This is a genomic window from Novosphingobium sp. BL-A-28-Hi1-0D, assembly GCF_055521755.1.
This window is the reverse complement of sequence record NZ_CM145502.1, coordinates 2,090,546-2,313,570: the sequence shown is the minus strand read 5'-3', so window position 1 is coordinate 2,313,570 and position 223,025 is coordinate 2,090,546. Positions and strand designations below refer to the sequence as shown.

Below are 223,025 nucleotides of genomic sequence, written 5' to 3'. Positions count from 1 at the left end.
AATTGCGCTGGGGGCTCCGGCCTACTGGTGGGCAGCGGGGCTTTCGCTCTGGCCCGACGTGGCGATGCAGGTGGGCGTTGCCCTCCTCGCCTTTGTCGCTCTGGCAGGACTTTTCGCGCTCAAGCTGATGGGCGGGGGCGACGTGAAGCTGCTCGCCGCGCTGGCGCTGTGGGTGCCGCCGCTGGGCTTCGTCAAGCTGCTGGTGATCATGTCGCTGCTGGGTGGACTGCTGACCATCGTGGTCGCAGCCTGGCACTACACCGTGACGCGCAGGCGCGATGCGAAGATCCCCTACGGCGTGGCGATTGCCAGCTCGGCGCTCATCACTCTGGCCCCGACACTCGAGGCCGGATGGCGCTCCGTTACGGGTGCATGAACGCAATATCACAAATTTTAACCAATTTGCCCGACAGATGCGGGCCTGACTTCAGAGGGCGGGACAAGTAGCCATGGACAAGAGGAAGCTGATGCTGCTGGTGGGGGCGCTGATCGTGGCGATCGGCACGGCCTTTGCTGCACGGAGCCTTTTCGCCGGTGCATCGACGCCGCAGGCGGAAGCCGCGGCCAAGATGCCGGTGGGTCCCAAGGTGCTTGTCGCCCAGCGCGCGCTGCCCGTCGGCACGATCATCACGGCCGATTCGATCAACTTCCAGGCCTGGCCCAAGGACATGGTCCAGGACGTCTACTTCGTCGAAGGCGAAGCCGACATGCAGAAGCTGCTCGGCACTGTCGTCCGCAACCCGATCACCGCAGGCGAGCCGGTCACCAAGGGCAACCTCGTGGCTCCTGGCGACCGCGGCTTCCTCGCGGCGGCTCTCGGGCCTGGCATGCGCGCCGTCACCATTCCGGTCTCGGCCCGCACGGGCGTTGCCGGCTTCGTTTTCCCGGGCGACCACATCGACCTGGTGCTGACCCAGACCGTCAAGGGCGGCGGTGACAGCGGCATGTCGCTCAAGGCTTCGGAAACGATCCTCAAGAACCTGCGCGTGCTCGCAACCGACCAGTCAACCGAGCAGGAAATGGTCGAAGGCAAGACCCGCGTCCGTACCTTCAGCACCGTCACGCTCGAAGTGACGCCCAAGATCGCCGAGAAGATCGCCGTGGCACAGACCATCGGCACGATCAGCCTCTCGCTGCGCTCGCTGGCCGACAACTCGGCCGAGCTGGAGCAGGCCATCGCGTCGGGCGACATCAAGATCCCGGCTGGCGTGAGCAAGAGCCAGGAAGAAGCCCTGCTCAAGCAGGCGATGAACCGTCCGATCGAAAGCACCAAGGCAAGCTTCGTGACCGGTGGCGACGTCTCGCGCTTCCAGCGCTCGACCGCTCCAGTCGCCGCGCCTGCCGGTGGTGCCCCTGCCATGGCCGGACCCGGCCCGCAGATGGCATCGAACGGCGCACCGATCCGCCGGGGCCCCGTGGTCCGCGTGACCCGCGGCAAGGACACCGAAGACGTCGCGCTGGGAGCGAAGTGATGACCCAGGCTCCCTACACCAAGATCATGCACAAGATCCGGAATTCGAAGGGCAGATCCATGAACCGCCGTCTTTCCTCAACGCTCATCTCGGCTGCGATGATCGCCCTGCCGCTGGCTCTGATGCCTGCGACCGGCGCTCTTCACGCCCAGAGCATGACCAGTCCTTCCCGCACTGTCACGATCTCGATCGGGCGCGGCGAACTGGTTACCGTGCCGGGCCGCATGGCCGACGTGTTCGTCGCCGACGACAAGGTCGCCGATGTCCAGGTCAAGTCGACCAACCAGCTCTATGTGTTCGGCAAGGCAGGCGGCGAGACCACGGTCTATGCCAGCAACGCCAAGGGTGACGTGGTGTGGTCTGCCAATGTCCGGGTCGGCAACAACATCGACTCGATCGACCAGATGCTGCACCTCGCCATGCCCGAGGCACGCGTCAACGTCTCGACCATGAACAACACCGTCCTGCTGACCGGCAGCGTGGGTGCGCCCGAAGATGCCGCGGAGGCGGAGCGCCTCGTCAAGGCCTTCGTCGGCGACAAGACCAACGTGATCAGCCGCCTCAAGATGGCAACGCCGCTGCAGGTCAGCCTGCACGTGAAGTTCGCCGAAGTGAGCCGCACGCTGGTGCGCGACCTTGGCTTCAACCTGACGACCATCGACGGTTCGGGCGGCTTCAAGTTCGGCATCGGACAGGGCCGTGCCATCGGCACCACTTTCACCAACGACCCGCGTCTGCCTTTTGCGGTTGGCGGCGGCAACGTGAGCGTGAGCGGATACATTCCTGATCCCACGGGTGCGACCACCAATTTCGTCAAGGGCGCAGGCACCGCAGTCTCGTCGGTTACCTCAGGTTCGACGATCTCGGGCATGGGCAAGCTCCTTGGCCTCGACCTGCTCGGCGCGCTTGATGCCGGCGAAACGCTTGGCCTTGTAACCACGCTGTCGGAACCGAACCTGACCGCGCTCTCGGGCGAGACGGCCGATTTCCTGGCGGGCGGCGAGTATCCCATCCCGGTCTCGCAAGGGCTCGGCACCACCTCGATCGAATACAAGCGTTATGGCGTCAGCCTTGCCTACACACCGACCGTCCTCGCCAATGGCCGCATCTCGCTGCGCGTCCGTCCTGAAGTGTCCGAGCTTTCGAGCACGGGCGCCCTCAAGCTCGAGAACGTGGAAATCCCGGCACTGACCGTGCGCCGCGCCGAAACGACGATCGAGCTCGGCTCGGGCCAGTCGTTCATGATCGCGGGCCTGCTCAGCAACAGCGCGCAGAACACCCTGACCAAGCTGCCCGGCGCAGGCGACGTGCCGATCCTCGGCTCGCTGTTCCGCTCTACCCGCTATCGCAAGGGCGAGACCGAACTGGTGATTGTAGTGACGCCGTATCTCGTCAACCCGGTCAACGCCAACGACATCAAGCTGCCGACAGACGGCTTCCAGAGCCCCAACGACATCCAGCGCCTGCTCGGCAACATGGAGAACGACGGGGTGACCGGGGGCGACCGGCCCAAGCCGACCCAGAAGGAAGGCACCGTTCAGGCCGGCCCCAAGGTCGGTGAACTCGATCAGCCCAAGAGCGCTCCGCAGTCGGCTGACCGCCGCAGCGACAAGAAGGTCGCCGCGGTCGAGCCCGGCTTCAGCATCCAGTGAGAAAGGGTATAGCCATGCGCCTCTTCCAATCCCGCCGTGCGCCGATGGTGCTGGTTCTCTCGCTGGCAAGCGTGCTTTCGGCCTGCTCGGTCAATGCGCCCGAGAACCGCATGCTCAATTCGGTCCACCAGCCCATCGTCCAGCGCGACCGCTATGTGTTCGACATCGAGACCCTGCCCGGCGGCGGCATCTCGATCCCCGAACAGCGCCGTCTTGCCGGATGGTTCGAAACCCTGGGTCTCAAGTATGGCGACAGGATCGCGATCGACGATCCGCTGCAGTCGAAGGCAACCATTGCTTCGGTGGATGCGGTCGCTGGTCGCTGGGGCATGTTCGTCGACGGCCCTGCCCCGGTCACGCCGGGCTATGTCGCCGCAGGCGGCGCACGCATCGTCGTGACGCGCGCCACCGCTTCGGTGCCGGGCTGCCCCGACTGGACCGCCAAGTCCGACTTCTCGATGAGCAATCGCACGACATCGAACTTCGGCTGCGCGATCAACAGCAACCTTGCCGCGATGGTCGCGAACAAGGAGCACCTCGTCCAGGGCGCTGACAGCACCGGCGAAACGGTGGTGATGAGCGGAACCAAGGCCATCGACAGCTTCCGCGCCGCGCGTCCGACCGGCGAGGAAGGCCTCAAGAACAATGCCACGTCCAATGCTGCCGGTGGCGGCGGGGGGAACTGACGACATGAGCTGGAAGAATGCAAACCGCGACGCCTTCGCCGCCTTCATGTGCGACGAAACCGCGCTCGACATCCTTCGCCCCGTGGTCGTCGACATGGGCTGGGCGCCCGAGAAGTGCCACCGGGGTGGCCTTCGCAATGCGATCCAGTCGCTTTCGATCACGGCCAGCCCGAACATCCTGATGGTCGACCTGTCGGAGAGCGGCGATCCGCTGAACGACATCAACGCGCTCGCCGAAGTCTGCGAACCGGGCACCGTGGTGATCGCGGTTGGCCAGGTCAACGACGTGCGCCTCTATCGCGACCTGATCGCCTCGGGCATCCAGGACTACCTGCTCAAGCCGCTCAATCCGGGGCAGATCCGCGATGCGCTGGTCCAGGCGCAGACGATCTTCACCGCGCCCAAGAGCCATGATCCGGCGGCGGTGAAGCGCCATGTCTCGACCGCGGTCGTCGGTACGCGCGGCGGGGTCGGAGCCTCGACGCTGGCGACTTCGCTCGCCTGGCTGTTCAGCACCGATCACAAGCTGCCGACCGCGCTGCTCGATCTCGACGTGCACTTCGGCACCGGCGCCCTGACCCTCGATCTCGAGCCCGGTCGCGGCCTGACCGACGCGATCGACAACCCGAGCCGCATCGACGGGCTGTTCATCGAACGCGCGATGATCCGGGCGAACGACAATCTCGCGATCCTTTCGGCCGAAGCGCCGATCAGCTCGCCGCTGATGACCGATGGCAGCGCCTTCGTTCAGCTGGAGGAAGAATTCCGCCAGGCTTTCGAAATGACCGTCATCGACATGCCGCGCAACATGCTGATCAATTTCCCGCATCTGCTCGGCGACGTGAACGTGGTCATCCTCGCCACCGAGCTCACGCTGTGCGGCGCGCGCGACGCGATCCGTCTGCTGTCCTGGCTCAAGACGAACGCGGCTCATGCCCGTCCGATCATCGTGGCCAACAAGGTTCAGGCAGGCGCCAACGAGATCAGCAAGGCCGATTTCGAAGCCTCGATCGAGCGCAAGATCAACTACATGATGCCCTATGACATCAAGGGCGCGTCGAACGCGGCCAAGCTTGGCCAGACTTTCGTTGCTGCCAACCGCGCATCGAAGGCCGGTGGCGTCATCCGTGACATCGCCCACGCCATAATCGGTTCGGGCGAAGATGACGGTGCAGCCGATGTCGTGCCGGGCGCACGCAAGACCTCGCTGCTTGGCAAGTTCGATCTCAAGAAGATGCTCAACAAGCCCAAGGTCGGCGCGCCCGCCTGAACGGCAGCGCAGCGATCTTGAGGTGACAGGAACGGACCGGCAATGACGAGCATTACCCAGCTGATACTGATGTCCATCGGCATGATGGTGGCGATGGTGCTGGGTTATGCCGCGCTTTCGGGTCCCTCTGCGTCGAAGGAAGGCGGGCGCCGCCTGCAGTCGGTCCGCTTCCGCCATTCGGACAGCGCGATCGACAAGGTCGAGGCGCAGTATCGCAAGACGCTGGCCGCCCGCAAGCCGCGCACCATGAAGATCGCCGGGTCCGGCTCGCGAATGGAGGCGCTCGAACTGCGCCTGCACCGCACCGGCAAGGGCTGGACGCTGTCGCAATATCTCTACTTCAGCGGCGGACTTGCACTGTTCGTCCTGATTGCCGTGTATCTCAAGACCGGCGCCCCGTTGATGGCGCTTGGCGCCGGTGTGCTGGTCGGGGGCGGCATTCCGCACTTTCTCGTCTCGCGCGCGATCAGCAAGCGCGTCGACAACTTTACCACGCGCCTGCCCGATGCGCTCGACCTGCTGGTCCGCGGCCTGCGTTCGGGCCTGCCGGTAACCGAAACCCTGGGTGTGGTTGCAAGCGAGCTGCCCGGCGCCGTGGGCGAGGAATTCAAGCTCGTGACCGACCGTATCAAGGTCGGCCGCACCATGGAAGATGCGCTGCAGGATACCGCCGATCGCCTCAACATGCCCGAATTCAACTTCTTCTGCATCACGCTCGCCATCCAGCGTGAGACCGGTGGCAACCTCGCAGAGACGCTGTCGAACCTCTCTGACGTGCTGCGCAAGCGCGCACAGATGAAGCTCAAGATCAAGGCGATGAGTTCGGAATCGAAGGCATCGGCCTATATCGTCGGCTCGCTGCCCTTTATCGTCTTCGCGCTGATCTACTGGATCAACCCGACCTACCTGATGAAGTTCTTCATCGACGATCGCCTGATCATCGCCGGGCTTGGCGGTTTGACCTGGCTCGGCATCGGGTCGTTCATCATGGCCAAGATGGTCAACTTCGAAATCTGAGCGGGGAGGACAGGCCATGATTCAAAACCCGCCCGGACCGACGCTACTCGGCTTCGATGTCTACCTGATCGGTTCGATCCTGCTCGGGATCGCGGCTGCCGCGGTCATGCTGGCGATCTACGCTGCGGTTACCGTGCGCGATCCGATGGCCAAGCGCGTCAAGGCGCTGAACGAGCGGCGCGAACAGCTAAAGGCCGGCATCGTCACGGCGAGCGCACGCAAGCGCCAGAGCATCGTCCGCCGCAACCAGACCACCGACCAGATCCGCGGCTTCCTTGAATCGCTGAAGGTTCTGCAGGACAGCCAGCTCGCGGTTATCCAGCAGAAGCTGGCGCAGGCAGGTATCCGCAAGAAGGAATGGGCGGTCGCGGTCATCCTTGGCCGTCTGGTCGGACCGATCGTGCTCGGCCTGCTGGGCGCAGTGCTGTTCTACTGGACCAACATGTTCGGCGACTGGAGCCCGATGAAGCGCATGGGCGCGTTCATGATCATGCTGATCGCGGGTTACAAAGGGCCCGATGTCTTCATCCAGAACCTGGTCTCCAAGCGCACCAACGCCATCCGCAAGGGTCTGCCCGATGCGCTCGACCTGCTGGTGATCTGCGCCGAGGCCGGTCTCACCGTCGACGCCGCGTTCAGCCGCGTGGCACGCGAACTGGGCCGTGCCTATCCGGAACTTGGCGACGAGTTCGCGCTCACCGCGATCGAACTGTCGTTCCTGACCGAACGTCGCCAGGCTTTCGAGAATCTGGCCTATCGCGTCGATCTCGAATCGGTGAAGGGCGTGGTGACGACCATGGTGCAGACCGAACGCTACGGTACTCCGCTGGCATCGGCACTGCGCGTGCTATCGGCCGAATTCCGCAACGAGCGCATGATGCGCGCCGAGGAAAAGGCCGCGCGCCTGCCCGCGATCATGACGATCCCGCTGATCCTGTTCATCCTGCCGGTGCTTTTCATCGTGATCCTCGGCCCCGCAGCCTGCTCGATCAGCGATACCCTGATCCACAAGAAGAGCTGATCGGGTCGCCAGCAAACGAAGAGGGCCCCGCCGGACATTCCGGCGGGGCCCTCTTCGTTTGATGATCAGGCGTTCAGACGCGCGTTACGGTCTGGTCGATCGCGCCGAAGATGCTCTTGCCCTTGGCGTCACGCATCTCGATCCGCACGGTATCGCCCCACTTGAGGAAAGGCGTTGCCGGTGCGCCTGCGGCAATGGTCTCGACCATGCGCTGCTCGGCGATGCAGGCATAGCCGCGGCCACCCTGCGCAACCGGCCTTCCCGGCGAACCGTCGGGATCACGGTTGGAAACCGTGCCCGAGCCGATGATCGACCCTGCGACCAGCTTTCGCGTCTTGGCCAGATGCGAGATCAGCACGCCGAAATCGAAAGTGCATTCCTCACCCGCCTCGACCCGGCCAAACGGCTGGCCATTGACGTCAATCGACAGCGTGCGGGCAAGCTTGCCCCCGGCCCAGGCCTCACCCAGCGTGGCAGGCGTGACGAAGACCGGGGAGAAGTGGCTCGCCGGCTTGGACTGCACGAACCCGAAACCCTTGGCGAGTTCGCCCGGGATCAGGTTTCGCAACGACACGTCGTTGACGAGGCCGACGAGGCGAATGCAGCCCAGGGCATCCTCGGCGCTGACGCCCTGCGGCACATCACCGGTCACGACGACGATCTCGGCCTCGAGATCGCAGCCCCAGGCTTCGTCCGCCAGAAGCAGCGGATCGCGGCCACCGCGCAAGTCGTCGCTCCCGCCCTGGTACATCAGCGGGTCGGTCCAGAAGCTTTCCGGAAGTTCCGCGCCGCGCGCCTTGCGGACGAGTTCGACGTGATTGACGTAGGCGCTGCCATCGGCCCACTGGTAGGCGCGCGGCAGCGGGGCGCAGGCCTCGCGCTCGTGGAAACGCTTGCGCGGGATGGCTTCGTGGGCAAGCTCTATCGCCAGAGCCTCGATCATCGGGAAATAGCGGTCCCAGTCGTCGAGCAGGGCCTGCATCGTCGGCACGATATGATCGGCATCGGCGTACCAGGCAAGGTCCTCAGACACGACGATCAGCCGACCGTCGCGCCCCTGCGGCAATGATGCGAGCTTCACTTTTCGTCGCCTTCGATAGCGCGCGAAGCCTTGAGCAGCTTGTCGAGGATCGCGCGCAGCTTCTCCTGTTCGCGCGGCGTGATCGCAGCGAAGATACGGTCGTACATCTCGACCGCTTGGGGCCAGATCTTGCCGTGCAGATCACGGCCCGACGGCGTCAGTTCGAGGTGATGCGAACGACCGTCCTGCTCGTTCGGGCTGCGCTGCAACAAGCTGCGCTCCTCGAGAACCTTGCAGGCGCGATTGACGGCCACCTTGTCCATCAGCGTGGCCCGGACGAGATCGCGCTGGGTCAGCGGCCCCGCATCGCCGAGCACGGCCATGATCCGCCATTCGGGGATCTTGAGGCCGAATTCGCTACGGTATTCGCCCGCAATCAGGCCGCTCACCGCGTTCGAGGTGATCGCCATCCGGTAGGGCAGGAAATCGGAGAGACGGGACTGTGTCTGGGGCATGATTTCGTATCACATGAAACCAGCCTGATGTGCAAGAGCGAAATAATATGACACCAAGCCGCGTATTTCCCGCTAGATGATTACCGGGAACCGCGCCAGACGAAATTTTCTTTATGGGCCACGCGCGCAGCTATCGCCCGCGTGGGGCGGTACTATGCGTCAGCTATGTGCCCGCGTGATCAGTGTGCGAGTATGCCCGCCATGATGAAATCGACGGTGTGCTCGCGATAACTGTCGCGCAGTTCCTCGGTCAGCGTATCCTGATCGAAACAGTGCTTCAGAACCAGTCTTGCCGAGAAGAAGCGGTCTGCCGCGCCGGTGACGGTGAAGTAGAACAGCTGTGGATCGATCGGCCGGAAAACCCCCGCCTTCACGCCATCGCCGATGAAGCGGTTGTAGGCGCGGTGCAGCGGCAGCAGGTACTGGTCGGCAATGCGTTTGGCCTCGGCCTCGTCGCTGTCACGCACAAGGCGCATGAGCAGGCGATTGAGGTATGGATAGTCGTAGTAAGTATCGATGCTCTTGGAGATATGGCGGCGAAGCTTGGCTTCCGGGCTCATGTCGTCCTTGGCGAGCAGCGCGTCGACCGACTTGACGATGTTTTCCATGTCGCGATCGAGCAGCGCCTTGAGCAAGCCTGCCTTGTTGCCGAAATAATACTTCACCAAAGCGGAGTTGAGGCCCGAACGCAGGCTCAGCTCCGAGAGCGAGATATCGACCACATCGCCCTCGCGCATGATGCTCGATGCGGTCTGCAGCAGCAGCTCGCGTGCACCCGGCGTTTCCAGGCTGTCCCCCTTTTGCGCTTGCGTACTCATTCCCAACCCGGCTCGTTCCAAAACGGATAAAAGGCAGGCATATCCGAAGAAACGCGTCCAGGGTAGCGGGGAGCGCGCTTTTCAAGGAAACTCGCGATGCCTTCGGCTGCATCTGCCCCCCGCGAAAGGGTGTAGATCGCCCTGCTATCAATGCGATGCGCCTCCATTGGGTGCGACAAAGAAGGATTGTGCCAAAGCATTGCACGGGTCATCGCGACTGACACCGCGCTGGTGTTGTCGGCAATCTCGCGCGCCAGGGCAATCGCTGCAGGCATCAGGTCTTCCGGCTCGTGGAGTGAGCGCACCAGACCACCGCGCAAGGCTTCCTTGGCATCGAACACCCGGCCGGTCATGCACCATTCCAGCGCCTGCGGCGTGCCCACGATGCGCGGCAGGAACCAGCTGGAAGCCGCCTCGGGCACGATCCCGCGACGGGCGAAGACAAGGCCGAAGCGCGCCTTCTTCGAGGCGAGGCGGATGTCCATCGGCAACTGCATCGTCACGCCAACGCCGACCGCTGCACCGTTGATCGCGCCGATCACCGGCTTCTTCGACTGGAAGATGCGAAGGGTGAGCATGCCGCCGCCATCGCGCACGCGCGGATCGGACAGATCGTCAACCGCATCGCCGCTGGAGAACACATGCTTGCCGTCGTCGGGTGTGAGGTCGGCCCCGGCACAGAAAGCGCGGTCCCCCGCCCCGGTCACGATCACCGCGCGGACGCTGTCGTCAGCGTCGGTGCGATCGAACGCGTCGATCATCTCGTGCATCATCGTGCCGGTATAGGCATTCATCTTTTCCGGGCGGTGCAACGTGATCGTTGCGATGCCGTCCGCGATGTCGAGCTTGATCTGCGTGTAATCGGCCAAGAAACCTCTCCCCAAGGTCCGGTGCGCTCTCGCGAAGGCGGGAGCCTCGGTCGGTTTGCGCCAGCGTTCCGTAACGCCACCGAGGCCCCCGCTTTCGCGGGGACGCAACTTGGTGGCTTAACGCGGCGCCATGCGGATCGCACCGTCGAGGCGGACGTCCTCGCCGTTGAAGTAGCCGGTCTCGATCATGCACATGGCGAGGTTGGCATATTCCTCGGGCATGCCAAGGCGCTTGGGGAACGGCACCGAAGCGGCCAGCGCATCCTTCACGTTCTGCGGCGCGCCCTGCAGCAGCGGAGTGTTGAAGATGCCCGGGAGGATGGTGTTGACGCGGATGCCCTCGCCCATCAGGTCACGCGCGATCGGCAGGGTCATGCCGACGACGCCGCCCTTCGAAGCCGAATAGGCGGCCTGCCCGATCTGGCCGTCCTCGGCCGCGACCGACGCGGTGTTGATGATCGCGCCGCGCTCGCCGAACTCGTCGCAAGGATCAAGCGTCATCATGCCTGCGGCCGACTTGGCGATGCAGCGGAACGTGCCGACGAGGTTGATCTGGATGATCCAGTTGAAGGCATCGAGCGGGAAGTGCTTGATCTCGCCTGTTTCCTTCGAGCGGCTGGCGGTCTTGATCGCATTGCCGGTGCCGGCGCAGTTGACGAGGATGCGCTCCTGGCCATGCGCCGCGCGGGCCTTGGCAAAACCTGCATCGACGCTCTCGTCGCTGGTCACGTTGACTTCGCAGAACACGCCGCCGATCTCAGCAGCCATGGCCTCGCCCTTCTCCTTCTGGAGGTCGAAGATGGCGACCTTCACGCCCTTGGCGGCAAGTGCGCGCGCCGTGGCGGCACCAAGGCCGGATGCGCCACCAGTAACGACGGCGGCAACGGTGTTGTCGAGCTTCATGGGGTCAATCCTCTCTCAGAGACTGGGCAATCAAAGGGCTTCGATGATGGTGACGTTGGCCACGCCGCCGCCTTCGCACATCGTCTGCAGGCCGTACTTGCCGCCGCGCGCGCGCAGGGCATGGACCAGCGTCGCCATGAGCTTCGTGCCCGAAGCACCCAGCGGATGGCCGAGCGCGATGGCGCCGCCATTGACGTTGAGCTTCTCCGGATCGGCACCGGTGTGCTTGAGCCAGGCCATCGGCACCGAGGCAAACGCCTCGTTCACTTCGTAAAGGTCGATGTCCGAAATCTTCATGCCTGCCCGCTGCAGCGCGCGATCGGTGGCGAAGAGCGGCTCTTCGAGCATGATCACCGGATCGCCTGCGGTCACGGTCAGGTTGTGGATGCGCGCCAGCGGGGTCAGGCCATGGGCCTTGAGCGCGGCTTCCGAAACAACCAGCACCGCGCTCGATCCGTCGCAGATCTGACTGGAGCTGGCAGCGGTGAGCGAGCCTTCGGGATTGAGCAGCTTGACCCCGGCGATGCTTTCCAGCGTCGCATCGAAGCGGATGCCTTCGTCCACGGTGTGCATGGCAGGGCCTTCGGGCGTCTCGATCTCCACGCCCACGATCTCGCCCGCAAAGGCTTGCGCCTGCGTTGCGGCAATCGCCTTCTGGTGGCTCGACAGGGCGAAGCGGTCGAGTTCGTCCTTGGTGAAGCCGTGCTTCTTGACGATCATTTCCGCGCCCATGAACTGCGAGAACATGATCCCCGGATACTTCTCCTCGAGCCCCGGCGACTTGTAGTGCCCCAGGCCCTCCTTCATGTGGAAGGTGGCGTTCGAGCCCATCGGCACACGGCTCATGCTTTCGACGCCCGCTGCGATGACCACGTCCTGCACGCCCGACATCACAGCCTGCGCGGCAAACTGGATCGCCTGCTGGGAAGAACCGCACTGGCGGTCGATGGTGACGGCAGGGGTCGACTGCGGCAGAAGCTTCGAGGCGAGCACGGCATTGCGCCCGACCTGCATCGCCTGCTGCCCGGCCTGCGTCACGCAGCCCATGATCACGTCATCGATGGCGGTCGGGTCGATGCCGGAACGCGCCACGATCGCATCGAGGCTCCGCGCGGCAAGGTCCACCGGGTGGACGCCCGCAAGCCTGCCACCCCGGCGACCACCTGCGGTGCGCACCGCTTCCACGATATAGGCTGTGGCCATTTCACTCGACTCCTCGGAATGCTTCTTTAATCGAACGATTAAGGAGCGTTGCACTGATGGTCAAGCGGGCTTGTGGAGTTCCCTGCACCGCCCCATAGATCGCCGCGTGAGCAAGGAACTTGCCCTGATTGAAGCGCTGCGGGCGCTCGCCACGCATCCTGCCGCGCGCGGGCTGGAAGACGACTGCGCCGTGCTGCCGTTCGGCACCGAGACGCTGGTCCTGACGCACGACATGATGGTCGAGGGCGTCCATTGGCTGCCGGGTCAGGACATGGCCGATGTGGCATGGAAACTGGTGGCGACCAACCTTTCGGACCTTGCCGCCAAAGGTGCGGAGCCTGTCGGGGTCATGCTGGGCTTCACGTTGGGCGAGGACGATGCCCGCTTCGTTGCAGGGCTTGACGAAGCGCTTTCAGCTTTTGCCGTGCCTCTGCTTGGTGGCGATACCGTGCGGGGTACCGGGCCGCGCAGCCTCGGCCTTACGGCGCTCGGCAGGGCGACCACCGCGCACGTGCCCGGTCGGAACGGAGCGAGGGTCGGTGACACGCTATGGCTTACAGGGCCGGTCGGCGCGGCGATGCTCGGGTACGAAGCCCTGCGCGATGGCACGGGCGCCGACAGCACGGCCTTCCGCCGCCCTGTCCCGCGCCTTGCCGAGGGCGCAGCCCTTGCGCGCATGGTCACCGCAATGATGGACGTATCGGACGGCCTGCTGATCGATGCCGAACGGATGGCCAAGACCAGCGGCGTGACTTTCGCCCTTGATGCAAGCGCGGTTCCCTTACCCCCGGTCATGCCCGAATCCCGCCGCGACGAAGCCATGCGCTGGGGTGACGACTACGAACTGCTGTTCACGCTTCCCGCCGACACCGAACCACCGGTGGCAGCCACGCGTATCGGGATAACCGTCGCGGCTACGCTATCGCCTGTTACCATTGACGGTGCCCCGCCGCAGGGGCGGCTGGGTTATCTGCACGATTAAAATTCGCGCACAGCGGACGCATCGAGGCTTGCGGGTCAGAAATAAAGCTATAGCTTCCCGCCCGACCCGCAACGACGGGGGCGGACCTTTCGCAGGTCCGGGAGATAAAGGGGGATGCTAACGTGAACCTTGTCGTATTATCGATATTATTCGGGTTGCTGGCCATCGTTTATGGCTTCGTGACCAGCCGTCAGGTGCTTGGAAGCCCGGCGGGCAATGCCAAGATGCAGGAAATCGCCGCCGCCATCCAGGAAGGCGCGCAGGCCTATCTCAAGCGTCAGTACACCACCATCGCCATCGTCGGCGTGGTCGTTGCCGTGATCATCGCGGCAACGCTCGGCACGATCTCGGCCACCGGATTCGTGATCGGCGCGGTGCTTTCGGGCGTGGCGGGCTTCATCGGGATGAACATCTCGGTGCGCTCGAACGTGCGCACGGCAGCGGCGGCGCAGAACGGCCTGCAGTCCGGCCTGACCCTCGCCTTCCGTGCGGGCGCGATCACCGGCATGCTCGTGGCGGGCCTCGCGCTCCTCGCGATCGCGGTGTTCTACCACTACCTGACCGACATCGCGGGCTACACCGTGGGCGGCGATGACCGTACCGTGGTCGACGGGCTGGTCGCACTGGCCTTCGGCGCATCGCTCATCTCGATCTTCGCGCGTCTCGGCGGCGGCATCTTCACCAAGGCCGCAGACGTCGGCGCCGACCTCGTCGGCAAGGTCGAAGCTGGCATCCCCGAAGACGATCCGCGCAACCCTGCCGTGATCGCCGACAACGTGGGCGACAACGTCGGCGACTGCGCCGGCATGGCTGCCGACCTGTTCGAGACCTACGTCGTGACCGTGGGCGCAACGATGGTTCTCACCGCGCTGCTGCTCAAGGGCCTCGGCGCTGCTCTCGCCCCGATGATGGCGCTCCCGCTGCTGATCGGCGGCGTCTGCATCGTCACCTCGATCATCGGCACCTACTTCGTGAAGCTGGGTTCGTCGAACAACATCATGGGCGCGATGTACAAGGGCTTCCTTGTCACCGCCGTGCTCTCTGTCGGTGCGATCTGGTGGGCCATTTCCTATGCGCTCGGCGACATGGAAACGACCATGTCGTACACCATCCTCGACAACACGGTGACCTTCTCGGGCCGCGTGCTGTTCTACTGCTCGCTGCTCGGTCTGGTCATCACCGGCCTGATCATCTGGATCACCGAGTACTACACCGGCACCAACTACCGTCCGGTGCGCTCGATCGCCAAGTCATCGGAAACCGGCCACGGCACCAACGTCATCCAGGGTCTGGCGATCAGCCTTGAATCGACCGCGATGCCGACGATCGTGATCTGCGCCGGCATCATCATTGCCTACCAGCTCGCAGGGCTGATCGGCATTGCCTATGCGGCAACCGCGATGCTGGCGCTGGCCGGCATGGTCGTCGCGCTCGATGCCTATGGCCCTGTCACCGACAACGCCGGTGGCATTGCCGAAATGGCTGGCCTCGACGATTCGGTCCGTGAAAAGACCGACGCGCTCGATGCCGTGGGCAACACCACCAAGGCCGTGACCAAGGGCTATGCAATCGGATCGGCCGGCCTTGCCGCGCTCGTCCTGTTCGCCGCCTACACCACCGACCTTCGCGAGTTCTTCCCGAACCTCGCGGTCAGCTTCAGCCTCGAAAACCCCTATGTCATCGTCGGGCTGCTGCTCGGCGCGCTCCTGCCGTACCTGTTCGGTGCGATGGGCATGACCGCTGTGGGCCGCGCGGCGGGCGACGTGGTGATCGATGTGCGTGACCAGTTCCGCGAAAATCCGGGCATCATGGCGGGCACGTCCAAGCCCGACTACGCCCGCACCGTGGACCTCGTGACCAAGGCTGCGATCAAGGAAATGATCATTCCGTCGCTGCTGCCGGTGCTCGCACCAATCGCGGTCTACTTCGTAATCGCCGCAGTTGCGGGTCAGGCCAACGGCTTTGCCGCGCTTGGCGCCCTGCTGCTCGGCGTGATCGTCGGCGGCCTGTTCGTTGCCATCTCGATGACCTCGGGCGGCGGCGCATGGGACAACGCCAAGAAGTACATCGAAGACGGCCACCACGGCGGCAAGGGCAGCGAAGCCCACAAGGCTGCGGTGACCGGCGATACCGTGGGCGATCCCTACAAGGACACTGCGGGTCCGGCCGTCAACCCGATGATCAAGATCACCAACATCGTGGCCCTGCTGCTGCTTGCAGCTCTGGCAAGCCACGCCGTCGGCTGATCGTTACCTGAACTGACGCAATTCTGGCCCGCCCGGCTCCAGCCGGGCGGGCCTTTCTTTTGCTGCTTTGTTAACCGGGTTTTCGCGCATTGCCTCTAAGACCCGGGTCGTGAACGCCGCACCCTTCATTGCCGTTGCCCGCCCCCTGCCGCTTGCGCCCGCAAGCGAACCTGTCGCGCGGGTTTCACCATGGGGCGATTGGACCGGCGACAAGCAGCGCGCCGCCTGGCAGGCGCTGGCCGACGGTGCATCGACGCCCAACCCCTTCTTTGAACCGTGGTACCTGCTGCCCGCTCTGGAAGCATTCGATCCCAAGGGCACCGGACGGCTGCTCACTGTCGAGCTTGGCGGCGAACTGGTCGGCCTGATGCCGATCACCACGCCGCGCCGCTATGCCCGCTGGCCGATCCCGCACCTGTCGACCTGGCTGCACCCCAACGCTTTCCTCGGCGTACCACTCGTTCGCGCAGGCTGCGAACTGCCGTTCTGGAAGGCAATCACCAATTGGGCCGACGCCAACGCCGGTGCATCGCAGGCGATGTTCCTCCACCTTGCCGCCATGCCGCTGGAGCAGCCGCTGACGCAAGCGCTGTTCGATCTTGCCAGCAGCGATGACCGCCGCGCCGCCCTGGTCATGCGCGAGGAACGCGCCCTGCTGCACTCCCCGCTGTCACCAGAGCTCTATCTCGAACGCGCCCTGCCCGGAAAAAAGCGTAAGGAACTGCGCCGCCAGCATGCCCGCCTTGCCGAACAGGGCGCGCTGACGTTCGAGCGTCTGACAGGCGACGAAGGCAATGTCGCCCAGTGGATCGAGGACTTCCTCGCGCTCGAACACCGCGGCTGGAAGGGAACGAGCGGCAGCGCCATGGCCAGCGCGCCAGCAACCGCCAACCTGTTCCGCAAGGCCCTCGCCGGAGCCGCCACGCTCGGAAAACTCGAACGCCTTGCCCTTTCGCTCGACGGACGGCGGATAGCCATGCTGGCGAACTTCCTCACCCCGCCCGGCAGCTTCTCGTTCAAGACCGCCTTTGACGAGGCCTTCGCGCGCTATTCGCCGGGCGTCCTGCTCCAGCGCGAGAACCTCGCCCTGCTCTCGCGCCCCGAAATCTCTTGGTGCGACAGCTGCGCCGCGCCGGATCATCCCATGATCGACAGCCTGTGGGCCGAGCGCCGCCCCATAGGCCGCATATCGGTCGCCATCGGCGGCAAAGCCCGCCGCTCGCTCTTCGAAATCCTCCTCGCGCTCGAACTCGGGCGCAATCCTGCCGGACTCGACCGATGAACCAGCCCGCCCCCGCATTTGCAGGCACCGCGCCGCTCGACACCTTCGACGAAACATCGCGCGCGACCTTCGCCGCATCCTATCCGGAAGTGCCACACAAGCTCGTCCACCGCCTCGGCATGCATCCGCTGATGCAACTCGATGCCCTGGCCTGCCTTGGCGAAGCGCTGCCGCAACGCTCGGTCGAGTATAATCGCGCCGCCCTGCCCATCGGCCTCAATGGCGAGAAGGCCCCCGCCAACGGCATCGGCATCGGCGAGACGATCCGCAACATCGCGTCCACCGGCAGCTGGGCCGCGCTCAAGAACATCGAACAGTGCCCCGCCTATGCCGGACTTCTGATAGACCTCCTCGCCGAATTGCGCCCGGTGATCGAGGCGCGCACCGGGGCCATGCTGAAACCGCAGAGCTTCGTCTTCGTGACCAGCCCGGGCGGCGTAACGCCCTACCATTTCGACCCGGAGCACAACATCCTGCTGCAGGTCATGGGCTCGAAGGTCATGACCATGTTCCCCGCAGGCGATGCCCGCTTTGCGCCGGACGAGACCCACGAGGGCTACCACACCGGCGGCGGGCGCGAGCTGTTCTGGCGCGATGAGCTGCTGCCCGCAGGCAAGCAATGGTCGCTGTCGCCGGGCGAGGCGCTCTACGTGCCGGTCATGTCGCCGCATTTCGTGAACAACGGCCCGGCCCCCTCGGTCTCGCTGTCGATCACCTGGCGCTCCGAATGGAGCTTTGCCGAAGCCGACGCGCGGGCCTTCAACGGCTTGCTGCGCCGGATCGGGATCACACCCCGCGCGCCCGGCCGGTGGCCTGCGTCCAACCGCGCCAAGGCCCTGGCATGGCGCGTCTATGCCAAGGCGCGTGGGCTGCGCTGATCTCATACCGTTGACGTAATCGGGCAGTCGGTTCATCGGCGAGGCATGACCGAGAACGACAATCCGACTCCGCAGGAACTGGTCGCGCGCCTGCTCGACCTGCTCAACGTAAAGGACCACGGCGGCGACCGCTTCGAAGGCGCCCGCAAGATCGGCGGCGTGGGTCGCGTGTTCGGCGGGCAGGTGATCGGTCAGGCCCTTGCCAGCGCCGAGCGCACCGTACCCGACGATCGCCCGGTCCATTCGCTCCATGCCTACTTCCTTCGCGGTGGCAGCGAGGACCACGAGATCGACTTCAAGGTCGAGCGCGACCTCGATGGCGGCAGCTTCTCCAACCGGCGCATCGTGGCCAGCCAGCTCGGCAAGCCGATCCTCAACATGGTCGCCTCGTTCCACAAGCGCGAGGATGGACGCTATCATGCCGAGCCCATGCCCACCGTCAGACCGCCTGAGGAACTGGAAAGCGAGGCTTCCCTTCGCGCCCGCTTTGCCGAAAGGATGACCGAACAGCAGCGCAAGTTCATGCTGCAGCCCCGCCCGATCGAACTGCGCCCGCTCGAACCGCGCCACTGGATGGGGCCCGGTCCGCAGGAGCCACGTTCGCACACCTGGTTTCGCTCCGTCGCTGCCCTGCCCGACGATCCGCGCATCCACCGTGCCGTGCTCGCCTATGCCAGCGACATGAACCTGCTGGGCACCAGCACCTTGCCGCACGACATCAGCTGGACGAAGGGCAACCTGATGGGCGCGAGTCTCGACCACGCCATCTGGTTCCATGACGATTTCCGAGCCGACGATTGGCTGCTCTACGCCTGCGACAGCCCATGGGCCGGACGCGCGCGCGGCTTCAACCGCGGTCGGATCTATACGCGTGACGGCAGGCTGGTCGCAAATGTCGCTCAGGAAGGGCTGATCCGCCCGATCACGCCCAAGCCCCAGGGCTGATCAGGGCGCGGGGCAGACCACGCCGCTGATGCGCGGGCGGTCGATCATGGCGAAAACCACCCGCCCCAGCGACGATACACCCGGTTGAGCCGCCAATTCCCTGGCAACGCGTTCGAAACGGCGGCAGTTGGCGGGATCGGTTGCCCCGCCGCCATAGCGGTTGCCAAGCTGGGTAGAGTAGCTTTCATAGGCCCGCTTCTGCGGCGCGAAGAAAGCGCGCAACCGGCGGTCAGCGGCCGAAAAGACCGGGCGATGGGTGCCGAGCATGGCATCATAGACCGGCGCGATGTCCGTGCCGATTGCCTTGCAGCGCAAGGTCACGGCCATCATCATCGTCTCGAACTCGTGGATCCGCGCTGCGGTCAGCGTTTCGCGATCAAGGCAGGCTTCGGCATGGGCCGGGCTGGCCGCGAGCATGATCGCCGCCATCGCGAGTTCGACCGCACGCCTCATTTCGTCGCCGTCGCGATCTGGCAGGCCGTGATTGGCACGGCCATGATCTCATCGAACTGGCGGACGAGCGCAGCCTGCCGCGCGTACGTCGTTGCGGCAACCTGCTGCTGATAGGCACTGGCCTCTGCCGCGAGCACGTTCATCGGCGTGGGATCGCGGGCGAGCTGAAAGCTGTCATAAGCCTGCTGGAGCGTCTGCATGTAGGCGATGGCGGCGGCATTGTTGGCGCGCGCGAGTTCCAGCTGCGGCTTGTAGCGCGTTTCGTAAAAGGCATTGCGCTGTTCGGCAGAACAGAACGTGCTCGGCAGCGGAAGATCGGCCACCTCGCTCAGCACCGGTCGCGGCGGAACGGAAAAGCCTTGCGCTGCAGAGACCCGGCTCGTCCCCGCACCCGCTTCCTGCGAGCGAGCGAGTTCGAGCAGCAGGTTCGCGTCGCTGGCCGCTTGCGACGCGTCGGCCGGAGCAGCCCCCGGGGCAGACACGGCAATCGCTTTCGGCTCGGGTCGAACGGGAGCAGGAGCTGCTGCCGGTGCAGCAGGGGGAGGTGCAACGGTTACGACGGCGGGAGCTAGTTGCGCGGGAGGTGCCGCTACCGGCGCCGGTGCCTGCGCAACAGCGGGGGCCGAAAGCGGCACCTTGCGCAGGTTCGCCAGCTTGGCGCGTGCCAGCCCAGCAAAGGTGCCGGCCGGATACTGCTGGAGATAGGCTTCGTAAACTGCCGGATCGTCACTGCCCGAGACCGATTGCCAGAATGCCAGCTCGAACGGAGAGCCGACACCGTTGGCCGGTTGCGCGCAAAGCGGCGCAGGCAAGCCGAGCAGCGCTGCCGCCACTGTCGAAAGCGCTGCCACGCGCACCCATCCCGCAAACATTCGAAAAGCCCCCCGGCTGTTCCGTCACCATTGACCAAGGCCAGACACCAGACGGCATCAGCCTCAACCTGCTGCAAACAGACAAGGTTACCACTACGTCAATAGTAATTCTACGTATAGTCCGTATCAGGAAAGCAACAGTGCCGCGCGCTGTTCTGCTTCGCGCCAGTCGAGCCCCTGCGCTTCCAGCCAGCCATCGTCGTAATAGGTCTGGGCATAGCGCAACCCGGAATCGCACAGGATGGTGACGATGGCCCCGGCCTCGCCCGCCGCGGCCATTTCCTCGGCCAGCTGCAGGCAGGCGTGGATGTTGGTGCCGGTAGATCCGCCGACGGGCCTGCCGATTCTCGCGGCAATCGCGCGCATCGCTCCGATAGAGGCAGCATCAGGCACAGCGATCATCCGGTCGATCACATCGGGCAGAAACGAAGGTTCCACGCGCGGGCGGCCTATGCCTTCGATCAGGCAGCACGCGCCCTGCGGCGGCGCGGTCACGCTGCGGTCGGCATGGTGGCGGTGGAACACCGAGCCTTCGGGATCGGCCACGCACAGGCGCGTCGGGTAACGGCCATAGCGGATGAAGCGCCCAAGCGTGGCCGACGTCCCCCCCGTCCCTGCTCCGCAAACGATCCACGTCGGCACCGGATGATCCTCACGCGCCATCTGCTGGAAGATCGATTGCGCGATGTTGTTGTTGCCGCGCCAGTCGGTCGCGCGCTCGGCATAAGTGAACTGGTCAAGGAACAGCCCGCCCGCTTCTGCCGCCAGCCGCTCTGCTGCCGCATACATCTCGGCCGCACTGTCGACCATGTGCACGTCGCCGCCATGAAAGCGGATCGCCTCGATCTTCGCAGGCGATGTGCTGCGCGGAATCACCGCGACGAACTTCAACCCGATCAGCTTGGCAAAGTAGGCTTCGGAAACGGCAGTCGATCCACTCGTCGCGTCGACCAGCAGCGTATCCGGCCCGATACGGTTGTTGCACAGGCCGTAGAGGATCAGCGAGCGCGCCAGCCGGTGCTTGAGGCTGCCGGTGGGATGGACGCTCTCGTCCTTGAGATAGAGCGTGATGCCGGGGAACTTCGGCAGTTCCACCCGGATCAGATGGGTGTCGGCAGAACGGTTGAAGTCCGCCTCGATGCGGCGCACGGCCTCGTCGCTCCACTTGCGCCGGTCGTCGGTCATCGCGTTCTCCATCCTCTACCCATTGGGATGATAGAAGTCGTACACGGTTTGCGCCACTGCCGCGCTCACCCCCGGCGCACGCTGCAGGTCCTCGAGGCTCGCCGCACGCACCTTGCCCGCCGTGCCGAAATGCAGGAGCAGCGCCCGCTTGCGCGCCGGGCCGATGCCGGGGATCTCGTCCAGCGGACTCGCGGTGATCGCACGGCTGCGCTTGGCGCGGTGCGCGCCGATGGCAAAGCGGTGCACCTCGTCGCGCATGTTCTGGAGGTGGAACAGCACCGGCGAATTGACCGGGAGCATCTTCTCGCGCCCGTCGGGGAAGTGAAACACCTCCCGCCCCTCGCGCCCGTGGTGCGGCCCCTTGGCGATGGCGATCAGCGCCACGTCCTCGATGCCGAGTTCGCCCAGCGCATCCTTCACCGCCGACATCTGCCCCTTGCCGCCGTCGATCAGCACGAGATCGGGCCACATCCCGCTCTCGCGATCCGGGTCATCCTCCTGCACCTTGCCGAAGCGCCGGGTCATCACTTCGCGCATCATGCCGAAATCGTCGTTGGTCTGCGCGGTCTTGATGTTCCATTTGCGATACTGCGCCTTCACGAAGCCATCCGGCCCCGCCACGATCATCGCGCCAAGCGCATTGGTGCCCTGGATATGGCTGTTGTCGTAAACCTCGATGCGCTGCGGCACTTCAGGCAATTCAAGGAATTCGGCCAGTTCGCGCATGACCTTGGCCTTGGTCCCGCTCTCGGCCATCCGCCGGTCGAGCGCTTCCACCGCATTGCGCTGCGCCTGCTCCATCAGCCTGCGCCGGTCGCCCCGCTGGGGCACCGAAATCTCCACTTTGCCGCCCGCGCCTTCGCACAGCGCTTCGGCCAGCAATGCGGCTTCGGGCAGTTCGCGATCCACCAGAATGAGCCGCGCCGGGGGCACTTCCTCATAGAACTGGGCGAGGAAGCTGGTCATCACCTCGGCCTCGTCCAGACCTTCGGTGTGGCTGGGAAAGAAGGCGCGGTGGCCCCAGTTCTGGCCACCACGGATGAAGAAGGCCTGCACCGCCACCTGCCCGCCCTTGACCGCCATGGCAAAGACATCGGCATTGCCGACGCCCTCGGCATTGATCGCCTGACTGCCTTGTATGAAAGTCGCGGCGCGCAGCCGGTCGCGCAGCATGGCGGCGCGTTCGAAGTCGAGTGCTTCGGCGGCCTCCTGCATCTGCGCCTCGATCTCGCGCTGCACCGCGCCCGATTTGCCGCCGAGGAAATCCTTCGCCTGCCGCACCAGCTCGCCATAGTCCTCCGGCGTGATCCGGTCGACGCAAGGGGCCGAGCAACGCCGGATCTGATAGAGCAGGCAGGGCCGGTCGCGCCGCGACATGAAGCCGTCGTTGCAGCTGCGCAGCAGGAACAGCTTCTGCAGCGCATTGATCGTGGTGTTGACGCTGCCCGCGCTGGCGAAGGGGCCATAGTAATTGCCCTTCGCCTTCCTCGCCCCGCGATGCTTCTGGATGCGTGGGTAAGCATGATCGCCACGCAACAGGATGAACGGGAACGATTTGTCGTCGCGCAGCAGCACGTTGTAGGGCGGGCGGAAGCGCTTGATCAGCTGCGCTTCCAGCAGCAGCGCCTCTGCTTCCGAGTTGGTCGTGACGATCGTCATGCTCCGCGTCTGGCTGACCATGCGGCGCAGGCGATTGGGCAGGCGTTCGACCTGCGTGTAGTTCGCCACCCGGTTCTTCAGCGCCCGCGCCTTGCCCACGTAGAGCACGTCACCCTTGGCATCCTGCATGCGATAGACGCCGGGCTTGGGCTTGAGCGTATTGACCGTATCGCGGATCACCGAGACGCCCAGTTCGATGTCCGGCTTGTCAGACCCGCGCACGGTCGTGGACGCGCGGTCCTCGTGGAAACGCTCGGTATCGCGATCAGGCGGAGGGGCGGGCTTTCGGGCCATGACTGCCTGAGCAAATAAGCGCTGCTGCGCGCTGCGCAATGGTTCCAAAGGGCTTTCCCCCAAGCAATCAGGCTCCAAAGCAATCAGGCCCCAATCAATCTGGCCTCAGCGCTATCAGGGTTTTCCCGCATGGTCCGTTTCGGTGGTTTTAGGCGAAACGCGCGACAATTCCTGAATGATCGGGAAACCATTCGGCAGGTCGGGAACGGGCACAAGTCCGGTCACTCCGGGACGGCGCGGCGAAGCACGCGTGCGCCTGCACCTGCCCGCCCGCCTGATCCTGCTGACCGGGACGCAGCACTGCATCCTCGAGGATCTGTCGGTGACAGGCGCTGCATTCATTCCGGAGGAAAGCCTGCCACCACCGGGCGCCTCCGCCATCCTGCAATGCGAGCATATCGAAGCCTTCGGCCAGATCCGCTGGTCCCGCTATGGCCAGTGCGGCATAATGTTCGAGGAGAAGCTCCCGCTCGCGCAAGTCGTCTCTCTTCGCCACTGTGCCGACAATTTCGAAGCGACCGAACGCGAACGCCTCAAGCAACGCGCACAGGCCTGGGTTCAGGGCAAGAGCCGGATCGTGTGAAGCTGCGTCAGAACTGCTTGCGGAACTCGATCTCGAACACCCGCCCGCGCGGGTCAAGATAGCCGGGCTGATAGCGCAAGGGCACTGCACCGCTCTCGTCCGTCACCCGCTGCTGCGCATTGAACAGGTTGTCGACCGACAGCGAGAGGCGCGATCCCTTGAGGAACGGCACCTTCTCCACCAGCTTCGCCTTGCGCCCCAAGTCGGCGAACAGGCGCAAATTGAATGTCGCGATGGGGTCGAACCGCAGCGTCGACGATCCCGGCAAGACGCTCGCATCGATCCGCGAGCCGCCGGTGTAGGTGCCATTCAGCCGCAGGCCGAAGCCGCGATAGAAGCCGCCGCCCTCCATCTCGAACCCATGCCGCGCGACCCCACTGCTGACCGCATCGCCATCGAGCAGGTTGAGGACAGCCCCACCCGGCGCAATCTGCACCGATTGCTGGAAGCGGATTGTGTGGAAGATCGACAGGTTCCAGCGCCCACGACCATCGGAATTGAACCCGCCCGGCCCGCCGCGACCGCCACCACCGCCCATGCGTGGACCACCGCCCGGCGGAGGACCGCCTGCGCCAACACGCGGACCACCCGGCCCACCGCCGCCACCGCGCATCCCGCCAAACGGCCCGCGCTGTGCATTGGGATCGGGCTTGCCGAAGTTGCCCGAGAGGTTGAGCCCATAGCGCAGGCGCGAGCCCTTCTCCTCGGCAAAGGTCACCGCACTCTGGTCCACCGAAACGATCCGCCCCGATGCATCGCGCACCACGCGCCCCGGAAACGCCGCTTCCACCTCGGGCGTCAGCAGCGGAAAATCGTTGGTCGTATTGGTCGATCGGTTGCGGAAGTATTCGGCGACGAACGTCGAATCCTTGAGGAACGGCAGCGTCCAGTTCAGCCCGAACTTCCAGTCGCGCTGGCGCTCTTTCACAAGGTTCGGATTGCCGCCCGAGATCACCCGCGCCAGCACCGTCTCCCCGCGCGAAAAGTCATAGATCGATACGTTCTCGGTCACGATCGATGGGCCGCCCAGCTCGGTCAGCGTAGGCGCCTTGTCCGCCGCCACATAGCTCGCCTGCAGCGTCAGCTTCTCGGTCGGGCTATAGGTCAGCCCGCCGCCCCAATTGTACAATGTGCCGAAATCCGAAAGCCGGTGCACTTCGGCATTGGCGTTGAGCGAGATGTCGCCAACCCCTGCGCCGAATCCTTCCTTGCGGCTGGTGATCGGCACATCGAGGCTGAACCCCGCTTGCGCATCCCCGCGCTTGAGGTTGATCTGCCCCGTTGTGGTGCGCGTATCGCTGCTCTCGATGCCCGAATAATCGAACCCGGCCTTCACCGTCAGCGAAGCCTCGCCGCCCGGCAGCCGCAACGGACGCCCGCTCAGCGTGGCGAGGCTGGTCAGCGAATCGGTCTTCGAAAGCGCCCGGTCGGCAGCGACATAGCCGTTGTTGTCGATGTCGGATTTGGTCTCGACATGGCCGCCATCGGCCGTGAGCGCGAGGTACCAGTCGCCCAGCGGCTTGTTCAACGCAGCGCCTGCCTGCAGCGTCGTGGTCCGCGTGCGCCGGGTCAGGGCCTGCAATGCACCCGTGTCATCCAGAACGACCGTGTTCAGACCATTGAGCGAGCGCGAATCATCGCGCTGCGCCAGCATGTTGACGCTCAGTCCCGCTCCGCCGCCAAGCGCCCGCGCCAGCGTGGCGTTGAGCTGTGCCGACTTCGAATCCGCGATCAGCGTGCGATAGTCCGCTGCAGCCGCTCTGCTGCCCGCCGGCTGCACGATCCCGCGCTCCGCCTCGGTCAGCGGGCTTGCATCCTCCAGCTTGCCGGTCACGTTGATACGGTTGCCGCCCGTAATCTTGGTGAGGTTAAGCTCCTGCTCCCACTCGGTGAACCCACCACCGCTGGGAAGGCGCAACTCGCTGTCCGAGCCATAGGCGCTGAAATTGTCCTTGAGGATGAAGTTCACCACCCGCTGGTCGGGCCGGTAGCCATATTTGAGCGCAACTTCCTCGGGCAACACCTCGACACGGCGGATCGCCTCGGGCGGGAGCCCGCGCATCTCGCGAAACCCTGAAATACGCATCCCGTTGAGCAGCACCACCGGCATCCCGCCGCCCCGCCCGCGCCCCGACGATGTCTGCGGGGAGAGCGCCGCAAGAAGGTCCTGCAACGATCCCGCGCCATACGAGGCGATCGCCTCTTCATCGAGCACGGCAATCGGCGGCTGCGCCGTATCGACCTGCCCCTTGATCCGCGTCGCCACGACGAGGATCTGGTCAGGCTCGGAGGCGATCTCGTTGCCTTCGATGTCCTGCAGGGCATCGTCGGTCCCGTCGGTCACGTCCTGCGCCAGCGCCGGGTTCACCGCCACAAGGCAAAAGGCCAATACCGCCAGCGAAGTCGCTGCTGCAGGTTTCACGATCACGTTCCTTCAGAAATTGCTTTGCACCGGGCACGGCACCGGCTGGTTCAATGCCACTGGTGGCCAAATGGCTCCGCACGGACAACGCGCATTTCGTATCACTTTGTCGCACTGCAACATCGCGATGCCTACATGAACGAAAGGTGGCCCGAGGGTCAGGGCCTTGCCGCGTCCCCCTTTCCTTTTTGCGCGGGCAAGGCTATGGGCCGCCCAATTCCTGTGCGTGTGGATCACATCCGGTGATCTGCGCGTTACCGAACCATACCCTATACAAAGGCATCCGAGCCCGCCGATGGCGAAAGAAGAACTCCTAGAAATGCGCGGCCAGGTGGTGGAACTCCTGCCCAACGCGATGTTCCGCGTCCGCCTCGAAAACGACCATGAAATCCTCGGCCACACCGCCGGCAAGATGCGCAAGAACCGCATCCGCGTACTGGTGGGCGACGAAGTGCTGGTCGAACTCACCCCTTATGACCTGACCAAGGGCCGCATCACCTACCGCTTCATGCCCGGTCGCGGCGGTCCCGGCGGCTTCTGATGGCGGGCGAGGTTTCGCCCGCTTCCCCTTCTCCGGAACTCATACTGGCGTCGGCAAGCCCGCGTCGGCTTGAACTGCTCGGACGCCTTGGTCTCAAGCCAGACCGCGTCGTCGCCACCGCCATCGACGAATCCCCGCTCAAGGGTGAGCGTCCCCGCGCCCACGCGGTACGCCTCGCCGCCGAAAAAGCGCGCGCGGCAGCGGCTCTGGCACCAGCTTGCGTCATCCTTGCCGGAGATACCGTCGTCGGCGCAGGCGCGCGCATCCTGCCCAAGGCAGAGGACGAGGCCACCGCCCGCAAGTGCCTCGCGCTCCTCTCCGGGCGCCGCCACCGCGTGTTCTCCGCCATCGCGGTCATCACCCCGGACGGAACCCTGCGCGAAGCGCTGTCCGAAACGATCGTGCGCTTCAAGCGTCTCTCGGGCGAGGAAATCGAATCCTACATCGCTGGCGGCGAATGGCACGGCAAGGCCGGCGGCTATGCCATCCAGGGCAGCGCCGAGGGCTTTTGCGACTGGCTTTCGGGCAGCCACTCCGGCGTCGTCGGCCTCCCCCTGTTCGAAACCCGCCGCCTGCTGCGCGCAGCTGGCCTGAAGGTCGGCTGATCCATGTCCGCACAATGGCTCTATGAAGACGGCATCGCCGAGGAACGCGCGATCCTTGTCTCGGGTGGCACGATCCTGTCCGCCCGCGTCGAATGGGGCGAGGCGCTGCGCCCCGGCCTTGTGGCGCAGGTCCGCCTTGCAAAGCGCCACCACGGCAGCCGCCGCGGTGTGGTCCGTTTCGACAACGGCATCGAAGCCATGGTCGACCAGCTCCCGCGCGAGGCGACCGAAGGCGTGACGCTCACCGTCCGCGTGATCCGCGCCGCGATTGCCGAGCGTGGCCGTACCAAGCTCCCCGTCGCCCGCCCCGCGCCCGGCGAAGCGCCCCGACCCGCCCCCACCTTGCGCAAGGAAATCGAGGCCACTGGCGCCGCCTTGCGCGCGCTGCCCGTCACCAACGCCGAATTCGCCCGCCACGGCTGGGACGAACTGGTCGAACAGGCGCAGATCGGCGAGATCGCCTTTCCCGGCGGCTCGATCATCGTCAGCCCTACGCCTGCAATGACCCTGATAGACATCGACGGCGCCCTGCCCCCGCTCAAGCTCGCGCTCGCAGCCGTACCGGTCATCGCCGATGCGCTGCACCGCTTCGACATCGGCGGCTCGATCGGCATCGATTTTCCCACTCTGGCCGACAAGCAGGACCGCCAGCAGATCGACAAGGCGCTCGGCAATGCGCTGATCGACTGGACGGGTGAACGCACCGCGATGAACGGCTTCGGCTTCGTCCACCTCGTCGCGCGGCTCGAACGCCCCTCGCTCGTCGCGCGCCACGCCCGCCATCCCGCCGCTGCCGCCGCGCGCGTGCTGCTGCGCCAGGCCGAGCGCGTGGCCGAACCCGGCGCCCTTCTGCTCACCGCCAACCCGCGTGTGCTCGATGCGCTCCAGCCAGACTGGGAAGCCGAACTTGCCCGTCGCACGGGGCGCGTCGTGCGCCGCAAGGCTGACCCTGCGCTTGCCCTTTCCGGCGGTTTTGCCCAAGGCGTGCCGCTATGAATACGCCGACCCCCAAGCGCTGCCCGATCTGCGGCAAACCCCGCAGCGAAGCGCACACCCCCTTCTGCTCCACCCGCTGCAAGGACCGCGATCTGGTCCAGTGGCTGCAGGGCGGCTACGCCCTCCCCGGCCGTCCGCTGGAAGAAGATCCGGAAGACTGAAATCCCATCACCGGCCAGATACCTGCTCCCCCGCGCAGGCGGGGGCCACGGGCCTGTTACGCAACCGAAGATACGCCAGAAACCCCGCCCTCCCGCAGGCGGGAGGGCGGCGAGACTTACCGAACGCAGTGAGGTTAGTCGCAGCGGGGTGGGCTTCCGACCAGTCGCGTCGGCGGCAGGCCCATGCCCCAAAATTTTCACGCGATGGGGCTTGCCAACCTCGCCCCGCTTCGCCATAGGCGCGCTTCCCATCGCCTGCTGGTCCATTCAGGAACGCGGCAAAGGACGATGCCCGGGTAGCTCAGTTGGTAGAGCAGCGGATTGAAAATCCGCGTGTCGGCGGTTCGAATCCGTCCCCGGGCACCACATTCAACCCAAATCTCCCACACCGCCATGACCGCTTGAACGCGCGTGCGTTCTGGTTGACACTCCGCCTTATGCCCTCTCAAACGAGCGGGCGGGGAGAGGGGCATGCGGGTCTGTGTCGTCGGTGCGACGGGTACCATCGGGCGTGCAGCCGTCGCGGCCCTCGCCTCGCGGGGGCACGAGGTAACATGCCTTGTCCGGCGTGCCGATGCCGATCTCCAGCACAGAGCGGCGATGATCGTCGCAAACCTGCAGGACCCGTCCAAACTTGAAGAAGTCTTTGCCGGGGTGCGCTTTGACGCGGTCGTCTCCTGCCTCGCCTCGCGCACCGGGGTGCCGACCGATGCCTGGGCCGTCGATCATCGCGCCAACCTGAACGTGCTCAAAACCGCGCAAGGCGCCGGTGTCCAGCACTTCGTCCTGCTCTCGGCCATCTGCGTGCAGAAGCCGCTGCTGGCCTTCCAGCATGCCAAGCTGGCCTTCGAAGCCGCGCTTGTCGGCTCGGGCCTGCGCTGGTCCATCGTCCGCCCCACCGCCTTCTTCAAATCTCTCTCGGGCCAGATCGACCGTGTAAAAGCAGGCCGCCCCTTCCTGATCTTCGGAAATGGCGAACTGACCGCGTGCAAGCCGATCAGCGACGGCGATCTGGCAGCCTACATCGCCGATTGCCTGACGCATGAGGACCGCTGGAACCGCATTCTCCCCATAGGCGGCCCCGGCGATGCCATCACCCCGCGCCAGCAGGGCGAGGCGCTGTTCGCCATGCTCGGCAAGCCACCGCGCTTCCGCTCGGTCCCGCTGGCCTTGCTCGACGGGATCGCAGGCGCGCTCGGCCTGTTCGGGCGAGTCATCCCTGGCCTTGCCATCAAGGCCGAACTCGCCCGCATCGGCCGCTATTACGCCAGCGAATCGATGCTCGTGCTCGATACCGAGACGGGCCGATACGATGCCGCCGCCACGCCCTCGACCGGCAGCGAAACCCTGTTCGACCACTACCGTGCCGTGCTCGAAGGCCGCACTGTGGTCGATCGCGGGGATCACGCGGTGTTCTGAGCTTTCTGCTGGAAACGATCAAGATTGATTGCTATTGATCGTTTTCAAGCATTCATCGGGAGAGCGCGCTTGTCTACAGGCGCTACCAACAAAGGCGCAACGATCGTCATCGATCTCGGCAAGACGCTGAGCAAAGTCAGCCTGTGGGACGCAGGCGGGGCCATGCTCGACCGTCAGGTGCGCCCCAACGTACCTCTCGAAATCGGTGGCATCCGCCGCCTCGATGCGCCCGCCACCGGCAGGTGGCTGCTGGAAACGCTGGCCTCCTATGCCCGCCAGCCCGTCGATACGATCGTGCCCGTCGGCCATGGTGCAGGCGTTGTGGCACTCGTGGATGGCACGCTCGCCTTCCCCCCGCTCGATTACGAACAGCCCATCCCGCCAGAGGTGATGGCCGCATACCGCGCGCAACGCGATCCCTTCGCGCTGACCGGGTCCCCCGCCTTGCCCGACGGCCTCAACTTCGGCAGCCAGCTGTGGTGGATGGAGCAGTTCGCGCCCGAAGCCATGGCTCGCGCCACGCTGCTCCCCTGGGCGCAATACTGGGCGTGGTTCCTCACCGGCAACGCGGTCAGCGAAGTGACCAGCCTTGGCTGCCATTCCGATCTGTGGTCCCCACAAGAAGCGGACTTCTCGCCCATGGCCAAGCGCCTTGGCTGGGCGCAGCGCTTTGCCCCGCTGGTGCGCGCAGGCGATACGGTTGGCACGCTCCTGCCCGGAATCGCTGCACAGACCGGCCTCTCTCCCGAAGTCCGCGTCCTCGCCGGCCTGCACGATTCCAACGCCGCCCTGCTGGCCGCACGCGGTTTTGCCGAGATCGCGGACAACGAGGCGACCGTGCTGTCCACCGGCACCTGGTTCATCGGCATGCGGCTACCTGCAACGCCCGTGCAAACGGCAGACCTCCCCGAGGCGCGCGACTGCCTCGTCAATGTCGATGTCCACGGCCGCCCCGTCCCCTCCGCCCGCTTCATGGGCGGGCGCGAGATCGAGACGCTGATCGAGATCGACACCCGCCGCGTCGACATCAAGCCCGACCAGCCCGCCCTGCTTGCCGCCGTGCCCGAAGTGCTGCGAAGTGCCCGCATGGTGCTGCCAACGCTGATGCGTGGCTTCGGCCCATACCCGCAGGGCCGCTTCGACTGGATCAACCGGCCAGAGGACTGGTACCAACGCCGCGCCGCCGCCTGCCTCTACGCCGCGCTCGTTGCCGATACCGCGCTGGACCTCATCGGCTCTTCCGAGCGCCTGCTCGTCGAAGGCCGCTTTGCCGAGGCGGAAGTCTTCGTCCGCGCCCTTGCCGCCCTGCGCCCCGACACCGCCGTCTACACCGCCAACGCGCACAACGACGTCTCGTTCGGCGCCCTGCGGCTGATCGACCCGACGCTCACGCCGCGCGGCGAACTCGTCCGGGTCCAGCCACTAGACGGCGATCTCGACACCTACCGCAACCGCTGGCACGCCGAGATCGACGCCTCGCACAAGAGAACCGCCGCATGATTGCCGCCTCGATCCCCGATTTCCGCGAACTCGCCCGCCGCCGCCTGCCGCACTTCCTGTTCGAATACATCGACGGCGGCTCCTACAGCGAGACGACGCTCCGGCGGAACGTCGAGGACTTGCGCGACATCGCCCTGCGCCAGCGCGTGCTGCGCGACGTTTCGGGCCTCGACCTGTCGACCGAACTGTTCGGCCAGAAGCTCCGCCTCCCCGTCGCGCTTGCCCCCATCGGCCTTGCCGGCATGAACGCCCGTCGCGGTGAATGTCAGGCCGTGCGCGCAGCAGAGACGGCGGGTGTGCCCTTCACCCTCTCCACCGTCTCGGCCTGCTCGCTCTCCGAAGTCGCCAGGGCGGCAACCAAACCTTTCTGGTTCCAGCTCTACATGACCCGGGACCGCGGCTTCATGCGCGAACTGCTGCGCGAAGCGGTCGAACTGAACTGCTCCACCCTCGTCTTCACTGTTGACATGCCCACCCCCGGCAGCCGTTACCGCGATTACCACTCGGGCCTTGCCGGAGCCTCGGGCATGAAAGGCGCGCTCCGCCGCTCGTTGCAGGGCGCGATGAAGCCCGCGTGGGCGTGGGATGTCGGCGTGATGGGCCGCCCGCATGGCCTCGGCAACGTGATCCGCAAGCTTGAAGGCAAGACCGGCATCGAGGACTTCTTCGCGTGGATGCGCGAGAACTTCGACAGCTCGATCTCGTGGAAGGACCTCGATTTCATCCGCTCGGAATGGAACGGCCCACTGGTCATCAAGGGCCTGCTCGATGCCGAGGACGCAGTCGAAGCCGCCAACCTCGGCGCGGACGGGATCGTCGTTTCCAACCACGGCGGGCGCCAGCTTGACGGCGTCCCCTCCACCGCCCGCGCCCTGCCCGCCATTGCCGATGCCGTGGGAGACCGGCTGACCGTGCTCGCCGATGGCGGCGTGCGCTCGGGTCTCGACGTGGTGCGCCTGCTGGCACTGGGAGCCAAAGGCGTGCTGCTTGGCCGCGCATGGGTATTCGCCCTCGCCGCCAATGGACAGCAGGGCGTCGAACACATGCTCGGCCTGATCGAGGCCGAAATGCGCGTCGCCATGACGCTGACGGGCGTGAAGAACATCAGCGAGATCGACCGCTCGATCCTCGTGAACCGATAAGAACAACAAGGGACAGGAACCGATGGGCGCGAACCCGCTGCTGGGCGTACTCTTTCACTGGATCGGAGGTTTCTCCTCGGCCAGCTTCTATGTGCCGTACAAGCGCATCAAGCTGTGGTCGTGGGAAGTGTTCTGGCTGGCGGGCGGCCTGTTCTCGTGGTTGATCGCGCCTTGGCTCTTCGCCTCGATCCAGACGAAAGACCTGCTCGGCGTCCTCTCCGCCACCCCGCGCGATACGCTGCTGTGGTGCTGGTTCTGGGGCGCAATGTGGGGCTTTGGCGGGCTGACCTTCGGCCTGACCATGCGCTACCTCGGCCTGTCGCTTGGCATGGCAGTGGCGCTCGGCCTCACCACCGTGATCGGCACGATGGGCCCGCCGATCTTCGATGGCACCCTCGGCCAGATCGCCGCCACGACTAGCGGCAAGCTCACCCTGCTCGGCATCCTAATCACGCTGGCGGGTATCGTGGTCGTCGCCCGCGCGGGCAATGCCAAGGAAGCGGACCTCGGCGGCGCGGCATCCGAAGGCGTTGCCGAGTTCAACTTGCGCAAAGGCCTACTGATCGCGACCTTCTCGGGCGTGATGTCGGGCTGCTTTGCCTGGGGCCTTGCCGCAGGCCAGCCGATCCGCGACCTCACGCTCGCCGCCGGCACCGACCCGCTGAGCCAAGGCCTGCCTGTCCTGTGCGTCGTCCTCGCAGGCGGCCTCACCACCAACGCGCTGTGGTGCGCCTACCTCATCGCGAAGAACAAGAGCTTCGGCCAGTTCTTCGGCGCTGCCTCCGTCGAAGCCCAACCCGGCGAGCGCCCCAACCTCCTCGCCAACTGGCTCCTCGCCGCTTTGGGCGGCACGCTATGGTACGGCCAGTTCTTCTTCTACACCATGGGCGAGAGCCAGATGGGCAAGTACGGCTTCTCCTCTTGGACGCTGCACATGGCCTCGATCATCCTGTTCTCCACGCTCTGGGGTTTCGCACTCAAGGAATGGAAGGGCGCATCCCCGCGCACCCGCACGCTGGTCTGGACCGGGATCGGCCTGCTCGTCGGCTCGACCATCGTGATCGGCCTTGGCAACATGCTGCAGGCGAGTGCATAAGCGCGGGCGGAAGGGACCCCAGCACCAATGCACGCGGAAGAACGGGAACGGCGGATATTCGAGGCGCTGCGGCCGACCGGCTTTGTCAGCTATCGCGAGCTGGAAGCCCTGCTCGATGCCTCGCCCGCCACGATCCGGCGCGATCTGACGCGGCTTGAGGAAAGCCGCCAGATCGTCCGCGTCCACGGCGGGGCCAAGCTGCCCGACGGCGATGAGGATACGGGGCCGCGCCTGCTCGGCACCCCTTTCGAACAGAACATTACCCGCAACCTTGCCGCCAAGAAGGCCATCGGCAAGGCTGCCGCTGCGCTGTGCTCGCCCGGTGAAGGCGTGATGATCGATGGCGGCACCACCACCCTGCAGATGTGCGCGCATCTCGATGGCCTGGGCCTGCAAGTCCTGACCAACTCGCTGCACATCGTCACCGCGCTGCTACCACAGCCGACCACGCGCATCCTCGTGCCATCAGGTGCGGTATTCCGCGAACAGAACATCATCCTTGCCGCCGCGGGCGAGGAATCGATGCCGCGCTTCCACGCCCCGCGCCTGTTCATGGGTGCCGCCGCCGTCGGCCCGCAAGGCGCGATGCAGGCAGACGTCGTCCTCGTCGCCGCCGAACGCCGCCTGATCGACCGCGCCGAAGAAGTGATCCTGCTTGTCGATAGCAGCAAGTTCGAAACGCAGTCGGGCACCATCGTCTGCGGCCTCGACGAGATCGACACGATCATCACCGACAGCAGCATTTCGCCGCAAGCCGCACAGATGATCAGCGACGCACAAGTCAGGCTGATCGTCGCCTGATATTCGAAAAACCCCGCGCCTCTGCTTAATGTGGTTAGGATGTGCAGCGGATACATGGTAGTCCGTAGTTGTTCACCGGCTTTCTTGCCGAGGTGCAACCGGAAATGGCTCTCGCCCTGCGGGTCACCGGCTTTCCGAAAGAATTTTTTACGCCCATCCCCCCCAAAGACGCGAGCAGCCTGGGCATGGCGCTCGTCATGTCATCGGCTACGCCACTGGTGCTGCTCAGCGATACGCTCATCGTGCAGGCTGCAAGCGGTTCATTCTGCCGCGCTTTCTCCCTCGATTGCAACAAAGTCGTCGGCCGCGAGCTTTTCGAGCTGGGCAATGGCGAATGGAACGTCCCCCAGTTGCGCTCCTTGCTCAATGCGACCGCCGCGGGGCATGCGGCGATTGAAGCTTACGAGATGGCCTTCACGCGCGCGGGGATGACACCGCAGACACTGGTGTTGAACGCTCATGTTCTCGATCATCCGGACAGCGAACCCCTGCGCCTGGTACTCGCGATCACTGACGTCACCGAAACCCGCGCCTCCGAACGACGGGTCCGCCATGCCGAGCTGGAGAAGGAAGCCCTGCTCCGCGAAAAGGAAGTCCTGTTGCAGGAACTCCACCACCGCGTGGCCAACAGCCTGCAGATCATCGCCAGCGTATTGATGCAGCGCGTGCGCAGCGTCCAGTCCGAAGAAACGCGCGAGCATTTGCGCGATGCCCACCACCGCGTGATGTCCATCGCCACCCTGCAGCGCCAGCTCGCCGCCACCGCCACCGGCGATGTCTACCTCAAGCCCTACTTGTCGGACCTGTGCGCCAGCATCGGCGCCTCGATGATCGCCGATCCGGCAGAACTGACGCTCGAAGTCGTGGTCGACGACAGCTTCACCTCGGCAGACCGCTCGGTCAGCATTGGCCTGATCGTGACCGAACTCGTGATCAACGCGCTCAAGCACGCCTTTCCGGGCGGGCCGAAGAAGGGCAAGATCACGGTGGGCTTCGCGGCCAACCCGCAGGGCTGGCTGCTGTTCGTCGGCGATAATGGCGTAGGCTTGCCCGGCAACTTCGCCCAGGCCAAGCCGGGCCTCGGCACCGGCATCGTCAACGCGCTGGCCACCCAGCTGTCATCGACGGTAACAATCGCGAACGCCAATCCCGGCACGCTGGTCTCGGTCACGCACGTCGATGCCGAACCTGTAGCAGACCTCAAACCGGTCTAGGGTCAGGGCGGTGTAAGCATGTTGGAGGCGAAGGCGTGGAGAGTGGACATCTTCTCCGCCACCCCCATCGCCCCGTGCTCGACACGGGGTTTGGCTCCCCTCCGACCCAACGCTGAAGAAGAAAAGCCAAGTCCCGGATCAAGTCCGGGACGACGGGTTTTTGGCGCTGGCTGCTGTGGGGTGGGGAACAGCCATTGCTTCCATAACCGCACCATTACCGTCACCCCGGGCTTGACCCGGGGTCCCGCTTTCTGTCTCGTCACGCCATGGACAGGGAAAGGCTCGGTGGTTGGGTCTACATCATGGCCGACCGTTACCGAGGCGCGATGTACGTTGGCGTGACTTCGCACCTTGCTGCGCGCATCCATCAGCACCGCGAGGACCGGGGCTCGGACTTCTGTGCCCGTTATGGCTTGAAGCGGCTGGTCTGGGCAGAGCGCGGCGACCGGATCGAGGACTGCATAGCGCACGAGAAGCGCGTGAAGCGCTGGCGCAGAGGGTTCAAGTTCGACCTGATCGAGCGCGGCAATCCAGACTGGCTGGATCTTTACACGTGATCCTTGGATAGCTTGCGCGAAGAGAAAGCGGGACCCCGGGTCAAGCCCGGGGTGACGGCAGGGGTGCGAGAGAAATGGCGCCAACGTCCGCAATGGCGTCGTATCCTGAAAGTCCGATTTCAGCGCGAAAAGGCGGAAAACCCACGCTCCCGCCAAGACGGAACCTGCCCATCCGCTCTAACGCAAGTACCGCTTCACCAGCGCCTGCGCCGCGGCATCGACATCGGCCCACGCCTGTTCGAAATCCTCCTCGTCGCCATAATAGGGATCGATCACCGCCGTGCCCTTGCGGCCCGGCACAAGGTCCATCAGCAAGCGCACTTCGGCGATGTGGCGCGAAGGTTCGATGCGGCGCAGGTCCTTGAGGTTCTGCTGGTCGAGCGCGAAGACGTGGCCGAACTTGTGGAAGTCCTCCGCAGTCACCTGCCGCGCGCGATAGCTCGAAATGTCGAGGCCATGGCGCATCGCGGTTTCCTGTGCGCGCGGATCGGGCGGGCGGCCGACGTGCCAGTCACCGGTTCCGGCGGAATCTATCGTCATCGCCACGCCAGCCTCCACCGCACGACGGCGCAACGCCGCCTCGGCGAGAGGCGAGCGACAGATATTTCCAAGGCAGACGAACAAAATCGACGGTTGGCTCACGGGATCACGATACTCCGCTGGCTGGGTCTCCCCAGGCCAATCAGAAACGGATCCTCTCCCTGCCGCGCAGTGAACATGTTACGTGACGCGATGTCCAGCCATTTCAGCTTGACCAGCACCTGCCCGATAGCCCCGCCCAGCGTCTCCCCCGGCCCGAGCAGCACCACGCGGTCGGGCGCAAACTCGCGGATGCCCACAGTCATCGCGGCGGTGAAGTCGTAAGGCTGCAGAATCTGGTGGCCGAAGGTGTAATCCCACAGCTCTTGGGCATTGCTCTCGAACCGCCGCCACACCTTCCCCTGCCCGTCGATCAACGGCACCTGCGGCTGCCCGAACCAGTCCACCGGAAACTGCGCGCGCGCCGCATCGCTGCTTGGCCACATCAGCGGCGTATGGAACGGCCCATGCCCTACCAGCCGCATCGGCGGGCGCGAAAGCGGCGGCAGGTCTTTCTCGAACGCATCGAGCGCAGCCACTGATCCTGCCACCACCAGCATCCCGCCCAGCCGGATCGAAGGCAGCACCCCATGCCGCGCCATCGCCGCCTCGACAGCCGCCAACAGCGCCGGGTCGACCGTCCAGTCCTCCCCCGCCAGCCCCAGCACTGCCTGCCCGCCCGGCTCATGGCGCTGCGAATTGACGCCCATCCCGTCGGCAATGGCAAAACCATGCTCACCCGAAACCGCCCCGGCGCAGGCCAGCGCCGTATACCAGCCCATCGAATTCCCGGTCACCGCCACCACCTCGAACCGCTCGCGGTCGAGGCTGAGGAAATCCAGATAAGCGCAGGCATGGATCAACGGCGCGGCGTTGTCCCCCTTGAGCAGCGCCGGACTGAACTTGGCCGCCCCATCCAACGCCGAAAGCGTCGCCTTCCCCGCCTCCGCCAGCATCGCATCAAACCGCGCCAGCCACTCGGCCCCACCATGATGCCGCGCCAGATACCCCAGCTCTGGCGCATTATAAGTGCCGCGCCCCGGACAGACGACAAGGACGGTTTCCTTAGCCACGCACCATCTCCAGCACCTTGGCCACGATCCCGTCCCGGCTTGGCAGCGTATGCGTCGCCGCACGCGCCAGCGGAATGAAGCTGTCCGTCGCCGCCATCCGTGCAATCGCCTTGTCCGGCGCCCGCTCGGCCAGAAGCGCCATCAGCGCCTCGTTCTGCCCCCCGGTAATGCGGCATTCGTCAACGACAAGTACCCGCGAACAGGGCGCAACAGCCTCGATCACCGCATCGTCGTTCACCGGCCCCAGCCAGCGCAAATCGATCACCCGCACGTTGACGCCCTGCTCGGCCAGCAACTTCTGCGCCTGCAGCGAAAGGTAGAACCCGTTGCCGTAAGTCACCACGGCAAGGTCCGTCCCCTCACCCGCCACCCCGATCTCGCCAAAAGCAATCTCGCCCTCACCCGGCGGCTGATAGACGCTGGCCCACAGCCCATCGCCCGGCTCATGCAGGTCCCGCGTCATGTAGAGCGCAATCGGTTCCACGAAAACGACGACGCGCCCTTCCTCATGCGCCAGCCGCACGCATTCGCGCAGCATCGCCACCGCATTGCGCCCATTGGACGGCACCGCCAGCACCACGCCCGGAATGTCGCGGAAAACCGCCAGCGAGTTGTCGTTGTGAAAGTGCCCGCCAAAGCCCTTCTGATAGGGCAGCCCGGCAATGCGCACGACCATCGGGTTGGTGTACTGCCCGTTCGAGAAGAACGACAGCGTCGCCGCCTCGCCCCGGATCTGATCCTCGGCATTGTGGACATAGGCGAGGAACTGGATTTCCGGCAGCGGCAGCAGCCCGTTGTGCGCCGCCCCGATCGCCAGCCCCAGAATCGCCTGCTCATCGAGCAAGGTATTGATCACCCGCGCTGAGCCGAACCGCGCATGCAGCTTCTGCGTCGCCGCATAGACCCCGCCCTTGGGCCCCACATCCTCGCCACACACGATGGCGTTCGAGTACTGCAGCAGCAGGTCGGCCATGGCCCAGCTGATCAGCTTGGCCATATGCTGCGGCTTGTCCATCGCCGCCGCATCATCGGCAAACATCGCGGCGCGATCTGCCCCCCAAGCCTCATCCCAAATCACGTCACCCCGGCGAAGGCCGGGGCCCATTCCCTCTCCGGCCTGACCAACCGCCGCAATGGATCCCGGCCTCCGCCGGGATGACGGAGAGAGGGGGAGCAGGGCAGAGGCGTCGCGCTTCTGCGGCACGATGCTCGCCATCACCGCTGCCGCATCGGGCAACTTGGGCCGCGCGATCGCCAGCTCCACCTGCCGCTCCAGCGCCGCCTCGATCTCGTCATAGACCGCGCGCACTTCGGCTGCCGACATCACACCTTCCTCGATCAGCAGCGCCGCGCTCGCAAGCAACGGATCGCGCTCTTCCTCCGCCCGCACTTCCTCCTTGGTGCGATAGGAAAGCTGCACGTCGTTCCCGGCATGGCCATAGAGCCGCACCGTCTTCATGTGCAGGAACACCGGCTTCCTCTGCCGCCGCGCGATCACTTCCGCCTCGCGCGCCGCCCGCATCGTATCGACAAGATCCGACCCGTCGCAGGCGATATAATGCAGCCCCGCACGGCCCGAGAAGTTCGCCTCGATCCACCCCGGCGGCGTGCGCGTGGAAATGCCGATGCCATTGTCCTCGCACAGGAAGATGATCGGCATCGGCGTGCCCTGAAACGCTGCCCAGCACGCCGTGTTGATCGCCCCCAGCGCGGTCGAGTGGTTGGCGCTCGCATCGCCGAAGCTGCACAGCACCACGCCGTCCTTCGCCAGCACGGTGCCTTCGAAGCCCATCTTGCGCGCAATGCCGATCGAGAACGCGGTCCCCACCGCCTTGGGCAAGTGGCTGGCAATGGTCGATGTCTGCGGCGGAATGAACAGCCGCTTCGATCCCAGCACCTTGTGCCGCCCGCCTGAAATCGGGTCCTCCATGCTCGCGGTAAAGCTCAGCAGCATGTCCCACGCCGGATTCTCGCCCGGCACGCGGTGCGCGCGGTGGATCTGGAACGCGGCGTCGCGGTAGTGGAGGAACGCCATGTCATCCACGCGCAGCACTTCGGCCAGCACCGCGTTGCCCTCGTGGCCTGAAGACCCGATGGTATAGAACCCCTCGCCCCGCGCCTGCAGCTTGCGGCTCATCCGGTCGAGCTGCCGCGACAATGCCTGCGACCGAAACAACGCCGCCGCCCGCTCCGGCGCCAGCCCCACATCCTTCAAACCGAGGTTCGAACGCCTGCGCGCGGTGCCGTTCTCCAGCGCATCAAGGAACTGCCGGTGGACCTGCTCGGCGGCATCAAGCGACATTGCGGATGGTTTCCCTCGTAACGAATGTCCGTCTTAGCCGCAGCTTGGGCAGGATGGGAACCCCGTGTTTGGATGGTTCACGCAGAGACGCAGAGAAGAAAGGGAGACGCAGAGATGAAGCGCCAGCGGCGAAGCCGCTCTCAAATCCGCCCGGGCGCAAAACGCAACTTCAAAAGGGCAAAGCGGCTTCACCGCAATCGCAAGGCCTCCGCGTCTCCCTTTCTTCTCTGCGTCTTTGCGAGAAACAGCCTAGCGCAAGTCCACGACCTCCACCGCAGGCAAGGCCACCGCCCCCGGCTGCTCAACCCAATGCCGCGCATTGAGCACCCCGCCATCCGCGCGCAGATCAGCCACCTTCGCCGTATCCACCTCAGCAAAGACCCACTGCGCCGCCCCTTCGACGCCAACCGCCAGAACGCCATCCTCCGGCATACCCCGATCCGGCGGACCATAGACACCCGCCGCCCCCCGATTGACATCCACTGCCGGAGACCACTCAGCCTCCCCCACCGTAGGCGAGTGCACCGCATAGCACTGCCCCTCCAATGCCCGCGCCTGCGCCCCGATCCGCACGCGCCAATAGCCATGCAGCGTGTCCGTGCACGAAGGCACCAGCAGCACCTCCGCCCCCGCCTCGACACACGCCCGCGCCAGCAGCGGAAACTCGCTGTCATAGCAGATCGATACCGCAAGCCGCCCAAGCGCCGTATCGAACACCCGCAGCGAGGACCCCGCTGCGATATGCCACTGCTCCCGCTCGAACCGCGTCATCACCAGCTTATCCTGAACAGCGGACTTGCCATTGGGCGCAAACAACCTCGCTGCGTTGCGAAACTTGCCGTCAGCATCCTTGCGCGGCGCAGACGCTGCCAGAATGTGCATCCCGGTCCGCACCGCCAGCGCGGAATGCAACGCATCCACCTGCGGCAGCAGCGCCGAAACCGTCTCGATAGACCCAGCCAGATCGCCCATCGTGGCCGGATAAAGGCTCGCCAGTTCCATAGCCCCATACTCAGGGAACACAGCCAACGCTGCGCCCCCCGCTGCCGCCTCGTCCGCCCAGCGCGTCAGCTTGGCCTCATAGGCCTCCCAGCTCTCCAGCCGCTCGATCGGATACTGCGCAGCAGCGACAAGAAACCGAGTCATTCCCCCCTCCTGAAAGCGGGAGGGGCGCTTCCTCCTACCCCCCTCCCGCAGGCGGGAGGGGTTGGGGGTGGGCATGCGCTGACAAGCGCACAAAGCCACATCTCGCCTTCGCCAGAAACCAGACCAGACAATCTCACCACTGCCGCATCCAGTACTGCATCACGTTCACCCGCTCCGCCTCACACCCATGCTCTTTCCAAGCCAGCTCCGTGGTCAACCCCGGCACCACCGCATAGCCACGCTTCGCCCAGAACCCATCAAGCGGCGTGTACCCCTCAGGCCGCGCCGGATGGTCATCCGCCCGCACCACCGCCGCAAAGCACGCCGCATTCGCCCCGCACTTCACAGCTTGCGCCTCGCGGTGATCGAAGAACGCATGCCCGATCCCCGTCCCGCGATACGCAGGCAGCAGCACGCTCTCGCCGAAATAGAACAACCGCGCCACCTCGATCCCCTGCGCCTCGAACGGCGCGCGAAACTCCGCCTTCTGGTGCATCATCGGCGCCGCCGTCGCCGCGCCGACGATCCGTGCCCCGTCAAACGCTGCCACCAGCACCGCATCGGGCGCGGCGGCATATTCGCTCAGGTACTGCGCCTCGTACGCCGCATCGCCATCGTAAAGGTAGGGAAAGGCCGCAAACACGGTGATCCGCAGCTGCGCCAGATCATCCAGCGCCGCCGCGATCTCGCCCCCGGTCAATGGCCGAACCGTAATCCCCATCAGCCGACGACCTGTTTCGTCCAGTCCGCCAGATTATAGTACATCGTCAGCCGCGTGATCTTCCCGCCCGCGATGGCCAGGAACGCCCCTGCTGGCAGCACATAGGTCTGCCCGTTGGCCTCCGGCAGCCCCTCGTCGGTTGCCAGATACGCCCCGTGCACCACGAACTCCGCCGCCGCCCGCGTGCCGTCCTCGCTGGCCATCAGCACGATGTCTTCCAGCCGCTCCTTGTAGCAGCGCTCCATGTGCTTCAGGAACTCGGCAAACGCCGCCTTGCCGACAACGCGCTCGCCCTGGTTGATATCGTGCGCCACGTCATCGCTCAGGCACTCGAGCATCCCCACCCAGTGCCCCGCATTGAACGCGGCATAATAGCGGGCAAGCAGGGCAATCGCATCAGTGCGCGCGGCAGGGCTGGTCATCGGCAATGTCTCCTTTGCCCCCAGCCTAGCGCCCCCCGTCGCACCATTCCAGCGCCCTGCCCTGCAAGGCTCCATTGCAGCCGTGCATCCAATTGCACTTTGGCCGATGTTCGCTTATGGGCCGGATGAACGCCCCGGCGCTTGCGATGGATTCGCCTCCAACGCGATGCCGGGGTTTTGTATTCTGACCGGGCGCATCGGCCCGGCACCGTGCAGGAAGACGAAACCCATGTCCCGTCGCCGCCAGATCTACGAAGGCAAGGCCAAGATCCTTTACGAAGGCCCTGAACCCGGCACCATCATCCAGTATTTCAAGGATGATGCCACCGCGTTCAACGCGCAGAAGCGCGGCACGATCAACGGCAAGGGCGTGATCAACAACCGCATCAGCGAGTACGTGTTCACGCGCCTCGCCCACATCGGCATCCCCACCCACTTCATCCGCCGCCTCAACATGCGCGAACAGCTCGTGCGGCAGGCAGAGATCATTCCGATCGAAGTGGTCGTGCGCAACATCGCCGCAGGTTCCATCTCCAAGCGCCTCGGCATCGAAGAGGGTGAGCCGCTGCCGCACACCCTGATCGAATATTACTACAAGGACGATGCGCTGGGCGATCCGATGATCGCCGAAGAGCACATCGCCTGCTTCGGCTGGGCATCGAACGAGGAAATGCAGGACATCTCCTCGATGGCCATCCGCGTGAACGATTTCCTCTGCGGCATGTTCGCGGCGATCAACATCAGCCTCGTCGATTTCAAGCTGGAATTCGGCCGCATCTGGGACGGCGACTACAGCCGCGTGATCCTCGCTGACGAAATCAGCCCCGACGGCTGCCGCCTGTGGGACATGACCACCGGCGAAAAGCTCGACAAGGACCGCTTCCGCCGCGACCTCGGCGGCGAAGAAGAAGCCTACCAGGAGGTCGCGCGGCGTTTGGGCCTGCTCGAAAACGACGGCGGCCCGAGCGAGGTTTTCGATCTCGGTGCCCACCGCAAGCTGCGCGGGAAGAAGTAAGCCACAAATCCTCCCCGTTTTTCCGAGAGGACAAACGGGGAGGTGGCAGCCGCAACGCGGCTGACGCAGTGGTAAACATCGAAGTTCTCGGGCGAGCTCCGCTCAGTTTCCCGCGAACATTGGAAGTGAAGTCGCAAACCGGGAGACGGTTTAAAATTTCTATCCCTCACTCGTTTATGCTGTTCAGTAGCTCAACGATTGCAGACCTTCGCCACACGATTCCAATGTCTGATTCCGTGCTAATTCGGCCACAGTAGATACCAAGAAATTCAACTACAGGTTTTGTAAAACTTCTAGTCATTCCATCAGTGAAGGCCAACACCCCCCCATTTCGGAACGCAACCACCGGGGAGCCTGATTGCCCCTGACGACTGCGACAATCGATATAGAAAGTCTGGCAATCCTCTACGACATCTGAGGCTACGAAGCCAGTTGCCCAAACTGGGAGAAGTCCGAATGTACCCCTCCCAAACGGAAAACCCACGACACTAACAACATCAGCAGGTAGAATTTTTAGAGTCGGCCCATCTAGAAAAATTTCATGAGTGTGAATTCCGACTCCTGATAAATCAGTTAATTTAAGTGCTACAAAGTCAGCGCCTTGTCCTAAAATCGGATGCTCAATCCATACAGGCCTCTCATTGTCCGTATAAAGCATTTCTACTTTTGGATGCCAACCCAATGCGCCATCATTTGTGTTATGCCATATTTTTAAACGGTCAGGAATTCCTCCAGTCTTTGACAGGGCTTTACCATTTAGATTATTGCGACCTGTTACATTATGCCTGTTCGTTATTAAATAATAATTGCTTTTATTCGCGATTAAAAAGCAGGTTCCGCAAGCAAGATACGTCTCTCCAAAGTACATCTGCAAAAATAATGATTTTAAAGATACGTCAGAAAGCATAACCTGCCTCAAATTTCGACCTGCGAGGAAGCCATATAGCCAATTCATAGCCAATTCACGTGCTCTATGCGACAATTCAGGCGCAACACCCCATTGCGCCCCCGCGCCCGACCGGGCACACCACCCCGCAATGATCCTGCGCCGCCTGCTTCCCCTCATCGCCACCCTCACCCTCACCGCCTGCGCCGCGCAGCCTGCGCCAATCGCCAGCACCCCCAAACCCACCTGGGCTTTCCAGCAAAGCGACCTCCCCCCCGATCCCGCCTACCGCTACGGGCAGCTGCCCAACGGCATGCGCTTCATCATCCGCAGGAACGCGACGCCCGCAGGCACCGCGCAGGTGCGCATGGACGTCGCCACCGGCTCGCTTGACGAGCGCGAGGCCGAGCGCGGGTTTGCCCATTTCGTCGAGCACATGGCCTTCAACGGCTCGACCAACGTGCCCGAAGGCGAGATGATCAGGCTGCTAGAGCGCAACGGCCTCTCCTTCGGCGCGGACACCAACGCCCAGACCTCGTTCGAGCAGACGCTCTACATGCTCGACCTGCCCCGCAACGATGCCAAGCTGCTCGACACCGCACTGATGCTGATGCGCGAGACCGCGAGCGAGCTGAAGTTCGACCCGCAAGCCGTCGCCCGCGAACGCGGCGTCGTCCTGTCCGAACTGCGCGACGGGCAGGGCTGGAGCCGTACCAACCTCGAAGACCAGCTCGCCTTCTTCTACCCCGCCGCGACCTACCCCAAGCGCCTGCCCATCGGCACGGTCGAGGCCCTCAACGCTGCCACCGCCGATACGCTCAAGGCCTTCTGGGCGCGCGAATATGTGCCGTCCAAGACCACCGTGATCGTTGTCGGCGATTTCGAGCCCGACGCGGTCGAACAGGCCATCCGCACCCGCTTCGCCGACTGGCAGCCTAAGCCCGAAACCCTGCGCCCCGATCAGGGCAAGGTGCTCCCCAAACAGAAGTCCGCCGTCGACATCCACCTCGACCCGTCGCTGTCCGAGCGCGTCACCGCCTCGCGCCACGGCCCATGGATCGACGAGCCCGACACCATCGCCAACCGCCGCCGCAACCTGCTGCGCCAGATCGGCTATGGCGTGGTCAACCGCCGCTTCCAGCGCATGAGCCGCGCCATCGACCCGCCGTTCCGCGGCGCAGGGTTCGGCACCAGCGAGGTGTTCAGGATCGGTCGCACCACCAACCTCATCGTCGATACCACCGACGGCGGCTGGCAGCGCGGGTTCGCCGCCGCCGCAGGGGCCTACGCCCGCGCGCTCGCCACCGGCTTCACGCAAGCAGAGATCGAAGAGCAGCTCGCCAACATCCGCACCGGCCTCGAAAACGCCGCGGCCGGGGCAGACACCCGCCCGCATGGCGCGCTGGTCGGCGCTGCCCTTGCCCTGATCCGCGACGATCAGGTGCCGACCACGCCCGAATCCGGCCTCGCCCGCTTCAACCAGTTCGCCCCCACCATCACCCCCGCCACGGTCATGGCCGCGCTGAAGGCCGAGGCCGTCCCCCTCAAGGACCCGCTGATCCGCTTCCAGGGCCGCACCGCGCCCAAGGGCGGCGCCGAGGCGCTCCGCAAGACCTGGACCAAGGCCACCCGCGCCAAGGCCCCGGCAGGCGAAGTGCCCGCCCCCATCCCCTTCGCCTACACCGACTTCGGCCCGGCAGGCACCGTCGTTTCCGACGTCACCGAACCGCTCTACGGCATCCGCCAGATCCGCTTTGCCAACAACGTCCGCCTCAACCTCAAGCGCACCGACCTTGCGAAGGACCGCATCGACGTGCGCCTCAATCTCGATGGCGGCGAGATGCTTGACACCAAGGCCGATCCCCTCGCAACCGAGATGACCGGCGTCCTTGCCCGCGGCGGCCTTGGCAAGCATAGCGAGGACGACCTCCAGACCCTGCTCGCCGGCCGCTCGGTCGCTTTCGGCCTTGGCGCCGGCGGCGATACCTTCTCCACCGACGCCGTGACCACCCCGCGCGACCTCGCCCTCCAGCTCCAGCTCATCACCGCGCTGCTGACCGACCCCGGCTACCGCCCCGAAGGCGAAGTGCTCTACCGCCAGAACATCGCCAACTTCTTCGCCCGCCTGCGCTCAAGCCCCGGTGCCGCGCTGGCGAACAGCATCGGCGGCATCCTCTCCGACAACGACCCGCGCTTCACCCTCCAAAGCGAAAGCGCCTACACCGCCCTCACTTTCGCCAACCTGCGCGAGAAAATCGCCGACCGCCTGAACAACGGCGCCATCGAACTCTCCATCGTCGGCGACATGGACGAAGCCGCCGCCATCGCCGCAGTCGCCCGCACCCTCGGCGCGCTCCCACCGCGGGAGCCCGACTTCCGCCCCTACGCCGCCGAACGCCACCGCGGCTTCACCTCGAAGCGCGGCCTCCAGATCATCCGCCACACCGGCGAGGCCAACCAGGCCGTGGTCCGCATGACCTGGCCCACCCGCGACGACCGCGATCCCGAAGAGGCCATGGCCCTGTCACTCCTCGCCGAAGTCGCGCAGATCGAGGTACTCGATACCGTGCGCGAGAAGCTCGGCAAGGCCTACAGCCCCGGCGCATCGAGCGCATTGAGCCGCGTCTGGACCGGCTACGGCACCTTCACCATGAACGCCTCGGTCGATCTGGCCGACGTCCCCGCCACCCGCACCGCGCTCACCGAAACCGCCCGCGCCCTGATCGCGGCCCCGGTCGATGCCGACGTCCTCCAGCGCGCCCGCGCCCCCATGCTCGAACGCATCGACAACATGCTGAAAACGAACGGCGGCTGGAGCGCCCTTGCCGAACGCGCCCAGACCCAGCCCGACCGCCTCGCCCGCGCCAAGTCTGCCCGCGCCCGCCTCGAAAAACTCACCGCGTCAGACCTGCAAGCCATAACCCGCCGCTATCTTTCGCCCGACAAGGCCGTGCAGATCCTCGTCCTGCCAGACGGTGCGCCTGCGCCTTAAGCCACCGTATCCTGATACCGCCGCACTGCCACCGTCCCCAGCACCGCCAGCATCACCGCCAGCACGCCAAGCTGCCCCGCCGCATCGGCAAAGGTCCACCCCTTCAGCATCACCCCGCGTACCAACCGGATGTAGTGCGTCGTCGGCAAAAGCTCGGCCAGCCACTGCGCCCAGACCGGCATACCCCGGAACGGAAAGGCAAAGCCCGAAAGCAGGATCGAGGGCAGCATGTAGAAGAAGCTCATCTGCATCGCCTGCAACTGGCTGGTCGCCACGGTCGAAAGCATGAACCCCAGCGCCAGACTGGTCACCATGAACAGCAGCGTCGAGAACAGCGCCAGCCCCACCGAACCCTCGAACGGCACGTGAAACACCACCTGCGCGGCGGCAAGGATCACCGCCATCTGCACGATCCCGATCACAAGGTAAGGCACGATCTTGCCCACCATCACCTCGAACGGACGCAAGGGCGTTGCCAGCAGGTTCTCCATCGTCCCCTGCTCCACCTCACGCGTGACGGACAGGGCTGTCAGCATCACCATCGTCATCGACAGCACGATCGCCAGCAGCCCCGGCACAGTGTTGTGGCTGGTGATGCCTTCAGGATTGTAGCTGCGATGGATCACCACATCGACAGGAGCAGGCCCCTGCGCCCGGTCGCCGAGCGGCCCGATCAGGTCATGCGTCAGCGCCCCGTCCACCGCCTGCTGGATCGCGGCCAGTGCGTTGCCGGTCGAGGCCGGATCGGTCGCATCTGCCGTCACCAGCAGCTGCGGCCGCGCGCCCCGCACCAGATCCCGCCCGAAATCCACCGGCACAGTCACCACGAACTGCACCGCCCCGTCCCGCAAAAGCCGCTCGCCCTCGCCGGGTGCCGAAACAACATGCGTCACGCGAAAGTAGGTCGTGTTGCGCAGCGCGGCATCGATAGAGCGCGCGAATTGCGAAGTGTCGTTGATCTCCAACGCCATCGGCAACTGGCGCGGATCATTATTGATCGCAAAGCCGAAGATCGTCAGCTGCACGATCGGCATCATCAGCATCATGCCCACGGTGCCGGAATCGCGCAGCATCTGCCGCACCTCCTTGAACACCATCGCCGCAATCCGCGCCAAGGCCCCGCTCCATCTCATGGGTGCGACCTTGTGCATGCCCACCCCGCTGCGACTAAACTCGCCTGCGGCTCGTCAAGTCTCGCGGCCCTCCCGCCTGCGGGAGGGCATGGCAGCCCCTTCTTCTTCCCTCCCTGCCAGCGGGAGGGAGCCTTCTTCCTTCCCCCCTCCCGCAAGCGGGAGGGGTCGGGGGTGGGCAGCGCCACACACAAGCGCCCGAAACTGATCACGCCACCACCACCGAGTTATCCTCAGCCCCCCGCATCAGGTGGATGAACACGTCCTCAAGGCTGGGCCGCGCCTCGCGCCACTCGACGTCACCAAACTCGGCCACTGCCGCGCGAAGCGCCACAAGATCAGGTCCGCAAACATGTATCGCCGTCCCGAACGGTGCCGCCATGGCAACGCCGGGCCTGCCCTCGATCCGCGCCGCCAACCGGTCCGCACCCGCGCCTTCGCCCTGCAAAGCCTTCAGACCCGAACCAGCCACCACATCGGCAATCGTGCCGCGCGCCAGCATCCGGCCGTAGGCGATATAGGCGATCTCGTGGCAGCGTTCGGCCTCATCCATGTAATGGGTAGAGACCAGCACGGTCATCCCGCCTTGCGCCAGATCGTGGATCTGGTCCCAGAACTCGCGCCGCGCCTGCGGATCGACGCCTGCGGTCGGCTCGTCGAGCAGCAGAATCTCGGGCTCGTGCAGCACGGCGGCGGCCAGCGCCAGCCGCTGCTTCCACCCGCCCGAAAGCTTGCCCGCCAACTGGTCCGATCGCGAAGCCAGCCCCAGCCCGTCCAGCGCCTCCGCCACCCTTTCACGGCGACGGTCCAGCCCATGCACCCGCGCGAAGAATTCAAGGTTCTCGGCAATCGTCAGGTCGGAAAACAGCCCGAACTTCTGGGTCATGTACCCGACCCGCCCCTTGATCGCCCCGCGCCGCTTGCGCAGGTCAAGCCCCAGCACTTCGCCTTCCCCCGCATCGGGGATCAGCAACCCGCAGATCATCCGCAGCGTCGTCGTCTTGCCCGACCCGTTCGGCCCTAGAAACCCGCAAATAGACCCCCGCGCCACCTGCAGGTTCACATCATCGACCACGGTCCGCCCACCAAACCGCTTGGTCAGCCCCCGCACATCGATGGCCAGATCACTCATTCGCCATCTTTCCAATCCGCGTCACCCCGGCGCAGGCCGGGGCCCACAACGCCAAAGGCAGGCGCGACAGCGAGCCCATGGACCCCGGCCTGCGCCGGGGCGACATGAAGAACGGAGGTGAAGTGTTTCCGCCCCTCACTCCGCCGCCACCGCCACCGGCAGCCCCAGCGGCAAGGGCTGCGCCACGGGCAAGGCCGCCTCGACCATGAACACCAGCTTGGCCCGCGCCCGCTCGGAATAGATCACCGGCGGCGTGAACTCGGCGCGCGGCGAAATGTAGCTGATCCTCGCAGTCCGTTCGCCCGTGCCACAACCGTCGCAGGTGAAGCGCACCGTCGTGCCCACTTTCAGCCCGGCCACGCGCTCCTGCGGAACGAAGAAGCGCAACTTGCGCTGATCATCCGGCAGCACGGAAAGCACCGGCTGATTGGCCGGCACCCATTCGCCCGGATCGTAGAAGGTCTGCTCGACCACGCCCTTGACCGTCGCAACAGGTGCAATCTCGGCACGACGGCGCTCCTGAACCTTCAGCGCCGCCTGCGCAGCGCCAATGCTTGCCTGCGCCGCCGCCTGCTGCTCCGGGCGCCCTGCCGAAAGTCCCCCGCTGGCCAGAACCGCCTCGGCCTGACGTACCGCCGCGCTGGCAGAATCGCGCGAGGCCCGCGCGGCATCAAGCTGCGTCCGGCTGGCAAAGCCCTTCCCCGCCAGCGCGGCAATGCGCTCGAAGTCCGCCCCTGCGCGCACCGCCTGTGCCCTTGCCGAGGCCAGCGCTGCCTGCGCCGCCGCCTGCTCCGGCGCGCGGTTGCGCCCCTGCGCAAGGTCAGCCGCCTGCGCCTTGGCCGCTGCCACTTGCGCGGCCAACTGCGCACTCTCGGCATCGGCACTTTGCGGGTCGAGCGTGAACAGCGCGGTGCCCGGCACCACTGCCTGCCCACGCGCCACTGGCCGTGTCGCCAAAGTCCCCGGCACAGGCGCGGCAATCAGCAGCGGCTCACCCTCGACATAGCCCAGCCACCGGTCAGGCTGGCTCCTGGGGCCGAACAGCGCATAAGCCCCGCCAGCAACGCCCAACAATACAAGTGCAATCACGGGCCGGGGAGGTGCTTTCATGCCGGAAGCTCCTTGCACAGACCGTAGAGGACCATCGCTGAATGATTTTCGGCCAGCCAGTCGATATCGACAGGTTCAGCCCCTACCGGTTCGAACACGTTGCGCCACAGCGCGGCAAAGATGATCCCGCCTGCGACACTGCGTGATGCCGTCTTCGGATCGGGGCAGGCAAACTCGCCACGCGCAATGCCGTGAACGATCAGCCGCTCGATCGCGCCCAGCACGCAGATCATGGCGGTATCGTGATAGAAGCGGGCGAGTTCGGGAAAGTTGCGCCCCTCACCCACGATCAGTCGGGGCAGAAACGCCATGTCCGGGCTGGCCATGCGCTTCATGGCGTTCTTCACGAAGGCGCGCAGCAGAGCGGCCGCAGGCAGATTGCCATAGTCGCTCGGCAGCAGCGTCGGCATGACTTCGGTGATCACTTCCGAAACGAGCGCGCGGAACATCGCCTCCTTGCTGTCGAACGCCAGATAGAGCGCCGCGCGGCTGATCCCGACCCGCTTGGCCACGTCTTCCAGCCGCGCAGCGGCAAAGCCGCGTTCGGCGAACTCCTCGCGTGCCGCATCAAGAATGCGCTCGCGCCGGTCTGCTGGCGTGACCCTTGGCATGGGCCGATAATAACTGACGCGTCAGTCATGTAAACAGCGAATTGCTGATGCCGAAAAGGGCGGTGGCAGGTGCCGGTGTGCGCGTGGGGTGCGTTTGATTATCCGGCAACCTGCCACCGCACGGACCTTAAGCCTGTCCTGTGGCACTGCGATTCCTAGCGTTTTTCAAGGCCATGCGCTTCCCCGTTTTCCTACTTACGCAAATATCGCTAAGCTGCGAATCATGACCCGTTCACCGCCCTCCCCTCCGCTTCGCCGCGCACCCGGCCTTGCGGTTTTGCAGGCGGAACGGGGCCTGACGAAGTTTCTCTGGACAGTGTAAACCCCGTAAACCCCCCCGGTCTTGCTCTTCGCGCCCTCAAGTTGCATAGGCCGCCCCAGATTCTCCAATTTCAGTGTCCGAAAGGCCCCGCCGATGAAGGTCCGCGTCATTGTCACCCTCAAGAACGGCGTGCTCGATCCGCAGGGCCGCGCCATCCATCACGCGCTCGAAGGCCTCGGCTTCGAAGGCGTGAACGATGTGCGCGCGGGCCGCGTCATCGAACTCGACGTGGCCGATGCGACCTCGGACGCCGCGCTTGACGAGATGTGCAAGAAGCTCCTCGCCAACATGGTGATCGAGAACTACCGCATCGAAAAGGCCGCCTGAGCAGGAACCGATCCCATGGCATTTACCTCCGCCGTCATCACCTTCCCCGGCTCGAACTGCGACCGCGACATGGCCGTGGCGATCGAGCAGGTCTGCGGCGGCACGGTCCATCGCGTGTGGCACGGCGATGCCGATCTGCCCGACAATCTCGATTTCATCGCACTGCCCGGCGGCTTTTCCTACGGCGACTACCTCCGCTCGGGTGCCATGGCCGCCCGCTCGCCGGTCATGCAGGCGGTGGTGCGCGCGGCAGAGCGTGGCGTGACCGTGCTCGGCGTGTGCAACGGCTTCCAGGTCCTGACCGAGGCCGGCCTCCTGCCCGGCGCGCTCATGCGCAACGCCGGCATCCGCTTCGTCTGCCGCGATGTCTCGCTGACGGTAGAGAACAACCAGTCGCTGTTCACCGCCGGCTATGACGCGGGCCAGCAAATCACGATCCCGGTCGCCCACCACGATGGCAACTACTTCGCCGACGACGCCACGCTCGACCGCCTCGAAGGCGAAGGCCGCGTGGCGTTCCGCTATGCAGACAACGTCAACGGCTCTGCGCGCAACATCGCGGGCGTGCTCGGTGATCGTGGCAACGTGCTCGGCATGATGCCCCACCCAGAACGCATGATCGAAGCCGCACACGGCGGATCGGACGGGCGGGCACTGTTCGAAAGCGTGGTGCGCGGGCTCGTCGCCGCCTAACCGGCAACACGCTCGCGGAAGGCGGTCTGGCCGAACAGGGCCAGCGCATCGACATTGTTCATCGGGCGACCGAAGAAATAGCCTTGGATCTTCTTGCACCCCAGACGGCGGATGCAGGCCAGCTCGTCCTCGGTCTCCACGCCCTCGGCAGTGGTCGACATCTCCAGTGCATCGGCCATGGCGACGACCGCGCGGACGATGGCGAGGCTCTCGGGATTGTCCTTGGCCGCGCCCTGTACGAAGCTGCGGTCAACCTTGATCGTCGAGAACCGCATCTTCCTGAGGTAGCCGAGCGACGAATATCCGGTCCCGAAATCGTCAAGCGCAACGCCGCAGCCGATGCCCATCAGGTTCTCGAGCGTCATCTGTGCGGTGGTCCCGTCGCGCACGAAGATGCTTTCGGTCACTTCGATCTCGAGCCGGTGCGGCGAGAGGCCGCTTGAGGTCAGCGCGCCGACGACTGTCTCGGCGAAGTAGGGATCGAGCAGTTGCTCGCCCGAAACGTTGACCGCGATCTTGACGTGTTCGGGCCAGTTCATCGCCTCGCGGCAGGCCATGCGCAGGACCCATTCGCCGATCGGCACGATCAGGCGGGTGTCCTCGGCCAGCGGGATGAACTTGGCCGGGCTGACGAAACCATGCTCGACGCTGTTCCAGCGCAGCAGCGCCTCGAAGCTGAGCACCTCCTCGGTCGTCGCATCGACCACAGGCTGGAACATGAGCGAGAATTCGTTTCGCTCAAGCGCGTGGCGCAGCGAGAACTCGAGCTTGCGCCGCTCCTCGGCGTGGGCATGGAGCGAAGGCTCGTACATGCAGTGCCGCCCGCCACCCTCGTCCTTGGCGCGGTAGAGGGCAAGGTCGGCGTTGCGCAGCAGCGTCTCGACCGTGGACCCATCGCGCGGGCCGATAGCGGAGCCGACGCTGGCGCCGACGTAGAGCGTGTGGTGGTCGATCTCGTAGGGGAGCGACAGCGTCGAGATGATCGCCTCGCTCAATTCGTTGATCCGCTCGCCGTCGGCAGCATCGCGGATCACCACGGCAAACTCGTCGCCGCCGAGCCTGCCGCAGACCTCGCCATCACGCATGATCAGCTTGAGCCGTTCGGACACGAGCGCCAGCAACTGGTCGCCGACGAGGTGGCCGAGGGTGTCGTTGATCGCCTTGAAACGGTCGAGGTCGATCATCAGGAACGCGCAGCGCGAGCGCCACTTCTCGGCATAGCCCATCGCATCGCCGAGCGCTTCGGTGAGCATCAGGCGGTTGGGCAGGCCGGTCAGGGTATCGTAGCGGGCAAGGTAGGCGATCTTCTCGGCGCTCTCGCGCTGCTCGGTCACGTCAGAACCGACGCCACGGAAGCCGACGAAAGTGCCGTTCTCGTCGAACTTGGGCGAGGCCGACAGTTCCCACCAGCGATGATTGCCGTGGAGCGTGACGCGGACAAGCAGGTTGGAGAAGCTCTCGCGGCGCTTCAGGCGCTCGGCCAGGTCGTGCAGGCTCGAATGGAAGTGACCGGAGTCCCAAGCCGCCCCTGCGATCAGCTGGATCAGTGGCTTGCCGTCAATATCCTCAGGGTCCTCGCCCAAAGCAAAGGCGAAGCGCGGGCTGGCCGAACGGACACGGCGATTGGCATCGACCTGCCACAGCCAGTCGGCATCGCCTTCCTCGAATTCGCGCAGCAGGAGCGAGACGACCTCGGCCTTTTCCGCCATGCCGGCCTCGGCGACGCGCGCGCCAAGGAACGTGCGCGCAGCCTCGACCCCGCCGACGCTGACGATGGCAACGAAAGCCACCGCGACGGCGGCTGCGGTGTATTCACCCCAGAACAGGAAGACAGCGACCCCGGACAGGCCGACGATGCCCGAGAACATCACCGTGGCCATGGGCATTGCGGCGAAAGTCACCGCCATGCCCGCCATGAGCATGGCGAGGACCGTCCACAAGGTCATGCGCTGCGCGGCATCACCGAACGGAGCGAAGGCCAGCATCGGGATGGCCCAGACGAGCGCGACGAAAAGCGAACTGACCGTCTGCCGGTGCATCTCCTGGCGGCTGATTCGCCGACGATCGGCATCAATCAGCGAGCGATCGAAGCGCGCGCCCGAGATGAGCACGCCGACGAGCAGCGCCATCCAGCCGACGAGGAAGACGACATGGACGCGGGTGGCGTAAGTCTGCAGCACGAGCAGCGCCGCAAGGGCATGGGCGAGCAAGCGTGCGAAAGTAAGGCGGGCGAGACTGGAGTACTGTAACCCGCGAAGGCGTCCCCAATCGCCTTCCACCGGATCGCGCAAGCCGATAACGGCGAGGATCGGCAGTTTTGCCGTTGCAGAGTCGGGTGTGGGCGCAAACGATGTGGTCACGCCGCAGGGCTTAATCGCAATTGATTAGCCAAAGGTAAGCGTCGCAAACTCTGCTGCGAACGGTTCGACGCAAAAAATGGCCCGCCGCGCTTGGTGGAGCACGACGGGCCGGACTTTCCTCCCCAGGAAAGGTCCTAGATGGCAGCTCTGGCCTATCGGCCGAGAGCGCTGCCAAGCCGGTGGTAAAGGTTCGAGAACTTTACCGATTCCGGTTGGTCCTCGATTGCCTTGAGATAGTGCAGTACGGCTTCGCGGATCAGCTTGAAGTCCTCGGTCGAGAGGACCGCGCGGGCACGTGCAGGTTCAGCCATGGTGGGTCTCCATCCTGGATCTTCGGGGCTTGATTGCCGCGAGGATTTCTTCGTTTGAGAGGGGGGGAAGCCCCTCCCCCAACCCCTCCCCCGAAGGGGAGGAGCTTTCAGTAGTTCGCAGGTTACGCGGCGAACTGGTTCATCGTGTTGTGGATGCCGCCTGCCTTGAGAGCGGCTTCCCCGGCGAAGTATTCCTTGTGATCGTCACCGATGTCCGAGCCGGACATGTTCTGGTGCTTCACACAAGCGATGCCCTGACGGATTTCCTCGCGCTGGACCTGCTTGACGTAGCCGAGCATGCCTTCTTCGCCGAAGTAGCGCTTGGCAAGGTTGTCGGTGCTCAGCGCAGCCGTGTGGTAGGTCGGCAGCGTGATCAGGTGGTGGAAGATGCCAGCCTGCGCCGCCGCATCGCGCTGGAAGGTGCGGATACGTTCGTCTGCCTCGATGCCGAGTTCAGTGCCATCGTAGTCCACGCTCATCAGCTTCGAGCGATCATAAGCCGAGACGTCCTTGCCTGCTTCGACCATCGCGTCATAGACCTGCTGGCGGAAGTTCAGCGTCCAGTTGAACGACGGGCTGTTGTTGTAGACCAGCTTGGCGTTCGGGATCACTTCACGGATGCGGCTGACCATGCCACCGATCTGGCCGATGTGCGGCTTTTCGGTTTCGATCCACAGCAGGTCCGCGCCGTTCTGCAGCGAGGTGATGCAATCGAGCACGCAGCGGTCCTCGCCGGTTCCGGCGCGGAACTGGTAGAGGTTCGAAGGCAGGCGCTTGGGGCGCATCAGCTTGCCATCGCGGGCGATGAGCACGTCGCCGTGGCCGAGGTTGGCGGGATCGACTTCCTCGCAATCGAGGAAGCTGTTGTACTGGTCGCCCAGATCGCCTGCCTCGCGGGTGTAGGCGATCTGCTTGGTCAGGCCAGCGCCCAGCGAGTCGGTGCGGGCGACGATCACGCCATCATCGACGCCGAGTTCCATGAAGGCGTAGCGGACCGCGCGGATCTTCGCGAGGAAGTCCTCATGCGGCACGGTGACCTTGCCGTCCTGGTGGCCGCACTGCTTTTCGTCCGAGACCTGGTTCTCGATCTGGATGCAGCAGGCACCTGCTTCGATGAACTTCTTGGCGAGCAGGTAGGTTGCCTCGGCATTGCCGAAGCCCGCGTCGATGTCAGCGATGATCGGCACGACGTGGGTTTCGAACTCGTCGATCTTGTGGAGCAGGCGGTGGGTGTTGACCGCATCGCCAGCCTTCTTGGCTTCGTCGAGATCGCGGAACAGCATGCCCAGTTCGCGAGCGTCAGCCTGCTTGAGGAAGGTGTAGAGTTCCTCGATCAGGTCCGAAACGCTGGTCTTCTCGTGCATCGACTGGTCGGGCAGCGGACCGAATTCGCTGCGCAGCGCGGCAACCATCCAGCCCGAAAGATAAAGGTAGCGGCCCTTGGTCGTGCCGAAGTGCTTCTTGATGGAGATCATCTTCTGCTGACCGATGAACCCGTGCCAGCAGCCGAGCGACTGGGTGTAGTTCGCAGGGTCAGCGTCGTAGGCGGCCATGTCACGGCGCATGATCTTGGCGGTGTAGCGCGCGATGTCGAGTCCGGTGTGAAAGCGGTTCTGCAGGCGCATGCGGGCCACGTTCTCGGGCTCGATGCCATCCCAGGTCTGGGCGAAAGGCGCAATGGCCTTGCCGGCTTCGACGATCTTGCTGTGGTAGGTCATTTCCCGTGTTCCCTCACGTGGTGTGCGTCTCTGTGAGATCGGGGTAACGCGCGAATCACGGATGCGGAATGGCGCGCGAAGTGATGTTGTCAAACTTTACAGGATATGCTTGTAAAGTTGTGCAGTCGCTACAAGAGACCTGTAAGATGTCGACAAGACCGCTCTATCTGGGGCCACGCCTCAAGCGCATCCGCCGCGAACTGGGGCTGACGCAGCAGGCGATGGCCGACGAACTGGGCATTTCGCCGAGCTACATCGCGCTGATCGAGCGCAACCAGCGACCGCTGACGGCGGACCTGCTGTTGCGGCTGGCGCGGGCCTACAAGCTCGACATGGCCGACCTCGCCAGCGACGAGCGTGACGATTACGCGCGGCGGCTGACCGATGCGCTGCGCGATCCGATCTTTACCGACATCGACCTGCCGACGCTCGAAGTGTCCGACGTGGCGGCGAGCTTTCCGGGGGTGACCGAGGCACTGTTGCGGCTTTACGGCGCATGGCAGCGCGAGCAGCAGGCCCTGGCCGAACAGCGCAGCGCCTCGCCCGGCAGCGGTGCCAGCGATCCTGTGGGCGAGGCGCGGCGCTTTGTGGCAGCGCGGCGCAATTACTTTCCGGGAATCGATTCGAAGGCTGAGGAACTGGCTGACGAGATTGCCAAGGCCGGCGGTGCGGCGGAGTGGTTGAGGCTGCGCGGGGTGCGCGTGCGCTTCCTGCCGCCCGACGTGATGATGGATGCGGTGCGGCGTTATGACCGGCATAACGAGCAGTTGCTGATCGACGATACGCTTTCGCCTTCGGGGCGGGCGTGGCAGCTGATGCAGCACATTGCCTATACCGCGCTGCGCGGCGAGATTGCGGGCGTGATCCGGGGTGAGAGCTTTGCCAGCGAGACGGCGGCGCAACTGGTGCGGCGCGCGCTGGCAGGGTATGCCGCGGCGGCTCTGGTTATGCCCTACGACCGGTTCGCGCGGGCGGTGGATGCGCGGCGGTACGACATCGAGGCGCTATCGGGGCAATTCGGGGCGAGTTTCGAGCAGGTGGCGCACCGGCTGACGACGCTCAACCGTCCGGGTCAGGAGCGCGTGCCGTTCTTCTTCATCCGCGTGGACACGGCGGGGAACGTGTCGAAACGGCTGGACGGGGCTGGCTTTCCGTTCGCGGCGCATGGCGGGGGGTGTCCGCTGTGGTCGGTGCACGAATGCTTCCGCACACCGGGGGAGATCGTGACGCAGTGGCTGGAACTGCCGGACGGGCAGCGGTTCTTCTCGCTGGCGCGGACGGTTACCTCGGGCGGTGGCGGGTTCGGGCGGCCGCGGTGGACCCGGGCGATTGCGCTGGCCTGCGCCGCCGAACATGCGCCGCGGCTGGTCTATGCGGCGGGCGCGGACCCCAAGGCTGTGGCGGCGACGCCCATCGGCGTGACCTGCCGCCTGTGCCACCGCGCGCAGTGTACCGCGCGGGCCGAGCCTCCGATCGGACGCGAGATTCTGCCCGATGACTACCGGCGCGGGGCCGAGCCGTTCAGCTTTGCGGAGAGTTGAGCCAGTAGCGGATGACTGTGGCGACCGCGCCGAGCACAGCCACGCTGCCGAGCCAGATCGCGGCCATCCAGCCGAGGCGCTGCCACAGGGGCGTGGCCTCGGCCTTGTTCGCGCCATCGAGGCGGGGGTCAATGATAGCCATGGGTGCCCACCTTCCCCCGGAATACCCAGTAGGCCCAGCCGGTATAGCCGAGGATCAGCGGCATGATCAGGCCGACGCCGATCAGCATGAAGACCTGTGAGCGCTCGGGCGCGGCGGCGTCCCAGATGGAGATGCTCTGGGGTACGACCCAAGGCCACATCGAGACGCCGAGGCCGATCATGCCGAGCAGGAACAGGCCGAGCGCGTAGAGGAAGGGCCGCACCGGCTGGCGCTGCTGAAGTGTGCGCAGGAGCGCGATGGCGAGTGCTGCGGTGATCAGCGGGACGGGGGAGAGCCAGAACACCATCGGTTCGGTAAACCAGCGCTGGAAGTACTGGTGGGCAAGGAACGGCGTGGCTAGGCTGACAGCGGCCATCAGCGCCAGCGTGGCCCATGCGGCGATGCGGGCGAAGGCGAAGGCCTTGTCCTCGGCACGGCCTTCCACCTTGATCGCCAGCCAGCAGGCGCCGAGCAGCGCGTATCCCGCGACGACGCCTGCGCCGGTCAGGAGGGAATAGGGCGAGAGCCAGTCGAGCCAGCCTCCGGCATAGGCGCGGCCCTGGACATGGATGCCCTGCAGCAGCGCGCCGAGGGTAATGCCCTGCGCCAGAGCGGCAACGAGAGAGCCTGCGAAGAACGCCATGTCCCAGAAGGCGCGGTGCCTCGGATCGCGCCAGCGGAACTCGAAGGCAACGCCGCGGAAGACAAGGCCGAGCATCATGGCGATGATCAGGGGATATGTGGCGGGTAGGATCACGGCGTAGGCCAGCGGGAACGCGGCGAGCAACCCGCCGCCGCCTAGCACCAGCCAGGTCTCATTGCCGTCCCAGACCGGGGCGATGGCGTTCATCGCCTGATCGCGCTCCTCACCCGGCTGGAATGCCGGGAAGAGGATGCCGATGCCGAGGTCGAAGCCGTCCATCACCACGTACATCAGCACGGCGAAGGCGATGATCAGCGCCCAGATTACGGTGAGGTCGATCATGACGCGGCTCCTTCCTGCTGCTGGGCGGGGGTGATGCCGGCGGAGCGGATCGGTGCGCGCTCGTCCTGCTCGGGGCCTGCTTCGTGCGGGTGCGGGGCGTCCTTCATCAGGTGCAGGATGTACCAGGTGCCGATGCTGAAGACCGCGAAGTAGACGACGACGAAGGCGGCCAGCGAGGTGGCGACGGCGGGCGCGGCGATGGGGCTGACCGAGTCTGCAGTGCGCAGGAGGCCATAGACCGTCCAGGGCTGGCGGCCGACTTCGGTCGTCACCCAACCGGCGATGACCGCGACGAAGCCCGAGGGCCCCATGAGCACGGCAAGGCGGTGGAGCAGCGGCCAGTCGTAGAGGCGCTTTCGCATGCGGGCGATGAGGCTCCACAGGCCGAGGCCGAGCATGAGGAACCCGAGGCCGACCATGATCCGGAACGACCAGAACACGATCCACACCGGCGGGCGCTTGTCGGGTGCGATGGTGTCGAGACCTGCGAGCGGGGCGTCGGGATCGTGCTTGAGGATGAGGCTGGAAGCCTTGGGGATGGCTATGGCGTAGTCCAGCTTCTGGTTCTTGTCGTCAGGGATGCCGAACAGGTAGAGCGGCGCGCCATCGCGGTGGGACTGGTAGTGGCCCTCCATCGCCATGACCTTGGCGGGCTGATGCTCCAGCGTGTTGAGTCCGTGCATGTCGCCCACGAATATCTGCACCGGGGCGACGAGCGCGGCCAACCACATCGCCATCGAGAACATCTTGCGCGCGTGGAGGTTGGCGCGGTCCTTGAGCAGGTGCCACGCGCCCACCGCGCCGACGACGAAGGCGGTCGTCAGATAAGCGGCGATGACGGTGTGGACGAGGCGGTAGGGGAAGCTGGGGTTGAAGATGATTGCGGCCCAGCTCGGGCCGGGCAGGAAGCGGCCGTCCGGGCTCATCTCGAAGCCGGTGGGCGTCTGCATCCACGAGTTGACCGAGAGAATCCAGAAGGCGGAGATGAATGTGCCGACGGCGACCATGAGCGTGGCGGCAAAGTGCAGGCGGCGGCCGACGCGGTTCATGCCGAACAGCATGACGCCGAGGAATCCGGCCTCGAGGAAGAAGGCGGTCAGCACCTCGTAGGCCATCAGCGGGCCGATCACCCCGCCGACCTTGTCGGAAAAGACCGACCAGTTGGTGCCGAACTGGTAGGACATGACCAGACCCGAGACGACGCCCATGGCGAAGGCGACCGAGAAGATCTTAAGCCAGTAGCGGAACAGGTCGAGGTAGAGCGGCTTGCCGGTCTTCAGCCAGAGCGCTTCGAGCACCGCCAGATAGCTGGCAAGCCCGATGGAGAAGGCGGGGAAAATGAAGTGAAAGCTCACCGTGAAGGCGAACTGCATTCGCGCCAGAACCAGCGCGGTTCCTTGCGGATCAAGCCCTGCGAACATTCTAGCTCCCCTTTCGGGACCAGGCGTCTCTTGCGGCGCCTCGGGCGTCGCCCTACGCCTATATGAGCAACAGCTAAAGTGATTTTCCCGTTGGAATGATTGCAGTTTCTGCACCTTCAGAACCGCTTGGCGGGCCCGCTGTTCCACCAAACTTGCAGCATTGCCACAGCGAGGCTATCGGCGCGCTTCCTGCCCGGGGTGCCCGGAGTTTTGAAGGCCCTGCCGTTGTCCAAGATCATTCCCCTTGCCGATGTCGAACCTGCGCTGGTCGAGCAGTTGCTCGATGCCGCGTTCGAGCCGGAGCGGCACAATCGAACCGCCTACAAGGTGCGCGAGGGCATGGAAGCGCTGGGCAACCTGTCCTTCGCGGCGCTGGATGATTCGGACATGCTGGCAGGGTCGATCCAGAGCTGGCCGGTAGGTCTTACCGATCCGAGCGGGCGGATGCACCCGATGATCATGGTGGGGCCGGTGGCGGTGATGCCGCACCTGCAGGGCGAAGGTTTCGGCAAGGCGCTGATGACTGCGGTGCTGACCGCAATCGACCCGCGCGCGCCGCTGCCGCAAGTGCTGATCGGCGATCCGGAGTACTACGAGCGCTTCTTCGGCTTCAGCAAAGCTCACACTGGCGGCTGGACCTTGCCGGGGCCATACGAGCAGCACCGGCTGCTCTGCCGCACGGCAAATCCTGCGGTCCTGCCGCAAGAGGGCATGTTGGGGCCTTGGCGACGCTGATCCGATCTGGCATCGGCGGCTGATGCCCTATGTTCCACCGCCCGAACTTGCATCGCTGAGCCTTGGCCAACTGGCCGAGCAGGTTGCCGCGCGCAAGATTCCGCCGCTGGACCAGTGGAGCCCGCAGGAGGTGGGCGACAGCGAGATACGGATTGCCGCTGACGGACGCTGGTTCCATCAGGGTGGCGAGATTCGGCGTCCGGCGATGGTGCGCGCGTTCTCTTCACTGCTGATGCGCGACGATGCAGGGCAGCACTGGCTGGTGACGCCATTCCAGAAGCTGTCCATCGAGGTCGAGGACGCAGCCTTCATCGCGACCGATATGCAGGTGAAGCTGGACGAGACAGGCCGCCCTGCCCTCGCCTTCCGGCTCAACAGCGATGATCTGGTGGTCTGCGGGCCGGACCATCCCTTGCGCGTGGGCGGTACTGCCGAGGTGCCGGCGTTCTATCTTGCCGTGCGTCACGGAACCGAAGGGCGGCTGAACCGCAGCACGTATGGCCAGCTGATCGATCATGCCCTGGCAGCAGGCGGCGAGGAACTGGCGGTCGAAAGCATGGGCGAGCGGTTCGTGCTGGTGCCGGACGCATGAGCCTGCTCGAGCGGTTGACCGCGCTGTACGAAGAGGGCCATCGCCAGCCCTTGCAGGACCTCTACGAGGACTGGCGCCCCCTGCCCGAACATGGGCTTCGGCCCGCCGCCGTGCTGATCGCGGTGACGGACCGTGTCGGCCATCCTGACGGTCCCGGTGTGCTGGTGACGCATCGGCCATCGCACATGCGCGCCCATCCGGGTCAGGCCGCGTTTCCCGGCGGCAAGCTCGATCCCGGCGAAACGCCGGTCGAGGCGGCCCTGCGCGAGGCCTACGAGGAACTGGGCATCCGGCCCGAGGACGTGACGGTGATCGGCACGACCGACCGTTTCCGCACGGGCACCGGCTATGACATCACGCCGGTGCTGGCGATGGTTCCGCCAGACCTGCCGCTGCAGCCCAATCCGGCGGAAGTTGCCGGATGGTTCGAGCCGCCGCTGGGTTTCCTGCTCGATACCGCGCGGCATGTCTGGCAAGAGGCCGAGTTCAGGGGGCGCACGGGGCGCTACATCGAGATCCTGTGGAACGAGCATCGCATATGGGGCGTGACGGCGGCGATCATCTCCAATCTGGCCAAGCGGATGGCGTGGCATGACTGAGCGCCTGCCTGCCACCGCGTGGACTGCGCGCGACGATCTTGCGGCGCTGGTTGCCGCGCTTGACCCGCAAGCGACAGGCAACTGCCGCTGGGTGGGCGGCGTGGTGCGCGACACGATGCTGGGCATATCGCCCAAGGACATCGACATGGCGACGACGCTCGTGCCCGAGGAGACAACCGCGCGCCTTGTCGCCGCCGGGATCAAGGCGGTGCCGACGGGGATCGCCCACGGCACGGTGACGGCGGTTCTTGCAGGCGGGACGGTGGAGATCACCACCTTGCGCCGCGATGTCTCGACCGATGGCCGCCATGCCACGGTCGCGTTCTCGACCGAATGGCGCGATGACGCCGCGCGGCGCGATTTCACGATCAATGCGCTCTATGCCGATCCGCGCACGCAGGAAGTGTTCGACTACCATGGTGGGCTTGCCGATCTGGCAGGGCGACACGTGCGCTTCATCGGCGATGCCCGCGAGCGCATCCGCGAGGACTACCTGCGCATCCTGCGCTACTTCCGCTTTCAGGCCCGTTTCGGTTCGACGCCTGCCGATGCCGAAGCCGAAGCGGCCGTTGCGGAACTGGCTGCGGGAATGAAGGGGCTTTCGCGCGAGCGTGTGGGCTGGGAACTGATGAACCTGCTTGGCCTGCCGGACCCTGCGCCGACAATGCGGCGCATGGCCGAACTTGGCGTGCTGGCGCAGGTTCTGCCCGAAGCGACAGAGCAAGGGTTGCAGGCGCTTGACGCGTTGATTGGGATTGAGGGTCGCGAGGGTGCAAACGGTCCAGCCCTGCGACGGCTGGCTGCTCTGCTTCCTGCCGATCCCCCGCTTGCCGAACAGGTGGCGGCGCGGCTGCGGCTGTCGGTGGCGCAGCGCAAGCGAATGGCTGTGGTAGCTGATCGTGGCAGAGCTTTGCCGGATGCCCGAGCACTCGCCTATCGCATCGGCATCGAGGAGGCGCGCGACCGCTTGCTGCTGACCGGGCAGAGCATTGCAGCGCTGGACGGCTGGACCGTCCCCACTTTTCCGCTGAAGGGCGGCGAGATCGTGGCGCGCGGCGTGAACGCCGGGCCGGAGGTGGCCCGGACGCTGCGGCGGGTCGAGGATCAATGGGTCAGCGAGGGTTTCCCTGACGCAGCACGTGTTTCATCAATCCTTGATGAAGTGCTGGCGCATACCACCGCACCGCGCGGCTGATACTGGCAAGGCCGGTGCGCAGGCCGGGTAGCGGCTTGAACCGCACGAACCGCTTGCGCTGCTCCTTGGGCAAGGCCTTGACCAGCTTGCGCTCGATCACGAGCTTGCGGGCGTTGGCGAGGAAGTTCGTCGAGTCCGTCCAGAACGAGCGGCACGCCGTGATGTAGAGCATCGGTCGGGGCGCATCGCTGGTGTTGGCCTGTCCGCGGTGACGGATCATGAAATCCCAGATCATGCAGTCACCGGGCGAGAGCGGGCTGGTTGTCGGCTCGCCCGGATAGCTGCTGCGCGATTCGAAGCGATGGCTGCCGAGCAGGAACTCGGTACCGCCGTTGATTGCGTTGACCTCTACCAGCGGGATCGAGATCGTGAGGGCATAGGCGGGGAGCTTGCCTGCAAATTCGGTGCCTTCGAACAGGTGATCGTCGTCCGCGTGCAAGTGCTGCAGCGTTGCGCCCGGGAACGAACTGATGACACCGAACGATTCGTAGACCCAGTCCTCCCCGAGCGCTTCGTTGAACAAGGTCTGGAGCGCCGGGCTGACCAGCATGTCGATCACGCCGGACAGGGGCCCGGCAATGGGGACGAGGCCGTTGATGCGCTGTTCGCCGACGCTGAGGAAATCCTCGGGCAGGGTTGCCGACCTGTCATAGGCGCCCGGAACGATGCGTCGCAGTTCCATGGCGACGCTGACGACCAGAGCTGGATCGAAGATGCGGTCGAACACGACCACGCCATCGCGGGTCAGGGCTTGCGCCGCATCGTCTGCCTGCTCCGCCGTGAACCGTTCGATCTGCCCCACGATCACCCCTTCCATTCGCGGCGCTCTTCGGCCGCGCGCAGCACTTCGTAGGAAACCTGCAGCTTCTGGAACTGCTCGGCCGCGGCCTCGTCACCGGGCCGCACGTCAGGATGGACTTCTTTGGCCTTGTTGCGCCAAGCCTTTTTCACCGCGTCGAAATCGGCATCGGGATCAAGGCCAAGTACTTCGAGCGCGCGCAACTCGTCACGGCTGCGGGTGCCATCGCCCGATCCGCCCCATTCGGCCCAAGCGGCATGACGATAGCCTGAGGCTTCGCCGCGCTCCTCGGCCTCGCGCTGGGCGGCTTCTTCCTTGTCGAGTCCTTCGAAGTAGTTCCAGCCCTGATTGTATTCGGCGGCGTGTTGCTGGCAGAAGTACCAGCGATCCGGGTTGTTGGGAGACTTGGGCGCGGGGCAATCGCCCTTCTGGTCACAGCCTGCACGATCGCACAGGCGGACAGGCGCGGCATCGAACGAACTGCCGTAGCCGCGCCAGCGGGGGAATCCCCAGTCCTTCGATCGTGTGTTGCGTGCCATCGCCTAACCCCAAGCCAACCTTGCGGGAAAGGTCAAGATGGGTGTGGTGCCGCAAATGCAAAAGGCCCGGACCTTTGCGGGGTCCGGGCCTTGCTGTTGCGGCAGTTTGCCTCAGTTCACCGTGACGGTGACCGCGCGGCGGTTCTTCGCCCACGATTCCTCGTCGGAGCCTAGTGCAAGCGGGCGTTCCTTGCCATAGCTGACGACGGTGATGCGCGAAGGATCGACGCCGAGGCTGACCAGATAGTTCTTGGCGGCGTTGGCGCGACGTTCGCCCAGAGCGATATTGTAATCACGCGTGCCGCGCTCGTCGCAGTGGCCTTCGATCGTGATCGCCTTTGCCGGATAGCGTGCGAGCCACGAGGCCTGGCTCTGCAGGACGCCCTGATCCGACGCATCGATGTTGTAGCGGTCGGTATCGAAGTTGACCGTGTCCGAGATGACCGAGGCGATGAAATCGGCCTGGCTGCCGGGCACCGGGCCGGTCGGCTGCTGCATCTGCGGCGGGGCCTGGGTGGTGGTCGTGGTGGTACCGGGTTCGGGCGGGAGCTGCTTGGGCTTGGATGCGCAAGCGCCGAGCGTGAGCGTGGCGGCGGCCAGGCCGACAAGCAGGAAAGAACGGTTCATGGGCATTCTCCTGTGGGAGGGATGGGAGAGATGGCGACGTATCGTGCAGTTTCAGCGACAGAATGACAAGGGCGACCGTTAACCTTTTTGGCTAGGGTGCCTCCCGGAATCGATCACGGCAGGACCGGGCCCCATGCAGGGTCGGAACCATCGACGGGCGTGTTCAGTTTCCGCTCGTTGCGGCCGGTCAGATCAACCTGCCAGATGCCGGTCTTGCCGCTGCCGCGCTCGGTTCGGAAGAACTGGACGATGCGGCCGTTGGGCGACCAGGTGGGCGCCTCGTCCTGCCAGGAATCGGTGAGGAAGCGCATGCCCTTGCCGTAGGGATCGGTCACGGCGATGCGGAAGTTGCCGCCGATGTGGGTGAACGCGATCTGGTCCCCGCGCGGCGACCATTCGGGCGTGGCGGCGCGGCCACCGAAGAAGCTGATGCGCTTCTGGTCCGAACCATCGGCGTTCATCACATAGATCTGCTGACCACCCGACCGGTCGCTTTCGAACACGATCTTGCTGCCATCGGGGGAGTAGGAGCCGCCGACGTCGATGCCGGGGCTGTCGGTGAGGCGCGTGGATTGGCCGCCGGTGGCGGGTACGCGGTAGATGTCGGTATTGCCGGCAATCGCCATCGAATAGAGGATGTACTTGCCATCGGGCGACCAGCGCGGAGCGAACGTGGGGTTGGTACTGGAGGTGACCAGCGTCTGCTGGCCGGTGCCGATGTTGTAGACGTAGATGCGCGGCGCGCCGTTGAGGTAGCTGAGATAGACGATCTTGCTGTAATCGGGCGAGTAGCGCGGCGTCAGGGCCGTGGCCTGTCCGTTGGTGATGAAGCGGTGGTTGGCGCCATCGGAATCCATGATCGCCAGCTGCTTGCGGCGGCGGTCCTTCGGGCCGGTCTCGGCGATATAGGCGATCTTGCTGTCGAAGAACGGGCTTTCGCCGGAAAGGCGCGAATAGACCATGTCGGCGCACTTGTGCGCGGCGCGGCGCCATTCCTCGGGCTTTACGACATAGCCCTGCCGCGCAAGTTCGCTGCCCAGCGCGACGTCATAGAGGTAGCAGCCGACGGTCAGGCGGCCATCGTCGTTCGCCTTGACGAAGCCCTGCACCAGCATTTCAGCCGAGCGTCCGCGCCAGGTGTCGAACGTAGGGGCGGCGACTTGCGGGAAGGCGACTTCGGGGAGCTGGTCGGGGCCGACTGGCTTGAACAGGCCATTGTTGCGCAGATCGTTGAACACCACGCGGGCGACGTTGCGGCCGAGCGCTTCGGTGTTGCCGCCCTCTGCCGCCGTGGCGACCGAGGCGTTGGTGGGGAATGCCGGGATCGCGATGCCGAGGTCCTGCCACTCGCTCTCGTCGGTGACCGAGCCGGTCAGGCCTTCGTCCTCGGCAGGTGCCTGCGAAGCGGTCGAGGATGGGACGCTGGCCTGCTGCGCCACGACCATCGCCGGAACCGTCAGCAGCGTGCCGAACAGGAGAAGATCACGAAGTTTCATTGGGACAGCCTCTTGTCGAACCGGAACGCAGAAATGCGCTTCCAGTTGCTGTAATATTCGGACGGTAGATCGAACGGCGCGGCAAGCTGCACGGCGCGGATCGCGAGTTCGGCGTGGCGTTTGGCCTGTGCCTCGTTGGCGGGCGTGATCCCGGTCTGGCTGACCACGCGCGGGCGACCGGCGAGGCTGCCATCGGGATTTAGATCCCACGCAAGAACGGTGACCAGCTTGTCGATATCGACACCCTGAGGACCCACCCAGTGCGCCTTGACCTGACGCGCGACCGCGCTGGCGAGCGAGGCCTTGACCTCAGGCCCCACAGCGGCGGCGGGAGGGGTCTTGGCGGTGCCGGGTTTGGACGAGCCGGGAATGCCGGATAGGAAGTCCGAACCGATGCGGCTGGCACCGGAGGGCGCGTCGGGACGACGCCGAGGGCTGGTGTCGGCGGGCTTTGCGGGCGCTGCCTTGGATGGCGCAGGCTTTTGAGGCGCGGGCTTGGCCGGAGCGGGCTTCGGAGGTGCAGGCTTTGGCGGGACCGGCTTTGCCTGCGGTTGAGGCTTCGGAGCGGGCTTGGGAGGCACCGGCACCGGTTTCGGCTGCGGCGGCGCAGGCACAGGCTTGGGCGGCTCGGGCAGCGGTTGAGGTTCTGCCACAGGCTCGGGCTGTGGCTCGCCAAGTTCGGGCGCAACGTCGGGCGCGGCCTCGGCCATCGGATCGGGCGAGGTCGACTGGTCGGCGATTTCGTCGGAAAACGTGACTTCCATCCGCTCGGGCGGCGGCTTGATCGTCTTGCCCGGCGGGGAGAGCATGAGGAAGGCAAGCAGGCCCGCGTGGGCCAGCGCGGCTATCGCCAGCCCTGCTCCTTCCTGCCTGGTCAGTCCTCCGGCAATGGGATCGTGCATTTCCACGGGCCTATTGCGGCGCGGATGAACTGTTGGTGACCAGCGAGATCGACTTGAAGCCCGCCGCGTTCAGCTCACCCATCACGGCAGCGACGCGGCCCCAGTCGAGCACACGATCGGCGCGCAGGGTGACGAGCGACTGCTTGCTGCCCTTCTGCAGCCCGGCAAGCCGCTCGGTCAGTTCGCCGGGGGCGAGCTGCTGGTCATCGAGGAAGACCGTGCCCTGCGCATCGATGGTGACGGTGATCTGGTCCTGCTGCTGGTCGAGCGGATCGGCCTTGCTGTCGGGCAGGTCCACCGGAACGCCTGCGGCCAGCATTGGCGCAGTAACCATGAAGATGATCAGCAGCACGAGCATGACGTCGACCAGCGGGGTGACGTTGATCTCGCTCATTGCCGCGCGACCGCCGCGCCCTCGGCGTCCGCGGCCTCTTCCCCCGCCCGATCCCATGGACATTGCCATGCCTCAGACCTCCAGTTCGCGGCTGAGCGAGGCGTGGAAACGGTCGGCGAAGCGATATAGCCGGGTCTCGAAGCGATTCACGCGGTGCGAGAAGCGGTTGTAGGCGATCACGGCCGGGATGGCGGCGAAGAGGCCGATGGCGGTGGCGAACAGGGCTTCGGAAATGCCGGGGGCGACGACGGCAAGCGAGGAATTCTGCTGCGCGCCGATGTTGAAGAAGCTGTCCATGATGCCCCAGACCGTGCCGAACAGGCCGACAAACGGTGCGACCGAGCCGACCGTGGCGAGGAAGTTGAGACGGCTGGCGAGCGCGTCGGTCTCTGTCACCACGGCACCATCGAGCGCGGTGGTCAGGCGCTGGCGGGTGCCTTCGCGGTCTATCGACTTGCCCGATGTGGAGCGACGCCATTCGGCAAGGGCTGCGTTCACCAGGCGGGCCGAGGGCAGATCGCGGCCCTTGTTGTCCTTCTGGAATTGGTCGATGTCGCGCGCTTCCCAGAATTCCTTCTCGTACTTGTCGCAACCACGCTGGACGCTGCCGATCTTGAGCGAGAAGCCGATGATGATCGTCCAGGTCCACACGCTGGCCAGCACGAGGCCGACCATCACGCCCTGCACGACGTAATCGGCATCGAGGAACAGTTGCACCGGGTTGAGCGAAGTCGGCGCGAAGGAAACGCCGTTGGCGAGCATCGGGAGAATCATGCGGGTTCCGGTCCTTCGGGAGCAGTTGTGATTGTCTGGAAAGCGGCCACCCAGTCACGCGGCTGGCGGCGGGGACGGCCATTGGGAGCGACGAAAGCGACGCGCACCTTCGCTTCGCACAGAAGCGTCTCGTCCCTGAACGCACGCTGCACGATCCGGCAGGTGGCGGGCGAAAGTTCGGCAACGTGGCTGCGCACAAGCACGTCGTCATCCAGCTTGGCTGGACGCAGGTAGCGCAGGTCCAACTCACTTACGGCGTAGGCTCCCTCGCCTGCTTCGTGCGCGCTGCGCTGGTCTATGCCGAGCAGGCGGAGCATGTCGGAACGGGCGCGTTCGAACCAGCGCAAGTAGTTGGCGTGATAGACTACGCCCGACAGGTCCGTGTCCTCGAAATAGACGCGGACCGGATAGAGGTGCTGCGGGCCGTCGAACAGGCCGGAGGGAGGCTGGGGCAGAAGCATTCGGGTGTGACCCTACCCTTGCGACGAGTCACAGGGCAAGGGGTGGTTAACGCCCTGCCCCCACCTTATCCCGTTTCAGCGCACCAGCATCGGCCCGAGCGGCTGCCCGGCAAAGAGGTGAACGTGCAGATGCGGCACTTCCTGGTGGCTGTTGGTGCCGGTGTTGGCGAGCAGGCGATAGCCCGGCGCGACGAGGCCAAGATCGCGCGCGACCTTGCCCACGGCACGGACGAAGCCTGCGATTTCGGCGTCGGAAGCCTTGGCCGAGAAGTCGTCCCAGCACACGTAGGCGCCCTTGGGGATCACGAGAACGTGGGTCGGCGCCTGCGGGTTGATGTCGTGGAAGGCGAGCGCGAAGTCGTCTTCATAGACGGTCCGGTTCGGGATTTCCCCGCGCAGGATCTTCGCGAAGATGTTCTGGTCATCATAGGGGAGCGTTGCGTCAACGGCCATGTCAGTTGCTCCGGCTGGCTTTCTCGGCGATCCCTGAGGTGCCTTCGCGGCGCTCCAGTTCTGCCAGCACTTCGGCCAGCGGCACGTCCTTCGCCGAGAGCAGCACCATCAGGTGGAAGATGAGGTCCGCCGCTTCGCCGACGAGTTCCTTGCGGTCTCCGGCGAGGGCGGCGATGACGGTTTCGGTGCCCTCTTCGCCAACCTTCTGGGCGATCTTGGCGATACCCTTGGAGTTGAGTTTTGCCACGTAGCTGGCGGAAGGATCGCCCGTGCGGCGCTGGGCTATCGTGGCTTCGAGCCGGGCGAGGATGTCACCGTGTTCCATGGGAAGCGCAATGGCGCGGAACAGGCGTGGCGGTCAACCCCGCCGCTTGGCGATGTGGCGGCCTACGATCAGGCCGACGAGACCCATGGCGAACAATGCGCCGTCAGTCGGCTCGGGGATCGAGATGCCGGCCGACTGCGCCAGTGCCGGCGAGACCGACGCGATGAACGCTAGCAGGGTGGTACCGATACGAAGCACAGGACAAGCGACCTTGGATTGTTAACGCCAAGCTAATGCCAGACCGCGCGATTCGGTAAAATCCCTTATATCAGTTGGTTAATGACCCATCTTGGGACTCAGCCCCGTGCGGGCAGTCCAGCGGCCCGAAGCGCGGCATGGGCTTCTGCAATCGAGTGCGTGCCGAAGTGGAAGATCGAGGCCGCAAGCACCGCGCTGGCATGGCCTTGGGTCACGCCCTCGACGAGGTGATCGAGCGATCCGACGCCGCCGCTGGCGATCACCGGGACCGGCACCGCATCAGCAATCGCGCGGGTCAGTTCGAGGTCATACCCCTTCTGCGTTCCGTCACCGTCCATCGAGGTGACGAGCAACTCGCCTGCGCCAAGCGTGGCAAGGTTGACCGCATGGGCCAGCGCATCGATGCCGGTGGCCTTGCGCCCGCCGTGGGTGAAGATCTCCCATTTGCCCGGCCCCGTGCGCCGCGCATCGACCGAGCCGACTACGCATTGCGCGCCGAACTTCTCGGCAATGTCGCGGACCAGTTCGGGGCGGGCGACGGCGGCGGAATTGACCGCAACCTTGTCAGCCCCGGCCAGCAGGAGCGCGCGGGCGTCTTCAACCGCCCTCACCCCGCCGCCGACGGTCAGCGGCATGAAGCAGACTTCGGCGGTGCGCGCGACCACATCGAGCAGCGTGCCGCGGCCTTCGTGGCTGGCGGAAATGTCGAGGAAGCACAGTTCGTCCGCGCCGGCCTTGTCATAGGCGCGGGCCTGTTCGACCGGATCGCCTGCATCGCGCAGGTCGACGAAGTTGACGCCCTTGACCACGCGGCCATCGCGGACATCAAGGCAGGGGATGACGCGGACGCGGACGGTCATGGCTTAATCCTTCGTATGCCCTCTCACCTTCAGGGGAGAGGGTTGGGAGAGGGGCTGGCGCAACATACCCCGCTCAACTTCGGCTAGTCAGCAAGCTGACAAGCCTTCGTATCTCTCCCCTGAAGGGGAGAGAGCAAGACCTTAAGCTTCAGCCATCGCAATGGCCGCGGCAAGATCAAGCTTGCCTTCGAACAGCGCGCGGCCGGTGATGACGCCTTCGATTCCGTCTGCCTCGTGGATCTTGAGCATGCGGATATCGTCGATGCCCTTGACGCCGCCGCTGGCGATCACGGGGATGTCGACGCGGCGGGCAAGTTCGACCGTGGCATCGAGGTTGACGCCCTTGAGCAGACCGTCGCGGCCGATGTCGGTGAAGAGCAGGCTGGCGACGCCTGCGTCCTCGAAGCGGCGGGCGAGATCAACGACCGAGACGTCGGACACATCGGCCCAGCCTTCGGTGGCGACCATGCCGTCACGCGCGTCAACCGCAACGACGATGCCGCCGGGGAATTCCTTGGCCATGTCCTTGACGAACTGCGGGTCCTTGAGCGCAGCGGTGCCCATGACGACGCGGCTCACGCCGAGGTCGAACCAGCCCGAGACCGCATCGCGCGTGCGGATGCCGCCGCCGAGTTGCACGTGGCCGTCGAAGGCCTTGAGGATGCCTTCCACCGCCTCGCGGTTCTCGGCGCGGCCCGCAAAGGAGCCATCGAGATCGACGACGTGAAGGTACTGCGATCCGGCTTGCGCGAACAGGCTCGCCTGATGGGCGGGGTTGTCGCCGTAGACCGTGGCGCGGTCCATGTCTCCTTCGGCGAGGCGAACGACCTGGCCAGCTTTCAGGTCAATGGCAGGAAAGACGATCATGGAGCGCGCGCCTAGCAGGCGATCACGCGGAACGGAAGGCTTCCTTGGGCACGTGGGTGATGCGGCAAGCGAGATCGGCCTCACCCGAGGCGACGATGTAGCGATCCTCGAGTTCGGCGATGCCGGTGGTGAAGACCACGTCGCGCAAATAGAGCAGGTCTTCGAGCGGGCGGGTCAGCTCGGCATCGGGTTCGAGCAGGGGCGTGTGGCTGCCGCCGATGGTCTTCCACGGCTGATCCGGGTCAAGCAGGGACCAGTAGGTGCGGTAGATGCCGACCATCTCCTTGGGCTCGACGCCGTGCCACAGGGTGAGCCATCCGCGCTGGCCGTCGATTTCGGTGAGGATTGGCGGGGTTCCTCCGCCCATGCGGGCCGTGGCAGCGGTACCGGCGTGGGGCCGGATGCCGGGCTCGAGGTACGGCTTCCAGTGGAGGGCGTCGGGGGAAGTCGCGAGGTTGATCGAGGGGCCGGAGCGCCAGTCGCTGCCGGGGGGATAGGCGAAATAGAGATCGCCCAAGGGCCGGGTCTGGGCCCAGTACTCACCGTGGACGAGGCCTTCGAAGATCAGCATGTCCTTGTTCTGGTGATCGAGGACGAGGCCCTCGAACGTCCAGTCGAGCCCGTTGGCGGAGGTGTAGAGCGTGGTCGAATGGCGTTCGGGGCTGACCGAACAGGTGGTCATCAGGTATGCGCCCTCACCCATGCGGGAGATGCGGGCGTCCTCGATGCCATAGCATTGGTACGTGCCTTGCGGGGCGATGGCCTTGTCATAATGGACCGCGACGACTTCCAGACCGTCGGGCGTCATTTCCACCGGGAGCAGCCATGACAGCGAGGTGAGCGCCATGATCTTCCACCCGCCGCCGTGGAGCAGAAACTTGCGCGGGTCCGAGGTATCGACAAGTTCCAGCGGCCAGCCATCCAGCACATAGCCGCCGTCATGCCAGCGGATTGCGTGGACCTTGCCGTCGCGGATGGGATGGCGCAGCGCCTCGGCAACGCGAACCATGAAGAGCAGGTTGCCGTTGGGCAGGACGGTCAGGCCGGGATTGAAGGTCCCCAGCACGAAGGTCTCGGCACCGAAGTGACCCCGGAGCGGCGAGCGCTCGAGATCGACCATGAAGGGTGTGAAGACGAGGCGATCGAACGGAAACTGAGACATGCAGACGAGGCTCCTTCAAGTGAAGGTAAGGCCTCGCGACGGCATAGGGTTCCCCAGCCTAACCCGTCAGGGCTTCCATTCGAGGAAGCGGGAAAGGAGCGCGAGGCCGTAGGACTGGCTCTTTTCCGGGTGGAACTGGACGCCCAGAATATTGTCGCGCGCCACTGCTGCGACAATGCCGCCGCCATGATCGCTCATCGCTGCCACGTGCGCACCCTCTTCGGGGACGAAGTGGTAGGAGTGGAGGAAATAGGCCTCGCCCGGTTCGAGCAGTTCCGCCGCGCCCTTGTGCGGCATTGGCGCCACGTCGTTCCAGCCCATGTGCGGAACCTTGATCGAAGGGTCGGCCGGTTCGATCACGCGGACTTCGCCGCCGATCCAGCCAAGGCCATCGGTAGTGCCGAATTCGATGCCACGATCTGCAAGAAGCTGCATGCCGACGCAGATGCCGAGGAACGGGACTCCGCCCACCAGCACACGCTCTTCCATGGCTTCGACCAGGCCGGGGACGGCAGAGAGCGCACCGATGCAGGCGCGGAAGGCGCCGACGCCGGGCAGGACGATACGGTCGGCCGCGCGTACGACGCTGGGATCGGCGGTGACGACCACGCCTTCGGCGCCGGCAGCTTTCAGCGCATTGGCGACAGAGCGGAGATTGCCCGCGCCGTAATCGACCAGCGCGAGGGTATCAGCCACCGAGGATGCCCTTGGTGGAGGGCACCGCATCAGCCTTGCGCGGGTCGATGGCGATCGCCTGCCGCATCGCGCGGGCAAAGCCCTTGTAGATGCCCTCGATGATGTGGTGGTTGTTCGAGCCGTAGAGGCTTTCGATGTGCAGCGTGATCCCGGCGGCTTGGCTGATCGAGGCGAACCAGTGTTCGAACAACTCGGTGTCCATCTCGCCAAGGCGCGGCTGGGTGAAGGCGGCCTTCCAGACCAGCACCGGACGGCCCGAAATGTCGAGCGCGACGCGGCTCAGCGCTTCGTCCATAGGCGAATAGGTGTGGCCGTAGCGGGTGATGCCCTTCTTGTCGCCCAGTGCCTGCGCGATTGCTTGCCCCAGCGCGATGGCGCTGTCTTCGGTGGTGTGGTGCTGGTCGACGTGGAGGTCGCCCTTCACCCGGCATTCGATGTCGATCAGCGAGTGCCGGCTGAACTGCTCGATCATGTGATCGAGGAAGCCGATGCCCGTTTCCACCTTGTAGGTGCCGGTGCCATCGAGGTTCACCGACACGGCAATGTCGGTCTCCTCGGTCTTTCGCGTGATCGATCCGGTGCGCATGGCAAGCGCCTATACGCCGCTCCTGTTTAGAATCAATCACCGTCCCCACTTGACCCGAACGGCGCGTGCAGTCAGTTGTGACGCCATGAGCGATGCACCTGACAGCCTGATACCCTACGACGAAATCGTGCAGGAGGCGCTGCGCGCCGTGGTTGGCAGAGTGCTGGGCCAGGTAGCAGCCGGCGGCGGCATGCTGCCGGGTACGCACCACTTCTACATCACCTTCAAGACCGGCGCTCCGGGCGTGGACATCCCGCAGCGCCTGCGCGAGCGGTTTCCGGACGAGATGACCATCGTCCTCCAGAACAAGTTCTGGGACCTGAAGGTCGAGGAAGACCTTTTCAGCGTCGGTCTTTCGTTCAACCAGATTCCGTCGACGCTGGTGATTCCGTTTTCGGCAATCACGGCTTTCGTCGATCCGGCCGTCGATTTCGGGCTGCAGTTCCAGGCCGTGGTGGATGACGAGGCCGAGCCGGTAGAGCCTGCAGAGAACGATTCGCCGGAACAAGTCGACAAGCCGGCTGTTGAGCGGAACGAGGACGGCTCGAATGTCGTCACTGTCGATTTCGGCAAGAAGAAGTAAGGGGCTCCGCGCCCCGCTTACAAAAGGCAAGGGCATGGCAGGCAAGGGCAGAAAACTTGTGGTGGCAGCAAAGCGAGCTGCCGATAAGGTGCCCGCGCTAAGCCCCAATCCGATGACCAACCTGATTCTCGCCGACGTCGCGCTGCGCACTGGCGGCGCGCTGCTGCGCAGGGGTGTCGAGAAGGGGCTGATCGGGTCGAAGCTTGGCTCGAAAAAGGCCGGGCGGATCATCAAGGGTCGCTCGATGTTGCAGACTCTGGTCGGCACGGCCATCGCCCGGGTAGCGACGCGTTCGGTTCCCGGCGCCATCGTGGTCGGCGGCGGACTTCTCGCCAAGACGCTCTACGATCGTCGGCGCAGCCGCAAGGCCGAGGCCGCCGGCGAAGTGGCGGTCGACGAACAGGCCGAGCGCGGCAAGAAAGCCTGAGCGAAGCCTTCCCCACTTGACCGCGCGGGAACCGATGCGCCACTAGCGCACATGGTTCACGAGTCCCACGACGACGATACCCTGCACCGCCGGGGCCTGATGTTCATCCTTTCCTCGCCATCGGGCGCTGGAAAGACCACGATCGCGCGCAAGCTGCTGGCCGAGGATGACGAGATCGCGGCATCGGTTTCTGTCACCACCCGGCCGATGCGTCCGGGCGAAGTCGAAGGGAAGGACTACTACTTCGTCGACAAGGCCGAGTTCGACCGCATGGTCGAGGCCAACGAATTCTATGAATGGGCCGTGGTATTCGGGAATTGCTACGGCACGCCCAAGGCCCACATCCGCGACCGGCTGAAATCGGGCGGCGACGTCCTGTTCGACATCGACTGGCAGGGCACGCAGCAACTCTATCAGAAGGCGCAGGCCGACGTGGTGCGCGTGTTCATCCTGCCGCCCAGCCTCGAGGAACTGCACCGCCGCCTGACCGGGCGCGGGACCGACAGCCCTGAAGTGATCGACGCCCGGATGGCCCGCGCGCAGGCCGAGATCAGCCACTGGGATGGCTATGATTACGTGGTCATCAACGACGACGTGGCCAGCTGCTTCGAAAAGGTGCGCGAGATTCTTGCCGCCGAGCGCATGAAGCGGACGCGACAGACGGGGCTTATTGATTTCGTGCGCGGGTTGATGCGGGGCTGATCGGGCTTCAGGGGTGGACTTCAGGGTAGGCCCGCGTGGGGCATGTCCACTTCCGTGAACAGGATTGCTCCGCTGGGAAGTACACCCGCGCCGGGTTCGACAGTGTCCGCAACCAGCATGAACAGGTGGCGTCCCTCCGGCCCGCCAAGCATGCAGGCGTAGCAATTGCGGTTGCCTGTCTCGACCACTTCCAGCACTTCCCCGCCCTCAGCGATGCGCACGCATTCACCGGCAAAGGCATTCGCGAACCAGACCGCGCCTTCTGCATCGAGGGCAATGCCATCGGGTGAGCACAAGGGGGTTTCCGCCCATGTCCTGCGATTCGACAGGCGACCATCCAGCCCGATGTCGAAGGCGGTCAGCCTGCGGCCAAGGGATTCAGCAACGATCAGTGTCTGGCCATCGGGCGTGATCACGCTGCCGTTGGCGAAGGCCATGCCCCTCGCAGCGACGCTGACACTGCCATCCGGCCTAACGCGGGCGAGGTCAGCCAGCGGCGGATCTGCCGCAACGTCGGCAAATGATCGCTGCATGAGTTCGGCAAAGTCCACGCCGAAATTGCCGACCCATGCACCGCCATGGGCGTCGACGACCATGTCATTGCACGGGTGTCTGGCAACGCCCGATAGATCGGCGTGAATGGCGACAGTTCCGTCCGGCCAGAGACGGCGCACTTCGCGGCTGTTCATCGCAACGAACAGGAATGAGCCATCGGGCATCCAACCGAGACCCGATGGCTGATCGTCCAGCTCAAGCTCGATGGTAACGTCTCCACCCATCCCGACAGACCGGATGGACTGCGAGAAGAAATCCGAGAACCACAGCCGCCCGCCCCGGTCGTCCGCCCGCCAGCGCGGCCCTTCGCCAAACGTCAGACCTTCCACCAGCGTGCGAACGGTGCGGGGCATAGGTGTCAGTGCCCGCTTGGATCGATGGCGTTCTCCGGAACCCATGCGTTTACGATACCGCCATCGATGGGGAGTGGCGTTCCGACGACGTAGTCGCCCGCGCGGCTGGCGAGGAAGATTGCGCCGCCGGCCATGTCCTCGATCGTGCCCACGCGCTTCGAAGGGATGCCCCGCGACGACGCTTCGGGGTTCTTGGCCGCAGCCTTGTTCATTTCCGAGGGGAAAGCGCCGGGGCAGATGCAGCTGGCGACGATGTTGTCGCGCACGAGACGGGCCGCCATGCGCTTGGTCAGCTGGATGACGGCAGCCTTGGACGCCTGGTAGCTGTAGGTTTCCCAGGGGTTGAGGCGCAGGCCATCCACCGAGGCGATGTTGATCACCTTGGCCGGCTGTTCCTTGCTGGCGGCTGCCTTGAGCAGGCCGTGCAGCTTCTGGGTCAGGAAGAACGGGGTCTTGACGTTGAGGTCCATGACCTTGTCCCAGCCCACTTCGGGGAAGTCCTCGAAATCGGCGCCCCAGGCGGCGCCCGCATTGTTGACGAGGATGTCGATCTTTTCCTCGCGCGCGGCAAGGTCAGCTGCAAGCTGTTCGATCCCTGCGACGTTGGAAATGTCACCGGCAATGGCAATGCATTTCTCGCCAAGGCGTGCTGCGGTTTCCTCGACAACGGCGACCTTGCGCGCGGTGATGTAAACGCGCTTGCACCCGGCGGCGATGAAACCTTCGGCGATCATCTCGCCGATACCGCGCGAACCGCCGGTGACGACCGCGATGCGGCCTTCGAGGCTGAAGAGCTTGCTGAAATCCATTGGTCCGTTCCCTTCCGGCCATCTATGCGACCGTTGTGCGTGCGTCCTTCGACAGGCTCAGGACGAGCGGATCTGGTGCAAAACCAAAACCCGCTCATGCTGAGCTTGTCGAAGCATCACGCGCTTCGTCTGATCAATACCCGCTGAGTTGGGCGACACGCTCCGCGTGGTAGTACTGGTCGCCCATGAACTCGGCCAGTGAACGGTCGCGCTTCATGTAGAGGCCGATGTCGTATTCATCGGTCATGCCGACGCCGCCGTGCATCTGCACGCCTTCACGGACCGAGAGGTTGCACGCCTTGGCGGCCTTGGCCTTGGCGACCGAGATCATCAGATCGGCGCGTTCCGAATTGCCATCGAGAAGCTGCTGCGCCTTGATCACGGCGGCTTCGGCGATTTCGAGTTCGGAATAGAGATGCGCGGCGCGGTGCTGGAGCCCCTGGAACTCGCCGATCAACTGGCCGAACTGCTTGCGGGTCTTGAGGTAGGCGGTCGTGATATCGAAAGCGCCCTGCCCGACGCCGGTCAGCTCGGCGGCAGCGCCGATGCGGCCTGCGCGCAGGACCTTGTTGAGCAGTTCGCGCCCGCCATCGACCTCGCCGATCACGCAATCGCCGTCGAGTTCGACATTGTCGAAGGTGACGTTGCTGGCCATCGCGCTGTCAACCAGACGCAGGTTCTCGTGGGAAATGCCCACCGCATCCTTGGGCACTGCGAAGAGCGTGATGCCGTCATTGTCGGTGTCGCTGCCCGAAGTGCGGGCCGCGACGATGATCGCATCGGCAGACGCGCCCTGCACCACGAAAGCCTTGCGGCCCTGAAGGCGGAAGCCGTTGCCGGCCTTCTCCGCCTTGCAGGCAATGCGCTCGGGACGGTGCTTCGGGCCTTCGTCGATGGCGACAGCGAGCACGCTGTCCCCCGCGATCACCCCCGGCAGCCAGCGTCCGCGCAGGTCCTCGGAGCCACCGGCAAGCGCGGTGACGCCCATGACCGAGGTGGTGAGGAACGGTGACGGGGTGAGGTTGCGACCAATCTCTCGCAGAACGATGCCCGCCTCGACATGTCCCATGGCCAGCCCGCCATCGGCCTCGGCCGCGAGCATGCCGGTGAGGCCCATCTCGGCGAACTGCTTCCACAGGGCATGGCCGAAGCCATCCTGGCAGTTGATGTCGCGATAGTGGCGCAACTGCTTCTTGATGCCACCTTCGTCGGCCATGAAGCCGGTGACGCTCTCGGCCAGCATGGCCTGATCTTCGGTATGGTACAGGGGCATGGATCAGGCTCCCGGCAGTTCGAGAATGCGTTTGGCGACGACGTTGAGCATGACTTCGCTGGTGCCGCCTTCGATCGAGTTGGCCTTTGTGCGAAGCCACGAACGGGCGGGCGTTCCGCCGTTGGTGCGCTCGCTGTCCCACTCCAGCGCGGTCGCTCCGCCTGCCGACATCAGCAGTTCGTGGCGGCGCTTGTTCAGTTCGGTGCCTGCATACTTCATCATGTTGGGCTGGGCGGGATGGGCCTTGCCGACCTTGGCTTCGTCGAGGAACTTTTCGCCCATGCAGGCATAGGCCAGGGCATCGACATCGAACATGGCGAGGTCTGCGCGCAGGATCGGGTCTTCGAGGCCATTTCGCGCCACGACTGCACCGATGGCATTGAGGCGATCGCCACCGCCCGCGCCCGAGATCATCTCGCGCTCATGGCCGAGGAGGTACTTGGCGACGTCCCAGCCACGGTTGAGTTCGCCAACGATCTGGTTCTTCGGCACGACGACGTTGTCGAAGAAGGTTTCGCAGAACGGCGAGTTGCCGCTTATCAGCTTGATCGGCTTGGTCGTAACGCCCGGGGTGGTCATGTCGAACAGCAGGAAGCTGATGCCCTGGTACTTGTTGGCCTTGTCGGTGCGGACGAGGCAGAAGATCCAGTCGGCCTTGTCGGCATAGGAGGTCCAGATCTTCTGGCCGTTGACGACCCAGTGATCGCCCTTGTCTTCACCGAAGGTCTGCAGGGACACGAGGTCGGAACCCGAGCCGGGTTCCGAATAGCCCTGGCACCAGCGGATTTCGCCGCGGGCGATCTGATTGAGGTAGTGGACCTTCTGCTCTTCGGTGCCGAACTTCAGCAGTGCGGGACCGAGCATCCAGATGCCGAAGCTGGAAAGCGGTGGGCGGGCGCCGATGCGTGCGAGCTCCTCGCGCCAGATCTTGGCCTGAGCCGGAGACATGCCCGCGCCACCATAGGCCTCGGGCCAATCGGGCACGGTATAGCCCTTGGCGGCGCAGCGATCCATCCAGGTCTTCTGCGCTTCGTTCTTGAACTGGAAGTTGCGTCCGCCCCAGCAGACATCGCCCTCATCGCGGACGGGCTCACGCATTTCGGCAGGGCAATTCTCTTCGAGCCACGCGCGGATTTCGCTGCGGAAAGCATCAAGGTCTGACATGGTTGTGCTCCTCTCTTAATCGGAAGGTTAAGGCGAGTCGCGAGGCGATGGCAAGGGCGGATTTTCGGGCGCTTTCCTGCGCTTTGGGGCAAGTCCAGCATGCCGTAGCGTCAAGTGCAGCAGCATTGACGCGAGGTCTTTCGCGCCTAAGCTGACGTAAACGTAAAACAACGAAAAATGCGCTGGAGAGAGGCATGCGGTTCAACGGAAAGACGGTCGTCGTGACCGGGGCAGCATCGGGAATCGGGCGGGCCACGACCATCGCCTTCGCAGCCGAGGGCGCCACGGTCTATGCTGCCGACATCGACGAATCGGGCCTCGCCGAAACGGCAGCGGCATCGAACGGCAAGGTCGTGACGGCACATTGCGACGTCACCCGCTGCGAGGACATCAAGGCACTGATGGACCGGGCGGCGGCCGAGACCGGCGGGATCGACTGCGTGTTCAACAACGCTGGTGCAGGCGGCGATCGTACGCCCATCGACGAGATCGAGCCTGAAGGCTGGGACCGCACGATGGATCTGCTGCTCCGCTCGGTCGCCTTCGGCATCCGCTATGCCGTGCCGCACATGATCGGGCGCAAGGGTGCCTCGTTCGTCAACACCTCGAGCGTCGCCGCCGTGGGGCCGGGATATTCACCGACCGCCTATGCCGTGGCGAAGGCCGGCGTGCTGCACCTGACCAAAGTGGCGGCGGCGGACCTCGCCAAGCACCAGATCCGCGTGAACGCGGTGCAGCCGGGCTTCATCAATACGAACATCTTCACCGCGTCGTTGGACATGCCTGCAAAACTGGAAGCGCAGGCCAAGGATGCAATCGCCGCAATGTCGAGCCAAGCGCAACCCGTGGCGCGGGGCGGACAGGCAGACGACATCGCGCAGGCGGTGCTGTTCCTTGCCAGCGAGGCAGCAGGCTTCGTCAACGGCACTTCGCTGATCGTCGATGGTGGCATCACCATCGGACCGCGCCACAGCTGGGACCCGAACATGCCGGGCCTGTTCGATGCGCTTGAGCAGATGGCGCAGAGCGCCAAGGTTTCATGATCCCGATACAGGGCAAGGTTCCGACCCGCCTCGCCCTTGCCAATGGCCTGGGCAGCGTGGCCTATGGCGTGAAGGACAACGGCTTCGCGACGTTCCTGCTGCTGTTCTACAATCAGGTGCTGGGCATGGATGCCCGGCTGGTCAGCCTTGCGCTGCTCATCGCCTTGGTATTCGACGGGCTGATCGACCCCATCGTCGGCCATTTCAGCGACCGGACGCGGACGGCGTGGGGGCGGCGACTGCCGTTTCTCTACATCGCGCCGATCCCGCTGGCGCTGGCATGGGTGTTTTTGTGGTCGCCGATTGGCGAGCCGAGCTTCGTGATGCTGCTGTTCTCGGCCATCATGGTCCGCGCTCTCGTGGCGATGTGCGAGGTGCCTTCGGCCGCGCTGGTGGCGGAGATCAGCCGCGATTACGACGAACGCACCCGCCTCACCCGCTTCCGATTTCTGTTTTCGTGGGGTGGCGGACTGCTGATGCTGCTGCTGGCCTATGGCGTGTTCCTGCCCAACGCAATGCTGGCGCGTGAAGGGTATCGCAACTTCGGGCTGTTCGGTGCGGGGCTGATGGTCACTTGTGTGCTGGTTTCGGCCATAGGCCAGCATCGCGCGGTCGCGGGGTGGCCACCGGAGCGGGCGTCGACGGGCAAGAGCGCCTTCGCCTCTCTGGGAGAGATTCGCGAGAGCTTCTCGCATCCTGCCTGCCTGATCGTAATGGCCGGGATTGCGGCAGCGCTTACCGCACAGGGGCTGACTTTCGCGCTGTCGAACTACCTCTATCTCTACGTCTGGAAGTTTACGTCGACTGCACTGCAGGCCTTCCCGTTCCTGCTGTTCGCCAGCGTCGTCGGCGCCTCATTGCTGGTCGGGCGCGCGCAACTGCGCTGGGGCAAGGCCGGGACGGTGATGCGGATGGCACCGCTTGGCATGGTGTTCTGGGCGGGGCCGTTGCTGCTGCGCTGGCTGGGCCTGTGGGCACCGGATGGAAGCACCACATCGCTCGCCGGCATGTTTGCCTGCACGCTGCTGTCGAACACATTCACCGTCACTGGAACGATGACGCTGTGGTCGATGGTGGCCGACGTGGTCGAGGCATCGGAAGAGCAGACCGGTCGGCGATCGGAAGGGACGTTGTCGGCGGGCGCGTTTCTTGCCTCGAAATGTGCGGGCGGGCTTGGCGTGTTCTGCACGGGCCTGCTGCTGAGCTTTGCAGGGCTTGAGCCCAACACCGCTCCCGATGCCGTCGCGCCCGAAGTGACCTATCGCCTGAGTCTCGCCTACGTCGCGAGCATTGCTGTGCTGGCAGGGCTTACGGCATTCGTCGTGCGGCGTTTCCCGATCGACAGGGCCACGCATCAGGCCCGTCTGGCGAGACTCGATCAGGTCGCCAAGGTCGATCCGGACGCAGCGGGATTGCATCCGTGATGCGCCGAAATGACCTCGATCAACGACATGACTTAACCGATCGCTTAATTTCCGCTTGAATTCACCGTCTGCCCGTTGAACAGTGCCGGGCAAGCAAGGAGAGGCCCATGGATTTCGAACCGACCGACCGCCAGAAGTACTGGCGTGACCGCGTCCGCCAGTTCATCGAAGACAACGTCCGCCCGCGCCACAAGGACTACAAGGCCGAACAGGCATCGGGTGATCGGTGGAAGGTTCTGCAGACGGTCGAGCAGGAAAAGGCCAAGGCCAAGGCTGCCGGAATCTGGAACCTGTTCATGCCGCCGCGCAATGGCGGGCATCATCACGTCGAGGACACGTTCGAGTTCGAAGGTCCGGGCCTGACCAACCTCGAATACGCGCTCTGCGCCGAGGAAATGGGCCGCATCGGCTGGGCGAGCGAAGTGTTCAACTGCTCAGCACCCGATACCGGCAACATGGAAGTGTTCCACCGTTACGGCACGCTGGAGCAGAAGGAGCGCTGGCTGCGCCCGCTGATGAATGGCGAGATCCGCTCGGCCTTCCTGATGACGGAACCAGCGGTTGCCTCCTCGGACGCAACCAACATCGAGACCTCGATCCGCCGTGAAGGCGACGAGTATGTGATCAACGGGCGCAAGTGGTGGTCATCGGGCGTGGGCGATCCGCGCTGCAAGATCGCCATCGTCATGGGCAAGACCGATTTCGAGGCGAAGCGCCACCAGCAGCAGTCAATGGTGCTGATGGAACTGGACGCGCCGGGCGTCGAGATTGTCCGTCACCTCCCGGTATTCGGCTATGACGATGCGCCGCACGGCCACATGGAAGTGGTGATGAACAATGTGCGCGTGCCCGCCTCCAACATCCTGCTGGGCGAAGGGCGCGGGTTCGAGATCGCGCAGGGTCGCCTCGGACCGGGCCGCATCCACCACTGCATGCGCACCATCGGCGTGGCCGAGGAAGCAATCGCAAAGATGGCCAAGCGCCTGCAATCGCGTATCGCGTTCGGCAAGCGCGTGGCAGACCAGTCGATCTGGGAATGGCGCATCGCGCAGGCGCGCATCGACATCGAAATGACCCGCCTGCTCTGCCTGAAGGCGGCGGACATGATGGACAAGGTCGGGAACAAGTCGGCCGCGCTGGAGATCGCGATGATCAAGGTGCAGGCTCCGAACATGGCGCTCCGGATCATCGACGATGCGATTCAGGCCCACGGCGGCGGCGGCGTTTCGGAAGACTTCGGCCTTGCCGAGGCCTATGCCCACCAGCGCACCTTGCGTCTGGCAGATGGTCCGGACGAAGTTCACGCCCGCGCGATTGCCCGCATCGAGTTCGCCCGTCATTCCGACCTGCCGTCGGGCGACAAGGGCTTCAGCTCGGGCGATCTGGGCGTGGCTCGGTGATTATCAAGCATCTTGGCTCCCCGCGAAGGCGGGTACCCAAGATGCTGTTACGGAACATCAGCATAAGCCGACTGAAGCACCCGCCTGCGCGGGTGCGCATTTTGGTTCAAAGATCTGGAGTGACCAATGAAAGCCGCAGTCCTCGTCGAACCCGGCAAGCCGCTCGAGCTTCATGACCTCACCGTCTCGAAGCCCGGCCCGCATGAAGTGCTGATCCGCACAGCGGCCTGCGGGCTATGTCATTCGGACCTCCACTTCATCGATGGTGCCTATCCGCATCCGCTTCCTGCGGTGCCCGGGCACGAAGCGGCGGGCATAGTCGAGGCGGTCGGTTCCGAAGTGCGCACGGTCAAGGTGGGGGACGCGGTGGTCACCTGTCTTTCCGCGTTCTGCGGACATTGCGAGTTCTGCGTGACCGGGCGGATGTCGCTTTGCCTTGGCGGAGACACGCGGCGCGGGGCCGGACAGCCCCCTCGCCTGACACGGACGGATGACGGCAGCACCGTCAACCAGATGCTCAACCTTTCAGCCTTTGCCGAGCAGATGCTGGTGCACGAGCATGCTTGCGTCGCCATTACGCCGGACATGCCGCTGGATCGTGCAGCCGTGATCGGTTGCGCGGTCACGACTGGCGCCGGAGCCGTATTCAACGCCGCCAAGCTTACGCCTGGCGAGACGATCTGCGTGGTGGGCTGCGGCGGGGTCGGGCTGGCGACAGTTAACGCCGCCAAGATTGCGGGGGCAGGACGGATCATCGCGGTCGATCCGATGCCCGAAAAGCGCGCGCTGGCTCTGAAGCTTGGCGCGACCGACGCGATCGACGCGGGTCCCGATGCCGCCAAGGAAATCGTCGAGATGACCAAGGGGGGCGTGCATCACGCCATCGAAGCCGTGGGCCGTCCCGCATCGGGAGATCTTGCGGTCGCCTCGCTGCGGCGGGGCGGCACGGCCACGATCCTCGGGATGATGCCGCTGAACCACAAGGTCGGCCTCTCCGCGATGGACCTCCTGTCCGACAAGAAACTGCAGGGCGCGATCATGGGCGGCAACCACTTCCCGGTGGACCTGCCGCGTCTGGTCGACTTCTACATGCGCGGATTGCTTGATCTCGACACGATCATTGCCGAGCGAATCCCGCTTTCGGGCATCAATGAAGGCTTCGAGAAGATGAAGCAGGGCCATTCTGCCCGCTCAGTCATCGTGTTTGACCAATGAGTGAGGGGGCTATGGACGCGCAGACTGCCTTTACCGGGACAGTCGCTCCGGAGGGGGCCGACAGGCTTGACGAGGCGAGCCTGACTCGCTGGTTCGAAGAGAATGTCGAGGGCTTCAAAGGGCCGCTGAGTGTCTCTAAGTTCAAGGGTGGCCAGTCTAACCCAACCTACAAGATCGACAGTCCATCCGGCCCCTATGTCCTGCGGCGCAAACCCTTCGGAAAGTTGCTGCCTTCTGCCCATGCGGTCGACCGCGAATACAAGGTGCAGGCGGGTCTCTCGGAAACCGGCTTCCCGGTCGCGCGGCAATACGGTCTTTGCACGGATGATGCCGTCATCGGCTCATGGTTCTACGTGATGGGCTGCGTCGATGGGCGGACGATCTGGGATGGTGCAATGCCAGGTGCCACGCCCGCATTCCGGCGCGCAACCTATGACGCGATGGTGGATACGCTGGCGGCGTTGCATTCGGTGGATGTCGAAGCTGCAGGCCTTTCCGATTTCGGCAAGCCTGGCAACTACTTCGGCCGCCAGGTTGATCGCTGGACGAAACAGTACCGCCTTTCGGAAACCGAGACGATGCCCGAGATGGAGCGGCTGATCGAGTGGCTTCCCGCCACTCTGCCGGAGCAGACGCGTACCAGCGTGGTCCATGGCGACTATCGCATCGACAACATGATCTTCCATCCGACCGAAGCGAGAGTCGTCGCCGTGCTCGACTGGGAGCTTTCGACGCTCGGCGATCCGCTGGCGGATTTCACCTACTTCTGTACCGCCTGGGTGCAGGACAACGCCGGCCGCTCAGGGGTTCAGGACCTTGACCGCAAGGCGCTTGGCATTCCGGAGCTGGAAGACGTCGTCGCCCGCTATTGCGAAAAGACCGGACGGGACGGACTTCCAGACCTCGACTGGTACATCGCCTACAACTTCTTCCGCCTTGCCGGGATCATTCAGGGCATCAAGAAGCGCGTGATCGACGGGACTGCGTCGAGCGCGCATGCAATGGCGATGTCGGAACGGGTGCGTCCGCTGGCTGAACTTGCGCTGGACTTTGCGATGAAAGCGGGAGCCTGAAGCGCAAGTTTGTGCACTTTTGTTGCTAACTTACCAAAACAACTTGAATTTTTGGCACGTTCGACGTTGGACATTTCCGTGCGCGCATAGTTTTGAGCACGAATTTTCAGTATTTTCAGTTACTTAGATTTTATCCGTCAGCCTGCAAGCGGAAGCAGCGGCGTTAACCTTTGCAAAATATTGAAATTTCTCGATAAAAGCAGTAACATCCTGACTGTACCGTGAAAGTCTGTTTGGACGTGGAAACATACTGCCGGTCGAATCTGAAGTTGCAAGGATAAGTGTATCCGCATCTGATGGCAGTCCTGGGGGCGCAGCTACATTCGCGTTAGCACCGTTGAAAATGACAGAAGTGTTATTTTCCTCACAGCCGCTCGTTGCAGGAAGCAGAAACCGTGATGCTTATTGTTGCTTCAGAAAAACCGGATCCGCTCCGCCTCTCTCGCTCTGGTGCGATTCCTGAACCCATGGACGCCCATGACAGTCCGGACGTCAATCTTGTCGTTCGCCTGGCACTTGTGGGAGAAAGCAGTGCCTCTTCGCTTCTGCTTTGGTCAGAACTCCTGCATCGAGATATCGATATCTGCAGGGTATCAGAAAACTATCTCGCTGACATTTCACCAAATCGATTCCAATATGATGTGCTTGTCATTGCCGGAAATGATCCAAAGCGCGTAAAGCGACTGCTGCGGTATTATGCTGCGGCCATTACCGACAAGACGAAGATCGCACTTGTAAGATCGACAGGCCCAAAGGAGCGTGCGTCGTTACTGCGTGCCGGATTTGACGACGTGTTCGAACCGCGGATGCCCATTCCCGAGGCCCAGGCCCGCATGCGCGCGCATCACGCTCGACATCGCCTCGCACGAACCGGTCGCGCGAATGCACATGTCGTTGAAATGTCGACGAGCGAAAGTACCGACGCGCATTTCGCAACGCCGCCGACGGCCCGTGAGAAGGCGATGTTCGAGATGTTGCGTGCGGCGGACGGCAATGTCGTACCGATGGGGGTGCTGGCACGAGCGCTCGGATCGGACAGCGTGCTCCAGCCGTCATCGGTCAAGGTGTTCGTATCATCGCTGCGAAAGAAACTGCGCGATGGCCTCGATATCCGGAGCGACAGACAGCACGGCTATGCCTTGTACCGCGATCAGAAGCACTGAGGGGCATGCCCCCTTCTTGCGAAGGGGGCAGCAGGTCTTCAGGCTGCTTCGGCCTTGGCGCCAGCGCGCTCGGCGTTGAGCGCTTCGGCCAGAAGGAACGCCAGTTCGATCGACTGCGCTGCGTTGAGGCGCGGGTCGCAGTGGGTGTGATAGCGGTCGGCGAGGCCTTCCTGCGTGATCGCGACCGCACCGCCGGTGCATTCTGTCACGTCGCGACCGGTCATCTCGATGTGGATGCCACCAGCGTGGGTGCCCTCGGCGCGATGAACCGCGAAGAAGCCTTTCACTTCGGTCAGGATACGGTCGAACGGACGCGTCTTGTAGCCGTTGTCGGCCTTTATCACGTTGCCGTGCATCGGATCGCACGACCACACGACAGGATGACCCTCGCGCTTCACCGCACGGACCAGCGGCGCAAGGCCCGCTTCAACCTTGTCATGCCCGAAGCGGCTGATCAGAGTCATGCGCCCTGCCTCGCGGCCGGGGTTGAGCGTATCGAGCATCTTGAGCAGCGCGTCAGGCGTCAGCGAGGGTCCGCACTTCATGCCGATGGGGTTCTGCACACCGCGCAGGTATTCGACATGGGCCGAACCTTCGAAGCGGGTGCGATCGCCGATCCACAGCATGTGAGCGCTGGTATCGTACCACTCGCCGGTCAGGGAATCCTGGCGTGTCATGGCCTCTTCGTACTGCAACAGCAGCGCTTCGTGGCTGGTATAGAAGCTGGTGCCCTGCAGTTGCGGAACCGTACGCGGATCGACGCCACAAGCTTCCATGAAGTCGAGCGCTTCACCGATCTTGTCGGCCATTTCGGCAAACTTCGTGGCCCACGGGCTCTTGCCGATATGATCGAGCGTCCACTGGTGGACCTGGCGCAGGTTGGCATAGCCGCCCGTCGAGAACGCGCGCAGCAGATTGAGCGTTGCCGCAGCCTGGCTGTAGGCGCGCAGCATGCGCTCAGGATCGGGGATGCGCGATTCCGGGGTGAAGTCGATGCCGTTGATATTGTCGCCAAGGTAGCTCGGCAGCTCGACATCACCGATCTTCTCGACCGGCGAAGAACGCGGCTTGGCGAACTGGCCGGCCATACGCCCCACCTTCACCACCGGCTGCTTGCTGGCGAAGGTCAGCACGACGGCCATCTGCAGCAGCACGCGGAACGTGTCGCGAATGTTGTTGGGATGGAACTCGGCAAAGCTCTCGGCGCAGTCCCCGCCCTGAAGCAGGAAACCCTTGCCTGCCGCCACTTGGGCGAGATCGGCCTTCAGCGCACGGGCTTCGCCGGCAAAGACCAGCGGCGGAAAGCTCGTCAGGGTCGTCTCGACCTCATTCAGCTTTTCAGCGTCAGGATAGGTCGGCAGATGCCGTCCTTCATATCCGCGCCACGAATCCGCAGTCCAGTTCTGTGCCACTTGCTCTTCCTTTCAAGAGGCGGCCCCATACGCCCGGCGCGCAAGAAATGCAAAGGAAGGGTTGCGTTCACGGCAATCGAACTTCCCGATGAGGGAGAACGGGCAGGCTAAGGAGCTTTCCCTATCGGCTGCATGAGAATGTCTTGGTGGACGGGCGGTTAACCCTGCACTTCCACCATAGGCTCTCTCGGTCCCGATGCTTGCCCTTCGTCGTCTTCTGACCGCTCTTGCCCGAAGCCGGACGGGAAACATCCTTCCGCTTTCGGCGATGGCGATTTTCGCGGTGGCCGCATTGATTGGGGGGGCCATCGACATAAGCCGCGCCTGGCGTACGCAGACGAGACTGCAGGCGGCGTGTGACGCTGGCGTTCTGGCCGGACGTCGAGGAGTAACGACCAGCGGTTTCGACGCGGCAGCCAAGACCCAGGCCGAAAACTACTTCTTCGCGAACTTCGATGAGGCGCATCAGGATTCGCACGATACCACCTTCGTGCCGTCATCGGCGGACAAGGGCGGTACAATCGACGCAGTGGCGACAACATCTCTCCCCCCGTTGATGATGCAGTTGTTCGGGTTTCCCGGGTTTGACTTGAGCGTTCGCTGCACCGCCTCCATGGGCGTGGGCAACAGCGACATCATTATGGTGCTCGACACGACAGGATCGATGGGCTGGCAGCTCGCAGGCAGCACGCAGACGAGGATCGAGGCGTTGCGGGTCGCGATGAAGAATTTCTACAGCACGGTCGAAAACGCCTTGTCGGGCACAAATGCCCGTGTCCGCTACGGATTCGTGCCCTACAGCTCCACTGTGAACGTCGGCGCACTCCTGCGCAATCTGGACCCCGGCTACCTTGTCGACAGTTGGACGATCCAGTCACGGCAGGCAGTTTACCGGACCGTTCAGACCGTGAGCGGATACGGCGCTCCCACTCGCACGACAGGAAGTGGCACCAGCACGACGACTTTCGGCAACTATTCGAGCTTCGGAAACACACGATACAACAACCAGAACCAATGCAATGCTGCCAGACCGGCGAATACGGCATGGGCGAACAACGGCGCTGCATCCACATCAGCCCCGGTCACCACGATCAACGGTTCAGGCCAAAGGGTGACGACCACAACCACCACCCAGCCTCAACGCATGACCGAGTATGCTTGCACGTCTTCGGGCGGTTCAGGTTGGGGCATCATCTGGCGCTACGCCTTCCGTGACCAGTACGCCTACACATACGACACCGAAAACCCGGTCTACACCAGTTCGCAAGTATTCGACCGGTGGGACTATCGACCGGTCACCTATGACACGAGCCGCTTCAAGAATTTCGAGGCGGTCTCAACGCCCACGGGCAGCAACGGCACTGCAGTATCGTCCACGTGGAGCGGTTGCATCGAAGAACGTTCGACCGTTTCGGAGCCGAGCTTCACCTGGTCATTGCTCGGCGGCTTTAATCCTGCAGGTGCGCAAGACCTCGAGATCGACCTTGCTCCCGACAGCTCCGCCCCAAGCAAGTGGGCACCCATGTGGCCGAATGTCGCATACATTCGCACAGTCACGTATGGCGGCACAGTCTACATGAGCGATGCACTGCCTTCGCCTACCGGGCAGCAGGCCGCGTCGTCCTGCCCGACGGCAGCACGATTGCTCGCGACGATGAACAGTAGTGCTTTCAATGCCTTCGCGGACTCGCTGGTCCCGGCTGGAGCCACGTATCACGACATCGGGCTGGTTTGGGGGGGGCGTCTCTCATCACCGGACGGCCTGTGGTCGAGCAACGTCCGTGAAGCCCCGTCCAACGGCGGTGAAGTTTCACGTCACATGATCTTCATGACCGACGGCGAGATGGCACCCAACTATTCCATCCAGTCGGCCTGGGGGATCGAGTATCACGACAGACGGGTCACGGAAGATGGCTACAACGAAGATACGGCACGTCATAACTCGCGGTTTCTGGCGCTTTGCGAGGCGGTGAAGGCCAAGGGTATCCGGCTGTGGGTCATAGCCTTTGCTCAAGCCATGACGCCAGAACTGCAGGCCTGCTCCTCGACCGACAGTGCCTTTACCGCCGCGAACGCAAGCCAACTCGACGCTGCTTTCCAAGCCATCGCAAAGCAGGTTGGAGAATTGCGGGTGGTGCAATGATCGCGCGCCGTCTCATTACCGACCGGGAAGGCGCGACGATCGTCGAGTTTGCCATCGTCGTGCCGCTGTTTCTAATGCTGCTCTTCGGCATCATGGACGTCGGCCAGATGGTCTATGGCAAGTCGGTGCTGACCGGTGCGGTCCACCGCGCAGCCCGCAGCGCTTCTCTGGAAACGCGCAATACGAACGAGGCCGACGCTTCGGTTCTCGACGCCATCCGGCCGGTTCTTCCCGGTGTGACGATCAAGACCAGCCGTACAAGCTATTACGACTTTGCCGACGTAGGCCGTGCGGAAAAGTGGAACGACACGAACGCCAACGCAGTTTGCGACGCAGGCGAGACCTATACTGACGAGAACCGCAACGGGCAGTGGGACCAGGATGTCGGACAGAAGGACAGTGCCGGCTCTGCCAATGACGTGGTCGTCTACAAGGTAACTGCTACCTTCAAACCAGTCTTTCAGGTGCCCCTGCTGCCGAAACTCTGGGGGGAACGAACCCTTGCTGCAACAGCCGTCACCAAGAACCAGCCTTTCGGCAATCAGACGAGTTACGGGGCGACAGTCGGGAGTTGTCCATGAACCTTGCCATCCGCCTGCTGCGTAGGTTGATCCAGCGGTGCGATGCCGTTGCGACGACGGAATTCGCGTTGGTAGTGCCCTTGTTCATGACTCTGGGTATGTACGGGGCAGAGATTGCCTGGATGAACGCGGCGGCGATGGAAGCCAGCCAGGTCGCATTGGCACTGGCGGACAACGCCTCGCGCCTTGGCCAGACCGACAACAGCGGCGTCACTCCGACCATAACCACGAGCGACGTGGAATCGGTACTCAAGGGCGCGCTGGAGGAGGGCGAGAACATCGCGCTGGCAGAGAACGGGCGCGTCATCCTTTCCAGTCTGGAAGTCCACCCGGTGACCGGGCGTCAGTATGTCCACTGGCAGCAGTGCATGGGAGGGGGAAAGCAAAAATCGTCCCACGGCAAACCCGATCTGACCGGGAGCGCCCTGTCAAAAATTGCCCCCGGCATCTCCCTCGGAGGCAGGACAATCACTTCGCCAAACAAGAGTGCGGTCATGGTGGCAGAAGTCTGGTACGAGTACCATGGCCTGTTCGGAACGATGTTCGTCAAACCGATTACCATCCACGAGCAGGCCGCGGTCATCGCACGCGACGACCGCAACGTCGGGCCGGGCCTGAGCGGTACGAACGGCCGAATTGATTGCTAGGGTCAGCGTTTTTCGGGCACGACCTCCAGACGCCAGCTCTTGTCAGCCTTCAGGTATTTCTGCGCCAGAGCTTGCATCCGCTCGGGCGTGGTCTGGCTGTAGTCATTGAGGATCGTGCGGATCGCGGCGATCTTGCGCGGATCGTAGGCAGCGCCTTCCAACTGGAACATGTAGAAGCCGTTGCCGGTGCTGGCGCGCGTGATGAGTTGCTTGAGTGGCTCGGTCACGCGGGCGATCTCGTCTGCAGTCGGCGGCGTGGCGGCAAGATCGGCGGCGATCTTGTCGGCCGAGGCGAAGAACGTATCGAAATCGCCCGGACGCAGCTGGACCATGGCCGAGATATAGCCACCGGATGGCAGGTCCAGCGGCCAGCTCGACCCCACCTGAGGCGCATAACTTGCCCCCACCTTCTCGCGCATCGCATCGAACAGGCGGTTGTTGAAGATCTGGGTAAGAATCTCGAGCTGGCGACTTTCGCGCACGCCCGCCTGCCCCCCGCCCGTCGGCCATGCCACGACGGCTGCCGCCTGCGACGGATCGCCGCGATGGGTCAGCACGAGCGGCTCGACATTATGAGCTGGAATGTTCGGTGCGAGCGTCTCCGCCGTTGCTGGAGCTCTGGCCGGCAGAGCGCCGAAGGTCTTCTCCAGCGCAGCGAGCGCCTGCTCGCGGGTAAAATCGCCGAACATGTCGATTTCGATCGGCCCCTGCGACAGCAACGGCTCCCACGTCTTCCGGAAGCCTTCGGGCGTAACGCGTTCAAGTTCAGCCGGATTGGGCGTGGCATAACGCGGATCGCCATCGCGCAGCAGCCATGTGAGATCGCGGTTCAGCACTGCCGTGGGCGAGGAATTATAGCTCTCGTACTGCAGCTTGGCCGCGGCCTTGGCACGCAGCACCGGGTTTGCATCCCAACGCGGCATGCCAAGCTTCGCTGCCATCAGGTAGAGCTGGTCGGCCAAGTCGGCAGGACGGGTGTCTGCTGACAGAACGAAAGCAGTGTCGTCGATGTTGAAATCGAGGCTGAGCTTGCGCCCGGTGGCAAGCCGGTCAAGATCGTCGCGCCCCAGCGTGCCGATGCCGCTGTCCATCAGTGCGACTTCGCCAAGCGGGCCATAGACAGCGTCCTGCGGCTGGATCGCGGAGTAACCACCGCCGAAGCGCGCCTTGACGATGATCCGTCCGGGCTCTGCATCGTTGGGCCAGAGCAGCACTCTTACGCCGTTCGATAGCTCGATCTGTTCGATGCCGAGCAGGCCGATCGGACGGACCGTGGCGACAGTGCCCGGCGTACCGACGGGCGGCAGATCGGAGAACTTGAGCGCATTTGCCGCAACGCGGCTCTCGGACGCAGCCTTGACCGGCGCCGTGAGCGTCGCGCGCAATGAAGCCTCGTCAGCCTCACCCGTCTTGGGCGTGATCATCATCGGGCGGATCACCGTGCCCTGGAACAGGCTGCGGGTGTGGTCGAGCACGGCTTGCGGCTTGAACAGCGGGATCGAGCGCCGGAAGATGTCATAGACCGTGTCGGGGTTCGCTACCGTCTCGCGGATATCCACGGCGTTGACGATGTCGTCAGCGGCCTTCGATCCGGCGATGGTCGACTGCGTCTCAACCGAAACTTTGAACGCCACCTCGAACTCGGCGACTTCGCGGTCGATCTCCTCCTGCGACGGCGGGGTGGCCAGCGCATCGGCAATGACCGAGCGAACGTCGGTGACGGCACTCTTCCAGTCTTCGCTCAGCGGGGTGACGGTCACGATCGTGGCGTCGGCAGAGCGCGACAGCTCCTGCTTCATTTCGTCGACCGAGGCGACGAGATAGCTGCCGCCGCCACGCGCACGTGCCTCGAGTCGTCGATTGATCAGGGCCAGGGCCAGCCGATCTACCATCAGCCCCTGATTGTAGACGATCGTGTCGTTAACCTTCTTCCAAGGCCGCAGGATCGCCCAGTTCACCAGACGCGGCAGGTCCGGTTCGACCAGCACCTTGGCTTCGCCGACGGGATTCTTCGGATCGATGCCAGCAGGCGCGATGGGCTTGCCGAAATCGGGCTGGAGCGGCTTCTTGCCCTTGGCCTTCCAGCCGCCGAACCACTGCTCGATCCGCGCGACAAGTGCAGCCGGGTCCGCGTCGCCAGCGACGACGATCACAGTGTTGTCAGGGCGATACCACTTGTCGTGGAAGGCCTTTACTGCCGCTGCATTGGCGGCTTCCAGCGTTTCGACCGTGCCAATGGGATTGCGCGAAGCCAGAAGCTGGCCCTTGAAGAACAGGTCCCGCGTCTGGTCGAGCACGCGCGATTGGGGGCTGGTCCGCTCGCGCATCTCGGCAAGCACGATCGGCACTTCGGTCTTCACGCCATGATCGGTGAAGATCGGCGCGGTGACCATGCCGGAGAGCAGCTTGAAGGTTTCGTCGAGCTTGTCCGAAGTGGCGTTGGGGATATCGAGCTTGTAGACCGTCTGTGTCGGGCTGGTTTCGGCGTTGGTATCGCTGCCGAACGTCGCGCCAAGGCGCTGCCAGGTCGGAATCGTCTCGCCTTCCTTGAGGTACTTCGATTCCCGGAAGGTGAGGTGCTCGATCAGATGGGCATAGCCGCGCTGCGGCTCGGTCTCGTACATCGAGCCTGCATCGACCAGCACGCGGATCGAGACCTGATCGGGGGGCACGCCGTTATGGGAAACGGCATAGCGGATACCGTTTGGCAAAACGCCGAACGTCCACGCCTTGTCTTGCGGAACGTCAGAGCCCTTGTAGAGCCAGGGCACCGCCGACTTCGCCGCGGCAACAGGGGCCTTGGCAGGAGCCTCGGCGACAACCGGCGCCGCCGAGACCAGCAGGAGGGAAAGGAACAGGCCGAAGCGCCGGGCGCGCATGTTACGGGATTGCATCGCCCGACTATAGGAAGCCTTCGGATGAAGGACCAGTGAATAGACCCGTTACTGTTGCGGTGCTGACTGAGCAGGTTGGGCTGGCTGTGAAGCCGCTTGCGCCGCGCGCATCGCTTCGACTTCGGCGGCGGTCTTGAAGTCGACCAGTTCGACCTGGAACACCAGATCGGCATTGGGACCGATCGGACCTGAACCTTCCGCGCCGTAGCCCAGCGCGGCAGGAACGCACAGGCGCATCGTGCTGCCCTTGGCCGTCAGCTGCAGGCCTTCGGAAAAGCCGGGGATAACGCCATCCACCGGGAATGCGGCCTGCATGCCCTGATCAAATACCTCGCCGTTGGCAGCAAGATAGCCAACATAATTCACCAGCGCGTAGTCGCCCTTGGCAGGCTTGGCTCCGGCCGCTGCCTTGAGCACCATCGTGCCGAGGCCGCTGGCCGTCCTGGCCGAGCACAGGCGCTGCGCAGGCGCAACCACAGGGTTCAGGGGCATCGGAATGGCCACGGCCGACGGCGCGACCGGCTTTGGAGCGGGCTTTGCCGGAGGGGCGGCCAAGGCCAACGGTGCGCTTGCGGCGCAGAGGAACAGGGCGGGTGCGAGGCGGCTCAGCGCGCGTGCGGTCTTGATCATGTCACTGCCTTAGCGACCGACCGCAACTTGCGCCATGCACCCTTTGGCCGAAAATGCTCGCAATAAGCCCGCGCCCCCGTGAAACCCGACCTTTCCGACCCTTGACCAGCACCGTGACGGCCCTACATGCGAATCATGTTCATCGAGACCGAAACCACGCCGAACCCGGCCACGCTCAAGTTCCTTCCTGGCGAGCAGGTCATGGCCACCGGCACGCGCGAGTTCACCTCGCCCGAAGCTGCCGAAGCCTCGCCGCTGGCGCAGGCTCTGTTTGATCTGGGGGACGTGACCGGCGTTCTTTTCGGCCGTGATTTCGTGGCGGTGACGGCGGCGCCCGGCGTCGAGTGGGCCAGCCTTAAGCCACAGGTGCTCTCGATCCTGCTTGACCACTTCGTATCGCAGGCTCCCCTGTTCGCCGGCGGCACGGCAGCCGGGATCGCAGTCCCCGCCGAGGCCGACGAACGGTTTGACGACGATCCGGCCGATGCCGACGTGATCGAGCAGATCAAGGACCTGATCGAAACCCGCGTCCGGCCCGCAGTCGCCAACGATGGCGGTGACATCATCTACCGCGGCTTCCGCGAAGGTGTGGTCTATCTGCAGATGCAGGGTGCCTGCTCAGGCTGCCCGTCTTCCACCGCGACGCTGAAGAACGGGATCGAGAGCCTCTTGAAGCACTACGTCCCCGAAGTCAGCGAAGTACGCGCTGCCTGATCGCGCGCCCATGCGCAAACTCGTCATCGACTGCGCGACCGAGGCATGTTCCGTCGCGCTGATCGAGAATGGTTCGCTGTTGGCGGGCACATACACCGTTCTGGGCCGCGGTCACGCCGAACGCCTCGTCCCGATGATCGCGGAACTGCCGGACAAGGGGCACGCGGGGATCATCGCCGTCGACATTGGCCCCGGCAGCTTTACCGGCATTCGCGTTGGCCTTGCCGCCGCCCGCGCACTGACGCTTGCCTGGGGCGCGCGGCTCGAGGGCTTCGAAAGCCTTCGCCTCGTCGCAGCCATGGCATCGGCAGAGCATCCCGGCCATCCGGTGGATGTGTGTATGACAGGCGGCCATGGTGAATGGTTCTTCCAGCCCTTTGCCCAGGACGGCACGCCGCTCGCGCCGCTCGCGTCCTTGACTCCTCAAGCGGCGATAGAACGCTCGTCAGCTCCGGTCGTGGCCGGTAGCCAAGCGCTTGCACTGACCGCGCGTCGACCTGACGCCATCGCTCTGGACTTGCGTCCCGACGCGCGCTGCGCCTCGCTGCTTGCAACCAGTGCTTTCCATGACGACCCCCGGCCCAGCTACGGCCGCGCTCCGGATGCGCGGCTTCCGTCGGCGGCCTGAACCCCTATCCCACGAGAAGCCATGGCCCTTCCAGCCGACGATATCGACCGGATCATGGCGGTCATGGAGCAGGCCTTTCCGGCCGAGTTCGGCGAGGCCTGGAATCGCAGGCAGGTCAGCGATGCACTGTTACTAGGTAATTGTCGCTATGGCCTGATTTCACCAGATGGATCTGAGGACTGCGAAGATTGCTCTGAAACGGCAGGTTTCTTCATGAGCCGTGCCGTTTTGGATGAAGAGGAACTACTACTTTTCGCAATTGCTCCTCAATATCGCCGGAGAGGACTAGGTCACAAGCTGCTTGAGAAGTTCATTTCCACCGCGAGATCCAGCGGAATGAGTCGGGTTTTCCTTGAGATGCGCCGTGAAAATCCCGCGGGATTTCTGTATGCTGCACACGGCTTCAGGGAAATCGGGTTAAGACCCGCTTACTATCGCACGCCAGGTGGTGCCCGGATCGACGCGATCAGTCAGGAACTGACTTTCGACGATTGATCGGATACTTGCGTTAGCACTGCCGAAGCCTTGCCGGATTAAAATTCTGTCATCGAAAAGGTTGTATCCGGCCGTGATTGGACTATAGATGGTGATCTGGATCACCAAGCAAGTTATCAGTCCCTTCGAGTCCGTACACGATCAAAACAGAAAGCTGTTCGCAATGAGTGAAATTCAGAATGATATGCGGGAGACCCTGATCACGCTGACGTCGGACATCGTCGCGGCGCACGTGAGCAACAACAGCGTTGCCGTCAGCGATCTCCCCACGCTCATCTCCAACGTCTATACCGCGCTGGCCGGCCTCGAAAAGCCGGTGGTTGCTGAAGAGCCTGCGCCAGAGCCTGCGGTTTCGATCCGCTCGTCTATCAAGAACGATCACATCGTCTGCCTTGAAGACGGCAAGAAGCTGAAGATGCTCAAGCGTCACCTCGCCACGCGCTACAATATGACCCCGGATCAGTACCGCGCCCGCTGGAACCTGCCAGCCGACTATCCGATGGTCGCACCGGCCTATGCCGAAAAGCGCCGCGAACTGGCCAAGAAGATCGGCCTCGGCCGCAAGCCTGCGCCCAAGCGCGGTCGCAAGCCCGCTGCCGCCTGACATCGTCGGCTGACGCCACGAGAGCTGTGCGCAATACGTTTGCGCGCGGTTGAAGATTTGGCCCGCCGGTCTATAGATCGGCGGGCCGATCCTTTCTTGAAGAGTTCACCTTGCACCAGGCGATCGACATCGAAGCTCTTTGCGCAGAACGTGGCCTGCGCATTACGGACCAGCGCCGCACGATCGCGCGCGTCCTGTCCGAAAGCGACGATCACCCGGACGTCGAGAAGCTGCACGAGCGCGCAAGCTCGATCGACCCGCGCATTTCGATCGCCACGGTCTACCGCACCGTGCGCCTGTTCGAGGAAGCCGGCATCCTCGATCGCCATGATTTCGGTGACGGGCGTGCCCGCTATGAGGCCACGCCCGAGGCACATCACGATCATCTGATCGATGTCGAAACCGGCAAGGTGATCGAATTCGTCGATCCCGAGCTCGAACAACTCCAGCGCCAAATTGCCGAGAAGCTGGGCTATCGCCTCGTCGATCACCGCATGGAACTTTACGGCGTCAAACTTGAACGCGACGGCTGAAGTGGTGACGCGTCCGGCGTTCTCGCTGGCCGGACGACTGCGCATTGCCATGCGCCTTGGCGCGATGCTCCTGCTTCTGCTTGCGTGCGTGCCGCTCTATTACGTCTGGCGGCTCCTTCGCCTGCACAATCCCTGGCCCCGCCTGTTTCTTGGCGGCATTGCCAGCATTGCCGGAGCGCGCGTTCGGCTTTCGGGCGCCAAGGTCAAAGGCGGTGCCTTCCTGCTCTCCAACCATGTCAGCTGGCTCGACATTCCGGTGATTGCCGGGGCGAGCGGCAGTGCCTTCGTCGCGCATTCGGGTCTGGCCGATATCGGCCTGCTGAAGTGGCTGTGCGAAATGAACGATACGGTCTTTGTCGCTCGCCATGATCGCCGGTCGGTTCATGCGCAGGTGGAGATGGTGCGCGCCGCGCTCACCGATACAGGAGCTCTGACCGTATTTCCCGAAGGCACTACCAGTGACGGCAATGGTCTGTTGCCGTTCAAGTCTTCGCTGCTCTCCGCCCTCGATCCGCCACCGCCCGGAATTGCGATCCAGCCGGTATGGGTCGACTACGGCCCGGATGTTGCGGCCATGGCATGGGTCGGTGAAGAGCACGGGCTGGACAACTTTCTCAAGATCCTCGCCCGGAAGCGCGGATTGCCCGTAACTGTGCACTTCCTGCCCCCCCTGACGCTTGAGGAAACGGCCAGTCGCAAGACCATGGCTCTTGCCGCGCGTGACCGTATCCTCGCTGCGATGAGCGCGCTGCGTTAGACAAAGCGCCGCAAATCCACTATCGGCGCGGCCCATGGCCACCACCCCTGCCCCCAAGACTTTCCGCGTCAAAAGCTTCGGCTGCCAGATGAACGTCTATGACGGCGAGCGCATGTCCGAACTGCTCGCCGCCGATGGCATGTCGGCAGCAGCAGAGGGTGAAGACGCCGATCTCGTCGTGCTCAACACCTGCCACATCCGCGAGAAGGCCACCGAGAAGGTCTATTCCGACATCGGCCGCCTGCGCCGTGAAGACGGTTCGGCACCGCTGATCGCGGTGGCGGGCTGCGTGGCGCAGGCCGAGGGCGAGGAAATCATGACCCGCGCGCCGAGCGTGAAGGTCGTAGTCGGCCCGCAATCGTACCATCGCCTCCCCGAAATGGTCGCCGAAGCCGCATCCGGCAAGCGCGCCACCGAAACCGACATGCCGGCCGAGGCGAAGTTTGCCTCGCTGCCCAAGCGCCGCAAGTCTGGGCCGACCGCTTTCCTCACCGTGCAGGAAGGCTGCGACAAGTTCTGCACCTATTGCGTGGTGCCCTATACTCGCGGTGCCGAGATCAGCCGACCGTTCGCCGATCTGGTCGAAGAAGCGAAGCTGCTTGTTGCAGGAGGCGCGCGCGAGATCACGCTGCTCGGGCAGAACGTCAATGCCTGGGCCGGCGAGGATGACAAAGGCCGCGCGGTTGGACTTGATGGTTTGGCGCGTGCACTGGCTGCCGATCCCGACCTTGCCCGCATCCGCTACACCACCAGCCATCCCAACGACATGACCGACGGCCTGATTGCCGCGCACGGCGAGTTGGACAAGCTCATGCCGTTCCTGCACTTGCCGGTGCAGGCAGGCAGCGACCGCGTGCTCAAGGCGATGAACCGCAGCCACAGCGCCGAAAGTTACCTCAAGGTGCTGGAACGCATCCGCGCCGCGCGGCCGGACATCGCACTGTCGGGCGATTTCATCGTCGGTTTCCCCGGGGAAACTGATGCCGAATTCGAGGAAACGCTGCGGCTTGTCGATGCTGTCGGCTACGCGCAAGCGTTCAGCTTCAAGTATTCCCCGCGCCCGGGCACGCCTGCCGCAACAATGCCCGACCATGTGCCCGCAGCGGTGATGGATGAGCGCCTGCAACGCCTTCAGGCAGCGCTCAATCGTGACCAGCTCGCCTTCAATCAGGCAAGCATCGGCAAGACCTGCGAGGTGCTGGTCGAACGCAAGGGCAAGCACCCCGGCCAGTGGCTCGGCAAGTCGCCCTGGCTGCAATCGGTGCATTTCATGGGCGAGGCGCAGATCGGTGAGATCGTCACCGTCAAGCTCGTCGAGGCAGGCCCGAACTCGCTGGCAGGTCAACTCGTCTAATTGGGCTGTGCAAAGTATGGGCGCACGTCTTGTGCGCGCAACATCCGTTCTTATGCTCCAAAACAGGCCCCAACCCTGAAAGGAGCTCATGGCCCGGAAACTCCACCGCGCTGACGAAGCGCACCATCGCCCGGAAACGCCACACCGTCGCGCCCGGGTCGAAGTCGAGTTCGACGAACAGACCGTGCTTGGCGCGCTGTTCGGCCAGTTCGACACCAATCTCGTGCAAATCGAGAACAGGCTTGGAGTTTACATTTCCGCGCGCGGCAATCGCGTGCTGATCGAAGGGCCGGACGATGCCGTCGCCCGTGCGCGCGATGTGCTTAAGGGAATGCATCAGCGACTGCTTTCCGGTCAGGAACTGGATGCAGGTGCGGTCGAATCGCTTATCGCGATGAGCGTGGAACCAACCCTTGAGGGCATCATCACCGGTGCCCCCGGCGGTGCTCCCCCGATCATGATCCGCACGCGCAAGAAAACGATCATCCCGCGCAGCCCGACGCAGATCGAATATATGAAGGCACTGATCAGCCATGATGTGATCTTTGCGCTTGGTCCGGCAGGGACGGGCAAGACATACGTCGCGGTCGCCCAGGCGGTCGCGCAGCTCATTTCCGGGTCGGTCCAGCGGCTGATCCTGTCGCGACCGGCAGTCGAAGCGGGTGAACGGCTGGGCTTCCTTCCCGGCGACATGAAGGAAAAGGTCGATCCCTACCTGCGCCCGCTCTACGACGCGCTTTACGATTGCATGCCGCCCGAGCAGGTCGAGCGCCGCATCGCCAGCGGTGAAATCGAGATTGCGCCAATCGCTTTCATGCGCGGGCGGACGCTGGCCGATGCTTTCGTCATTCTCGACGAAGCGCAGAATACCACTCCTGCCCAGATGAAGATGTTCCTCACCCGCTTTGGCCAGAACAGCCGGATGGTGGTGTGCGGAGACCCCAAGCAGGTCGATCTTCCGGGCGGCGTCGGGGCCAGCGGCCTCAACGATGCAGTGCAGCGCCTCGAAGGCGTCGAAGGCATCGCAACGGTGCGCTTCAATACCGCAGACGTGGTGCGCCATCCGATCGTTGGCCGCATTGTCGAGGCCTATGAAGGGAAGGACGCTTGAGCGCGCCGATCCTCGAAATCGACATCGATCCGGTCTGGGGAGACGACATCGATTGGGAAGAGCTCGCCAAGCGGGCCGCTGAGGCAACCGGACGGATCGCCCCCGAACTCGCGCACGACAATCTCCTCATCAGCCTCGTCATGGCCGATGACGAGGAGGTCCATGCCCTGAACAAGCAGTGGCGGGCCAAGGACAAGCCGACCAACGTCCTGTCCTTCCCCATGCTCAGCCGCGAGGAAGTGCTACACGCGGCTCGAGACACCGATGCACCCGGCATGCTCGGCGACCTGATCCTCGCCTATGGTGTCTGCAAGCGCGAAGCGGCAGAGAAAGGCGTGAGCGTCGAAGTTCACGCGACCCATCTGGTCGTGCATGGTTTGCTCCATCTGGCGGGCTACGATCACGAACTTGGCGAGGCCGAAGCCGAGGAAATGGAGAATCTGGAGCGGAAGGTGCTTGCGCTTATGGGTATCGACGACCCATATGCGGTCGAAGACTGACCAGAGCCTCACACAGGTTCTATAAGGGGGAATACGACAGTGCCCGAGGGCAACGACTCGTCCGGCGAAGGCCGCTCGGGAGACGGAGACAGTAGCAGTCCCGCATTTTGGCGCGCGCTATGGCGCGCAATCAGGGTCTTTTTCCGAGGCCCAGACCATGACCAGTCGCTGCGCGCGCAGATCGAGGAAGCGATCGACGAGCACGAGGGAGAGGTCCATCACCACGGCAAAGGCAACGGTGACCTCGTTCCGCTCGAACGCCAGATGCTGCGTAACCTACTCCATTTCAGCGAACACGACGCCGATGACGTAGCGATCCCCCGGGGCGAGATCATCGCCATTCCGGCTGCGGCATCGTTCGAGGAACTCGTCGCCGCCTTTGCCGAGAATGGCCACAGCCGCATGCCGGTCTATGGCGAATCGCTCGACGAGATCGTGGGCATGATCCACGTGAAGGACGTCTTCGCGATCGTTGCGGGCATGCTCCTTTCCGGCAAGCAGCCGCCGAAGGACTGGACCTCGCTCATGCGCCAGCCGCTGTTCGTGCCACAGGCACGGGGCGCGCTTGACGTATTGGCCGACATGCGCAGCCGCCGTACCCACCTTGCCGTGGTGATCGACGAGTATTCAGGCACCGATGGCATCATCACCATCGAGGATCTGGTCGAGGAGATCATCGGCGAGATCGAGGACGAACATGACGATGCGCCTCAGGAACTCCTGCGCCGTATCGATCCCGACACCTGGGATGCCGATGCGCGCGCGGAGCTTGATGACGTCGCGGAAACGGTCGATCCGAGGCTTGCGGAAGTGGAAGAAGACGTGGATACGCTCGGCGGTCTTGCCGTGGTACTGGCAGGTGAAGTGCCGCCCGTCGGGCGCGTGCTCGAACATGCCAGCGGATGGCGTCTGGAAGTGACGGGAGGTGACGAACGTCGCCTCACCCGCCTCAGGCTCCACGCGCCACAGGCCACGGCAACTGAAGCAGAATAGGACTACACGATGATCCGCCGCCTTCCCCCTTTGCGTTCGCTCGAGGCGTTCATACGCGTCGTGCGCGCAGGGTCGGCCAAGACGGCGGCGGCGGAGCTTGCGCTCAGCCCTTCGGCACTCTCTCGCCGCCTCGGCGCGCTTGAAGAGTTTGTTGGCAAGCCCATGTTCGAGCGCAAGCATCAGGCCCTGAAGCTGACCGAGGAAGGCCAGCAGCTTTACGATGCGGTCGCGCCACTGATCGATGAGATGGCCGACCGGGTCGATCGACTCATCGACACGGGCAAGGTCATGCGCCTGCGTCTCGGCGTCCTGCCGCTGTTCGGCAGCCAGCGCCTGTTCCCGCGCCTTGGCGAACTGCGCAAGCTGCACCCTCAACTTCATATCGATATTGATTCGGGCCATTCGGCCGAAACCAAGCTGGGCGATACGATCGATGCTGCCATCGTCCTGTCAGAAGGTCCGGACGCCGCGCTCCATTCGGTCCGCCTCGACCACAACCGCGTCCACGCGATAACCTCGCGCGAACTGGCCGCAGAACTGGGCGACCGCCCCGATCTGGCCAAGCTCTCGAAACAGACGTTCCTCGTGCACAACGATCTTCCGGCAAGCTTCGAGGCTTGGAAGAAAGCGCTCCATCTCGAGAAGATGGAACCGGCTGCAATCGACCATTTCGATTCGGGTCAGCTGATCCTCGAGGCGGCGGCCCAAGGCCTCGGCATCGCGATCATGCACGATGACCACTATCATCGCAGCCACGATTCACGCCTCGCGCGGCTTTACGACATCGACGTCGACAGCCCCTATTCCTACTGGTTCGTCTGCCGTCCACGCGCGCTGCAATCGCGACCGGTGCGGCTTTTCCACGACTGGATGCTGAAAGCAGGACTTTAATGCGCCGCCGCGCCATTGCGGTGAAGATCCACTGCCCGATCGCCGCTGAAACCCTCGCCGGCCTGATGACCGGAGACGAAGCCGCGTTGGAGCGCGATGCCACCGCCGCTGCGATCCTGGCGGTGATCCGCGCCGACAACCCGCTCGGCGATTTCGGCCTCTACAAGGGCGTTTGCGAGATCGCGCCCGGTTGGGAAAGCTTTCGCCCCGGTCCCGATGCCAGGCCCACGCTAGGCACTTCGGGCGAACGCAGCCTGTCCCCCACCGCGATCCTGACCACTTACGCAGATGCCCAAGCGGACATCTCCGCAGCGCTTGCGGCGCTCATGGCTGCACACCCGTGGGAAGTCCCGGTAATCGAACTGTCGGAAGTCGACCTGCTGGTCCGTTAGCGCGCTAGCGCACCCTAGGCGCGATGACCGAAAGCACGCAGCCCGCGCTTGCGCAGGAAAGACGCAAAGTCTCCGCTAGCGATGACCGGCAATCCCGCATGCCAGGCCCGATTGTGGACATAGACCTGCGCCATGACCCACCCGCCCCGTGCGATCCGCACACGTAGCATGCGCCTGAAGTACTCGGATCGGGCAATGCAACGCGGATCGCAATTCTCGTAAGCATCGAGCATGCGCAATTTCTTTGCGCAAAAACCTCGACCAGCGCGGTAGAGCCGTCCAGTCACCCTGCCCGAACCGCCCCGCAGCACCGGATACCACCCCTCGGCAGTGCGCACGGCCCGCAGACGGCCGCGCACCGATGCGCGCTGGCCGCCGCACAGCAGCGGCATCACCTTTCGCGTAACCGGATTTTCGTGATCCTCGGTCAGCGTCCCGTAGAAAAAGAACCAACCGCCGTGCACAACGCCCTCAGTGCCCGCAGGCCAGCGCCTCAACCACGTCATCAAGCCGCGCCGGATCGCCCAGCGCGATCACGTGGCCATCGGAGCCGGCGTGCAACGGTTCGCCGTTCCAGTCCGCCATCGTGCCGCCTGCCCCTTCGACGATCGGCACGAGCGCGGCCCAGTCATGCAGCTTCAGCCCCGCCTCGCAGACCACGTCGAGTTGTCCGGTGGCGAGCATTGCATAGTTGTAGCAGTCACCGCCCATGACCATGCGCTTGTGATCGGTCTTGGCGGCAAGGCCCATGAAATGGCCGCCATCGTGGTCGTCGAAATAGTGTGGGCCCGTGGTCGCCAGGGTCGCGTCCGAAAGTTCGCGGCACAGGCGCGTGCGCACCGGCTTGCCGTTGAGCGTGGTGGGCTTGCCCATTGCGCCGACCCAGCGCTCTCCGGTGATGGGCTGGTCCAGCACGCCCAGAACCGGAAAGCCTTCAACAACCAGCGCGATCAGCGTGCCAAAGATAGGTCGACCGGCAAGGAAGCCTGCCGTCCCGTCGATCGGATCGAGCACCCAGCTTCGGCCGGATGTTCCCGCGGTCGAGCCGAACTCCTCTCCGATGATCGTATCGCGCGGCACTTCGGCGGTGAGGATGCGGCGCATCGCTTCCTCGGCCGCGCGGTCTGCCAGCGTTACCGGCGTGGCATCACCCTTGCGCTCGGCGGCGACGGTGCGGAAATGCGGGCGGATCGCTGCTGCGGCAGCGTCGGCGAGGCGCATGGCGAGTGCGATGTCGTTTTCCAGCTTCATGTCCCGGCTCTGCCCTCGCCGCCGGGATCAGGTCAAGGCACGGCAAGCGATTCGTCATTGGACAAACCGTGCTGGCCGAATTTAAGGGAGTCGTGACGGTCGACACGCGCGGACTGGTTGGGCGCCGCTAAAGCTCCGTGCATGAACGGACCCAGGGGGCATGGAATGAGTCGCAGCAACAGGCCGGGGGTCGACAGAGCGATCGTATCGCCGATCGCCACGCGCGACGGACAACCGATCTCCTACAGCCGCGCCCCGGCGGCCGACCTCGAACGCTGGGTCGGTCGGTTCTACGTCACGATTGTCGGCGCTCCGCCCGAACACCGCCTAGATTGCGGACTGCTCAGCGATTTTGCCTGCATCCGCATCCAATTGCGCGGAAAGTGGGAAGCAGTGACTGCCGATGGGCTGCAGTGCTCCGAACGCGCGGTGATGCTGTTCGGACCACACTCGAAACGCATGCCGATCAGCGTGACGGGCAGTTTCATCAGTGTCGGCGTGTTTCTCCGTCCCGGCGTTTGCCATGCACTCAATGGCCCAGACATCGCCAAGCTGACCGACCGGCTCGCAACCTTCGCGGATCTCGGCATGCCAGAGGATCGCTGGCTCAACCTGTTCGATCCGGCCGATTCGCCGGAAGACTGGGTCAAGGCCATGGAGCACGAGATGCGCAGCCTGATTGCGGACCGCGCTCTGCGTGAGCCTGATCCGATATCGGCACGGTTCGAGGCTGCAGCCTTCTCCGATCCCACTGTCAACATCGCCCGGCTTGCCAGTGACCTCGGCGTCGAACAGCGCCGCCTTGAACGCATAGTCCGCCGCGATTTCGGGATCACGCCCAAGCAGGTGCTCAAGCGCGCGCGCGCACTCGATATGGCCAGCCATTTGCGCGGCGTTGCTGACCATGACGAGGCCGAGGCAATTGCCTTGCGCTATTACGACCAGAGCCACCTGATCCGCGAGTTTACCGCCCTTTTCGGCATGAGCCCGCGCCAGTTCGTCAACCGCCCGCAGCCCTTGATGACGCTCGGCCTCGAGACCCGGCAGGCGCGCAGGCTGGAGGCCATTCGCAGGCTGGAACCGGGCGAAGTGAAGCCTTGGGAGTAAGCGCCATTGCGCAACCCTCGCACCGGGCCTAGGCCGGGTCATGGCCAGAGCTGACCGTCTCGAACGTCTCGACAAGCGCCGCTCCGAACTGGAAGCGGATTATCTCCTCGCGCTCACTGAAGCGCTTGAGGTGACCGCTGCGGGCAAGTGGGGCCTGTTTGACCACAACGCCGACAAGATCATGCGCGCAGCCACCGCACCGGTGATCGAGAGCCTGACCGAGCTTGCGGAAGAAATAGCCGAAGCGCGCGAGGCCCTGTTCATGGAACCGTTCACGCTCCACGACGAATTCATGGCCTCACGCGGCAAGCCTGCTTCCAATGCCGTAGGCGAACCGAAGCAGGCAAGGGCGTGGCTTGAGCGCCTGAAGAACGCCTGATCAGTCGAACAGGCTGGAAACGGAGCTTTCATCGGCAATGCGGCGCACCGCCTCGCCAATCAGCGGTGCGATCGTCAGCACGCGAATGCGATCGGACGATGCTGTCGCCTCGGTCGGCATGATCGTGTCGGAGATCACCAGTTCCTTGAGCGCCGAATTGCTCACGCGGGCAACCGCGCCACCCGAAAGGACGCCGTGCGTGATGTAGGCCGAAACGCCCGCTGCGCCTGCATCCATCAGCGCCTGCGCCGCGTTGCACAGGGTGCCGCCCGAATCGATGATGTCGTCGATCAGGATGCACATGCGGCCCTTCACGTCGCCGATGATGTTCATCACTTCGGACTGGCCGGGACGGTCACGGCGCTTGTCGACGATGGCGAGCGGCGCATTGTTCAGGCGCTTTGCCAGCGAGCGGGCGCGAACCACGCCGCCGACGTCGGGCGAGACGACCATCAGTTCCTGCGTGCCGTACCGGGTCTGTATGTCAGCGGCCATGACGGGCGCGGCAAACAGGTTGTCGGTCGGGATATCGAAGAAACCCTGAATCTGCCCGGCGTGGAGATCGACGGCAAGAACGCGGTCCGCCCCGGCCTGAGTGATCAGGTTCGCCACGAGCTTGGCCGAAATCGGCGTACGCGGCCCGGGCTTGCGGTCCTGGCGGGCATAGCCGAAGTAGGGAACGACCGCCGTGATGCGCTTTGCCGAGGCACGGCGCAGCGCGTCGATGCAGATCAGCAGTTCCATCAGGTTGTCGTTCGCGGGGTAGCTGGTCGACTGGACGACGAAGACGTCCTCGCCGCGCACGTTCTCGTGAATTTCGACGAAAACTTCCTCGTCCGCAAAGCGGCGCACGCTGGCGTCGGTCAGCGGCATTTCGAGATAGGCCGAAATGGCGCGAGCGAGCGGCAGGTTCGAGTTGCCGGCCATGATCTTCATGCGTTGCGATTCCCTCGGATTCGATCCCCAACGCGCCCTTAGCCCAAGATGACAGGTTTGCAACTCTTGCAGGCCATGGGTCTTGCCGCCTAGTGGTTACATCATGGCCGATACGCTTCGCATAACCCTCGCCCAGCTCAACCAGTCGGTTGGCGATCTCGCTGCAAACGTCGCAGCCATGCTCGCCGTGCGCGAGAGCAATCCGGACTCGGACCTGATCGTCTATCCCGAACTGATGCTGATCGGCTATCCGCCCGAAGACCTCATCATGAAGCCCGCCTTGATCGAACGCGCGGCGGCGGAACTGGAAAAGCTGGCCAAGGTCACGGCCGATGGCGGCCCTGCCATGCTGGTCGGTTCGGTCTTCGTCCGCGATGGCGATCTGCACAATGGCGTTGCCCTGCTCGAAGGCGGGCGCATTGCCGCCACCCGCTTCAAGTACGAACTGCCCAACTACGGCACTTTCGACGAGAAGCGCTATTTCATGCCCGGCCCGCTGCCTGAACCGGTGCTGTTCAAGGGCGCGATGCTCGGCCTGCCGATCTGCGAGGACATCTGGCACCCCGATGTCTGCCGCCATCTGGCCGAACTCGGCGCGGAAATCTTCATCTGCATCAACGGCAGCCCATACGAGATCGACAAGGACGTGCTGCGCATCGATGGCGTGGCCAAGCGCCGCGCGATCGATACCGGCATTCCGCTCGCATACCTCAACCGCGTCGGCGGGCAGGACGAGATCGTGTTCGATGGCGCCAGCTTCGTCGTCGGCCCCGAAGGTGCGCTTTGGGTGCAGATGCCGGACTGGGAAGAATCGGTCGTCACCACCGTCTGGACCCAGACCGCGCGCGGCTCCGGCTCGCGCTGGCGCTGCGAGGCAGGCGAGGAGCACGAACTCGCCGAGCATCCCGAGGACATCTACTGCGCAATGGTCATGGCCCTGCGTGACTATGTGAACAAGAACCGCTTCCCCGGCGTGGTCCTCGGCCTATCGGGCGGCATCGATTCGGCGATCTGCGCGGCAATTGCGGTCGATGCGCTCGGTCCCGATCGCGTGTGGTGCGTGATGATGCCCAGCCGCTACACCAGCCAGGAGAGCCTCGAGGACGCCGAAGGCTGCGCCAACATGCTCGGCGTGCGGCTCGATACGGTGCCGATCTCGCCCGCCGTCGATGCCTTTGACAACATGCTCGCCCCGGTATTCACCGGCAAGCAGCCCGATCTGACCGAGGAAAACATCCAGTCCCGCATCCGCGGCGTGACGCTGATGGCGCTTTCGAACAAGTTCGGCCCGATGCTCGTCACCACCGGCAACAAGAGCGAGATGAGCGTCGGTTACGCCACGATCTATGGTGACATGAACGGCGGATACAACCCGCTCAAGGACGCCTACAAGACGACTGTCTTCGCCGTCTCCGAATGGCGCAATGCCCATCGCCCCAAGATCGGCCTTGGTCCCGATGGCCCGGTGATGCCGCAGCGGATCATCACCAAACCGCCCAGCGCCGAATTGCGCCCCGATCAGAAGGACTCGGACTCGCTTCCGCCCTACGACGTGCTCGACGCGATTCTGGTGGGCCTTGTAGAGAACGAGAAGAGCGTCGACCAGATCGTTGCCGAAGGTCACGACCGCGCTACCGTCAGCCGCATCGAACGCCTGCTCAACATCGCCGAATACAAGCGCCGCCAGGCCCCTCCGGGCGTAAAGCTGGGCGCGCGCAACTATGGCCGTGACCGGCGCTACCCGATCACGCACGGCTTCCGCACCGGATGAATTATTGCGAATGATTCGCATTGACCTGAGATCGGGCGCGACCTAACTTGCGAATCGTTCGCAAGAAAGGATGTGCCGTGCCAGCAGGCCAATCTTCCACCCGCTTCTCCGCCCTGATCGAAAACATGGCGCGTCCGCAGGACGTGCGCGGCCTCTCGCTGAAAGGCCTGCACGTGACCATGGCCATGCGCCTTTGCGCGCTGTTCGACGCCGCCGGTCGCGATCCCGTTCCCGACCTCGCCCGCCGTTATCGCAGCATCGAAGCGGCCTGCGCGGTTCACGGTCTGGTCATGACGATCAAGCAGGTCTGGCCAGAACCCTTCATGGTCAACCGCCCCTGCTGCCTTGCCATGACGCCTGACGAGACCACCCTCGCCGCCCTCGCCCGCGCTGCCATCAACGGCAGGCGTGAAGCCTTTTCCGAAGCGATCTCCGGCTTCGTCCGTGCTGACCGCCACGAAGCGCTTTACAACGCCACGGTCCACGCCGTGGCCCTGATCCCGTAAGGACTCTGCCTTCCCCTTGCACGCCGCCCGCGCTAGGGCAGCGCGCATGACCACCGTAACCCGCTTCGCCCCCTCGCCCACCGGCAAGCTCCACGTCGGCAACGTCCGCACCGCGCTCCACAACTGGCTGCTGGCGAAGAAGACCGGCGGCAAGTTCCTTCTGCGAATTGACGACACCGACGCCGAGCGCAGCCGCGAGGAACACGTCGATTCCATCCGCGCCGATCTTGCATGGCTGGGCCTCACCTACGATGGCGAGGAACGCCAGTCCCTGCGCACCGATCTCTACGAGCGCGAATTCCAGCGCCTTGTCGAACAGGGGCGCATCTACCGTGCCTACGAAACCGCACAGGAACTCGACCTCAAGCGCAAGATCCTGCTCGGCCGCGGCCTTCCCCCGATCTATGATCGCGCCGCGCTCAAGCTGACCGAAGCCGATCATGCGGCCAAGGCGGATGCAGGTGAAAGGCCGCACTGGCGCTTCCTGCTCGATCACGACCAGCCGATCACCTGGGACGATGGCATCCGCGGCCCCCAGAACTTCGACCCATGCCAGATGTCCGACCCGGTTATCCGCCGCGCTGACGGTTCGTGGCTCTACATGCTCCCCTCGGCGATCGACGACATCGCCATGGGCATTACCGACGTGCTGCGCGGCGAGGATCACGTCTCCAACACTGCCACGCAGATCCAGATGTTCACCGCATTGGGCGCCACGCCGCCGCGCTTTGCCCACGAAGCGCTGCTGACCGGCAGCGAAGGCAAGCTCTCCAAGCGCCTGGGCGCGCTCGGCATGGCCGATTTCCGCGAACAGGGGATCGAGCCAGAAGCCATCGTAGCCCTGCTCGCCCGCCTCGGCACGTCCGACCCGGTCGATCCTGCACTCGATGCCGACGCTCTTGCCGCCAGCTTCGACCTCTCGCGCTTCGGCCGCGCCCCCGCCCGCTTCGACGAGGCCGACCTGCACCGCGTAAACGCCCAGATCGTTCACCGCCTCCCCTATGCCCGGGTCGCACACCTCCTGCCCGAGGGCATGGGTGAAGCGGCATGGGAAGCCATCCGCCCCAACCTCGCCCACATCGACGAGGCCCGCGAGTGGTGGCAAGTCATCACAGGCCCGATCACCGCGCCTGCGTTCGACGACGAAACCCGCGCCTACTTGGCGCAGGCTGCGGAAGTCGCGGCAACGCTGGATTGGTCCGCAGACCCATGGCGCGCGCTGACCGGAGCGCTCAAGGACAGCACCGGCCGCAAAGGCAAGACGCTGTTCCTGCCCCTGCGACAGGCCCTCACCGGCCACGATCACGGCCCCGAAATGGCCGCGCTCCTGCCGCTTATCGCGCAGGAAGAGGCGGTGCGGCGGCTTTCAGCCTAAGAACACAAGATCCTCCCCGTTTTCACCGCAGGTGCAAATGGGGAGGGGGACCGCCAGCGAAGCTGGTGGTGGAGGGGAAAGAAACCCCTCCGTCATTCGCAGCCGCGAATGCCACCTCCCCGTTTGTGCTTACGCAAAAACGGGGAGGATTATGGATAGAAAAAGGGGCGGCAGCCTCGCGGCCCCGCCCCTCTTCAATCCGAACGTTCAACCCGTTCAGGCGGCGACGACGCTCGCCTTGCGGATCACGCCCGGGTTTGCCGGCGGCTCACCCTTGGGCAGCGCGTCGATCAGTTCCATGCCGCTCTCGACCTGGCCCCAGACGGTGTACTGCTTGTCGAGGAAGCGCGCATCGTCAAAGCAGATGAAGAACTGGCTGTTGGCCGAGTGCGGATAGCTGGTGCGGGCCATCGAGCACACGCCACGCACGTGCGGCTCGTTGTTGAACTCCGCCTTGAGGTCGGGCTTGCTCGAACCGCCCATGCCGGTGCCCTGAGGGCAGCCGCCCTGCGCCATGAAGCCGGGGATCACGCGGTGGAACTTCACGCCATCGTAGAAGCCTTCGCCGGCAAGTTCCTTGATCCGCTCGACATGGCCGGGGGCCAGATCGGGGCGCAGCTTGATCACGACATCGCCGGAGTCGAGCGTGAGGACCAGTTTTTCGTCAGCCATTTGTAGCAATTCCTATCCTGTCTGGGGGCGGATATAAGGGCTTGGAAAAGAAAGTCACGCCTGCCTCTCCAAGGCGGTTTGCTTTTCCCGTGCCAATGGCTAACCCGCGCCTATGGAGCGCGACGAGGACCTCATCGAATCCTACGCCCCCGACGCGGACGATGCGCCCGCGCCGGCCGAACCAGCGCGCAACTCCGAAAGCCTCGACGAGGAAGACAATACCCTTCGCCCCGGCTTCGTGCGCAAGGTCGCAGAAGCGCTTGAGGCAGGTGACGACGAGACCGTCTACAACCTCGTAGAGCCGCTCCACCCGGCCGACATCGCCGACCTGTTCGAGCTGATCGACCGGGATGACCGCGTAACCCTCGCCCGCGCCATCAACGACCTGATGGGCGGCGAAGTGCTCGCCGAACTCAACGATCACGTCCGCGAACTGCTGGTCGAGGAGCTTGAGCCCGAAGAAGTTGCCGACCTTGCCGAGCAGATGGAGACGGACGACGCCGTCGCCCTGATCGAGGACCTGGACGAGGAAGACCAGCAGGCCGTCCTCGCCGAGATGGAGCCGGAAGACCGCGCCGCCATCGAATCGGCGCTGTCCTACCCGGAGGAAACCGCCGGCCGCCTGATGAGCCGCGATCTGATCGCGGTGCCCGAGGCGATGACCGTGGGCGACCTGATCGACTACCTGCGCCGCGACGACGAACTGCCCACCGAGTTTTGGGAAGTGTTCATCGTCGATCACAAGCACCACCCGGTCGGCACCTGCAGCCTCTCTTGGATCCTGCGCGCGCCGCGCAGCATCCCGCTGGCCGACGTGATGAAGCGCGACCAGACGCTGATCCCGGTGACGATGGATCAGGAAGAAGTCGCGCTGCGCTTCCAGAAGTACGCGCTGATCTCTGCCGCCGTTGTTGACGAAAGCGGGCGTCTGGTCGGCCAGATCACCGTCGACGATATCGTCCACATCATTCAGGAAGAGGCGAGCGAGGACATCCTGCGCCTGTCCGGTGCAGGCGACGGCGATATCAACGAGCCGATCCTGCTGACAGTCCGCACGCGCCTCACGTGGCTGGTCGTGAACCTCGGCACCGCGATCATCGCCTCTTCGGTTGTCGGTCTGTTCCAGGGCGCAATCGCGAAGTTGGCCCTGCTTGCCGTGCTGATGCCCATTGTATCGGGCATGGGTGGCAACGCAGGGACGCAGACTCTGGCCGTGGTCGTGCGCGCCATCGCCACCAACCAGCTGACCAGTTCCAACACCGTGCGCATGATCCTGCGCGAATTGCGCATCGCCGCCACCAACGGCGCCGCTCTCGGCCTGCTGATCGGCGGCGGCACCGCACTGCTGTTTGGCAATCCGCTGCTGGGCGCGGTGATCGGCTCTGCCATGGTGATCAACAACCTCGTCGCGGGGCTTGCCGGAATCATGGTCCCGGTCACGCTCGATCGCCTCCGCGTCGACCCGGCTGTCTCTTCGGCCGTATTCGTGACGATGGCGACCGATGTCATGGGCTTCTTCTCGTTCCTCGGCCTCGCCGTGCTGAGCGGTCTGGCCTGACATTACTCCCCTCCCGCAGGCGGGAGGGAGCCCTTGCTCTATTCCCCCCTCCCGCAGGCGGGAGGGGTTGGGGGTGGGCATGGTAAAGCGCAAACAGTGAGTACCCAATAATGCCCCTTCACATGACCAAGGTCGCCTACGGAGCCCAGTCGCTCGCCGAGATCCACGAATGGTTCTCGGCCGAAGGTCGCCGGGGCGGATCCAAGTACGCCTACCTCACCACCCGCAACCGTCCCAAGCGCGCCGAGGAAATGATCGGCGGCTCGCTCTACTGGATTCACAAGCACCAGCTCGTCGCCCGCTCGGAAATCGTCGGCTTCGAGGAAGCCGAAGGCGGCCGCACCAACATCGTGGTCAGCACCAAACTGATAGAAGTACACCCCAAACCCCGCCGCGCCCACCAAGGCTGGCGCTATCTCGAAGAAGCCGATGCACCCGCCGATCTGGGCGATGGGGAAGCGGGCGAAGTCCTGCCCGCACAGATCGCCTCGGAGCTGGCGAAGCTGGGATTGGTCTAGAGAACTTTCCGGCGGAAAATCTGAACTCGCTCAATTTACACCGAAACGAACTAAATACATCGAATTCGGTTGCAACTATAACTTTATCGCCTTTTATTCACCCCGCTTATGGCGTGGGGGGCAAGAGCGATGACTTCAAAGACCTTTGGTGCGTCAATTGCATTGCTAATTGCAATGACATCCGGTGTCGCAAACGCGAATGGCAATCCGAACGGAAACGAGAGCGGCGTGCCCGAAGTCTCCGAAACATTGCCTGTGATAGATACATCCCAAAGACTCGGGCACATCATTGTACGGGATCCACTGATCGTTCAGGATAATCTGAACACAATTATCAATAAGTGCAGAATTTCCACCAAAAGCTGCACCACGGCATTTCCATCCTATTACCGGGAAAACAACGAGCACTCGTCCAGCGGTGGTTTTCTCGGCCTTTTCAAATCCCAGAGCTTCTGGGGAGCAGGCCAGGAGCTGCATTATACCCAGGTACCCGCGACCGCGACTGACATTCATGGAACAAAGCGCACTGTCGAGTACCAGGTGGGGTTTGGATACATCGTCGCCGCCCGCCAGGTGGATGCCGACATGAAGGGCAAGGGATTTCTCGATTCCACACCAGTCTCCATCAAGGGCAAAGGCGGCGGCACGCGGTTCTGGGCTATGTTGATCGGCCTCGCTCCGGACAAGCTCTCATCCACGAATTCATCGGTCACCGACGCGCTGGGCTGCGATGACGAAGATCTCGATGCGCAGAGCGCGCTGGTCTGCACACTAGACTTGCAGCCGACCGTGACCCAGCGTTACTACCGAGATACGAGCAGCCGCCTCGCCAACGCGATGGATGATTTCCGTCGCAGCTACAGCAAGCTTCAACCTGATCCGGGCGTAGACGCTAAATCGTTGATTTGTCCGCAAGTGATCGATTTCCGCTGGAAAGAGCCAGAAAAGGGAACCCGCAACTTTGGAAGGCAGGACGTCAACGACGAAACCTGGGCGAATCTCGTCGATGCAGCGGATTACATCAACCGCAAACTCACCGCCGCCTGCGTGAACAACAGGCCCAATGTAAAGGTCGCGTACCGGGACGGTGCGGCAACCCGGCAATGGGACAAGGATGCCCCCGCTCCGTCCGGCAGCGCATCAACTCGCTCCACATTGGTCACCCAATCTCTGGTTGGTGATACGGCAGAACCTGTCGGCTCCGGTTCAATCGGGATCGGCGATGGCAGCATCAGCTACGATCGGAACAGCATCACCCAGGAGTACCAGAGGAACAGGTATTACCTCTCTACTTCATCCAAGCGGTCCCCGCGATTTGATCGAAAGCTTATCGACCATCGCTTCGACATCAGGATGGAGGGACTCACCAAGTCAGCGAAATTGCCGTCAATCCTCGCATCGATCGTCAATTACGAGCAGGAAGACATATCCCAGCATCTCAGTTTGAAGCTGATCTGCTCTGGTGGAACCTATCACGTAGCCGTCCCGGAAAACCCCGTTGCAAATCCGACAGCATACACTGAACTGGTCAGCAATGCGCGGAGAGTGGTGGACAGCCCTGTCCATGACTGCAATCAGGTCAGCAATACACCGAGCAGCCGGTAACTGAACTTCAGGGGGCTTGCCGATCGGGAATCAAGCCCTCCCTGCCGCCTCCCGCGCCAGCACCTTGCGGATCAGGTCCGCGTAAACGTCCGGCTCCTGCGCGCCCGGCACGATCAGCTTGCCGTTGATCACCACTGCCGGAACGCCGGTCACGTTCAAGTCCCATGCCTGGCGCTCTTCAGCGGTGACGATCGCTTCGAGCTGCGGGTCGATCATCGCCTGCAGCGCGTTGAGCCGGGGAAGACCGATGCCTTCGGCCACTTCGGCCAGCACTTCCGGATCAGCCACATTCCTCCGCGCCTTGAAATGCGCATCGAACAGCGCGCGTTTCAGCACCACCTGCCGTTCCGGTCCAAAATCGCGCAAGGCCCAGGTCAGCAGACGATGCGCCATCCGCGTGTTCCACATCATCGCGGGCGGCGGTTCGCCCTCTCCGGTGTAGTCGAACGAATAGCCTGCACGCTCGGCGGCGCCTTTCAGCGTCTCGCGCACCCCTGCCGACTGTTCCGGCGTACGGCCATACTTGCGCTGGATATGCGCCGCCTGCTCCTCGCCTTCGTCCGGCATGTCGGGGTTCAGCTCGAACGGGTGGAAGCGCACCGTTGCGTCCACTTCCCCTGCCATCCCGGCCAGCGCCTTGTCGAGCTGGTTCAGCCCGATCACGCACCACGGGCACATCACGTCCGACCAGATGTCGAGAGTGACCTTGGCTGGCGTGGAGGCACTCATTGCGCCAGCCACCATTTGAGCAGGTGATGCGCCACGGCGAAAGGTGGCGGGGCAATAAACGCGGCATCGTCGGCACCGCTCATCGCACAACGCACTTCCTCGCGGGTGAACCATCGCGCGTCGTCAAGTTCAGTCGCATCGATGGTGATCTCGCGCTGAGTGGTGAAGGCATGGCACGCGATCATCAGTGATGACGGAAACGGCCAGGGCTGGCTCGCCACGTAGTCGACCACATCAACCTTGATCCCTGCCTCCTCCAGCACCTCGCGCCGCACCGCGTCTTCCAGTCCTTCGCCCGGCTCCACGAAGCCCGCCAAGGCCGAATAGCGCCGGGGCGGGAAGCGTGGCTGGCGGCCTAGCAGCAGGTCGCCCTCGCACTCCACGGTCATGATCGTCACCGGATCGACGCGCGGGAAGTGCTCCGCCTTGCACGCTTTATTGGAGCACGACCGCTGCCAGCCACCCTTGGCCAGCGTGGTCGCCGAACCGCAGCGCGCACAGAAGCGGTGCCGGGCATGCCAATCGACCAGACTGCGCGCGCCGCCGTAGATCGAAAGGTCAGCCGGGCTCATCATACCCATCACGCCCCACAGCCGCGGATTGGGCGGCGCGACGCTGCCCATGATCGCAGGCGTCACTTGCGCAAAGCACCCGCGTCCGTCGTCGCTCAGCCCCAGGAACACCAGTTCCGCGTCCGGATCGGCATCGGCCAGCGTGCCCCAGTCGAGCCCGCCATCGGGCGCGATCACCGGGTCGATCCCGTCAAGCTTGAGCAGCCGCGCGCGCCAGTTCATCAGGCTGCCGAGCTTGTCGGCATCACCCCGGATATGGTCGGCGCGGTCCAGGCCGCCACCTGCAAATGCAATCGTCGTTTCCATCAGGCTGCAGCCCTCTTCCCCGTTACGTCGGCCAGCACGGCCTGCGCGAATTCCCTGTGCACCGGATAGGCGTCAGACGGCATGTACTGGGTGTAGACCCCTGCCCGCAGCCCCACCCGGTAATTGACGAAGCCCACCGTCCCGGCAGCACCCGCCCAGCCATACGTCCCGGCATCGACGCCCAGCCCCACCGAGCCGCCCGCGCCAAAGCCGTTGCCCTTGATGAAGGACTGCGAAAGGTCGGTACCCTCGGGCAGGAGATTGCTCGTCCCCAACCGCACCGCCGCCTCGCTCATCACTTGCGTACCGTCGATCCGGCCAAAGCCCAGCAGCATCCGCAGGAACCGGTCATAATCACGCGGCGAGGATACCAGCCCAGCCCCGCCGAACGGATAGGGCGGCTGATCAAGATAGATCGAGGCCTTTGCCGGATCCACCGGAAACAGCATGCCGCCCACCGCGGCATAGTTGGTGGTCAACCGACCGACTTCGCTCTCTGGCACGCGGAACCATGTGGAGGTCATCCCACACGGCCCGAACAACCGCTCGGCTAGAAAGGCATCGAAGGGCTTGCCCGAGGCAACCTCGATCACCCGTCCCAGCAGGTCGAGCCCGACCGAATAGCTCCACACCGTGCCCGGCTCATAGACCAGCGGCATCGTCGCCAAAACGTCAGCGAACTCGGTAAGGCTCTTCAGCGGCTTTGGCGCGTCCATTCCCGGAAACGGCATCCGGCTCGCCTGCCCCGGCACCAGTCCGGCCTTGATATAGGCATCCTTGATCGGCCCCTTCTGGATGATCGAATAGCCAAGGCCCGCCGTATGCGTCAGCAGATGGCGCACAGTTATCTGGCTCTTTGCCGGTCGCAGATCCGTCAGCGAACCATCTGGCGTTGCCTGCACCTGCATCTTGCCGAAGGCAGGCAGCAGGTCTGCCACCGGTTGGTCGAGCCGCAGCTTGCCCTCGTCCACCAGCATCATCGCCGCCATCCCGGTAATCGGCTTGGTCATCGAATAGATGCGGAACAGGCTGTCCATGTCGACCGGCAGCGCCAGCCCCTTGGCCAGCGTCCCGCGCGCGATGTCGAGCGGCGCTTCACCCGCGCCCCAGCCCAGTGCGGCGATCATTCCCGGCAGCTTGCCCGATCCGACATAGCCATCGAGCATCGCCGTCACCGCCGGAAACCGCGCCTCGGCCGCCGCGCTTGCCCAGGCCATCCGGGGCAGGAAAGCGCTCCCTGCCACCAGCCCCAGCGATCCGATGAATCCCCGCCGCGAAACCGCCATTCGTTGCATGCGTCAGTCTGTCCTCTCGGCAATCGCCAGCCGCGCCGCCTTGGCGAACACGGTCGGCAATCCGGCAGCCTCGATCATTTCGACTGGCCACCATTCTCCCTCGGGCAGACTAACCGCTTGTGCCTGAACCGAAAGCATCAATTGCAATTCGAGATCGAAATGCGTGAAACCATGCCGCACGATCCCGCCCGCACGCCATTCACCCTCCAACACCTCTGCCCCATCGCCTCGCGCCGACCAGCCGTCGTCAGGCAGCGCGCGCATCCCGCCCAGCATCCCGCGTCCCGGCCGCTTGACCAGCAGCACGGCCCCGTCACGCTCGATCCAGTAGGCCCGTCCCTGCCGCACCGGCTTTGCCTTCTTCGCCGCCTTCACCGGCAAACGCTCGGGTGACCCTTGCGCATAGCCCCGGCACTGTTCGCGCAAGGGGCACAACATGCATCGAGGGCTCCGCGCCGTGCAGATCGTCGCGCCAAGGTCCATCATCCCTTGCGCGAAGTCCCCCGCCCGCTCGTCAGGCGTCACTTGCCCCGCCGCCAGCCGGATCGCCGCCTTGCCCGCCGGCAAAGGTTCATCGATCGCGAAGAGCCGCGCGACCACGCGCTCGACATTGGCATCGACCACGACAGCGCGCCGCCCGAAGGCAATCGCCGCCACGGCAGCCGCTGTGTATTCGCCCAGCCCCGGCAGGGCCCGCAACCCCGCCTCGGTATCGGGAAACGCCCCGCCCAACGCTGCAACCGCGCGCGCGCAGGCCACCAGGTTGCGCGCCCGGGCATAGTACCCCAGCCCCGCCCAGGCCGCCATGACATCGGCATCGTCTGCCGCTGCCAGATCGCTCACTGTCGGCCAGCGTTCAGTGAACTTGGCGAAGTACGGCCCCACCGCCGCCACCGTCGTCTGTTGCAGCATGACCTCGGAAAGCCAGACCTTGTAAGGGTCCTGCCGTTCTTCCCCCGACAATCTGCGCCACGGCAACCGCCGCGCATTGGCATCATACCAAGCGAGCAGAGCCGGAGCGATTGCTTCGGGATCGAACGACTTTGCGGCTTCCTCTCTGGCTTGCATCGCGCACCTATGGCATGGCGCGAAGCGATATGGAAAGCACCCCTTCGGACGCGCCGAAACGCAAGAGCACCAAGTCGGCTAAGGCCGATACGGGCAAGCTCTATGAGCGCCCCCGTGGCGGCGAGGCACGCCAGATCGCCGATCTCATGCCCGCCATCGGCCGCACTGCCTTCCGCCGCTTCGGCTTCGTGCAATCCAGCGTCGTCACCCGCTGGCCCGAGATTGTGGGCGAACGCCACGCCCGCAACTGCATGCCCGAATCGATCCGCTTTCCGCCGGGCGAGAAGACCGACGGCATTCTCCAGCTGGTCGTCAGCCCGGCCCATGCACCGATGATCCAGCATGTCACACCCGAAATCATCGAGCGGGTGAACCGCTTCTTCGGCTACCGCGCGGTGGCCAAGGTCAAGATCCGGCAAGGCGCGGTTCAGGCTCCAAAGCCCAAGGATCAGCCGCGCGCAGCGCCGCCCTCGCTCAAGCCCATTCCGATGGAGCTGGGGGATTCGCTGCGCGACATCGGCGATCCGGAACTGCGCACCGTTCTGGAATCGCTGGCGCGCAGTCTTGATAGTGCAACCGGGGGGAAGAAAGTCGGATGATCCGCAAGCTCGTCACAGTCGCAATTGCTGCCACAGCGCTCATCGCATTGGGCGCCTCGGGTCAGCCCGCGAAGAAGACCCCGCCGCGCCCCGCAGGCGGCCTCAACTGGGCCGTCACCAGCACCGCCACGCCCGAAGGCAACCACCTGCTCGGCAACCCTGCGGCCAAGCTGCGCCTGATCGAATTCGTCAGCTACACCTGCCCGCACTGCTCGCATTTCGAGACCGAGTCCGAAGGCCAGCTCAAGATCGGCATGATCGCGCCGGGCAAGGGCGCGGTCGAAGTGCGCAATTTCGTGCGCGATCCGGTCGACATGACCGTGGCCCTGATCACCAATTGCGCCCCGCCCAGCCGCTTCTTCCAGCTGCACACCGCGTTCATGCGCCTGCAGCCGCAATGGATCGGCCCGCTCGCCAACTCCACCGAAGCGCAGCGCCAGCGCTGGACCACCGGCCCCTTCGCCAGCCGGACCCGCGCCATCGCCAGCGACTTCAAGTTCTACGAGTTCATGGCCTCACGCGGCATGGACCGCCAGACCATGGACCGCTGTCTTGCCAACGAGGCACTGGCCAAGAAGCTCGCCGAAAAGACCAACTACGCCGCCGACACCCTCGGCGTGACCGGCACCCCCAGCTTCATGATCGACGGCATCTTGCTGGCGGGCACGCATGACTGGGACACCCTGCGCCCCCAGATCCTTGCCCGGATGAACTAGTCGGCAACCGCTATGGGCCCCGGCGTTCGCCGGGGCGACGGGGCAAGCCACACCAGTTTTACCGTAGCCCCGGCGAAGGCCGGGGCCCATGACTTCCAATTCAAGCTCAACAGCCAGCACAACAACCAAAGCCCCGAAAAAACCATCCACACCCCCACCATTGCGGCCACTTCAAACCCCTGCAACAATCCGCTAGCGTTCGCGCAAACCGCCAGAACACGGGAATCCCCAGACGATGAAATTCGCCCGCGCCCTTCTCCTCGCCTCTCTGCCGCTGACCCTCGGCCTTGCCGCTTGCGGAAAGAAGGACGCTGCTGCCAGTGGCGAAGTGGCAAGCTCGGAGCCCATCGCAAAGGTTCCTGCGCCCGCTGGCCAGTCATGGACCGAAACCTTCTCGGCCACGCCCGAAGGCGGCTACCTGATGGGCAACCCCAATGCACCGATCAAGCTGGTCGAATTCGGCGCGCTGTCATGCTCGCACTGCGCCCAGTTCTCGAAGGAAGGCTTCCCCAAGCTGCGCGATGAATACGTCGCATCGGGCCGCGTCTCCTATGAATTGCGCCTGTTCCTGCTGAACGCGCTCGATATGCCGGCCGTGCTGCTTGCCACCTGCGGCAGCCCTGAAGCTGTCATCCCGCTGTCCGAACAGTTCTGGGAATGGCAGCCCAACATGTTCACCAACTTGCAGAAGGACGATGCCGCCTTCCAGCAGATCCAGAACCTCCCTCCTGAAAAGCGCTTTGCCGGTATCGCCCAGGTCGGCGGGATGAGCGAATTCTTCGCCTCGCGCGGGATTGCCGCAGCGCAGGGCTCTGCCTGTCTGGCGGACAGCGCCAAGGCCACCAAGCTTGCCACCGCGAACGAACAGTGGAGCAAGGAATTCGACATCACCGGCACGCCCACCTTCTTCATCAATGGCAGCAAGACCGGCGTTGCCAGCTGGCAGGAACTTGAGCCCATGCTGCAGAAGGCCGGCGCGCGCTAAGGCCGCCTGGGGCAAAGTGGGTCGGGGGGCCTGATCGGTGCAATTCAAGCGCTTGAAACTGTCGGGTTTCAAGAGCTTCGTCGAGCCTGCCGAACTGCGCATCGAACCTGGCCTCACCGGGGTCGTCGGCCCCAACGGCTGCGGCAAATCCAACCTGCTCGAAGCCATCCGCTGGGTCATGGGCGAAAGCTCGGCCAAGTCGATGCGCGGCGGCGGCATGGAGGACGTGATCTTTGCAGGCACCGCCACGCGCCCTGCCCGCGCCTTTGCCGAAGTCCTGCTCACCGCCGAAACGGATCCTGACGGACCCTACGGCGCCGAACTCGAAGTCGTCCGCCGCATCGAACGTGGCGCAGGCAGCGCCTATCGCGTCAACGGCAAGGACGTGCGCGCCAAGGACGTCGCGCTGGTCTTCGCCGATGCCGCCACGGGCGCGCACAGCCCAGCCCTCGTCAGCCAGGGCCGTATCGCCGCAGTCATCGCCGCCAAGCCGACCGAGCGGCGCATGATGCTCGAAGAGGCCGCAGGGATCGCAGGCCTCCACGTCCGCCGCCGCGATGCTGAACAGAAGCTGCGTGCCACCGAAGCCAACCTCGGACGGCTGGAGGACATGCTCTCCGGCCTCGAAAGCCAGATCGCCACGCTAAGGCGGCAGGCCCGCGCGGCAGAGCGCTACAAGGCGGTCAGCGAGAAGATCCGCCTTGCCGAGGCCCGCCTCATCTTCGCCCGCTGGCGTGATGCCGCAGCCGCTGCCGAAGCCGCGCGCAAGCAGGCCGTCGCGGCGGACGAAGCCGTCAGGGTCGCAACCGACCTCGCCCAGCAGGCCCAGAAAGCCCAGCACAAGGCCGCCGCCGCCCTTGCCGAAGCGCGCGATGAACTGTTCGACCGCCGCCAGGATGCCTCCGCTCACGGCCAGCGCATGGCCTCGCTCACCGCTCAGCTCGAAGCCGCCGAGCAGCGGGTCAAGGACATCGACCGCCAGCTGACCCGGATCGAGGAAGACCGCGCCAGCGCCGACCGCCTGACCGAGGACGCCGCCGCCGCGATGGCCCGGCTAGATCACGACCTTGGCCTTGCCGAAACTGCGCTTGCCGCCGACAGCGAACGCCGACCGACCCTTGCCGCCGCTGTCGACGATGCCGATCGTGCGGCGCGCGCCGCCGAAGTCGCGCTTGCCCAGCGCGTGGCCGAACAGGCCGGGATCGACGCCGAATGGCGCGTGGCCGAAGCCGCCGTCGCCGCCGCCCGCCAGCGCCTCGCCCGCCTCGATTCCGACGCCGCCCGCCTCGCCCAGCAAGCCGATGCGCTCGCTCGCGAGGCCGATCCTACCGAGCAGATCGCTGCCGCCGAGGCCAAGCGCGCCGAGGCTTCAGCCGCCATCGCCACGGCCGAGACAGCCCGCACCGATCTCACCCGCCAGCGCGAGGACCTCTCCTCCCGCCGCGATGCCGCGAGCAATGCTCTCGCCCAGGCCCGCGCCGATCTCGCCGGGATCGAGCGCGAGTCCGACGCGCTCGCCCGTGACAAGGCCGCCCGCGAAAAGGCCCGCGCGGCCAAAGGCTTGGGCCAATCCGCCATCACCGGAACCCGCGCCGCGCCGGGGTACGAACGCGCGCTCGCCGCCGTGCTCGGCCGCGATGCCACGGCCCCTGTGGGCGCAGCGCCAGCGGGCGTCGAAGGGCGGTTCTGGACCGGCGCTGAGGCACCTGCTGCACTGGCAGACTCGCTCGCCCACCACGTCCCGCAGTGCCCGCCGGAACTGGCCGCGCGCCTTGCTCTGGTCCGTTTTGCCGATGCCGACGAAGGCCAGCCGCTCGCGCCCGGCGAATGGCTGGTGACAAAGGCCGGACACTTGCGTCGCTGGGACGGTTTCGTCGCGCGCGGCGAAGGCGCGGCCGAAGCGGCGGCGCTTGAGGCGGAGAACCGCCTTTCGGACCTGCAGGCGCTTCTGCCCGAACGTCGCGAAGCGGTGGCCGCTGCCGAAGCCGCGCAGGAGCAGGTTCGTGGCCAACTTGCCGAAGTCCAGACCGCGCTCTCGCAAGTCGAACGCACCCTCTCCGCCGCCGCCGATGCCGAGCGTACCGCCCTGCGCGCGCTCGATGCTGCCGAGGCTGCCCGTTCCCGGCTCGAACAGCGCAAGGCCGAACTGGCGCGCGTGCAGGAAGAGCTTTCGGAACAACGTGTTGCGGCACAGGCCGAAGTCACCGCTGCCGAGGACAAGCGCAGCACCCTGCCCGATCCCGCTGCGGGTCGCGCCGCGCTCGAAGCTGCCCGCGCGCGCAACGATGCGGCACGGACCGCGCTGCAATCGGCCACCGCCGCCTCCGCCGCGCTCGAACAGCAGATCGCTGCGGGCAAGGAGCGCCTCGCCGGACTGAAGGGCGACATCCGCGCCTGGCAGGCCCGCGCAGGCGATGCGGCCAAGCGCCTGGCCGAGATGACCGGGCGGCGCGAAGAGCTTGAGACCGAGCGCGCGATCTCTGCCGCCAAGCCTGCAGGGCTGATTTCCGAGATCGAACAGGGCGAGGCGATCCGCGCTCGCCTCACTCTCCAACTCTCGGAGGCAGAGCGGCAACTCTCCGAGGCAGAAGGCCAACTCTCGCAGGCAGACGCCACACTCGCCGAGGCAAACGAGACCCTCGCAACCGCCCGCGAAGGTCGCGCCGGAGCATCAGCCCGCGCCGAGAACGAGGACGCCCGCCGACAGGAAATGGCGGCGATTTCCGGCGAGCGATTCCAGTGCCCTCCCCCGCTTCTCCCCGAACGCTTCGAATTCTCGTCCGCCGATGTCGCCGCCGCTGGCGAAGAGTCCGCCGCGATGGATCGTCTTTCGGCAGAGCGGGAGCGGATCGGGCCGGTGAATCTGGTGGCTGCTGAGGAATTGAAGGATGCCGAGGAGCGGCTGGGCACCAGCGTTGCCGAGCAGGCGGAATTAACCGAGGCTGTTCATAGGCTTAGAGGCTCCATCGGCAACCTCAACCGCGAGGGGCGCGAGCGTCTGCGTGCCGCGTTCGAAGCCGTTGACGGCCATTTCCGCCGCCTGTTCGGCCGTCTGTTCGGTGGCGGCGAGGCGCATCTCGCCTTGGTCGATTCCGACGACCCGCTCGAAGCGGGCCTCGAAATCTTCGCACAACCTCCGGGCAAGCGTCTGCAATCCTTGACTCTTCTGTCGGGCGGCGAGCAGGCGTTGACCGCCGTCGCGCTGATCTTCGCCCTCTTCCTCACCAACCCCGCCCCGATCTGCGTCCTCGACGAAGTCGACGCGCCGCTCGATGACGCAAATATCGAACGATTCTGCGACCTTCTCGACGCCATGGTCGCCGAAACCCGCACCCGCTACCTCATCGTCACCCACAACGCCGTGACCATGAGCCGCATGCATCGCCTGTTCGGCGTGACGATGGTGGAGCGCGGCGTCTCCCGCCTCGTCAGCGTGGACCTTGGCGGGGCCGTCGAACTGCTTGAGAACGCGAGCTAATCCAGCACATACCTAGGACCCGGCCCACCCGCCGCCGCGCGGTCGTCCTTGTTGTAGAGGGCGCAGCGTTCGAGGCTGAGGCAGCCGCAGCCGATGCATTCGTCGAGCTTGTTGCGGGTGCGGGTGAGGAGCTGGATGCGGCTGTCGATTTCCTTGCGCAGGGAACGGCTTATGCGCTGCCAGTCCATCACGTTGGGCGTGCGGCCCTGCGGCAGGGCGGCGAGTTCGCGTTCTATCTCTGCGAGTCCCAGCCCGAGCTTCTGCGCGATCTGCACGAAACTCAGCCGCCGGATGTCCGAGCGCAGGAATCGGCGCTGGTTGCCGCCGGTGCGGATCGACGTGACGAGGCCGCGATCCTCGTAATAGCGGATGGCGCTGACGGCGAGGCCGGTGCGGCGGGCGAGCACGCCGATCGGGATCAGATCGTTGCGACTTAAGGCCAAGGTTCTGCGACTCCGCGATTTCTGCTTGACCTCAAGTTAACTTGAGGTTGCAGATTCGCAAGCATCGAATCAAATCAGTGCCATAGAAGGACAACTCCGATGCCCGCAGCCCGCCTCGAACACGTCAACATCCGCGTCAGCGATCCCGAGCGTTCCGCCGCGTTCTTCACCACGCTTTGTGGCTGGCGCGAACGCTGGCGCGGGCCTGCGATCGACGACGGATTCTCGATCCATCTCGGCACCGACGACCAGTACCTCGTATTCTATGCTCCGAAGACCGGACACACCGGTCGCTTCGAGAAGGGCGTCCCGCTGCAGCACATCGGCGTGGAAGTCGATGACCTGGACGAGGCCGAGCGCATCGTGGTTGCAGCAGGCCTCGAACCGTTCAATCATGCCGATTATGAGCCGGGCCGCCGGTTCTATTTCTATGATTGGGATGGGATCGAGTTCGAAGTGGTCAGCTATGCCGGTTGAAGCGCTTTCGCCCTCGCAGTTGGACGCCTATTTCGCGCGGATCGGGCTGAACGGTCCTGTCCGTCCCGACCTCGCCACGCTGGACGCCATCGTGCGGGCGCATGTGCAGGCAATCCCGTTCGAGAACCTCGACGTGCAGCTTGGCCGTGCTCTGACCACGGATCCCGCCGCTGCATTTGCCAAGCTGGTCGAGGCACGGCGCGGGGGGTGGTGTTACGAGCACAACGGCGTGCTTGGCGCGGCGCTGGCTGCCATCGGCTTCGATGTGATGCGGATCAGCGCCGGTGTGATGCGGCAGGTGCGCGGGGACGAGTCGATGGGCTCGCACTTGTGCCTGCTGGTCGAGTGCGAGGGACCGCATCTGGTCGATGCCGGGTTCGGCAGTTGGCTCGGCGCGCCGGTGCCCTTGCGGCCGGGCGAATGGCTGCACGATCCGCTGCCGGTGGCGCTCGGGCCTGTCGAGGACGGATTGTGGCGGGTGTCCGTGTCGCTCGGGGCCTCGGCGATGTCTTATGACTTTGCGGCAGAACCCGCCGACGAGGCGCAACTGTCCGCCCTGTGCCAGTGGCAGGCGAGCGATCCGGCATCGGTCTTCGTCCAGAACCTGACGGCGCAGCGGCGGGCCGAAGGATCCTACCTGATGCTGCGTGGCAAGGTGCTTTCGGTGGTGACTGTCAGCGGCGAGGAGCGGCGGGAACTAGGCTCGGCACAGGAACTGGTGGAGATTTTGCGCGAGGTGTTCCTGCTTGATGTGCCTGAAGCGGCTGACCTTTGGCCAGCGATCGAAGCGCGGCATGAAGCGCTGTTTGGGCCTCAAGCCGCGCCGACGACGTAGCAGGCCGTTGCCATCAGCAATCCGGCAAAGCGGTTGGAGCGGAACTTGACCAAGGGATCAGCCCCGTCCTCCTTGAGCGTGGCAACCTGCCACAGTAGATGGACCGCGACTGGCAGCAGGGCGAGCAGCGCAAGCGGATCGGACCGGGTGAGCCAGATCGCGCCAGCCCAACAGGTCAGCGCCAAGGCATAGAGCCCACCGACGCCCGCCTTTACGTGATGCCCGAACGAGAGCGCTGACGAGCCGATGCCGACAAGCGCATCGTCCTCGCGGTCCTGCAGCGCGTAGATCGTGTCATAGGCCATGCACCATGCCCAGCATCCAGCGTAAAGAGCGGCCAGCGGGACGAGGCGTTCGAAGCCCCATGCCTCGACCCAGCCGACCGGGGCACCCCAGGTGAAGACGAGGCCGAGCCACGCCTGCGGCCAGCCGGTCAGACGCTTCATGAAAGGATAGGCAGCGACGAGTGCGAGGCTGCCCAGCGCGACAAGTTGTGCTTCCCAGCGCAGTTGCAGGAGGACGATCAGGCCGACCGCGCAGAGGGTGAGCAGCCAGATCCAAGCGGTGCGTTTGCTCGTCACTCCGCTGGCAATGGGGCGCGCGGCGGTGCGTGCGACGCGGGCATCAAGATCGGCATCGACGATGTCGTTATAGACGCAACCCGCCCCGCGCATGGCGATGGCGCCGAGCAGCATCCATGCAAGAATGCCCCAGCGCGAGGTGCCGCCGCCGAGAAACAGGCCCCATGCGCAAGGCCAGAACAGCAGCCACCAGCCGATCGGCCGGTCAAACCGGGCGAGCAGGGCAAGGTTGCGCCAAGGCTGCGGCAGGCTGGCGACGAGGCCCTTGTGCTCGCTGTCGGGGACGATTGTTTCTGAATTGGTGGTAGTCACATTACAAACTCTTAACGAAAGGTACGAGACGCGCTAGGCGGAGATGATGACAGCGACTCCAGCCTGGCCGCCCAAGTCCGCACCGCGGCTCTTCGTCGATACGACGTTGAGCGAGGCGTTGCGACTGCCAATCGAAGGGCCTCAGGCGCATTATCTGGCCAAGGTCATGCGCGTCGGCGCGGGGGATGCGGTGGTGCTGTGCGACAACCGGACCGGTGAGTGGCTGGCGCAGGTGGTCGAGGCGGGCAAGCGCGAGGTTGTGGTAGAGTGCGAGCGGCGGATGCGCAAGCGCGAGGAAGTGCCGGACTTCTGGCTCTGCGCCGCACTGCTCAAGAAGCCCAACTTCGATCTGGTGCTGGAAAAGGCGACGGAACTGGGCGCGGCGCGGGTAGTGCCGGTGGTGACGCGGCGCTGCGTGGCCGACAAGCTGAATCCGGAGCGGGCGCAGACGATCATGACCGAGGCAGCAGAGCAATGTGCGCGGACGGCGCTTCCCGAACTTGGCGAGACGGTGAAGCTCGATCACCTGCTGCGCCACTGGCCCGAGGGGCGCACGCTGTTCTTTGCCGACGAGAATGGCGGGATGCCGGCGGCTGTGGCGTTTTCGCTGCACTCCGGGCCTGCCGCCTTGCTGATCGGACCGGAGGGTGGGTTCGACGAAGCGGAGCGGACGGCGGTGCGGGCGCATCCTGCGGCTGTGGCGCTGTCGCTGGGCCCCAGAATCCTGCGCGGCGAGACGGCGGCAATAGCCGGAACCGCGCTGTGGATGGGCATGCAGGGCGACTGGTTCGGCTGAAAGTCCTGCGCGGTTACAAAGTCCTGCGCGGTAACAGGGCTTTCGTGCCGAATGCGCAACATTCCCTTGCAGGTGGCGGGCAACAATTTGACTGGCTAAAAGCTGTCCTGCCCATTAACGGAAGCGGGCATGAGCACGCGGCAAGTTTCAAATAGCAACGATCCCATAATCGAAAGCCGCGACATGCTCGTGGTGCCGATGCAGAAGGGCGAAAAGCCCAAGGAAAACTGGCGGATCGGCACCGAACACGAGAAGTTCGTCTATCGCACCAGTGACCGCGCCGCGCCTTCGTATGGCGAGCAGGGCGGCATCCGCGACCTGCTGAACGCGCTGACCGAGTACGGTTGGGAGCCGATCATCGAGGGCGGGAACGTCATCGCGATGTCCGGACCGGACGGGGCGGTGAGCCTCGAGCCTGCCGGGCAGCTGGAGCTTTCGGGTGCGCCGCTGGTCAACCTGCACCAGACCTGCGCGGAGACCGGGCGGCATCTGGCGCAAGTGAAGACCATCGGCGACAAGCTGGGTCTTGCCTACCTTGGCCTAGGGCTGTGGCCGGACAAAACCCGCGAAGAGCTGCCGATCATGCCCAAGGGCCGTTACGACATCATGCTGCGGCACATGCCGCGCGTGGGTTCGATGGGCCTCGACATGATGCTGCGGACCTGCACCATCCAGACCAACCTCGATTATTCGAGCGAGGCGGACATGGTGCAGAAGTTCCGCGTTTCGCTGGCTTTGCAGCCGCTGGCGACGGCATTGTTCGCCAATTCGCCGTTCCTTGAAGGCAAGCCCAACGGCTTCCTGTCCTATCGCAGCCACATCTGGACCGATACGGACCCTGCGCGCACGGGGATGCTCTCGTTCGTGTTCGACGAGGGCTTCGGCTACGAGCGCTATGTCGAATACATGCTCGACGTGCCGATGTATTTCGTGTTCCGCGATGGCAAGTATATCGACGCGGCGGGCCTGTCGTTCCGCGATTTCCTGGACGGCCAGCTTTCGGTCCTGCCGGGCGAGAAGCCGACTCTTTCGGACTGGAACGACCATCTTTCGACCGCCTTCCCCGAAGTGCGGCTGAAGTCTTTCCTCGAAATGCGCGGGGCCGATGGCGGGCCGTGGAACCGGATCTGCGCGCTGCCGGCGCTGTGGGTGGGCCTGCTTTACGATCAGGGCGCGCTGGATGCGGCGTGGGATCTGGTCAAGGGCTGGGACATGGACGGGCGCGAGCGACTGCGGGCAGAAGTGCCCAAGCGCGGGCTGGACGCGACACTGCCGGGGGGTGGCTCCTTGCGGGACATCGCCGCCGAAGTGCTGGCGATTTCGCGCAGCGGGCTTTCGGCGCGGGCGCAACTGAACGAGGCGGGCGACAACGAAACCGGCTATCTCCAGCCGCTCGACGAGATCGTGGCGACAGGGAAGACGCCGGCCGAACGGTTGCTGGATCTCTACCACGGTCCGTGGAGCGGCGATCTGTCGCATATCTACGGGGAAAAGAGCTTCTGATCCTGCCACGCCGGACGGCACCGTCCGGCATTATGGGTTTGCGCCTCACCCGTGCGGGTGCAATGAATCGCGCACGATATTGGGGATTTTCGAAGCATGATCATCGTGATGGGCACCGTTCGCGTTCCGGTGGAGAACATCGAGCCGATCCGGCCGATGATGGCCAGGGTCATCGCGGCGACACTGGCCGAGGACGGCTGCATCCAGTATGCCTATGGGCAGGACGTGCTAGATCCCGAACTGATCCACATCGCCGAGAAGTGGCGCGACATGGCAGCGCTCAAGGCGCATTTCCAGACCGAGCACATGAAGGTCTGGGCCGAAGAGCGCGCGACGCTGGGGCTGTTTGACCGCAATATCCGGGTGTTCGAGACCGACGAGGGCGTGGAAGTCTAGGGTCCAAACCCATTCAGGGCACGTTCGAGGCGTCCAAATGGCGAAGATATCGGGCGGAGCGGCCCGTCGCGAAGGCTGGTTGCCTTTGCAAGGGCCGGTTTGCCCGAGATCGAAGCCATTTGGACGCCCCGAAGGGGTTCGACCAGAATGGCCCATCGCCGCGTCGGCAGGACTGGAAATATCGACATATTACTGCGCCCTGCCTCCTTGCGCTGAGCCATTCTGCCTCGAACCTCGAACGCGCCCTGATTGAGTTTGGACCCTAGCTCCCGTCGGGCGGCGGGTCATGGCATAGACGGCACTACGCAAATGCGCTGCGAGCCTGATGAGAGCAATCGTCAGGCCCGGCTCCAGTCTCACGATCAGAAGAAGAATCGTGCCGACGTGGATACAGCGCGGCCGAACAAGGGTCTGGTCATGACCACGCCCGATGCCGGCAGGGCACCTTCCGAGATACCAGTGATGGCAAGTGTGTTGAACAGATTGGTCGCATTGACGCTCAGTTCAAGCCGCTCCATCGGACGGACCTGCGCAAACAGTCCAACGGTGGTATAGCCCGGCAGACGCAATTGATTGATGTCTTGCGCGAAGCTTCCCGTGACGCCCGTGATGTTGGCTCCGACCGTAAAGGCATTGGTGTCGAACTGCGGGGTCAGACCGTACAACAGCTTGGGCTGACCACGCGGAACATTGCCGACGAGTGCCGGATTCTCGGCACGTCGGATTTTGGCTTCAGTATAGGTGGCGTGCGCCATGACGCTGAACGGTCCGTGCCGGAAGACGCCTTCGAACTCGAGTCCGTACGCTTCATAAGCGCGCGTGACAGAGGAAAGCTCGAGCTGGCCGGTCGCAGGGTTCGTGAGGATCTGCGAATTCGTGTCGTCAGTCTTCGCGTGGAAGCCGGTGAGGTTCAGCACGAGCCCGTTGTTCCGGTACTTGAAGCCGACCTCCGCCTGTCGCACGCTATCATCGCCCGCGGCACTGTTCACCAACGCTCCGGTGGTCCGGCTGACAGCAGGGGTAAACAGGATCTTGTCGGCCGCTGCCCTAGCGCCAAGACTATAGCGCGCGAACACCGCGAACGGATCGGCGAGGCGGTAGTTCATGCTGACGGAGTATGACAAGTAATCGTGGTGGTAGTTCACCGGGAGCGTCACGCCTGTCGGCACGAACGACACCAGTGTTTCCGGCCTGGAGATGGCACCATCGCCATTCATGTCGAAGGTCCGCACGCCACTGTCGTTCATGATGTTGCCGTTGGCGCGGCTGTTGTCCCAACGCACCGACGCGCCCAAGGCAAGCTTCCCCTTGTGGAAGTTCACGGACGCAAATGGTGCCGTCGTCTGATAGGTTACGTTGTTGTCCCTGATGTTCCCGGCACCACCTGGACCGCCATAATTGCGATAGCCACCGTCGGTGACCGCAACGCCTCCTGCGGTCGTCAGGTTCAACGGCACCGATTGGCCGCCGCCGACAACATCCTGGAAGAACGTGGCAAAGCTGATTTCGGAGACGAACTTCTGGCTGGACCGATAGAGGCCGGTCGTTGTGGTCAGGTCCCCGCCGCCCACGCTCCAGACGCGACTGATGCGCAAGTCATTGGTCATGTTGCTGACATCGGGCGCATCATTGTCGGAGAAGAACGACAAGGCAACCAGACCGTTGCCGTTGGCGACATCGAACAACTGTCCGGCACGCGGACCCGCACCATATCTGTATGTCGCCCCGGCACCACCGAACCGCGTCGCGAACTGAGCGGCAGGTGCTGCGGCCGAACTCACCAGAGTTGTGTTGCGCGTTGATTGGTCGGCATAGCGGAAGCGGTTTGTCAGCGACCATTCACCGAGACTGAACTGCGCTTCGAAGCCCAGTGCCTTGGCTTTGACTTCCACCCCGTCAGTGAAGTTTCTGCGGCGCGGTGAGCCCGAAGAGCCGAGCGTCAACGCGACCGGCAGATAGGGCGAATGCAGTGAATCGGTACCGCTGTCGACACCGCGCGGATTGGCGAAGGAAGGGTCGTCATTGGTGCCGGTGACCAAAAGCGGCATGCCGGCGAAAGTGGGGACGCGGTCATCCAGCAGCTTGGCATGGACGCGGATGTATCCGCCATCGAACTGCTTGGTGACATTGAGCTTGACCTGTCCGCCGCGTGAAGCGTTGAAACCGGTTTCGCGCACGCCCTCCCCTTCACGATAGAAGCCGCCAATGTGGAAACGCCAGCCGTCTCCCAGGCGGCCGCCATAATCGAAATCGGTGCGGTAGCTCTGGAAGTCCGCGCCGATGCTGGCCATGATCGATCCGCCCTCGACCTCCCCGGTCTTGGAAATCAGGTTTATGACGCCGCCGGGGGAGTTGGATGCGAAAGTCGATGCCGAACCGCCGCGAATCGATTCAACCTGCGCGACATTGAAGTCCGCACGCACAAAGAGATCCGGCGTCAGGCGCATCAAGTCACCAAACTCCATGACCGGCAGGCCGTCTTCCTGAATCTGGATGTATTTGCTGGCTCCGTTGACCATCGGCAGCCCGCGAACGGTGTAGTTGTTCTGCGCTTCACCACCGCCTGCTTCAACGCGGATGCCGGGAATGTTGCGGAACAGTTCGGCGAGCGACCGTGGCGCAAGCCGAATGATGTCATTTTCCTTGATTGCGCTGGTAGAGGTTGCGCTGTTCAGGCGATCGCGCCCGCGGGCAACGCCTGTGGTGACCGTATCGTCACCGTCAACGGTGCGGCTAGCTTCCCAGGCGGTGCCTGGTTGGGCATCCTGCGCGGCGGCCGTGTTGGCCATGGCCAGGACTGCAAGAGCTGTCGCTGAACCGCAACGGCGCACATGACGACGTGAATGTTTCATGGAGTTCCCGTTTCTGCCGAATGACACGGAACTCCCTATGGTGCGGCGATGTAGGCTGCTTTAAATGCAAACCACTGGCAAAACCCGGTACCGCCGAACAAGAATGTTAACTTTCAGAACGTCCACACTGTGAACGATGCTTTGCGCCTTGGCGCCATCAATCCGGAAATCTTTGAAAAACAAGGCCACCATGCCCGTTGGCGCAATCAGACTGTCGACGTTGGTCCTTTTGCACCCTGAGCGACCGGTCTTTTTGGCGTCACCGCGCGGGTCAGCTTGCGCAGAGTGGCGGTGATCGGGCCGTGCTCGGCCATCCAGGTGTAGTACTCGCGGTACTTGGCGTCTTCGGCGAAGAGGTGCTTCTCCTCGGTGCGGGCGCGCCAGTAGTAGACCGCGCTGACGAGGGCGAGGATCACGGTGTTGCGGATGGCGTCGACCATCGAGCCGCTGGTGGTCAGGAACGGCAGCGAGGCGAGCCACCAGTAGGCGTTCTTGGACAGGTAGGCCGGGTGGCGGGTGTAGCGGTAGGGCCCGTTGGTCAGGACGCCGCGATAGGTGAGGTTGGAAAAGCGCAGGCCGAAGGCGACGGTGGCCCAGGCATACACTGCGGTGAGGAACACCAGCGCTGCGGCCCAGAGCCACAGGAGACCAGTGTGGCCTTGCAGCCAGAATGCCCATTCTGCGCCGTTGTGACGGTAATCGAGCACGTCGCCATCGCCCATCAGGATGAAGGGCGGGTAGCAGATCAGCGCCGCGACCCAGGCTGAAAGATGCGGATTGGCTGTACGGATCTGCGCGTCCAGCGGCTTCATCGTGACGAGATAGCCGACCATGGCAATCTGCACGTCGATCATGAACATCGTCTCGATCAGCAAGGTGCCGAGCGCGACGGGATCGTGGAGGACGGAAGCCCAATCGAAGTGCACGACGGCAGCAAAGCCTCCTGGCACGATCGAGATCATGAAGGCGCAGAAGAAGCCTTTCACCAGCCACGACAGTGCATGGCGTCTGACTTCTTCCGGCTCCCACGGTTCGCGGCCGATGAGCATGGCACCGAAGTGCCACGAGGCATCGCGCGGGTTTACCAGCACGCGGTCAAGCCACAGGACGTAAGGGATTGCGCCGAGGAACAGGATGGGAGCGGCGGTTTCCAGCACTTCCATGGCGAAGACGTATTGCCCGCGCCAGTACCAGCGGGCGATGCAATAGGCGAAGCCGATCACGGACCATGTGGCCCAGAGCCCGGCGATCTTTGTGATCGAGATGTCGACCACATCGCGCAAGGGGCGCGGGGCGGACCAGTCTATGCCGGTGGAGGGGCGCAGGTGGACTTTCTCGACCAGCAGCGACCATGCGACCATGGCGCTGCCGGAGAACAGCAGCGCGGCGAGCGCGGCTGAGGGGCCATCCATGACTTCGGCGGGGGCAGAGAGGCCCAGCGTCGTGACGATCTGCGGCCAGAAGCGGCAGGTCAGCACCCACAGGGCAAGGCCAGCGACTCCGGCAAGGCCAGTGCCTGCGGATACATCTGATGGTGGCGGGGCCGGACGGGCGCTCATGCACCCGTCCTTAGCGCGCAAAGCGTTAGGATATGGTTGTGATGAGGCGACCAATGTCTGTCCGCAGGCCCACCCCCAGCCCCTCCCGCTTGCGGGAGGGGGGAAGAATTAGCGGAACGCGGTGATCTTGCCCTTGTCGTCGAGGATGTAGAGCGTCTGGTTGGCGACGATGGGGGCAAGCGTGACGCTGGAGCCGACCTTGCTGAATTCGCTGACCGAGCCATCGGTGACCGAGGCCTGCATGATCTCGCCGCGCGAGTTCGCCATCCATAGGCGGTTGCCGGCAAGGACAGGGCCGGTCCAGAGGATCTGGTTCTTCTTCTTCTTTTCGTTGCGATAGCGCTGGAGCTGCGTCATCCAGCGGACCTTGCCGTTGGACTTGGCGATGCACAGCAGCTTCGCCTCGTCGGTCAGCGTGAAGATCCAGTCGCCCGCGATGGCGGGGGTGGAGATGCCGGCGAGGTTGAGTTCCCAGATGCGCTGGCCGGTGACCAGTTCATAGGCGGCCATGCGACCACCCTGCCCCAGTGCATAGACGCGGCCGCGTTCGATGATCGGATCGGCGTCGATGTCGGTCAGGGTGGAAACCGAAGTGGCGATGGAGGTGCGCGCGAGGGCATCGGCCCAAAGCTGGCGACCGTTCTCGTAGCGATAGGCGACGAGTTCGCCCGAGGAGTAACCCGCAACGATGGTGCCTTGGCCTGCGGCGGGCGAGGCGACGCCGAACACGTTTGTCTGGCCTACGGAAGCATTCTCGTTCCACAGCACTGCGCCATCGGCCTCGTTGAGGGCGAAGAGCTGGTTGTCCTGGCTCATCACCATGACCTGCCCGAAGGCAACCGTGGGCGAACCGCGCAGCGGGCCTGCGGGCTTCACGCGCCACTTGATCTCGCCGGAGATGGCATCGATCGACGCGACCTCGCCGACGCCGTTGGTGACGTAGACCTTGCCGTCATCGTAGGAAGCGCCGCCGCCGAAGGTGGAGCCCGCATTCTGCTTCTCGGCGCGGACCGAGGTGTCCCATATGCGGGCGCCGGTGATGGCATCGAACGCGTGGACAGTGCCGTCGGTATCCATCGCGAAGAGCTTGCCACCACCAACGACCGGTGAAGCAGCCAGGCGCTGGCGGGCGTTCGAACCCTTGATCGAGACGCTGAAGGCGCGCGAAGGCGACTCCGCGAGGGCAGCGTGCCCATAGGATTTCGACGCATTGCCACCGCCCTGCGCGAACTCGGTGTTCACTTCGGGAGCGGGCAGGACCACGCTCATCAGCGAGATCGAATCGTCAACCTTGGTACCGGCTTCGATCTTGGACAGGATCGGCTGGCGCATGCCGACGGTTGGCGTGGTCTTGACGCCCTTCTTGCCGAAGACGCCGCAGCCGCCCAGAGCAAGCGCGAGGACCAGCACGCTGGTAAGCGAGGCGCGGCGGAAAGTGGGCTTCGGCGTCATCGGATGCATCCTCAAATTCTTACTGCGCCGGCTGGACGATCGCGGCCGAGCCGGGTTCCTCGACCGCATCGACGCCAAGCAGGCCCGCCATCTGGCGAGTGCGGCGACGCAGCGTGTCGGGGACGGTCTTGTCCTTGGCAATCTGCGCGAAAAGCGCTCCTGCCAGTTCGTTCTTGCCCTGCTTCATGTAGGCAACGCCGACGAGTTCGCCTGCGCTGCCGAACCAGGCGTTGCCGGGGACGGCCAGGGGCTTGAGCCGTTCGACCACCTTGTCTGGGCCAAGCTGGTCGAAAGTCAGCGAGACTTCGCGGATCGTGGCGAGATCGCGATAGGCCTGCGGCGTATCGGCATCCGCGGCAATCGCGGCGAAAGCCTTGGCTGCTTCTGCATTCTTGCCCTGTTCGGACAGGACGCCTGCGGCGAGCATCCGGGCGGTGGCGCGGTAACCGTCAGTGCCATCGCTGGCGAGCGGGGCGACAGCGTCGGTCGCGGCCTTGAGGTTGCGCACTTCCAGATCATCAAGCGCCTTGGTCAGCGCTTCGCCTTGTTCGGCGGCCTTGGCGTTGCTGTGGTTTTCATACCAGAGGTATCCGGCAAGGCCGAGCAGGCCCGCAGCGATCAGCCCGCCGACGGGCTTTCCGTACTTCTGGATCGCGGTGAAGACCTGGTCTTCGCGCAGGGCATCGTCAACTTCGCGCAGGAAGCCATCGGCCTGAGCGTCAGCGCGCTCGGCAAGCTGGTTGGAACGGGTTTGATTGCGATCAGGACGGAGAGCCAAGGCAGCGCTTTCGGGATGTGACGTTGAAGATTGCTAGCGTTTGTCTGGCGCGGTGTTTAGCGGATGGCCCCGCCTTTTCAACGGAATTGATTCTCGGCGAAGGGCCTGCCGTCCTGCGCGTGAACGGTGGCTGAAGCAGAAGCCTCAACCGAATGCCTCACGACCAAGAACGCGGGCGTACGCCTCGGCATAGCGCTTTGCCATGACCCGCTCGTCGTATTCCGCAATGGCGCGGGCGCGGTTGCCGTCGCCCAGGCGCTGGCGCAGGGCAGGATCGGCAGCAAGTGCGGCAACAGTCTGGGTCAGGGCAGCGTCATCACCGGCCGGGGTGATAAACGGTCGGTTCTCTTCCGACACCATTTCGGCGACGTCGCCCACAGCAGGGCTGGCCACGGCAAGGCCTGCAGCCATGGCCTCGATTACGGATAGCGGGGCCTGTTCGCTGTCGGACGAAAGCGCGAAGAGATCGAACAGACCGACAGCGGCGGAAGGATCGGCAACGTGGCCGGGCAAGTGCACGCGGTGGCCGATATCGAGCCGCATGGCCTCGGCCAGGATCGCCTCGCGCTCCGGCCCTTCGCCGAGAATGACGAGATGCCATTCGGGCGGCAGATCGACCAGCGTGCGGACCATTCGCGGCAGGTTCTTGACCGCGCGAAGCCCTGCGAGCGTCCCCAGCCACTTCTCGCCAGGGCGCTTGACCACGCGCGGCAGGACATCGGGCCGGGGTTTTCTGGCGTAGAGCGAGGTTTCAATGCCGTTGGGGATGCGCAGGACCCGCCCGCGCGGCTGGTGCCAGGCGGTGAGCGCGATGTCTTCGAGCTGGCGCGAGGGGACGATCAGCGTGCTGGCGCGGGCCAGTGCGACGCGGCGATACCAGTTGCGGCTGCGCTTGAGACCGCCGGATTCGTCGGCGTTGAAGCCGTCTTCGTGGTGGATCAGCGGAGCGAGGCCCATCGACGGCGCGAAGATGGCATGGGCGAGCGCTGCGTCCATCGCGCCCCAGTTGTAGGTCAGGATCAGGTCGAAGCCCTGCATGGCGCGGGCGAGCTGTTGCAGGTGGCCGATGCGCAGCTTGCCCGCAAGCGGCGGGAAGCCGAACGGAAAGAAGGCGCGCACCTGTTTGTCTATCAGCGACCTTGCGCCCATCGCGCCCGGCTGGGCCGAGACGATGTGGTGTTCGAGATTGCGGCCGGCGGCACCCTTGCCCCAGCGGTTCATCAGGGCAACAGCCCGACGCTCCTTGCCGCCCGCATCGAACGTGGAATGCAGGTGAAGCAGCTTGATCGGCGCAGGCGCAGTCCTGTTCTGGGTCATGCCTTGGCGAGCAGGCGCTCTATCGCGGCGATGCTGTCAGGCTCGTCCAGCGTGGGCGCGTGGCCGATGCGCGGGATGGTGACGAGTTCGACGCCGGGGCGCGAGGCCATCTTTCGGGCCGTTGCGGGTTCAAGAATGTCGGAGGTCTCACCGCGCAGGATCAGCAGCGGGCGCGTGGCGAGCGCGTCGTAGAGCGGCCACATGTCGACTTGCGGAGTGGCTCCGGCAGGAGCCTCGAAAGGTTCGGCGATCTTCATGTCATAGTCGAAGGCGATGCGGCCGCCGGTGCCCAGCACCATGATGCGCTTGGCGTAGCGGAGCCAGTCGGTGATGTCCCAATCGGGATAGACATCACCGCTGCTTTCCTGAAGCGCGCGGGCGGCGTGCATCCAGGTTTCGAAGTTGCGCCCCTGCCCGACATAGCCGCGGATGCGCTCCAGCCCCTTTTCCGACACTTCGGGGCCGACATCGTTGAGCACGGCGGCGGCGATGCGCTGCGGGTTCGACATGGCGAGCAGCATGGTGAGCAGTCCACCGAGCGAGGTGCCGATGGAGACAAAGCGGTCGATCCCTTCCTGTGCGAGCAGGGCCTCGACGTCCTGCAGGTAGTGCATGGGCGTGTAGGTCATCGGGTCCTTGGCGTAATCACTGTCCCCTCGTCCGCGCATTTCGGGGCAGAGCACGCGCCATGTACCGGCGAGCCGGGTGGCAAGGTCTTCGAAATCGCGGGCATTGCGGGTGAGGCCGGGCAGGCAGATGACTGGCGGCTTGGCAGCGTCACCATCGAAATATCGGAAATGCAGGCGCAATCCGTCGCTGCTGGTCCAGTAGCGATCTTCGTATTCGGCCATTTCTTCTGGTATTCCGCGTGAAATCGGGGGTGCCTGCTTGCGGGCAGGCTTGGTCATGCCCACTATTGCCGGATGCAGGCGCTCCCGCAAGACGCGATCTATCGTCCCTCGCCCAGGATCATGGCTCTGGCTGACTGGATCGGCGATCCGGTGCGCCCGGCGGACTTCCCCGAAACACGCCTGCGCTGGCGCAATGACAGGGCGGCGGCGGATGTCGGGCTGGCAGGGCTTTCGGACGAAGACTGGGTGCGGCACTTCGGGCGGTTCGACCCGCTGGAAGGCAATATGCCAGGACCTCTGGCGCTGCGCTATCACGGGCACCAGTTCCGCGTGTACAACCCGGATCTGGGCGACGGGCGCGGCTATACCTTCGCGCAGATGCTGGATGGCGACGACCGGCTGATGGACCTTGGCACAAAGGGGTCCGGACAGACGCCGTGGAGCCGCGCGGGCGACGGGCGGCTGACGCTGAAGGGCGCGGTGCGCGAGATTCTGGCGACCGAAATGCTCGAGGCGCTGGGTGTGAATACCAGCCGCACGCTTTCGGTGATCGAGACGGGCGAATCGCTCTACCGCGGCGATGAACCTTCTCCGACGCGCTCTGCCGTACTGGTGCGCTTGAGCCACGGGCATATTCGCATCGGCACGTTCCAAAGGCTGGCGGCGCTTGAGCTTGAGGACGAGATGGCGCAGCTGGTGGCCTATTGCCTCGCCAACTTCCCCGGTGGCCATGAAGACACGCCACATCCTGCCGTGCGGTTCTTCAACCAGATCGTCGAGCGCATGGCCGACATGGCGGCGAGCTACATGGTGGCGGGCTTCGTCCATGGCGTGCTCAATTCCGACAACATGAACGTGACCGGCGAGAGCTTCGACTACGGGCCGTGGCGCTGGCTGCCGAAGTGGGAGCCGGGCTTTACCGCCGCCTATTTCGATCATCAGGGGCTTTATGCCTATGGCCGCCAGCCCGAGGCGATTCACTGGAATTGCGGGCAATTAGCCGTGGCCTTGAGGACTTTGGTTGACGCGCCGCCGCTGATCGAGGCGCTCAATCGCTATCCGGAGCTTTATCAACGCGCGATGACGCGGCGGTGGCTCTGGCGGCTTGGCGTGGAGCAACGCGGACTGGAGGAAGACACCGCGCTGATCGGGGCGTGCGAGAAGGTGATGGTCACGCAAGGATTGGGGCCGGATGCGTTCTTCTTTGCGCATCGCGGCGGGCGCGGGGACTTCGGCGCGGGCGAGGAGGAGCAGGTGCTCAAGGCGGCGCTGATGCCTTATGCCGCGGCTGACCTTAGCCATCCCTACTGGTCCGACGCAGCACCGCAGTCCATGCCGATCGATGAGGTCGAAGCGATCTGGCAGCCGATTGCCGAGAGCGACGACTGGAGCGCGCTGTTCGCCAAGGTCGAGGCGGTGCGGCGGATGGGCGAGGCCATGGGAGCACGACCGGAGCCCGAGGGGCACAGGCCTTGATGATTTCCCGCCTGCGGGGGTGGTGGCGCGGGTGAATATTGTTTAATCGGTAACGAATGCCGCGTTACGGTACGCCCCGGGACCGGGACCCCATCGTTCGCGCAAGAACCGAAAAGAAGAGCAGGCAAATCCGTGGCAGCTGCCGAAATCGTCTCGTTTGAACCCGCAACCGGCGCCGAGGTATGGCGCGGCAAGATCGGCGATGTCGATGAAGTCGTCGCGCGTGCAAGGCGGGCCTGGCCTGCCTGGGCCGCCCAGCCGCTAGCCACGCGCATCGAACTGGTGCGGCGCTTTGCCAACGAGGTCCGCAAGGACGCAGACAAGCTCGCCATGATGATCTCGCGCGAGACGGGCAAGCCGCTGTGGGAAGCACGCACCGAAGTCGAGAGCGTGGTAAACAAGGTCGAGATCTCAATCCGCGCCTACGCCGACCGCACCTCGCAGCGCAAACTCGATTCGGCGATGCAGGGGACTGCGGCGCTGCGGCACAAGCCGCATGGCGTGCTGGCGGTGCTGGGGCCGTACAACTTCCCCGCGCATCTGCCCAATGGCCATATCGTGCCCGCGCTGATCGCGGGCAACGCGGTGGTGTTCAAGCCTTCGGAAAAGACGCCTGCCACTGGTGAGATGCTGGCGCAGTGCTTCCATCGCGCAGGGATTTCGGCAGCAGTCGTTCAGGTGCTGATCGGCGGGCCTGCGGAAGGGCAGGCGCTGGTCGCGCATGACGGGATCGACGGCGTGCTGTTCACCGGTTCGGCCCATGCAGGCATCGCGATCAACCGCAAGCTGGCTTCGAATCCGGGCAAAATCGTCGCGCTGGAGATGGGCGGCAACAACCCGATCGTCGTGTGGGACACGCCCAAAATCGAGGATGCTGCAACGTTGATCGTGCAGTCCGCCTTCACCAGCGCAGGCCAGCGCTGCACGGCGGGGCGGCGGCTGATCATCAAGGCTTCGATGTACGATGCGGTGGTCGGCGAAGTGAAGCGACTGGCCGACCGGATCATCGTCGGCGCACCGTTCGACGAGCCTGCGCCGTTCATGGGGCCGGTGATCGACAACCGTACGGCCGACGGGCTGACCGAAAGCTTTGTCTATCTGCTCTCGTCGGGCGGGCGTCCGATCAAGCACATGGTGCGGCTGCAGGAAGGACTGCCGTTCCTCAGCCCTGCGATCATCGACGTAACCGGCATTGCCGAGCGGCCCGACGTGGAACTGTTCGGCCCGCTGCTGCAGGTGGTGAAGATCGACGATTTCGACGAGGCGATTGCCGAGGCGAACAACACCCGTTTCGGCCTTTCGGCCTCGCTGATCGGCGGGCGTCCCGAAGATTACAACCGCTTCTGGGCGAATATCCGCGCGGGCGTGGTCAACTGGAACCGGCCGACCAACGGGGCTTCCTCGGCAGCACCGTTTGGCGGCGTGGGGCTTTCGGGCAACCACCGGCCTAGCGCCTATTATGCGGCGGATTACTGCGCCTATCCGGTTGCCTCGACCGAGATGGACCAGCCGCGCGCGAGCATCGGCGTGGGATTGCGCAGCGAGTAGGACCTCAGCTTTTCGGATCGGGTAGCGGGAGCGCAGGGTCTATCGGGCCGCCGGGCACAATCGCCAGATTGCGCATGTTTTGCTGACTGAGATCGGGATCGACCATCAGCTGGCCCTCGAGCGCTTCGGTCATGACCGGATCGAGCGCAGTCTTGTCCTGCTCCACGGGCGCAGTGCCGCAAGCGGCGAGTGCGAATGTCATGACCAGGCCGAGGCTGCGCATTGCTTGGGACTAGCGCAACAGGGTTAAGAAAAAGGGAGCGCCCCGCTTGTGCGGAGCGCTCCCCTGCCGACCTTTCAGCGCGACCCGAAGGACGGTCAGTAACTGTTAGCGGCCCAAATTACCGACAGCGCGAGCCGCCGCGATCGACTTCGCGGCCGAGCAGGGCGCCACCGGCGGCACCAAGGATCGCGCCCAGGGTGCGGTCACCGTAGTTGCCGGCAACTTCGCGGCCGATCAGGGCACCGGCAGCACCGCCGATCAGAAGACCGGTCGTGCCGTTGGAGCGACGGCAGTAGTAGCGGCCGTCGTTGCCGCGCCAGACGCGGGTGTTGCGATAGACCGGATCACCGTAGTAGCCGCGGTCATTGCTGCGGTAGTAGTTGCGGTCATAGCCACGGTCATATCCGCGACCGTAGTCACGATCATAGCGGTCTTGACGGCCGTGCCCGCGCCAGTCGCGGCGTTCGCGGCCATGCTCCCAGCGGTCATCATCGTCCCAGCCCTCGTTCCACTGCGTGGAGATCGCGGCACCGGCATGGGCCTGCGGGAGGACGGCTGCGGTCGCAGGGACTGCGCTTGCGACGGTCGAGGCGGCGACGAGCGCAAGTGCGGATTTCTTCAGGTTGAACATCTTCGTTCTCCTCATTTCAGGAGGACCTCACCTGCTTTGGCGACCAGTCCCGCTGCTTCGTTGGTTAAGGTTTACGCCGCCCAACCTGAACAGATCGCAACCGGAGCGTCAGAATCCGGCTTTGCGGTGAAACGAAGCGTGTTGCCGATGAAATGCCCGTCAGGCGGGGATTGGCGAATGTCCCCATTGCTGGCAGGGCGCAGAGATGAGCGAATCCACCACCTTCCGGCGCGGCCTTGCGGCAGCCCTGATCGCCTACGTGATCTGGGGCCTGCTTCCGCTTTATTTCAAGGCCTTGCACGCCGTACCGCCGCTCGAACTGGTGGGCTGGCGCGTGGTATTCACGGTGCCGGTCTGCTGTGTGATCGTCTGGGCGCGGCGGCAATGGCCCGACGTGCGGGCGGCCATCGGCGACCGGCGAGTAATGGGCCTGCTGGCCTTGAGCGCTCTGCTGATCGGATCGAACTGGCTGATCTTCGTCATCGCGATCAACAACGGGCACGTTCTGGCGACGAGCCTTGGATACTACATCAATCCGCTGCTCAACGTGGTGCTCGGCACCGCTTTTCTGGGGGAACGGCTGACGCGCGTACAATGGGCGGCGGTCGCTCTGGCAGGGGCTGGAATCGCGCTGCTGCTGAGCGGAGCGGTGGACACGCTGGCCGTCGCGCTGTCGCTGGCGTTCTCGTTCGCGTTCTATGGCTTCGTGCGCAAGCAGGCTCCGGTGGGCGCTTTGCCGGGGCTGACGATCGAGACGGCCATGCTGTTCATACCCGCGGTGGTGGCAGTGGCCCTGGCAGGCAATTCTGCGCAAGGAAGCAGCCTTCTGGCGGGCGGCTACACCACGCCGCTAGTCATTGCTTCAGGCGTTGCAACAGCGATCCCGCTTCTGCTCTTTGCCATCGCCGCGCGCAGCCTGCCGCTTTCCACGCTGGGCTTCGTACAGTTTCTTTCGCCCACCCTGAGCTTCATCCTCGGGCTGACGGTGTTCGGCGAGTCGCTCGATGCGACCCGCCTCGCCTGCTTCGCGCTGATCTGGGCGGCGATTGCGCTCTATAGCTGGGACATGGCCAAGCGCGCCCGCGCGTGCCGTTAGGCCAGCCGCCAGTTCAGCGTTTCGCCTGCATGGAACGGCACGATCATCGTGCCGTTGCAGTCGACCACTTCGGGGACGGTGACCGGCGCCTTCTCCAGCGTGATCGTGCCTTCGTTGACCGGCATCCGGTAGAACGCGGGGCCGTTCAATGAGGCGAAGGCTTCAAACCGGTCGAGCGCGCCTTCCTCGTCGAACACGGTGACGTAGCTTTCGAGCGCGAAGGGGGCGTTGAAGATGCCAGCGCAGCCGCAGGCAGCTTCCTTGAGATGCTTGGCGTGGGGTGCGGTGTCGGTGCCGAGGAATACGCGCTCGCACGTGGACGTCGCCAGCTTTCGCAGGGCGAGACGGTGCTTTTCGCGCTTGGCTACGGGCAGGCAGAACGCATGCGGGCGGATGCCGCCGACGAGCATGGCGTTGCGGTTGATGTGGAGGTGCTGCGGGGTGATCGTTGCTGCGATGTTCGGACCTGCCCCTTCGACGAACTGCGCGGCTTCCTCGGTGGTGATGTGTTCGAACACAATGCGCAGCTCTGGCATATCGGCCACCAGCTTCGTCAGCGTGCGCTCAATGAACACGGCTTCGCGATCGAAGATGTCGACGTGGCTGTCGGTGACCTCGCCATGGATCAGCAGCGGCATGCCGATGCGCTGCATGACTTCGAGCACGGGGTAGATGTTACGGATGTCGGTCACACCGTGGGCCGATCCCGTGGTGGCGTGGGCGGGATAGAGCTTGGCGGCGACGAAGACGCCCTCGGCAAACCCGCGCTCGACTTCGGCGGTGTCGGTCGAATCGGTCAAGTACAGCGTCATCAGCGGGGTGAAGTCGGTGCCTTCGGGGAGCGCGGCAAGGATGCGGTCGCGATAGGCGGCAACGCCCGCAACGTCCGTCATCGGCGGGGACAGGTTGGGCATGACGATAGCGCGGGCGAACTGGCGGGCGGTGTAGGGGACGACGCCGACCAGCACGTCGCGGTCGCGCAAGTGGGTGTGCCAGTCATCGGGGCGGCGAATGGTGAGAGTCGTCGTGTCCATGGGCTTCCCCTTAGCGGCGGCGCTGCCTATCTACCAGCCATGACCAACACGCCTTCCCGTCTGTTCGACCGTGCCCTTGTCCGCCTTTCCCCGCTGGAACCGGGAGAGGACGTTGCGGGGTTTCTGCAGGGACTTGTTACCAATGACGTGAAGGGCGCGCTGCCGGTGTGGACTGCGCTGCTCAGCCCGCAAGGCAAGGTGCTGTTCGACTTCCTTGTCTGGCCGGACGGTGTCGACGCGCTCCTTATCGATTGCGAGGCGCAAGCGGCCGATGCGCTGGTCAAGCGGCTGACGTTGTACCGTCTGCGGCGCAAGATCGGAATCGAGCGCGTCGATGGGCTCGGCGTTTTCTGGGAAGCTCATCCGGGCGACGGCGGGGCGGGTGATCCGCGTCTGAGCGCGCTGGGCCAGCGCTGGATTGCACCGGTTTCAACGGATGACCAGCCCGCCGACGAGGCGTGGAAAGCGCATCGCCTGAAGCTTGGAGTGACCGAGGGTCAGGCAGAGCTTGGCAATGGCGAAGTGCTCTGGCTGGAATGCAACGCGGTGGACCTCAACGGCGTGAGCTTCACCAAGGGCTGTTATGTCGGGCAGGAGAACACCGCGCGAATGAACTGGCGTCAGAAGGTCAACCGCAGGTTGGTTGTGGTGCCGCTGGGCCGGTCAGACCCGGCGCGGCAGCGCGTGGCCTATCCGGAGCTTGGACTGGCCGTCGACCATCGCCGGGTGGAGGAAATCTCCGATGACCTCGTGCCCGGATGGATGGAGCTTACGGCGCCTGAGTAGCCTGCGTTGCAGCTATTCCTTCGATCAGCATCTGCTCGGCACGATCGCGCGCAGCGGTCCGCGGCAGTTCGAGGCCTTTGGCCAGCGGCCCGCCCATCAGCGCATCACCCAGGGCCATGAGCGTGAGCGCCAGCGTGGTGCTGCGCTGGGCGTCCGAACTGTATTCCTCGAGATCTATGACGAGATCGTGGATCGTATCAACGATCGGATCGAGCGCGTCTTCGTTGCCCGAGAGCAGCATCCATGAGGCGAGCGCGCCCGCGCCTTCACGGTCGAAAGCGTCGAACGTGAGGTCAACAACATCGCGCGGTTTGCCGATGCCGGAGCGACTGGCAATCACAGCATCGCGAATCGTGGCGCAGATGGTTTCGGCAAGGTGCTTGGCCAGCGCCTTTTGCAAACCCGCTGCCGAGCCGAAGTGATGCAGCAGGTTGGCGTGGGTCCTGCCGATCCGCCCCGCCACGGCCTTGAGCGTGACGGCCTGCGGACCGGTTTCCACCAGCAGGGCACGTGCAGCCTCGAGCGCGGCCATGCGGCTTTCTTCGGGCGGAAGCCTCTTCCTTATTGACATTGGTGTAAGCACGCCTAGATTGTCGTTCATGACCGCCATGACCCCCACGATCGCACTAGAGCGCGCCGCCACTTCCGGCAAGGCCGTGCCCACCCCTTCGGACCTGACGATCACCATACGCGACCGTCGCTTTGGCCGCAACGAGCCTGCGGGCCGCTGGTGGCTGAACAACGATCCAGTGGCGACGGCGTGGCACAACGCTCTCTCAGCCACCTTCCCGCGTGGCGAAGCCTTTTTCATCGAGGCAGTGAAGGCGCATCGCGATGGCGTGCCGCCCAAGCTGGAAGCAGAAATCCGCGCGTTCGTGCGGCAGGAGATCAACCACACGCGTGAGCACTTGGCGTTCAACCGCGCGGCGGAGAATGCAGGGTATGACATCGCCCGCATCGACAAGCGCGTCGAGGAAATGCTGGCGCTGACCAAGGATCGCCCGGTGATCCTCAACCTTGCCGCGACCATGGCGCTGGAACACTACACCGCGATGATGGCGCACGAGTTCCTTGCCAACCCTGCCCACTTTGCCGGAGCCGAACAGGAAGCCGCGGACATGTGGCGCTGGCATGCGATCGAGGAGATCGAGCACAAGGGTGTCGCCTACGACACCTGGTTGCACGCCACCCGCGACTGGAGCCGCTGGAAGCGCTGGAAGGTGAAAAGCCTGATGATGGTGGTGGTGACGAAGAACTTCATCACGCACCGTATCGAGGACACGCTCGACCTGCTCGCGCAGGACGGACTGACCGGCGCGAAGTGGAAGTGGAAGCTCGCCGCTTACCTGCTGTGGAAGCCGGGCGTGATCCGCCGCATCTTCCCGGCTTGGATCAGCTACTTCCTGCCGGGTTTCCACCCATGGCAGCACGATGATCGGGCGCTGATCGCCAAGTCGGACAGCGAGTTTCCCGATGCGGTGATGAAAGGCTGAGACAGCCCTCCTACAGTTCCAGCCGTCATCCCGGCGAAGGCCGGGATCCATGTGCTATCCTTAAACGCAATGGGCCCCGGCCTGCGCCGGGGCGACGAGAATTGGATGACGTAGGCGGATCAAGCCGCGCGTCGCATGGGCTCGAACCCGCCATCTTGTGGTCCGTCGCAATCGACCGGGGCCAGGAGGTCTATCGCGTGGACCAGTGCACTAACCGGTCCGCTCCGCGCGGGGCTCGAGATCTGGCGCACTTCTCCGGTCGAGCGGAAACCCGCCTTGGCGAGGACGCGGGCCGAGGCCGCGTTGTCGGCGAACGGCGTTGCGACCACGCGACGGTGCCCAAGAGAGCGCGCGAACGCGAGCACCGCGCGGACCGCTTCGGTGGCATAGCCCTGCCCCCAATGACGCCGACCGATCCAGTAGCCCAACTCCGTCTCATCGCCATAGCGTGCAAGGCCGACGCAACCGACCAGACGCGAGCCGTGCCCGCCCGGAAGCGTGATGAGGAAGTGCGGGTGCCTGCCTGCCTGTGGCAACGAGGCGAAGGTCTTGGCGTCCTCCGGCCCGTAGGGCCAGGGCGCGCGCGCAAGATTGCGCACGACCGCCTCGTCATCGATCAGGGCGTGGAGTTCGGCCCAGTCCTCGGGGAAGCCGGGCCGCAGGAACAGGCGTTCGCTGCGAATGAACATTGGAAATCTCCTTCGTCGGCCCCTCTGCCAGCGATCCCCTAAGCGGTTGACGTGACAGAGGTATTGCGCCCTGCGCCGGATCGGACGGGCTTTGCGTCCGAATGCGAGAGAGCGGGGTTGCGTCCGAGGGAGACGTGAAAAGAGGGAGACGGGCGGGGCCCTCTCCCTCTATCGGCCAGCGACTGAGCGCTGGCGGGGCCACCCCATCGGGATGGCCCTTTGTATGACCATCCGGTTATTCTGCCGCTTCGGCCTGCACGTCGACCGACACGTACTTGCGTCCAAGCTTGCCGGCATGGAAGCGTACGCGGCCTTCGCCGAGCGCGAACAAGGTGTGATCCTTGCCCATGCCGACGTTGGCGCCCGGGTACACGCGGGTGCCACGCTGGCGGATGATGATGTTGCCGCCGACCACTTCCTGGCCGCCGAACTTCTTGACGCCGAGGCGACGACCGGCTGAGTCGCGACCGTTGCGCGAAGAGCCGCCTGCTTTCTTGTGTGCCATCTCAGATTACTCCGAATTCCGTTTGCGCTCAGGCGACCGAGACGATGCGCAGCAGGGTCATCTGCTGGCGGTGACCGTTGCGGCGGCGATAATTGTGGCGACGGCGCTTCTTGAACACGATCACCTTCTCCGACTTCGCCTGAGCGATGATCTCTGCCGAGACAGTGATCTTCGCGGCGTCAGCCAGCGAATCGCCGTCACCGGCGAGGAGGACTTCACCCAGCGTGATCTTGTCGCCGGCTTCGCCTGCCAGCTTCTCGACCGCGATCTTGTCTCCGGCGGCGACCCGATACTGCTTGCCGCCCGTGCGCACGATTGCGAACATCGTTCTGTGTATCCGTTCCAAAAGCCTGCGGTTGCCCGAGGCGATTCCAAATGAGGCGCCCAACGCCTGCGAATCGCTGACTGAGGGCAACACACCGTTACCCCGCTGCGTGCAGGGTCCCGGAAAGAGTGGCGCGGATAGTCAAACGCGGGCCCCGTGTCAATGCGATCTTGGCGGACTCGCGGGCAAAATCAGGCACGCATGGACGGCCGAGCGCACTGGACGCTGGCGAGTGCTGCCAGCCATGCTATGGCGCAGCCATGGTCCGGCGCAATACAAACATCGTAACTGTCGCAACTCTCGGCTTCGCCCTGCTCGTCAGTGGCTGTGCCGACCGCGACCGGTTCCCCTCGCTCGCCCTCAGACCGGCAGAGACTGCCTACCGGGTGCCAACAGGCACCGCTCCTGCGCCGACGTCCCCTGCTGTCATGTCAGAAGGCATGGCCGCGCGTCTTGCAGGGCTGAGAGACAAGGCCGCCAAGGCCCACGCCACTTTCGAAGCTGCACGCGGATCGGCAACGCGGGCCGTGAGTGCTGCGCGCGGCGCTTCCAAAGGTAGCGAAAGCTGGTCGGTTGCCTCGGTTGAACTCGCGCGGCTCGAATCTGCGCGGGCGCAGGCAGGACTGCCGCTGGCCGAACTGGACCGGCTTGAGAACGAGGCGAGCAATCGCGCGGTCGATGGATCGGACGCAGACCTGAATGCCGTGCGCGAAGCGCGCCGCGAAGTGGAAGCGTTGGTCGAAAGCGAAACCAAGGTCATCGATTCGCTGCTGGGGCAGCTCGCCGGATAAGGAAAAGGGCGCCGCGCGGGGGATGCGCAGCGCCCTTCGGGGGGTAGGTTGTAACGGTCAGCGAACGGTGGCGACGATCACCGCAATTGCCATGCCCCAGACCGCGATCAGCACCGGCAGGATCAGCACCTGCGCCATGGCCGAATTTGCATCGAGCTTGCCCGAGAGGGTCTGGATGCCCTTGCGGCGGAAATCATACCAGCCCAGCGCATCGGGATGGCGGTCTGCGCCAAGCTTGGTCCAGACGGCGGGGATGCCAAAGGCGCAGGCGATGAACAGCACGAAGATCGTCATCGGAATGGCCAGTTCGCCATTGCCGAAAATCGAAGCCATCATCGCGATGAAGGCGAGATAGCCGCCAGCCGAGACGGCATAGAGCCCGCCGGGCAGGCCGAAGTTGCGGTCAACGACCGTCTGTTGCGGTTGGGCGACAATATCGGCGACCTGCTCGATCCGGTCGGAAGCGATGTGCATGCTCATGGACTGGGCTCCTTGTAACGGAGCCTTGATGCAGCACTGCCAAGGGGGATTCCTTGACGGGAATCAAACTGCGCGCGGATTCATGCCCGCCAGCGCGAAATATCTTCGTGATCCTCAGGCCGTGGTTCGACCCAGCGCCAGCCTGCCGCGGTCTTCTCGCGTTTCCAGAACCAGGATTCGCTCTTGAGGTGGTCCATCGCAAAATCGGCTGCAGCAAAGGCATCGCGACGATGGCGTGCGGCAGCACAGACCAGCACGATGGCATCGCCGGGATACATCATGCCGCTGCGATGCAGGATCAGCAGGCCCTCGAGAGGCCAGCGCATCTGCGTGACGCGAGCCAGTTCCTCCATCCCGGGCAAGGTCATCGGTTCATAGTGCTGGAGTTCCAACGCCTCGACCCCGCCCGAATCGCGGACCTGGCCAAGGAACATGACGATGCCGCCCGCGTAGCGGTGGCGCGCATTGAAAGCGGCGATCTCTGCCGCCGGATCGAACGCGTCGAGCGAAAGGCGGACGTCAGCCACCGCTGACCGGCGGAAGGAAGGCAAGTTCGTCACCCTCGGCAAGGACCACGCCGCCAACGTCGGTGAGCAGACGGCCATTGTGGGCCATGCGGACTTTTTCGCCCAGAAGCTGGACCGCGAGTGCGGGGTCGAGGGTGGCGAGCACCTGCTCGACCGGCCCCGGAGCAACGGACATCTCGGCCATCCCGGCCACGTCCTCGAGCCGTCCCATGAACACCAGCCTTGCCACGGTTCAGCCGCCCGTCGTCGACATGTGGCGCGAGACCGCAGGGGCCCCGCCGGGCTTGTCGATCACGAAGGAATGGCGCTCCTGCTTTTCGCCCATGGCGCGGGCAAAGCATTCTGACAGCGCGCCGTCGGGATCATCGGAACGTAGCGCAGCGCGCAAATCCACGCGGCCCTCGCCGCCGAGGCACATGTAGAGTTGGCCGGTGGCGGTGACGCGAACACGGTTGCAACCGGCACAGAAGTTGCCGGTGAGCGGAGTGATGAAGCCGAGGCGTCCGCCGGTTTCGGCGATGTCGACATAGCGCGCAGGACCGCCGGAACTTGCGCTGCTGTCTGTCAGAGTCCAGCTCTTTTCGAGATCACGGCGCACGGCATCAAGCGGGAGGTAATGATCGAACCGGTCACCCTCGACCTCGCCCAAAGGCATGACCTCGATCAGGGTCATGTCGTGCCCTGCCCCGTGCGCCCATTCGATCAGAGAGGGCAGTTCGGCCTCGTTGATGTCCTTCAGAGCGACGGCGTTGATCTTGACCTTGAGGCCCGCAGCCTTGGCAGCGGCAATGCCTTCGAGCACTTGCGGCAGCATGTCGCGGCGGGAAAGCTTGGCGAATGCATCGCGATCAAGCGTATCGAGCGAGATGTTGATCCGCTTCACCCCTGCCGCCGCCAGATCGTCGGCAAATTCGGCGAGGCGCGTGCCGTTGGTGGTCATGGTCAGCTCATCAAGCCCGTCCCCGAGCTTGCGGCCGAGCGCGCGGACCAGATCGATCATGTCGCGGCGGACGAGCGGTTCGCCGCCGGTCAGGCGGATCTTGCGGACGCCCCGGGCGATGAAGTGGAGCGAGAGGCGGTGCAACTCTTCCAGAGTCAGGACTTCTGCCTTGGGCAGGAACTCCATGCGTTCAGGCATGCAGTAGGCGCAGCGCAGATCGCAGCGGTCAGTCACCGAAAGACGGAGATAGGTGATCCGGCGGGCGAACCGGTCAATCAAGGGCGAAGGCGCTGTCACTTCTCTAGGTATACGAAGTCGCGTGCATAAGATTCAAGGGCTGCGCCTGCATCGACGAACAAAGTCTGCCCGGTAACCGATTTTGCAGCCGCAAGGTAATGGACAGCATCGGCGATTTCGTCCGCGCCGGGCAAGCGTTTGAGCGGCATGATCTCCTCCAGCCTGCGCCATTGCTCGGCATCGAAATCCGCCGTTGGCAGGATAAGGCCGGGGGCCACGCCATTGACACGCACCCTCGGAGCCATGGCCCTTGCCATTGTACGAACCGAGGCGTGCAGGGCCTGTTTGGACAACGTATAGCTGATCTGGTCGGGCACCGGGTTGAGCACACGCTGATCGAGGATGTTGACCACCGAACCGGTGCGTTCGCCCAAGGCCTCTGCGAATGCGCGCGTCAGCAGCAGGGGGGCAAACAGGTTGACGCGAAAATGCTGTTCGAGTTCCTCCGACGTGATCGTATCGGCACGGTCATCATGGAACAGCGAAGCGCAGTTCACCAGCAGGTCGGGCGAGCGGCCGGCAAGGGTGGTCACCTCGGCAAGCAGGCGCGGCGGATAGGCCGGATCTTCGAGATCACCCGATACCGGATGGACCACAGCGCCGAGCCATTCGAGCTGCGCCTTGAACTCTTGATCGAAAGTGGAGGCGCGATGGGCGTGGAGGGCAAGGTCCCAGCCTTCGGTCGCCAGCTTTCGGGCAATCGCTCCGCCAATTCGCCGCCAGCCGCCGGTTACCAGCGCGAGCGGCCGGAACAGCGGATCTGCCATCAGGCCTTCCTCTCGCGTTTCAGCGTAATGCCGATTTCCTCGCCGTTCTCGCTGATCGCCAGCTTCACGATCTTCACTTCAATCCACATCACCCGATCATCCTGCAGCATCAGCGTTTCGATGATGTGATCTGCCACGGCCTCGATCAGCTTGAAATGCACCCCCTTGGGCAAACCTTCGGTGGCTGCGAACTTGAGGTCCATGTAATTCTTGCTGGCCGTGAGCGGGCAATCAGGGGTGTACTGGTCCTGTTGCTTGAGCCCGACACGCATCGTGATGCGCAGCGGCTGTGGGCGGCCGGTCTCTTCCGAATAGATCCCGGTGAGGACATCGGTTTCGAGATTGGCGACTTCGAGGATCAGGCTGTCGGACATGGGATGCGCTCTTTGGCACCGGCGCAGGCTCAAGTCCATTGCGCCTGGGGGATTTCAGTTTTTCCAGCGAGCGAAGATCGCCGTGGGCAGGTGACGTCCGCCCTCGCCCTGCTCGCGGATGCAAAGGTCGCCGTGTTCGATCGTTCCGGGCAAGTCCTTCAGCGCTTCGGCCAGCAGCCCGGCAATGGCCAGCGAGGACATTCGCACGGCATAGACGGTGAGGAACAGGAAGCGGCTGTCGGCATCAAGCAGATTTGCGCAATCGACAACGAGGCCGGGGAGGCTTTCCTCAAGCCGCCAGACTTCACCATCGGGCCCGCGGCCGAACTTGGGCGGATCGAGGATAATGCCGTCGTAGCGGCGTCCGCGGCGGACTTCGCGGGCGGTGAACTTGGCGGCATCGTCGACGATCCAGCGGACCGGGCGCTCGGCCATTCCCGAAAGCTGGGCGTTGGCGCGGGCCTGCGCGACGGACTTCTTCGATGCATCGACGTGCGTGACGGGGCCGTATTCGGACAAAGCCAGCGTGCCGACGCCGGTGTAGCCGAACAGGTTCAGGGTCTGCGCTTCCGCTTTTCCTTCAAGGCGTTCGCCCATCCAGTCCCACACCGGGGCCATATCCGGAAAGAAGCCAAGATGGCGGAAGGGAGTACAAGAGGCGGTGAAGCGGACGTCGTTCCAGCCAAGCTCCCAGCCATCGCGGGGTACGGGCCGGTCAAATTGCCAGCGCCCGCCGCCGTCCTCGTCGGAACCGGGAACGAACTCGGCATCGGCGCGCCAATCGGCCGTCCGCGGAGTCCACATCGCCTGCGGTTCGGGGCGGATGAAACGATGCGGGCCGTATTGCTCCAGCTTTCGGCCATGACCAGAGTCGAGCAGGACGAAGTCCGCCCAGCCCTCACCGACCATCAGCTTGGGCTGAAGATCGAGATCAGCCATGTTTGAGCGTCGCGCGCTCGGCAACGTAGGCGGCGACTGCGTCGTACTCGCCGGGGAGGCGGTCGTAGCGCTCCTCGCGTTCGAACAGGTCTCCCACTCGCGACGGCAGGCCGGGGCGCACGCCGGTGGCGCGCTCGACCGCATCGACGAACTTTGCCGGGTGTGCGGTCGCAAGCGTGACAATGGGGACGCCTGCCGGGATGCCCTCGGCAACACGCGCGGCGTGAAGGCCGATGGCGGTGTGCGGGTCCAGCACTTCGCCGCAGGCCTCGTAAGCCCAGCGCATGGCATTGGCCATCTGTCCGGCATCCGCGCGCTCGGAGGTGAACAGTTCTGCCGCCGATTCGCGCTGCTGGTTGGTCAGCTGCATCGCCTTGGTGGCTTCGAAGTGCTTCATCTGCCCGGCCATCGCCGAACCATCGCGACCGCAGCCGTCGAACAGCAGGCGTTCGAAGTTCGAGGAGACCTGAATGTCCATCGAAGGCGCGGCGGTGGGCGTGACGGTGCTGGCCGAATAGTCGCCAGTCGAAAGCGCGCGATGGAGGATGTCGTTGACGTTGGTGGCAACGATCAGCCGCTCGATCGGCAGGCCCATCTTGGCCGCGACATAGCCTGCGAACACGTCACCGAAGTTGCCGGTGGGGACCGAGAACGCAACCTTGCGCTGCGGCGCGCCAAGCTGGAGCGCGGCGTAGAAGTAATAGACCACCTGCGCCATGAGGCGGGCCCAGTTGATCGAGTTTACCGCAGCGATGCCGAAACGGCTTGTCATCGCGCTGTCGTTGAACATGCGCTTCACCATCGCCTGGGCGTCGTCGAAGCTGCCGTCGATGGCGATGTTGTGGACGTTGGGCGCGATGACCGTGGTCATCTGGCGGCGCTGCACGTCGGACACGCGGCCATGTGGGTGGAGCATGAAGATGTCGACCTTGGCGCGACCGGCGACCGCGTCGATGGCGGCAGAGCCTGTGTCGCCCGAGGTGGCACCGACGATGGTGATGTGATCGTCACCACGCGCGAGGAATTCCTCGAACAGCAGGCCGAGCAACTGGAGCGCGACGTCCTTGAACGCGAGAGTGGGGCCGTGGAAGAGTTCGAGCACCCACTGGGTTTCATCGAGCTGCTTGAGCGGCACTACGGCGGCGTGGGCGAAGCGGCCATAGGCCTGCTCGCACAATTCGAGCAGGCGTTCCGGCGTCAGGCAATCGCCCACGAAGGGCTGCATGATCGTCTGCGCCAGCTTGGCGTAGGGCAGCCCGGCCATCGCGGCGATCTCGTCCGCGCTGAACTGCGGCCAGGTCTCGGGCACGTAAAGACCGCCATCGGAAGCGAGGCCTGCGAGCGTGACGCCCTGGAAATCGAGCGAGGGTGCCTGCCCCCGGGTGCTGACGTACTTCATGGGTTTGCGCGGTTAGCGGCCATGGGGGCAAAGGGCAAGGATTCAGGCGTCAACCGCGCTCGCGCCAACGCTTGCGCAGGGCGAGCACGTAGATGACGAGTGCAACGCCTGCGAAAAAGAACCATTGCACGGCATAGGCGAGATGGTTGTTGGGGATGTCGTTGGGGTCGGGCCTGGCACTGGCGGTGAAACCAGGAGCGGGCGGATCGGCGATGAGGCGGGCAGTGCCGCCGATATAGGGTGCGATCAGGCCGCTGACCTTGCCGCCCTTCCAGTCAGGATGCTGCGGCCCTTGGGTCCAGCCTGCCTGAACATAGGCCGTGCGATTGCCGTCAATGCCGCACATCACGATGTGGACGTAGCCAGCCTCATCACTCGTGTTGCGACCGGAGATCGAGTTCCATTGCGAGGTGAAGCGGCAATCGACCGTGGCACGGCGAAACAGCACGGCTTCCACTTCCTCCGGGTTTGCCGAGGGGAACGAGGCCTCCACCGAATCGCTCATCGCGGTGGCATAATGCGCGAGCAGGTTCTGCTTCCTCTGGAGGCGCTCAAGCTGCCAGACGCCAAGCCCGATCATCGTCAGGACGGCAGCGATGACGATGACAGTGGAAACGATCGGCACGCGCCGCATTACAGCAGTCCTTCTCTGTCGAGTCGCGCGAACAGCGCCACTGTCTTGGCGAAGCGCAGCGCGCCGGTCACCACAATTGGCACTACGACGCCCCAAAGGGCTATCAATGCCCAGATCGGTAGCTGGATCAAATCATCAAGCTTCAATGCCGCCAGAACCAGCAAGATCGTGACCGGCAGTACGACGACGTACATGCCGCGTCCGCGTGGTTCATGACGCTCGAATTCAAGCGCGCAAGAGCCGCATTGCTCTGCCAGTGCGGCAGGCCCTGCCCACAGCCCCTTGGCGCCGCAGCGCGGGCACAAACCGAAAAGGGCAGCCTGGGTAATTCCCGGCTGCCCCTTCGTTTTCTGGCTTTCGCCGTCTGGCATCAGTGGATCTTGTAGCCCCAGCCGCCCCACACGTAGATGGCGACAAACAGGAACAGCCACACCACGTCGACGAAGTGCCAGTACCACGCGGCCGCTTCGAAACCGAAGTGCTGGCGCGGGGTGAAGTGGCCCTTGTATGCGCGGATCAGGCAAACGACCAGGAAGACCGTGCCGACAATCACGTGGAAGCCATGGAACCCGGTGGCCATGTAAAAGGCCGAGCCATAGGTGTTGGTGCCGAAGGCAAACGGTGCGTGCGCATACTCGTAAGCCTGGATCATCGAGAACACGGCGCCGAGGATGATCGTGGCCCACAGGCCCTTCTTGAGGCCTTCACGGTCACCATGGATCAGCGCGTGGTGCGCCCAGGTGAGCGTCGTGCCCGAGCAGAGCAGGATCAGCGTATTGAGCAGCGGCAGGTCGAACGGGTCCATGACCGCCTCGATCGCCTTGGGCGGCCACTGGCCACCGACCACTTCGGCCAGCGTCGAAGGAAACAGCGAGAAGTCGAAGAAGGCCCAGAACCAGCCGACGAAGAACATCACTTCCGAAGCGATGAACAGGATCATGCCGTAGCGCTGGTGAAGCTGAACGACCGGGGTGTGGTCGCCTGCGTGGGCTTCCTTGATGATCTTGCCGAACCACGAGAAGAACGTGACGATCACGCCCAGCAGGCCTGCGAAGAACACGGCATGGCCACCGGCCATCTTGTGCATGTAGAGCACGCCGCCGCTGGTCATCGTCAGCGCCGAGATGGCACCGATGAAGGGCCACACGTCGGGCGGAAGGATATGATAATCGTGGTTCTTTGCGCCGGCCATGATCGCCTCAATTCCCCCAGTCAGTCTGGTCGTAATGGCTAGCCCGCAGCAGGACGCTTCGGGCGCAGTTCACTTAGGCCTTTATCGCCGCACTTGCGCGCGGTCCAGAGGCTTTTCTGCCAAGAGAGCGATAGGCTTGCCCTCAGCAGAATTGCGGGCTTGCGCCGCGCTTTCCGGGGTCTCGTTGAACGTATAGCTCAACGTGATCTCCTCGATGTTGTTCGCGCCCGGATCGTCGAGAATCGCCGGATCCACATAATAGATCACTGGCATGCGCACGTCCTGACCCGGCGTCAGCTTCTGCTGGGTGAAGCAGAAGCACTGAATCTTGTTGAAATACTTGCCTGCCTGTTCGGGCGAGACGTTGAAGATCGCCGTGCCGGTGATCGGGCGGCCGGAAAGGTTCCGGGCCTCGAATGTCGCGATCTTGCGTTCACCGATGCGCAGGTCTTGCGTGACCTGCTGCGGCTTGAACATCCACGGAAGGCCGGGCGCGGTATTTGCGTCAAAGCGGACGCGGATCATCTTGCCTGCAACTTTCACGCCCGCGAGCTTTTCCGCATCTGCGCGCTGGGTTGTGCCACCGTAGCCGGTGACCTGACAGAACAGGCGATAAAGCGGCACCGAGGCGTAGCCTAGGCCAAGCATGGCCAGCGCCCCACCGGCCGCGATCAGGGCGACCTTGCGATTCTTCCGCGCATCCGGCGCGAGCATCGTCGCCATGTCAGTGGTTCCCCGTCACCTGCGCGGCGATTTTCACGATGGAGATCGCGAAGAAAAGGATCGCGAGCGAGCCGAGCACGATGCCCATGACCTTGTTGCGGCTGCGCTGCCGGGCCCGATAGAGCTCGGATTCTTCCTTGGAGAGATGCACGTGATCGAGGGGGTCGTTCATCATTGCCAGCCTTGGACAGTGGCAAGCCGGTCCCCCGCCAGCATGCCGAAAAGGACGAAAAGGTACAGGATCGAGTATCCGAACAGCCGCTTCTCCGGCAGCATCTTGTCGTCCGGACCTGTCTCGCGAAGCCCGACCTTGATCGAGAGCAGCACGAAGACCAGACCCAGCACCAGCGCGGAAACGCCATAGACCCAGCCCGTGCCGCCGATCCACCAAGGTGCGAGCGTGACTGGCAGAAGGAACAGCGCGTAGATCAGGATCTGGCGGCGGGTTGACTTCTCACCCGCCACCACTGGCATCATCGGGATGCCGACCTTGGCGTAATCGATCTGCACGAACAGGGCTAGTGCCCAGAAGTGTGGTGGCGTCCACATGAAGATGATCAGGAACAGCAGCACCGGCATCAGCGTGATGTCGCCCGTGACTGCTACCCAGCCGATCAGAGGCGGAAACGCCCCTGCCCCGCCACCGATCACGATGTTCTGCGGTGTGCGCGGCTTTAGCCAGACCGTGTAGATCCAGGCGTAGTAGAAGATCGAGAAAGCGAGAATCGCAGCAGCGAGCCAGTTCACGCCCAGCCCCATGATCACGATCGAAGCGCCAGACAGCGCAAAGCCGAAGTCACGGGCCGATGTGGGGTCCATGCGACCCGACGGAAGCGGACGCTTGGAGGTACGCTTCATCCCCGCATCGAGATCGGCTTCCCACCACATGTTGAGCGCGGCCGCGCCACCGGCACCGATGGCGATGCACAGGATGGCGGTGAAGGCGAGGACGGGGTGTATCTCGCCCGGAGCGGCAAGAAGGCCGCACAGGCCGCTGAAGATGACGAGCGTCATCACGCGCGGCTTGGTCAGCGCGAAGAAATCGCGCCACTCCGCGGGCAGGGCTACGGTCGAGCCAAGGGGGGGTGCAGAATCCATGATTGGCCGCGCCTATACGCGCAGCGGACGTTCATGGAAAGCGAAAGGGGACGAGGCGAGCCGACACCCAAAAGGGCTGTCCCTGCAGCAATGCAGCGGCAACGAAAAAGGCCCCCGGATCGTGCTCCGGAGGCCCTTTCGTGTCTCAGCCCTTGGGCCAACGACTGGCTCAGTGTGCGTGAGCTACGTCGTCGATCACCGGCAGGGTTTCGAACTGGTGGAACGGCGGGGGCGAGGACAGGGTCCACTCCAGCGTCGTCGCACCTTCGCCCCAGTAGTTGGCTTCAGCCTTCTTGCCCGCAAGGAAGGCGTAGAGGATGTTGATGAAGAAGATCACGATCGAGACGGCCATGATGACGTAGCCGATCGAAGCGATCTTGTTCCAGTACGAGTAGGCCATTGCGTAGTCGGGATAGCGACGCGGCATGCCCTGGACCCCGAGGAAGTGCATCGGGAAGAAGATCAGATTCACGCCGACGAAGAAGATCCAGAACTGCAGGTGGCTCAGGAACTCGGAGTGCATGCGGCCGCTCATCTTCGGGAACCAGTAGAAGAACCCGGCGAAAAGCGAGGTCACCGCGCCCAGCGACAGCACGTAGTGGAAGTGCGCGACCACGTAGTAGGTGTCGTGCAGGTTATCGTCCACGCCGCCGTTCGCCAGCACAACGCCGGTGACGCCGCCCACGGTGAACAGGAAGATGAAGCCGATTGCCCATACCATCGGCGACTTGAACTCGAGGCTGCCGCCCCACATCGTCGCGATCCACGAGAAGATCTTGATGCCGGTCGGCACCGCGATGACCATGGTTGCGGCGGTGAAGTACATCTTTGTGTTCACGTCGAGGCCGGTGGTGTACATGTGGTGTGCCCACACGATGAACCCGACCACGCCGATCGCGACCATGGCGTAGGCCATGCCGAGGTAGCCGAACACCGGCTTCTTCGAGAAGGTCGAGATGATCTGGCTGATGATGCCGAAGCCCGGCAGAATCATGATGTACACTTCGGGGTGGCCGAAGAACCAGAACAGGTGCTGATAGAGAACCGGATCACCACCGCCGGCAGGATCGAAGAACGTCGTGCCGAAGTTACGGTCGGTCAGCAGCATGGTGATGGCGGCGGCCAGAACCGGCAGTGCCAGCAGCAGCAGGAACGCGGTGACCAGCACCGACCATACGAACAGTGGCATCTTGTGCAGGGTCATACCCGGCGCGCGCATATTGAAGATGGTGGTGATGAAGTTGATCGCGCCCAGGATCGAGCCAGCGCCCGAAAGGTGGAGCGAGAAGATCGCGAAGTCGACAGCAGGACCGACCGAACCCGAAGTGGAGAGCGGTGCGTAGACCGTCCAGCCCGTACCAGCGCCAATACCGGTGCCACCCGGCATGAAAGCCGAGAGCATGAGGGAGCAGAAGCCCACGAACGTCAGCCAGAACGAGACGTTGTTCATGCGCGGGAAGGCCATGTCCGGCGCGCCGATCATGATCGGAACGAACCAGTTCCCGAAGCCGCCGATGATCGCGGGCATGACCATGAAGAACACCATGATCAGGCCGTGCGCGGTGATCAGCACGTTCCACATGTGGAGCGTCTGGTTGAAATCGGCAGCATTGCCGCCGACGAAGTTGGTCCACCAGCCGAGGTACTGGATACCCGGCTCGGCCAGTTCGGCGCGCATGATGCCCGACACGGCTCCGCCGATGATCCCCGCGAAGATCGCGAAAATCAGATAGAGCGTACCGATGTCCTTGTGGTTGGTGGACATGAACCAGCGGGCAAAGAAGCCCGGCTTGTGGTCATGATCGTGGTCGTGCGCATCGTGATGCGCATCGAAACCTTCGTTTGCGGGAATGGTGGCCATCTCGGTCAAACCTTGTCCATGAACTTCGCGTCAGGCGGCAGGGGCGGCAGGAGCCGCACCCACGGTGCCGCCGGGCTGGGTCTTCACCCAGGCCTCGAACTTGTCGCGCGGCAGGGCTTCCACCGCGATCGGCATATAGCCATGACGGGCGCCGCACAGCTCGGAACACTGGCCGTAATAGAGGCCCGGCTCCTTGATGAAGAGCACCTTCTCGTTGATACGGCCCGGAACGGCGTCGAGCTTGAACCACAGCGACGGCACGGCAAAGGCGTGGATCACGTCCGAACCGATGGTCTGGATGCGGATCGGCTCGCCAACGGGAACGACCATGCGATTGTCGACCGCGAGGTGGCCCGGCTCACCGGCCTTGAGCGCATCTTCTTCCGACAGCATGTTCGAAATGACTTCGAAACCGCCGTTATCGGGATAAGTGTAGCCCCAGTACCACTGGTACCCGGTAACCTTGACCGTGACCGCACCCTTAGGAGCAGGCTCGTATTGATGAGCGAGCAGCCTGATCGACGGAACAGCGATGACCACAAGGATCAGCACCGGAACCAGCGTCCAGACGACTTCAATCAGCGTGTTGTGGCTGGTCTTGGAAGCGACCGGGTTCGCACGCTTGTTGAAGCGGGCAGCCACAATCACCAGAAGGATCAGCACGAAGATCGAGATCGCGACGATGATCGGCATGAGGATCACGTCGTGCATCCACAGCGCCTGTTCGCCAGTCGGCGAGTACTGGTCCTGGAAGGTCCAGCCCTTGTCCACCGGCTGACCCTTGCCGGGCGTCGGCTTCATCGGGGAGTAGTACCCCTTGTCAACCGGAGCGGCTTCGGCAGCGGCGGCAGGAGCCGCAGCAGCGGTAGCAGGCGCGGCGGCAGCAACGGCTGCCGAATCGCTGGCTACAGCCGCAGGCGCCTCAGCAGCAGCCGGCGTAGCCGGTGCAGCAGCCATCGCCTGAGCTCCGAAAGTCAGCGCAGCAGCGACGCCAAGGGTCCGGCCAAATGTCCGGAAAGCTTTGCCCATGGAACGGGCGGTATCGGCAAGACTCATCGTCAAAGTTTCCGCTTTTTCCCTGTTTGCGCGCTTGTTGCGCTGCATCAGGAAGGTGCTCTCGCCCCTTCCCTAAGTCCCTCGATTGGAGCGGCCTATACGCGTAGCTGTCACAAGCCTCAAGCCGCAGAACGCATATTTTTCATGGGGCTTCCATGGCCATTCGGGCAAGGCGGTAACACTCGGTTACACATGGGTTCGAAAAGGGTTGCCCCGGGCGCGGGCAAGGGCCATTTGCGGTGCATTGCAGCAGTATTTCAGGCAGAACGATGCTCGAAGACGAGATCCTTTCCGAATTCCGCGCCAGCCAAGCCCTGCTCGAGGGACACTTCCTCCTCTCATCGGGCCGGCACAGCGCACATTATCTTCAGTGCGCGCGCGTCCTGATGGACCCGATGCGCGCATCGCGCCTTGCTGCGGCAACCGCACAGAAGATTCCGCGCGAGCTTCGCCAGCAGATCCAGAAGGTCGTGGCGCCAGCGATGGGCGGCGTGATCATCGGCCATGAGATGGGTCGCGCGCTCGGAGTCGAGGCGATGTTCGTCGAGCGTCCCACTGGCACGTTCGAGCTGCGCCGCGGGTTTTCGCTCAACCCGGGCGAGAAGGTGCTGATGGTCGAAGACGTGGTCACCACCGGGCTTTCCAGCCGCGAGGCGATCAAGGCGATCGAGGAAGCTGGCGGCGTGGTGATTGCGGCTGCGTCTCTGGTCGACCGTACGGCAGGCAGCGTCGATCTCGGCGTGCCCTTCTTCCCGCTCGTCGCGCTGAACTTCCCGACTTACGCACCAGACGAGTTGCCGCCCGAACTCGCGGCGACTGAAGCGGTAAAGCCAGGCAGCCGGGCCAAGCCCTGATGAACGTGCTTGTACCGGGCCGCCTCCGCCTCGGCGTCAATATTGATCACGTGGCGACGATCCGCAACGCGCGCGGCGGGGATCATCCCGATCCCGTGCGCGCGGCGGAGATCGTTGCCAGCGTCGGCGGAGACGGCATCACTGCACATTTGCGCGAAGATCGCCGACACATCCGCGACGAGGACCTTGCGCGGATTCAGGCGGCAACCAACCTGCCGTTGAACCTCGAAATGGCGGCGACGGACGAGATGGTCGAGATAGCGCTGCGTCACAAGCCGCATGCCGCCTGCATCGTGCCCGAACGGCGCGAGGAACGCACCACCGAAGGCGGGCTGGACGCTGCAGGCCAGCATAACCGACTCGCACCGATCGTTTCGCGCCTCAGAGATGCAGGCATCCGCGTCAGCCTGTTCATCGCCCCCGAAGCGCGCCAGATCGAAGCTGCAATGAAGCTCGGCGCGCCAGTGGTTGAACTCCACACTGGTGAATACGCCCACGCGGATGGCGAGCAGCGCGCAGTGGAACTCAGGCGGATTGCAGATATGGCCGCACTCGCTGCTCGCAATGGGATCGAGCCGCATGCAGGCCATGGGCTGACTTATGAAAACGTTCAGCCGATTGCAGCGATACCGCAGCTCGCGGAGCTGAACATAGGGCATTACCTTATAGGCGAGGCGATCTTCGTCGGGCTGGAGAGCGCGGTCCGGAGGATGCGCGACCTGATGGATGAGGCTCGGTGAAGGCGATCGCATGATCATCGCCATCGGCTCTGACCTCTGCAACATTGAACGCATCCAGAACTCGCTGGATCGCTTCGGCGAGCGGTTCATCAACCGCGTATTCACCGATGTGGAAAAGGCGAAAGCCGCGCGCCGCCCGTATACCATGGCCGGAACGCTGGCGAAGCGGTTTGCAGCCAAGGAAGCTTTCTCCAAGGCGGTTGGAACCGGGTTCAAAGCCGGGGTGTTCATGAAAGACATCGGGGTGGTCAACGCCAAGTCCGGTGCGCCCACTCTCGCGCTGACCGGCGGTGCAGCAGCCCGCCTTGCCGCCATCACGCCCGAGGGATACCAAGCCGTTGTCCACCTTACACTGACCGACGATCATCCCTGGGCACAGGCCTTCGTGGTGATCGAGGCCCGCCCCCTTCCTGAAAAGCTCGACGCTTGACCGAACAGCCGTCCGACCATTCGCCCGAACAGGTCTCCCCTCCCCCACCCCCGCCCGGCGGCGTGGATTGGTGGGCCGAGATTCGAGGGCTCTTCCTAATGCTGCTAGCAGTGGTCACCTTCCACAGCCTGATAGCGAAGCCCTTCTACATCCCGTCGATCTCGATGATGCCCAACCTGCTGGTGGGCGACCGGCTGATCGTCTCGAAGTATCCCTATGGATGGTCGTGGGTCTCGGCCTCGTTCCACGTCCTGCCGCGCGGGCAGGAGCGAATTCTGCCGCGGACGCCGGAGTACGGCGACATCGTCATCGCGGTTCCACCTGACCGTGATGAGGACTACATCAAGCGCGTTGTGGCTCTTCCCGGAGACCGAATCGCGGTGATCCACGGCCAGATCATCCTAAACGGCAAGCTCGTGCCGCAGCAGGCGGAGCCACCGGTACAGATTCCGGCGGACCCGCAACTGAGCTGCGATGGCGCGCCTTGCTACGACATGTTCGAACGCTACCAGACGCGGCTTGCCGATGGGCGCGAAGTCTATGAGTTGCCCGCCTTTCGCGAGACATTGCCCAACGGCGCGAGCTACGTGATCATCGATCACATGGACCAGATGCTGGACAACTATCCGGAAACGCGCGTGCCTGAAGGCCATGTCTTCCTGATGGGCGACAACCGTGACCATTCGGCAGACAGCCGTGCTCCGATCGAGGAACGGGGACTCGGCGGACCGGTGCCGCTTGCCAATGTCGGCGGGCGAGCGGAATTCGTCACGTTCTCGCTCGATGGCAGCGAAAACTGGAACCCGGCGACGTGGTGGCCTGCCTTGCGCGACGGCCGTGCGTGGACCAGACTGCGGCCTGAAATTCGGCGCCAGCCTCTACCCGATGGCAAAACAGGGGAGCCTTGAAACGCATGGACGAGACGAGCCCGGCAACGAGTACCGGCCCGACCGACATCACTGACGATCTGGTCCGCCGCGAGGCCAAGAAAGCCACGGTCTGGCTCGGAATCGCCGGGTTGTTTGCTCTGGCAGTGATGCTCGCTCAGCCGATCATGGTGATCATCGGCGGCGTGGTCTTTGCAGCAATGATTGATGGTGGGCAGCGCTTGATTGCGCGCGCCGCACCTTGGCTGCCGCGCGGTGTGCGGATCACCCTCGTCCTTCTTGGTGCTTTCGCCTTCCTTATCTGGCTTGTCATCTTTGCCGGCGGGCAGATCGCGGAGCAGGCCGCACAGTTGCCCCAAGTGATCCAGACCCAGATCAGCAATCTCACGCTTTGGGCGCAAGGCCACGGCATTTCCATGCAAAGCTTCGATCTGCAAGGCATTGCCAGTCAGGTGCTGGGCAGCGTCGGGCAGGTGACGCGGGCATTGGGGGGTATCTTTGGCGGCTTCACCACAGCTTTCCTGATCTTCATCCTCTCGATCTACTTCGTGCTGGAGCCGGACTTGTACCGGCGCGGCGTGGCCTGGCTGCTGCCGGAAGACAGCCGCGAGCAATGGGAAGGCACCGCACTGCGCATGGGCAAGTCGCTGCGCATGCTGCTGTTCGGACGACTCATTGGCATGGCTGTCGAAGGCGTGGCCACCTGGGCACTGCTTGCGTGGTGGGGCGTGCCGATGGCGGCACTGCTGGGCCTGCTGACCGGGCTGCTGGCGTTCCTGCCCAACATCGGCGCACCGATCTCGGGTGCGCTGATGATCATGGTCGGCTTCTCTGGCGGGACGGAGATGGGTCTGTTCTGCATCGCGGTCTACGTGATCGTGCAGACGGTCGATGGAAACATCATCGTGCCGATGGTGGCCAAGCGTACTGCCGATCTTGCACCTGCGCTGGTCTTGGGAGCACAGCTCATGTTCGGGTTGCTGTTCGGCATCCTCGGCCTGATGCTTGCCGACCCGATCGTTGCCATGCTCAAGATCGCACTTGAGCGGCAGGCAGAGCGCAACGACGCAAAGCGCAATCCAGCCTGAAAGTCCGCTACTGATGGCCCGCAAGTTCCTCTATCTTATCGCTTTGCTTGCCGTGATGGTCATTGCAGCGCTATTCGCGCTGCGCATCTGGCAGAACGAACTCAGCCGCTTCGCGTTCGTACCGCGCGTGGCTTACGCCCGACTCGATCCGCTGCCCGCAGATGCCTATGCCGGCAACCGGATGTGGCTTGCCCGCCCTGGTCTGGGTGCCAACGATCCTGCACAGTGGCTCCCCGAAGGAGTGAAGAAGAGCGTCGGTCCGGGCAAATCTGCCGCAGTGTTCTTCATTCATCCGACCAGCTATCTCGCGCGCGAACGCTGGAACGGCCCGCTCGACGATAACGATACGAATCGCCGCGCGACCTATTTCGTCCAAGGCATGGCCTCTGCCTTCAATGAGCAGGCGCAGGTATGGGCACCGCGCTATCGGCAGGCCGCCTTCGGTGCATTTCTCACCGACAAGGCCGAGGGCGAGCTGGCCTTGGATACAGCCTACCTCGATGTCCGGCAGGCCTTTGACGCCTTTCTGGCAGCAACGCCGTCTGATGTTCCGATCGTGCTGGCGGGGCACAGTCAGGGCGCACTTCACCTGATGCACCTTTTGAAGGATCGTGTTGCCGGAACACCTCTGGCCGCCCGGGTCGTGGCGGCCTACCCGATCGGGTGGCCGATCTCCGTAGAGCATGACCTGCCCGCCCTTGGCCTGCCAGCTTGCAGCAGGAGCGATGCCACTGGCTGCATCATGGCTTGGTCGAGCTTTGCGGAACCAGCCGACCCGCAACTTGTGCTGGAGGCGTATCGCACGCGCCCCGCGCTTGACGGAAAGGCCAAGGATGCAAGGCCCGTGCTTTGCACCAACCCGCTTATTGGGAGCATTGGCGGACAGGCGCCCGCTTCGGCCAACCTCGGCACGCTCAAACCCAGCAAGGACCTGAAGAGTGGCGAGATGATCGCCAAGGCCGTCCCTGCCCGCTGCGATGTCGGCACCGGCTTGCTGATGATCGGAGACCCGCCGGATCTCGGGCCTTTCGTCCTGCCAGGCAATAATTACCACGTCTATGACATCCCGCTGTTCTGGGCGAACCTGCGCGCAGACGTCGGACGGCGGACCGCAGCTTGGGAAAAGGCACGCGGAGAGGCCGCAAGGTGATCACCCAGTCCGCCCTTTCAATGCGCGATCTACTTCCCGAGGGTGGCGTGCTGATGGGTCTCGACACGGGCACGAAGACCATCGGCATTGCCCTGTGCGATCGGGATTGGCGATTCGCCACGGCAGGCAAGACGATCAAACGAAGCAAGTTCATGGCGGACAAGGCCAGCCTCACCGCATTGATCGCCGAGCGCGATGTGCGCGGTCTGGTTATCGGACTACCGCTCAACATGGATGGTTCGGAAAGCCCGCGCTCGCAAGGCGCGCGGGCCATTGCGCGCAATCTTGAGGATATCGGTCTGCCCATCCTGCTCTGGGACGAACGCTGGACCACGCAGGCCGCTGAACGCGCAATGATCGAGCAGGATTTCAGCCGAGCCAAGCGGGCCGAACGAATCGATTCCCATGCTGCTGCGCTGATCCTTCAGGGAGCCATCGACGCGCTTGCGGGGAGTGCATTTTAACCAAGCGCTTAATCCGCTTGTATTCGTGCTGTGGGTGCGGCAGTGAAATTCCGATGGACAGCAAGCCTGACAGCACTGGTGGCCGCCCCGCGATACCGCCGGGCCTGAATTTCGATCCGTCAAAGTTCGGCAAGTTCATGACGCGCCATGGCCATACCGGCTTCATCGGCATGCAGTACCGCACGCATGGCGAGAACTGGGTCGAACTGGCCTTACCGTGGCGAGAAGACCTTGTCGGCGATCCCGAAACCGGCGTTCTTGCGTCCGGCCCAATCATCAGCCTGCTCGACAACGCAACTTCGATGTCGGTTTGGGCACTGCGTGGCGGGTTTCGTCCTCAGGTAACTCTTGACCTGCGAGTGGACTATGTCCGGGCCGCGACGCCCGGAAAGACGATCATCGCATGGGCCGAATGCTATCAGTTGAAGAAGTCTATGGCATTCGTCCGGGGCATTGCCCACGATGGCGACATTGCCGACCCGGTAGCGCATGCAGCCGGAATCTTCATTCAGGTCGAAGCTGACGGCTGGTCTCGCGATCCGGAGAAGACGACGTGACGGATCAGGCAAGAATGCTGTCAGACCGTCTCCCGCCCTATGCGCGTTCGATGGGCATGCGGGTAGCGGGATTGCTCGACGGGGCTCCGCTTCTGGCCATGGACTTCTCCGACCGCGCGATGGGCCGTCCCGGCTATCTTCATGGCGGGGCCATTGCGGGCATGCTCGAGATTGCCGCCATCATGGCTCTGCACGCCGAACTGGGCGAGGAAGACACGATGGTCAGCATCAAGCCGGTGAACATCTCGGTCGAGTACCTGAGGGGGGGCATCACGGTCGAAACTTTCGCGCGCGGGGAAGTGATCCGTGCAGGACGGCGCATCGCCAACGTACGCGCCGAAGCATGGCAAGCGGACCGGGCCAAGCCGCTTGCCAGTTGCTGGATGAATTTCCTGCTCAAGCCGAAAGGCTAGGGTCCCTAGTCCTCGACCACCTTCAACAGCTTGCGTTCGAGCGGGGAGAGAACGCCTGCGAGGTCGTGGCCGCGCTTGAGCACTTGGCCCGCCTCGCCGAACAGCGCCCACATGCCTTGCTTGCCGCGCAGCGAAGGGCGCTTTTCGATGCGGGCAGTAGGGCGCTCGGCCGTGCGCTTGAAGGCCGCAAAAACGGCTGCATCCTTGCCAAAGTCCATCGCATAATCACGCCAGAAGCCTGCCGCGACCATCCTCCCATAGAGATCGAGGATTTTCAGCAGTTCAAGCCTTTCGAAGCCGATCTGCTGAACGGCACGCGCAGCGGGAAAGGGCACCACGCTGCCGGGAGTTCTCGCATCCGGCCCACCCAAGCTCAGCGGCGCGTCCTCCGGCCCACGGTGGTGGGGGTTGGCGCAGGAGTTTCACCGTCCTGCGCCGCGATCAACGCAGCAACCTGTGCTTTGAGCAGGGCCAATTCGGCTTCGAGTTCGTCAACCCGCGTGCCGCCATTGGGTTCGCACGGCTCCTTGCAGGGAGTGCCGTAGGGGATAAACTCCTTGAGCCACGTTTCGGCGGGCACGAGGGTGGAGCGGGCTTTGAGACCGACCATCGTCGCGCCTTCGGGCACGTCATCAGTCACGACGGCATTGGCGCCAACGCGGGCGCGGGGTCCGACTGTAATAGGGCCGAGTATCTGGGCCCCGGAACCGATGATCGCATTGTCACACAGCGTCGGATGGCGCTTGCCAGGCACACCGTTTGCCGGATTCGTACCGCCGAGCGTGACGCACTGGTAGATCGTGACATTGTCGCCAATCTCCGCGGTCTCGCCGATCACGGTGAAGCCATGGTCGATGAACAAGTGCTTCCCGATCTTGGCGCCCGGATGAATGTCGATGGCGGTTACGAAACGGGAGAAATGGTTGACCAGACGAGCGAGAAAATAGAGCTCGGCCTCGAACAACCAATGAGCGATGCGATGGAAACCAATCGCCCACAGGCCCGGGTACAGCAGGATTTCCCACCGCGAACGCGGCGCAGGATCGCGTGAGCGGATCGAGTCCAGATAGGCAATCAGGCCGTCAAACATGCCCCAATTCTCTCTCTTTCAACCGCTTAAAGCAAGCGCGGTTGGAATTCCCCTGTCCGCTCGGCCAATGCGTCGCGAACCAGCGATATGGTGACGGGTGATTTACGCTCAAGAGACAGACGGTCAAGAGTTTCAATCAGCAACTCGATTTCTGCATGCGCGCGTTCCACTCTGGGCAACAGATAGGCCAGCACCTGCTCACCCAGAACTAGCCCGCGCCGCGCCGAATGTTCCACGATCAGGCCTGCAACAAGCTCGTCGTCCGGCGGCCCGATCTCGATCAGCAATGCCGAACCCAGTCGCGAGGCAAGGTCGGGCAGCGCGACTTTCCAAGCACCCGGCGCCCTGTCGCTCACCAGCAACAGCGGCCGTCCATCGGCCTGCGCCCGGTTCCAGCGATGGAAAACGTCATTCTCCGGGAGCGAATCGGCGCCATCCATCACTTCGCCTGCGCCGCTCTCGGCAAACCAGCGGGCGAGCAGGCTCTTGCCCGAGCGTGGCGGCCCTGCAAGAATCGCGGTGCGGAACGGCCAGCGGTCGGCAGACTGCAGCGCCTCGATCACGGGCGCGAGGCTGCAGCCCATGACCACGGTCTCGGCTCCGCGCGCTGTCACCAGCGGAAGGGCAATCTGCGACGACATTTCCCGCTTATACGCTCGAATTGCCGTTTTGGTTACTTGCGGATCGAAAGGGCGCCAGCCCCCACGGTTACTCGCCAGCCCTGCGCGCGCAGGGCGGCAGCTAGAGCATCGATATCGCCTGCGTAGGTTACCCGCATCACCGATGTGCCACCGATGGCAATCGAAGAGGAAACCGCGCTTTTCACGCCGGCGACGCCGCGTACAGCGGCCATCCCAGCATCGACAGCAGCGCCATCGGACGTCGCGAACTGGATCGTCACAGTCGTCGTCGCTGCCGTGCTTGCGCTGGTAGTGGGTGTCGCCACTGGTGCTGCGTCGGGACCGGCCGCCTGCGTCGAAGCGACGACCGGACCTGCCGTGGCGAGAGTCTGCTCGATCAGCCTGGGGTCGATCTCCGCAGCCATGTTCAGCGTCGGATCGGGCTTCAGCGTGCCTGCAATCAGCGCCTGCGTGTAAATCCCGTCGAGTCGGCCAATCGCCTGTTCGAGCATCGTGGGGACATCAGCCTCGCTCTTTGCGGTGAGAGTAAAGCTGCCGAGAAAACGATTGTCCGGGCCATAGCGCGCCGTGAACGTGCCGTTCACCGGGCCACCGGGGAACTGCCGCTCCAGCCGCGCGATCGGCATGATCACGTCGGACGCACCAAATTCGTCAAGAATCAGGCGCCACCAGTTGCGACTGCGCCGATCCAGCTGGCCCGCCGTCAGCAACAGCGAATCGGAGCCCGCGCCGGCCGGACGAACATAGTCGATTGCACTGCTGCCGGTACGATACTCGGCCCAGGCCTTCTGCCAGGGCGTGCGCGTCTCGAATACGGTGGCAACCCCGCCCTGATAGAGCACGGGAATGACCAGCAGCGGTGCCGAGCGCGCCTTCACGCCCGTCATACCGAGCCGCTCGCCGGTCCGCGCACGGTCGAAGATCACCCCAAGCGTGGCGATGTACCGACGCGGGCCGATCTGCTCGCGCTCCACCACGACGGCAGAAACCATCGATTCGATGGTCGAATCATCAAGCCCAGGCGCTGCCCCGCCGCTGCCATTGGTCTCCCACAACTTGGCCCACGCCTTGCGCTGCGCCTCGCGCCAGCCCTTGTTGCGGGCATCCTCTGCGTTGTCGCCGCTGACGTTGACCGCGATTCCGCGAACCTCGTAATCGCCGTTGCTGGCAATCGGCGGAATGCCGCGATCACCTTCGATCTGCGCCAAAAGCGCAGCACCACCGGCACCCGCGATGAGGGCAAGAGCGAGGCCCATGGCCCTGCGGTTCTTCGCTTTTTCGAAAGGCAGGCGCAGGGCGACCAAGGGAACTCCAATTGCAATGAGGCCGCACATTCGGGGACAAACCGGCCTTGCTCTCGGCTTTTGCCCAAAGGCAAGTGGAAATCCAAGCGAGAAAGCGCTAGGCGCGCGCTCCATGAGCGACGACCAGAACAAGCCCGAGAGCTACAGCTACGCCAAGGCCGGCGTGAACATTGCCGCTGGCAACGCGCTAGTGAAGGCCATCGGCCCACTCGCGAAGGCGACCGCACGCCCCGGCGCCGATGCCGAACTGGGCGGTTTCGGCGGCTTCTTCGACCTCAAGGCAGCGGGCTACAAGGACCCGCTGCTGGTTGCGGGCAACGATGGCGTAGGCACCAAGGTCAAGCTCGCCATCGACCATGACCGCCACGACCAGATCGGCATCGACCTCGTTGCGATGTGCGTGAACGACCTGATCGTGCAGGGCGCCGAGCCGCTGTTCTTTCTCGACTACTTCGCCACCGGTCGCCTCGACAATGGCGTGGCCGAGCGCGTCGTGGCCGGCATCGCCGAAGGCTGCAAGATCGCCGGATGCGCGCTGATCGGCGGCGAAACCGCAGAAATGCCGGGCATGTACGCCGATGGCGACTACGACCTTGCAGGCTTCTGCGTCGGAGCGGTCGAACGCGGAGAGCAGTTGACCGGTGACCGCGTGGCAGCTGGCAACGTGTTGCTTGGGCTCGCGTCCTCGGGCGTTCATTCCAACGGCTATTCGCTGGTGCGCCGTCTCGCTGCCGACAAGGGCTGGAAGCTCGACCGCCCCGCCCTGTTCGACAACGAGCGTCTGCTGATCGACTATCTGATCGAGCCGACCCGCATCTACGTGAAGAGCCTGCTGCCCTTCATTCGCTCAGGCAGAATCAACGCGCTGGCCCACATCACCGGTGGTGGCCTGCTCGAAAACGTGCCCCGCGTTCTGCCCAAAGGCCTGCACGCCCGCATCGATGCTGACAGCTGGGAGCAGAGCCGCCTAATGGCCTTCCTTCAGGCTCAGGGGAATATCGAGCCTGAGGAAATGGCCCGCACCTTCAACTGCGGCATCGGCATGATCCTCGCCGTGGAACCAGAGCAAGTCGATTCGCTCAGTGCAGACCTGACCGCAGCCGGAGAGACGGTCTATCGCGTCGGCGAGATCGTTGCGGGCGAGAAGGGCTGCACGGTTACCGGCAGCGTCGAGACCTGGTCGGCGCGCGAAGCGTGGGAAGCGACGCATCTTGGCTGATCGCGTTCCCGTCGCCGTCTTCATATCGGGAAGCGGCACCAACATGGCCGCGCTGCTCTATGCCAGTCGTGCGGCGGATTGCCCTTACGAAATCGTTCTGGTGCTTTCGAACAACCCGGAAGCCTCGGGCCTCAAGCTGGCCGAGGCCGAAGGTGTGGCGACGTTCTGCCTGCCTCACAAGGGCATCCCGCGGCCTGAACATGACGCACTCATGGAAGCCGAAGTGCTCAAGGCGGGAGCCCGCTACATCGCGCTGGCGGGTTACATGCGCATTCTCAGCCCCGAGTTCGTCGGGCGCTGGGAGGGACGGATGCTCAACATCCACCCATCGCTGCTGCCCAAGTACAAGGGCCTGCACACCCACGACCGCGCAATCGAGGCGGGTGACAGCCACGGCGGATGCACGGTCCATCTTGTTACGGCGGAACTCGACGATGGCCCGATCCTTGGCCAGACGCCGGTGGCGATTATTCCCGGAGATACCGGCGACAGTCTCGCCGCCCGTGTCCTGTTTGCCGAGCACCAGCTCTATTCGCGCACGCTCGCCGCTTACGTCGCGCGTGAGCGCAGCGCGGACTGGCTCCTGGAGAAGGTTCGCGCTCTGACCGCAGCACTTCCCGAGGTCGAGGAACGCGAAAGCCATGGCGCTCCCGGATGGCGTGTCGGTGGCAAGTATTTCGCCTACTTCAACGACCAGCATCATGGCACGCCGCATGTCGCCCTATTGGTCAAGACCAGCGGACAGGACGAACTGGCCGCGCTGATCGAGCAGGACGAGGACACCTGGTTCCGCCCTGCCTACTATGGCGCGAGTGGCTGGGCAGGATTGATTCTCAACCGCCCGGACGTGGACTGGGATCACGCTGCCGATTGGCTGCGCCGAAGCTGGGCTGCAGTCGCTCCGCGTCGCCTTGCCGCAATGATGGAATTCTGAGGGCAAAATGGCGCTCACCACGATCCAGCGAATCTACGCACACGCAGGACTGCAATCGTTTGTAGAGGCAAGCGGTGGCCTGTTCGTGGTGGGCTTCCTGATAAAGCAAGGGCTCAGCCCCTCGCTGGCGCTAGCAAGCTTCGCGCTGGTCCTGCTCTCGCGCTTCGCCTTGCGAGCGGCGGTCCTGCCGGTGGCCTATGCCTATGGCTTGCGGACGGTGCTGCTGCTCGGCGTCGGGATTCGCGCAGTGTCTTTCCTGATGCTGCCGCTCGTCTCCGGGCTTAGCCCGATGCTTGTGGCCTATATCGTGGTCTCCGGCCTCGGCAGCGTACTCTACTGGACCGGTTACCACGCCTATGTGTCTGCCGCGGGCGACAACGAGGCGATGGGCAAGCAGGTGTCGATCCAGCAGGCGACGACTGCAGCCGTGGGGATCGTGGCTCCAGTAGCCGGAGGATTCCTGCTCTCATGGGCGGGGCCGGTTGCGGGTTTCGCCGTGATTGCCGCGATCCAGCTTCTCGCCGGCCTTCCCCTTTTCGGGGCGGCCAATCCGGAAATTCCCCGTGAGAGCCGGGCCGATCCGACCATCGTCCGCAACGGTCGGCGCATCTACTTTGCCGAGGGCCTGCAGGCAGGTTGCTCGGTGGTGGTATGGAATCTCGCGCTTTTCGTGACGCTTGGCCAGAGCTTCGAGAGCTTCGGCGGAGCGATGGCGTTGGCGGGCATAGGAGCGGCGGCAGGAAGCCTGCTGATCGGGCGCCTGATCGACCGCGGACGCGGTACGCATTCGCTTGCGCTTGCCTATGGGTTCGGCGCGGCCGTGCTCCTGATCAAGGCAATGGCCTGGTCGTCTCCCCTTCCCGCGCTCATAGCCACCGCGCTCGGCGCGCTCGCAATGCCGATGTTGGCAACGGCAATGCTCTCGCCCCTCTATGCCATGGCCCAGCGCTCCCAATGCACACTGCGTTTCAACATGGCGACCGAAGGCGGCTGGGATCTGGGCTGTTCCACGGCCGCTATCGCGGCTGCCCTGATTCTCGCAGGCGGATTTGGCTACAGCCTGCCCATCCTGCTCGGCCTGCTTGGCATCGCCACGATCGCCTGGGGCCTGACCCGGTGGTATCGCGGCGAGAGTGGCATTACCGCCTAGATCTCGCTCGCCGACACCTGTGGGCGGCTTTCCCGGGTGCCACGATAGCGTACCGAGGGATCGTTGACGTCGCCGGCGATTACAACATGGTCGTTGTGCACCTCGAGCAACTCACCCGCGAATGGCATGTCCTCGAACATCGGGTTCCCGACAATGCGGTAGCTGACAGTTTCGCCGACCTTGAACGTCGCGGCGTCAAAATTGAACGCAAAGGGGCAATCGCCCCCACCCATTCCCTGCATGCGAATCTCCCTTGGCAAACCGCGTAACAAAAAGGGCCGCCGGAGTGAACCGACGGCCCGATGAGGTTACCCTTTCGGGGTGGATCAGAATTCGTAGCCCAAGGTGACGCCGTAGGTGCGCGGCGGCATCAGCGTGCCACCGATGGTGCGGCTCGTGGCCACCGCATAGCTGCCCGCCCAGACCAGTTCATTGGTCAGGTTGCGCACCCACAGGTTGACCGAAGTCCGGTCGTCCGAGTGGCGGTACTTCACGTTGGCATCGACCATCACATAAGCGTCAGCGGCCATGCGATCGTCGTTGAACTCAGTGTGGTACTGCTTCGAACGATACGAGACGTTCGTGCCGAACACCACGCTTGCACCGCTCGAAAGATCGGCAGTGTAGGTCGGGTTGAAGTTCAGCGTCCACTTCGGGCTCATGCGGGTGGCATTGCCTGAGAGATCCTCGTCAGGCAGCGCCGCGCCGCCGGGACCGAAGAGGGCCGCATTCAGCGGGTTCTTGGAGAAGAACTTGGTGAACTTCGAGTTGAGGTAGGCTGCAGACGCATCGATGGCGAGGCCATCGATCGGGCGCCAGCGCAGTTCGAACTCAGCACCATAGGCCCGCGATTCAGCGGCGTTCTCAAGCGCGCTGGCAAAGAACGGTGGGTTCGGGATCGGGAAGGTCCGCTGGAACTGGCCGTTCTTGAGCTTCTGGTAGAACACTGCAAGGTTGGTCTGCAGCGTGCCTGCGCTGTACTTGATGCCGCCTTCGAAGGCCTCGACCTTCTCGGGGTTCACAAACGGCGTAGTAGCCACTGCCGAACGGCGCGAACCGATCTCGGCCGTGCCCGACTTGAAGCCCCGCGACCAGTTGAAATAGGCCATCACGTCGGCGTTCGGGCGGAACTCGACGCCGAGCGACGGCGAGAAGTCGTCCCAGGTCTTGGACGTGTTCCACTGCAGAGGATCGAGCACGAAGCCAGTTGCGGCCGTGCCGATGCCGCTGTTGTTCTGGATCTTGCGCTTTTCCCAAGAGTAGCGGCCTCCGGCCTTGAGCGAGAACTGTTCGGTCAGGTCGTAGGTGACGTTACCGAACACGGCCCAAGTCTCAACGTCGAGCTTGCCGTCAAACTGCACGCGATAGGGATCGGTGTTGGTCAGCACGTCGAAGCCGATGTGGTTTTCGACGCGGATGTGGTCCTTCAGGTAGAATCCGGCAAAGACCGCATGCAGCTTGTCGGTATCGATGTTGGCCTGAAGTTCCTGGCTGAACTGGTTTTCGAAGACCGGCTGCCAGTGGTTCGCGCTGGTGCGCACGGCGGTGGTTTGCGCCAGCGGATAGCCAGCGTAGGACGACATGTCGAAGTCGTGGAAGAAGATCGCGCGGAAATTGCGATAGCTCGTCAGCGACTTGAGCGAGACCGTATCAGACGCCGCATAATCGAGGATACCGGTGAAGGCGTACTGCTTGCGATCGTTGATCGGGTCATAGTTGGTGTTCAGATTGCGCACGTTCTTCGCGAAAGAAGCAGCGCTGCCGTCTGCATTGGTGCGCTGGCCCAGCGCCGTGAGGCTGGCCACCTGCGTGCCGGGGAACGAAACCTCGCGGAACTTCACGGCCAACGAACGGTCGTTCTCGGTGTGGAGTTCGCCGGTCAGCAGGATCGAGAGCTTGTCGCTCGGCAGGAACTGCAGGTGACCGCGCACCGACCACTGGTTGGCGTTGTCGATCTGATTGCCGGTGAACTCGTTGATGCCGAAGCCATCGCGCTTGATGCGTTGCACGGCGAGGCGAGCGCGAACGCCCTCGGTAATCGGTCCTCCGATGGCGGCATCGGTCTGAACCAGGAACGCATCGCCGCCGAGGGTCTGGCGGACGTATCCGTCGAGCTTGTCGGTTGGCTTGGCGGTGATGAGGTTGACTGCGCCGCCGGTGGCGTTGCGGCCATAGAGCGTGCCCTGCGGCCCGCGCAGCACTTCGACGCGCTCAAGATCGAACATTGAACCGAGCTGCGCCTGCGCAAGGCTCACGACGACGCCATCAACGTGCAGCGCGACCGAGGGATCGACGCCCGGCAGCGAGCTCGACAGGCCGATGCCGCGGATGAACAGCTTGGCGAAGTTGAAGTCATTGCCGAAGCTGATCGACGGAACCAGCGCCTGCAGGCCTTCGAGGTTGACAGTGTTGTTGGCAGCAAGCTGCTCGGTGCCGACGGCTGCAACTGATAGCGAGACGTCCGACAGCGACTGCGCACGCTTCTGCGCGGTCACGATGATTTCGCCGCCATTATCGTCAGAGACAGCTTCCTGCGCAGCATCCTGTGCAAGGACCGGCTGGGAAAGTGCAAAAGCTGCGGCAGCGAACATGCTCGTACGCGCCAGAAGGCGCGCGGAAGCGCGTTGGAAAAACATCAGGTATCCTCCCTGAATGAGCCCGAAGGCCCGCCTGTTCTCGTTTCGGAACAGCTACTTTCCTAACACTTGTAAGCAGAACATACAAAGTTTGTTATCGACGATAACAGAGCTTTTGCAATGATGCGTTGCATCCCTGCAACATTGTGCAAAGGTGCATCTACCCAAACGCAAAAGGGCCGGGACATCGCTGCCCCGGCCCTTTTCATGTGCAGTGACTTGCGCCGATCAGCCGACGATTTCTTCAGGCTTGAAGAAGTAGGCGATCTCAATCGCCGCGTTCTCGTCCGAATCCGAACCGTGAACGGTGTTGGCTTCGATCGATTCAGCCAGTTCCTTGCGGATCGTGCCGGGTTCGGCATTGGCAGGGTTGGTTGCGCCCATGATATCGCGGTTGCGCTGCATGGCGTTCTCGCCCTCGAGCACCTGCACGACGACCGGACCCGAGATCATGAACTCGACGAGGTCGTTGAAGAAGGGGCGCTCGCGGTGAACGGCGTAGAAGCCCTCGGCCTGCTCGCGGGTCATGTGGATGCGCTTGGAAGCAACGACGCGTAGGCCGGCTTCTTCAAGCATCTTGGTGACCGCACCGGTCAGGTTGCGGCGCGTGGCGTCGGGCTTGATGATCGAAAAGGTGCGGGTAACCGCCATGGGATGTTCCTTGCGATGTATGGAATTTCGTTGGCCGCGCCCCTAGCGATGTTTGCGACGAGGCGCAAGGATAGTGGCCTCAGGGCCCTTCCTTCCATTTGCCGGCATCCTGACGCCAGTAGCGCCGCTCGACGCCTTCGCGCGTACCGAGCATGCGCCAGCAACCGCGAGCGTCATCGATGCGGGCGGGCGGGAAGAGCAGGAACACCCGTTCGAACTCGCCCTCGCGCCAGACCCCATCCGCCAGCGCCATGAACTTCGCACCATTCACAGGCTCGGGAGCATCCGATAGAAGAATTGGCTGGCGTTCCTCATGGCCGCCCCCGGCACGCCCGTTGGCAAGGAACGTCTCGGGCAATCGTGTCCACAGCGCCTCGCCAACGCGGTGAAGCTGCGCCTCGTCTTCCGACACGACCAACAGTCGTTCACCGGCTGCAAGCGTGTTGCGCGCGATCAGCGGCAGGACCTGTTCGGCAGGATCATTGGTAAGCTGATAGAAATCGACGCGCATCAGCCTGCTTTACCCTTTCCGCTGCGGCACCTGTCGGAACAGAACTTCACGTTGTCCCAATCCCGCTCCCACTTCTTGCGCCACGTGAACGGCAGGCCGCAACCGGCGCAAGTCTTGCTAGGCAGTTCAGACTTGCGCCGCATCTTGGGCACGGGAGATCAGGCCTCCAGCACGTCGCGGACGTAGCGGTCGAGCAGACGCACGCCATAGCCGGTTGCACCCTTGTCCCAGGTCTGGCCCGGCTTGTCGGCCCAGACCATCCCGGCAATGTCGAGGTGCGCCCATGCGACGCCCTTGTCGATATAGCGGTGGAGGAACTGCGCGGCGGTGATCGATCCGCCATAGCGGGGACCGACGTTTTTCATGTCGGCAATCGGGCTGTCGATCAGCTTGTCGTAAGCCGCGCCGATAGGGAAGCGCCAGAGCTTGTCGCCGCTGTCCTTGCCCGCTGCATCGAGCTTGGCCGCCAATGCATCGTCGTTGCTGAACATGCCGCCATACTCGTGACCGAGCGAGATGATGATCGCGCCGGTCAGCGTGGCAAGGTCGATCACGGTCTTGGGGCTGTATTCCTTTTGCACCCATGTCAGCGCGTCACACAGCACCAGACGCCCTTCAGCATCGGTGTTGATCACTTCGACCGTCTGGCCGGACATAGAGGTGACCACGTCGCCGGGGCGCTGGGCATTGCCATCGGGCATGTTCTCGACCAGACCGCAGACGCCGATCACGTCCGCCTTGGCCTTGCGCCGGGCGAGCGCGAGCATCGTGCCCGCAACCGCAGCGGCACCGCCCATGTCCCACTTCATGTCTTCCATGCCCGCCGCAGGCTTGATCGAAATACCGCCGGTATCGAAAGTCACGCCCTTGCCGACAAACGCGGTGGGCTGCGCAGCTTCGGCACCCTTCCAGCGCATCGCGAGCAGCCTAGGCTCGCGCACCGAACCTTGGGCGACGCCCAGCAGAGCGCCCATGCCCAGCGCCTTCATCTCGGCAAGGCCGAGGACGACGATCTCGACACCGGTGCCTTCAAGGCGGGCCTTGGCGCGTTCGACGAAGCTTTCGGGGTAGATAATGTTGGCCGGTTCGGCGACGAGTTCACGGGTAAACTCGACACCTTCGGCCAGAGCGGCCTCGATTTCCCAAGACGCAGCCGTGCCTTCAGGTGCGCCAACTGCCACGATCTCTGCCAACGAAGGCTTCTGCTCTGCGGCAAGCTTGGTGCGATAGACATCGTGCCGCCAGCCGCGCAGGCGCGCGCCGAACAGCACCGAGGCAGCCTCCGCCCCGGTTAGGCCCGTGTTGGTAAAGTCGATGGCCAGCGCCGCTTCGCCCGACGTCAGATACTTGGCGGTAAGCGCAGCCCCTGCCTTCTCGAGGTTGGCGCTGCGCTCTGCCGCGTCAGCCTTGCCCAGCCCTGCAAGGGCAACGCGCTTCACACCACCATCGCCAGCCAGGAAGGCTTCGAACACCTGCCCCGCTTTCCCGCTGAACCGCGCAGCCACAGCACCTTCGCGCACCACGGCATCGAGATCGGCAGGAAGCGCATCCTGCGTCACCAGCCGGGCGACGAGACGGGGGAGCGGGGCATCGCTGGTGCGGAACACGACCTTCATGGGAACTCCTGTCGGAAAGGCGTCACGCTTTGACGCGTATCGGCAAGCGTGAAAAATGTGGAATTGCAGTTAGGGTGCACTGGTGCGATAGGCAACCCATGCAACCCGCCCGGCGGCCGCAGCCGCAAGCCCTTTACCGACGCTTGCGCCTTGCGCGTCTTGCAACCACCCCTTCCGTGTTGGCACTGTTCTGCTGGCTTGTCCCGCATGCCTTGGCGCAGGAAGCGCCTCTGACATCGCCCAAGGGGGACGAATCGTCCGTCGACGATCAGGTGCGCTTCGAAGCAGACAAGGTCCGCTACGACAGCAACGCCGAGAAGGTCTATGCCGACGGCAACGTGGTCCTGCGTCACGAGACCCAGACCGTGCGGGCCGACAATGTCACGTGGGACCGGAATTCTGGCCAGATCCTCGCCACAGGCAATATCCGCTTCGTCGATGATGACGGCAATATCGTCTATACCGACAAGGTCGAATTGACCGACGAGTTCAAGGCCGGAGCGATCGAGGATCTTCTCGTGGTCCTGCGCACGGGTGGACGGCTCGCCGCAGAGCGCGGTACCCGCGACGAATTCGGCAACATGACGCTGGAAAACGCGGCCTACTCAGGCTGCGCAGTGGAAGACGGCAAGGGCTGCCCCAAGAAACCCAGTTGGGAAGTGACCGCCGCCCGCGTCTATTTCGACGCCAAGCAGAAACGCGTGAAGTACAAGGGCGCGACACTGCGCATGTTCGGCGTGCCGATCCTGCCGTTGCCGGGCCTTGGCCATACATCGGACTTCCGCGCGGAAACCGGGCTGCTGATTCCCGATTTTCGCCTTGGCGCGGCCAACGGCGCGGAAATCAGCGAGACGTGGTACTGGCGAATTGCCGACAACCGCGACCTTGCATTGACCGGCACGTTCTACACCGGCTCGCTGCCGATGCTTACAGCGAAGTACCGGCACCTCACTGATCTCGGCGCATTTCAGGTGACCGGCTACGCAACCCGCAGTTCGCGCATCCCGCTAGGCAGCAACGCCACTGGCGGGGCGAATGCCAGCCAGCAATCGTGGCGCGGCTATATCGAGGCGAACGGCAAGCTGCAGTTCTCGCCGCACTGGAGCCTGACCGGCAACGGCCGGCTCGCGTCTGACCGCACCTTCCTGCGCCGCTACGACATCAGCCGCGATGACCGGCTGCGCTCTTCGCTAAACCTCGAGCGGATCGACGACGACAGCTACCTTTCGATCGCCGGCTGGGTCACGCAGACTGTCCGAGTCAACGATCCGCAAGGCATGGTGCCACTGGCCCTGCCCGCGATCGACTATCGCCGCCGCATGTCTTTCGACGGGGTCCCTGGCAGATTCGAGTTGGAGGCAAACAGCCTCGCCATCGTCCGCACGGCAGGGCAGGACAGCCAGCGTGCCTTCGCCAAGGCCCAATGGGACTTGCGCACGATCACTGGCCTTGGTCAGGAAGTGACGCTCACCGGGCTGGTGCGCGGCGATGCCTATCACAGCGCCGAGAACGAACTGACCACGACCGCAGTCTACCGCGGCCTGCCGGGCTGGCAAACGCGGGGAATCGCAACAGCCGCACTCGACGTGAAGTGGCCGTTCGTCGGCGGCATCTTTGGCGGCACGCAGGTGCTCACCCCGCGCTTTCAGATCGTGGCCACGCCGAGCGTACGCAACTTCGAGATTCCGAACGAGGATTCGCGCTCGGTCGATCTTGAAGACACCAACCTGTTCTCGCTCAGCCGGTTTCCTGGCCATGACCGGATCGAGGATGGTGTACGCTTCACCTATGGCTTCGACTGGAGCTTCCAGCGTCCTGGCCTGCGCATCACGTCGACCATCGGCCAGAGCTATCGCTTGTCAAAGCAGGACACGCTGCTGCCTGACGGTACGGGTCTCACGAACCGTGCATCGGACTATGTCGGCCGCACCACGGTGCGCTTCGGCGACATCATCAAGTTCACGCACCGCTTCCGACTCGACAAGGACAGCTTTGCCCTGCGTCGCAACGAGTTCGACGCGACCATCGGCAATCATCGGCGCTATATCGAGGCGGGTTATCTCAAACTCAACCGCAACGTGGTTTCGACGTTCGAGGATCTGCAGGACCGCGAGGAATTGCGATTTGCAGCGCGCACGCCCATCACCAGCACATTCTCGGTGTTCGGTTCTGCCATCGTCAACCTGACCAACCGCAACGAGGACCCGACGCTTACCTCGGACGGCTTCCAGATGCTGCGCCACCGCCTTGGCGTGGCCTACACCGACGATTGCCTCGACCTGTCGTTCACCTGGCGGCGCGACTACGTGAACATCGGCGACGCGGTTCGGGGCAACTCCTTCCAGGTGTCGCTCTCGCTCAAGAATCTCGGAGTGAAGTAGCGCCAATGCCATTCGATGGCGGGTTGTGGTTGCAGACTATTGCCCTTTTGCGTCCGATGCGCCACTCAGCTTGGGTTAAGCCGTGCGCGGCCAGAGAACCGGAATAACAAGAAGGCCGCCATCCGAGCGCCAGTTCGACAGGACCACTTCCAAGACCATGACGTCCAAGCTGTACATCACCCGCAAGGCGATTTCGCGCACGCTGGGTTCCACCGCGATGGCGCTGGCCGCCTTTTCCTCCGCCGCTTCGCCGGTCCTCGCTCAGGGCGCCAACGCTCCGCTCAACATCCCGGCAAACCCGACGATGTTCGGGACCAACGATCCGAACGTGCGCCGCGCGACCGCGATCATCAACGGCGAAATCGTCACCGGCACCGATGTAGAACAGCGCCTTGCCCTGATCGTCTCGGCAAATGGCGGCAAGATCGATGCCGAGGAAAAGGAGCGCCTCCGCATGCAGGTGCTGCGCAACCTGATCGACGAAACGCTGCAGATCCAGGAAGCCAAGGCTGCCGACGTCCCGGCCGACGACGCTCAGGTCGAGGCGACCTACGAGCGCGTCGCCACGCAGAACTTCGGCCAGTCCCCCGAAGCGATGGAAAAGTATCTGGCGCGCATCGGCTCGTCGGCAGCATCGCTCAAGCGCCAGATCCGTGGCGAACTGGCATGGCAGAACCTGCTCCGCCGCAACGTCCAGCCTTTCGTGAACATCTCCGAGGGCGAAGTTCAGGAAGCGATCCAGCGTCTTCAGGCCTCGAAGGGCACCGAGGAATACCGCATCGGCGAAATCTTCCTGTCCGCGAACGATGAGAACAAGGCGCAAGTTTTCGCCAACGCCGAGAAGATCGTCGAGCAGCTCAAGCAGGGCGGCAGCTTCGTCGCCTATGCGCGCCAATACTCTGAAGCATCTACCGCATCGGTCGGCGGCGACCTTGGCTGGATCCGTCTGGCCCAGCTGCCGTCGGAACTGGGTACGGCCGCGGCGACCATGGCTCCCGGCCAGTTGGCAGGGCCCGTCGAAATTCGCGGCGGCTTCTCGATCCTGTACCTGATCGACAAGCGCCAGGTCCTGACCGCAGACCCGCGCGATGCCCTGCTCAGCCTCAAGCAGATCTCGATCGAGTTCCCCAAGGGCACGACCAACGATGTGGCGACAAAGCGAGCAGCGGAGTTTGCCGCAACGGTGAAGGCGATCAAGGGCTGCGGCGATGCCGAAGCTCAGGCCAACAAGATCGGTGCGACCGTTGTGGCCAACGACCAGATCAAGGCCCGCGATCTCCCGGGTGCGCTTCAGGAAACCCTGCTCAACCTGCCCGTTGGCCAGACCACGCCGCCCTTCGGTTCGATTGAGGAAGGCGTGCGCGTGCTGATGCTCTGCGGTCGCGATGATCCGCAGGTCGCCAGCGGTCCGAACTTCGACGAAATGATGGCCCAGATGGAGGACGACCGCGTCAACAAGCGCGCCCAGACCTACCTGCGCGACCTTCGTCGCGACGCCGTCATCGAATACAACTGATCCAGATCATCCGGCAGCGGCAAGCAATTGCGCCGCTGCCGGACCATCCTCTAGATGGGCAATCAACCCGCGTTCGTGGCGCGAAAGCCAGCTTGTGGCTCTCGGCAGGCGCAAGGTCCTGCGCCATTCTTCCTGACCTTCGACCAGCGCAAGCACTGCAGGGTGGACATAGCTCTTGCGGGCTATCGCGGGCGTATTCCCAAGATGGTCCGATACGTCCTCCAGCAACGCCTTCATCGGCATGCGGTTCTTGGCATTTGCGAGGATAGCAAAGCCCAACACACTCGCGCGCCACGTGCGGAAGTGCTTCGCCGTGAAGGCCTCACCCATGACGTCGCGCAGCCAAGCATTCACCTCGGCCGAACCGACGGGACAGGCACAGCCGGTTTCATCGAGATACTGGAACAGATGCTGCCCCGGCAGATCCTGCATCTTGCGCACGAAGCGCACGAGACCACGGTCAGTCACGCGCATCTCCCGCTCCTTGCCGGACTTCGCTCTGAAACGAAGGCACAGGACCTGCCCCGTCACCTCGGCATGCCGCATCCGCAAGGTGGTGGCACCAAAACTGTTGTTGGCCTGCGCATAGGCTTCGTTGCCGATGCGGATGCCGCCGGTGTCAAGCAGGCGCACGATGCTGGCAATGCATCGGTCCCTCGTCAGTGCACGGCAGGCCAGTTCCTCCTCAACCCGAGCGCGAACCAACGGCAGCAGGCGTCCGAACTGTGCGCAGCGTTCGAACTTTTCGCCCTCGCGCTCTGCCCGGAAGTCGGGGTGGTAGCGATACTGCTTGCGCCCCTTGGCATCGATCCCCATCGCCAGGATGTGGCCATTGGGGGCCGGACAATACCAGGTGTCGGTATAAGCAGGGGGCAACGCAATCGCATTGAGGCGCGTGATCTCAGCGGAATCGGTTACCCTTTCACCGCGCGCATCGAGATAGATCCAGCCCTTGCCGCGTCGTTTTCGTATGATGCCGGGAAGGTTGTCATCGACATGTACGAGGTTAGGCGCTTTTCTCTCCATATGGCGGCGAACGGCTACGGGACCCTTGCGGTTCCACCCGCAAGGCCGCAATATAGTATGCAACACTAACGATTTTCGAAGGAGTCCCTGCATGTCCGAAGAATACGTTCCACCCAAGGTCTGGACTTGGGACAAGGCCAACGGCGGCGCCTTCGCCAGCGTCAACCGCCCGATCGCCGGGCCCACGAGCGAGCGTGAGCTTCCGGTCGGCAAGCATCCTTTCCAAGTCTATTCGCTGGGTACGCCCAATGGCCAGAAGGCCACGATCATGCTGGAAGAGTTGCTCCAGCTTGGCTTTTCCGAGGCTGAGTACGACGCCTGGCTGATCAAGATCTTCGAGGGTGACCAGTTCACCTCGGGCTTCGTCGACATCAACCCGAACTCCAAGATTCCGGCGATGGTCGACCGGTCGGGGCCAGAGCCCTTCCGCGTGTTCGAATCGGGCGCGATCCTGATGCACCTTGCCGAAAAGTTCGGCGTGCTTTTGCCAACCTCAGGCCCGGCCCGCGCCGAATGCCTCTCCTGGCTCTTCTGGCAGGTGGGCTCTGCCCCGTTCATCGGCGGCGGCTTCGGCCATTTCTACAACTACGCGCCGATCAAGATCGAATACGCGATCGACCGCTATGCCATGGAAACCAAGCGCCTGTTTGACGTCGCCAACCGGCAGCTGGCCAAGACCCGTTTCCTTGCCGGTGACGACTACACCATCGCTGACCTCGCCACTTACACCTGGTTCGGCAACATCTACCGCGGCGAGGCCTACGGCGAAGCGGCGACGTTCCTTTCGATGCACGAATACGAGAACGTAGGCCGCTGGGTTGCCGAGATCGATGCTCGTCCCGGCGTGCTGCGCGGTCGTCTGGTGAACTCGCAGAAGGGCATCGCCGAGCGGCACGATGCAAGCGATTTCGATGCGCTTCCCCCCGAAAAGCTGCAAGGCATCGTCAAAGGTTTCTGAGACTTGGCACGTGCGGGACGGCAAGCCGGCAGGCACTGTCCCGCACGCCCCTTATCCCTCTTTTCAACCGCGCCGACCACGCTATAAGCGCGCCTCCTGTTGGGGCGTCGCCAAGTGGTAAGGCACCGGTTTTTGGTACCGGCATTCGCAGGTTCGAATCCTGCCGCCCCAGCCAGCAGCGCGCGACCTTGACTTGGCAGCATGTCTGCCCCTAGGGCGCGCAGCGACAACCGGGGTCCTCCCCGTTCATCCCGTCCGCAACGCCGAGTCCTGTCGAAGGGCGTTTCTGGATCCGCCCTGGCAGGGTGGAGGAGTGTATCCATGGCCAATGTAACCGTGATCGGCGCCCAGTGGGGTGACGAAGGCAAAGGCAAGATCGTCGACTGGCTGGCAAGCCGCGCTGACGCTGTCGTCCGCTTCCAGGGCGGCCACAATGCGGGTCACACGCTGGTCGTAGGGGATCAGGTCTACAAGCTCTCGCTGCTGCCTTCGGGCATCGTAACTGGCACGCTGTCGATTATCGGCAACGGCGTGGTGCTCGATCCCTGGGCACTCAAGGCAGAGATCGAGAAACTCACTGGCCAGGGCGTCGAGATCAATGCCGAGAACTTCGCCATTGCCGACAACTGCCCGCTGATCCTGCCGCTCCACCGCGACCTTGACGGCCTGCGCGAACAGGCTGCCGGGGCCGGGAAGATCGGCACGACCGGCCGTGGCATCGGTCCGGCCTATGAAGACAAGGTGGGCCGCCGCGCCATCCGCGTGTGCGACCTTGCCCATCTCGATGCGCTCGATTCGCAGCTTGATCGCCTCTGCGCGCACCACGACGCGCTGCGCGCAGGCTTCGGCCAGCCCCCGGTCGATCGCGAGGCCCTGATCAGCGAACTGCGCGAAATTGCACCCTATGTGCTGCAGTTTGCCCAGCCGGTCTGGAAGCGCCTCAATCAGGTCCGCAAGGCCGGCGCGCGCATCCTCTTCGAAGGCGCGCAAGGCGTGCTGCTTGATGTTGACCACGGCACCTATCCGTTCGTCACCTCGTCGAATACGGTTTCCGGCACGGCCGCTTCGGGCTCGGGCCTTGGTCCTTCGTCGACCGGGTTCGTGCTGGGCATCGTCAAGGCCTACACCACGCGCGTCGGTTCGGGTCCCTTCCCGACCGAGCTTGAAGACGAAGTCGGCCAGCGCCTTGGCGAGCGTGGCCATGAATTCGGTACCGTCACCGGGCGCAAGCGCCGTTGCGGCTGGTTCGATGCAGTGCTGGTGCGCCAGTCCTGTGCGATCTCGGGCGTGACCGGCATTGCACTCACCAAGCTTGACGTGCTCGACGGCTTCGAGAAGGTGAAAATCTGCACCGGCTATCGCCTGCGCGGTAAGGTCCTGGACTACTTCCCGGCTCACGCTGCGGATCAGGCCGAAGTCGAGCCGATCTACGAAGAGATGGACGGCTGGGTCGGCACAACCGCCGGTGCCCGTTCATGGGCCGACCTCCCCGCACAGGCGATAAAATATATCCAGCGCGTACAGGAATTGATCGAGACGCCAGTTGCGCTCGTTTCAACCAGCCCTGAGCGGGCGGACACGATCCTTGTCCGCGATCCCTTCGTCGACTGAACATTTCGGTCAGCAAGGTCTTGGGAGCAGGACGGGTCTAGCGTAGTCTCGCGCGATGGCCCGTCCTTTGCTGACGATCATTCTTCCACTGGCCCTGCTGTTGCAGAGCTCGGTTGGATCAACTGCGAAAACTCGCGCCTTGAGCGCCGACGATATCGCTTCGGTGCGTGTCGAGAAGGCAGCGCGGCGTCTGTTGCTGCTAGACGCCAACGGTCGGCCACTGCGCGTCATCACAGGAATCCAGCTTGGTGACGATCCGATTGGGGCAAAGCGTCTTGAAGGTGACGAACGGACGCCCGAAGGCCGCTACCTGATTGACTACGCCAACCCCTCGAGCAGCTATCACTTCTCGCTCCACATCTCCTATCCGAACGCCATGGACAAAGCTTATGCCGAGTCGCGTGGGCGGTCGCCCGGCGGGCAGTTTTTCATCCACGGACAGCCAAACTCACTCGAAAGCGGACGCATCGAGGGTGATTGGACGGACGGCTGCATTGCACTTGCCAACGAAGAAATCGATGATTTGTGGCAACTTGTGCCCGATGGGACGCCCATCGAGATAGTGACTTGATCCAAAATCGAAGTAATCAGTCTTGACCTGATCCTCATTTGTTCCACTCATGTTCGCACTTAGGGCGTTTACTGAGGGACAACGGCAATGGCACTGGATCAGGCGGCAGCGCGGTTCGATTACACATGGAACGATGACACCGACCGGGCCGACCCTGGCCAGACAGGAGCCGACGTGGCGTGGCTCAGCCCCTGTTCGCCCCTTGCCGTTTCGATCTTTTCCGACCGGGCCTACTTGCGCATGGAAATGGCCGAGGATGCAGCCGCAGCAGGCCTGCGCGTTGCAAGCGCGGCAGAGATTGCCACGCTGCTAGACTCTGCCCGAGAATACCCGCTTGGCGACCTCGTCCTCATAGATTGCCCGGTCCTCGAAGCGGCAGAAATGGCGGCACTTGCCCTGCTGGATGCGCGAGTTGCCAAGAGCGGCGCGCAAATGGTGGTTTCAACCAGCATGGGTTCGCTCGACGATGTCTTCGGCTGCCTTGATCAGTCCGCAGCGCAGATTCTTGTAAGCCCCGGCCGGGCCGATCGCGTGATTGCGCTTGGCCACATTCTTTCAATGCCCGAGATGGCTGCTCGCGGCGGGCGTGTGCGTGAACTGTCCGACCATGACCGAATGTCGCTCCTTCGGCTGACCCAGCAGGTCGGCGAAATTGCGCAGCGTCTCGAGTCTCTCTCGGGGGCAAGCCCAGAGACCAGCAGGGTTGAAGCCTCAGCTTTTGCTTTCGATGCTACCGGCGACCGAGATCTTGCCACGCAGCGCCTGGTTCGGGGTAAACGCGCGTCGCTTCCCGATCCCCGGCTGGTCCGCAAGATCATCCGCCAGCGCCAGCTGCGTGCCAGGTTCTTCGAAGGCGAACTGTTTGCAGATCCCGCCTGGGACATGCTCCTCGATCTGACGGCAGCGCGGTCGGAGCACAAGCGGGTATCGGTAACCTCGCTGTGTATCGCGTCTGGCGTACCGCCGACTACGGCGCTGCGCTGGATCAGCCAGATGACCGATGCCGGCCTGCTCTGCCGTGCCGAGGATGCCACAGATCGTCGCCGGGCCTTTATTGCACTGTCCGACAAGGCGGCCGAGAGCATGGCGCATTACTTCGCGGAGATCGAAGCCACCGCGTTGCCTCTGTGAACAAAGCCTCGCTGAATTCTGGCAGCAGGCTCTGCCACCTGACCCTCGCCATTCGGCGCTTCGTGCCGACACGGGTCACTGATCGCGCAGCACCAAACAGCCTCCGGCTCTAAGGTCGCTAGGTCAGAAGCTTGCTGCAGGTTCGGATGACCACGCTCAATTCCACGGCTCACTCCTTCATCGATCTCCGTGCCTTCGCTGACGGTGTCCGGTTTGACCATGCCCCGGGTTCGGAAATGACTTCGGCATGGGCCTCCAACAGCTGTCACCTGCCCTTGCCGACCGGCGCGGTCGCGGTGCTTGCAGCCGGAGTTTCTCCTGAGGGCGAACACGCCGGACTGGAAGCGGACGAGTTTGTCTTCGTTCTCAAGGGTGAACTGACGTTGGTGCAGGGTGACGTTTCGGTTGCGCTGCCTTGCAATGCCAGTGGAGTCATTCCAGCAGGCCGCCGTTTCGGCTGGCAGGCTGCAGTCGACACGACCGTGATCATCATGCGCTGCAGCAGCGGTCCGGCCGGATCGGACGCAATCGTTCCCATCAATGAAAGTGCAGACCTTGTCCCGTCCGGACCGCCGCTTGCAGAACTGCTGGTCGGCCCGACGCCGTCGTGCCGGAACTTTACAGATTACCGGTCTGCCAATGGCGAGTTCGTTTGCGGCACTTGGGATTCAACGCCCTATCACCGCTTGCCGATGCCATACCGGCACCATGAACTGATGCACCTGCTGGAAGGTGAAGTCACCTTCATCGATGGTGCGGGGCGGGAGGCGACGTTCTCGAAAGGTGACCTCTTCCTAGTCGAGATGGGCGCACATTGCTCATGGGAAAGCCGAAGTCATGTAAAGAAGGTCTATGCCATCTATCGGCCGAATGCCTGAAGAAGGGTAAGGCTGAAGCGCCGCACGGTTACGGGTCAGGTAGCGGGATCGGAGGCAGGTCCGCTTGCCTCGCCCGCAGGGGCCTTCAGCACACCGCGCACTTTCTCTATCACCACGGCATTGTCATCTCCGGGCGCGATCGTGTCCCAGAAGTCGCCGTTCGCGTGATAGAGATAGGCGTTTGTCGTGTGCTCTATCCGGTAACTGCCATCGGGCTGTGTGCGAGTCTCGACGAACACGGCGGCATTGTCGGTCACCCGGTTGATCACGTCCGCACTTCCGGTCAGTGCGATGATGGGCCGGTCCAGAAACTTGACGAACGCCGCCAGTCGCTCGGGGGTATCGTGCTTCGGATCGACCGTGATGAACACGATCGGCAATTGCTGTGGCGCAAGTCCCATCTGCTTTCGCAGGTTTGCGAGGCGCACCAGCATGGCAGGGCATTGATCAGGGCAGGCGGCATAGCCGAAATACGTGATATAGGGACGGCCCTTGAGGCTTGATCGCGCGAACAGAGTACCGTCCGTTGCAACAAGCCGGTAGTTGCCCTTCGCATCGACGCTGGACACGGCGACTGGCTTTTCACTGCTTCTGCCGGACATGACAAAACCCGCCGCAATGGCCAGCACCAACAATGCCCCAAGGAGAAAAGCTCTTCGCATTCTATCCGACTGTCTGTTCTAAGCGCCCCGATGCTGCGCTGGTGCCACAGATAGCATCGGAAAGCGCCATCAAAACACAGCAGCAAGCAATTCAGTCCGATTTAACCATCCTGTAAACGAGTGACGTCGTCGCCCCCGGGCCAACTTCGGTCGCCCAGATGCTGCGTCCGTCCTTGCGCGAAAGCTTGCCACCAGAGACAGCCCGCACCGCATCTGCAGTCGCTATGCGTGCTTCGAACCTGATGGGAACCGGCCGCGCGTTGCGAACCGTCAACCGGACCGTCGCCGATCGCTCGTCAGCCTCCAGTTCCTCTGCCGAAGCAGTCACTTGGGTGGCCTCGGAGAGCATGATCTCGACGTCCTCGCCAACCGCTCGATCCGGCAGGCCACCCTCGCCCGAGAGCAGCACTGCATCCCCATGCGGCTCGAACACGGTGACCGGACCACCCGGTAAGGGCAGGCCAAGACCTTCCTCCTTGCGATTGCGCGTGCGCAGCATCTGGCGAACCTCGCCCACGCTACCCTCCCAGACTTCTGCCCGGTAGAGCGCCTCCATCTTCACGCCAGACTTCTGTGCGAGGGCCACCTGCTTCTGCGCATTGGCGGCTACCGTGACCGGCACCGGCACACGATAAAGCTTGAGATCGCCCAAGCCCTCCTGCTGCACCGTGACCGGGGCGTTCATCACCGTCTCGTTCCGGCGCTGCGCGGTGACAACGATGTCCGCCATTTCCATGACCGGAGGAGCCGGTGCTGGCATTGCCAATACAGGAGGTTCTACAGGCACTACTGCCACCGGCGAAAGCGCACATTGCAGCACCAGTTCCCCGCCTGAAGGCTTGGCTCCTTCCTCGCTCTCCTCGCGATTGACTTCGCCTGCAATGACGGCAGTCTCGGCATCGGCAAAGCTGGTCGCGTCGCTGCTTGCCAGCGTGACCCAGGCCGAAAGATCGGCGGTGCGGCCGTCGGGGCTCATGTGGATCACGTAGTTCGATTGCCAATCGAACCCCCAGGCGAGGTACGACAGCGAAAGTGTGGCCTTCTGCGCCACAGGACTGTCCGTCTCGACGGAAAGCGTCGGTCGCGCCGAAAGGTCCCTTGGCGCATCGGGATAGAGCAGTTCATCATCGAGACCGCCGCAGCTTACAGCCTCGAAGCCCTCGGATGTCTGCAGGATCGCCGCGCCGTCGGGCCCCGAGCGAATGATCGCCCGTTCCTCACGCGCTACACCAGTCGCAGGCGCTGTCCGACGCAGGATGATCGGCCGCCCGAACATGCGCGCATAGAGGCTGCGTGGCGACAGCAAGTCGGCATCGAGGTTCTTTTCGCGCACGCCCGATGGCAAGCCGGTGACAATGGCGCTTTCCGGAAACAGCCCCGCCGCCACGCCTTCAAAGCGGATTGTCGCCTTGCCCGCAGGAATATCGACGGTGCGCTTCTCGGTGACGAGTGCGTAGCCCTCAAGCCAATCGAGATCCATCGCCGTATCGCTATCGCGGTCGGGCGCACGATAAATGCTGACCGAAACGCTTTCGGGCGCGGACGAGGTCACGAGCCCCTGCCCCAGCGCTGGAGGTGAGCACGCAAGCAGAGCGAGAATGGCTGCGCGAAGGCGCACGGGCGCGCTCAGTACCGCGTGTCGAACTGGACGGTCAGCGTGGTCTCGCCATTGGCGGGCACCGGCACCTGCCAGATGCGCTCGTCGGCGGAGCGTTGCTCGCCCTTGATGCTCTCTGACGGCACGCGGGTATCGTGCCACCAGTTGTCGAGCCCGCCCTGCACCACTTCGACGACGACCGGAGTGGCTCTCGCGTTGGTGACCTTGTATGTCATGGTGGTGCGCCAGAAGACCTTTTCGGTCTCTACGGTCACTTCGCTCGGCGCCTTGCCGGGCGTGGTTACACGGTAGCGCAGGCTCCGCTCCCATTCGCCGCTGTCGATCCGGTCGCGCTTTTCCAGCACGGGCTGGACCTTCACATCGAAGGCTTCGCCCGTCTTCAGCGCCAGCGAGGAGCCCATCGGGGTATGCCCGATGCTGTTCTCGCCAATGAACTGCGGCTGCCCGCGCGCATCGCGCATATAGACGCGGACCGTGCCCGCTGGAAGCGCATCGCCCAGCCCAGCCTCGCGCGCAGTGGAGAAGCGCAGCACGGTGTCGGCGCTCTGCGGCTCGGTCTGGCTGGAGAGCCAGCCGTTGCGGAAGTGATAGGCCTTGGTAGCGGGTGCCCCTGCCACATCGAGGAAGCTGACCTGCTTCTGCTGGGCATTGGCGACGGTCGTCCGCCCGGCAATGGGATAGACGTAGAAATCGCCAAGGCTTTCGCGGCCCGCACTTTGCGTGCCCATGCGATTGCCGGGCATCACGGGGCGCCCCCCTCCATAGTTCTGGGCGGCATAGTTCTGCGCGCCATCACCGACCGATCCGGCCACCAGCAACACTTTGGCCTTCCCGAATGTCGTCCCGCTGTTGTTGTTGAGCGTGATCCAGCCCTGCACGTCGATCTTGCCCGCCGCCTCGTCAAACAGGGCGACATAGTCCGCCTTCCAGCCAAACCCGCGCGACAGGTAGCTGAGCGAGACAGGCCGCGCACCCGGTGTTGTGGTATCGAGCGTGACCGACAGCGTCGGCCGTGCGCGCAATCCTGCCGGAAGGCTCGGGAAGATCACGCGCGCGCCATATTCGTTCAGCACTTCGATCCGGTCACCAATGCGCACAACCGTTCCGCCATTGTTTGCAAGGATCGTGGCGGCCTCGCGCGTTTCCACGCCGGTTGCGGGATTGGTGCGGACCACTGTCACTGTCTGGCCGACAGCCTTGTCCATGAGCTTGGCAGGCGTCAGCAGATCGTAGTCGAAGTTCTGTTCGACGATGCCGGTGCCGCCAGCGTTGAGCGTCACGGTCTCGGGTCTTATCGCGGCCGAAACATCAGGAAACTCCTGCCGGGTACGGCCGAGTGGCAGCGACATCTGCCGCACGTCCTGCACGAGTGCCAGATCGTTGTTGTAGATGGTGAGCGATACATCGCCCTGAGAGGATGTTGGCGCCGAAGTCTGCGCGGACTGCGCCATGGCCACTGCCGGAATCGTCGCGGCCGCCAGTACAAGACCCATGCGCATATCTGCCCCTCCGTCGTTTCCCTCGGGCTAGACTTTCCGTGACGACAGATCAACGCAAGCTGAACGGCTGTTGCGATGAATCAGGAGCGGCCTAAAGAAAGGAAATGGCAGAACATTCCTCCATGCTCCGCGACGGGTTCCTCCTGCTGGGCTTCGCGCTGGCGTTCGTGCTGGTCTTCCGGCGGCTGGGATTGGGCGCGACTCTGGGCTATCTGCTCGCCGGAGCCGTAGTCGGACCGCAAGTGTTGGGACTGGTTGGCGATGCCGAACAGAAGCTAGGCATTGCGGAACTGGGCATCACCTTGCTGCTGTTCCTCGTGGGTCTTGAACTGAACCCCGCGCGCCTGTGGAAGATGAAGCGCGACATTCTCGGTCTTGGCCTGCTGCAGGTGACCGCATGCGGCCTTGCGATAGCGGGCATGATCCTGCTGACGACCGAGTTCAGCTGGGAAGCCGCGCTTGCACTGGGCATGCCCTTGGCGCTTTCATCCACCGCGCAGGTCCTGCCGATGCTGCAGTCTTCCGGGCGTCTGCGCACCCCGTTCGGCGAGCGGGCCTTTGCCATCCTGTTGTTCCAGGACCTCTCGATCATCCCGATGATCACGATAATCACCGCGATGAGCCGCAATCCGGCCGACGCCGGCGGCCCTCCGGGCTGGCTGATGGTAATCTACACTCTGGCGGCTATCGCCGCCCTGATCGCGGCTGGGCGATACCTGATCCGCCCGCTGTTCCGGCTGATCGGCAATCTTGGCGAGCGCGAGATGTTCGTCGTCGCAGCGCTGTTCACGGTGATGGCCTCGGCTGCAGTGATGGAACTGCTGGGTCTGTCGACCGCGCTCGGCGCATTCGTTGCGGGCGTGATGCTGGCCGACAGCCCCTATCGCCACGAACTTGAAGCCGATGTCGAACCCTTCCGTTCGATCCTGCTCGGCCTGTTCTTCCTTGCCGTCGGCATGATGCTCAATCTGCACGCCATTGCCGAGCGCCCCCTTTTCGTGGCGGGGATGGCGGCAGGGCTGATCGCGATCAAAACGACGATTATCTTCGGCATCGGGCGCGTTTTCGGAATGCCATGGCGCGGTGCGCTGGCTCTCGGACTGCTGCTCAGCCAAGGGGGCGAGTTCGGCTTCGTGCTGTTCGCACAGGCCCAGAATGCGCTACTGATCGCACCTGATGCTGCCAGCCTGTTTGGCGCTGTCGTCACGCTGTCGATGGCCACCACGCCCTTCCTGATGATGGCCACAGCCAATTTCCGACGCGAGGCGGAAGCGGCCAAGGGCGAACGTGAAGGCCCTCAACCCGATGGTTCGAATGCCGTCGTGGTCGGTTTCGGCCGCTTCGGTCAGAGCGTCACCCAGATGCTCCTTGCCAGCAACATTCCAGTGACCATGGTAGATACCGACATCGAGATGATCGATGTGGCCGCAACCTTCGGTGCCAAGGTCTATTTCGGTGACGGAACCCGACTGGACCTGCTGCGACAGGCTGGCGCGGACGAAGCAGAGATGATCTTCTTCTGCATGGATGGCGATCAGGTCTCGCCCGAACTGGTCGAAGCCGTTCACGATGCCTTCCCGCGGGCCGCGATCTACGTCCGCGCCTATGACCGCCGCGCGTTGATCCGCCTGCGCGGAACGCCGGTTGGCGCAGTGGTGCGCGAGGTCATGGAGTCCGCCGTGAAGATGGCACGCATCGCTCTGGCAGACGCCGGACTGTCTCAGGAAGCGATAACCCGCGCAGAAGACATGTTCCGCGCCAGCGATCGTGAGCGACTGAAGCTGCAGATCGCGGCGGGTGACATCCGCGTCGCGCGTGACAGGATCATCACGGAGCCGCAGGCGTCAACGCAGCAGGGATAACGCCTCGGCCTGAATGCGCTTGGCAAGAGCATGATAATCACCCGCACTTGCGGACTTCGCACGCCATGCCGCAACGATCTCGCGGCTACATTGCCACTTGTCGACCTTCAGTCTCGCTACCAGCGCATCGCCGCCCACGTCCGACCTGAGGTACAGTTCAGGCAGAATCGCCAAACCCACCCCGCTGCCGACCATCTGGTGGATGCTGTCGAGACTTGTGCCTTCATAATCGTAGAGGATTTCCGCTCCGAGTTCGGCACAGGCGCGCTGCACCTGCTGGTGATAGTGATGGCGCGGATCGAGCGTCAGGAAACGCTCCCCTGCAAAGTCGCTTCGATCGATTCTGCGCGCACTGGCAAGGAGGTGATTGCGCGGGGCAACGATCGTCATGGGCTCCTCGAAAAGGGGCAACACCTCGAGATCCTCGCCCACCACCGGACCGGGGCCGACCATCATGTCGAGCCGCCCGGCGACAAGATCGCGCGCCTGTTCGACCGGAATGCCATCGCGGATGTAAAGGCGCAGGCCCGGTTGCTCGACATGAAGCCCGCCGATGATCGCCGGCAGGAGATATGGCCCGAGCGTGGGCGTGACTCCGAATCGCACGATCCCGGTCAATTGCTTGCGCGAGCGGGCAGCAAGCGCCCGGATGTCGCGAATCTCCAGCAGTACCCGCTTCGCCCGCTCGGCGATCTCGCGTCCGATTGGCGTCAGTTCGACGGATTGAGCCGCCCGATCGATAAGCGTCGTGCCTAGACGGTCTTCCAGGGCGCGTAACTGATGACTCAGTGTCGGTTGCGAAATGTTGCAGGATTGGGCCGCCTTGCCAAAATGACGCAACTCGGAAACGGCCAGGAAATACTCAAGCTGTCGAACCGTTGGCATCGAAACCCCGATAGATATTCTCTATCGATTTATGCTTGTTCTTTCGATTGGACGCAACTTGCGAATCCCGTCATTCCGGTAGGGCAAGAGACGCGAAGGACGCCCCAACTGGCCGAAACCGGCAGTTACCTGGCTCCCCCCCTCGCCTGTACCGGACGGCCTTGCCACCGTCTCTTGCCCGGGAGCGGCACAGTCCCAGTCCGCGCCGCTCCCGCCAAGTTTCGAACGCGTCGCGCCTTGCCGCTCGACCCCGAATTTTGCGGCACGCGACACGCCACGTGCGGATGAGGCCCGCCCCCGGAAGCGTTGGCCGCCGAACGTGGAGCACTGGCGGTGTGCGCTGACGACCCTGGCGGCGCGCATCGCCAGACCAATCCCGCCCCTCGGGGCACGTGAAAGGCCAAGAGCCATGCTGACCTTGTTTGCAACTGCCCTCGCAACGACCCTGATCCCGGCCAGCCACCCGATCGGTGCGACGGCAATGGCCGAAAGCGCGCACCACAGCTTCCGCCTGCCAGCTGACCTGTCGTACGACAGCCCGAAAAGCGGCCTCTCGACAACCAGCACGAAGGCCTGCCCGACTTCGCAGGTCGTCACAGTCTGTGCAAACCGCGCGGACCGCATCCTGAAGCTTCGCGTACCTTCAGAGGATGTCCGGACGGGCGATGCTGCGGGGCCTCATCTGCGCGCACTCAGGATTCAGCCCAGTCGCTGCGTCAACCCTGTGGAGGAAGGATTGCGATGCATCCGTCCGGTTCCCGCCGCCCGTATTTCTCTTGGGAACTGAACCTCACGCTCCCCGCTCCAGCGCGGCGATGATGTGCTGGGCCAGCAAGTGCGCAGTGTCAGACAGGCCCGGCGCCTCGATCAACGCAATCTCGGTATCGTAGAGCGGAGGAAGACCGGCATCCTCGCCCACGGCGGCAAGTCCGGGCGGGACCATTTCCAGTGGCAGCACGGTCATTCCAAGTCCTGCCCGCACGGCTGACAGGCTCCCGGCAAGGCTGGTCGAGGTATAGGCCACACGCCATGGACGCCCGACTGCATCAAGCGCCTCGGTCGCGCGCTTGCGATAGACGCAGGGTTCGGGCGAGACGACCAACGGCACACGCGCAAAGTCGGAGGCCGACTGCCGATCCCGAGCGACCCAGACCAGCGGTTCGCGCCAGACTCGCACCCCGTCCTGCTGCTCCTGCGTCGGCTGACGCTTGACCATTGCGAGGTCGAAATCACCCGCGTGGAAGCGCTCAAGCAGGTTCAGCGTAAGGTCGCACGTCACTTCCAGTTCCACCAGCGGGTGCGCTGCGGTGAAGGCTGAAAGGACGGTCGGTAGATGCGCCGTCGCGAAATCCTCAGGCACGCCTATGCGGACAGAGCCGGCAATGTCCGGTTCGAACATCTCGGCCACCGTGGCATCATGAAGCCGCAGGATCTGCCGCGCGGGGCCGATCAGACGCTCCCCGTCCGAGGTGATCGCCAGAGAGCGTGGGCTGCGCAGAAACAGGACACGGCCGACCTGCTCCTCCAGCCGTTTCAGCTGCAATGAAATTGCGGATTGTGTCCGCCCCAGCCGCTCGCCCGCACGGGTAAAGCTGCCGGTATCGGCAATCGTCACGAAGCAACGCAACAGATCGATGTCGAGGTTTCGTAAGGCCATGAGATCGCTATATCATTTATAATTGAAATCTTCAATATTTCAGAAATTCGTTTCACCAATCATGACCGATGCTGCACCTGCACAGGCAAGGAGGCATTGAAATGAATCAGATGACCATGACTGCCAGTCGGCAAGCAGCCATCCCTGCAGCCAATCGCTCTGCTGCAACAGTACTGCGAACAGCAGTTGCGAACCTGCCTGTGGCGGCCCTTGGCCTGCTGTTGGGCGCGGCTTTCCTGACCGGGCATGTGGCAGCGACGACCGCGGGTGTGGCGCTGGCAGGACTGAGCCTGCTCGTCACTGTCGTCGTTCTGGTCTTCGCAAAACGCCAGTTGCGCGCTGATCGTCGCAGCGCTTCCTTCGCGCGACTTGCTGTCGGTCTTGCCATTGCCACAGTGCTGATGGGGCTGACCTCCGATGCCCTGCTGCTTGCCGCCGCATGGATCGTGTCCGGTCGGCTGATGGCAGGCCTGATCGGTCACGTCGGTGAATGGAGCGAAGCGCGGGATGCCGCTCGCACGGCCAACATCGCTTTCTCCATCGGCGATCTCGCGCTGGTCGGTGCAATGCTCGTCCTCTCTCTTGGCTCAGGTTCAAGCGACATCGCCGCAATCACGGCAGCGGTTCCCGCCATGGCCGGTCCGCAGCTGACGCTCGCCGCCTTCCTACTGGTCATTGCCGCGCTTGCCCGCTGTGCCCTGCCACCGTTCTCGACATGGCTGATGCGCTCGCTTGCGGCCCCCACCCCGGTGTCGGCGCTTATGCATGCAGGCTTCGTCAATGCAGGCGGCTTCCTCCTGATCCGCTTCGCCCCCGCGCTTGAGGCTGTCATCGCGGCACGCTACGCCCTCTTTGCGACCGGGGTCGTGGCCGCCCTCGTCGGCAGCGCGATCATGCTGGTCCGCAGCGACGTCAAGGGTGCTCTCGCTGCCTCCACGGTCGGACAGATGGGCTTCATGCTCCTCACCGTCGCACTGGGGGCCTATCCCGCTGCACTCTGGCACATGGTCGCCCACGGTCTGTTCAAGGCCTGGCTGTTCCTCGGCTCGGCCGGCACGATCTCGACCGCACCGACGCGCACCAAGGGCCTGCCACAGCCTTGGCCCGCCATCATCGCCCTCGCGACGCTGGCCGGCTGCATTACCCTGATCGAGACCCAGCATGCCGACGCCCTTCTCCCCGTTGGTCTCGCGCTCACCGCACTGCTCTGTGCTCTTGTGCTGGCGATGCGCGCACTGCCACGCGGTCCACTGGGACTTGTCGTTGCAATCGCCCCGATCGTACTGATCGCACTCAACGCAGCGGCGCTTGCGATCATGACCATCCTTCAGCCTTCTGCCGCCCAGCCGCTCATCTCGCCCTATGGCCAGATCGCACTGCTCTCGCTCTTCCTGGCGGGTTGGGTCTGGCAGCAGCGGGTGGTGACAGGCGAGCAAGCCCTGCCTCACGCGCTCTACGCCCGCCTGATCCATGCCGGCAGCACCATCACTGCCTGAAAACTCAAGACTTCGGCCAATCCAGATCAAGGACCCAAGCCATGAACATCGCCACCGGAGCTATGCAAGCGACAAGCGGCATTCCCGTCAGCCTCCAGGCCGAACGGCAGGAACTGCAGGCACTCGTCGATATCGCCGCACAGACCGTTGCGCCGCTCTGGCCGCTCGACAGCGCCATCGCCGTCAACCCGCTCTCCGGGTTTGAAGACCAAGCCTTCGAGCAGGCCCTGCCCGAGGCCGCCAGACTGTTCGGCGCTCGCCCCTCGCTGTCCCTCATCCAGTGGCGCAAGATCATGGAAGAAGGCCGCATCGACTACGTCGCCATGCGCAAGGCCGTCGTGAACGCACTCGGAGGACTGGACGAGGCTTTCGCGCCGCTGGGGCCCGACCTCAACGCCTACAACCTGCTGGTCGCCCGGCTGACCGAGCTGCCCACCGATGACGTTCCGGCCACCCGTCGCGAGCTGTCCCCCGCCTGCGCCATCCTCGCGCGCTGGCTCGCCGCTTTCTTCGACCGCAACGGCGCACTGCGCCTGCCCGGTCGTCACCTCGGCCTTTATGCCTGCCTGAGCACCGCGCTGCGGCATGATCCGGCCCTCGTCCGCACCGGTGATGCAACCGCTGCGCATTGGCTGGAACTGGTGCCCGCCGATCCCATCGAGATGCTGCTGTTTGCCGCACGGCGCGATGGCGTTGCGCGCGAGCGGAGGCTTGGCTGGCTGCGGTCGCTGGTCGCTGCCCTGCCTGGCTGGGCGGCACATCTGCGCTGGCGCAGCGAACACGGTGGCCCTGCCGCCAGCGAAGGTGCGCCTGCCACGATGGTCGAATTGATGGCGCTGGTCGCCCTGGTTGAAGGGACTGTCCGCAACGGGCCGCGTGCCCTGCCCGACGCCAGCGCCGAAGCATCTGGTGTCGAACAGGCCCTGCTTGCCCACTTCGGCCTGCCCGCCGATGCCGCGGAGACATGGACCGAAGCTGCTCGCAATCGCTTGCGGAGCATCGCTGACCTGTCGCTGGCGGAGCTGGGCCTGATCTTCCAGCAGGCGGCAGAGGCCTCGTTCCTCGCTGAATACGCCCCGCTGCTCGAAGGCGCATCGGCCCGGATGACCGCACCTGTGGCAAAGCCTGCTGCCGAGGCGCAGGCCGTGTTCTGCATTGACGTCCGCTCGGAGCCGATGCGGCGCGCACTGGAAGCGCAAGGGCGGTACGAGACGCTGGGCTACGCCGGCTTCTTCGGCCTGCCCATCGCGATCAACCCGGCCTGCGAGGCCCCGCAGCGCAACCAGTTGCCGGTCCTGCTGTCGCCAGCGCACGTGGTGGCAGAACGTCCCGCAACAGGCCGGGAGGCGGAAGCCGACGCCATGCTCGCCCGCCATGCTGCTCTTGCCGACGCGCGCGCCATGCTCGACACCACCAAGGGTGGTGCCACTGGCTTTGCCACTGCCGAAGCGGCAGGTCCGCTCGCGGCTGTCGCGCTGCTGGCCCGCACGCTCGCCCCGCGCCTCTCCGATGCGATGCGCAAGCGGCTAGTCGGTGAGCGGGGCCATGTGCTGACCCCGTCGGCCAGCAACGATCACGACCATACGCACAACCACAGCGCCAGCGCGATCCCGCTCGAGCAACGCATCGCCTACGCACGCGGCATGTTCGCGCTGACCGGCCTCTCTGCAGAAACTGCGCGACTGGTCGCATTGGTCGGCCATGGCGGTTGCACCACCAACAACGCCTTTGCCGCAAGCCTTGATTGCGGTGCATGCGGCGGTCACCCCGGCGGCCCCAACGCCCGCCTCATGGCTGCGATCCTCAACGACACTCAAGTGCGTGAAGGTCTCGCCGCGCAAGGCCTCGAGTTGCCCGATGATACCTGGTTCATCGCAGCCCAGCACGACACCACGCGCGATGAAGTGGAAATCTTCGACCGCCAGCTCGTTCCCGCCACCCACGCTCAGGACCTCGCCCGGTTCGAGCAAGCCCTGCTGCAGGCGGGCGCCAAGTGCCGCCAGGAACGCGCCGCCCGTCTAGGCCGGACCGCGGAAGATCTGCTGACCGGTGCCGCCCACTGGGGCGAAGTCCGCCCCGAGTGGGGCCTGTCGGGCAATGCCGCTTTCATCGTTGGCCCCCGCGCGCTCACGGCGGACATCGATCTTGGCGGCAATGCGTTCCTCCACAGCTACGACTGGAAGAAGGACGAGGACGGCAGCGCGCTGACCGGGATCATGACCGCGCCGATGATCGTGGCGCAGTGGATCAACTGCCAGTACCTGTTCTCGACCATCGACAACGAGGTGTTCGGCGCGGGCGACAAGACCACGCAGAACGTCGTCGGCGGGTTTGGCGTGGTGCAGGGCAGCGGCGGCGACCTGTGCGTCGGGCTGCCGCGCCAGTCGCTGTTCCGCGACGATGGCACGCCCTACCACACCCCGCGCCGCCTTTCGGTGATCATCGAAGCGCCGCTGCAGCGCGTGCAGGACATCGTCCTTGCCCACGATGCGGTCGGCCGTCTCGTCGAGAACGGCTGGATCAAACTCGTCGTGATCGACCCCTGGAAGCACAAGGCGCACCACTGGGTCCGCGGCGAATGGGCGGCGCGGCCCTGCTGATCTAAAGACGCCGGGGATCAGCTCAACCTGTAGCCGATCCCCGGTTCGTTGCGGATCAACCGCGGATGTGACGGGTCTTCCTCAAGCTTGAGCCGCAAGGCCCGGATCACAACGCGCAAGTACTCGACATCATCGCGGTGCGCCTTGCCCCATACGCTTTCCAGCAGGGCGACGTGGGTGAGGACGCGCCCGCCGGCATCGACCAGCGCGTGGAGCACGGCGAATTCCTTGGGCGTGAGTTGCACCGGCCTGCCGGAAACGCTTGCCTCATGCCGGGGCAGGTCGAGGCGCAACGGGCCATGTTCCAGCACTTCGGCCTGCTGGACGGCCTTGCCCGCCCCGCGCAGCGCCACGCGCAGACGTGCCAGCAGTTCATCGCCATCGAAGGGCTTGGTCACATAGTCGCTGGCTCCGAGATCGAGCGCGGCGACTTTCTCCTGCACTTCCCCGCGCGCCGAGACCACGACGACCGGTGCTGTGCAGCGCGTCCGGATCATGCCCAGCAGTTCCAGCCCGTCACGATCGGGCAGGCCAAGATCGAGCAGCACCGCATCGATCGGCTCGTGCGCCAGCAGGGCAAGCGCGGCATTTGCATTGCTGGCGGGGAGCGCGACGTGTCCGTCCCGGCGCAGCACGACATCAAGCAGGCGCAGGATTGCCGGTTCGTCATCGATGCACAGGATGCGGCTCATGGCTGCGTGGCTTTCGTGGACGGGGCCGAAACCTCGAACCGTGCGCCGCCGCCTGCTGCCTCTGCGATGTTCACATCCATGCCCATCGCATCGGCAAAGTCCTTCACGATGGCAAGGCCCAGACCGCTGCCATCGGTGCGGTCCGACCCTTCAATGCGGCGGAAACGCTCGAAGATCAGCGCGCGCTCGGCCTCGGGCACGCCGGTGCCGTCGTCTTCTACGCTCAGTAAGACACGTTCGCCATCTGCCCTTGCCGCAACGGTCACCTGCGAGCGGGCATGGCGCACGGCGTTGTCGACGAGATTGGCCATGACGTGGTGCAACAACACCGGATCGCCGCGCACGAACGGCAAGTCCGCCGCCACATCGCGCCGGACCGTGACCGCTGCAGGCAGGACGAGGTGATCGCACACGCCGCCGATCACGTCGATCAGATCGAGACTTTCGCAAGCGACGCTGAGCGATCCGCCCTCGATCCGTGCGGCGGCGAGCAGGTTGGCCATCATCCCGTCTAGCCTGCGCGTTGCGACCAGCGCATCGCGGACATCGGGCCGCTCGCGCGCGATCTGCTCCAGCCGCCCAGCGATCACGGTCAATGGCGTGCGGAAATCGTGGGCAAGCGAGGCGAGGAACGTGCTGCGCAGCCTGTCGCGCGCTTCGGCCAGTTCGCGCTCGCGCCGTTCACGCAGCAGGCTCTCGCGGTCACGCGATTGGCCGAGTTGCAGGCACAGTTCGGCCATGCGTTCGATCTCGGCGGTTGTGCGGGTGTGCCCCGTGGCGGGCCTTGCGAGTGCCAGAACCGCATCGCCGGGCCGGTTGCGCCGGACGAGCGGGAAGAAGGTCCAGTCCGCCGCTGCCATGGTCAGCGTGCCGTGCCCGGTGACATCGCCATTGTGCAATGCCCAGGCCGCAGCCGACTGATCGAGCGAGGACTGATCGAGCGACGACAGGCCGCCTTCCCCGACCTCGTCCAGAAGCAGCACCTGCCCGTAACGCGTTGCAAGATAGCCAAGCGCGCGGTCCAGTGCTTCGCTGGCAGGCTCGGCGGACAGGAGCCCGGCCAGTGTTGCCGCTTCCGCGCTGGCCCCCGCCCGCTCGTTGGCCTCAGCCTCGCGCGCCAGCAATCGGGTCGCCAGCCGCCCGGTGACAACGGCCACTACGCAGAGCACGAAGACGCTGACGAGGTTGTCGAGACGATGGACGCGGAAGGTGAAGCGCGGCTCCAGCAGGAAGTAGTTGTAGGCCGCAGCCCCTGCCAGCGCCGCGATCATCGCCGGGCCGATCCCGCCGCGCGTTGCGGCAAGCAGCACCGGCAGGAGGAACAGCAGCGCTGCCGAGGCCAGCCCCATCGTCGGCAGCAGTGCCGAAGTCAGCGCTGCCACCACGGCGACGGCCAGCAGAGCCTCGAGAGCGGAAGAAAGATAGCGCGGCACGGGCCGACTATAGCTCTATCTGGCTGCCAAGTTCGACCACCCTGTTCGGCGGAATGGCAAAATAGGCCGTCGGGTCGGACGCGTTGCGGTGGAGGAACATGTAGATCACCGTCATCCAGCGCGGCAGGCTTGGCCGCGAGGCGAAGCGGATGGCACTGCGTCCGACGAAGAACGAGGTTCCGCCCGTCCGCGCCAGCAGGCCTTCGCTGCGGGCAAGATCACTCGGCACATCGATCCGGTCCATGTAGCCATAGCTCAGCCTTGCCCGGACGAAGTTGTCGTCGATCCGCTCCAGCGTCAGCCGGTTCGCGGCATCGACCCATGGCCGGTCCGTGGTCTGAACCTTGAGCACGATCGAGCAGCGGTGCAGCACCTTGTTGTGCTTGAGGTTGTGAAGCAGCGCGGCAGGAGCGTTTGCAAGGTCCTGTGTCAGGAACACCGCCGTCCCCTCGATCCGCACCGGAGGGCGCGCGGCGAGTGCCACAGCCATTTCATCGAGCAGCACGCCCTGTTCCTGCTGACGCTCCAGCGCCGCATTCCTGCCACGCAGCCAGGTGAAGATCACCAGTCCGATGGCAGCGGCGGTTACCAGCGGCACCCAGCCGCCCTCGGTCACCCGCAGGATGTTGGCGCCGAAGAAGAACACGTCGAGCGCAAGGAACGGGGCGATGAGCAGCGCGGCCCAGACCGGCTCCCAATGCCAGTAGCGCCAGGCGATGATGAAGGCGAGGCAGGTGGTGACGACCATCGTGCCGGTGACCGCGATGCCATAAGCCGCCGCCATCGCCGAACTGCTGCCGAAGCCGAGCACGAGGATGACAACGCCTGCGAGCAGGAGCCAGTTCACCGCCGGAATGTAGATCTGCCCGACCTGCCGTTCCGAGGTCTGGCGGATGGCAAGGCGCGGGAGCAGGCCGAGCGCGATGGCCTGATGGGTCAGCGAATAGGCGCCGGTGATCACGGCCTGGCTGGCGATGATCGTGGCCATGGTGGCAAGCACGACCAGTGGCGCGCGCAGGGAATCGGGGGCCATCAGGAAGAACCAGTCGGCATTGGCCAGCAGGTGGCCCGAGCCTTCGGCCACAGCCAGCGCCTTCAGTGCCATCGCGCCTTGGCCGAGATAGTTGAGCGAGAGCGCGGGCCAGACAAGGGCGAGCCAGCCGAGGCGGATCGGGCTCGCGCCGAAGTGGCCCATGTCGGCAATCAGCGCCTCGGCACCTGTCACGGTCAGGAACACCGCGCCGAGCACGAACAGGCCCGAGACGCCATTGCCCAGCATGAAGCGCACCGCATGGAGCGGGTTGAACGCTTCGAGGATCGCAGGCGCATCGGCGATATGCCACAGGCCGAGCGCGGCTAGCGCGCCGAACCAGACGAGGCAGACCGGGCCGAAGAACGCCGCAATCCCCGCCGTCCCGCGCGCCTGCACGGCAAAGAGCCCGGCCAGAATGCCGAGCGTGACGCCGAGGATCGTCGGCTCGCTCATCGATTCCATGCCCGGAATGGTACGCAAGCCCTCGACCGCAGAAAGCACCGACAGCGCGGGCGTGATGATCGCATCGCCATAGAACAGCGCCGCGCCCGTTGCGCCCAGCAGCAGCACGATCGGCCACTTCCGGTTGGTCGCACGCTCGGCCAGTGCCATCAGCGAAAGCACGCCGCCTTCGCCGTTGTTGTCCATGCGCATGAGGAAGGCGACGTACTTGAGCGTCACCACCACGATCAGCGCCCACAGCGCCAGCGAGAGAACGCCGAGGATCTCGGGGCGCGAGATGCCGTCAGCGCTGGTCTGCGCCAGTGCCTCGCGGAAGGCGTAGAGCGGGCTCGTGCCGATATCGCCATAGACGACGCCGATGGCGCCCAATGTCAGGATGGCAAGGGAATGGCGCTGTGCCTGATGGGCGGGTGAAGGGTGCGGCTGGGGATGCGGCTGATCTGCCTCGGTCATGGTCGGTCCTTGGTATGGAGCCTGCCCCATCGCGCAGAACCGCATAATGGCGATATGGGGATGCGAGGCGTGCGGCGTAAAGTTTCCATAAAGATCAGCGCCACGCCTGCCCGTCGCGATTACCGCATGAAGTTCATGTGAAGCGGGATGACACTGCCAAAAACGCCGCGTAAGGGCGCGGCCATGGGCGGGCTGCGCACATCGCTAATGCTGAATTACCGGCTGGCATTGCTGCTGGTCGCGCTTGCTGTGGCGATGAAGGCGCTCGTCCCTGCCGGATTCATGGTCGAGGCTTCGGCAAAATCACTGACCGTGCTGGTCTGCGCTGACAGCACCGGCGCACGCTCGGCCATAGAGATCACCGTACCGCAATCGGGCAGCAAGGCACCGGCCATGGCAAAGGCGCACGAGAGTTGTGCGTTCACGGCGCTGGGCTTTGCTGCGCTTTCCGCCACCGACACTCTGCAACTGGCTCTAGCGCTCGCCTTAATCCTTGCGCTGGGGTTCACCGCCCACGGCGTTATCGCGCCGCGCAGGGCCCATCGCATGCTGCCGCCACCTTGCGGCCCGCCCGCCGGAATGCCTGCCTGACAGCCTGCGCCGGAGCCACGCTCTGGCACAATCGATCCAGCATCGCCGCCCCGTTCAAGCGGTTGGCGGCGATTGTCAGAAAGACATTCCGATGAATTCCCAAGCTATTGCAACGGCTCCGCTTGCCGCTGCGCTTTCCCTGTCCGTCCCCGCCCATGCCGAAGACGCGAACCCCGTCATCATCGTCACCGGCAACGCGCAGGCGCAAGTGGCCGAAACGCAAGTTGCCGCCACGCCCGGAGGGGCCGATGTCGTGTCCTACGAGGACTATGCCGACCGCACCGTCGTCTCACTGCGTGATGCGCTCGCCTTCTCACCCGGCGTCTATACCCAACCGCGTTTCGGGCAGGAGGTGCGCATCTCGATCCGTGGTTCCGGCCTGTCACGCAGCTTCCACATGCGCGGGTTGACGCTGCTGCAGGATGGCGTGCCGATCAATCTGGCTGACGACAACGGCGATTTTCAGGAACTCGAACCGATCTTCCTCGATCACCTCGAAGTCTATCGCGGTGCCAATGCGCTGCGCTTTGGCTCGGGCACGCTGGGCGGGGCGATCAACGGCGTGACCCCGCGTGGCGATGAAGCGCACGGCATCTATGCGAGGCTCGATGGCGGCTCGTTTGATTTCCGGCGCGGCCTTGTCTCGGCAGGCTTCGGTGACGAGCGCGCCAACGCCTGGGCCGCGATCAGCGCCGACCGCCACAATGGTGACCGCATCCATGCGACGCGGCGCTCGCTCCGCTTCAACGGCAATGTCGGGCTGAAGCTGGGCGAAGGTATCTCCACGCGGTTCTATGCCAGCGCCAATGCGATCCGCCAGAAGCTACCCGGTGCGCTCAGCCTCACCGATGCGATCGACAACCCGCGCAAGGGCAACATCGTCGGCGATCAGGCGCGCGACATCGATTCGCTGCGCCTGCAAAACCGCACCACGCTCGACATCGGCGGCGGCAAGCTGGAGTTTGGCGGTTTCTTCAACGCCAAGCAGCTCGACCACCCGATCTTCATGGTGATCGACCAGAAGTCGGAAGATCGCGGCCTCTTCGCGCGGGGCGAGTGGGAAGCAGGCATCGTTTCGCTGACCATCGGCGGGGAATCGCGCTGGGGCACCACCCGCGCGCGCCAGTTCGTGAACAACAATGGCAAGCGCGGCGCGCTCACGTTCCGCGCCGTGCAGAAGGCGCGCACGTCCAACCTCTATGGCGAGGTGCGCGTCTCGCCGGTCGAGAGCCTGACCCTGATCGCGGGCGGCATCTATGCCGATGGCTGGCGCGAGCAGGTGCGCGAAGTGCCATCCGCTGTCACCGGCAGAGCCTCGTTCGATGCCTTCTCGCCCCGCTTCGGCGCGCTGTGGCGGCCGGCAGCAGATGTGCAGGTCTATGCCAACTACAGCCGCTCGGCCGAATTCCCGACCTTCGTCGAACTCGCCCAGCAGGCAGCCTTCGTACCCGTTCGCCCGCAACGTGCATGGACGGCAGAAGCCGGCACGCGCGGGCGGATCGGCGCGGTGCAATGGGACATCTCGGCCTACCGCGCCGACCTGACCGGGGAGATGCTGCAGTATACGCCCGACGCCAACGTCGGCATCCCGGCGGCCACGTTCAACGCGGGCAAGACCCGCCATCAGGGCATCGAGGCGGGCCTGTCATGGGAGCCGCTGGAATGGCTGCGCCTGCGCCAGATCTGGCAATATTCGGACTTCACCTTCCGGAACGACGTGCAGTTCGGCAACAACCGCCTGCCGGTGGTGCCGCGCCATGTCCTGCGCAGCGAAGTGCGGATCGGACGCGACGCGCTGCACATCGCGCCGAGCGTGGAATGGGTGCCGCAAGGCGCGTTTGCCGATTACCGCAACACGGTCCGCGCGCCAGGTTATGCGCTGCTCTCGCTCAGCGCGGGTGCAACGGTCGCATCGGGGATCGAGCTGTTCGCTGATTTGCGCAACATCACCGGCAAGAAGGCCGTCGGCGATATCGCCGCGGTGATCGCCGCAAACGCGGCCTCGGCCATCTACTACCCTGTGGAACGCCGCGCCGCCTATGCCGGGGTGCGCGCCCGCTTCTGATCGATGCGCGGGCGGGAGCAGTTCCCGCCCGCCATTTCCCGATTTTGCAAACTGTCCGATCGGTTTAAGACCCCCACTTCAGCAATCGGGGTGAAGCGTGACAGAGGGAAAGGCCGAGGGGAGGCCAGACGGAAGGTCGGACAAGGCGCGCAGGCTCGAGCTTGGCCGCCAGCGCCGCGCAAAGACCCGCGCCAAGGTCATCGCCGCAGCCTTCGAACTGTTCGGCGAGGAGGATGGCCTCTATGCCCGCATCGAGGACGTCTCGCAGCGCGCCGGGATAACCCGCGCCACATTCTACGATCACTTCTCGGGCATGGCCGAACTGCGCGAGGCGGTGAGCTATGAAGTGACCCACGATTTCCTCAGCGCGGTGAGCCACACCATCTCGCTGCTGGAAGACGCGCGCGAACGCATCACCGTCGCCATCCGCTTCTATCTCCACCGCGTGCGCGAAGTGCCGGGCTGGGGCCGCTCGATGATCAACCTCAGCGCCAACGGCGTGATCTTTGGCGCGGAGACCTTCCGGGAGGCTGAGGGAACCGTCGCGCAGGCCATCGCCGCGGGGCAGCTTTCCATCGACGACAGCGCCCTGGGCCGGGACGCCATTCTAGGCACGACCATGGCTGCATTCGCGACGATGCTGCGGGAAGACAAAAGCGCCGACTATCCCGAACGGATTGCGCAGATGATCCTCGTCGGCCTTGGCGTGAGCGCGCAAATCGCCGCCGAGATTGCCAACCGCCCACTTCCGGCATTGGCCCCCATTCCAGAATCAACTTGACGATCTGCAAGATTGAAAATATCCAACTTCAATCGGACATATTGTCGGATTGAAGAGATCAACCGTGTCCGGCCGACAAGAGCCGGAACTTGGGAGAAACGGGAATGGCGGCTTTGACAGGTCCGCGCCTTTGGATCGGCACCAGCCTGATGTTGGGCGCAATCGGCACGACGGCGCTTGCCGCTGCCTCTCCCGCGGCCACCACCGCTCCAAGGCCACCCGAAGCGATCTACGCCAAGACCTGCGGCTACTGCCACGGCCGGCACGTGGCGCCGATCATCCGCGGGCGCGGGTTGCCGCCCGAGATCATCGAGCAATACGTGCGCACCGGCCCGCGCGGCATGGTCGCCTTCCGGCCGACCGAGATCAGCGACGTGGAACTCAAGGCCCTCGCCAAGTGGCTCAATGCCTCGAAAGCCGACCCGAAGGAGAATGGCGAATGACCGGTATCAGCCGCCGCGACGTGATCCGCACCGGGGCCGTAGGTGCCGCCATGCTGGGATCGAGCGCGTTCGCCTCGCCGCTAGACGGCCCGCGCCAATTGCCGGTCCATCTCGACAAGGGTGCCTTTGCCGCCGCCTGCAAAGAGCTGCGCGCCGTCGTTGGTGCGGAGTGGGTCTTTGCCGATCCTGAAAGCACCCTGCCCTACGCCAAGAGCTTCACCCCCGATCCGCGCCACGAGCATGTGCCTTCGGGTGCGGTTGCTCCGGCCTCGGTCGAGGAAGTGCAGGCGATCCTCAAGATCGCCAACAAATACAAGCTCCCGCTGTGGACCGTCTCCACCGGCAAGAACATGGGCTATGGCTGCGCCACGCCTGCCAGCAGCGGACAGATGATCCTCGATCTCAAGCGCATGAACCGGATCATCGAGATCGACGCTGAACTCGGCACCGCGCTGGTCGAACCCGGCGTCACCTACCAGGACCTGCGTGACTACCTCGACGAGCACAACCTGCCGTTCTGGCTCGACGTGCCGACAGTCGGCCCGATCGTCTCGCCGCTCGGCAATACGCTCGAGCGCGGGGTCGGTTACACGCCCTATGGCGACCACTTCTTCATGCAGTGCGGCATGGAAGTGGTTCTCGCTGATGGCACGGTGGTCCGAACCGGCATGGGCAGCGTCAAGAACTCCACCACCTGGCAGGCGTTCAAGTGGGGCTACGGTCCCTACATCGACGGCATCTTCACCCAGTCGAACTTCGGCATCGTCACCAAGCTCGGCTTCTGGCTGATGCCCAGGCCGCCCGCGTTCAAGCCGTTCATGGTCCGCCACAACGAGATGGGCGACGTCTCGAAGATCGTCGACGCCATGCGCCCGTTCCGCATGAACAACCTCATCCCCAACGTCGTGCTGATGATGGGCGCGGCCTACCAGATTGCGATGTTCCACCGCCGCGAGGAGCTGTGGGACAAGCCGGAGAGCATCCCCGACGATGTCGTGCGCGACTTTGCGAAAAGCCAAGGCCTTGGCATGTGGAACACCTACTTCGCGCTCTATGGCACCGACGAGATCATCGCTGCGGTCGAACCGATCGTGCGCCGTGCGTTCGAGGCCTCGGGCGGCGAAGTGCTGACTGAAAAGGAGATGGGCGGCAACCTGTGGTTTGAGCACCACAAGAACCTGATGTCGGGCCAGCTCACGCTTGAAGAAAAGGGCATCATGCGCTGGCGCGGCGGCGGCATGTGCTGCTTCGCGCCGGTCGCCCCGGCCAAGGGCGTAGAGACGCAGCGGCAAACCGAGCTCGCCAAGGAAGTCCTCGGCAAATACGGCTTCGACTACTCGGTCGCCTACGCCATCGGCGGGCGCGAACTGCACCACCTGATTTTCATCCAGTATGACAAGGAAGATCCAGTCGAGGAGAAGAAGGCCGACGACTGCATCCGTGAGATGATCACCCGCTTCGGCGAGCGCGGCTGGGCCAGCTACCGCACTGGCGTCAACACCATGGACCTCGTCGCCCAGCAATATGGCGATGCCAACCGCGCCCTCAACGCCCGCCTCAAGCAGGCGCTCGACCCCAACCACATCCTCTCGCCCGGCAAGCAGGGGATTGCCTGAGAAGCCAGCCCGGCATGCCTGAACCAGTTCATGCCGGGCAACCCTTGACCAACCCCGAAAAACCTAGCAATAGCCCGCTTCCGGCACGCCGGGGCGCTTAGCTCAGTTGGTAGAGCATCTCGTTTACACCGAGAGGGTCGGCGGTTCGAGCCCGTCAGCGCCCACCATTCCCGGACGCCGTTTCCCCATTCATCGCGATCACACGCCGGGTTGGAGCAGAGCTGCGCCGTAGTGGTGTTGACGCGTGTTGCGTGCGCGCGATTGTCGTGCGATTCTCAGGCCATGGCCAGAGCGTCTCGCGCCATCCTTGCTGCCTCGCTGACGGTGCTGCTCGCCGGGTGCATCGGATCGCCCGAACAGCCCGTGCGCAAGCCTTCGCGCAGTGGTACGGGCACCTCGCTCAGCCAATCGCCGCAGACCCGCGCGTGCCTTGCCAACCTGGGCACGACCCGCGCCAGTTTCACACCGCTGGCGGACCAGTATTACGGCGCAGGCTGTGCCACGCTGGGCACGGTCAAGCTGGGCTGGCTGCAGGGGGACGAGGGGCGGCTTGATGTCACCAACCTGGGGCCCGTATCGTGCCCCGCCGCCACGGCGCTGCAAGGCTGGGCGCGATTTGGGGTGGACCGGGCGGCACGGCAGATCCTTGGCAGCCCGCTGGTGCGGATCGAGACGATGGGGAGCTATTCGTGCCGCAACGTGGCGGGCACCACGCGCCTGTCTGCCCATGCACAAGCCAATGCGATCGACGTTGCGGGCTTTCGCCTTGCCGACGGGCGCCGCATTACCGTGGCCAACGACTGGAATTCACCCTCGCCCCAGACCCGCGCTTTCTTGCGGACGATCCGCGACAGCGCCTGCAAGCGCTTCGGCACCGTGCTTACCCCGGACTACAACGCCGACCACCGCGATCATCTCCATCTGGAGCCCGGCGGCCTCAAGCCGTTCTGCCGCTGACGATCAGGCCGCCACGTCGTCCAGCCCGGTGGCTTCGATGCGCAGGCGGACCGCTTCGGCAGCATGGCGCGCGCCGAGCTTGCCCATCATCTTCATGCGGTGGATTTCGACGGTGCGCGGGCTGATGTCGAGTTCGCGGGCGATGGCCTTGTTGCTGCATCCCTCCGCCAACCGGTCGAGCACCTCACGTTCACGCAAGGACAGGCGCGAAATCCGCTGCCGCGCCTCGGCCGCGCGGGCGCGCTGGGCGCGGAAGGTGTCGGCCTCGCGCGTGGCACGTGCCACCGCTTCATTCAGCGGACCGATCTGCGTCGGTTGCGCAAGATAGTCGAGCGCGCCCGCCTTGATCGCAGCGACAACTGCCGCTGTCTGCGGCGCTTCGGCCATGGCGACGACCGGCAGCCAGTGCCCGGCGTGCATCATCGCCGCGATCAGCTTGCGTATCCCCTCGCCGACCGGTTCGTCCTGCGCCAGCACAAGGCCGCCGGATGGCGCGTGCGCAAGAAGCTCCCCGGCACTCGCGTAGATTTCCGCGTGGTGGCCAGCTGCGAAAGCCAGTCGTGCGAGCTGCGCACGGCGGGCGGAGTCGCTATCGAGAATGTGGAGTGTGATACGATCAACCATGCGGGCAAGTAATCACCCTGCTGCAACAATTGACCACCGTGGTTAGCTTCGTATTGAACCGAAACCGCGCTGCAAATGGTCGCTACTACAGGTTCACCCTAAGGAACTTCGCTTCGGGAACGGATCAAATACATCGGAATTTACCACGCCAATCGCCCGTCCAGCGCCTCGTGGCGGGGATTTTCCAAAGCGAAACACTGGCTTTCGGAAAGATGCGGTTAACCAAGGCCAGCCGGATCGGCCGAGTCGGAGCGACTGAAACGCAGAAACTGGCCGCCCCGGCTCAGTTGCCCCCGGCCTGCTCACCCAGACCGTCGAAAGTATAGTCCGGCAGCGAATGGAACGCCTGCCGCAAGGCCTCGCTCCAGCTTGACGAGATCGACTTGAAATAGGGGTCGCTGGCAAGGATCCGCCGTTGGTGCAAGGGCTCGAACCGGTCGCGCTCCATCACGATCAGGTCGAACGGCAAGCCGACCGACAGGTTCGCCGCTACCGTGGAATCGAAAGATACCATCAGCAGCTTCACCGCGTCCTCGAAGCTCATCGTCCGGTCATAGCCGCGCAGCAGGATCGGGCGACCGTACTTGGTTTCGCCGATCTGGAAGAACGGCGTGTCGAAGCTCGCCTCGATGAAATTCCCTTCGGGGTAGATCATGAACAGGCGCGGTTCCATGTCCTTGATCTGGCCCGCCACGATGATCGAGGCGGTAAAGCGCGGCCCTTCGGATTGCATTCCGCCTTCCTGCCGCCCTTCGATCACATTGCGCAGCAGGTTGCCGACCAGCGTTGCCACCTGGAACATTGTCGGCGCTTCGAGGATCGACGGCCTGCGGTCGCTTGGCGCCTTGTTGCGCTCCTCAAGCTGCGAGATCACGGCCTGCGTCGTGGCGAGATTACCCGCAGTCATGATCGTGATCTGCCGCTCGCCCGGCACCGACCAGTGGAACATCTTGCGGAACACCGAGATATTGTCGACGCCGGAATTGGTGCGCGTGTCACTCATCATGACAAGCCCTTTGTCGAGCACCATTCCCACGCAATAGGTCATTGTCCTGCCCCGATTTTTCCCCGTCGCAACGATGCAATCCGGCGCTCTGGCCGAAGCGTTGACCGAATCCCCCCGATCAGGCCGTTCGCGCGGTGCTATTGTTCCACACGCTGTTGCTGCACGGCAAGCTTCACGTGCATGGATTCGTCTCGCGCACCATACCTTATCCCCGTCACCGGCGCAGCATCGCGATAATCGCGCCCTGTCGCGACACGCACGTACCGGGCGTCGGGACTGATCCCGTTCGAGATATCGAAGCCGACCCAGCCCAGCCCTTCGACGAAGGCCTCGGCCCAGGCATGCCCTGCATCCTGATCGATGCGGTCATCCATCATCAGGTAGCCGCTGACATAGCGGGCAGGAATGCCGAGCGATCGCGCGGCACCGATGAACACGTGGGCATGGTCCTGGCACACCCCGCGCCCCGCCAGCAGCACGCCTTCGGCTGTCGTGGCAGAATCGGTATGCCCCGCCGCATACTCCACCCGCTCGCGGATGAGCGACGAGAGGCCGTGCAGCGTTGCCAGCGTGTTGGGCTCGTCCGGCAGCGCTGCCAGCAGACTCCGCGTCCGTGGTCCCGCGCGCGTCAGGTCGGTCTGCTCGACGAACTGCCACAGCGGCATGAAGCCCGAATGCCGACCGATCACGCCGCTTTCGTCGCTGGTGTCGACCAGCCCTTCGCAACGGATGGTCACTTCGCTCACGCCCGGATCGAACGAGATCAGCGTGACGTGGTTGCAGTTGGCGTCGTCGTATTCGACCTGCAGCTGCGCGCCCTCGAAATGCATGTTCCATTCAAGCACGCGCTGGCCGGACGAGGTCTTCGGCATCAGGCGCAGGCGCTGCATCCCGCGGCTCACCGGCCCGGAAAAGACGTAATGCGTGGTATGATCTACGCTCAGGCGCATGGGGCTATGGTGTCCTCGGGGCCTAATCGATGAAGCGGTAATCGCGCTGTATCTGCAACGCGAGGGCAGTGTTGGAGCGGATGAAGCCGCCGATGAACTCGTGCAGGCCCTGCTCGAAGATCGCATCGATCGTTGCCTGATGGAACCGGCAATCGGCGTCGCGCAGGATTTCGTGCGAATGCATCTCGCCGCCATACTCGCGAGCAAGGCTGGCAAGGTTCGAGCGCAACTTGGAATAGCAAAACGCCAGGCTGCGCGGGAAACGGCCGTCGAGGATCAGGAACTCGGCAATGCCACGCGGGTCCATGCGCCCGGCGTTGAGCCAGCGGTAGGCCCGCTCGCCCGCCACAGAGCGCAGCACGTTCTCCCACTGCACGTTGTCGAGGCTCGACCCCACGTAGGAAATCGAAGGCAGCAGCACGTAGTACTTCACGTCGAGGATGCGCGCGGTGTTGTCCGCCCGCTCGATAAAACTGCCCAGCCGCGCGAAGTTGTAGATCTCGTTGCGCAGCATGGTGCCTTCCATGGCACCGCGCACTTGCGTCGACTGGCGACGGACAAGGTCAAGCACGTCGCCCAGCCGCGTCTCCGTGACCGGACGCGCCAGCGCCTCCTTCAGCTTCATCCAGCCGTCATTGACCGATTCCCACACCTCGCGGGTGATCCCGCCGCGCACCATGCGCGCATTGGTCCGCGCCATCTCGGTCATCGCCATGACGCTGCCGGGATTGTCCTTGTCGCGCAGGATGTAGTTGAACACGTGCGGGCCGGTATATTCCGTCCCGTGCCGCGCTTCGAACCCCGGCCTCAGGCCCAGCGTCACGATCAGCGAGCGCCATTCGTCCGATGCGTCGGAGGCATCGCGGGTCAGCGCCATGCGGAACCCCGCCTCGATCAGGCGGGAAATGTTCTCCGCCCGTTCAAGGTAGCGGAACAGCCAGAAAATGCCGTTTGCAGACCGTCCCAACATATCAGTCGTCCAGTACCCAGCTGTCCTTGGTCCCGCCGCCCTGCGACGAGTTGACCACGAGCGACCCCTTCTTCAGCGCCACGCGGGTCAATCCGCCGGGCGTGATGTCGATCCCGTTGGGGCTGACCAGCACGAAAGGTCTGAGGTCCACGTGGCGCGGGGCAAGGCCCGCCTTGGTCAGGATCGGCACGGTCGAAAGCGAGAGCGTTGGCTGCGCAATGTAGTTCTCGGGCTTTGCCCGCAGCTTGGCCTCGAACGCTGCCAGTTCCTTGCGTGACGACGTCGGCCCGATCAGCATGCCGTACCCGCCCGATCCGTGCACCTCCTTGACTACCAGTTCGGCAAGGTTGTCGAGCACGTACTTGAGCGATTCCGGCTCGGCGCAACGCCAGGTCGGCACGTTCTGCAGGATCGGCTTTTCGCCGGTATAGAACTCGACGATCTCGGGCATGAACGAATAGATCGCCTTGTCGTCGCAGATGCCGGTGCCCGGTGCGTTGGCGATCGTGATCCCGCCCGCGCGATAGACGTCCATGATCCCCGACACGCCAAGAACGCTGTTGGGATTGAAGGTCAGCGGATCAAGGTATTCGTCGTCCACCCGGCGATAGAGCACGTCGATCGGCTGGTAGCCGCGCGTCGTCCGCATGGCGATGCGCCCGTTCTCGACGCGCAGGTCGCTGCCCTCGACCAGTTCGGCACCCATCTGGTCTGCGAGGAACGCGTGCTCGAAATAGGCCGAATTGTAGATCCCCGGCGTCAACACCGCGACGACCGGTTTCTTGCCATCGCAGGCCGGCGGCGCGCAGGCGGCAAGGCTGCGGGCAAGACGGCGCGGATAGTCCGAAACCTCGCGCACCCGGACCTTGGTGAACAGCTCCGGGAACATCGCCATCATCGTCTCGCGGTTCTCCAGCATGTAGGAGACACCGGACGGCGTGCGGGCATTGTCTTCCAGCACCATGAAATCGTCCTCGCCCGTGCGGACAAGGTCGATGCCGACGATGTGGGTATAGACCCCGCCCGGCGGCGTGAAGCCGACCATCTCGGGCAGGAAGGCCACGTTGTTCTTCAAAAGGCGCGCCGGGAGACGACCCGACCGGACGATTTCCTGCCGGTGATAGAGATCGTGGAGGAAAGCGTTGAGCGCCCGCACGCGCTGCTCGATCCCGCGCGAGAGCTTGCGCCATTGCTGGGCAGTTATGATGCGCGGCACCATGTCGAAGGGAATGAGCCGCTCTTCAGCGTCTTCGTTGCCATAGACGTTGAAGGTGATGCCGGTGCGACGGAAAAAGGCTTCGGCTTCGCTGCCCTTGCGCCGCAGCAGGTCCGGTGGCTGCTGATCGTACCACTGGCAATATCCAGCATACGCAGGCCTCACCGAGCCATCGGCGTTGAGCATCTCGTCGTAGGACGAGGGCGATGTTGTTTTCATAGGCACATCCCGTCTGCACCCAAGCTTGCACAACGAATCAGCTTTGCCAAGCGCGCCAATGCTGCACTGCGAAATAAAGTTGCACCACTTTGACTGCCGCACTCTGTGCAAGATTCCGGCAAGCAATTTCCCTTGCCTGATCGCGTCTGGAATGAGACTTAATCGCTCAACTAAAAAGTTCTCGGAGAGCGGCGATGCCACAGGTCCACAAGCGCACCTGCCACATTTGCGAAGCAAACTGCGGCGTGCTGGTCGAGGTTGAAGGCAACAGCATCCTCTCGATCAAGGGCGATCCGGACAACCCTTTGTCGCGCGGGCATATTTGCCCCAAGGGCACCGCTTTGCAGGACCTGCAGGAAGACCCTGACCGGCTGCGCAAACCCTTGAAGCGCGTCGGATCAGACTGGCACGAAATCAGCTTCGAGCAAGCCTTTGCGGAGATCGGCGAGAAGGTCCGCGCCATCCTCGCGCGCGATCCTGACAGTTCGGCGGTCTATGTCGGCAACCCCAACGCACACTCATATGGCAATGCGCTGAACATCGGCATTCTCGAGAAGGCACTGCGCACGCGGAACAAGTTTTCCGCCAGCACCGTCGACCAGATGCCGCACCAGGTCGCGAATCTACGACTTTGGGGCCACGCCAGCATGTTCCCGATTCCCGACGCCGACCGCACGCAAACGCTCGTCATCCTCGGCGGCAATCCCATGGCGTCGAACGGCTCGCTGTGGACCGTCCCCGATTTTCGCAATCGCATGAAGGACTTGCGCGGTCGCGGCGGCGAACTCGTCGTGATCGACCCGCGCCGCACCGAAACCGCCAAGATCGCCGACCGCCACCTGTTCATCCGTCCGGCCAGCGACGTCTGGTTCCTGATCGCGATGCTCAAGGCGGTCATGGCGCGCAAGCCCCACCGCCCGGTGCAGGACTTTGTCACCGGGCTCGATGAAGTCGCCGCCCTGCTCGAACGCTTCGACAGCGAGGCCTGCGCCGCCGCCTGCGGCGTCCCACTTGCCGAGATCAAACGCCTGGCTGACCGCTTCGCCGCAGGCCCCGCCGCACTCTATGGACGCATGGGCGTGGCGACCCAATCCAACGGCACGCTCAACGCCTGGCTTATCTCCTTGATAAACATCGCATCCGGCCAGTTGGACCGCGAAGGCGGCTGGGTCTTCGGCCTGCCTGCGGTCGATACTGTCAGCGTCCTGCCCCCCGGCTCGATCGGCAAGCACAGCTCGCGCGTATCGGGCCACCGCTCGGTCCTCGGCGAATTTCCCGCCGCCGCAATGGCTGAGGAGATCGAAACGCCCGGCGAGGGGCAGATCAAGGCGCTGTTCGTCGTCGCTGGCAATCCGGTGCTCTCCACGCCCAACGGCGCGCGTCTGGCCAAGGCACTGGAATCGCTCGAGCTGATGGTCTCCATCGACATCTACCGCAACGCCACCAGCGCACATGCGCACTATATCTTGCCGCCCTCAGGCCCGCTCGAGCGCGACCACTATGGTCTGTTTCTCCTGCCGATGGCGGCGCGCACCATCGCGGTCTATTCGCCGCCCACGCTGCCGCAGGCCGAAGGCTCGCTGCACGACTGGGAAATCCTGCGCGGTCTGGCGAGCGCGATCAGCGGCGAACCGGTGCAGTCCCCCACCCCGCGCGAGGCGCTTGACGGACTTCTCCAAACGGGTCCTTACGGCCTCACTCTCCAACAAGTGGAAGCATCGCCTTCGGGCATCGATCTGGGTCCGCCGCCTGTCGGCCAGTTGCCAGCCCGCCTGCGCTCTGCCTCGAAGAGTGTGGCCTGTGCTATACCAGAGTTCATGCTCTGCCTCGGAGAGTTGGAGATTCCCGTCAACGAAGTTTCAGAGGGTCTGAAACTGATCGGAAGACGCCACTTGCGCACCAACAACTCCTGGCTCGCCAACACCCGTCGCCTGATCAAGGGCCCGGACCGCTGCACAGTGATGATCCACCCGACCGACGCCGAACAGCGCGGCATCGCCGACAGTGCGACCGTGAAGGTCCGCTCAAGTGCTGGAGAAATAAGCCTTTCCGCCGAGATAACCGAAGACATGATGCCCGGCACCGTCTCCATCCCCCACGGCTGGGGCCACGCCCTCCCCGGCGTCGCCATGGCCAACGCGCTGGGCAAACCCGGCGTCAGCGTCAACGACATCACGCTGAACGAAGTGGACCCTCTATCGGGCAACGCAGCGCTGAGCGGGATCGCGGTGGAAGTGGAGGTGGCCTAGTACCCCGCCACCAACCGCTTCAGCATTGCCGCCACTTCGGGATGTGCGGCGAAGCCCAGGTGCGTGCAGCGCATTGGAATCGCGAGGTCTCTCTCACCCTTTCGGCCACACGCGGAGCGGGGGGAGACGATGCCGTCGCGCGCGCTCCACAGCGCCACGGTCGGCACCGGCGGCT

The 223,025-nt window shown here is 64.2% G+C and carries 224 protein-coding genes, 3 tRNA genes and 3 pseudogenes (2 of these 230 running past the window's edge); 113 read left to right on the top strand and 117 right to left on the bottom strand.

Features of this window, described 5'->3' with window-relative positions; all coding sequences use genetic code 11:
* From ACZ1JW_RS11390 to ACZ1JW_RS11360, 7 genes are all read left to right on the top strand, one after another.
* Positions 1–376, top strand: partial view of an A24 family peptidase gene (locus ACZ1JW_RS11390; protein ID WP_465123437.1) — the 3' portion only. It extends 113 nt beyond the left edge of the window; the window shows 376 of its 489 coding nt (coding positions 114–489); its start codon lies off the left edge, out of view; it ends in the stop codon at positions 374–376.
* 73 nt (positions 377–449) lie between these two features.
* Positions 450–1,472, top strand: a complete 1,023-nt coding sequence (gene cpaB, locus ACZ1JW_RS11385; RefSeq protein WP_465123438.1) for a Flp pilus assembly protein CpaB — start codon at positions 450–452, stop codon at positions 1,470–1,472.
* Positions 1,472–3,124: a type II and III secretion system protein family protein gene (locus ACZ1JW_RS11380; RefSeq protein ID WP_465123439.1), complete on the top strand. Its 1,653-nt coding sequence runs from the start codon at positions 1,472–1,474 to the stop codon at positions 3,122–3,124. Before cpaB ends, ACZ1JW_RS11380 begins: the two co-directional genes overlap by 1 nt.
* Positions 3,125–3,138: 14 nt before the next feature.
* Positions 3,139–3,810, top strand: coding sequence for a CpaD family pilus assembly protein (locus ACZ1JW_RS11375; protein ID WP_465123440.1), 672 nt, complete (start codon positions 3,139–3,141; stop codon positions 3,808–3,810).
* Positions 3,811–3,814: 4 nt separating this feature from the next.
* Positions 3,815–5,080, top strand: a complete 1,266-nt coding sequence (locus ACZ1JW_RS11370; RefSeq protein WP_465140633.1) for an AAA family ATPase — start codon at positions 3,815–3,817, stop codon at positions 5,078–5,080.
* 42 nt (positions 5,081–5,122) lie between these two features.
* Positions 5,123–6,097 carry a type II secretion system F family protein gene (locus ACZ1JW_RS11365; RefSeq protein ID WP_465140632.1) on the top strand — a complete coding sequence of 325 codons (975 nt, stop codon included), beginning with the start codon at positions 5,123–5,125 and terminating at the stop codon, positions 6,095–6,097.
* A gap of 16 nt (positions 6,098–6,113) precedes the next feature.
* The gene (locus tag ACZ1JW_RS11360; RefSeq protein WP_465123443.1) at positions 6,114–7,118 is read left to right on the top strand and encodes a type II secretion system F family protein; all 1,005 of its coding nucleotides are present in this window, start codon (positions 6,114–6,116) and stop codon (positions 7,116–7,118) included.
* Positions 7,119–7,191: 73 nt separating this feature from the next.
* Here ACZ1JW_RS11360 and ACZ1JW_RS11355 read toward each other — a convergent pair whose 3' ends face one another.
* The 6 genes from ACZ1JW_RS11355 to ACZ1JW_RS11330 form a co-directional block, all read right to left on the bottom strand.
* Positions 7,192–8,199: a fumarylacetoacetate hydrolase family protein gene (locus ACZ1JW_RS11355; protein WP_465140631.1), complete on the bottom strand. Its 1,008-nt coding sequence runs from the start codon at positions 8,197–8,199 to the stop codon at positions 7,192–7,194.
* A complete protein-coding gene (locus ACZ1JW_RS11350; protein WP_465123445.1) occupies positions 8,196–8,654 on the bottom strand; it encodes a MarR family winged helix-turn-helix transcriptional regulator in 459 nt (152 codons plus the stop codon). Before ACZ1JW_RS11350 ends, ACZ1JW_RS11355 begins: the two co-directional genes overlap by 4 nt.
* A 179-nt stretch (positions 8,655–8,833) precedes the next feature.
* Entirely contained in the window at positions 8,834–9,472 is a 639-nt protein-coding gene (locus ACZ1JW_RS11345; RefSeq protein ID WP_465123446.1) for a TetR family transcriptional regulator, read from the bottom strand.
* Complete coding sequence (locus ACZ1JW_RS11340) at positions 9,469–10,341, bottom strand: crotonase/enoyl-CoA hydratase family protein (protein ID WP_465140630.1); 873 nt, start codon at positions 10,339–10,341, stop codon at positions 9,469–9,471. The genes ACZ1JW_RS11345 and ACZ1JW_RS11340 overlap by 4 nt, the downstream gene beginning before the upstream one ends.
* A gap of 117 nt (positions 10,342–10,458) precedes the next feature.
* Positions 10,459–11,244, bottom strand: a complete 786-nt coding sequence (locus tag ACZ1JW_RS11335) for an SDR family NAD(P)-dependent oxidoreductase (protein WP_465123448.1) — start codon at positions 11,242–11,244, stop codon at positions 10,459–10,461.
* Positions 11,245–11,274: 30 nt separating this feature from the next.
* Positions 11,275–12,447, bottom strand: coding sequence for an acetyl-CoA C-acetyltransferase (locus ACZ1JW_RS11330; RefSeq protein ID WP_465123449.1), 1,173 nt, complete (start codon positions 12,445–12,447; stop codon positions 11,275–11,277).
* Positions 12,448–12,553: 106 nt separating this feature from the next.
* Here ACZ1JW_RS11330 and thiL point away from each other — a divergent pair, with 106 nt between their 5' ends.
* From thiL to ACZ1JW_RS11305, 5 genes are all read left to right on the top strand, one after another.
* On the top strand, positions 12,554–13,429 hold the full coding sequence (gene thiL / locus ACZ1JW_RS11325) for a thiamine-phosphate kinase (RefSeq protein ID WP_465140629.1): 876 nt from the start codon (positions 12,554–12,556) through the stop codon (positions 13,427–13,429).
* 122 nt (positions 13,430–13,551) lie between these two features.
* The gene (locus ACZ1JW_RS11320) at positions 13,552–15,675 is read left to right on the top strand and encodes a sodium-translocating pyrophosphatase (protein ID WP_465140628.1); all 2,124 of its coding nucleotides are present in this window, start codon (positions 13,552–13,554) and stop codon (positions 15,673–15,675) included.
* A 109-nt stretch (positions 15,676–15,784) separates the two neighbouring features.
* Positions 15,785–16,957: a GNAT family N-acetyltransferase gene (locus ACZ1JW_RS11315; RefSeq protein ID WP_465140627.1), complete on the top strand. Its 1,173-nt coding sequence runs from the start codon at positions 15,785–15,787 to the stop codon at positions 16,955–16,957.
* Positions 16,954–17,835: a transcriptional regulator gene (locus tag ACZ1JW_RS11310; RefSeq protein ID WP_465140626.1), complete on the top strand. Its 882-nt coding sequence runs from the start codon at positions 16,954–16,956 to the stop codon at positions 17,833–17,835. Before ACZ1JW_RS11315 ends, ACZ1JW_RS11310 begins: the two co-directional genes overlap by 4 nt.
* A 45-nt stretch (positions 17,836–17,880) precedes the next feature.
* Entirely contained in the window at positions 17,881–18,780 is a 900-nt protein-coding gene (locus ACZ1JW_RS11305) for an acyl-CoA thioesterase (protein WP_465123456.1), read from the top strand.
* Here the strand turns inward: ACZ1JW_RS11305 and ACZ1JW_RS11300 are convergent, their stop codons facing one another.
* The 4 genes from ACZ1JW_RS11300 to uvrC all read right to left on the bottom strand — a co-directional run bounded on the left by ACZ1JW_RS11300 (position 18,781) and on the right by uvrC (position 23,243).
* Entirely contained in the window at positions 18,781–19,233 is a 453-nt protein-coding gene (locus tag ACZ1JW_RS11300; protein ID WP_465140625.1) for a hypothetical protein, read from the bottom strand. It lies immediately after the preceding gene.
* The gene (locus tag ACZ1JW_RS11295) at positions 19,230–20,105 is read right to left on the bottom strand and encodes a hypothetical protein (RefSeq protein WP_465140624.1); all 876 of its coding nucleotides are present in this window, start codon (positions 20,103–20,105) and stop codon (positions 19,230–19,232) included. Before ACZ1JW_RS11295 ends, ACZ1JW_RS11300 begins: the two co-directional genes overlap by 4 nt.
* 126 nt (positions 20,106–20,231) lie before the next feature.
* Positions 20,232–21,290, bottom strand: a complete 1,059-nt coding sequence (locus ACZ1JW_RS11290) for a PLP-dependent cysteine synthase family protein (RefSeq protein WP_465140623.1) — start codon at positions 21,288–21,290, stop codon at positions 20,232–20,234.
* A gap of 15 nt (positions 21,291–21,305) precedes the next feature.
* Positions 21,306–23,243: an excinuclease ABC subunit UvrC gene (gene uvrC / locus ACZ1JW_RS11285; RefSeq protein ID WP_465140622.1), complete on the bottom strand. Its 1,938-nt coding sequence runs from the start codon at positions 23,241–23,243 to the stop codon at positions 21,306–21,308.
* A gap of 175 nt (positions 23,244–23,418) precedes the next feature.
* Here uvrC and ACZ1JW_RS11280 point away from each other — a divergent pair, with 175 nt between their 5' ends.
* Positions 23,419–23,826: a PilZ domain-containing protein gene (locus ACZ1JW_RS11280; protein WP_465140621.1), complete on the top strand. Its 408-nt coding sequence runs from the start codon at positions 23,419–23,421 to the stop codon at positions 23,824–23,826.
* Between the two features lie 7 nt (positions 23,827–23,833).
* Here ACZ1JW_RS11280 and ACZ1JW_RS11275 read toward each other — a convergent pair whose 3' ends face one another.
* A complete protein-coding gene (locus ACZ1JW_RS11275) occupies positions 23,834–26,248 on the bottom strand; it encodes a TonB-dependent receptor (protein ID WP_465140620.1) in 2,415 nt (804 codons plus the stop codon).
* A gap of 295 nt (positions 26,249–26,543) precedes the next feature.
* Between ACZ1JW_RS11275 and infA the strand changes: the two genes are divergently transcribed.
* The 12 genes from infA to ACZ1JW_RS11215 all read left to right on the top strand — a co-directional run bounded on the left by infA (position 26,544) and on the right by ACZ1JW_RS11215 (position 36,280).
* Entirely contained in the window at positions 26,544–26,789 is a 246-nt protein-coding gene (gene infA, locus ACZ1JW_RS11270; RefSeq protein ID WP_039338683.1) for a translation initiation factor IF-1, read from the top strand.
* Positions 26,789–27,394 carry a Maf family protein gene (locus ACZ1JW_RS11265; protein ID WP_465123466.1) on the top strand — a complete coding sequence of 202 codons (606 nt, stop codon included), beginning with the start codon at positions 26,789–26,791 and terminating at the stop codon, positions 27,392–27,394. Before infA ends, ACZ1JW_RS11265 begins: the two co-directional genes overlap by 1 nt.
* A 3-nt stretch (positions 27,395–27,397) precedes the next feature.
* Positions 27,398–28,390, top strand: a complete 993-nt coding sequence (locus ACZ1JW_RS11260; protein ID WP_465140619.1) for a ribonuclease E/G — start codon at positions 27,398–27,400, stop codon at positions 28,388–28,390.
* Entirely contained in the window at positions 28,387–28,551 is a 165-nt protein-coding gene (yacG, locus tag ACZ1JW_RS11255; RefSeq protein ID WP_465123468.1) for a DNA gyrase inhibitor YacG, read from the top strand. Before ACZ1JW_RS11260 ends, yacG begins: the two co-directional genes overlap by 4 nt.
* A 290-nt stretch (positions 28,552–28,841) precedes the next feature.
* Positions 28,842–28,917, top strand: a tRNA-Phe gene (locus tag ACZ1JW_RS11250).
* 105 nt (positions 28,918–29,022) lie between these two features.
* Positions 29,023–29,970: an NAD(P)H-binding protein gene (locus tag ACZ1JW_RS11245; RefSeq protein WP_465140618.1), complete on the top strand. Its 948-nt coding sequence runs from the start codon at positions 29,023–29,025 to the stop codon at positions 29,968–29,970.
* A gap of 69 nt (positions 29,971–30,039) precedes the next feature.
* Positions 30,040–31,470: an FGGY-family carbohydrate kinase gene (locus ACZ1JW_RS11240; protein ID WP_465140617.1), complete on the top strand. Its 1,431-nt coding sequence runs from the start codon at positions 30,040–30,042 to the stop codon at positions 31,468–31,470.
* On the top strand, positions 31,467–32,612 hold the full coding sequence (lldD, locus tag ACZ1JW_RS11235) for an FMN-dependent L-lactate dehydrogenase LldD (RefSeq protein WP_465140616.1): 1,146 nt from the start codon (positions 31,467–31,469) through the stop codon (positions 32,610–32,612). Before ACZ1JW_RS11240 ends, lldD begins: the two co-directional genes overlap by 4 nt.
* A 22-nt stretch (positions 32,613–32,634) precedes the next feature.
* Positions 32,635–33,708 (top strand): L-rhamnose/proton symporter RhaT, encoded by a 1,074-nt coding sequence (gene rhaT / locus ACZ1JW_RS11230; protein WP_465123472.1) that lies wholly within the window; start codon positions 32,635–32,637, stop codon positions 33,706–33,708.
* Positions 33,709–33,735: 27 nt separating this feature from the next.
* The gene (locus ACZ1JW_RS11225) at positions 33,736–34,509 is read left to right on the top strand and encodes a DeoR/GlpR family DNA-binding transcription regulator (protein WP_465140615.1); all 774 of its coding nucleotides are present in this window, start codon (positions 33,736–33,738) and stop codon (positions 34,507–34,509) included.
* Positions 34,510–34,694: 185 nt separating this feature from the next.
* Positions 34,695–35,723 carry a sensor histidine kinase gene (locus tag ACZ1JW_RS11220; RefSeq protein WP_465140614.1) on the top strand — a complete coding sequence of 343 codons (1,029 nt, stop codon included), beginning with the start codon at positions 34,695–34,697 and terminating at the stop codon, positions 35,721–35,723.
* Between the two features lie 266 nt (positions 35,724–35,989).
* On the top strand, positions 35,990–36,280 hold the full coding sequence (locus tag ACZ1JW_RS11215) for a GIY-YIG nuclease family protein (RefSeq protein ID WP_465140613.1): 291 nt from the start codon (positions 35,990–35,992) through the stop codon (positions 36,278–36,280).
* A gap of 177 nt (positions 36,281–36,457) precedes the next feature.
* Here ACZ1JW_RS11215 and ACZ1JW_RS11210 read toward each other — a convergent pair whose 3' ends face one another.
* From ACZ1JW_RS11210 to ACZ1JW_RS11185, 6 genes are all read right to left on the bottom strand, one after another.
* The gene (locus tag ACZ1JW_RS11210; RefSeq protein WP_465123477.1) at positions 36,458–36,922 is read right to left on the bottom strand and encodes a low molecular weight protein-tyrosine-phosphatase; all 465 of its coding nucleotides are present in this window, start codon (positions 36,920–36,922) and stop codon (positions 36,458–36,460) included.
* Positions 36,919–37,932, bottom strand: coding sequence for an ACP S-malonyltransferase (locus ACZ1JW_RS11205; RefSeq protein WP_465140612.1), 1,014 nt, complete (start codon positions 37,930–37,932; stop codon positions 36,919–36,921). The genes ACZ1JW_RS11210 and ACZ1JW_RS11205 overlap by 4 nt, the downstream gene beginning before the upstream one ends.
* Positions 37,925–40,234 carry a dehydrogenase E1 component subunit alpha/beta gene (locus ACZ1JW_RS11200; RefSeq protein WP_465140611.1) on the bottom strand — a complete coding sequence of 770 codons (2,310 nt, stop codon included), beginning with the start codon at positions 40,232–40,234 and terminating at the stop codon, positions 37,925–37,927. The genes ACZ1JW_RS11205 and ACZ1JW_RS11200 overlap by 8 nt, the downstream gene beginning before the upstream one ends.
* 249 nt (positions 40,235–40,483) lie before the next feature.
* Positions 40,484–41,380: a carbon-nitrogen hydrolase family protein gene (locus ACZ1JW_RS11195; RefSeq protein ID WP_465140610.1), complete on the bottom strand. Its 897-nt coding sequence runs from the start codon at positions 41,378–41,380 to the stop codon at positions 40,484–40,486.
* Positions 41,381–41,513: 133 nt separating this feature from the next.
* Positions 41,514–42,101, bottom strand: coding sequence for a GNAT family N-acetyltransferase (locus tag ACZ1JW_RS11190; RefSeq protein ID WP_465140609.1), 588 nt, complete (start codon positions 42,099–42,101; stop codon positions 41,514–41,516).
* Positions 42,101–42,523: a ketosteroid isomerase-related protein gene (locus ACZ1JW_RS11185; protein ID WP_465140608.1), complete on the bottom strand. Its 423-nt coding sequence runs from the start codon at positions 42,521–42,523 to the stop codon at positions 42,101–42,103. Before ACZ1JW_RS11185 ends, ACZ1JW_RS11190 begins: the two co-directional genes overlap by 1 nt.
* Before the next feature lie 229 nt (positions 42,524–42,752).
* Here ACZ1JW_RS11185 and purC point away from each other — a divergent pair, with 229 nt between their 5' ends.
* Positions 42,753–43,538, top strand: a complete 786-nt coding sequence (purC, locus tag ACZ1JW_RS11180; RefSeq protein WP_039332937.1) for a phosphoribosylaminoimidazolesuccinocarboxamide synthase — start codon at positions 42,753–42,755, stop codon at positions 43,536–43,538.
* Positions 43,539–43,704: 166 nt separating this feature from the next.
* Here purC and ACZ1JW_RS11175 read toward each other — a convergent pair whose 3' ends face one another.
* A complete protein-coding gene (locus ACZ1JW_RS11175) occupies positions 43,705–44,493 on the bottom strand; it encodes a trypsin-like peptidase domain-containing protein (RefSeq protein ID WP_465142768.1) in 789 nt (262 codons plus the stop codon).
* Positions 44,494–44,575: 82 nt separating this feature from the next.
* On the opposite strand from ACZ1JW_RS11175, the gene ACZ1JW_RS11170 reads away from it, so the two are divergent.
* A complete protein-coding gene (locus ACZ1JW_RS11170; protein ID WP_465140607.1) occupies positions 44,576–47,416 on the top strand; it encodes a M16 family metallopeptidase in 2,841 nt (946 codons plus the stop codon).
* Here the strand turns inward: ACZ1JW_RS11170 and ACZ1JW_RS11165 are convergent.
* The 4 genes from ACZ1JW_RS11165 to ACZ1JW_RS11150 all read right to left on the bottom strand — a co-directional run bounded on the left by ACZ1JW_RS11165 (position 47,413) and on the right by ACZ1JW_RS11150 (position 51,399).
* Positions 47,413–48,531, bottom strand: coding sequence for an ABC transporter permease (locus ACZ1JW_RS11165; protein WP_465140606.1), 1,119 nt, complete (start codon positions 48,529–48,531; stop codon positions 47,413–47,415). The genes ACZ1JW_RS11170 and ACZ1JW_RS11165 overlap by 4 nt on opposite strands.
* Before the next feature lie 223 nt (positions 48,532–48,754).
* The gene (locus ACZ1JW_RS11160; RefSeq protein ID WP_465140605.1) at positions 48,755–49,678 is read right to left on the bottom strand and encodes an ABC transporter ATP-binding protein; all 924 of its coding nucleotides are present in this window, start codon (positions 49,676–49,678) and stop codon (positions 48,755–48,757) included.
* A 135-nt stretch (positions 49,679–49,813) separates the two neighbouring features.
* Entirely contained in the window at positions 49,814–50,788 is a 975-nt protein-coding gene (locus ACZ1JW_RS11155; RefSeq protein ID WP_465140604.1) for an HlyD family secretion protein, read from the bottom strand.
* The gene (locus tag ACZ1JW_RS11150; protein ID WP_465123487.1) at positions 50,785–51,399 is read right to left on the bottom strand and encodes a TetR/AcrR family transcriptional regulator; all 615 of its coding nucleotides are present in this window, start codon (positions 51,397–51,399) and stop codon (positions 50,785–50,787) included. Before ACZ1JW_RS11150 ends, ACZ1JW_RS11155 begins: the two co-directional genes overlap by 4 nt.
* A 415-nt stretch (positions 51,400–51,814) precedes the next feature.
* On the opposite strand from ACZ1JW_RS11150, the gene purS reads away from it, so the two are divergent.
* Positions 51,815–52,048, top strand: a complete 234-nt coding sequence (purS, locus tag ACZ1JW_RS11145; protein ID WP_465123488.1) for a phosphoribosylformylglycinamidine synthase subunit PurS — start codon at positions 51,815–51,817, stop codon at positions 52,046–52,048.
* A 15-nt stretch (positions 52,049–52,063) separates the two neighbouring features.
* The gene (purQ, locus tag ACZ1JW_RS11140) at positions 52,064–52,741 is read left to right on the top strand and encodes a phosphoribosylformylglycinamidine synthase subunit PurQ (RefSeq protein WP_465140603.1); all 678 of its coding nucleotides are present in this window, start codon (positions 52,064–52,066) and stop codon (positions 52,739–52,741) included.
* Here the strand turns inward: purQ and ACZ1JW_RS11135 are convergent.
* The 3 genes from ACZ1JW_RS11135 to ACZ1JW_RS11125 form a co-directional block, all read right to left on the bottom strand.
* Positions 52,738–55,101 carry a putative bifunctional diguanylate cyclase/phosphodiesterase gene (locus ACZ1JW_RS11135; RefSeq protein WP_465140602.1) on the bottom strand — a complete coding sequence of 788 codons (2,364 nt, stop codon included), beginning with the start codon at positions 55,099–55,101 and terminating at the stop codon, positions 52,738–52,740. The genes purQ and ACZ1JW_RS11135 overlap by 4 nt on opposite strands.
* 152 nt (positions 55,102–55,253) lie before the next feature.
* A complete protein-coding gene (locus ACZ1JW_RS11130; protein ID WP_011444689.1) occupies positions 55,254–55,412 on the bottom strand; it encodes a hypothetical protein in 159 nt (52 codons plus the stop codon).
* A gap of 122 nt (positions 55,413–55,534) precedes the next feature.
* Entirely contained in the window at positions 55,535–57,130 is a 1,596-nt protein-coding gene (locus tag ACZ1JW_RS11125; RefSeq protein WP_465140601.1) for an isocitrate lyase, read from the bottom strand.
* A gap of 146 nt (positions 57,131–57,276) precedes the next feature.
* Here ACZ1JW_RS11125 and ACZ1JW_RS11120 point away from each other — a divergent pair, with 146 nt between their 5' ends.
* Positions 57,277–58,671, top strand: coding sequence for a helix-turn-helix domain-containing protein (locus ACZ1JW_RS11120; protein ID WP_465123492.1), 1,395 nt, complete (start codon positions 57,277–57,279; stop codon positions 58,669–58,671).
* Here ACZ1JW_RS11120 and ACZ1JW_RS11115 read toward each other — a convergent pair.
* The 3 genes from ACZ1JW_RS11115 to ACZ1JW_RS11105 are packed head-to-tail and all read right to left on the bottom strand — an operon-like array spanning position 58,652 to position 61,219.
* Positions 58,652–58,813 (bottom strand): DUF2474 domain-containing protein, encoded by a 162-nt coding sequence (locus ACZ1JW_RS11115; protein WP_465140600.1) that lies wholly within the window; start codon positions 58,811–58,813, stop codon positions 58,652–58,654. The genes ACZ1JW_RS11120 and ACZ1JW_RS11115 overlap by 20 nt on opposite strands.
* On the bottom strand, positions 58,800–59,798 hold the full coding sequence (cydB, locus tag ACZ1JW_RS11110; protein WP_465140599.1) for a cytochrome d ubiquinol oxidase subunit II: 999 nt from the start codon (positions 59,796–59,798) through the stop codon (positions 58,800–58,802). Before cydB ends, ACZ1JW_RS11115 begins: the two co-directional genes overlap by 14 nt.
* Positions 59,795–61,219: a cytochrome ubiquinol oxidase subunit I gene (locus ACZ1JW_RS11105; RefSeq protein ID WP_465140598.1), complete on the bottom strand. Its 1,425-nt coding sequence runs from the start codon at positions 61,217–61,219 to the stop codon at positions 59,795–59,797. The genes cydB and ACZ1JW_RS11105 overlap by 4 nt, the downstream gene beginning before the upstream one ends.
* A gap of 225 nt (positions 61,220–61,444) precedes the next feature.
* Between ACZ1JW_RS11105 and ACZ1JW_RS11100 the strand changes: the two genes are divergently transcribed.
* From ACZ1JW_RS11100 to ACZ1JW_RS11085, 4 genes are read left to right on the top strand one after another with little or no spacing between them, the layout of a single operon-like run.
* Complete coding sequence (locus ACZ1JW_RS11100) at positions 61,445–61,954, top strand: GNAT family N-acetyltransferase (protein ID WP_465142767.1); 510 nt, start codon at positions 61,445–61,447, stop codon at positions 61,952–61,954.
* A 22-nt stretch (positions 61,955–61,976) separates the two neighbouring features.
* Complete coding sequence (locus ACZ1JW_RS11095; RefSeq protein WP_465140597.1) at positions 61,977–62,546, top strand: DUF1285 domain-containing protein; 570 nt, start codon at positions 61,977–61,979, stop codon at positions 62,544–62,546.
* A complete protein-coding gene (locus ACZ1JW_RS11090; protein ID WP_465123498.1) occupies positions 62,543–63,145 on the top strand; it encodes a CoA pyrophosphatase in 603 nt (200 codons plus the stop codon). Before ACZ1JW_RS11095 ends, ACZ1JW_RS11090 begins: the two co-directional genes overlap by 4 nt.
* Positions 63,138–64,340, top strand: coding sequence for a CCA tRNA nucleotidyltransferase (locus tag ACZ1JW_RS11085; protein ID WP_465140596.1), 1,203 nt, complete (start codon positions 63,138–63,140; stop codon positions 64,338–64,340). Before ACZ1JW_RS11090 ends, ACZ1JW_RS11085 begins: the two co-directional genes overlap by 8 nt.
* Here ACZ1JW_RS11085 and ACZ1JW_RS11080 read toward each other — a convergent pair.
* From ACZ1JW_RS11080 to hisB, 16 genes are all read right to left on the bottom strand, one after another.
* The gene (locus ACZ1JW_RS11080; protein ID WP_465140595.1) at positions 64,258–65,157 is read right to left on the bottom strand and encodes a phytanoyl-CoA dioxygenase family protein; all 900 of its coding nucleotides are present in this window, start codon (positions 65,155–65,157) and stop codon (positions 64,258–64,260) included. The two genes, ACZ1JW_RS11085 and ACZ1JW_RS11080, sit on opposite strands and share 83 nt — an antisense overlap.
* Positions 65,145–65,678: a J domain-containing protein gene (locus tag ACZ1JW_RS11075; protein ID WP_465140594.1), complete on the bottom strand. Its 534-nt coding sequence runs from the start codon at positions 65,676–65,678 to the stop codon at positions 65,145–65,147. The genes ACZ1JW_RS11080 and ACZ1JW_RS11075 overlap by 13 nt, the downstream gene beginning before the upstream one ends.
* Positions 65,679–65,789: 111 nt before the next feature.
* On the bottom strand, positions 65,790–66,311 hold the full coding sequence (pal, locus tag ACZ1JW_RS11070; protein WP_465123502.1) for a peptidoglycan-associated lipoprotein Pal: 522 nt from the start codon (positions 66,309–66,311) through the stop codon (positions 65,790–65,792).
* Between the two features lie 107 nt (positions 66,312–66,418).
* Complete coding sequence (gene tolB, locus ACZ1JW_RS11065) at positions 66,419–67,801, bottom strand: Tol-Pal system beta propeller repeat protein TolB (protein ID WP_465140593.1); 1,383 nt, start codon at positions 67,799–67,801, stop codon at positions 66,419–66,421.
* Positions 67,798–68,703 (bottom strand): hypothetical protein, encoded by a 906-nt coding sequence (locus ACZ1JW_RS11060; RefSeq protein WP_465140592.1) that lies wholly within the window; start codon positions 68,701–68,703, stop codon positions 67,798–67,800. Before ACZ1JW_RS11060 ends, tolB begins: the two co-directional genes overlap by 4 nt.
* Positions 68,704–68,713: 10 nt before the next feature.
* On the bottom strand, positions 68,714–69,166 hold the full coding sequence (locus tag ACZ1JW_RS11055) for an ExbD/TolR family protein (protein ID WP_465140591.1): 453 nt from the start codon (positions 69,164–69,166) through the stop codon (positions 68,714–68,716).
* Positions 69,167–69,169: 3 nt separating this feature from the next.
* The gene (gene tolQ, locus ACZ1JW_RS11050; protein WP_465140590.1) at positions 69,170–69,871 is read right to left on the bottom strand and encodes a protein TolQ; all 702 of its coding nucleotides are present in this window, start codon (positions 69,869–69,871) and stop codon (positions 69,170–69,172) included.
* Entirely contained in the window at positions 69,868–70,332 is a 465-nt protein-coding gene (locus tag ACZ1JW_RS11045; RefSeq protein WP_465140589.1) for a YbgC/FadM family acyl-CoA thioesterase, read from the bottom strand. Before ACZ1JW_RS11045 ends, tolQ begins: the two co-directional genes overlap by 4 nt.
* Before the next feature lie 75 nt (positions 70,333–70,407).
* Complete coding sequence (locus ACZ1JW_RS11040; protein ID WP_465123508.1) at positions 70,408–70,785, bottom strand: histidine triad nucleotide-binding protein; 378 nt, start codon at positions 70,783–70,785, stop codon at positions 70,408–70,410.
* Position 70,786: 1 nt separating this feature from the next.
* Entirely contained in the window at positions 70,787–71,110 is a 324-nt protein-coding gene (locus ACZ1JW_RS11035) for a phosphoribosyl-ATP diphosphatase (RefSeq protein WP_465140588.1), read from the bottom strand.
* Between the two features lie 33 nt (positions 71,111–71,143).
* On the bottom strand, positions 71,144–71,308 hold the full coding sequence (locus tag ACZ1JW_RS11030) for a hypothetical protein (protein WP_465140587.1): 165 nt from the start codon (positions 71,306–71,308) through the stop codon (positions 71,144–71,146).
* 98 nt (positions 71,309–71,406) lie between these two features.
* Positions 71,407–72,168 carry an imidazole glycerol phosphate synthase subunit HisF gene (gene hisF / locus ACZ1JW_RS11025; protein WP_465123511.1) on the bottom strand — a complete coding sequence of 254 codons (762 nt, stop codon included), beginning with the start codon at positions 72,166–72,168 and terminating at the stop codon, positions 71,407–71,409.
* A 141-nt stretch (positions 72,169–72,309) separates the two neighbouring features.
* Positions 72,310–73,035, bottom strand: coding sequence for a 1-(5-phosphoribosyl)-5-[(5-phosphoribosylamino)methylideneamino]imidazole-4-carboxamide isomerase (gene hisA / locus ACZ1JW_RS11020; RefSeq protein WP_465123512.1), 726 nt, complete (start codon positions 73,033–73,035; stop codon positions 72,310–72,312).
* A 22-nt stretch (positions 73,036–73,057) separates the two neighbouring features.
* A complete protein-coding gene (locus ACZ1JW_RS11015) occupies positions 73,058–74,197 on the bottom strand; it encodes a glycoside hydrolase family 130 protein (RefSeq protein ID WP_465140586.1) in 1,140 nt (379 codons plus the stop codon).
* Positions 74,198–74,263: 66 nt separating this feature from the next.
* Positions 74,264–74,893 carry an imidazole glycerol phosphate synthase subunit HisH gene (hisH, locus tag ACZ1JW_RS11010; RefSeq protein ID WP_465140585.1) on the bottom strand — a complete coding sequence of 210 codons (630 nt, stop codon included), beginning with the start codon at positions 74,891–74,893 and terminating at the stop codon, positions 74,264–74,266.
* Positions 74,886–75,479, bottom strand: a complete 594-nt coding sequence (gene hisB / locus ACZ1JW_RS11005; RefSeq protein WP_465140584.1) for an imidazoleglycerol-phosphate dehydratase HisB — start codon at positions 75,477–75,479, stop codon at positions 74,886–74,888. Before hisB ends, hisH begins: the two co-directional genes overlap by 8 nt.
* Before the next feature lie 85 nt (positions 75,480–75,564).
* Between hisB and ACZ1JW_RS11000 the strand changes: the two genes are divergently transcribed.
* The 3 genes from ACZ1JW_RS11000 (at position 75,565) to gmk (ending at position 77,191) form a co-directional block, all read left to right on the top strand.
* A complete protein-coding gene (locus tag ACZ1JW_RS11000) occupies positions 75,565–76,062 on the top strand; it encodes an SspB family protein (protein ID WP_465123516.1) in 498 nt (165 codons plus the stop codon).
* Positions 76,063–76,174: 112 nt separating this feature from the next.
* Positions 76,175–76,489: a hypothetical protein gene (locus ACZ1JW_RS10995; protein WP_465140583.1), complete on the top strand. Its 315-nt coding sequence runs from the start codon at positions 76,175–76,177 to the stop codon at positions 76,487–76,489.
* A gap of 51 nt (positions 76,490–76,540) precedes the next feature.
* Positions 76,541–77,191 carry a guanylate kinase gene (gmk, locus tag ACZ1JW_RS10990; RefSeq protein WP_465123518.1) on the top strand — a complete coding sequence of 217 codons (651 nt, stop codon included), beginning with the start codon at positions 76,541–76,543 and terminating at the stop codon, positions 77,189–77,191.
* 20 nt (positions 77,192–77,211) lie between these two features.
* Here gmk and ACZ1JW_RS10985 read toward each other — a convergent pair whose 3' ends face one another.
* The 4 genes from ACZ1JW_RS10985 to ACZ1JW_RS10970 form a co-directional block, all read right to left on the bottom strand.
* The gene (locus ACZ1JW_RS10985; RefSeq protein ID WP_465140582.1) at positions 77,212–78,099 is read right to left on the bottom strand and encodes an SMP-30/gluconolactonase/LRE family protein; all 888 of its coding nucleotides are present in this window, start codon (positions 78,097–78,099) and stop codon (positions 77,212–77,214) included.
* A 5-nt stretch (positions 78,100–78,104) separates the two neighbouring features.
* Positions 78,105–78,908, bottom strand: coding sequence for an SDR family oxidoreductase (locus ACZ1JW_RS10980; protein WP_465140581.1), 804 nt, complete (start codon positions 78,906–78,908; stop codon positions 78,105–78,107).
* Positions 78,909–79,041: 133 nt separating this feature from the next.
* On the bottom strand, positions 79,042–80,181 hold the full coding sequence (locus tag ACZ1JW_RS10975) for an acyl-CoA dehydrogenase family protein (protein ID WP_465140580.1): 1,140 nt from the start codon (positions 80,179–80,181) through the stop codon (positions 79,042–79,044).
* A 3-nt stretch (positions 80,182–80,184) separates the two neighbouring features.
* Entirely contained in the window at positions 80,185–81,345 is a 1,161-nt protein-coding gene (locus ACZ1JW_RS10970; RefSeq protein WP_465123522.1) for an acyl-CoA dehydrogenase family protein, read from the bottom strand.
* A 194-nt stretch (positions 81,346–81,539) separates the two neighbouring features.
* Here ACZ1JW_RS10970 and ACZ1JW_RS10965 point away from each other — a divergent pair, with 194 nt between their 5' ends.
* The 6 genes from ACZ1JW_RS10965 (at position 81,540) to ACZ1JW_RS10940 (ending at position 88,663) form a co-directional block, all read left to right on the top strand.
* A complete protein-coding gene (locus ACZ1JW_RS10965) occupies positions 81,540–82,388 on the top strand; it encodes an SDR family NAD(P)-dependent oxidoreductase (protein WP_465140579.1) in 849 nt (282 codons plus the stop codon).
* Positions 82,385–83,812: an MFS transporter gene (locus ACZ1JW_RS10960; RefSeq protein WP_465140578.1), complete on the top strand. Its 1,428-nt coding sequence runs from the start codon at positions 82,385–82,387 to the stop codon at positions 83,810–83,812. Before ACZ1JW_RS10965 ends, ACZ1JW_RS10960 begins: the two co-directional genes overlap by 4 nt.
* A gap of 107 nt (positions 83,813–83,919) precedes the next feature.
* On the top strand, positions 83,920–85,212 hold the full coding sequence (locus tag ACZ1JW_RS10955; protein WP_465123525.1) for an acyl-CoA dehydrogenase family protein: 1,293 nt from the start codon (positions 83,920–83,922) through the stop codon (positions 85,210–85,212).
* A gap of 126 nt (positions 85,213–85,338) precedes the next feature.
* Positions 85,339–86,427: a Zn-dependent alcohol dehydrogenase gene (locus ACZ1JW_RS10950; RefSeq protein WP_465123526.1), complete on the top strand. Its 1,089-nt coding sequence runs from the start codon at positions 85,339–85,341 to the stop codon at positions 86,425–86,427.
* 11 nt (positions 86,428–86,438) lie between these two features.
* Positions 86,439–87,500 (top strand): phosphotransferase family protein, encoded by a 1,062-nt coding sequence (locus tag ACZ1JW_RS10945; protein WP_465140577.1) that lies wholly within the window; start codon positions 86,439–86,441, stop codon positions 87,498–87,500.
* Positions 87,501–87,895: 395 nt separating this feature from the next.
* Positions 87,896–88,663, top strand: a complete 768-nt coding sequence (locus ACZ1JW_RS10940; RefSeq protein WP_465140576.1) for a hypothetical protein — start codon at positions 87,896–87,898, stop codon at positions 88,661–88,663.
* 38 nt (positions 88,664–88,701) lie between these two features.
* Here the strand turns inward: ACZ1JW_RS10940 and ACZ1JW_RS10935 are convergent, their stop codons facing one another.
* A complete protein-coding gene (locus ACZ1JW_RS10935) occupies positions 88,702–90,075 on the bottom strand; it encodes a class II 3-deoxy-7-phosphoheptulonate synthase (protein ID WP_465140575.1) in 1,374 nt (457 codons plus the stop codon).
* A 268-nt stretch (positions 90,076–90,343) separates the two neighbouring features.
* Here ACZ1JW_RS10935 and ACZ1JW_RS10930 point away from each other — a divergent pair, with 268 nt between their 5' ends.
* Genes ACZ1JW_RS10930 through ACZ1JW_RS10920 form a run of 3 tightly spaced genes read left to right on the top strand, consistent with a single transcriptional unit; the run spans position 90,344 to position 93,446 of the window.
* Positions 90,344–92,218, top strand: a complete 1,875-nt coding sequence (locus tag ACZ1JW_RS10930) for a Tad domain-containing protein (protein WP_465140574.1) — start codon at positions 90,344–90,346, stop codon at positions 92,216–92,218.
* The gene (locus tag ACZ1JW_RS10925; RefSeq protein ID WP_465140573.1) at positions 92,215–92,799 is read left to right on the top strand and encodes a TadE/TadG family type IV pilus assembly protein; all 585 of its coding nucleotides are present in this window, start codon (positions 92,215–92,217) and stop codon (positions 92,797–92,799) included. Before ACZ1JW_RS10930 ends, ACZ1JW_RS10925 begins: the two co-directional genes overlap by 4 nt.
* Positions 92,796–93,446 (top strand): TadE/TadG family type IV pilus assembly protein, encoded by a 651-nt coding sequence (locus ACZ1JW_RS10920; protein ID WP_465140572.1) that lies wholly within the window; start codon positions 92,796–92,798, stop codon positions 93,444–93,446. The genes ACZ1JW_RS10925 and ACZ1JW_RS10920 overlap by 4 nt, the downstream gene beginning before the upstream one ends.
* A gap of 2 nt (positions 93,447–93,448) precedes the next feature.
* On the opposite strand, the gene ACZ1JW_RS10915 is transcribed toward ACZ1JW_RS10920, so the two are convergent.
* Together ACZ1JW_RS10915 and ACZ1JW_RS10910 are read right to left on the bottom strand one after the other, a co-directional pair.
* Positions 93,449–96,325, bottom strand: a complete 2,877-nt coding sequence (locus ACZ1JW_RS10915; RefSeq protein ID WP_465140571.1) for a M16 family metallopeptidase — start codon at positions 96,323–96,325, stop codon at positions 93,449–93,451.
* 63 nt (positions 96,326–96,388) lie between these two features.
* On the bottom strand, positions 96,389–96,970 hold the full coding sequence (locus ACZ1JW_RS10910) for an FKBP-type peptidyl-prolyl cis-trans isomerase (RefSeq protein WP_465140570.1): 582 nt from the start codon (positions 96,968–96,970) through the stop codon (positions 96,389–96,391).
* Between the two features lie 135 nt (positions 96,971–97,105).
* Here ACZ1JW_RS10910 and ACZ1JW_RS10905 point away from each other — a divergent pair, with 135 nt between their 5' ends.
* The 12 genes from ACZ1JW_RS10905 to ACZ1JW_RS10850 all read left to right on the top strand — a co-directional run bounded on the left by ACZ1JW_RS10905 (position 97,106) and on the right by ACZ1JW_RS10850 (position 105,942).
* Positions 97,106–97,684 carry a NifU family protein gene (locus tag ACZ1JW_RS10905; protein ID WP_465142766.1) on the top strand — a complete coding sequence of 193 codons (579 nt, stop codon included), beginning with the start codon at positions 97,106–97,108 and terminating at the stop codon, positions 97,682–97,684.
* 10 nt (positions 97,685–97,694) lie between these two features.
* A complete protein-coding gene (gene tsaB, locus ACZ1JW_RS10900) occupies positions 97,695–98,312 on the top strand; it encodes a tRNA (adenosine(37)-N6)-threonylcarbamoyltransferase complex dimerization subunit type 1 TsaB (RefSeq protein WP_465123535.1) in 618 nt (205 codons plus the stop codon).
* 21 nt (positions 98,313–98,333) lie between these two features.
* Positions 98,334–98,807, top strand: coding sequence for a GNAT family N-acetyltransferase (locus tag ACZ1JW_RS10895; protein ID WP_465123536.1), 474 nt, complete (start codon positions 98,334–98,336; stop codon positions 98,805–98,807).
* 163 nt (positions 98,808–98,970) lie between these two features.
* Complete coding sequence (locus tag ACZ1JW_RS10890; protein WP_144905631.1) at positions 98,971–99,411, top strand: Ros/MucR family transcriptional regulator; 441 nt, start codon at positions 98,971–98,973, stop codon at positions 99,409–99,411.
* Positions 99,412–99,521: 110 nt separating this feature from the next.
* Positions 99,522–99,944 carry a Fur family transcriptional regulator gene (locus ACZ1JW_RS10885; RefSeq protein ID WP_144905629.1) on the top strand — a complete coding sequence of 141 codons (423 nt, stop codon included), beginning with the start codon at positions 99,522–99,524 and terminating at the stop codon, positions 99,942–99,944.
* Positions 99,928–100,701, top strand: a complete 774-nt coding sequence (locus tag ACZ1JW_RS10880) for a lysophospholipid acyltransferase family protein (RefSeq protein WP_465123537.1) — start codon at positions 99,928–99,930, stop codon at positions 100,699–100,701. Before ACZ1JW_RS10885 ends, ACZ1JW_RS10880 begins: the two co-directional genes overlap by 17 nt.
* Before the next feature lie 34 nt (positions 100,702–100,735).
* Positions 100,736–102,055 carry a tRNA (N6-isopentenyl adenosine(37)-C2)-methylthiotransferase MiaB gene (gene miaB, locus ACZ1JW_RS10875; RefSeq protein WP_465140569.1) on the top strand — a complete coding sequence of 440 codons (1,320 nt, stop codon included), beginning with the start codon at positions 100,736–100,738 and terminating at the stop codon, positions 102,053–102,055.
* Positions 102,056–102,143: 88 nt separating this feature from the next.
* Positions 102,144–103,166, top strand: a complete 1,023-nt coding sequence (locus ACZ1JW_RS10870) for a PhoH family protein (RefSeq protein ID WP_465123539.1) — start codon at positions 102,144–102,146, stop codon at positions 103,164–103,166.
* Entirely contained in the window at positions 103,163–103,666 is a 504-nt protein-coding gene (gene ybeY / locus ACZ1JW_RS10865; protein ID WP_465140568.1) for an rRNA maturation RNase YbeY, read from the top strand. Before ACZ1JW_RS10870 ends, ybeY begins: the two co-directional genes overlap by 4 nt.
* A 39-nt stretch (positions 103,667–103,705) precedes the next feature.
* Positions 103,706–104,659 (top strand): transporter associated domain-containing protein, encoded by a 954-nt coding sequence (locus ACZ1JW_RS10860; RefSeq protein WP_465123541.1) that lies wholly within the window; start codon positions 103,706–103,708, stop codon positions 104,657–104,659.
* Between the two features lie 9 nt (positions 104,660–104,668).
* Positions 104,669–105,550 carry a LysR substrate-binding domain-containing protein gene (locus tag ACZ1JW_RS10855; protein ID WP_465140567.1) on the top strand — a complete coding sequence of 294 codons (882 nt, stop codon included), beginning with the start codon at positions 104,669–104,671 and terminating at the stop codon, positions 105,548–105,550.
* Positions 105,550–105,942 carry a hypothetical protein gene (locus ACZ1JW_RS10850; protein WP_465123543.1) on the top strand — a complete coding sequence of 131 codons (393 nt, stop codon included), beginning with the start codon at positions 105,550–105,552 and terminating at the stop codon, positions 105,940–105,942. Before ACZ1JW_RS10855 ends, ACZ1JW_RS10850 begins: the two co-directional genes overlap by 1 nt.
* Positions 105,943–105,956: 14 nt before the next feature.
* On the opposite strand, the gene ACZ1JW_RS10845 is transcribed toward ACZ1JW_RS10850, so the two are convergent.
* Positions 105,957–106,448 (bottom strand): gamma-glutamylcyclotransferase family protein, encoded by a 492-nt coding sequence (locus ACZ1JW_RS10845; RefSeq protein ID WP_465123544.1) that lies wholly within the window; start codon positions 106,446–106,448, stop codon positions 105,957–105,959.
* Positions 106,414–107,193 (bottom strand): inositol monophosphatase family protein, encoded by a 780-nt coding sequence (locus ACZ1JW_RS10840; RefSeq protein WP_465123545.1) that lies wholly within the window; start codon positions 107,191–107,193, stop codon positions 106,414–106,416. The genes ACZ1JW_RS10845 and ACZ1JW_RS10840 overlap by 35 nt, the downstream gene beginning before the upstream one ends.
* A gap of 165 nt (positions 107,194–107,358) precedes the next feature.
* On the opposite strand from ACZ1JW_RS10840, the gene ACZ1JW_RS10835 reads away from it, so the two are divergent.
* Together ACZ1JW_RS10835 and ACZ1JW_RS10830 are read left to right on the top strand one after the other, a co-directional pair.
* Complete coding sequence (locus ACZ1JW_RS10835; protein WP_465140566.1) at positions 107,359–108,300, top strand: helix-turn-helix domain-containing protein; 942 nt, start codon at positions 107,359–107,361, stop codon at positions 108,298–108,300.
* Between the two features lie 40 nt (positions 108,301–108,340).
* Complete coding sequence (locus ACZ1JW_RS10830; protein ID WP_465123548.1) at positions 108,341–108,679, top strand: hypothetical protein; 339 nt, start codon at positions 108,341–108,343, stop codon at positions 108,677–108,679.
* Here ACZ1JW_RS10830 and ACZ1JW_RS10825 read toward each other — a convergent pair whose 3' ends face one another.
* Positions 108,680–109,615 carry a ribose-phosphate pyrophosphokinase gene (locus ACZ1JW_RS10825; RefSeq protein WP_144905609.1) on the bottom strand — a complete coding sequence of 312 codons (936 nt, stop codon included), beginning with the start codon at positions 109,613–109,615 and terminating at the stop codon, positions 108,680–108,682.
* 103 nt (positions 109,616–109,718) lie between these two features.
* Between ACZ1JW_RS10825 and ACZ1JW_RS10820 the strand changes: the two genes are divergently transcribed.
* From ACZ1JW_RS10820 to gltX, 3 genes are all read left to right on the top strand, one after another.
* Entirely contained in the window at positions 109,719–111,386 is a 1,668-nt protein-coding gene (locus ACZ1JW_RS10820) for an NAD+ synthase (RefSeq protein ID WP_465140565.1), read from the top strand.
* A gap of 77 nt (positions 111,387–111,463) precedes the next feature.
* Entirely contained in the window at positions 111,464–111,892 is a 429-nt protein-coding gene (locus tag ACZ1JW_RS10815) for a hypothetical protein (RefSeq protein WP_465140564.1), read from the top strand.
* 46 nt (positions 111,893–111,938) lie between these two features.
* The gene (gene gltX / locus ACZ1JW_RS10810; protein ID WP_465140563.1) at positions 111,939–113,267 is read left to right on the top strand and encodes a glutamate--tRNA ligase; all 1,329 of its coding nucleotides are present in this window, start codon (positions 111,939–111,941) and stop codon (positions 113,265–113,267) included.
* Positions 113,268–113,483: 216 nt separating this feature from the next.
* Here the strand turns inward: gltX and ACZ1JW_RS10805 are convergent, their stop codons facing one another.
* Positions 113,484–113,939, bottom strand: a complete 456-nt coding sequence (locus tag ACZ1JW_RS10805) for a peptidylprolyl isomerase (protein ID WP_465123552.1) — start codon at positions 113,937–113,939, stop codon at positions 113,484–113,486.
* A gap of 112 nt (positions 113,940–114,051) precedes the next feature.
* Between ACZ1JW_RS10805 and mgtE the strand changes: the two genes are divergently transcribed.
* From mgtE to ACZ1JW_RS10790, 3 genes are all read left to right on the top strand, one after another.
* Positions 114,052–115,497 carry a magnesium transporter gene (gene mgtE / locus ACZ1JW_RS10800; protein ID WP_465123553.1) on the top strand — a complete coding sequence of 482 codons (1,446 nt, stop codon included), beginning with the start codon at positions 114,052–114,054 and terminating at the stop codon, positions 115,495–115,497.
* Positions 115,498–115,607: 110 nt separating this feature from the next.
* Positions 115,608–116,015: a DUF1489 domain-containing protein gene (locus ACZ1JW_RS10795; protein ID WP_465140562.1), complete on the top strand. Its 408-nt coding sequence runs from the start codon at positions 115,608–115,610 to the stop codon at positions 116,013–116,015.
* 129 nt (positions 116,016–116,144) lie between these two features.
* Positions 116,145–117,620, top strand: a complete 1,476-nt coding sequence (locus ACZ1JW_RS10790) for a hypothetical protein (RefSeq protein ID WP_465123555.1) — start codon at positions 116,145–116,147, stop codon at positions 117,618–117,620.
* Positions 117,621–117,650: 30 nt separating this feature from the next.
* Here the strand turns inward: ACZ1JW_RS10790 and ACZ1JW_RS10785 are convergent, their stop codons facing one another.
* From ACZ1JW_RS10785 to mutY, 4 genes are read right to left on the bottom strand one after another with little or no spacing between them, the layout of a single operon-like run.
* Positions 117,651–118,349 (bottom strand): DsbA family oxidoreductase, encoded by a 699-nt coding sequence (locus ACZ1JW_RS10785; protein WP_465140561.1) that lies wholly within the window; start codon positions 118,347–118,349, stop codon positions 117,651–117,653.
* Positions 118,346–119,227 (bottom strand): NAD(+) diphosphatase, encoded by an 882-nt coding sequence (gene nudC, locus ACZ1JW_RS10780; protein WP_465140560.1) that lies wholly within the window; start codon positions 119,225–119,227, stop codon positions 118,346–118,348. Before nudC ends, ACZ1JW_RS10785 begins: the two co-directional genes overlap by 4 nt.
* A complete protein-coding gene (locus ACZ1JW_RS10775; RefSeq protein ID WP_465140559.1) occupies positions 119,227–120,522 on the bottom strand; it encodes a serine hydrolase domain-containing protein in 1,296 nt (431 codons plus the stop codon). Before ACZ1JW_RS10775 ends, nudC begins: the two co-directional genes overlap by 1 nt.
* Positions 120,523–120,525: 3 nt before the next feature.
* On the bottom strand, positions 120,526–121,590 hold the full coding sequence (gene mutY, locus ACZ1JW_RS10770; RefSeq protein ID WP_465140558.1) for an A/G-specific adenine glycosylase: 1,065 nt from the start codon (positions 121,588–121,590) through the stop codon (positions 120,526–120,528).
* A 29-nt stretch (positions 121,591–121,619) separates the two neighbouring features.
* Here mutY and ACZ1JW_RS10765 point away from each other — a divergent pair, with 29 nt between their 5' ends.
* The 4 genes from ACZ1JW_RS10765 to smc all read left to right on the top strand — a co-directional run bounded on the left by ACZ1JW_RS10765 (position 121,620) and on the right by smc (position 127,368).
* Positions 121,620–122,189 carry a DUF721 domain-containing protein gene (locus ACZ1JW_RS10765; RefSeq protein WP_465140557.1) on the top strand — a complete coding sequence of 190 codons (570 nt, stop codon included), beginning with the start codon at positions 121,620–121,622 and terminating at the stop codon, positions 122,187–122,189.
* Positions 122,186–122,905, top strand: a complete 720-nt coding sequence (locus ACZ1JW_RS10760) for a thioredoxin domain-containing protein (protein ID WP_465140556.1) — start codon at positions 122,186–122,188, stop codon at positions 122,903–122,905. The genes ACZ1JW_RS10765 and ACZ1JW_RS10760 overlap by 4 nt, the downstream gene beginning before the upstream one ends.
* 235 nt (positions 122,906–123,140) lie before the next feature.
* On the top strand, positions 123,141–123,890 hold the full coding sequence (locus tag ACZ1JW_RS10755) for a thioredoxin domain-containing protein (protein ID WP_465140555.1): 750 nt from the start codon (positions 123,141–123,143) through the stop codon (positions 123,888–123,890).
* Between the two features lie 37 nt (positions 123,891–123,927).
* Positions 123,928–127,368, top strand: a complete 3,441-nt coding sequence (gene smc / locus ACZ1JW_RS10750) for a chromosome segregation protein SMC (protein WP_465140554.1) — start codon at positions 123,928–123,930, stop codon at positions 127,366–127,368.
* On the opposite strand, the gene soxR is transcribed toward smc, so the two are convergent.
* Complete coding sequence (gene soxR / locus ACZ1JW_RS10745; RefSeq protein WP_465123564.1) at positions 127,365–127,811, bottom strand: redox-sensitive transcriptional activator SoxR; 447 nt, start codon at positions 127,809–127,811, stop codon at positions 127,365–127,367. The two genes, smc and soxR, sit on opposite strands and share 4 nt — an antisense overlap.
* A 99-nt stretch (positions 127,812–127,910) precedes the next feature.
* On the opposite strand from soxR, the gene ACZ1JW_RS10740 reads away from it, so the two are divergent.
* Complete coding sequence (locus tag ACZ1JW_RS10740) at positions 127,911–128,288, top strand: VOC family protein (protein WP_465123565.1); 378 nt, start codon at positions 127,911–127,913, stop codon at positions 128,286–128,288.
* Positions 128,278–129,123 (top strand): arylamine N-acetyltransferase family protein, encoded by an 846-nt coding sequence (locus ACZ1JW_RS10735; RefSeq protein ID WP_465140553.1) that lies wholly within the window; start codon positions 128,278–128,280, stop codon positions 129,121–129,123. Before ACZ1JW_RS10740 ends, ACZ1JW_RS10735 begins: the two co-directional genes overlap by 11 nt.
* Here ACZ1JW_RS10735 and ubiA read toward each other — a convergent pair.
* Positions 129,102–130,016 (bottom strand): 4-hydroxybenzoate octaprenyltransferase, encoded by a 915-nt coding sequence (gene ubiA / locus ACZ1JW_RS10730; protein ID WP_465140552.1) that lies wholly within the window; start codon positions 130,014–130,016, stop codon positions 129,102–129,104. The genes ACZ1JW_RS10735 and ubiA overlap by 22 nt on opposite strands.
* Positions 130,017–130,062: 46 nt before the next feature.
* On the opposite strand from ubiA, the gene ACZ1JW_RS10725 reads away from it, so the two are divergent.
* The 3 genes from ACZ1JW_RS10725 to ACZ1JW_RS10715 all read left to right on the top strand — a co-directional run bounded on the left by ACZ1JW_RS10725 (position 130,063) and on the right by ACZ1JW_RS10715 (position 132,711).
* Positions 130,063–130,812, top strand: coding sequence for a 16S rRNA (uracil(1498)-N(3))-methyltransferase (locus ACZ1JW_RS10725; RefSeq protein ID WP_465140551.1), 750 nt, complete (start codon positions 130,063–130,065; stop codon positions 130,810–130,812).
* A gap of 129 nt (positions 130,813–130,941) precedes the next feature.
* Positions 130,942–132,315 (top strand): glutamate--cysteine ligase, encoded by a 1,374-nt coding sequence (locus ACZ1JW_RS10720; RefSeq protein ID WP_465140550.1) that lies wholly within the window; start codon positions 130,942–130,944, stop codon positions 132,313–132,315.
* 96 nt (positions 132,316–132,411) lie between these two features.
* Entirely contained in the window at positions 132,412–132,711 is a 300-nt protein-coding gene (locus ACZ1JW_RS10715; protein ID WP_465123569.1) for a putative quinol monooxygenase, read from the top strand.
* 362 nt (positions 132,712–133,073) lie between these two features.
* On the opposite strand, the gene ACZ1JW_RS10710 is transcribed toward ACZ1JW_RS10715, so the two are convergent.
* From ACZ1JW_RS10710 to ACZ1JW_RS10685, 6 genes are all read right to left on the bottom strand, one after another.
* Positions 133,074–135,500 (bottom strand): TonB-dependent receptor domain-containing protein, encoded by a 2,427-nt coding sequence (locus ACZ1JW_RS10710; RefSeq protein ID WP_465140549.1) that lies wholly within the window; start codon positions 135,498–135,500, stop codon positions 133,074–133,076.
* Positions 135,501–135,769: 269 nt separating this feature from the next.
* Positions 135,770–137,122 (bottom strand): methyltransferase family protein, encoded by a 1,353-nt coding sequence (locus tag ACZ1JW_RS10705; RefSeq protein WP_465140548.1) that lies wholly within the window; start codon positions 137,120–137,122, stop codon positions 135,770–135,772.
* A 108-nt stretch (positions 137,123–137,230) separates the two neighbouring features.
* A complete protein-coding gene (locus tag ACZ1JW_RS10700) occupies positions 137,231–138,574 on the bottom strand; it encodes a PQQ-like beta-propeller repeat protein (RefSeq protein ID WP_465140547.1) in 1,344 nt (447 codons plus the stop codon).
* Positions 138,575–138,593: 19 nt separating this feature from the next.
* Entirely contained in the window at positions 138,594–139,352 is a 759-nt protein-coding gene (locus ACZ1JW_RS10695) for a tetratricopeptide repeat protein (protein ID WP_465140546.1), read from the bottom strand.
* A 144-nt stretch (positions 139,353–139,496) separates the two neighbouring features.
* Positions 139,497–140,669: a glycosyltransferase family 4 protein gene (locus ACZ1JW_RS10690; protein ID WP_465140545.1), complete on the bottom strand. Its 1,173-nt coding sequence runs from the start codon at positions 140,667–140,669 to the stop codon at positions 139,497–139,499.
* Complete coding sequence (locus ACZ1JW_RS10685; protein WP_465142765.1) at positions 140,666–141,520, bottom strand: alpha/beta fold hydrolase; 855 nt, start codon at positions 141,518–141,520, stop codon at positions 140,666–140,668. Before ACZ1JW_RS10685 ends, ACZ1JW_RS10690 begins: the two co-directional genes overlap by 4 nt.
* A 72-nt stretch (positions 141,521–141,592) precedes the next feature.
* On the opposite strand from ACZ1JW_RS10685, the gene ACZ1JW_RS10680 reads away from it, so the two are divergent.
* Together ACZ1JW_RS10680 and astD are read left to right on the top strand one after the other, a co-directional pair.
* On the top strand, positions 141,593–142,996 hold the full coding sequence (locus tag ACZ1JW_RS10680; protein ID WP_465140544.1) for a protein adenylyltransferase SelO: 1,404 nt from the start codon (positions 141,593–141,595) through the stop codon (positions 142,994–142,996).
* A 132-nt stretch (positions 142,997–143,128) separates the two neighbouring features.
* Complete coding sequence (gene astD, locus ACZ1JW_RS10675) at positions 143,129–144,544, top strand: succinylglutamate-semialdehyde dehydrogenase (protein WP_465123576.1); 1,416 nt, start codon at positions 143,129–143,131, stop codon at positions 144,542–144,544.
* 4 nt (positions 144,545–144,548) lie between these two features.
* Here the strand turns inward: astD and ACZ1JW_RS10670 are convergent, their stop codons facing one another.
* Together ACZ1JW_RS10670 and ACZ1JW_RS10665 are read right to left on the bottom strand one after the other, a co-directional pair.
* Entirely contained in the window at positions 144,549–144,767 is a 219-nt protein-coding gene (locus ACZ1JW_RS10670) for a hypothetical protein (RefSeq protein WP_465140543.1), read from the bottom strand.
* A gap of 118 nt (positions 144,768–144,885) precedes the next feature.
* Entirely contained in the window at positions 144,886–145,398 is a 513-nt protein-coding gene (locus ACZ1JW_RS10665) for a glycine zipper 2TM domain-containing protein (protein ID WP_465140542.1), read from the bottom strand.
* Positions 145,399–145,603: 205 nt separating this feature from the next.
* On the opposite strand from ACZ1JW_RS10665, the gene rarD reads away from it, so the two are divergent.
* A complete protein-coding gene (gene rarD / locus ACZ1JW_RS10660) occupies positions 145,604–146,494 on the top strand; it encodes an EamA family transporter RarD (RefSeq protein ID WP_465123579.1) in 891 nt (296 codons plus the stop codon).
* On the opposite strand, the gene pyrC is transcribed toward rarD, so the two are convergent.
* Positions 146,491–147,528 (bottom strand): dihydroorotase, encoded by a 1,038-nt coding sequence (gene pyrC, locus ACZ1JW_RS10655; protein ID WP_465123580.1) that lies wholly within the window; start codon positions 147,526–147,528, stop codon positions 146,491–146,493. The genes rarD and pyrC overlap by 4 nt on opposite strands.
* A gap of 39 nt (positions 147,529–147,567) precedes the next feature.
* Between pyrC and ygfZ the strand changes: the two genes are divergently transcribed.
* Complete coding sequence (gene ygfZ / locus ACZ1JW_RS10650) at positions 147,568–148,314, top strand: CAF17-like 4Fe-4S cluster assembly/insertion protein YgfZ (RefSeq protein WP_465140541.1); 747 nt, start codon at positions 147,568–147,570, stop codon at positions 148,312–148,314.
* Here ygfZ and ACZ1JW_RS10645 read toward each other — a convergent pair.
* A complete protein-coding gene (locus ACZ1JW_RS10645; protein ID WP_465140540.1) occupies positions 148,298–148,885 on the bottom strand; it encodes a TetR/AcrR family transcriptional regulator in 588 nt (195 codons plus the stop codon). The genes ygfZ and ACZ1JW_RS10645 overlap by 17 nt on opposite strands.
* 37 nt (positions 148,886–148,922) lie before the next feature.
* Between ACZ1JW_RS10645 and ACZ1JW_RS10640 the strand changes: the two genes are divergently transcribed.
* Entirely contained in the window at positions 148,923–149,807 is an 885-nt protein-coding gene (locus ACZ1JW_RS10640) for a metal-dependent hydrolase (RefSeq protein WP_465142764.1), read from the top strand.
* Positions 149,808–149,926: 119 nt separating this feature from the next.
* Here ACZ1JW_RS10640 and ACZ1JW_RS10635 read toward each other — a convergent pair whose 3' ends face one another.
* The 3 genes from ACZ1JW_RS10635 to rplU all read right to left on the bottom strand — a co-directional run bounded on the left by ACZ1JW_RS10635 (position 149,927) and on the right by rplU (position 151,326).
* Entirely contained in the window at positions 149,927–150,496 is a 570-nt protein-coding gene (locus tag ACZ1JW_RS10635) for a GNAT family N-acetyltransferase (protein WP_465140539.1), read from the bottom strand.
* A 235-nt stretch (positions 150,497–150,731) separates the two neighbouring features.
* Positions 150,732–151,001, bottom strand: coding sequence for a 50S ribosomal protein L27 (rpmA, locus tag ACZ1JW_RS10630; protein WP_465123584.1), 270 nt, complete (start codon positions 150,999–151,001; stop codon positions 150,732–150,734).
* A 28-nt stretch (positions 151,002–151,029) separates the two neighbouring features.
* Entirely contained in the window at positions 151,030–151,326 is a 297-nt protein-coding gene (rplU, locus tag ACZ1JW_RS10625) for a 50S ribosomal protein L21 (RefSeq protein ID WP_465123585.1), read from the bottom strand.
* A gap of 260 nt (positions 151,327–151,586) precedes the next feature.
* On the opposite strand from rplU, the gene ACZ1JW_RS10620 reads away from it, so the two are divergent.
* A complete protein-coding gene (locus ACZ1JW_RS10620; RefSeq protein ID WP_465123586.1) occupies positions 151,587–152,117 on the top strand; it encodes a hypothetical protein in 531 nt (176 codons plus the stop codon).
* Between the two features lie 57 nt (positions 152,118–152,174).
* Here ACZ1JW_RS10620 and ACZ1JW_RS10615 read toward each other — a convergent pair whose 3' ends face one another.
* The 16 genes from ACZ1JW_RS10615 to coxB form a co-directional block, all read right to left on the bottom strand.
* On the bottom strand, positions 152,175–152,597 hold the full coding sequence (locus ACZ1JW_RS10615) for a hypothetical protein (protein ID WP_465140538.1): 423 nt from the start codon (positions 152,595–152,597) through the stop codon (positions 152,175–152,177).
* A gap of 80 nt (positions 152,598–152,677) precedes the next feature.
* Positions 152,678–153,124, bottom strand: coding sequence for a molybdenum cofactor biosynthesis protein MoaE (locus ACZ1JW_RS10610; protein WP_465140537.1), 447 nt, complete (start codon positions 153,122–153,124; stop codon positions 152,678–152,680).
* The gene (locus ACZ1JW_RS10605) at positions 153,117–153,353 is read right to left on the bottom strand and encodes a MoaD/ThiS family protein (RefSeq protein ID WP_465123589.1); all 237 of its coding nucleotides are present in this window, start codon (positions 153,351–153,353) and stop codon (positions 153,117–153,119) included. The genes ACZ1JW_RS10610 and ACZ1JW_RS10605 overlap by 8 nt, the downstream gene beginning before the upstream one ends.
* A gap of 3 nt (positions 153,354–153,356) precedes the next feature.
* On the bottom strand, positions 153,357–154,361 hold the full coding sequence (gene moaA, locus ACZ1JW_RS10600) for a GTP 3',8-cyclase MoaA (protein ID WP_465140536.1): 1,005 nt from the start codon (positions 154,359–154,361) through the stop codon (positions 153,357–153,359).
* Positions 154,358–155,128 carry an SDR family oxidoreductase gene (locus tag ACZ1JW_RS10595; RefSeq protein WP_465140535.1) on the bottom strand — a complete coding sequence of 257 codons (771 nt, stop codon included), beginning with the start codon at positions 155,126–155,128 and terminating at the stop codon, positions 154,358–154,360. The genes moaA and ACZ1JW_RS10595 overlap by 4 nt, the downstream gene beginning before the upstream one ends.
* Positions 155,128–155,502 (bottom strand): dihydroneopterin aldolase, encoded by a 375-nt coding sequence (locus ACZ1JW_RS10590; protein WP_465140534.1) that lies wholly within the window; start codon positions 155,500–155,502, stop codon positions 155,128–155,130. Before ACZ1JW_RS10590 ends, ACZ1JW_RS10595 begins: the two co-directional genes overlap by 1 nt.
* Positions 155,503–155,556: 54 nt before the next feature.
* Positions 155,557–156,441: a class I SAM-dependent methyltransferase gene (locus ACZ1JW_RS10585; RefSeq protein WP_465123593.1), complete on the bottom strand. Its 885-nt coding sequence runs from the start codon at positions 156,439–156,441 to the stop codon at positions 155,557–155,559.
* On the bottom strand, positions 156,434–157,840 hold the full coding sequence (thrC, locus tag ACZ1JW_RS10580; protein WP_465140533.1) for a threonine synthase: 1,407 nt from the start codon (positions 157,838–157,840) through the stop codon (positions 156,434–156,436). Before thrC ends, ACZ1JW_RS10585 begins: the two co-directional genes overlap by 8 nt.
* A gap of 49 nt (positions 157,841–157,889) precedes the next feature.
* Positions 157,890–158,474: an SURF1 family protein gene (locus ACZ1JW_RS10575; protein ID WP_465140532.1), complete on the bottom strand. Its 585-nt coding sequence runs from the start codon at positions 158,472–158,474 to the stop codon at positions 157,890–157,892.
* Positions 158,474–158,845: a DUF983 domain-containing protein gene (locus ACZ1JW_RS10570; protein WP_465140531.1), complete on the bottom strand. Its 372-nt coding sequence runs from the start codon at positions 158,843–158,845 to the stop codon at positions 158,474–158,476. Before ACZ1JW_RS10570 ends, ACZ1JW_RS10575 begins: the two co-directional genes overlap by 1 nt.
* A complete protein-coding gene (locus ACZ1JW_RS10565) occupies positions 158,845–159,666 on the bottom strand; it encodes a cytochrome c oxidase subunit 3 (protein ID WP_465140530.1) in 822 nt (273 codons plus the stop codon). The genes ACZ1JW_RS10570 and ACZ1JW_RS10565 overlap by 1 nt, the downstream gene beginning before the upstream one ends.
* A gap of 81 nt (positions 159,667–159,747) precedes the next feature.
* A complete protein-coding gene (locus tag ACZ1JW_RS10560; protein WP_465123598.1) occupies positions 159,748–160,389 on the bottom strand; it encodes a cytochrome c oxidase assembly protein in 642 nt (213 codons plus the stop codon).
* Position 160,390: 1 nt separating this feature from the next.
* Positions 160,391–160,564 (bottom strand): hypothetical protein, encoded by a 174-nt coding sequence (locus ACZ1JW_RS10555; protein WP_465123599.1) that lies wholly within the window; start codon positions 160,562–160,564, stop codon positions 160,391–160,393.
* Positions 160,561–161,487 carry a heme o synthase gene (locus ACZ1JW_RS10550; RefSeq protein WP_465140529.1) on the bottom strand — a complete coding sequence of 309 codons (927 nt, stop codon included), beginning with the start codon at positions 161,485–161,487 and terminating at the stop codon, positions 160,561–160,563. The genes ACZ1JW_RS10555 and ACZ1JW_RS10550 overlap by 4 nt, the downstream gene beginning before the upstream one ends.
* Positions 161,488–161,656: 169 nt before the next feature.
* Positions 161,657–163,348 (bottom strand): cytochrome c oxidase subunit I, encoded by a 1,692-nt coding sequence (ctaD, locus tag ACZ1JW_RS10545; RefSeq protein ID WP_465123601.1) that lies wholly within the window; start codon positions 163,346–163,348, stop codon positions 161,657–161,659.
* 30 nt (positions 163,349–163,378) lie between these two features.
* Positions 163,379–164,377: a cytochrome c oxidase subunit II gene (gene coxB / locus ACZ1JW_RS10540; protein ID WP_465140528.1), complete on the bottom strand. Its 999-nt coding sequence runs from the start codon at positions 164,375–164,377 to the stop codon at positions 163,379–163,381.
* A 296-nt stretch (positions 164,378–164,673) separates the two neighbouring features.
* Between coxB and pyrE the strand changes: the two genes are divergently transcribed.
* The 9 genes from pyrE to ACZ1JW_RS10495 are packed head-to-tail and all read left to right on the top strand — an operon-like array spanning position 164,674 to position 170,987.
* The gene (pyrE, locus tag ACZ1JW_RS10535; RefSeq protein WP_465140527.1) at positions 164,674–165,258 is read left to right on the top strand and encodes an orotate phosphoribosyltransferase; all 585 of its coding nucleotides are present in this window, start codon (positions 164,674–164,676) and stop codon (positions 165,256–165,258) included.
* On the top strand, positions 165,258–165,998 hold the full coding sequence (locus tag ACZ1JW_RS10530; protein WP_465140526.1) for a pyridoxine 5'-phosphate synthase: 741 nt from the start codon (positions 165,258–165,260) through the stop codon (positions 165,996–165,998). Before pyrE ends, ACZ1JW_RS10530 begins: the two co-directional genes overlap by 1 nt.
* A 10-nt stretch (positions 165,999–166,008) precedes the next feature.
* Positions 166,009–166,428: a holo-ACP synthase gene (gene acpS, locus ACZ1JW_RS10525; protein ID WP_465142763.1), complete on the top strand. Its 420-nt coding sequence runs from the start codon at positions 166,009–166,011 to the stop codon at positions 166,426–166,428.
* A complete protein-coding gene (gene lepB / locus ACZ1JW_RS10520) occupies positions 166,425–167,336 on the top strand; it encodes a signal peptidase I (protein ID WP_465123605.1) in 912 nt (303 codons plus the stop codon). Before acpS ends, lepB begins: the two co-directional genes overlap by 4 nt.
* 5 nt (positions 167,337–167,341) lie before the next feature.
* On the top strand, positions 167,342–168,403 hold the full coding sequence (locus ACZ1JW_RS10515; protein ID WP_465123606.1) for an AI-2E family transporter: 1,062 nt from the start codon (positions 167,342–167,344) through the stop codon (positions 168,401–168,403).
* 13 nt (positions 168,404–168,416) lie between these two features.
* Positions 168,417–169,553 carry a DUF3089 domain-containing protein gene (locus ACZ1JW_RS10510; RefSeq protein WP_465140525.1) on the top strand — a complete coding sequence of 379 codons (1,137 nt, stop codon included), beginning with the start codon at positions 168,417–168,419 and terminating at the stop codon, positions 169,551–169,553.
* Between the two features lie 20 nt (positions 169,554–169,573).
* Positions 169,574–170,017, top strand: a complete 444-nt coding sequence (gene ruvX, locus ACZ1JW_RS10505) for a Holliday junction resolvase RuvX (RefSeq protein WP_465140524.1) — start codon at positions 169,574–169,576, stop codon at positions 170,015–170,017.
* A gap of 53 nt (positions 170,018–170,070) precedes the next feature.
* Positions 170,071–170,574, top strand: a complete 504-nt coding sequence (locus tag ACZ1JW_RS10500) for a PaaI family thioesterase (protein ID WP_465123609.1) — start codon at positions 170,071–170,073, stop codon at positions 170,572–170,574.
* Between the two features lie 14 nt (positions 170,575–170,588).
* Positions 170,589–170,987: a PaaI family thioesterase gene (locus ACZ1JW_RS10495; RefSeq protein WP_465140523.1), complete on the top strand. Its 399-nt coding sequence runs from the start codon at positions 170,589–170,591 to the stop codon at positions 170,985–170,987.
* A 5-nt stretch (positions 170,988–170,992) separates the two neighbouring features.
* Here the strand turns inward: ACZ1JW_RS10495 and ACZ1JW_RS10490 are convergent, their stop codons facing one another.
* The 4 genes from ACZ1JW_RS10490 to ACZ1JW_RS10475 are packed head-to-tail and all read right to left on the bottom strand — an operon-like array spanning position 170,993 to position 174,022.
* Positions 170,993–171,325 (bottom strand): DUF2794 domain-containing protein, encoded by a 333-nt coding sequence (locus ACZ1JW_RS10490; RefSeq protein WP_465123610.1) that lies wholly within the window; start codon positions 171,323–171,325, stop codon positions 170,993–170,995.
* Positions 171,326–171,360: 35 nt separating this feature from the next.
* On the bottom strand, positions 171,361–172,077 hold the full coding sequence (gene epsC / locus ACZ1JW_RS10485) for a serine O-acetyltransferase EpsC (protein ID WP_465140522.1): 717 nt from the start codon (positions 172,075–172,077) through the stop codon (positions 171,361–171,363).
* Between the two features lie 26 nt (positions 172,078–172,103).
* The gene (locus ACZ1JW_RS10480; RefSeq protein ID WP_465140521.1) at positions 172,104–172,718 is read right to left on the bottom strand and encodes an HdaA/DnaA family protein; all 615 of its coding nucleotides are present in this window, start codon (positions 172,716–172,718) and stop codon (positions 172,104–172,106) included.
* Between the two features lie 32 nt (positions 172,719–172,750).
* On the bottom strand, positions 172,751–174,022 hold the full coding sequence (locus ACZ1JW_RS10475; protein WP_465140520.1) for a heavy-metal-associated domain-containing protein: 1,272 nt from the start codon (positions 174,020–174,022) through the stop codon (positions 172,751–172,753).
* 112 nt (positions 174,023–174,134) lie between these two features.
* Between ACZ1JW_RS10475 and purM the strand changes: the two genes are divergently transcribed.
* The 3 genes from purM to ACZ1JW_RS10460 are packed head-to-tail and all read left to right on the top strand — an operon-like array spanning position 174,135 to position 177,325.
* Positions 174,135–175,241, top strand: coding sequence for a phosphoribosylformylglycinamidine cyclo-ligase (gene purM, locus ACZ1JW_RS10470; protein WP_465140519.1), 1,107 nt, complete (start codon positions 174,135–174,137; stop codon positions 175,239–175,241).
* Positions 175,234–176,175, top strand: a complete 942-nt coding sequence (gene purN, locus ACZ1JW_RS10465) for a phosphoribosylglycinamide formyltransferase (RefSeq protein ID WP_465123615.1) — start codon at positions 175,234–175,236, stop codon at positions 176,173–176,175. Before purM ends, purN begins: the two co-directional genes overlap by 8 nt.
* A 7-nt stretch (positions 176,176–176,182) precedes the next feature.
* Positions 176,183–177,325, top strand: coding sequence for an MFS transporter (locus tag ACZ1JW_RS10460; protein ID WP_465140518.1), 1,143 nt, complete (start codon positions 176,183–176,185; stop codon positions 177,323–177,325).
* On the opposite strand, the gene ACZ1JW_RS10455 is transcribed toward ACZ1JW_RS10460, so the two are convergent.
* From ACZ1JW_RS10455 to ACZ1JW_RS10425, 7 genes and pseudogenes are all read right to left on the bottom strand, one after another.
* Complete coding sequence (locus ACZ1JW_RS10455) at positions 177,322–177,567, bottom strand: hypothetical protein (protein WP_465123617.1); 246 nt, start codon at positions 177,565–177,567, stop codon at positions 177,322–177,324. The two genes, ACZ1JW_RS10460 and ACZ1JW_RS10455, sit on opposite strands and share 4 nt — an antisense overlap.
* 84 nt (positions 177,568–177,651) lie before the next feature.
* Positions 177,652–179,043 (bottom strand): annotated as a pseudogene (locus ACZ1JW_RS10450) (TonB-dependent receptor); the annotation flags it as partial.
* A gap of 489 nt (positions 179,044–179,532) precedes the next feature.
* Positions 179,533–179,916 (bottom strand): annotated as a pseudogene (locus ACZ1JW_RS10445) (TonB-dependent receptor plug domain-containing protein); the annotation flags it as partial.
* Positions 179,917–180,189: 273 nt separating this feature from the next.
* Positions 180,190–180,612, bottom strand: a complete 423-nt coding sequence (ndk, locus tag ACZ1JW_RS10440) for a nucleoside-diphosphate kinase (protein ID WP_465123618.1) — start codon at positions 180,610–180,612, stop codon at positions 180,190–180,192.
* A gap of 79 nt (positions 180,613–180,691) precedes the next feature.
* Positions 180,692–181,123 (bottom strand): DNA polymerase III subunit chi, encoded by a 432-nt coding sequence (locus ACZ1JW_RS10435; RefSeq protein WP_465140517.1) that lies wholly within the window; start codon positions 181,121–181,123, stop codon positions 180,692–180,694.
* Entirely contained in the window at positions 181,123–181,266 is a 144-nt protein-coding gene (locus ACZ1JW_RS10430; protein WP_465142762.1) for a DUF2256 domain-containing protein, read from the bottom strand. Before ACZ1JW_RS10430 ends, ACZ1JW_RS10435 begins: the two co-directional genes overlap by 1 nt.
* Positions 181,267–181,281: 15 nt before the next feature.
* Positions 181,282–182,739, bottom strand: a complete 1,458-nt coding sequence (locus ACZ1JW_RS10425; RefSeq protein WP_465140516.1) for a leucyl aminopeptidase — start codon at positions 182,737–182,739, stop codon at positions 181,282–181,284.
* Between the two features lie 98 nt (positions 182,740–182,837).
* Here ACZ1JW_RS10425 and ACZ1JW_RS10420 point away from each other — a divergent pair, with 98 nt between their 5' ends.
* Both ACZ1JW_RS10420 and ACZ1JW_RS10415 read left to right on the top strand, forming a co-directional pair.
* Positions 182,838–185,120, top strand: coding sequence for an LPS-assembly protein LptD (locus ACZ1JW_RS10420; RefSeq protein ID WP_465140515.1), 2,283 nt, complete (start codon positions 182,838–182,840; stop codon positions 185,118–185,120).
* Between the two features lie 157 nt (positions 185,121–185,277).
* Complete coding sequence (locus ACZ1JW_RS10415) at positions 185,278–186,636, top strand: peptidylprolyl isomerase (RefSeq protein ID WP_465140514.1); 1,359 nt, start codon at positions 185,278–185,280, stop codon at positions 186,634–186,636.
* A gap of 6 nt (positions 186,637–186,642) precedes the next feature.
* Here ACZ1JW_RS10415 and ACZ1JW_RS10410 read toward each other — a convergent pair whose 3' ends face one another.
* Positions 186,643–187,662: a DNA topoisomerase IB gene (locus ACZ1JW_RS10410; protein WP_465142761.1), complete on the bottom strand. Its 1,020-nt coding sequence runs from the start codon at positions 187,660–187,662 to the stop codon at positions 186,643–186,645.
* Positions 187,663–187,753: 91 nt separating this feature from the next.
* On the opposite strand from ACZ1JW_RS10410, the gene yghU reads away from it, so the two are divergent.
* The 6 genes from yghU to ACZ1JW_RS10380 all read left to right on the top strand — a co-directional run bounded on the left by yghU (position 187,754) and on the right by ACZ1JW_RS10380 (position 192,811).
* Positions 187,754–188,620 carry a glutathione-dependent disulfide-bond oxidoreductase gene (gene yghU, locus ACZ1JW_RS10405; RefSeq protein ID WP_465140513.1) on the top strand — a complete coding sequence of 289 codons (867 nt, stop codon included), beginning with the start codon at positions 187,754–187,756 and terminating at the stop codon, positions 188,618–188,620.
* A 100-nt stretch (positions 188,621–188,720) separates the two neighbouring features.
* Positions 188,721–188,795, top strand: a tRNA-Gln gene (locus ACZ1JW_RS10400).
* A 146-nt stretch (positions 188,796–188,941) separates the two neighbouring features.
* The gene (locus ACZ1JW_RS10395) at positions 188,942–190,231 is read left to right on the top strand and encodes an adenylosuccinate synthase (protein WP_465123625.1); all 1,290 of its coding nucleotides are present in this window, start codon (positions 188,942–188,944) and stop codon (positions 190,229–190,231) included.
* A 55-nt stretch (positions 190,232–190,286) separates the two neighbouring features.
* Positions 190,287–190,802, top strand: a complete 516-nt coding sequence (locus ACZ1JW_RS10390) for a L,D-transpeptidase family protein (RefSeq protein WP_465140512.1) — start codon at positions 190,287–190,289, stop codon at positions 190,800–190,802.
* A gap of 87 nt (positions 190,803–190,889) precedes the next feature.
* Positions 190,890–191,933: a MarR family transcriptional regulator gene (locus ACZ1JW_RS10385; protein ID WP_465140511.1), complete on the top strand. Its 1,044-nt coding sequence runs from the start codon at positions 190,890–190,892 to the stop codon at positions 191,931–191,933.
* A 146-nt stretch (positions 191,934–192,079) separates the two neighbouring features.
* A complete protein-coding gene (locus ACZ1JW_RS10380) occupies positions 192,080–192,811 on the top strand; it encodes a cupin domain-containing protein (protein WP_465140510.1) in 732 nt (243 codons plus the stop codon).
* A gap of 35 nt (positions 192,812–192,846) precedes the next feature.
* Here ACZ1JW_RS10380 and ACZ1JW_RS10375 read toward each other — a convergent pair whose 3' ends face one another.
* From ACZ1JW_RS10375 to ACZ1JW_RS10365, 3 genes are all read right to left on the bottom strand, one after another.
* Positions 192,847–193,380 (bottom strand): SCO family protein, encoded by a 534-nt coding sequence (locus tag ACZ1JW_RS10375; RefSeq protein WP_465140509.1) that lies wholly within the window; start codon positions 193,378–193,380, stop codon positions 192,847–192,849.
* Positions 193,381–193,564: 184 nt separating this feature from the next.
* A complete protein-coding gene (locus ACZ1JW_RS10370; protein ID WP_465140508.1) occupies positions 193,565–195,025 on the bottom strand; it encodes a DUF4139 domain-containing protein in 1,461 nt (486 codons plus the stop codon).
* A 74-nt stretch (positions 195,026–195,099) separates the two neighbouring features.
* Complete coding sequence (locus ACZ1JW_RS10365) at positions 195,100–196,590, bottom strand: DUF4139 domain-containing protein (protein ID WP_465140507.1); 1,491 nt, start codon at positions 196,588–196,590, stop codon at positions 195,100–195,102.
* Between the two features lie 104 nt (positions 196,591–196,694).
* Here ACZ1JW_RS10365 and ACZ1JW_RS10360 point away from each other — a divergent pair, with 104 nt between their 5' ends.
* A complete protein-coding gene (locus ACZ1JW_RS10360) occupies positions 196,695–198,452 on the top strand; it encodes a cation:proton antiporter domain-containing protein (RefSeq protein ID WP_465140506.1) in 1,758 nt (585 codons plus the stop codon).
* On the opposite strand, the gene ACZ1JW_RS10355 is transcribed toward ACZ1JW_RS10360, so the two are convergent.
* Complete coding sequence (locus ACZ1JW_RS10355; protein WP_465142760.1) at positions 198,435–199,058, bottom strand: LysR substrate-binding domain-containing protein; 624 nt, start codon at positions 199,056–199,058, stop codon at positions 198,435–198,437. The genes ACZ1JW_RS10360 and ACZ1JW_RS10355 overlap by 18 nt on opposite strands.
* A gap of 150 nt (positions 199,059–199,208) precedes the next feature.
* A pseudogene (locus tag ACZ1JW_RS10350) lies at positions 199,209–199,337 on the bottom strand (LysR family transcriptional regulator); the annotation flags it as partial.
* A 409-nt stretch (positions 199,338–199,746) separates the two neighbouring features.
* Here ACZ1JW_RS10350 and ACZ1JW_RS10345 point away from each other — a divergent pair.
* Positions 199,747–200,124, top strand: coding sequence for a hypothetical protein (locus ACZ1JW_RS10345; protein WP_465123634.1), 378 nt, complete (start codon positions 199,747–199,749; stop codon positions 200,122–200,124).
* 3 nt (positions 200,125–200,127) lie between these two features.
* Here the strand turns inward: ACZ1JW_RS10345 and ACZ1JW_RS10340 are convergent, their stop codons facing one another.
* Positions 200,128–200,994, bottom strand: coding sequence for a LysR substrate-binding domain-containing protein (locus ACZ1JW_RS10340; RefSeq protein WP_465123635.1), 867 nt, complete (start codon positions 200,992–200,994; stop codon positions 200,128–200,130).
* A gap of 101 nt (positions 200,995–201,095) precedes the next feature.
* On the opposite strand from ACZ1JW_RS10340, the gene ACZ1JW_RS10335 reads away from it, so the two are divergent.
* Both ACZ1JW_RS10335 and ACZ1JW_RS10330 read left to right on the top strand, forming a co-directional pair.
* Positions 201,096–202,490: a proton-conducting transporter transmembrane domain-containing protein gene (locus ACZ1JW_RS10335; protein ID WP_465140505.1), complete on the top strand. Its 1,395-nt coding sequence runs from the start codon at positions 201,096–201,098 to the stop codon at positions 202,488–202,490.
* 41 nt (positions 202,491–202,531) lie between these two features.
* Positions 202,532–205,090 (top strand): DUF2309 domain-containing protein, encoded by a 2,559-nt coding sequence (locus ACZ1JW_RS10330; protein ID WP_465140504.1) that lies wholly within the window; start codon positions 202,532–202,534, stop codon positions 205,088–205,090.
* Positions 205,091–205,107: 17 nt separating this feature from the next.
* Here the strand turns inward: ACZ1JW_RS10330 and ACZ1JW_RS10325 are convergent, their stop codons facing one another.
* Genes ACZ1JW_RS10325 through ACZ1JW_RS10315 form a run of 3 tightly spaced genes read right to left on the bottom strand, consistent with a single transcriptional unit; the run spans position 205,108 to position 209,163 of the window.
* The gene (locus ACZ1JW_RS10325) at positions 205,108–205,782 is read right to left on the bottom strand and encodes a response regulator transcription factor (RefSeq protein ID WP_465140503.1); all 675 of its coding nucleotides are present in this window, start codon (positions 205,780–205,782) and stop codon (positions 205,108–205,110) included.
* Complete coding sequence (locus ACZ1JW_RS10320; protein ID WP_465140502.1) at positions 205,779–207,215, bottom strand: ATP-binding protein; 1,437 nt, start codon at positions 207,213–207,215, stop codon at positions 205,779–205,781. The genes ACZ1JW_RS10325 and ACZ1JW_RS10320 overlap by 4 nt, the downstream gene beginning before the upstream one ends.
* A gap of 7 nt (positions 207,216–207,222) precedes the next feature.
* On the bottom strand, positions 207,223–209,163 hold the full coding sequence (locus ACZ1JW_RS10315) for a potassium transporter Kup (RefSeq protein ID WP_465140501.1): 1,941 nt from the start codon (positions 209,161–209,163) through the stop codon (positions 207,223–207,225).
* A 147-nt stretch (positions 209,164–209,310) separates the two neighbouring features.
* On the opposite strand from ACZ1JW_RS10315, the gene ACZ1JW_RS10310 reads away from it, so the two are divergent.
* From ACZ1JW_RS10310 to ACZ1JW_RS10280, 7 genes are all read left to right on the top strand, one after another.
* Positions 209,311–209,754 carry a DUF2946 family protein gene (locus ACZ1JW_RS10310; RefSeq protein WP_465140500.1) on the top strand — a complete coding sequence of 148 codons (444 nt, stop codon included), beginning with the start codon at positions 209,311–209,313 and terminating at the stop codon, positions 209,752–209,754.
* Between the two features lie 91 nt (positions 209,755–209,845).
* Entirely contained in the window at positions 209,846–211,819 is a 1,974-nt protein-coding gene (locus tag ACZ1JW_RS10305) for a TonB-dependent receptor family protein (protein ID WP_465140499.1), read from the top strand.
* A gap of 97 nt (positions 211,820–211,916) precedes the next feature.
* Positions 211,917–212,600 (top strand): TetR/AcrR family transcriptional regulator, encoded by a 684-nt coding sequence (locus ACZ1JW_RS10300; RefSeq protein WP_465140498.1) that lies wholly within the window; start codon positions 211,917–211,919, stop codon positions 212,598–212,600.
* Between the two features lie 104 nt (positions 212,601–212,704).
* Positions 212,705–213,043 carry a c-type cytochrome gene (locus tag ACZ1JW_RS10295; protein ID WP_465140497.1) on the top strand — a complete coding sequence of 113 codons (339 nt, stop codon included), beginning with the start codon at positions 212,705–212,707 and terminating at the stop codon, positions 213,041–213,043.
* Complete coding sequence (locus tag ACZ1JW_RS10290) at positions 213,040–214,659, top strand: FAD-binding oxidoreductase (RefSeq protein WP_465140496.1); 1,620 nt, start codon at positions 213,040–213,042, stop codon at positions 214,657–214,659. The genes ACZ1JW_RS10295 and ACZ1JW_RS10290 overlap by 4 nt, the downstream gene beginning before the upstream one ends.
* 91 nt (positions 214,660–214,750) lie before the next feature.
* Positions 214,751–214,826, top strand: a tRNA-Val gene (locus tag ACZ1JW_RS10285).
* A 115-nt stretch (positions 214,827–214,941) separates the two neighbouring features.
* On the top strand, positions 214,942–215,616 hold the full coding sequence (locus tag ACZ1JW_RS10280; RefSeq protein ID WP_465123663.1) for an extensin-like domain-containing protein: 675 nt from the start codon (positions 214,942–214,944) through the stop codon (positions 215,614–215,616).
* A gap of 3 nt (positions 215,617–215,619) precedes the next feature.
* Here ACZ1JW_RS10280 and ACZ1JW_RS10275 read toward each other — a convergent pair whose 3' ends face one another.
* From ACZ1JW_RS10275 to ACZ1JW_RS10255, 5 genes are all read right to left on the bottom strand, one after another.
* Entirely contained in the window at positions 215,620–216,240 is a 621-nt protein-coding gene (locus ACZ1JW_RS10275) for a response regulator transcription factor (protein WP_465140495.1), read from the bottom strand.
* A gap of 283 nt (positions 216,241–216,523) precedes the next feature.
* Complete coding sequence (locus tag ACZ1JW_RS10270) at positions 216,524–217,288, bottom strand: proteasome-type protease (protein WP_465140494.1); 765 nt, start codon at positions 217,286–217,288, stop codon at positions 216,524–216,526.
* A gap of 95 nt (positions 217,289–217,383) precedes the next feature.
* Positions 217,384–218,196, bottom strand: coding sequence for a transglutaminase family protein (locus ACZ1JW_RS10265; protein WP_465140493.1), 813 nt, complete (start codon positions 218,194–218,196; stop codon positions 217,384–217,386).
* Positions 218,197–218,218: 22 nt separating this feature from the next.
* Positions 218,219–219,166 (bottom strand): alpha-E domain-containing protein, encoded by a 948-nt coding sequence (locus tag ACZ1JW_RS10260; RefSeq protein WP_465123667.1) that lies wholly within the window; start codon positions 219,164–219,166, stop codon positions 218,219–218,221.
* A 1-nt stretch (position 219,167) separates the two neighbouring features.
* Positions 219,168–220,601, bottom strand: coding sequence for a circularly permuted type 2 ATP-grasp protein (locus tag ACZ1JW_RS10255; protein ID WP_465123668.1), 1,434 nt, complete (start codon positions 220,599–220,601; stop codon positions 219,168–219,170).
* A 194-nt stretch (positions 220,602–220,795) separates the two neighbouring features.
* On the opposite strand from ACZ1JW_RS10255, the gene ACZ1JW_RS10250 reads away from it, so the two are divergent.
* On the top strand, positions 220,796–222,850 hold the full coding sequence (locus tag ACZ1JW_RS10250; protein ID WP_465140492.1) for a molybdopterin dinucleotide binding domain-containing protein: 2,055 nt from the start codon (positions 220,796–220,798) through the stop codon (positions 222,848–222,850).
* Here ACZ1JW_RS10250 and ACZ1JW_RS10245 read toward each other — a convergent pair.
* On the bottom strand, positions 222,847–223,025 hold the end of the coding sequence (locus tag ACZ1JW_RS10245; protein WP_465140491.1) for an esterase/lipase family protein. It continues 616 nt past the right edge of the window; 179 of the gene's 795 nt are visible here — the last part of the coding sequence; the start codon falls outside the window, past its right edge; it ends in the stop codon at positions 222,847–222,849. The two genes, ACZ1JW_RS10250 and ACZ1JW_RS10245, sit on opposite strands and share 4 nt — an antisense overlap.

Bases quoted from the DNA above. Each gene is read 5' to 3' on its own strand.
- ACZ1JW_RS11360 (WP_465123443.1), top strand. From the start codon at position 6,114: ATGATTCAAAACCCGCCCGGACCGACGCTACTCGGCTTCGATGTCTAC.
- ACZ1JW_RS10820 (WP_465140565.1), top strand. From the start codon at position 109,719: ATGGCCGATACGCTTCGCATAACCCTCGCCCAGCTCAACCAGTCGGTT.
- ACZ1JW_RS11115 (WP_465140600.1), bottom strand. From the start codon at position 58,813: ATGGCTATCATTGACCCCCGCCTCGATGGCGCGAACAAGGCCGAGGCC.
- ACZ1JW_RS10590 (WP_465140534.1), bottom strand. From the start codon at position 155,502: ATGTCCGACAGCCTGATCCTCGAAGTCGCCAATCTCGAAACCGATGTC.
- mutY (WP_465140558.1), bottom strand. From the start codon at position 121,590: ATGCAAGCCAGAGAGGAAGCCGCAAAGTCGTTCGATCCCGAAGCAATC.
- ACZ1JW_RS11190 (WP_465140609.1), bottom strand. From the start codon at position 42,101: ATGGGGATTACGGTTCGGCCATTGACCGGGGGCGAGATCGCGGCGGCG.
- ACZ1JW_RS11370 (WP_465140633.1), top strand. From the start codon at position 3,815: ATGAGCTGGAAGAATGCAAACCGCGACGCCTTCGCCGCCTTCATGTGC.
- ACZ1JW_RS10855 (WP_465140567.1), top strand. From the start codon at position 104,669: ATGATCCGCCGCCTTCCCCCTTTGCGTTCGCTCGAGGCGTTCATACGC.
- ACZ1JW_RS10755 (WP_465140555.1), top strand. From the start codon at position 123,141: ATGAAATTCGCCCGCGCCCTTCTCCTCGCCTCTCTGCCGCTGACCCTC.
- lldD (WP_465140616.1), top strand. From the start codon at position 31,467: ATGATTGCCGCCTCGATCCCCGATTTCCGCGAACTCGCCCGCCGCCGC.
- ACZ1JW_RS10955 (WP_465123525.1), top strand. From the start codon at position 83,920: ATGGATTTCGAACCGACCGACCGCCAGAAGTACTGGCGTGACCGCGTC.
- pyrE (WP_465140527.1), top strand. From the start codon at position 164,674: ATGCTCGAAGACGAGATCCTTTCCGAATTCCGCGCCAGCCAAGCCCTG.
- ACZ1JW_RS10835 (WP_465140566.1), top strand. From the start codon at position 107,359: ATGAGTCGCAGCAACAGGCCGGGGGTCGACAGAGCGATCGTATCGCCG.
- ACZ1JW_RS10560 (WP_465123598.1), bottom strand. From the start codon at position 160,389: ATGGCGACGATGCTCGCGCCGGATGCGCGGAAGAATCGCAAGGTCGCC.
- ACZ1JW_RS10950 (WP_465123526.1), top strand. From the start codon at position 85,339: ATGAAAGCCGCAGTCCTCGTCGAACCCGGCAAGCCGCTCGAGCTTCAT.
- tolB (WP_465140593.1), bottom strand. From the start codon at position 67,801: ATGAAACTTCGTGATCTTCTCCTGTTCGGCACGCTGCTGACGGTTCCG.
- ACZ1JW_RS10315 (WP_465140501.1), bottom strand. From the start codon at position 209,163: ATGACCGAGGCAGATCAGCCGCATCCCCAGCCGCACCCTTCACCCGCC.
- ACZ1JW_RS10385 (WP_465140511.1), top strand. From the start codon at position 190,890: ATGGCACTGGATCAGGCGGCAGCGCGGTTCGATTACACATGGAACGAT.
- yghU (WP_465140513.1), top strand. From the start codon at position 187,754: ATGTCCGAAGAATACGTTCCACCCAAGGTCTGGACTTGGGACAAGGCC.
- purQ (WP_465140603.1), top strand. From the start codon at position 52,064: ATGGCATTTACCTCCGCCGTCATCACCTTCCCCGGCTCGAACTGCGAC.
- ACZ1JW_RS11295 (WP_465140624.1), bottom strand. From the start codon at position 20,105: ATGTTTGCGGGATGGGTGCGCGTGGCAGCGCTTTCGACAGTGGCGGCA.
- gltX (WP_465140563.1), top strand. From the start codon at position 111,939: ATGACCACCGTAACCCGCTTCGCCCCCTCGCCCACCGGCAAGCTCCAC.
- purC (WP_039332937.1), top strand. From the start codon at position 42,753: ATGTCCCGTCGCCGCCAGATCTACGAAGGCAAGGCCAAGATCCTTTAC.
- ACZ1JW_RS11105 (WP_465140598.1), bottom strand. From the start codon at position 61,219: ATGTTCGCAGGGCTTGATCCGCAAGGAACCGCGCTGGTTCTGGCGCGA.
- hisF (WP_465123511.1), bottom strand. From the start codon at position 72,168: ATGACCGTCCGCGTCCGCGTCATCCCCTGCCTTGATGTCCGCGATGGC.
- thrC (WP_465140533.1), bottom strand. From the start codon at position 157,840: ATGAAGTACGTCAGCACCCGGGGGCAGGCACCCTCGCTCGATTTCCAG.
- ACZ1JW_RS11345 (WP_465123446.1), bottom strand. From the start codon at position 9,472: ATGAGTACGCAAGCGCAAAAGGGGGACAGCCTGGAAACGCCGGGTGCA.
- ACZ1JW_RS10995 (WP_465140583.1), top strand. From the start codon at position 76,175: ATGACCAACCTGATTCTCGCCGACGTCGCGCTGCGCACTGGCGGCGCG.
- ygfZ (WP_465140541.1), top strand. From the start codon at position 147,568: ATGACCAACACGCCTTCCCGTCTGTTCGACCGTGCCCTTGTCCGCCTT.
- epsC (WP_465140522.1), bottom strand. From the start codon at position 172,077: ATGTTTGACGGCCTGATTGCCTATCTGGACTCGATCCGCTCACGCGAT.
- ACZ1JW_RS10975 (WP_465140580.1), bottom strand. From the start codon at position 80,181: ATGCCCCTGTACCATACCGAAGATCAGGCCATGCTGGCCGAGAGCGTC.
- ACZ1JW_RS10345 (WP_465123634.1), top strand. From the start codon at position 199,747: ATGCTGACCTTGTTTGCAACTGCCCTCGCAACGACCCTGATCCCGGCC.
- ACZ1JW_RS10930 (WP_465140574.1), top strand. From the start codon at position 90,344: ATGGCGATTTTCGCGGTGGCCGCATTGATTGGGGGGGCCATCGACATA.
- ACZ1JW_RS10425 (WP_465140516.1), bottom strand. From the start codon at position 182,739: ATGAAGGTCGTGTTCCGCACCAGCGATGCCCCGCTCCCCCGTCTCGTC.
- ACZ1JW_RS11225 (WP_465140615.1), top strand. From the start codon at position 33,736: ATGCACGCGGAAGAACGGGAACGGCGGATATTCGAGGCGCTGCGGCCG.
- ACZ1JW_RS10555 (WP_465123599.1), bottom strand. From the start codon at position 160,564: ATGATGAACGACCCCCTCGATCACGTGCATCTCTCCAAGGAAGAATCC.
- ACZ1JW_RS10365 (WP_465140507.1), bottom strand. From the start codon at position 196,590: ATGCGCATGGGTCTTGTACTGGCGGCCGCGACGATTCCGGCAGTGGCC.
- ACZ1JW_RS10680 (WP_465140544.1), top strand. From the start codon at position 141,593: ATGCAGGCGCTCCCGCAAGACGCGATCTATCGTCCCTCGCCCAGGATC.
- ACZ1JW_RS10250 (WP_465140492.1), top strand. From the start codon at position 220,796: ATGCCACAGGTCCACAAGCGCACCTGCCACATTTGCGAAGCAAACTGC.
- ACZ1JW_RS11365 (WP_465140632.1), top strand. From the start codon at position 5,123: ATGACGAGCATTACCCAGCTGATACTGATGTCCATCGGCATGATGGTG.
- ndk (WP_465123618.1), bottom strand. From the start codon at position 180,612: ATGGCGGTTACCCGCACCTTTTCGATCATCAAGCCCGACGCCACGCGC.
- ACZ1JW_RS10455 (WP_465123617.1), bottom strand. From the start codon at position 177,567: ATGCAGGGAATGGGTGGGGGCGATTGCCCCTTTGCGTTCAATTTTGAC.
- ACZ1JW_RS10340 (WP_465123635.1), bottom strand. From the start codon at position 200,994: ATGGCCTTACGAAACCTCGACATCGATCTGTTGCGTTGCTTCGTGACG.
- ACZ1JW_RS11085 (WP_465140596.1), top strand. From the start codon at position 63,138: ATGACTGAGCGCCTGCCTGCCACCGCGTGGACTGCGCGCGACGATCTT.
- ACZ1JW_RS10395 (WP_465123625.1), top strand. From the start codon at position 188,942: ATGGCCAATGTAACCGTGATCGGCGCCCAGTGGGGTGACGAAGGCAAA.
- ACZ1JW_RS11245 (WP_465140618.1), top strand. From the start codon at position 29,023: ATGCGGGTCTGTGTCGTCGGTGCGACGGGTACCATCGGGCGTGCAGCC.
- ACZ1JW_RS11000 (WP_465123516.1), top strand. From the start codon at position 75,565: ATGAGCGATGCACCTGACAGCCTGATACCCTACGACGAAATCGTGCAG.
- ACZ1JW_RS10970 (WP_465123522.1), bottom strand. From the start codon at position 81,345: ATGTCAGACCTTGATGCTTTCCGCAGCGAAATCCGCGCGTGGCTCGAA.
- ACZ1JW_RS11075 (WP_465140594.1), bottom strand. From the start codon at position 65,678: ATGGCACGCAACACACGATCGAAGGACTGGGGATTCCCCCGCTGGCGC.
- ACZ1JW_RS11330 (WP_465123449.1), bottom strand. From the start codon at position 12,447: ATGGCCACAGCCTATATCGTGGAAGCGGTGCGCACCGCAGGTGGTCGC.
- ACZ1JW_RS10710 (WP_465140549.1), bottom strand. From the start codon at position 135,500: ATGGCCAACACGGCCGCCGCGCAGGATGCCCAACCAGGCACCGCCTGG.
- ACZ1JW_RS10420 (WP_465140515.1), top strand. From the start codon at position 182,838: ATGCAACCCGCCCGGCGGCCGCAGCCGCAAGCCCTTTACCGACGCTTG.
- ACZ1JW_RS11095 (WP_465140597.1), top strand. From the start codon at position 61,977: ATGCCCTATGTTCCACCGCCCGAACTTGCATCGCTGAGCCTTGGCCAA.
- ACZ1JW_RS10775 (WP_465140559.1), bottom strand. From the start codon at position 120,522: ATGCAACGAATGGCGGTTTCGCGGCGGGGATTCATCGGATCGCTGGGG.
- ACZ1JW_RS10960 (WP_465140578.1), top strand. From the start codon at position 82,385: ATGATCCCGATACAGGGCAAGGTTCCGACCCGCCTCGCCCTTGCCAAT.
- ACZ1JW_RS10460 (WP_465140518.1), top strand. From the start codon at position 176,183: ATGGCGCTCACCACGATCCAGCGAATCTACGCACACGCAGGACTGCAA.
- hisA (WP_465123512.1), bottom strand. From the start codon at position 73,035: ATGATCGTCTTTCCTGCCATTGACCTGAAAGCTGGCCAGGTCGTTCGC.
- ACZ1JW_RS10515 (WP_465123606.1), top strand. From the start codon at position 167,342: ATGGACGAGACGAGCCCGGCAACGAGTACCGGCCCGACCGACATCACT.
- pyrC (WP_465123580.1), bottom strand. From the start codon at position 147,528: ATGGACACGACGACTCTCACCATTCGCCGCCCCGATGACTGGCACACC.
- cpaB (WP_465123438.1), top strand. From the start codon at position 450: ATGGACAAGAGGAAGCTGATGCTGCTGGTGGGGGCGCTGATCGTGGCG.
- ACZ1JW_RS11045 (WP_465140589.1), bottom strand. From the start codon at position 70,332: ATGCTTCTGCCCCAGCCTCCCTCCGGCCTGTTCGACGGCCCGCAGCAC.
- purM (WP_465140519.1), top strand. From the start codon at position 174,135: ATGAGCGACGACCAGAACAAGCCCGAGAGCTACAGCTACGCCAAGGCC.
- hisB (WP_465140584.1), bottom strand. From the start codon at position 75,479: ATGCGCACCGGATCGATCACGCGAAAGACCGAGGAGACCGACATTGCC.
- ACZ1JW_RS10575 (WP_465140532.1), bottom strand. From the start codon at position 158,474: ATGCGGCGCGTGCCGATCGTTTCCACTGTCATCGTCATCGCTGCCGTC.
- ACZ1JW_RS10270 (WP_465140494.1), bottom strand. From the start codon at position 217,288: ATGACCTATTGCGTGGGAATGGTGCTCGACAAAGGGCTTGTCATGATG.
- ACZ1JW_RS11185 (WP_465140608.1), bottom strand. From the start codon at position 42,523: ATGACCAGCCCTGCCGCGCGCACTGATGCGATTGCCCTGCTTGCCCGC.
- ACZ1JW_RS10390 (WP_465140512.1), top strand. From the start codon at position 190,287: ATGGCCCGTCCTTTGCTGACGATCATTCTTCCACTGGCCCTGCTGTTG.
- ACZ1JW_RS11380 (WP_465123439.1), top strand. From the start codon at position 1,472: ATGACCCAGGCTCCCTACACCAAGATCATGCACAAGATCCGGAATTCG.
- ACZ1JW_RS11280 (WP_465140621.1), top strand. From the start codon at position 23,419: ATGATCGGGAAACCATTCGGCAGGTCGGGAACGGGCACAAGTCCGGTC.
- ACZ1JW_RS11035 (WP_465140588.1), bottom strand. From the start codon at position 71,110: ATGGAACACGGTGACATCCTCGCCCGGCTCGAAGCCACGATAGCCCAG.
- ACZ1JW_RS10985 (WP_465140582.1), bottom strand. From the start codon at position 78,099: ATGCCCCGCACCGTTCGCACGCTGGTGGAAGGTCTGACGTTTGGCGAA.
- ACZ1JW_RS10330 (WP_465140504.1), top strand. From the start codon at position 202,532: ATGAACATCGCCACCGGAGCTATGCAAGCGACAAGCGGCATTCCCGTC.
- ACZ1JW_RS10905 (WP_465142766.1), top strand. From the start codon at position 97,106: ATGTTCATCGAGACCGAAACCACGCCGAACCCGGCCACGCTCAAGTTC.
- ACZ1JW_RS10895 (WP_465123536.1), top strand. From the start codon at position 98,334: ATGGCCCTTCCAGCCGACGATATCGACCGGATCATGGCGGTCATGGAG.
- ACZ1JW_RS11155 (WP_465140604.1), bottom strand. From the start codon at position 50,788: ATGAAAGCACCTCCCCGGCCCGTGATTGCACTTGTATTGTTGGGCGTT.
- ACZ1JW_RS10665 (WP_465140542.1), bottom strand. From the start codon at position 145,398: ATGTTCAACCTGAAGAAATCCGCACTTGCGCTCGTCGCCGCCTCGACC.
- ACZ1JW_RS10720 (WP_465140550.1), top strand. From the start codon at position 130,942: ATGAGCACGCGGCAAGTTTCAAATAGCAACGATCCCATAATCGAAAGC.
- ACZ1JW_RS11260 (WP_465140619.1), top strand. From the start codon at position 27,398: ATGTCCGCACAATGGCTCTATGAAGACGGCATCGCCGAGGAACGCGCG.
- ACZ1JW_RS10685 (WP_465142765.1), bottom strand. From the start codon at position 141,520: ATGGCCGAATACGAAGATCGCTACTGGACCAGCAGCGACGGATTGCGC.
- ACZ1JW_RS11130 (WP_011444689.1), bottom strand. From the start codon at position 55,412: ATGGCTGAACCTGCACGTGCCCGCGCGGTCCTCTCGACCGAGGACTTC.
- ACZ1JW_RS10670 (WP_465140543.1), bottom strand. From the start codon at position 144,767: ATGCGCAGCCTCGGCCTGGTCATGACATTCGCACTCGCCGCTTGCGGC.
- ACZ1JW_RS10280 (WP_465123663.1), top strand. From the start codon at position 214,942: ATGGCCAGAGCGTCTCGCGCCATCCTTGCTGCCTCGCTGACGGTGCTG.
- ACZ1JW_RS11375 (WP_465123440.1), top strand. From the start codon at position 3,139: ATGCGCCTCTTCCAATCCCGCCGTGCGCCGATGGTGCTGGTTCTCTCG.
- ctaD (WP_465123601.1), bottom strand. From the start codon at position 163,348: ATGGCCACCATTCCCGCAAACGAAGGTTTCGATGCGCATCACGATGCG.
- ACZ1JW_RS10435 (WP_465140517.1), bottom strand. From the start codon at position 181,123: ATGCGCGTCGATTTCTATCAGCTTACCAATGATCCTGCCGAACAGGTC.
- ACZ1JW_RS10480 (WP_465140521.1), bottom strand. From the start codon at position 172,718: ATGTCGTCGCAGATTGCCCTTCCGCTGGTGACAGCGCGCGGAGCCGAG.
- ACZ1JW_RS11310 (WP_465140626.1), top strand. From the start codon at position 16,954: ATGAACCAGCCCGCCCCCGCATTTGCAGGCACCGCGCCGCTCGACACC.
- ACZ1JW_RS11350 (WP_465123445.1), bottom strand. From the start codon at position 8,654: ATGCCCCAGACACAGTCCCGTCTCTCCGATTTCCTGCCCTACCGGATG.
- ACZ1JW_RS10570 (WP_465140531.1), bottom strand. From the start codon at position 158,845: ATGCCAGACGGCGAAAGCCAGAAAACGAAGGGGCAGCCGGGAATTACC.
- ACZ1JW_RS11170 (WP_465140607.1), top strand. From the start codon at position 44,576: ATGATCCTGCGCCGCCTGCTTCCCCTCATCGCCACCCTCACCCTCACC.
- ACZ1JW_RS10290 (WP_465140496.1), top strand. From the start codon at position 213,040: ATGACCGGTATCAGCCGCCGCGACGTGATCCGCACCGGGGCCGTAGGT.
- ACZ1JW_RS10740 (WP_465123565.1), top strand. From the start codon at position 127,911: ATGCCCGCAGCCCGCCTCGAACACGTCAACATCCGCGTCAGCGATCCC.
- ACZ1JW_RS10260 (WP_465123667.1), bottom strand. From the start codon at position 219,166: ATGTTGGGACGGTCTGCAAACGGCATTTTCTGGCTGTTCCGCTACCTT.
- ACZ1JW_RS10615 (WP_465140538.1), bottom strand. From the start codon at position 152,597: ATGAGCATGCACATCGCTTCCGACCGGATCGAGCAGGTCGCCGATATT.
- ACZ1JW_RS10760 (WP_465140556.1), top strand. From the start codon at position 122,186: ATGATCCGCAAGCTCGTCACAGTCGCAATTGCTGCCACAGCGCTCATC.
- ACZ1JW_RS10850 (WP_465123543.1), top strand. From the start codon at position 105,550: ATGCGCCGCCGCGCCATTGCGGTGAAGATCCACTGCCCGATCGCCGCT.
- ACZ1JW_RS10830 (WP_465123548.1), top strand. From the start codon at position 108,341: ATGGCCAGAGCTGACCGTCTCGAACGTCTCGACAAGCGCCGCTCCGAA.
- ruvX (WP_465140524.1), top strand. From the start codon at position 169,574: ATGCGCGATCTACTTCCCGAGGGTGGCGTGCTGATGGGTCTCGACACG.
- acpS (WP_465142763.1), top strand. From the start codon at position 166,009: ATGATCATCGCCATCGGCTCTGACCTCTGCAACATTGAACGCATCCAG.
- ACZ1JW_RS11195 (WP_465140610.1), bottom strand. From the start codon at position 41,380: ATGACTCGGTTTCTTGTCGCTGCTGCGCAGTATCCGATCGAGCGGCTG.
- ACZ1JW_RS10980 (WP_465140581.1), bottom strand. From the start codon at position 78,908: ATGGATTTCAGCAAGCTCTTCAGCCTCGAAGGCCGCATCGCGGTCGTC.
- ACZ1JW_RS10790 (WP_465123555.1), top strand. From the start codon at position 116,145: ATGACTTCAAAGACCTTTGGTGCGTCAATTGCATTGCTAATTGCAATG.
- ACZ1JW_RS10530 (WP_465140526.1), top strand. From the start codon at position 165,258: ATGAACGTGCTTGTACCGGGCCGCCTCCGCCTCGGCGTCAATATTGAT.
- ACZ1JW_RS11300 (WP_465140625.1), bottom strand. From the start codon at position 19,233: ATGAGGCGTGCGGTCGAACTCGCGATGGCGGCGATCATGCTCGCGGCC.
- purS (WP_465123488.1), top strand. From the start codon at position 51,815: ATGAAGGTCCGCGTCATTGTCACCCTCAAGAACGGCGTGCTCGATCCG.
- ACZ1JW_RS11055 (WP_465140591.1), bottom strand. From the start codon at position 69,166: ATGGCAATGTCCATGGGATCGGGCGGGGGAAGAGGCCGCGGACGCCGA.
- ACZ1JW_RS10550 (WP_465140529.1), bottom strand. From the start codon at position 161,487: ATGGATTCTGCACCCCCCCTTGGCTCGACCGTAGCCCTGCCCGCGGAG.
- rplU (WP_465123585.1), bottom strand. From the start codon at position 151,326: ATGTTCGCAATCGTGCGCACGGGCGGCAAGCAGTATCGGGTCGCCGCC.
- ACZ1JW_RS10305 (WP_465140499.1), top strand. From the start codon at position 209,846: ATGAATTCCCAAGCTATTGCAACGGCTCCGCTTGCCGCTGCGCTTTCC.
- ACZ1JW_RS10925 (WP_465140573.1), top strand. From the start codon at position 92,215: ATGATCGCGCGCCGTCTCATTACCGACCGGGAAGGCGCGACGATCGTC.
- ACZ1JW_RS11200 (WP_465140611.1), bottom strand. From the start codon at position 40,234: ATGTCGCTTGATGCCGCCGAGCAGGTCCACCGGCAGTTCCTTGATGCG.
- ACZ1JW_RS10430 (WP_465142762.1), bottom strand. From the start codon at position 181,266: ATGCGGCGCAAGTCTGAACTGCCTAGCAAGACTTGCGCCGGTTGCGGC.
- miaB (WP_465140569.1), top strand. From the start codon at position 100,736: ATGGCCACCACCCCTGCCCCCAAGACTTTCCGCGTCAAAAGCTTCGGC.
- cydB (WP_465140599.1), bottom strand. From the start codon at position 59,798: ATGATCGACCTCACCGTAATCTGGGCGCTGATCATCGCCTTCGCCGTG.
- ACZ1JW_RS11080 (WP_465140595.1), bottom strand. From the start codon at position 65,157: ATGGAAGGGGTGATCGTGGGGCAGATCGAACGGTTCACGGCGGAGCAG.
- ACZ1JW_RS11305 (WP_465123456.1), top strand. From the start codon at position 17,881: ATGACCGAGAACGACAATCCGACTCCGCAGGAACTGGTCGCGCGCCTG.
- ACZ1JW_RS10725 (WP_465140551.1), top strand. From the start codon at position 130,063: ATGACAGCGACTCCAGCCTGGCCGCCCAAGTCCGCACCGCGGCTCTTC.
- ACZ1JW_RS10910 (WP_465140570.1), bottom strand. From the start codon at position 96,970: ATGATCAAGACCGCACGCGCGCTGAGCCGCCTCGCACCCGCCCTGTTC.
- ACZ1JW_RS10765 (WP_465140557.1), top strand. From the start codon at position 121,620: ATGGAAAGCACCCCTTCGGACGCGCCGAAACGCAAGAGCACCAAGTCG.
- ACZ1JW_RS10295 (WP_465140497.1), top strand. From the start codon at position 212,705: ATGGCGGCTTTGACAGGTCCGCGCCTTTGGATCGGCACCAGCCTGATG.
- ACZ1JW_RS10500 (WP_465123609.1), top strand. From the start codon at position 170,071: ATGGACAGCAAGCCTGACAGCACTGGTGGCCGCCCCGCGATACCGCCG.
- ACZ1JW_RS10595 (WP_465140535.1), bottom strand. From the start codon at position 155,128: ATGGCAGATCCGCTGTTCCGGCCGCTCGCGCTGGTAACCGGCGGCTGG.
- ACZ1JW_RS10360 (WP_465140506.1), top strand. From the start codon at position 196,695: ATGGCAGAACATTCCTCCATGCTCCGCGACGGGTTCCTCCTGCTGGGC.
- ACZ1JW_RS10890 (WP_144905631.1), top strand. From the start codon at position 98,971: ATGAGTGAAATTCAGAATGATATGCGGGAGACCCTGATCACGCTGACG.
- ACZ1JW_RS11215 (WP_465140613.1), top strand. From the start codon at position 35,990: ATGGACAGGGAAAGGCTCGGTGGTTGGGTCTACATCATGGCCGACCGT.
- ACZ1JW_RS11120 (WP_465123492.1), top strand. From the start codon at position 57,277: ATGTCGACAAGACCGCTCTATCTGGGGCCACGCCTCAAGCGCATCCGC.
- ACZ1JW_RS10945 (WP_465140577.1), top strand. From the start codon at position 86,439: ATGGACGCGCAGACTGCCTTTACCGGGACAGTCGCTCCGGAGGGGGCC.
- ACZ1JW_RS10840 (WP_465123545.1), bottom strand. From the start codon at position 107,193: ATGAAGCTGGAAAACGACATCGCACTCGCCATGCGCCTCGCCGACGCT.
- ACZ1JW_RS10920 (WP_465140572.1), top strand. From the start codon at position 92,796: ATGAACCTTGCCATCCGCCTGCTGCGTAGGTTGATCCAGCGGTGCGAT.
- ACZ1JW_RS11040 (WP_465123508.1), bottom strand. From the start codon at position 70,785: ATGGCCGTTGACGCAACGCTCCCCTATGATGACCAGAACATCTTCGCG.
- ACZ1JW_RS10565 (WP_465140530.1), bottom strand. From the start codon at position 159,666: ATGGCCGGCGCAAAGAACCACGATTATCATATCCTTCCGCCCGACGTG.
- ACZ1JW_RS10620 (WP_465123586.1), top strand. From the start codon at position 151,587: ATGGTCCGGCGCAATACAAACATCGTAACTGTCGCAACTCTCGGCTTC.
- mgtE (WP_465123553.1), top strand. From the start codon at position 114,052: ATGGAGCGCGACGAGGACCTCATCGAATCCTACGCCCCCGACGCGGAC.
- ACZ1JW_RS10495 (WP_465140523.1), top strand. From the start codon at position 170,589: ATGCTGTCAGACCGTCTCCCGCCCTATGCGCGTTCGATGGGCATGCGG.
- infA (WP_039338683.1), top strand. From the start codon at position 26,544: ATGGCGAAAGAAGAACTCCTAGAAATGCGCGGCCAGGTGGTGGAACTC.
- ACZ1JW_RS10715 (WP_465123569.1), top strand. From the start codon at position 132,412: ATGATCATCGTGATGGGCACCGTTCGCGTTCCGGTGGAGAACATCGAG.
- ACZ1JW_RS10705 (WP_465140548.1), bottom strand. From the start codon at position 137,122: ATGAGCGCCCGTCCGGCCCCGCCACCATCAGATGTATCCGCAGGCACT.
- ACZ1JW_RS10510 (WP_465140525.1), top strand. From the start codon at position 168,417: ATGGCCCGCAAGTTCCTCTATCTTATCGCTTTGCTTGCCGTGATGGTC.
- coxB (WP_465140528.1), bottom strand. From the start codon at position 164,377: ATGGGCAAAGCTTTCCGGACATTTGGCCGGACCCTTGGCGTCGCTGCT.
- ACZ1JW_RS10410 (WP_465142761.1), bottom strand. From the start codon at position 187,662: ATGGAGAGAAAAGCGCCTAACCTCGTACATGTCGATGACAACCTTCCC.
- ACZ1JW_RS10265 (WP_465140493.1), bottom strand. From the start codon at position 218,196: ATGCGCCTGAGCGTAGATCATACCACGCATTACGTCTTTTCCGGGCCG.
- ACZ1JW_RS11290 (WP_465140623.1), bottom strand. From the start codon at position 21,290: ATGACCGACGACCGGCGCAAGTGGAGCGACGAGGCCGTGCGCCGCATC.
- ACZ1JW_RS10275 (WP_465140495.1), bottom strand. From the start codon at position 216,240: ATGGTTGATCGTATCACACTCCACATTCTCGATAGCGACTCCGCCCGC.
- ACZ1JW_RS11125 (WP_465140601.1), bottom strand. From the start codon at position 57,130: ATGACCTACCACAGCAAGATCGTCGAAGCCGGCAAGGCCATTGCGCCT.
- ACZ1JW_RS10690 (WP_465140545.1), bottom strand. From the start codon at position 140,669: ATGACCCAGAACAGGACTGCGCCTGCGCCGATCAAGCTGCTTCACCTG.
- ACZ1JW_RS10585 (WP_465123593.1), bottom strand. From the start codon at position 156,441: ATGGCTGATCTCGATCTTCAGCCCAAGCTGATGGTCGGTGAGGGCTGG.
- ACZ1JW_RS10255 (WP_465123668.1), bottom strand. From the start codon at position 220,601: ATGAAAACAACATCGCCCTCGTCCTACGACGAGATGCTCAACGCCGAT.
- gmk (WP_465123518.1), top strand. From the start codon at position 76,541: ATGGTTCACGAGTCCCACGACGACGATACCCTGCACCGCCGGGGCCTG.
- ACZ1JW_RS11265 (WP_465123466.1), top strand. From the start codon at position 26,789: ATGGCGGGCGAGGTTTCGCCCGCTTCCCCTTCTCCGGAACTCATACTG.
- ACZ1JW_RS11015 (WP_465140586.1), bottom strand. From the start codon at position 74,197: ATGTCTCAGTTTCCGTTCGATCGCCTCGTCTTCACACCCTTCATGGTC.
- ACZ1JW_RS10325 (WP_465140503.1), bottom strand. From the start codon at position 205,782: ATGAGCCGCATCCTGTGCATCGATGACGAACCGGCAATCCTGCGCCTG.
- ACZ1JW_RS10380 (WP_465140510.1), top strand. From the start codon at position 192,080: ATGACCACGCTCAATTCCACGGCTCACTCCTTCATCGATCTCCGTGCC.
- ACZ1JW_RS10965 (WP_465140579.1), top strand. From the start codon at position 81,540: ATGCGGTTCAACGGAAAGACGGTCGTCGTGACCGGGGCAGCATCGGGA.
- ACZ1JW_RS10795 (WP_465140562.1), top strand. From the start codon at position 115,608: ATGCCCCTTCACATGACCAAGGTCGCCTACGGAGCCCAGTCGCTCGCC.
- uvrC (WP_465140622.1), bottom strand. From the start codon at position 23,243: ATGGCCCGAAAGCCCGCCCCTCCGCCTGATCGCGATACCGAGCGTTTC.
- ACZ1JW_RS11090 (WP_465123498.1), top strand. From the start codon at position 62,543: ATGAGCCTGCTCGAGCGGTTGACCGCGCTGTACGAAGAGGGCCATCGC.
- ACZ1JW_RS10915 (WP_465140571.1), bottom strand. From the start codon at position 96,325: ATGCGCGCCCGGCGCTTCGGCCTGTTCCTTTCCCTCCTGCTGGTCTCG.
- ACZ1JW_RS10805 (WP_465123552.1), bottom strand. From the start codon at position 113,939: ATGGCTGACGAAAAACTGGTCCTCACGCTCGACTCCGGCGATGTCGTG.
- ACZ1JW_RS10645 (WP_465140540.1), bottom strand. From the start codon at position 148,885: ATGTCAATAAGGAAGAGGCTTCCGCCCGAAGAAAGCCGCATGGCCGCG.
- ACZ1JW_RS10845 (WP_465123544.1), bottom strand. From the start codon at position 106,448: ATGACGTGGTTGAGGCGCTGGCCTGCGGGCACTGAGGGCGTTGTGCAC.
- tolQ (WP_465140590.1), bottom strand. From the start codon at position 69,871: ATGATTCTCCCGATGCTCGCCAACGGCGTTTCCTTCGCGCCGACTTCG.
- ACZ1JW_RS11060 (WP_465140592.1), bottom strand. From the start codon at position 68,703: ATGCACGATCCCATTGCCGGAGGACTGACCAGGCAGGAAGGAGCAGGG.
- rhaT (WP_465123472.1), top strand. From the start codon at position 32,635: ATGGGCGCGAACCCGCTGCTGGGCGTACTCTTTCACTGGATCGGAGGT.
- ACZ1JW_RS11150 (WP_465123487.1), bottom strand. From the start codon at position 51,399: ATGCCAAGGGTCACGCCAGCAGACCGGCGCGAGCGCATTCTTGATGCG.
- ACZ1JW_RS10700 (WP_465140547.1), bottom strand. From the start codon at position 138,574: ATGACGCCGAAGCCCACTTTCCGCCGCGCCTCGCTTACCAGCGTGCTG.
- rpmA (WP_465123584.1), bottom strand. From the start codon at position 151,001: ATGGCACACAAGAAAGCAGGCGGCTCTTCGCGCAACGGTCGCGACTCA.
- ACZ1JW_RS10310 (WP_465140500.1), top strand. From the start codon at position 209,311: ATGACACTGCCAAAAACGCCGCGTAAGGGCGCGGCCATGGGCGGGCTG.
- ACZ1JW_RS10335 (WP_465140505.1), top strand. From the start codon at position 201,096: ATGAATCAGATGACCATGACTGCCAGTCGGCAAGCAGCCATCCCTGCA.
- ACZ1JW_RS10635 (WP_465140539.1), bottom strand. From the start codon at position 150,496: ATGTTCATTCGCAGCGAACGCCTGTTCCTGCGGCCCGGCTTCCCCGAG.
- ACZ1JW_RS10785 (WP_465140561.1), bottom strand. From the start codon at position 118,349: ATGAGTGCCTCCACGCCAGCCAAGGTCACTCTCGACATCTGGTCGGAC.
- ACZ1JW_RS10825 (WP_144905609.1), bottom strand. From the start codon at position 109,615: ATGAAGATCATGGCCGGCAACTCGAACCTGCCGCTCGCTCGCGCCATT.
- tsaB (WP_465123535.1), top strand. From the start codon at position 97,695: ATGCGCAAACTCGTCATCGACTGCGCGACCGAGGCATGTTCCGTCGCG.
- ACZ1JW_RS10415 (WP_465140514.1), top strand. From the start codon at position 185,278: ATGACGTCCAAGCTGTACATCACCCGCAAGGCGATTTCGCGCACGCTG.
- ACZ1JW_RS10640 (WP_465142764.1), top strand. From the start codon at position 148,923: ATGACCCCCACGATCGCACTAGAGCGCGCCGCCACTTCCGGCAAGGCC.
- ACZ1JW_RS11335 (WP_465123448.1), bottom strand. From the start codon at position 11,244: ATGAAGCTCGACAACACCGTTGCCGCCGTCGTTACTGGTGGCGCATCC.
- rarD (WP_465123579.1), top strand. From the start codon at position 145,604: ATGAGCGAATCCACCACCTTCCGGCGCGGCCTTGCGGCAGCCCTGATC.
- pal (WP_465123502.1), bottom strand. From the start codon at position 66,311: ATGCCCATGAACCGTTCTTTCCTGCTTGTCGGCCTGGCCGCCGCCACG.
- ACZ1JW_RS10870 (WP_465123539.1), top strand. From the start codon at position 102,144: ATGGCCCGGAAACTCCACCGCGCTGACGAAGCGCACCATCGCCCGGAA.
- ACZ1JW_RS11160 (WP_465140605.1), bottom strand. From the start codon at position 49,678: ATGAGTGATCTGGCCATCGATGTGCGGGGGCTGACCAAGCGGTTTGGT.
- ACZ1JW_RS10735 (WP_465140553.1), top strand. From the start codon at position 128,278: ATGCCGGTTGAAGCGCTTTCGCCCTCGCAGTTGGACGCCTATTTCGCG.
- ACZ1JW_RS11220 (WP_465140614.1), top strand. From the start codon at position 34,695: ATGGCGCTCGTCATGTCATCGGCTACGCCACTGGTGCTGCTCAGCGAT.
- yacG (WP_465123468.1), top strand. From the start codon at position 28,387: ATGAATACGCCGACCCCCAAGCGCTGCCCGATCTGCGGCAAACCCCGC.
- nudC (WP_465140560.1), bottom strand. From the start codon at position 119,227: ATGGAAACGACGATTGCATTTGCAGGTGGCGGCCTGGACCGCGCCGAC.
- ACZ1JW_RS11175 (WP_465142768.1), bottom strand. From the start codon at position 44,493: ATGAATTGGCTATATGGCTTCCTCGCAGGTCGAAATTTGAGGCAGGTT.